The organism is Acinetobacter sp. Marseille-Q1618 (genome assembly GCF_902809855.1).
Lineage (GTDB): Bacteria > Pseudomonadota > Gammaproteobacteria > Pseudomonadales > Moraxellaceae > Acinetobacter.
Window position 1 is genome coordinate 173,015 of the sequence record NZ_CADDWJ010000001.1, and the last position, 230,686, is coordinate 403,700.

201 protein-coding genes, 6 tRNA genes, 1 CRISPR repeat array and 1 riboswitch (2 of these 209 cut by a window edge) are annotated in these 230,686 nt (G+C 37.4%); of the genes, 115 read left to right on the forward strand and 92 right to left on the reverse strand.

The annotated features are described in order from the left end of the window. The 4 genes from ruvA to HUS24_RS00855 form a co-directional block, all read right to left on the reverse strand. Positions 1-538, reverse strand: partial view of a Holliday junction branch migration protein RuvA gene (gene ruvA, locus HUS24_RS00840; RefSeq protein WP_173910184.1) — the 5' portion only. Its footprint begins 65 nt before the window's first position; only the first 538 of its 603 coding nucleotides appear in the window; the start codon lies at positions 536-538; the stop codon falls past the left edge of the window. A 122-nt stretch (positions 539-660) separates the two neighbouring features. Next, the gene (locus HUS24_RS00845) at positions 661-1,020 is read right to left on the reverse strand and encodes a hypothetical protein (protein ID WP_173910185.1); all 360 of its coding nucleotides are present in this window, start codon (positions 1,018-1,020) and stop codon (positions 661-663) included. Positions 1,021-1,117: 97 nt separating this feature from the next. Next, complete coding sequence (locus HUS24_RS00850) at positions 1,118-2,458, reverse strand: deoxyguanosinetriphosphate triphosphohydrolase (protein ID WP_173910186.1); 1,341 nt, start codon at positions 2,456-2,458, stop codon at positions 1,118-1,120. 195 nt (positions 2,459-2,653) lie between these two features. Continuing rightward, positions 2,654-2,863 carry a hypothetical protein gene (locus HUS24_RS00855; RefSeq protein WP_173910187.1) on the reverse strand — a complete coding sequence of 70 codons (210 nt, stop codon included), beginning with the start codon at positions 2,861-2,863 and terminating at the stop codon, positions 2,654-2,656. Positions 2,864-3,345: 482 nt separating this feature from the next. Here HUS24_RS00855 and HUS24_RS00860 point away from each other — a divergent pair, with 482 nt between their 5' ends. From HUS24_RS00860 to HUS24_RS00870, 3 genes are all read left to right on the forward strand, one after another. Beyond that, a complete protein-coding gene (locus HUS24_RS00860) occupies positions 3,346-4,377 on the forward strand; it encodes a M20/M25/M40 family metallo-hydrolase (RefSeq protein WP_173910188.1) in 1,032 nt (343 codons plus the stop codon). A gap of 409 nt (positions 4,378-4,786) precedes the next feature. Next, positions 4,787-8,623, forward strand: a complete 3,837-nt coding sequence (gene purL, locus HUS24_RS00865; protein WP_173910189.1) for a phosphoribosylformylglycinamidine synthase — start codon at positions 4,787-4,789, stop codon at positions 8,621-8,623. A 391-nt stretch (positions 8,624-9,014) separates the two neighbouring features. Next, positions 9,015-9,485 carry a hypothetical protein gene (locus tag HUS24_RS00870; protein WP_173910190.1) on the forward strand — a complete coding sequence of 157 codons (471 nt, stop codon included), beginning with the start codon at positions 9,015-9,017 and terminating at the stop codon, positions 9,483-9,485. A 104-nt stretch (positions 9,486-9,589) separates the two neighbouring features. Here the strand turns inward: HUS24_RS00870 and HUS24_RS00875 are convergent, their stop codons facing one another. From HUS24_RS00875 to HUS24_RS00905, 7 genes are all read right to left on the reverse strand, one after another. Next, the gene (locus HUS24_RS00875) at positions 9,590-10,378 is read right to left on the reverse strand and encodes a hypothetical protein (RefSeq protein WP_173910191.1); all 789 of its coding nucleotides are present in this window, start codon (positions 10,376-10,378) and stop codon (positions 9,590-9,592) included. A gap of 28 nt (positions 10,379-10,406) precedes the next feature. Next, positions 10,407-11,132, reverse strand: coding sequence for a hypothetical protein (locus HUS24_RS00880; RefSeq protein ID WP_173910192.1), 726 nt, complete (start codon positions 11,130-11,132; stop codon positions 10,407-10,409). A gap of 283 nt (positions 11,133-11,415) precedes the next feature. After that, entirely contained in the window at positions 11,416-12,705 is a 1,290-nt protein-coding gene (gene gltP / locus HUS24_RS00885; RefSeq protein ID WP_173910193.1) for a glutamate/aspartate:proton symporter GltP, read from the reverse strand. 280 nt (positions 12,706-12,985) lie between these two features. Further along, positions 12,986-14,104, reverse strand: a complete 1,119-nt coding sequence (locus HUS24_RS00890; protein WP_173910194.1) for an ABC transporter permease — start codon at positions 14,102-14,104, stop codon at positions 12,986-12,988. Continuing rightward, on the reverse strand, positions 14,097-15,242 hold the full coding sequence (locus tag HUS24_RS00895; protein WP_173910195.1) for an ABC transporter permease: 1,146 nt from the start codon (positions 15,240-15,242) through the stop codon (positions 14,097-14,099). The genes HUS24_RS00890 and HUS24_RS00895 overlap by 8 nt, the downstream gene beginning before the upstream one ends. Position 15,243: 1 nt before the next feature. Further along, positions 15,244-16,416, reverse strand: coding sequence for an HlyD family secretion protein (locus tag HUS24_RS00900; protein WP_217424332.1), 1,173 nt, complete (start codon positions 16,414-16,416; stop codon positions 15,244-15,246). 13 nt (positions 16,417-16,429) lie between these two features. Then, entirely contained in the window at positions 16,430-17,857 is a 1,428-nt protein-coding gene (locus HUS24_RS00905) for a TolC family protein (protein WP_368033715.1), read from the reverse strand. A gap of 427 nt (positions 17,858-18,284) precedes the next feature. Between HUS24_RS00905 and serC the strand changes: the two genes are divergently transcribed. Next, positions 18,285-19,364, forward strand: coding sequence for a 3-phosphoserine/phosphohydroxythreonine transaminase (gene serC / locus HUS24_RS00910; protein WP_173910198.1), 1,080 nt, complete (start codon positions 18,285-18,287; stop codon positions 19,362-19,364). Positions 19,365-19,421: 57 nt separating this feature from the next. On the opposite strand, the gene HUS24_RS00915 is transcribed toward serC, so the two are convergent. The 4 genes from HUS24_RS00915 to HUS24_RS00930 form a co-directional block, all read right to left on the reverse strand. After that, entirely contained in the window at positions 19,422-19,574 is a 153-nt protein-coding gene (locus HUS24_RS00915; RefSeq protein ID WP_173910199.1) for a hypothetical protein, read from the reverse strand. Between the two features lie 486 nt (positions 19,575-20,060). Beyond that, complete coding sequence (locus tag HUS24_RS00920) at positions 20,061-20,996, reverse strand: hypothetical protein (RefSeq protein WP_173910200.1); 936 nt, start codon at positions 20,994-20,996, stop codon at positions 20,061-20,063. Between the two features lie 195 nt (positions 20,997-21,191). Continuing rightward, a tRNA-Glu gene (locus HUS24_RS00925) sits at positions 21,192-21,267 on the reverse strand. 43 nt (positions 21,268-21,310) lie between these two features. Then, a tRNA-Glu gene (locus tag HUS24_RS00930) sits at positions 21,311-21,386 on the reverse strand. 292 nt (positions 21,387-21,678) lie between these two features. Continuing rightward, a riboswitch (guanidine-I (ykkC/yxkD leader) is annotated at positions 21,679-21,791 on the forward strand. A gap of 28 nt (positions 21,792-21,819) precedes the next feature. On the opposite strand from HUS24_RS00930, the gene HUS24_RS00935 reads away from it, so the two are divergent. The 4 genes from HUS24_RS00935 (at position 21,820) to HUS24_RS00950 (ending at position 27,368) form a co-directional block, all read left to right on the forward strand. Continuing rightward, positions 21,820-22,563 carry an urea amidolyase associated protein UAAP1 gene (locus HUS24_RS00935; RefSeq protein ID WP_173910201.1) on the forward strand — a complete coding sequence of 248 codons (744 nt, stop codon included), beginning with the start codon at positions 21,820-21,822 and terminating at the stop codon, positions 22,561-22,563. Between the two features lie 18 nt (positions 22,564-22,581). Then, a complete protein-coding gene (locus tag HUS24_RS00940) occupies positions 22,582-23,232 on the forward strand; it encodes an urea amidolyase associated protein UAAP2 (RefSeq protein WP_173910202.1) in 651 nt (216 codons plus the stop codon). 2 nt (positions 23,233-23,234) lie between these two features. Continuing rightward, positions 23,235-26,840, forward strand: a complete 3,606-nt coding sequence (gene uca, locus HUS24_RS00945) for an urea carboxylase (RefSeq protein ID WP_173910203.1) — start codon at positions 23,235-23,237, stop codon at positions 26,838-26,840. A 102-nt stretch (positions 26,841-26,942) separates the two neighbouring features. Further along, positions 26,943-27,368, forward strand: coding sequence for a hypothetical protein (locus HUS24_RS00950; RefSeq protein WP_173910204.1), 426 nt, complete (start codon positions 26,943-26,945; stop codon positions 27,366-27,368). A gap of 383 nt (positions 27,369-27,751) precedes the next feature. Here the strand turns inward: HUS24_RS00950 and lipA are convergent, their stop codons facing one another. Further along, a complete protein-coding gene (gene lipA, locus HUS24_RS00955) occupies positions 27,752-28,765 on the reverse strand; it encodes a lipoyl synthase (RefSeq protein WP_173910205.1) in 1,014 nt (337 codons plus the stop codon). Positions 28,766-28,964: 199 nt separating this feature from the next. Here lipA and sthA point away from each other — a divergent pair, with 199 nt between their 5' ends. Beyond that, complete coding sequence (gene sthA, locus HUS24_RS00960) at positions 28,965-30,380, forward strand: Si-specific NAD(P)(+) transhydrogenase (RefSeq protein ID WP_173910206.1); 1,416 nt, start codon at positions 28,965-28,967, stop codon at positions 30,378-30,380. A gap of 119 nt (positions 30,381-30,499) precedes the next feature. Continuing rightward, a complete protein-coding gene (locus tag HUS24_RS00965) occupies positions 30,500-31,603 on the forward strand; it encodes an AAA family ATPase (protein ID WP_173910207.1) in 1,104 nt (367 codons plus the stop codon). A 95-nt stretch (positions 31,604-31,698) separates the two neighbouring features. On the opposite strand, the gene argG is transcribed toward HUS24_RS00965, so the two are convergent. Continuing rightward, positions 31,699-33,042 (reverse strand): argininosuccinate synthase, encoded by a 1,344-nt coding sequence (gene argG / locus HUS24_RS00970; protein WP_173910208.1) that lies wholly within the window; start codon positions 33,040-33,042, stop codon positions 31,699-31,701. A 276-nt stretch (positions 33,043-33,318) separates the two neighbouring features. Between argG and HUS24_RS00975 the strand changes: the two genes are divergently transcribed. The 3 genes from HUS24_RS00975 to rnk all read left to right on the forward strand — a co-directional run bounded on the left by HUS24_RS00975 (position 33,319) and on the right by rnk (position 35,902). Then, positions 33,319-33,675, forward strand: coding sequence for a hypothetical protein (locus tag HUS24_RS00975; RefSeq protein WP_173910209.1), 357 nt, complete (start codon positions 33,319-33,321; stop codon positions 33,673-33,675). Positions 33,676-34,081: 406 nt separating this feature from the next. Next, positions 34,082-35,335: a serine hydroxymethyltransferase gene (gene glyA / locus HUS24_RS00980; RefSeq protein WP_173910210.1), complete on the forward strand. Its 1,254-nt coding sequence runs from the start codon at positions 34,082-34,084 to the stop codon at positions 35,333-35,335. Between the two features lie 162 nt (positions 35,336-35,497). Further along, complete coding sequence (rnk, locus tag HUS24_RS00985; RefSeq protein ID WP_065994611.1) at positions 35,498-35,902, forward strand: nucleoside diphosphate kinase regulator; 405 nt, start codon at positions 35,498-35,500, stop codon at positions 35,900-35,902. Positions 35,903-36,095: 193 nt separating this feature from the next. Here the strand turns inward: rnk and HUS24_RS00990 are convergent, their stop codons facing one another. The 3 genes from HUS24_RS00990 to HUS24_RS01000 form a co-directional block, all read right to left on the reverse strand. Next, positions 36,096-36,650, reverse strand: coding sequence for a DUF2239 family protein (locus HUS24_RS00990; RefSeq protein ID WP_173910211.1), 555 nt, complete (start codon positions 36,648-36,650; stop codon positions 36,096-36,098). 149 nt (positions 36,651-36,799) lie between these two features. Further along, positions 36,800-37,129, reverse strand: a complete 330-nt coding sequence (locus HUS24_RS00995) for a co-chaperone YbbN (protein ID WP_173910212.1) — start codon at positions 37,127-37,129, stop codon at positions 36,800-36,802. Between the two features lie 53 nt (positions 37,130-37,182). Continuing rightward, positions 37,183-37,623 (reverse strand): N-acetyltransferase, encoded by a 441-nt coding sequence (locus HUS24_RS01000; protein WP_173910213.1) that lies wholly within the window; start codon positions 37,621-37,623, stop codon positions 37,183-37,185. 123 nt (positions 37,624-37,746) lie between these two features. On the opposite strand from HUS24_RS01000, the gene HUS24_RS01005 reads away from it, so the two are divergent. Beyond that, positions 37,747-38,739, forward strand: a complete 993-nt coding sequence (locus HUS24_RS01005) for an NAD(P)H-quinone oxidoreductase (protein ID WP_173911360.1) — start codon at positions 37,747-37,749, stop codon at positions 38,737-38,739. Between the two features lie 158 nt (positions 38,740-38,897). Further along, on the forward strand, positions 38,898-39,401 hold the full coding sequence (locus HUS24_RS01010; protein ID WP_173910214.1) for a hypothetical protein: 504 nt from the start codon (positions 38,898-38,900) through the stop codon (positions 39,399-39,401). 91 nt (positions 39,402-39,492) lie between these two features. Here HUS24_RS01010 and HUS24_RS01015 read toward each other — a convergent pair whose 3' ends face one another. After that, positions 39,493-40,824, reverse strand: a complete 1,332-nt coding sequence (locus HUS24_RS01015; protein ID WP_173910215.1) for a hemolysin family protein — start codon at positions 40,822-40,824, stop codon at positions 39,493-39,495. Between the two features lie 125 nt (positions 40,825-40,949). Continuing rightward, positions 40,950-41,939, reverse strand: a complete 990-nt coding sequence (locus HUS24_RS01020) for a LysR family transcriptional regulator (protein WP_065994605.1) — start codon at positions 41,937-41,939, stop codon at positions 40,950-40,952. Between the two features lie 623 nt (positions 41,940-42,562). On the opposite strand from HUS24_RS01020, the gene HUS24_RS01025 reads away from it, so the two are divergent. Further along, positions 42,563-44,167 carry an isocitrate lyase gene (locus HUS24_RS01025; protein ID WP_173910216.1) on the forward strand — a complete coding sequence of 535 codons (1,605 nt, stop codon included), beginning with the start codon at positions 42,563-42,565 and terminating at the stop codon, positions 44,165-44,167. Positions 44,168-44,252: 85 nt separating this feature from the next. Here HUS24_RS01025 and HUS24_RS01030 read toward each other — a convergent pair whose 3' ends face one another. After that, the gene (locus tag HUS24_RS01030; RefSeq protein WP_173910217.1) at positions 44,253-44,747 is read right to left on the reverse strand and encodes a copper resistance protein NlpE; all 495 of its coding nucleotides are present in this window, start codon (positions 44,745-44,747) and stop codon (positions 44,253-44,255) included. Positions 44,748-45,130: 383 nt separating this feature from the next. On the opposite strand from HUS24_RS01030, the gene HUS24_RS01035 reads away from it, so the two are divergent. Continuing rightward, complete coding sequence (locus HUS24_RS01035; protein WP_254433783.1) at positions 45,131-45,718, forward strand: 1-acyl-sn-glycerol-3-phosphate acyltransferase; 588 nt, start codon at positions 45,131-45,133, stop codon at positions 45,716-45,718. An 80-nt stretch (positions 45,719-45,798) separates the two neighbouring features. Here HUS24_RS01035 and HUS24_RS01040 read toward each other — a convergent pair whose 3' ends face one another. From HUS24_RS01040 to HUS24_RS01050, 3 genes are all read right to left on the reverse strand, one after another. Next, a complete protein-coding gene (locus HUS24_RS01040; protein ID WP_173910218.1) occupies positions 45,799-46,158 on the reverse strand; it encodes a hypothetical protein in 360 nt (119 codons plus the stop codon). A gap of 131 nt (positions 46,159-46,289) precedes the next feature. After that, positions 46,290-47,021, reverse strand: coding sequence for a sulfite exporter TauE/SafE family protein (locus HUS24_RS01045; RefSeq protein ID WP_173910219.1), 732 nt, complete (start codon positions 47,019-47,021; stop codon positions 46,290-46,292). Between the two features lie 227 nt (positions 47,022-47,248). Further along, positions 47,249-49,219: a triacylglycerol lipase gene (locus tag HUS24_RS01050; RefSeq protein ID WP_173910220.1), complete on the reverse strand. Its 1,971-nt coding sequence runs from the start codon at positions 49,217-49,219 to the stop codon at positions 47,249-47,251. A 372-nt stretch (positions 49,220-49,591) separates the two neighbouring features. Between HUS24_RS01050 and HUS24_RS16975 the strand changes: the two genes are divergently transcribed. Genes HUS24_RS16975 through HUS24_RS01065 form a run of 4 tightly spaced genes read left to right on the forward strand, consistent with a single transcriptional unit; the run spans position 49,592 to position 52,960 of the window. Next, positions 49,592-49,672, forward strand: coding sequence for a hypothetical protein (locus HUS24_RS16975; protein WP_254433819.1), 81 nt, complete (start codon positions 49,592-49,594; stop codon positions 49,670-49,672). A 4-nt stretch (positions 49,673-49,676) separates the two neighbouring features. After that, complete coding sequence (locus HUS24_RS01055) at positions 49,677-50,117, forward strand: CopG family ribbon-helix-helix protein (RefSeq protein WP_173910221.1); 441 nt, start codon at positions 49,677-49,679, stop codon at positions 50,115-50,117. A 12-nt stretch (positions 50,118-50,129) separates the two neighbouring features. Then, positions 50,130-51,941, forward strand: a complete 1,812-nt coding sequence (gene atzF / locus HUS24_RS01060; protein ID WP_173910222.1) for an allophanate hydrolase — start codon at positions 50,130-50,132, stop codon at positions 51,939-51,941. Then, positions 51,938-52,960 carry an ABC transporter substrate-binding protein gene (locus tag HUS24_RS01065; RefSeq protein WP_173910223.1) on the forward strand — a complete coding sequence of 341 codons (1,023 nt, stop codon included), beginning with the start codon at positions 51,938-51,940 and terminating at the stop codon, positions 52,958-52,960. Before atzF ends, HUS24_RS01065 begins: the two co-directional genes overlap by 4 nt. A 148-nt stretch (positions 52,961-53,108) precedes the next feature. Here the strand turns inward: HUS24_RS01065 and HUS24_RS01070 are convergent, their stop codons facing one another. Then, complete coding sequence (locus tag HUS24_RS01070; RefSeq protein WP_254433784.1) at positions 53,109-55,274, reverse strand: TonB-dependent siderophore receptor; 2,166 nt, start codon at positions 55,272-55,274, stop codon at positions 53,109-53,111. 230 nt (positions 55,275-55,504) lie between these two features. Between HUS24_RS01070 and HUS24_RS01075 the strand changes: the two genes are divergently transcribed. Both HUS24_RS01075 and HUS24_RS01080 read left to right on the forward strand, forming a co-directional pair. Continuing rightward, a complete protein-coding gene (locus HUS24_RS01075) occupies positions 55,505-56,029 on the forward strand; it encodes a hypothetical protein (protein WP_173910224.1) in 525 nt (174 codons plus the stop codon). Next, positions 56,029-56,412: a lysozyme inhibitor LprI family protein gene (locus HUS24_RS01080; RefSeq protein ID WP_173910225.1), complete on the forward strand. Its 384-nt coding sequence runs from the start codon at positions 56,029-56,031 to the stop codon at positions 56,410-56,412. Before HUS24_RS01075 ends, HUS24_RS01080 begins: the two co-directional genes overlap by 1 nt. A gap of 108 nt (positions 56,413-56,520) precedes the next feature. Here the strand turns inward: HUS24_RS01080 and HUS24_RS01085 are convergent, their stop codons facing one another. Continuing rightward, positions 56,521-57,138 (reverse strand): hypothetical protein, encoded by a 618-nt coding sequence (locus HUS24_RS01085; protein ID WP_173910226.1) that lies wholly within the window; start codon positions 57,136-57,138, stop codon positions 56,521-56,523. A gap of 366 nt (positions 57,139-57,504) precedes the next feature. On the opposite strand from HUS24_RS01085, the gene HUS24_RS01090 reads away from it, so the two are divergent. Further along, on the forward strand, positions 57,505-58,617 hold the full coding sequence (locus tag HUS24_RS01090) for a GTP pyrophosphokinase family protein (protein ID WP_173910227.1): 1,113 nt from the start codon (positions 57,505-57,507) through the stop codon (positions 58,615-58,617). 29 nt (positions 58,618-58,646) lie between these two features. Here the strand turns inward: HUS24_RS01090 and gatB are convergent, their stop codons facing one another. Genes gatB through gatC form a run of 3 tightly spaced genes read right to left on the reverse strand, consistent with a single transcriptional unit; the run spans position 58,647 to position 61,973 of the window. Further along, positions 58,647-60,128: an Asp-tRNA(Asn)/Glu-tRNA(Gln) amidotransferase subunit GatB gene (gene gatB / locus HUS24_RS01095; RefSeq protein WP_173910228.1), complete on the reverse strand. Its 1,482-nt coding sequence runs from the start codon at positions 60,126-60,128 to the stop codon at positions 58,647-58,649. Next, the gene (gene gatA / locus HUS24_RS01100; protein ID WP_173910229.1) at positions 60,128-61,606 is read right to left on the reverse strand and encodes an Asp-tRNA(Asn)/Glu-tRNA(Gln) amidotransferase subunit GatA; all 1,479 of its coding nucleotides are present in this window, start codon (positions 61,604-61,606) and stop codon (positions 60,128-60,130) included. Before gatA ends, gatB begins: the two co-directional genes overlap by 1 nt. Before the next feature lie 52 nt (positions 61,607-61,658). Then, the gene (gatC, locus tag HUS24_RS01105; RefSeq protein ID WP_173910230.1) at positions 61,659-61,973 is read right to left on the reverse strand and encodes an Asp-tRNA(Asn)/Glu-tRNA(Gln) amidotransferase subunit GatC; all 315 of its coding nucleotides are present in this window, start codon (positions 61,971-61,973) and stop codon (positions 61,659-61,661) included. A 134-nt stretch (positions 61,974-62,107) separates the two neighbouring features. On the opposite strand from gatC, the gene HUS24_RS01110 reads away from it, so the two are divergent. The 6 genes from HUS24_RS01110 to HUS24_RS01135 all read left to right on the forward strand — a co-directional run bounded on the left by HUS24_RS01110 (position 62,108) and on the right by HUS24_RS01135 (position 66,872). Further along, positions 62,108-63,148, forward strand: a complete 1,041-nt coding sequence (locus HUS24_RS01110) for a rod shape-determining protein (protein WP_217424333.1) — start codon at positions 62,108-62,110, stop codon at positions 63,146-63,148. Between the two features lie 31 nt (positions 63,149-63,179). Next, positions 63,180-64,037 (forward strand): rod shape-determining protein MreC, encoded by an 858-nt coding sequence (gene mreC, locus HUS24_RS01115; protein WP_173910231.1) that lies wholly within the window; start codon positions 63,180-63,182, stop codon positions 64,035-64,037. Beyond that, positions 64,024-64,521: a rod shape-determining protein MreD gene (mreD, locus tag HUS24_RS01120; RefSeq protein ID WP_173910232.1), complete on the forward strand. Its 498-nt coding sequence runs from the start codon at positions 64,024-64,026 to the stop codon at positions 64,519-64,521. The genes mreC and mreD overlap by 14 nt, the downstream gene beginning before the upstream one ends. Further along, entirely contained in the window at positions 64,509-65,075 is a 567-nt protein-coding gene (locus tag HUS24_RS01125) for a Maf family nucleotide pyrophosphatase (protein ID WP_173910233.1), read from the forward strand. The genes mreD and HUS24_RS01125 overlap by 13 nt, the downstream gene beginning before the upstream one ends. A gap of 40 nt (positions 65,076-65,115) precedes the next feature. Beyond that, positions 65,116-66,570 carry a ribonuclease G gene (rng, locus tag HUS24_RS01130; protein WP_173910234.1) on the forward strand — a complete coding sequence of 485 codons (1,455 nt, stop codon included), beginning with the start codon at positions 65,116-65,118 and terminating at the stop codon, positions 66,568-66,570. Between the two features lie 128 nt (positions 66,571-66,698). After that, positions 66,699-66,872: a PA1571 family protein gene (locus HUS24_RS01135; RefSeq protein ID WP_173910235.1), complete on the forward strand. Its 174-nt coding sequence runs from the start codon at positions 66,699-66,701 to the stop codon at positions 66,870-66,872. Between the two features lie 60 nt (positions 66,873-66,932). Here HUS24_RS01135 and HUS24_RS01140 read toward each other — a convergent pair whose 3' ends face one another. Both HUS24_RS01140 and HUS24_RS01145 read right to left on the reverse strand, forming a co-directional pair. Beyond that, a complete protein-coding gene (locus HUS24_RS01140) occupies positions 66,933-68,324 on the reverse strand; it encodes a wax ester/triacylglycerol synthase family O-acyltransferase (RefSeq protein ID WP_173910236.1) in 1,392 nt (463 codons plus the stop codon). 173 nt (positions 68,325-68,497) lie between these two features. Beyond that, the gene (locus HUS24_RS01145) at positions 68,498-69,232 is read right to left on the reverse strand and encodes a phosphoadenylyl-sulfate reductase (RefSeq protein WP_173910237.1); all 735 of its coding nucleotides are present in this window, start codon (positions 69,230-69,232) and stop codon (positions 68,498-68,500) included. Between the two features lie 190 nt (positions 69,233-69,422). Between HUS24_RS01145 and thrH the strand changes: the two genes are divergently transcribed. Beyond that, positions 69,423-70,040 carry a bifunctional phosphoserine phosphatase/homoserine phosphotransferase ThrH gene (gene thrH, locus HUS24_RS01150; RefSeq protein ID WP_065994582.1) on the forward strand — a complete coding sequence of 206 codons (618 nt, stop codon included), beginning with the start codon at positions 69,423-69,425 and terminating at the stop codon, positions 70,038-70,040. A gap of 114 nt (positions 70,041-70,154) precedes the next feature. Here the strand turns inward: thrH and HUS24_RS01155 are convergent, their stop codons facing one another. Further along, positions 70,155-70,691, reverse strand: coding sequence for an arylesterase (locus HUS24_RS01155; protein WP_254433820.1), 537 nt, complete (start codon positions 70,689-70,691; stop codon positions 70,155-70,157). A gap of 124 nt (positions 70,692-70,815) precedes the next feature. Between HUS24_RS01155 and HUS24_RS01160 the strand changes: the two genes are divergently transcribed. The 9 genes from HUS24_RS01160 (at position 70,816) to HUS24_RS01200 (ending at position 78,808) form a co-directional block, all read left to right on the forward strand. Beyond that, on the forward strand, positions 70,816-71,547 hold the full coding sequence (locus tag HUS24_RS01160; protein ID WP_173910239.1) for an ABC transporter ATP-binding protein: 732 nt from the start codon (positions 70,816-70,818) through the stop codon (positions 71,545-71,547). Further along, complete coding sequence (locus tag HUS24_RS01165) at positions 71,544-74,051, forward strand: ABC transporter permease (protein ID WP_173910240.1); 2,508 nt, start codon at positions 71,544-71,546, stop codon at positions 74,049-74,051. The genes HUS24_RS01160 and HUS24_RS01165 overlap by 4 nt, the downstream gene beginning before the upstream one ends. Before the next feature lie 295 nt (positions 74,052-74,346). Next, positions 74,347-74,721, forward strand: coding sequence for a DUF4845 domain-containing protein (locus tag HUS24_RS01170; protein WP_173910241.1), 375 nt, complete (start codon positions 74,347-74,349; stop codon positions 74,719-74,721). Then, complete coding sequence (gene rnc, locus HUS24_RS01175; protein ID WP_173910242.1) at positions 74,693-75,385, forward strand: ribonuclease III; 693 nt, start codon at positions 74,693-74,695, stop codon at positions 75,383-75,385. The genes HUS24_RS01170 and rnc overlap by 29 nt, the downstream gene beginning before the upstream one ends. Positions 75,386-75,390: 5 nt before the next feature. Then, a complete protein-coding gene (gene era / locus HUS24_RS01180; protein ID WP_171531335.1) occupies positions 75,391-76,419 on the forward strand; it encodes a GTPase Era in 1,029 nt (342 codons plus the stop codon). 31 nt (positions 76,420-76,450) lie between these two features. After that, on the forward strand, positions 76,451-76,639 hold the full coding sequence (locus HUS24_RS01185) for an NF038104 family lipoprotein (protein WP_173910243.1): 189 nt from the start codon (positions 76,451-76,453) through the stop codon (positions 76,637-76,639). Positions 76,640-76,648: 9 nt separating this feature from the next. Then, positions 76,649-77,368 carry a DNA repair protein RecO gene (gene recO / locus HUS24_RS01190; protein ID WP_173910244.1) on the forward strand — a complete coding sequence of 240 codons (720 nt, stop codon included), beginning with the start codon at positions 76,649-76,651 and terminating at the stop codon, positions 77,366-77,368. Positions 77,369-77,398: 30 nt separating this feature from the next. Beyond that, positions 77,399-78,124, forward strand: a complete 726-nt coding sequence (pdxJ, locus tag HUS24_RS01195) for a pyridoxine 5'-phosphate synthase (RefSeq protein WP_173910245.1) — start codon at positions 77,399-77,401, stop codon at positions 78,122-78,124. A gap of 27 nt (positions 78,125-78,151) precedes the next feature. Next, entirely contained in the window at positions 78,152-78,808 is a 657-nt protein-coding gene (locus HUS24_RS01200) for a tRNA-(ms[2]io[6]A)-hydroxylase (protein WP_173910246.1), read from the forward strand. Between the two features lie 202 nt (positions 78,809-79,010). Continuing rightward, positions 79,011-81,200: direct repeats of the CRISPR family, unit length 28 nt; unit sequence GTTCACTGCCATGTAGGCAGCTTAGAAA. 75 nt (positions 81,201-81,275) lie between these two features. On the opposite strand, the gene HUS24_RS01205 is transcribed toward HUS24_RS01200, so the two are convergent. Together HUS24_RS01205 and HUS24_RS01210 are read right to left on the reverse strand one after the other, a co-directional pair. Continuing rightward, positions 81,276-82,346: a hypothetical protein gene (locus HUS24_RS01205; RefSeq protein WP_173910247.1), complete on the reverse strand. Its 1,071-nt coding sequence runs from the start codon at positions 82,344-82,346 to the stop codon at positions 81,276-81,278. A gap of 113 nt (positions 82,347-82,459) precedes the next feature. Continuing rightward, positions 82,460-82,535: transfer RNA gene (locus HUS24_RS01210), tRNA-Asn, on the reverse strand. Positions 82,536-82,780: 245 nt separating this feature from the next. Between HUS24_RS01210 and HUS24_RS01215 the strand changes: the two genes are divergently transcribed. Next, positions 82,781-83,239, forward strand: coding sequence for a hypothetical protein (locus HUS24_RS01215; RefSeq protein WP_173910248.1), 459 nt, complete (start codon positions 82,781-82,783; stop codon positions 83,237-83,239). A gap of 29 nt (positions 83,240-83,268) precedes the next feature. Here the strand turns inward: HUS24_RS01215 and HUS24_RS01220 are convergent, their stop codons facing one another. From HUS24_RS01220 to HUS24_RS01235, 4 genes are all read right to left on the reverse strand, one after another. After that, positions 83,269-84,681 (reverse strand): deoxyribodipyrimidine photo-lyase, encoded by a 1,413-nt coding sequence (locus tag HUS24_RS01220; protein ID WP_173910249.1) that lies wholly within the window; start codon positions 84,679-84,681, stop codon positions 83,269-83,271. A gap of 151 nt (positions 84,682-84,832) precedes the next feature. Next, positions 84,833-85,315: a peptidylprolyl isomerase gene (locus tag HUS24_RS01225; protein ID WP_065995560.1), complete on the reverse strand. Its 483-nt coding sequence runs from the start codon at positions 85,313-85,315 to the stop codon at positions 84,833-84,835. 143 nt (positions 85,316-85,458) lie between these two features. Further along, a complete protein-coding gene (locus HUS24_RS01230) occupies positions 85,459-86,745 on the reverse strand; it encodes an NAD(P)/FAD-dependent oxidoreductase (protein ID WP_173910250.1) in 1,287 nt (428 codons plus the stop codon). A 117-nt stretch (positions 86,746-86,862) separates the two neighbouring features. Next, positions 86,863-88,131 (reverse strand): D-alanyl-D-alanine carboxypeptidase PBP6B, encoded by a 1,269-nt coding sequence (locus HUS24_RS01235; protein ID WP_254433785.1) that lies wholly within the window; start codon positions 88,129-88,131, stop codon positions 86,863-86,865. A gap of 168 nt (positions 88,132-88,299) precedes the next feature. Between HUS24_RS01235 and HUS24_RS01240 the strand changes: the two genes are divergently transcribed. Beyond that, the gene (locus HUS24_RS01240; protein ID WP_173910252.1) at positions 88,300-90,003 is read left to right on the forward strand and encodes a M61 family metallopeptidase; all 1,704 of its coding nucleotides are present in this window, start codon (positions 88,300-88,302) and stop codon (positions 90,001-90,003) included. A 255-nt stretch (positions 90,004-90,258) separates the two neighbouring features. On the opposite strand, the gene HUS24_RS01245 is transcribed toward HUS24_RS01240, so the two are convergent. From HUS24_RS01245 to trpS, 4 genes are all read right to left on the reverse strand, one after another. After that, complete coding sequence (locus HUS24_RS01245; protein ID WP_173910253.1) at positions 90,259-91,281, reverse strand: ELM1/GtrOC1 family putative glycosyltransferase; 1,023 nt, start codon at positions 91,279-91,281, stop codon at positions 90,259-90,261. Positions 91,282-91,542: 261 nt separating this feature from the next. Next, positions 91,543-93,258, reverse strand: a complete 1,716-nt coding sequence (locus HUS24_RS01250; protein ID WP_173911364.1) for a flotillin family protein — start codon at positions 93,256-93,258, stop codon at positions 91,543-91,545. A 28-nt stretch (positions 93,259-93,286) separates the two neighbouring features. Beyond that, positions 93,287-93,931, reverse strand: coding sequence for a YqiJ family protein (locus HUS24_RS01255; protein WP_173910254.1), 645 nt, complete (start codon positions 93,929-93,931; stop codon positions 93,287-93,289). 647 nt (positions 93,932-94,578) lie between these two features. Then, entirely contained in the window at positions 94,579-95,592 is a 1,014-nt protein-coding gene (gene trpS / locus HUS24_RS01260) for a tryptophan--tRNA ligase (RefSeq protein ID WP_173910255.1), read from the reverse strand. Positions 95,593-95,804: 212 nt separating this feature from the next. Between trpS and HUS24_RS01265 the strand changes: the two genes are divergently transcribed. Further along, positions 95,805-96,731 (forward strand): DUF808 domain-containing protein, encoded by a 927-nt coding sequence (locus tag HUS24_RS01265; protein ID WP_173910256.1) that lies wholly within the window; start codon positions 95,805-95,807, stop codon positions 96,729-96,731. 54 nt (positions 96,732-96,785) lie between these two features. Beyond that, the gene (locus tag HUS24_RS01270; protein WP_173910257.1) at positions 96,786-97,676 is read left to right on the forward strand and encodes a neutral zinc metallopeptidase; all 891 of its coding nucleotides are present in this window, start codon (positions 96,786-96,788) and stop codon (positions 97,674-97,676) included. A 39-nt stretch (positions 97,677-97,715) separates the two neighbouring features. Here HUS24_RS01270 and HUS24_RS01275 read toward each other — a convergent pair whose 3' ends face one another. Continuing rightward, positions 97,716-98,261, reverse strand: coding sequence for a hypothetical protein (locus tag HUS24_RS01275; protein ID WP_173910258.1), 546 nt, complete (start codon positions 98,259-98,261; stop codon positions 97,716-97,718). Positions 98,262-98,502: 241 nt separating this feature from the next. Between HUS24_RS01275 and HUS24_RS01280 the strand changes: the two genes are divergently transcribed. Next, positions 98,503-100,002, forward strand: coding sequence for a sodium:proton antiporter (locus HUS24_RS01280; RefSeq protein WP_173910259.1), 1,500 nt, complete (start codon positions 98,503-98,505; stop codon positions 100,000-100,002). A gap of 76 nt (positions 100,003-100,078) precedes the next feature. On the opposite strand, the gene HUS24_RS01285 is transcribed toward HUS24_RS01280, so the two are convergent. The 3 genes from HUS24_RS01285 to HUS24_RS01295 form a co-directional block, all read right to left on the reverse strand. After that, positions 100,079-100,954, reverse strand: coding sequence for a histone deacetylase (locus HUS24_RS01285; protein WP_173910260.1), 876 nt, complete (start codon positions 100,952-100,954; stop codon positions 100,079-100,081). Positions 100,955-100,966: 12 nt separating this feature from the next. Beyond that, positions 100,967-101,941: a hypothetical protein gene (locus tag HUS24_RS01290; RefSeq protein WP_173910261.1), complete on the reverse strand. Its 975-nt coding sequence runs from the start codon at positions 101,939-101,941 to the stop codon at positions 100,967-100,969. Positions 101,942-102,176: 235 nt separating this feature from the next. Then, a complete protein-coding gene (locus HUS24_RS01295; RefSeq protein ID WP_173910262.1) occupies positions 102,177-103,142 on the reverse strand; it encodes an alpha/beta fold hydrolase in 966 nt (321 codons plus the stop codon). Positions 103,143-103,250: 108 nt separating this feature from the next. Between HUS24_RS01295 and HUS24_RS01300 the strand changes: the two genes are divergently transcribed. Continuing rightward, entirely contained in the window at positions 103,251-103,580 is a 330-nt protein-coding gene (locus HUS24_RS01300; protein ID WP_173910263.1) for an MGMT family protein, read from the forward strand. 64 nt (positions 103,581-103,644) lie between these two features. Here HUS24_RS01300 and HUS24_RS01305 read toward each other — a convergent pair whose 3' ends face one another. Then, complete coding sequence (locus HUS24_RS01305; RefSeq protein ID WP_173910264.1) at positions 103,645-104,088, reverse strand: universal stress protein; 444 nt, start codon at positions 104,086-104,088, stop codon at positions 103,645-103,647. A 303-nt stretch (positions 104,089-104,391) separates the two neighbouring features. Continuing rightward, a complete protein-coding gene (gene rsmI / locus HUS24_RS01310; RefSeq protein ID WP_173910265.1) occupies positions 104,392-105,231 on the reverse strand; it encodes a 16S rRNA (cytidine(1402)-2'-O)-methyltransferase in 840 nt (279 codons plus the stop codon). Positions 105,232-105,241: 10 nt separating this feature from the next. Here rsmI and HUS24_RS01315 point away from each other — a divergent pair, with 10 nt between their 5' ends. The 4 genes from HUS24_RS01315 (at position 105,242) to HUS24_RS01330 (ending at position 108,294) form a co-directional block, all read left to right on the forward strand. Next, positions 105,242-106,192 carry a penicillin-binding protein activator gene (locus HUS24_RS01315; RefSeq protein WP_173910266.1) on the forward strand — a complete coding sequence of 317 codons (951 nt, stop codon included), beginning with the start codon at positions 105,242-105,244 and terminating at the stop codon, positions 106,190-106,192. 26 nt (positions 106,193-106,218) lie between these two features. Continuing rightward, positions 106,219-106,653 carry a YraN family protein gene (locus HUS24_RS01320; RefSeq protein WP_173910267.1) on the forward strand — a complete coding sequence of 145 codons (435 nt, stop codon included), beginning with the start codon at positions 106,219-106,221 and terminating at the stop codon, positions 106,651-106,653. Between the two features lie 65 nt (positions 106,654-106,718). Continuing rightward, positions 106,719-107,420, forward strand: a complete 702-nt coding sequence (locus HUS24_RS01325; RefSeq protein WP_173910268.1) for a BON domain-containing protein — start codon at positions 106,719-106,721, stop codon at positions 107,418-107,420. Beyond that, positions 107,407-108,294, forward strand: a complete 888-nt coding sequence (locus HUS24_RS01330; RefSeq protein WP_173910269.1) for an alpha/beta hydrolase — start codon at positions 107,407-107,409, stop codon at positions 108,292-108,294. The genes HUS24_RS01325 and HUS24_RS01330 overlap by 14 nt, the downstream gene beginning before the upstream one ends. Before the next feature lie 42 nt (positions 108,295-108,336). Here HUS24_RS01330 and nudC read toward each other — a convergent pair whose 3' ends face one another. From nudC to dnaQ, 3 genes are all read right to left on the reverse strand, one after another. Next, positions 108,337-109,104, reverse strand: a complete 768-nt coding sequence (gene nudC, locus HUS24_RS01335) for an NAD(+) diphosphatase (protein WP_173910270.1) — start codon at positions 109,102-109,104, stop codon at positions 108,337-108,339. After that, positions 109,104-110,747, reverse strand: a complete 1,644-nt coding sequence (locus HUS24_RS01340) for a chemotaxis protein (protein WP_173910271.1) — start codon at positions 110,745-110,747, stop codon at positions 109,104-109,106. The genes nudC and HUS24_RS01340 overlap by 1 nt, the downstream gene beginning before the upstream one ends. A 228-nt stretch (positions 110,748-110,975) precedes the next feature. Beyond that, complete coding sequence (gene dnaQ / locus HUS24_RS01345; RefSeq protein WP_173910272.1) at positions 110,976-112,451, reverse strand: DNA polymerase III subunit epsilon; 1,476 nt, start codon at positions 112,449-112,451, stop codon at positions 110,976-110,978. Between the two features lie 218 nt (positions 112,452-112,669). Here dnaQ and HUS24_RS01350 point away from each other — a divergent pair, with 218 nt between their 5' ends. The 6 genes from HUS24_RS01350 (at position 112,670) to HUS24_RS01375 (ending at position 122,873) form a co-directional block, all read left to right on the forward strand. Then, the gene (locus HUS24_RS01350; protein ID WP_173910273.1) at positions 112,670-115,909 is read left to right on the forward strand and encodes a LysM peptidoglycan-binding domain-containing protein; all 3,240 of its coding nucleotides are present in this window, start codon (positions 112,670-112,672) and stop codon (positions 115,907-115,909) included. A 45-nt stretch (positions 115,910-115,954) separates the two neighbouring features. Beyond that, the gene (locus tag HUS24_RS01355) at positions 115,955-117,799 is read left to right on the forward strand and encodes an extracellular solute-binding protein (protein WP_173910274.1); all 1,845 of its coding nucleotides are present in this window, start codon (positions 115,955-115,957) and stop codon (positions 117,797-117,799) included. Between the two features lie 57 nt (positions 117,800-117,856). Then, positions 117,857-118,936: a microcin C ABC transporter permease YejB gene (locus HUS24_RS01360; protein WP_173910275.1), complete on the forward strand. Its 1,080-nt coding sequence runs from the start codon at positions 117,857-117,859 to the stop codon at positions 118,934-118,936. Further along, entirely contained in the window at positions 118,936-119,949 is a 1,014-nt protein-coding gene (locus tag HUS24_RS01365) for an ABC transporter permease (protein WP_173910276.1), read from the forward strand. Before HUS24_RS01360 ends, HUS24_RS01365 begins: the two co-directional genes overlap by 1 nt. Next, positions 119,924-121,522, forward strand: coding sequence for an ABC transporter ATP-binding protein (locus tag HUS24_RS01370; RefSeq protein ID WP_173911365.1), 1,599 nt, complete (start codon positions 119,924-119,926; stop codon positions 121,520-121,522). The genes HUS24_RS01365 and HUS24_RS01370 overlap by 26 nt, the downstream gene beginning before the upstream one ends. Positions 121,523-121,628: 106 nt before the next feature. Beyond that, positions 121,629-122,873 carry an NADH:flavin oxidoreductase/NADH oxidase family protein gene (locus HUS24_RS01375; protein WP_173910277.1) on the forward strand — a complete coding sequence of 415 codons (1,245 nt, stop codon included), beginning with the start codon at positions 121,629-121,631 and terminating at the stop codon, positions 122,871-122,873. Here HUS24_RS01375 and HUS24_RS01380 read toward each other — a convergent pair. Next, positions 122,870-123,568, reverse strand: coding sequence for a glutathione S-transferase (locus HUS24_RS01380; protein ID WP_173910278.1), 699 nt, complete (start codon positions 123,566-123,568; stop codon positions 122,870-122,872). The genes HUS24_RS01375 and HUS24_RS01380 overlap by 4 nt on opposite strands. An 85-nt stretch (positions 123,569-123,653) precedes the next feature. Here HUS24_RS01380 and HUS24_RS01385 point away from each other — a divergent pair, with 85 nt between their 5' ends. Further along, positions 123,654-124,256, forward strand: a complete 603-nt coding sequence (locus HUS24_RS01385; RefSeq protein ID WP_173910279.1) for a YiiX family permuted papain-like enzyme — start codon at positions 123,654-123,656, stop codon at positions 124,254-124,256. Between the two features lie 82 nt (positions 124,257-124,338). On the opposite strand, the gene HUS24_RS01390 is transcribed toward HUS24_RS01385, so the two are convergent. Beyond that, positions 124,339-124,414, reverse strand: a tRNA-Glu gene (locus HUS24_RS01390). A 172-nt stretch (positions 124,415-124,586) separates the two neighbouring features. Beyond that, complete coding sequence (locus tag HUS24_RS01395) at positions 124,587-126,017, reverse strand: amino acid permease (protein WP_173910280.1); 1,431 nt, start codon at positions 126,015-126,017, stop codon at positions 124,587-124,589. A gap of 264 nt (positions 126,018-126,281) precedes the next feature. On the opposite strand from HUS24_RS01395, the gene HUS24_RS01400 reads away from it, so the two are divergent. Together HUS24_RS01400 and HUS24_RS01405 are read left to right on the forward strand one after the other, a co-directional pair. Continuing rightward, complete coding sequence (locus HUS24_RS01400; RefSeq protein ID WP_065994891.1) at positions 126,282-126,755, forward strand: YaiI/YqxD family protein; 474 nt, start codon at positions 126,282-126,284, stop codon at positions 126,753-126,755. Positions 126,756-126,764: 9 nt separating this feature from the next. Continuing rightward, complete coding sequence (locus HUS24_RS01405) at positions 126,765-127,682, forward strand: DMT family transporter (RefSeq protein WP_173910281.1); 918 nt, start codon at positions 126,765-126,767, stop codon at positions 127,680-127,682. A 5-nt stretch (positions 127,683-127,687) separates the two neighbouring features. Here HUS24_RS01405 and HUS24_RS01410 read toward each other — a convergent pair whose 3' ends face one another. Further along, positions 127,688-128,263, reverse strand: coding sequence for a PilZ domain-containing protein (locus HUS24_RS01410; protein ID WP_173910282.1), 576 nt, complete (start codon positions 128,261-128,263; stop codon positions 127,688-127,690). Positions 128,264-128,286: 23 nt separating this feature from the next. Between HUS24_RS01410 and HUS24_RS01415 the strand changes: the two genes are divergently transcribed. The 3 genes from HUS24_RS01415 to HUS24_RS01425 all read left to right on the forward strand — a co-directional run bounded on the left by HUS24_RS01415 (position 128,287) and on the right by HUS24_RS01425 (position 132,745). Beyond that, entirely contained in the window at positions 128,287-129,522 is a 1,236-nt protein-coding gene (locus HUS24_RS01415) for a lipoprotein-releasing ABC transporter permease subunit (RefSeq protein WP_173910283.1), read from the forward strand. After that, positions 129,515-130,207, forward strand: a complete 693-nt coding sequence (lolD, locus tag HUS24_RS01420; protein ID WP_173910284.1) for a lipoprotein-releasing ABC transporter ATP-binding protein LolD — start codon at positions 129,515-129,517, stop codon at positions 130,205-130,207. The genes HUS24_RS01415 and lolD overlap by 8 nt, the downstream gene beginning before the upstream one ends. 108 nt (positions 130,208-130,315) lie before the next feature. Then, a complete protein-coding gene (locus HUS24_RS01425) occupies positions 130,316-132,745 on the forward strand; it encodes a DNA internalization-related competence protein ComEC/Rec2 (RefSeq protein ID WP_217424334.1) in 2,430 nt (809 codons plus the stop codon). On the opposite strand, the gene HUS24_RS01430 is transcribed toward HUS24_RS01425, so the two are convergent. Further along, positions 132,734-133,684: a lysophospholipid acyltransferase family protein gene (locus HUS24_RS01430; protein WP_173910285.1), complete on the reverse strand. Its 951-nt coding sequence runs from the start codon at positions 133,682-133,684 to the stop codon at positions 132,734-132,736. The two genes, HUS24_RS01425 and HUS24_RS01430, sit on opposite strands and share 12 nt — an antisense overlap. A gap of 135 nt (positions 133,685-133,819) precedes the next feature. On the opposite strand from HUS24_RS01430, the gene sppA reads away from it, so the two are divergent. Together sppA and HUS24_RS01440 are read left to right on the forward strand one after the other, a co-directional pair. Then, the gene (sppA, locus tag HUS24_RS01435) at positions 133,820-134,857 is read left to right on the forward strand and encodes a signal peptide peptidase SppA (protein WP_173910286.1); all 1,038 of its coding nucleotides are present in this window, start codon (positions 133,820-133,822) and stop codon (positions 134,855-134,857) included. 115 nt (positions 134,858-134,972) lie between these two features. After that, on the forward strand, positions 134,973-135,794 hold the full coding sequence (locus HUS24_RS01440; protein ID WP_173910287.1) for an alpha/beta hydrolase: 822 nt from the start codon (positions 134,973-134,975) through the stop codon (positions 135,792-135,794). 102 nt (positions 135,795-135,896) lie between these two features. On the opposite strand, the gene HUS24_RS01445 is transcribed toward HUS24_RS01440, so the two are convergent. From HUS24_RS01445 to purM, 3 genes are all read right to left on the reverse strand, one after another. Further along, positions 135,897-136,334 (reverse strand): META domain-containing protein, encoded by a 438-nt coding sequence (locus HUS24_RS01445; RefSeq protein ID WP_173910288.1) that lies wholly within the window; start codon positions 136,332-136,334, stop codon positions 135,897-135,899. Between the two features lie 237 nt (positions 136,335-136,571). Beyond that, the gene (purN, locus tag HUS24_RS01450; RefSeq protein ID WP_173910289.1) at positions 136,572-137,210 is read right to left on the reverse strand and encodes a phosphoribosylglycinamide formyltransferase; all 639 of its coding nucleotides are present in this window, start codon (positions 137,208-137,210) and stop codon (positions 136,572-136,574) included. Positions 137,211-137,216: 6 nt separating this feature from the next. Beyond that, positions 137,217-138,287 (reverse strand): phosphoribosylformylglycinamidine cyclo-ligase, encoded by a 1,071-nt coding sequence (gene purM / locus HUS24_RS01455; RefSeq protein WP_173910290.1) that lies wholly within the window; start codon positions 138,285-138,287, stop codon positions 137,217-137,219. A 135-nt stretch (positions 138,288-138,422) separates the two neighbouring features. Between purM and cxpE the strand changes: the two genes are divergently transcribed. The 7 genes from cxpE (at position 138,423) to HUS24_RS01490 (ending at position 147,743) form a co-directional block, all read left to right on the forward strand. Further along, positions 138,423-139,622: a chloramphenicol efflux transporter CxpE gene (gene cxpE, locus HUS24_RS01460; protein WP_173910291.1), complete on the forward strand. Its 1,200-nt coding sequence runs from the start codon at positions 138,423-138,425 to the stop codon at positions 139,620-139,622. Between the two features lie 16 nt (positions 139,623-139,638). Next, positions 139,639-140,349 (forward strand): DnaA regulatory inactivator Hda, encoded by a 711-nt coding sequence (gene hda, locus HUS24_RS01465; protein ID WP_173910292.1) that lies wholly within the window; start codon positions 139,639-139,641, stop codon positions 140,347-140,349. A 106-nt stretch (positions 140,350-140,455) separates the two neighbouring features. Then, positions 140,456-142,276 (forward strand): rhombotarget A, encoded by a 1,821-nt coding sequence (gene rbtA / locus HUS24_RS01470; protein WP_173910293.1) that lies wholly within the window; start codon positions 140,456-140,458, stop codon positions 142,274-142,276. A gap of 14 nt (positions 142,277-142,290) precedes the next feature. Then, positions 142,291-144,714 carry a CSLREA domain-containing protein gene (locus tag HUS24_RS01475; RefSeq protein WP_173910294.1) on the forward strand — a complete coding sequence of 808 codons (2,424 nt, stop codon included), beginning with the start codon at positions 142,291-142,293 and terminating at the stop codon, positions 144,712-144,714. 180 nt (positions 144,715-144,894) lie between these two features. Continuing rightward, positions 144,895-145,677 carry a tellurium resistance protein gene (locus HUS24_RS01480; protein ID WP_173910295.1) on the forward strand — a complete coding sequence of 261 codons (783 nt, stop codon included), beginning with the start codon at positions 144,895-144,897 and terminating at the stop codon, positions 145,675-145,677. 9 nt (positions 145,678-145,686) lie between these two features. Beyond that, the gene (locus tag HUS24_RS01485; RefSeq protein ID WP_173910296.1) at positions 145,687-146,802 is read left to right on the forward strand and encodes a toxic anion resistance protein; all 1,116 of its coding nucleotides are present in this window, start codon (positions 145,687-145,689) and stop codon (positions 146,800-146,802) included. Positions 146,803-146,819: 17 nt separating this feature from the next. Then, the gene (locus HUS24_RS01490; protein WP_173910297.1) at positions 146,820-147,743 is read left to right on the forward strand and encodes a hypothetical protein; all 924 of its coding nucleotides are present in this window, start codon (positions 146,820-146,822) and stop codon (positions 147,741-147,743) included. Positions 147,744-148,534: 791 nt separating this feature from the next. Here HUS24_RS01490 and purD read toward each other — a convergent pair. From purD to HUS24_RS16980, 7 genes are all read right to left on the reverse strand, one after another. Then, positions 148,535-149,818, reverse strand: coding sequence for a phosphoribosylamine--glycine ligase (gene purD, locus HUS24_RS01495; protein ID WP_173910298.1), 1,284 nt, complete (start codon positions 149,816-149,818; stop codon positions 148,535-148,537). 161 nt (positions 149,819-149,979) lie between these two features. Continuing rightward, the gene (purH, locus tag HUS24_RS01500) at positions 149,980-151,554 is read right to left on the reverse strand and encodes a bifunctional phosphoribosylaminoimidazolecarboxamide formyltransferase/IMP cyclohydrolase (protein WP_173910299.1); all 1,575 of its coding nucleotides are present in this window, start codon (positions 151,552-151,554) and stop codon (positions 149,980-149,982) included. Between the two features lie 95 nt (positions 151,555-151,649). Next, positions 151,650-151,919 carry a DNA-binding transcriptional regulator Fis gene (gene fis, locus HUS24_RS01505; protein WP_001086304.1) on the reverse strand — a complete coding sequence of 90 codons (270 nt, stop codon included), beginning with the start codon at positions 151,917-151,919 and terminating at the stop codon, positions 151,650-151,652. Between the two features lie 373 nt (positions 151,920-152,292). After that, positions 152,293-153,168, reverse strand: a complete 876-nt coding sequence (locus tag HUS24_RS01510; protein WP_173910300.1) for a DUF3426 domain-containing protein — start codon at positions 153,166-153,168, stop codon at positions 152,293-152,295. A gap of 20 nt (positions 153,169-153,188) precedes the next feature. Next, the gene (gene prmA, locus HUS24_RS01515; protein WP_173910301.1) at positions 153,189-154,091 is read right to left on the reverse strand and encodes a 50S ribosomal protein L11 methyltransferase; all 903 of its coding nucleotides are present in this window, start codon (positions 154,089-154,091) and stop codon (positions 153,189-153,191) included. Positions 154,092-154,227: 136 nt separating this feature from the next. Continuing rightward, on the reverse strand, positions 154,228-155,118 hold the full coding sequence (locus HUS24_RS01520; RefSeq protein ID WP_173910302.1) for a bile acid:sodium symporter family protein: 891 nt from the start codon (positions 155,116-155,118) through the stop codon (positions 154,228-154,230). Positions 155,119-155,363: 245 nt separating this feature from the next. Then, positions 155,364-155,786 carry a hypothetical protein gene (locus HUS24_RS16980; protein ID WP_254433786.1) on the reverse strand — a complete coding sequence of 141 codons (423 nt, stop codon included), beginning with the start codon at positions 155,784-155,786 and terminating at the stop codon, positions 155,364-155,366. Positions 155,787-156,025: 239 nt separating this feature from the next. Here HUS24_RS16980 and mnmG point away from each other — a divergent pair, with 239 nt between their 5' ends. After that, entirely contained in the window at positions 156,026-157,906 is a 1,881-nt protein-coding gene (gene mnmG, locus HUS24_RS01530) for a tRNA uridine-5-carboxymethylaminomethyl(34) synthesis enzyme MnmG (protein WP_173910303.1), read from the forward strand. A 55-nt stretch (positions 157,907-157,961) separates the two neighbouring features. Here the strand turns inward: mnmG and HUS24_RS01535 are convergent, their stop codons facing one another. Continuing rightward, positions 157,962-158,936, reverse strand: coding sequence for a hypothetical protein (locus HUS24_RS01535; protein WP_173910304.1), 975 nt, complete (start codon positions 158,934-158,936; stop codon positions 157,962-157,964). Positions 158,937-159,092: 156 nt separating this feature from the next. Here HUS24_RS01535 and HUS24_RS01540 point away from each other — a divergent pair, with 156 nt between their 5' ends. After that, positions 159,093-160,028 carry an ADP-ribosylglycohydrolase family protein gene (locus HUS24_RS01540; RefSeq protein WP_173910305.1) on the forward strand — a complete coding sequence of 312 codons (936 nt, stop codon included), beginning with the start codon at positions 159,093-159,095 and terminating at the stop codon, positions 160,026-160,028. A gap of 460 nt (positions 160,029-160,488) precedes the next feature. Here HUS24_RS01540 and HUS24_RS16935 read toward each other — a convergent pair whose 3' ends face one another. Next, a complete protein-coding gene (locus tag HUS24_RS16935) occupies positions 160,489-161,484 on the reverse strand; it encodes a YafY family protein (protein ID WP_217424335.1) in 996 nt (331 codons plus the stop codon). Positions 161,485-161,719: 235 nt separating this feature from the next. Here HUS24_RS16935 and HUS24_RS01550 point away from each other — a divergent pair, with 235 nt between their 5' ends. The 5 genes from HUS24_RS01550 (at position 161,720) to HUS24_RS01570 (ending at position 166,110) form a co-directional block, all read left to right on the forward strand. Beyond that, a complete protein-coding gene (locus tag HUS24_RS01550; RefSeq protein WP_173910306.1) occupies positions 161,720-163,279 on the forward strand; it encodes a circularly permuted type 2 ATP-grasp protein in 1,560 nt (519 codons plus the stop codon). Positions 163,280-163,302: 23 nt separating this feature from the next. Beyond that, a complete protein-coding gene (locus HUS24_RS01555; RefSeq protein WP_173910307.1) occupies positions 163,303-163,911 on the forward strand; it encodes an alpha-E domain-containing protein in 609 nt (202 codons plus the stop codon). Next, positions 163,908-164,687: a transglutaminase family protein gene (locus tag HUS24_RS01560; protein ID WP_173910308.1), complete on the forward strand. Its 780-nt coding sequence runs from the start codon at positions 163,908-163,910 to the stop codon at positions 164,685-164,687. Before HUS24_RS01555 ends, HUS24_RS01560 begins: the two co-directional genes overlap by 4 nt. Before the next feature lie 66 nt (positions 164,688-164,753). After that, positions 164,754-165,488, forward strand: coding sequence for a proteasome-type protease (locus tag HUS24_RS01565; RefSeq protein WP_173910309.1), 735 nt, complete (start codon positions 164,754-164,756; stop codon positions 165,486-165,488). A 202-nt stretch (positions 165,489-165,690) separates the two neighbouring features. Continuing rightward, entirely contained in the window at positions 165,691-166,110 is a 420-nt protein-coding gene (locus HUS24_RS01570) for a BLUF domain-containing protein (RefSeq protein WP_254433787.1), read from the forward strand. A gap of 58 nt (positions 166,111-166,168) precedes the next feature. Here the strand turns inward: HUS24_RS01570 and alr are convergent, their stop codons facing one another. The 5 genes from alr to pyrC form a co-directional block, all read right to left on the reverse strand. Beyond that, positions 166,169-167,242 (reverse strand): alanine racemase, encoded by a 1,074-nt coding sequence (alr, locus tag HUS24_RS01575; protein ID WP_173910310.1) that lies wholly within the window; start codon positions 167,240-167,242, stop codon positions 166,169-166,171. Positions 167,243-167,514: 272 nt separating this feature from the next. Then, a complete protein-coding gene (locus HUS24_RS01580) occupies positions 167,515-168,945 on the reverse strand; it encodes an amino acid permease (RefSeq protein ID WP_173910311.1) in 1,431 nt (476 codons plus the stop codon). A gap of 254 nt (positions 168,946-169,199) precedes the next feature. Then, a tRNA-Glu gene (locus HUS24_RS01585) sits at positions 169,200-169,275 on the reverse strand. A 20-nt stretch (positions 169,276-169,295) separates the two neighbouring features. Then, the gene (rnt, locus tag HUS24_RS01590; RefSeq protein WP_173910312.1) at positions 169,296-169,955 is read right to left on the reverse strand and encodes a ribonuclease T; all 660 of its coding nucleotides are present in this window, start codon (positions 169,953-169,955) and stop codon (positions 169,296-169,298) included. Further along, positions 169,940-170,974, reverse strand: a complete 1,035-nt coding sequence (pyrC, locus tag HUS24_RS01595; protein ID WP_173910313.1) for a dihydroorotase — start codon at positions 170,972-170,974, stop codon at positions 169,940-169,942. The genes rnt and pyrC overlap by 16 nt, the downstream gene beginning before the upstream one ends. A gap of 548 nt (positions 170,975-171,522) precedes the next feature. Here pyrC and HUS24_RS01600 point away from each other — a divergent pair. Next, positions 171,523-172,548, forward strand: a complete 1,026-nt coding sequence (locus HUS24_RS01600; RefSeq protein WP_173910314.1) for a L,D-transpeptidase — start codon at positions 171,523-171,525, stop codon at positions 172,546-172,548. A gap of 129 nt (positions 172,549-172,677) precedes the next feature. On the opposite strand, the gene HUS24_RS01605 is transcribed toward HUS24_RS01600, so the two are convergent. From HUS24_RS01605 to HUS24_RS01620, 4 genes are all read right to left on the reverse strand, one after another. Next, a tRNA-Asn gene (locus tag HUS24_RS01605) sits at positions 172,678-172,753 on the reverse strand. Positions 172,754-172,985: 232 nt separating this feature from the next. Continuing rightward, positions 172,986-174,410, reverse strand: a complete 1,425-nt coding sequence (locus tag HUS24_RS01610) for a sensor domain-containing diguanylate cyclase (RefSeq protein ID WP_173910315.1) — start codon at positions 174,408-174,410, stop codon at positions 172,986-172,988. Positions 174,411-174,640: 230 nt separating this feature from the next. After that, the gene (locus HUS24_RS01615) at positions 174,641-176,053 is read right to left on the reverse strand and encodes a GGDEF domain-containing protein (protein ID WP_173910316.1); all 1,413 of its coding nucleotides are present in this window, start codon (positions 176,051-176,053) and stop codon (positions 174,641-174,643) included. Between the two features lie 62 nt (positions 176,054-176,115). Further along, on the reverse strand, positions 176,116-176,898 hold the full coding sequence (locus HUS24_RS01620) for a hypothetical protein (protein ID WP_173910317.1): 783 nt from the start codon (positions 176,896-176,898) through the stop codon (positions 176,116-176,118). Between the two features lie 152 nt (positions 176,899-177,050). Here HUS24_RS01620 and HUS24_RS01625 point away from each other — a divergent pair, with 152 nt between their 5' ends. From HUS24_RS01625 to HUS24_RS01665, 9 genes are all read left to right on the forward strand, one after another. After that, positions 177,051-178,001 (forward strand): tetratricopeptide repeat protein, encoded by a 951-nt coding sequence (locus HUS24_RS01625; protein WP_173910318.1) that lies wholly within the window; start codon positions 177,051-177,053, stop codon positions 177,999-178,001. Positions 178,002-178,131: 130 nt separating this feature from the next. Continuing rightward, complete coding sequence (uvrB, locus tag HUS24_RS01630; RefSeq protein ID WP_173910319.1) at positions 178,132-180,153, forward strand: excinuclease ABC subunit UvrB; 2,022 nt, start codon at positions 178,132-178,134, stop codon at positions 180,151-180,153. Between the two features lie 166 nt (positions 180,154-180,319). Further along, the gene (locus tag HUS24_RS01635) at positions 180,320-180,862 is read left to right on the forward strand and encodes a lipocalin family protein (protein WP_254433821.1); all 543 of its coding nucleotides are present in this window, start codon (positions 180,320-180,322) and stop codon (positions 180,860-180,862) included. 90 nt (positions 180,863-180,952) lie between these two features. Beyond that, positions 180,953-181,894 (forward strand): EamA family transporter RarD, encoded by a 942-nt coding sequence (gene rarD, locus HUS24_RS01640; RefSeq protein WP_173910321.1) that lies wholly within the window; start codon positions 180,953-180,955, stop codon positions 181,892-181,894. 210 nt (positions 181,895-182,104) lie between these two features. Beyond that, positions 182,105-183,562 carry a glyceraldehyde-3-phosphate dehydrogenase gene (locus HUS24_RS01645; protein WP_173910322.1) on the forward strand — a complete coding sequence of 486 codons (1,458 nt, stop codon included), beginning with the start codon at positions 182,105-182,107 and terminating at the stop codon, positions 183,560-183,562. Positions 183,563-183,758: 196 nt separating this feature from the next. Further along, on the forward strand, positions 183,759-184,217 hold the full coding sequence (locus tag HUS24_RS01650) for a hypothetical protein (protein WP_254433788.1): 459 nt from the start codon (positions 183,759-183,761) through the stop codon (positions 184,215-184,217). A gap of 231 nt (positions 184,218-184,448) precedes the next feature. After that, positions 184,449-185,186 carry an MFS transporter gene (locus HUS24_RS01655; RefSeq protein ID WP_173910323.1) on the forward strand — a complete coding sequence of 246 codons (738 nt, stop codon included), beginning with the start codon at positions 184,449-184,451 and terminating at the stop codon, positions 185,184-185,186. Between the two features lie 4 nt (positions 185,187-185,190). Beyond that, positions 185,191-185,871 carry a hypothetical protein gene (locus HUS24_RS01660; RefSeq protein WP_173910324.1) on the forward strand — a complete coding sequence of 227 codons (681 nt, stop codon included), beginning with the start codon at positions 185,191-185,193 and terminating at the stop codon, positions 185,869-185,871. A 225-nt stretch (positions 185,872-186,096) separates the two neighbouring features. Then, on the forward strand, positions 186,097-186,474 hold the full coding sequence (locus HUS24_RS01665) for a helix-turn-helix domain-containing protein (RefSeq protein ID WP_173910325.1): 378 nt from the start codon (positions 186,097-186,099) through the stop codon (positions 186,472-186,474). A 23-nt stretch (positions 186,475-186,497) separates the two neighbouring features. Here the strand turns inward: HUS24_RS01665 and prfH are convergent, their stop codons facing one another. Further along, complete coding sequence (prfH, locus tag HUS24_RS01670; RefSeq protein WP_173910326.1) at positions 186,498-187,088, reverse strand: peptide chain release factor H; 591 nt, start codon at positions 187,086-187,088, stop codon at positions 186,498-186,500. A gap of 442 nt (positions 187,089-187,530) precedes the next feature. Between prfH and HUS24_RS01675 the strand changes: the two genes are divergently transcribed. The 7 genes from HUS24_RS01675 (at position 187,531) to HUS24_RS01705 (ending at position 195,859) form a co-directional block, all read left to right on the forward strand. Continuing rightward, positions 187,531-189,177 (forward strand): AMP-binding protein, encoded by a 1,647-nt coding sequence (locus HUS24_RS01675; protein WP_173910327.1) that lies wholly within the window; start codon positions 187,531-187,533, stop codon positions 189,175-189,177. Between the two features lie 496 nt (positions 189,178-189,673). Beyond that, complete coding sequence (locus HUS24_RS01680; protein WP_173911370.1) at positions 189,674-190,420, forward strand: HesA/MoeB/ThiF family protein; 747 nt, start codon at positions 189,674-189,676, stop codon at positions 190,418-190,420. Between the two features lie 52 nt (positions 190,421-190,472). Then, positions 190,473-191,771 (forward strand): AarF/ABC1/UbiB kinase family protein, encoded by a 1,299-nt coding sequence (locus HUS24_RS01685; protein ID WP_173910328.1) that lies wholly within the window; start codon positions 190,473-190,475, stop codon positions 191,769-191,771. 151 nt (positions 191,772-191,922) lie between these two features. Continuing rightward, positions 191,923-192,303, forward strand: coding sequence for a dihydroneopterin aldolase (gene folB, locus HUS24_RS01690; RefSeq protein WP_173910329.1), 381 nt, complete (start codon positions 191,923-191,925; stop codon positions 192,301-192,303). Further along, entirely contained in the window at positions 192,260-192,697 is a 438-nt protein-coding gene (locus HUS24_RS01695; RefSeq protein WP_173910330.1) for a 2-amino-4-hydroxy-6-hydroxymethyldihydropteridine diphosphokinase, read from the forward strand. Before folB ends, HUS24_RS01695 begins: the two co-directional genes overlap by 44 nt. Before the next feature lie 748 nt (positions 192,698-193,445). Then, entirely contained in the window at positions 193,446-194,765 is a 1,320-nt protein-coding gene (locus HUS24_RS01700) for an NCS2 family permease (RefSeq protein WP_173910331.1), read from the forward strand. Between the two features lie 92 nt (positions 194,766-194,857). Then, complete coding sequence (locus HUS24_RS01705) at positions 194,858-195,859, forward strand: adenosine deaminase (protein ID WP_173910332.1); 1,002 nt, start codon at positions 194,858-194,860, stop codon at positions 195,857-195,859. 125 nt (positions 195,860-195,984) lie between these two features. Here the strand turns inward: HUS24_RS01705 and HUS24_RS01710 are convergent, their stop codons facing one another. Beyond that, on the reverse strand, positions 195,985-196,539 hold the full coding sequence (locus HUS24_RS01710; protein ID WP_173910333.1) for a cytochrome b: 555 nt from the start codon (positions 196,537-196,539) through the stop codon (positions 195,985-195,987). A gap of 234 nt (positions 196,540-196,773) precedes the next feature. Between HUS24_RS01710 and HUS24_RS01715 the strand changes: the two genes are divergently transcribed. Together HUS24_RS01715 and rnhB are read left to right on the forward strand one after the other, a co-directional pair. Beyond that, a complete protein-coding gene (locus HUS24_RS01715; RefSeq protein WP_173910334.1) occupies positions 196,774-197,157 on the forward strand; it encodes a hypothetical protein in 384 nt (127 codons plus the stop codon). A 59-nt stretch (positions 197,158-197,216) separates the two neighbouring features. Beyond that, the gene (gene rnhB, locus HUS24_RS01720; protein WP_173911371.1) at positions 197,217-197,789 is read left to right on the forward strand and encodes a ribonuclease HII; all 573 of its coding nucleotides are present in this window, start codon (positions 197,217-197,219) and stop codon (positions 197,787-197,789) included. An 84-nt stretch (positions 197,790-197,873) separates the two neighbouring features. On the opposite strand, the gene csrA is transcribed toward rnhB, so the two are convergent. The 3 genes from csrA to alaS form a co-directional block, all read right to left on the reverse strand. Beyond that, the gene (csrA, locus tag HUS24_RS01725; protein ID WP_107006573.1) at positions 197,874-198,134 is read right to left on the reverse strand and encodes a carbon storage regulator CsrA; all 261 of its coding nucleotides are present in this window, start codon (positions 198,132-198,134) and stop codon (positions 197,874-197,876) included. 231 nt (positions 198,135-198,365) lie between these two features. Next, complete coding sequence (locus HUS24_RS01730; protein WP_173910335.1) at positions 198,366-199,646, reverse strand: aspartate kinase; 1,281 nt, start codon at positions 199,644-199,646, stop codon at positions 198,366-198,368. A 405-nt stretch (positions 199,647-200,051) separates the two neighbouring features. Then, positions 200,052-202,745, reverse strand: coding sequence for an alanine--tRNA ligase (gene alaS, locus HUS24_RS01735; protein ID WP_173910336.1), 2,694 nt, complete (start codon positions 202,743-202,745; stop codon positions 200,052-200,054). A 415-nt stretch (positions 202,746-203,160) separates the two neighbouring features. On the opposite strand from alaS, the gene HUS24_RS01740 reads away from it, so the two are divergent. From HUS24_RS01740 to HUS24_RS01755, 4 genes are all read left to right on the forward strand, one after another. Beyond that, the gene (locus HUS24_RS01740) at positions 203,161-203,397 is read left to right on the forward strand and encodes a hypothetical protein (protein WP_173910337.1); all 237 of its coding nucleotides are present in this window, start codon (positions 203,161-203,163) and stop codon (positions 203,395-203,397) included. A gap of 52 nt (positions 203,398-203,449) precedes the next feature. Continuing rightward, on the forward strand, positions 203,450-203,827 hold the full coding sequence (locus HUS24_RS01745; protein WP_173910338.1) for a hypothetical protein: 378 nt from the start codon (positions 203,450-203,452) through the stop codon (positions 203,825-203,827). Positions 203,828-204,094: 267 nt separating this feature from the next. Beyond that, complete coding sequence (gene gap / locus HUS24_RS01750) at positions 204,095-205,120, forward strand: type I glyceraldehyde-3-phosphate dehydrogenase (RefSeq protein WP_173910339.1); 1,026 nt, start codon at positions 204,095-204,097, stop codon at positions 205,118-205,120. 55 nt (positions 205,121-205,175) lie between these two features. Then, positions 205,176-205,472 (forward strand): hypothetical protein, encoded by a 297-nt coding sequence (locus tag HUS24_RS01755; protein ID WP_173910340.1) that lies wholly within the window; start codon positions 205,176-205,178, stop codon positions 205,470-205,472. Between the two features lie 115 nt (positions 205,473-205,587). Here the strand turns inward: HUS24_RS01755 and HUS24_RS01760 are convergent, their stop codons facing one another. The 4 genes from HUS24_RS01760 to HUS24_RS01775 all read right to left on the reverse strand — a co-directional run bounded on the left by HUS24_RS01760 (position 205,588) and on the right by HUS24_RS01775 (position 210,564). After that, positions 205,588-206,109: a tetratricopeptide repeat protein gene (locus HUS24_RS01760; protein WP_173910341.1), complete on the reverse strand. Its 522-nt coding sequence runs from the start codon at positions 206,107-206,109 to the stop codon at positions 205,588-205,590. A 242-nt stretch (positions 206,110-206,351) separates the two neighbouring features. After that, positions 206,352-206,738: a carboxymuconolactone decarboxylase family protein gene (locus HUS24_RS01765; RefSeq protein WP_173910342.1), complete on the reverse strand. Its 387-nt coding sequence runs from the start codon at positions 206,736-206,738 to the stop codon at positions 206,352-206,354. A gap of 135 nt (positions 206,739-206,873) precedes the next feature. Beyond that, on the reverse strand, positions 206,874-209,384 hold the full coding sequence (locus HUS24_RS01770; protein WP_173910343.1) for an acyl-CoA dehydrogenase: 2,511 nt from the start codon (positions 209,382-209,384) through the stop codon (positions 206,874-206,876). 391 nt (positions 209,385-209,775) lie between these two features. Further along, positions 209,776-210,564 carry an rRNA large subunit pseudouridine synthase E gene (locus HUS24_RS01775; RefSeq protein ID WP_173910344.1) on the reverse strand — a complete coding sequence of 263 codons (789 nt, stop codon included), beginning with the start codon at positions 210,562-210,564 and terminating at the stop codon, positions 209,776-209,778. 196 nt (positions 210,565-210,760) lie between these two features. Here HUS24_RS01775 and icd point away from each other — a divergent pair, with 196 nt between their 5' ends. Continuing rightward, complete coding sequence (icd, locus tag HUS24_RS01780) at positions 210,761-212,017, forward strand: NADP-dependent isocitrate dehydrogenase (protein ID WP_173910345.1); 1,257 nt, start codon at positions 210,761-210,763, stop codon at positions 212,015-212,017. A 69-nt stretch (positions 212,018-212,086) separates the two neighbouring features. Here icd and HUS24_RS01785 read toward each other — a convergent pair whose 3' ends face one another. Next, positions 212,087-213,265, reverse strand: coding sequence for a YbfB/YjiJ family MFS transporter (locus HUS24_RS01785; RefSeq protein WP_173910346.1), 1,179 nt, complete (start codon positions 213,263-213,265; stop codon positions 212,087-212,089). Between the two features lie 253 nt (positions 213,266-213,518). Between HUS24_RS01785 and HUS24_RS01790 the strand changes: the two genes are divergently transcribed. Both HUS24_RS01790 and HUS24_RS01795 read left to right on the forward strand, forming a co-directional pair. Next, positions 213,519-214,349, forward strand: coding sequence for a PhzF family phenazine biosynthesis protein (locus HUS24_RS01790; RefSeq protein ID WP_173910347.1), 831 nt, complete (start codon positions 213,519-213,521; stop codon positions 214,347-214,349). 152 nt (positions 214,350-214,501) lie between these two features. After that, complete coding sequence (locus HUS24_RS01795; protein WP_173910348.1) at positions 214,502-217,270, forward strand: pitrilysin family protein; 2,769 nt, start codon at positions 214,502-214,504, stop codon at positions 217,268-217,270. Positions 217,271-217,572: 302 nt separating this feature from the next. Here the strand turns inward: HUS24_RS01795 and HUS24_RS01800 are convergent, their stop codons facing one another. Together HUS24_RS01800 and HUS24_RS01805 are read right to left on the reverse strand one after the other, a co-directional pair. Then, a complete protein-coding gene (locus HUS24_RS01800) occupies positions 217,573-218,262 on the reverse strand; it encodes a pirin family protein (RefSeq protein ID WP_173910349.1) in 690 nt (229 codons plus the stop codon). A 203-nt stretch (positions 218,263-218,465) separates the two neighbouring features. Next, entirely contained in the window at positions 218,466-219,740 is a 1,275-nt protein-coding gene (locus tag HUS24_RS01805; protein ID WP_173910350.1) for a L,D-transpeptidase, read from the reverse strand. A gap of 240 nt (positions 219,741-219,980) precedes the next feature. Here HUS24_RS01805 and hemE point away from each other — a divergent pair, with 240 nt between their 5' ends. The 4 genes from hemE (at position 219,981) to HUS24_RS01825 (ending at position 224,422) form a co-directional block, all read left to right on the forward strand. After that, positions 219,981-221,054 carry a uroporphyrinogen decarboxylase gene (hemE, locus tag HUS24_RS01810; RefSeq protein ID WP_173910351.1) on the forward strand — a complete coding sequence of 358 codons (1,074 nt, stop codon included), beginning with the start codon at positions 219,981-219,983 and terminating at the stop codon, positions 221,052-221,054. 12 nt (positions 221,055-221,066) lie between these two features. Continuing rightward, positions 221,067-221,873 (forward strand): DUF817 domain-containing protein, encoded by an 807-nt coding sequence (locus HUS24_RS01815; RefSeq protein WP_173910352.1) that lies wholly within the window; start codon positions 221,067-221,069, stop codon positions 221,871-221,873. A gap of 122 nt (positions 221,874-221,995) precedes the next feature. Then, positions 221,996-222,466: a DUF3015 family protein gene (locus HUS24_RS01820; protein ID WP_173910353.1), complete on the forward strand. Its 471-nt coding sequence runs from the start codon at positions 221,996-221,998 to the stop codon at positions 222,464-222,466. Positions 222,467-222,535: 69 nt separating this feature from the next. Beyond that, positions 222,536-224,422, forward strand: coding sequence for a DUF4105 domain-containing protein (locus HUS24_RS01825; RefSeq protein ID WP_173910354.1), 1,887 nt, complete (start codon positions 222,536-222,538; stop codon positions 224,420-224,422). A gap of 94 nt (positions 224,423-224,516) precedes the next feature. Here HUS24_RS01825 and HUS24_RS01830 read toward each other — a convergent pair whose 3' ends face one another. Beyond that, the gene (locus HUS24_RS01830) at positions 224,517-224,897 is read right to left on the reverse strand and encodes a hypothetical protein (protein ID WP_173910355.1); all 381 of its coding nucleotides are present in this window, start codon (positions 224,895-224,897) and stop codon (positions 224,517-224,519) included. A gap of 212 nt (positions 224,898-225,109) precedes the next feature. Between HUS24_RS01830 and HUS24_RS01835 the strand changes: the two genes are divergently transcribed. From HUS24_RS01835 to HUS24_RS01865, 7 genes are all read left to right on the forward strand, one after another. Further along, complete coding sequence (locus tag HUS24_RS01835; protein WP_173910356.1) at positions 225,110-225,688, forward strand: nitroreductase; 579 nt, start codon at positions 225,110-225,112, stop codon at positions 225,686-225,688. Between the two features lie 57 nt (positions 225,689-225,745). Then, positions 225,746-226,819, forward strand: a complete 1,074-nt coding sequence (locus HUS24_RS01840; RefSeq protein ID WP_173910357.1) for an NAD(P)H-dependent glycerol-3-phosphate dehydrogenase — start codon at positions 225,746-225,748, stop codon at positions 226,817-226,819. A 71-nt stretch (positions 226,820-226,890) separates the two neighbouring features. After that, positions 226,891-227,346 carry a phosphohistidine phosphatase SixA gene (gene sixA / locus HUS24_RS01845; RefSeq protein WP_173910358.1) on the forward strand — a complete coding sequence of 152 codons (456 nt, stop codon included), beginning with the start codon at positions 226,891-226,893 and terminating at the stop codon, positions 227,344-227,346. Positions 227,347-227,385: 39 nt separating this feature from the next. Beyond that, on the forward strand, positions 227,386-228,528 hold the full coding sequence (gspL, locus tag HUS24_RS01850) for a type II secretion system protein GspL (protein WP_173910359.1): 1,143 nt from the start codon (positions 227,386-227,388) through the stop codon (positions 228,526-228,528). Then, positions 228,528-229,007 carry a type II secretion system protein GspM gene (gspM, locus tag HUS24_RS01855; RefSeq protein ID WP_173910360.1) on the forward strand — a complete coding sequence of 160 codons (480 nt, stop codon included), beginning with the start codon at positions 228,528-228,530 and terminating at the stop codon, positions 229,005-229,007. Before gspL ends, gspM begins: the two co-directional genes overlap by 1 nt. A gap of 90 nt (positions 229,008-229,097) precedes the next feature. Continuing rightward, entirely contained in the window at positions 229,098-230,102 is a 1,005-nt protein-coding gene (locus HUS24_RS01860; RefSeq protein WP_173910361.1) for a quinone-dependent dihydroorotate dehydrogenase, read from the forward strand. Position 230,103: 1 nt separating this feature from the next. After that, positions 230,104-230,686 carry the 5' portion of a CvpA family protein gene (locus HUS24_RS01865; RefSeq protein ID WP_173910362.1) on the forward strand. It continues 8 nt past the right edge of the window, so the window shows 583 of its 591 coding nt (coding positions 1-583); its start codon is at positions 230,104-230,106; its stop codon lies off the right edge, out of view.

Here is a 230,686-nt window from a genome sequence, read left to right on the forward strand (position 1 = left end):
CAGCATTCACCAGCTTCTGTGCTTCTAAAGGTTTATAACCTAAAGATTGTAAAGCTGCTTCAGCCTCTGCAACGGCTGAATTACCTGTAAATTGGATTTGTTCAACGGTTGAATTACTTGCAACAGTGCTTGAAGACATGGTTTTAAAACGATCACGTAACTCGATCATTAAGCGTTCAGCAGTCTTTTTGCCTACTCCTGGAACTTTAACTAAAGTATTTATATCTTCATTTTCAACAGTATGAATCAACATTTCAACACTGAGGGTAGACAGAATACCTAAGGCCATTTTAGGGCCAACGCCATTTACTTTGAGGAGTGTGCGGAAAATAGTTTTTTCTTGCTGATTTAAAAAACCATATAAGAGTTGTGCATCTTCACGAACTGCTAAATGCGTCCATAACGTTACTTTTTGAGCTTTTTGCAGTTGGCAAAAAGTTGAAAGTGGGGTGTCGATTTCATAGCCCACGCCATTTACATTTAAAAGTACAGTTGGTGCTTCTAAAGCTAAGACTTCACCAATTAGACATCCGATCATTGCATATGTTCACTTATTTTGTTCATGGTTGAATAGTAGTTGCCATTTGCTCTAAACGCAAAAGTGCTTTGAGGATTTCTTGTAGATTTGATCTAAGCAACAGGTGATTTTTGATGATTTACCTAACTATGATCAATGGTTCTGATCGTTAATATTTGCTCGGGATGGTGCTGTAAATAATAAATTTGATCAAGTTGAATAAGTTTAAAGTCTAACCAATGCCCATCTTTTACAGCGTGTTTAATATTTGAAATCAAAAAAGGCAAAAGATCAGAGCATTTAACCTGATAATAATTGATTAGCGAATCTAATTGTTCAGTCATTAGCTCGAGTTTATTGTTGCGTTCTAATCTAAAAATGTAATCTACAAGTTGATGAGCACTGCTATGGATGAATAAATAATGAATAAGATGTTTGGAAGGATTGGCTTCTATAGATAAATATTTTTGATAATCAATTGTATAAATACTAGTACTAATCATTGAATATTCCTATTATTTGGATTGACTCATTTATTACAGAATTTAAGCAATTACAGATTGTTTGATCCCAGTCATCAACATTAAAAAATGATGAATGTTAAAAGAAACCAACCTTATTGCCTTGTAACTCTTGCGCCAAGTTATACGCTTGATGATCTGAAAACTTACTGACAATATCTAAAACTTGCATAATATTGTCATAATGATCATCACTAAAACGTGCGCCAAAACGCTCTAAAATCGACATTAAACGCCCATCTTTAAAACTCAAAGCTTTATTGGGGGTAGTCAGCGGAATAAAAGCATCTAAAATATGTTGTAAACTTTGATGCGCAATAATTTCCAAGCCTGATTTTTGCGGATGCTCAAAGATTTTTTCACGTGCTAAGTTTTTTGCACGATCAATTCCAATCTCAATATCAGCTGAACAGTATTGTAAAAGAGAGCCTTTGAGTTGACCTGAAATAATCTGAAAATGATGTTTAGCAAATGCTGTAGTAACCTCATCGACCAAACGCTTCATGACACGACCACGTAAAGCTGCAATTTTTTGTTGCCATGTTGTGAAAGGCATATTCAACTCTTCAGGAACGCCATAATCGCCAATTAAATTGAGGAAAATAGGTTCAACCTCTTCATAGCTCAGCATATTTAAAATAATGCCATCTTCAAGGTCAATCAGCGCATAACACATGTCATCGGCTGCTTCTAAAAGATAAGTCAAAGGATGACGACACCAATGGTACTCACCGAGTTGAATCAGTCCAAGCTGTTCTGCGATTTGTTGTAAAATATCTTTTTCTGCTTGATAACAACCAAACTTTGCACGTTGACTTGCTGGAGTATTCCCTTGAGATTCAATGGTTTTTGATAACCATGGATACTTGAGATAAGCACCTAAGGTGGCATAAGTTAAACGCATACCGCCATCGTTGGGATGATAATCAATTTTGGTGAGTAATCTTAAGCCTTGCGCATTGCCTTCAAACTGACGAACATCAGCTTGTTGTTCTGGGCTTAAATCTTTTAAAAAATCGGTATGTGATGCATCATCAAACCATTCTCGAATCGCATATTCACCAGCATGTCCGAAAGGTGGGTTGCCGATATCATGGGCTAAACAAGCCGCTTGAATAATCGCTCCGACATCAGCAGGGGTAATCCAAATCGGCAATTCACTTTGAATTTTTTCTGCCGCAAGCATCCCGAGTGAACGTCCAATACATGACACCTCTAAAGAGTGGGTCAAGCGTGTGTGAATACCATCGTGTTGTGTGAGTGGATGAACTTGGGTTTTACGATTCAGTTGTCTAAAACTTTGCGAAAATATGATACGGTCATAATCTTTATGAAATGGGCTACGTGCCTGTTCGGTACTTTGTTTTTTACGACCAATACGAACTGTGGAGAGCAGTTCTAACCAACGCATTTGAGTCATTTAGCATTATTCTGTGATTGCTTGTTTGCATCATGCCAAATTTATAACTAAATCACTAGAGCAGGGCGACATAAGTTGACGAATTATATAAGAAAGTAAAACAGATAAAAAATAAACCAATTTAAAATGAGTAAAATATAATCATGTCCTTTTAATTATATTCTGCTCATTCAAATTTAAAAAATAATTATACATTTATGATTCTGATTGTGGCATATGTTCAGATTCTATTTGTGATTCTTTCATACATTTTAAAGTGCAGTAAGTATTATTGGCATAAGTTGCTAAAGGACCATCATAATTAGGGTCAATTTCATTTTCTTGCATAAGCTCTGTACAGGTGCTGCAACGCTCGATAATGTTCGCTGATACATCTTCAAATGTTGATGGAATGGTTTTAGACATAGGGATAGCTCTTTTAGACAGGGTAAAACACATATGTATTTTAAGGGTTTGATTATATGCTGAAACGATATAAAAATGTCATAGAAATTATTGTATTAAAAAATAAATGGTCATCTATTTATCGAAAATCTTAATGTTGTTTTGAATACTTCATATTTTGAAATGTGAGTTTTGAATGCCTAAAATTTTAAGGAGAAGCAGTAAGAGTAAGAAGAGTTAATTTTTAAGATCCTAAAGTTTGAAGGGTATTCACATTAATATTAACAAAACACCTCAGACCTGTTTATCAGATTCATCACTAACATTCCCAAAAAAATCAGCATTTTGAGACTGTTTAATCAGTCCTTCTTCGCTTGTATCTAGATATTGATAAATGAACGATATAAAAATCTGTTATTTGTTGCTTTGGCTAGGTAACAAAACTAAGTCGCTTTTTATTTATTTGTTTTTAAAATAAATATTGTGAATATGAGGTCTATTTTATGAAAGCTGTAAAACAAATTTCCGCATTGACATTATCTTGCCTTTTTATTTTAAGCGGTTGTAGTACATTGAATACAGCATCTACACAGTCAACTGTAGAGCAAAAATCCGTTGTGAGATCAACTTTGGATGCTAATCTGATGATGCAGCATTTAAAAGAGTTTCAGCGTATTGCGACAGAAAATGGTGGCAATCGAGCAGTAGGAACTGATGGCGGTCAAGCTTCTGCGCAATATATTTTAGATCAAGTTAAAAAAGCCAATCACTCGGTGCAAATGCTTCCTTTTGAAAATCGTGAAAAAACCATTGGGCAAAATATTATTGTTGAAATTGCAGGTGAATCTAAGGAAAGTGCAATTATTGTAGGTACGCATTATGATTCTGTAAAAATGGGACCCGGTATTAATGACAACGCTTCTGGTGTAGCTTTGGTTCTAGAGTTAATGAATACTTATGCAACACAAAAAATAAAACCTAAACACACTTTATATTTGGCATTTTGGGACTCAGAAGAAGTGGGTATTGCGGGTTCGCAAGCATTTGTAAAACAGTTATCTGATGAAAAGCTTAAAGCGATTCAGGCATATATTAATGTTGATATGGTCGGCACAAAAAATCCTGAAATCTTGATTGCAGATGCAGATAAGTCTTCTGTGGTTGAGATGGAAAAGATGCTGAAAGAACGGGGCATGCAAGAAGCTGACTATAAACCGCTACTAGATAGTTTAAAAACCGTGCCAAGTCACAGTGGGGATTTGGCATTGGAAAATACTTTAAAAGCTTTTTTTCAAGCTAAAAATCTTAAAATTAAAGAAGATGTTTCTACACTGACAGCAAGTGATACAGCACCGTTTTTAGGTAAAGTTCCTGTGGCTTCCATTATTTTGTTTAATGAGCAGTTAAAGGGCAATGAGCTTGAATTTGCGCCATGCTATCACAAGGCATGTGATACGCTTGAACAGATTGATCCAAATTCTTTGAGTTTGGCAGGTGAAGCAGTTTTACACTTATTGAAAACATTAGATAAGTAGTAGTTAAAATTTAGTATTTTGAATACCATTTTAAATTTTAATGTTATGAAATTCCTGACATAACTGACTTTGTATTTCCCAGAGTCAGTTATGTTCTCTCTTATTGTAGCTAAAATTCGTCCAAATCTTGGGAAGTTAAATAGCTCAAGTTTTTTAAACTACTGTAGATCGTTGTTTTATTGCTTTGGAAATAAGCTGAGCAAAAGTTAAAATATTCTCTAAAAATTATTTGTTACTAATCATGTTTGAACTTGAAAGTCAAAGTAAATAGAGCATTTAAAACAAAGAAATCTTAAATTTTTCAGCCAGACATGACTAGCTGAAAATGCGCTTTCACAGTAGAATATGCGCTCTCTTCAAGTCACATTGCGGTAGGTTGTTAAAATCTGCCCGTGGAGCCAAAAACAGCATGTTTATCATTGCCGGTGCACCCGCACACTCTTCTTTTAAGCAAACACAACTATTAACACGTTTATCGTCTATCAGTTCTGTTCAATCAATAGAAAGCCAATGGGTCTATCTGTTTGACCAAGCGCTCAGCGAGCAACAACAGCAATCTGCTTTACAGCTTTTAAATGATGGCGCATCGTTTGAAGTACGTCAGGCTGCAAATGACGAAGTGCAAGTTTTAGTGACACCACGTGTCGGTACAATTTCACCGTGGTCATCAAAAGCGACCGATATTTTTGCCAATTGTAATACGCCTGTACACCGCCTAGAACGCGGTGTTTTGTTTACTTTAAAGGGTATTTCTGAAGTTTCAGATGCGGTAAAGCAAGTTTTACATGACCGCATGACCGAAAGCGTGTTCAACCAAATCGAAGACGCAGCAGCATTATTTTTAGAGACAGAACCAAAACCTTTAAATTCAATTGATATTTTAGGTCAAGGTAAAGAAGCTTTGGTAAAAGCCAATTCTGAGTTTGGTTTTGCTTTGTCTGATCAAGAAATTGATTATTTAACAGATGCTTTTACTAAAATGGGACGCAATCCGCATGACATCGAGTTAATGATGTTTGCGCAAGCCAACTCTGAGCATTGCCGTCATAAAATCTTTGGTTCTGAATGGACAATTGATGGTGAAGTGCAACCATTGTCATTGTTCCAAATGATTAAAAATACTTATAAAGAATCACCGACAGACGTATTGTCAGCATATAAAGACAATGCGTCGGTGATTGTTGGCTTTGATACACAACGTTTTTATCCGAAAAAAGACGAAGAAACGGGTCATCACGTTTATAAATATAAGAGCCAAGCTGCGCATATCTTGATGAAAGTGGAAACGCATAACCATCCAACAGCGATTGCGCCATTTGCAGGTGCGGCAACTGGTTCGGGCGGTGAGATTCGTGACGAAGGTGCAACAGGTCGTGGTGGTAAACCTAAAGCGGGTTTAACAGGTTTCACGGTTTCTAATTTAAATATTCCTGGTTTTGAACAGCCTTGGGAAGAAAATTACGGCAAACCATCTCGTATGGCATCACCACTTCAAATTATGATTGAAGGGCCATTGGGCGGGGCTGCATTTAACAACGAATTTGGTCGTCCTGCTTTAAACGGGTATTTCCGTACTTTTGAACAAAACGTCAATGGTGATGTAAAAGGTTTCCATAAACCGATCATGATTGCAGGTGGTTACGGTAACATTCGTCCAGATCACGTTGAAAAAGATGCAATCCAACCGGGCGATTTACTCATCGTATTGGGTGGTCCTGCCATGCTGATTGGTTTAGGTGGTGGTGCAGCATCTTCTGTAGATAGCGGTAAATTGGGTGAGAACCTAGACTTTGCTTCTGTGCAACGTGAAAATCCTGAAATGGAACGCCGTTGTCAAGAAGTCATTGACGCATGTTGGCGTATGGAAGACCACAACCCAATCGTATCTGTGCATGACGTAGGTGCAGGTGGTATTTCCAATGCGATGCCTGAGTTGGTCAATGATCATGAACTTGGCGCAGTGCTTGACCTTCGTAAGATTCCATCGCTTGAGCCGGGCATGTCTCCTATGGAGATCTGGTCAAACGAAGCGCAAGAGCGTTATGTGTTGGCAATCCGTCCATCTTCATTAGAATTATTTGAATCATTATGCGCACGTGAGCGTTGTCCGTTTGCAGTATTGGGTGAAGCAACAGAAGCACGTCATTTAACGGTTAATGATCCATTATTTGACAACAAAGCTGTCGATATGCCAATGCAAGTCATGCTAGGTGGTACACCACGCATGAGCCGTTCATATGAAACAATTGAACGTAAAGGTGATGATTTTACAGCAGCAAAAGTGACGGATTTAAAAGATGCGATTTACCGTGTTCTGAAAAATCCAACAGTTGCTTCTAAATCTTTCTTGATCACCATTGGTGACCGTTCAATCACAGGGATGGTAGCGCGTGATCAGTTTGTAGGTCGCTGGCAGGTTCCTGTTGCCGATGCGGCGGTAACTACTACAAGTTTAGTGGGTTATACAGGTGAAGCAATGGCAATGGGTGAGCGTCCACCTGTCGCATTGTTAAATCCTGCTGCTTCTGCACGTTTATCGGTTGCAGAGTCGATCACCAATATTATGTCTGCAAAAATCGAGCAAATCAGTAACATTAAATTGTCTGCAAACTGGATGGCAGCAGCAGGTCAGAAAGGTGAAGACCAAGCATTATTCGAGGGTGTAAAAGCCATCGGTATGGAAATGTGTCCTGCACTTGGTATTGCTATTCCAGTGGGTAAAGACTCACTCTCAATGCGTACTACTTGGAATGATGAAGGTCAAGACAAGTCAGTGACTTCTCCAATGTCAGGCGTGATCACAGCATTTGCACCAGTGACTGATGTACGTAAAACCTTAACTCCAGAATTGAAAAATGAAGATTCAGTTTTAGTTCGCATTGATTTGTCGAAAGGTCAGTTCCGTTTAGGTGGTTCGATCTTAGCGCAAGTATATAAAGCGATCGGTTCCGTAACACCTGACGTAGATAGCTTTGACGATTTCAAAGACTTCTTTGCATTGGTCCAAGATTGGAATAATCGTGGCTTAATCCAAGCCTATCACGATATTGGTGATGGTGGTTTACTCGCAACTGTTGTAGAAATGATGTTTGCTTCACGTTTAGGTGTAGCGCTTGAAGACCAATCTACTGAAAGCTTATTCGCTGAAGAAATTGGCGCAGTTTTACAAATTTCTAAAGCAGATTGGGCAGCATTGGCAGATGAAGTTGCAGCATCAAGCTTAAAAGATGCCATTGCAGTTGTGGGTACAGTAAATGATTCAGACAAATTGTCTGTAAATGGTTTAAGTTTAGATCGTGCTGAATTACAGCAAGCATGGACTGAAGTATCACATCAAATCCAGCGTTTACGTGACAATGTTGAAACAGCAGATCAAGAATTTGCCTTAATTACCGATAAATCTCATGTGGGTTTAATCGCCAAAGCAACTTTTGATTTGAATGAACCAATTGAAGCACCATACATCAATGAACGCCGTCCAAACATGGTGATTTTACGTGAACAAGGCGTAAATGGTCATGTAGAAATGGCTGCAGCATTTGATAAAGTGGGCTTCAATACTGTTGACGTTCACATGAGTGACTTACTTGCAGGACGCATTGACCTTGATGATTTTGAAGGTCTGGTAGCATGTGGTGGCTTCTCTTATGGTGATGTCTTAGGTGCAGGTGGTGGCTGGGCAAAATCAGTGTTGTTCAATCCAAAACTTCGTGACCAATTTGAGAAATTCTTTAACCGTGATGAAACATTCTCACTTGGTATCTGTAATGGTTGTCAAATGTTGTCACAGCTTGCACCATTGATTCCGGGAGCAGAAAACTGGCCACGTTTCCATCGCAATACCTCTGAAATGTTTGAAGCGCGTGCAGTAAACGTTCGTGTGGAAAAATCAAATTCAGTATTGCTCGAAGGGATGGAGGGTTCGATTCTTCCGATTGCGGTAGCACATGGTGAAGGGCGTGTGGTTGCACGTGCAGAAAACTTGACTGCTTTAAATGCTGGTGATCAAGTGATCCTGCGTTATGTTGACAGTCAAGGTAATCCAACGCAACATTATCCAATGAACCCGAATGGTTCTCCTGAAGCAATTTCAGGTGTAACTTCAAAAGATGGTCGTGCAACGATTATGATGCCGCATCCTGAACGTAACTTCCGTGCTATTCAGCATTCTTGGAAGCCTGAAGAATGGACTGAAGATGGTGCATGGCTGCGCATGTTCCGTAATGCCCGTAAATTTATTGGTTGATTGATGATTTTCAATGCCAAATAGAAGAAGCCCCGAAAGGGGCTTTTTAGTTTATGATCATAAAAATATTAAAAATTTGAATACATGAAAAAAAGATTGTTGAATGTAATACCAATCAATAAAAGTTTTATAATATATTTTTGGAGTCATTTTCTCTGCTTCCAATTATAAGCTGAGACGCGAAAACGTCATCCGCAATTGTCTGAGGCAGCACTACCAATGATTGGTCATGTTTTTGCAATACATCAATCAATTTGCGGTATTTGTCGAGTTTTGCGGATGACAATGGTTTTGCCTACTTTTGTCGAAACAAAAGTAGGTCGAGCCGAAGGCTAGTCCCTAAATACAAACTTTAGATGTAAGACTCCGCCAAAAACAAACCACTTATATTATGTTATTTTCCAAGAATGGTATAACAGGTATCATTTTAGATAAATTTACCAATCGGTATCATGAATATGGTAATTTTTGGGCTATAGGTGTGCTTTATACACATGCAAGGCATTTAAATCGTTCAGGTTTCATATTTAACTTATTAGATGAAAATTATATTGAGAACGATGTCTTTTTGGGGAAAGTACATTTGAAATTTATTCAATATTTAGAACATTATTTGAAAATTCATAATAAATCCAAGCAAGATTTAACTGCTGCCATAATCAAAATTCAGTTTGATAAAAATCATCTCCTAAGATCCACAACTTTATACGGTGATTACTTTACCGTTCAGGTAGAACTTATAGATTGTAAAGATATAAAATTTTTCCAAGAATCTGATGGTTATTGTTTTCCTCATACTCAATGGATTCAGCAAAGAAAGTTGATTGATGCATTGTCATTAGAAGAAAAGCAATTTTATTGAGATATGCTCTAAATATTTATTTAATGGTAAAGATTATTACATTAAAAAACGGATATGATTTGATCATGATCGCATTATAAAAAAACTATTTGAGCTTTTAAAAATTAATTGATATGCACATTCTTGGCTTTATAAGCACCTTGGAAACTGGTCAAAGGCGTTTGAAAATATTGCTGAATTTTGCTTTGTAAATCGCCAGAGTTTTCATAGCCATAAAAGTAGGGAATATCACTAGCTAAGCAAAATGAACATGTCGTTCCTTCGTGAAAATTCGAATACATTTTGGTTGAGTTTGTAAGTCTAGGAGAAACTTCAGCAGCATGATATCCCGAAATATAAACCAGTTTTAAGTTTTGAGTGTTGCCTTTGATTACCCATTTCACAGGGTTATAAGACGTTAAAATAAGAGAAACTTTTCGGTTACTATTAATATTTACAGTCACAGTATTTTCAACATTCTTTTTTTCAGCTCGATAAGCATAATGCCGACAGTCACTAGCAGCTTTACTTGAATGTGGATTATTCACTTGGCTTTCACACTCTACATAGCGTTGTTGTTGCTCAGTTTGGGTATATTCACGTGCACTAGATACATGTACACCGATATAATGTAATTCTGAGTCTGCAATAATTTCTTTAAAATTGACCAGAGGTTTGTTGTTAATCGCTTGATTTTGATTCATTAGCACCGTATCAGACCTTGTACCCGTGATAAAAGTATTGTCAGTATCATGGGGAGGTTTAGGAGTGGGCGTATGTACATTCACTGGTCTAGGCGCTGAGGTTTCGGGTGAAATGCTAATTTCATTTACAGTGGTTTTTTGTTCAGTTTTAATCATGACAAAAACTAATACGATCCAACAGAGATGAACAAAAATCCAATTTTTAAACATAAAATATTCTCAGTTGTGTATTTCGCTTTTAAGATTCTTGAGGCACAGAAAGTGCTTGCCCAACTTTAAAAAATACAGGTGGTTTTAATTTTTGTTGTAAAAATTCACCATGCATGACCAATTTATCAAAATCATTCTGAAATATATATTGGGTGATTTCTAACAGTTCATGATGAATCAGGTCTAGTTGTTGTTCCATTAAGTCATTTGGACTATGTTCATTATTCATTTTCCGATCTAAAAAAAGCACAGGTAATTCTTGGTAATTTTTAATGGTAGGTGCGAGATAATTATTAATAATGGTTTGAATTTTTAAAATTTCATTTTGCGTGTTTATATCTTGTGTGCGTTTGAACTTTTGTATAAGTACCACAATTAAGGCGTGAATGTCTTGAAATTTTGCATTCGCTGTAGCGGGTAATAAGTCACGTACTTGGAACTGTAGCTTTAAAAATTCATTCAACAGCTTTTGTTCGGGTGAAATGCTTTCTTTTACGCTAGGTCTTGCTAAACGTGTCGCTTGAGGTGTGATATGTTTGGGTGGTGTGATTGGGTTGTAAATCGGCTGTGTATGTAATTGCAGCAAGACAAAATAGATTAAGCGACCAAGGATATAGCCTAAAACAGAACAACCAAACCAACCGAGCGGAATCACTTGGATTAAAGCCAATACGCAAAAAATGATTGCACCATAGCAACCAAACAAATGATCAGCAGTTTTCCAGTAGGGGAGATGCGAGTTTTTTTGTGTCATTGTGATTTAATGCTTGTTTATTTTAGTTTAGAGTTTAAACAATATCGTATTATTTTGCACTTCGCTTTTGAGTCTACCGATTTAAAAACATTTTAGTCAATAAAATCTAAGACAATGAAAAAATGAGTTTTATTGGATATGCTACGGCTAAGTAAGCATAGTCGTTCATGTGTGAAAAATCATCTTTAATTGCTAATTTTAAGTGTAGGATTGATCGTCTATTTCGCTATGTATAAAGAATAAAAAACCACCCGTAGGTGGTTTCTCGTTTTAAATCTTAAAATTAATGGGTTGCATCAAAGTTATAAGATTTTTGTTTTTCAGTATCGAATTTGCCTTCCCATTTACTGATGACCAATACAGCTAAAGCATTTCCGATTACATTTAATACAGTACGTGCCATATCTAAAATACGGTCAATACCTGCAATAAATGCCAAGCCTTCAAGTGGAATGCCTACGCTACCAAGTGTTGCCAACAACACCACGAAAGAAACCCCAGGTACGCCTGCGATTCCCTTAGAGGTAATCATTAAGGTTAAAACTAAAATGATTTGTTGGGTAATGCTTAATTCAATCCCATAAAGCTGGGCAATAAAAATCGCAGCAATACTTTGGTACAGTGTAGAACCATCTAAGTTAAACGAATAACCGATAGGCACCACAAAACTGGTGATGGATTTGGGTGCGCCATAAGCTTCCATTTTTTCCATCATACGCGGTAAAACAGTTTCTGAACTGGCAGTTGAATAAGCCAGAATCAATTCATCTTTGAGTATTTTGATAATTGTCCAAATACTAAAACCACAGAATTTAGCGACCAAACCAAGTACGATAAAAATAAAGAATAAAATCGCGCCATACACAAGTACTGCAAGTTTGATGAGGGGTAAAAGTGAACTAAAACCAAAGTTTGCTACAGTTGCAGCGATCAAGCCGAATACACCAAAAGGTGCAAACATCATGATCATGTGTGTAACTTTAAACATGGTTTCAGAAATTGCTTTTAATACATCAATCAATGGCTGCTTGGTTTCTTTGGCTAAAGAACCTAAGCCGATCCCGAAGATCACCGCAAAGAAAATAATCGGCAACATGTGCCCATCGTTCATTGCAGTAAAAATATTGGATGGGATCAGAGAAAGGACGGTATTGACGAGACCATGTGCTTGATGGCTCACTTCTTGAGTAGTTTGTTGATACTGAGAAATGTCCGAAGTGGTGAGTTTAGACATATCAATGCCCGCACCAGGTTGGAAGATATTGGCAGCAACAAGACCCACAATGATCGCAACAGTGGTAATTACTTCAAAATAAACAATGGTTTTAAAACCAAGCTTACCGACACTTTTGCTATCTCCTGCATTGGCAATTCCTAAAATCAGCATGGAAAGCACAAGTGGAATCACAATCATTTTGATTAGATTGATGAAAATCTTACCGAGTGGTTGCAAAAAGTTGGCAACAATATCATCTCTTATTTCAGGAGAGTTGTGCAGAAAAGCACCAACGACAATGCCGAGGAAGAGCGCAAGCACAATTTGCCAAGCAAGGCTAATTTTCGTTTTCTTCATACTGAGCCCTTAAAATTCAGATTTTGGCGAAAAGGAAAACTCTATGAAAAACACGCAAAAAATCCCCCGACAAGAATTGTGGGAGTTGCCAATTGGGAGATTTTAAAAATGTTTTAGAGTGTTTCGAAAATGCTTTATTTTGCGCTTATTTAAAAATTGCAGCTAATTTTTTTCTGTAAAGGCTTAACTATTTGAATAAAAATAATGCTGTTTTATTTAATAATTCAATCTTATTTTTAAGATTAATTAATTTTATAAATTATAGTTGGTGGATCTATTCTTATTTTTTATACATATACGTCAGCCGATAAAATGCTAAAACCAATAAAATCAAAGCTAAAGTCGCAAGATAAATCAGTTTAGGAAGTACAATATCCAAACTTACCCCCATTTGGTTCAATTGGATAAATAAGTTAATGCCTTGTGTAGAAGGTAAAACATGTGAAAAATATTGCATCCACGTTGGCATTGCCGATACTGGCCAAGCAGCGCCAGACAATAAAAATAAAGGGATAGAAGTAAATACAATCACATGCCCAGCACGTTCAGATAAATCTAAAAAGCTTGCTAAAAACATCGCTAAAGCAATCACACAACTGATATAAATCGGTACAGCGATCAACATTCCTGTGAAATTTCCACCGTGTGGATAGTCATAAAACCAATAAGTAAAACCGAATAAATAAAAACAGCCTAAGCAACCAATGGTCAACGCAGCACAATAAATTCCGAAAAACTCCGTGACAGAAGCTCGCCAAAATTTTTCTCTATAACCTGCGATCAACATACATAAGCCAAGCAAAATCGTTTGGTGAATAATAAGAGGCGCAATGGCAGGAAAAATATAACTACCATAGCCTGAAAGGGTATTAAATAAAGGAATTTGATGAATTGAAAGCGCTGCTTTAAAATCGGAAATATGTCCAAATTTTTCAGCATGTTCCGCAAGGGTATGTTCAATGGAACTGGCTAAGCCTAAACCAATTTGTTTGGTTTTTAAAAAATAAGCAGCACTGAGATATAAGCCAATGCCGCCCGTTTCTCCTCGGGCAACGCTGTTAGATAAATTATTGGGTAAATACAAAATGCCATCTGCTTTTTGTCGTTGTAGCAGTTGTTTGGCTTCTTCAAAATTGCCTGTGATGTCCTGAACCTTCACATTTGGGCTTTTATAAACTTGGGTAATAATGGCATTGGTTAAATAGCTTTGTTCTTCATCAACAATAACAATCGGTAATGCTTCCGCTTGTTGTGCTTTGTAGGCAGTGGGATAGAAAAAACTGTAAAAGAATACTGATAAAACCATTGTTGTTAAAATGGATGAATTTGTTGCAATATTCTTGAATGTTTGTAAATAATCACGGAAAAGTTGTTTAAAAAAGCTACTGAGTTTAGACATGAGCAGCTCCTTGTGATGATTGTCTTGTTATTTTTTTCAATAAAATCGTAGAAATTGCAGCATAAAAAATGCAATAGAACACAAGAATCGCCAATGGAATCAGTGAAATGCTGATCGGGCTGCCGACGACCCATTGTTCAGTTTGTAACTTGGCATAAGGCGTATAGGGAATAATATTTGCCCAAAATTGCGTGAAAATTGGTGCATTATTTAAAGGCAATGTCACGCCAGCAAAGCTAAGAGATGAGCCACCATAGACAGCAATAAAACCAAAAGTTTTGGATAAGTTTTGCGTAGCAAGCACAACTGTTGTGCTGATCAACGCATAAGCCAAATAGAAAAAGAATTGTCCCACTAAAATCAACCACAGTTGACCCGCTACAAACCACCCTCGAATTTCAATCAGCCAAAACATCCATAGCCATGTCCAAAGACTAAAAATCAAAACATAGACTAAATTCTTTGCCAAAATTGCTTGAAGAAAACCTTGATGATGCAACCACTTTGCAGTGCTTTTATATTTAAGTTCTTGTCCAACTGCAAAAGCCACACAACAACAAAGTAAAAGATGCAAAATCGCAGGAATCATGAAAGGTTCTAAGTAAAACTCATAACTTAGATTTGGATTGTATAAAGGTGAAATTTTTAGGCTTGCAGTCGGAATATTTAAGTAGGGCAGTTTATTTTGCAGATAAGTATTTTTACTAAAATCTGTGATTCCTTCAATTGTGGAAAGCAGCATTGCTGAAGAAATACTATTACCAATACTAAAATAAGACTGATTAAATGCAATACTAATCCCTGCATCTTGTGCTTTGACCAAACGCTGTTCTGCACCTTCAGGAATATGCACATAGCCCCAGACTTTGGTTTGGTTAATTAATTTTTCAACTTCATCAACATTGTCAGAAATTTCATAGATCTGTAAAGTGTTGTTATGACTTAAATATTTTTCAATATTCAAACTCAGTTGGCTTTGATCTTGGTCAATGATCGCAATGGGTAAATGTTCTGCTTTGCCTGCATAAAACATACTGCCAAATAAAATCAGCAAAAAGAATGGCGCAAGCGTGACCAAAGCTAAGTCCCATTTATGACGAATTAAATAGCGCAACTCACGCAGCATACAGCTCAACATTTTATTTAAGCTCTTGGAGTTTAAAAATGACACTCATGCCCACTTTTAGATGATCAATTTTTTCAGCAGGTACGAGCTTGAGTTTAAAACTACGCACATCATATCCGCCTGTTTGACGAGTATTTTTAATGGTGGCAAATTCTCCTTCGGCATCAATGCTGTCGATTTTAAAATCGGCAGTTTGGTTTAATGCAGGAATGAAGCCTTGTAAAGTTTTAGCTTGGTAGACTTGCGCATATTGGTCTTCACGGACATTTAAACTGATCCATTGTGCATCGGTTTCTAGCAAACTCACCACAGGCACACCCATTGCCACCAACTCAGACGTTTTGCCGTAAATTTTAGAAACAGTGCCGTTACTCGGTGCGCTTAAAATGGTTTCGGCTTCGAGTGCATTGGCTTCTTTGACTGCGGCTTGGGCAATGTCGACTTGTGCATCGGCACTGGATTTTTGTTGAGTAGTACTGCCACGTTTGGCGCGAGCATATTGTTGATAAGCCGCTTCGGTCATTTGATGTGAGGATTGCGCTGCAGCGTGCATTTCATCTCTACGTTGACGGGAAATCACGCCTTCACGGAACAAGTTTGCACCACGTTGATAGGTTGTTTGTGCAAGAGCTTCTTGTGCTTTTAGGGCTTGCCAATTGGCATATAAACTGTCGATATTTTCCTGTTGTGAACCCCGTTCAGCCGTTGATTGTAAAGCAAGCGCCGACTGTAAGGTTGCCATAGCTTGCTGTTTTTTTGCCTCAACTTCTGGGCTGCTTAGTTTCACTAGAACTTGACCCTGAGTGACCTGTTGACCTTCTTTAACCAAGATTTCTTCAATACGACTCGGTACTTTGGTGCTAATGTGCAAAGTTTCAGTTTCAACACGCCCTTGTACATCAATGGTTTTGGGCTGATAGGCTTTCCATAAACCAAATACAATCAAGCCTATAAGTGCGATTAAAATAATCAAACCCAACACGATCAACAAAGTCTTTTTAGGCGCTGGATTCGATTGTGGAGGTTCGGTTGATTTAGAATCAGGTGTAGGCGCAGGGCGAGTTTGATCGGCTTGATTTGGTACATTTTCTTGAGGATTTAAATCAAGACTTTCCTTAGTCGGGTTTTCTGACGCTGAGTCTGCATTTGTGACTTTATCAAGTTTTGGGTCATGTTCTTGTGTCATTACTTTCCCCATTTTAACGAATATAATCAGTATTTGACTGATCTACATAACTTTTAAATTGATCAATCGAGCCATGACTTTGTAAAAGAGTCGCCAATGACATGACATATTTATAAGCATTCATTGCCATTTCAGTTTTTAGGGCACTGAGTTGATTTTGTGCATCAATCACTTGGGTTGCTGTGCCCATATCTTCTTTAAACGATAGGTTTTGAATGCGTAAATTTTCCACTGCTGCAGCTTCATTCTGGCGTAACAGTTGCTGATTCATTTGTGCAGTTTGCAGTGCGTTATAGGAAGTATAGATGATATTTTCAATTTCTTGCTTGGTGCGTGCTGTACCGAGTTCAGCCGCATAACGTTGAAGTTCAGCGGCTTGCACATTTTTATTTTTATCAATGCCTGAAAATAAATTATAACGAGCAGCAACGCCGACGATCCAATTTTGATCTTTGTCTAGGCTATATTCACCAAAAGCAAAAAGTGTAGGCTTTTTCGCTGCTTGTTGGGCTTTGATATTTTCATCTGCTAAGCGTGTATCCATCTGCATTTTTTGCACAAGATTTGAACTTTGTGGATAGGACGCTAACAATTGATCTATGCTATTTTGTTGGCGACGGTTAATAAAAAGCGGTGTAGTAAGTTGATCAATAGACTGTTTGTTGAGTAGATTTTTTAATTGAAATTGGCTTGAAGATAAATTCGAACTAGCATTTTGATAGGTACGAGTTGCATTATTTTTGGCAACTTCAAACTGCATGCGTTGACCTTTACTAATAAAACCTTGACGTTCAAGTTTTAGTGCATTGTCATAATGTTGTTGCATGGCATGTAAATTAAAAGCACTGGCGCCTTCTAGCTGTTTCTGTAATTGCACATTGAAATACGCTTGAATAATTTCAAAACGTTGTGTGTCTTGTTGTTGTTTGCTGTTGAGTTGACTGCGCTCGGCTTTGAGATTGGCAATATTTTTGGTTGTGGTCGTCAATCCACCTGTATAAATGGGCATCATGACGGATACGGTTGGGCGAATAGTTTCATCTTCAAGTACAACATTGGCGGTATCTGGAATTAAGCCAATACCACTATGAATTCCTTGATTTAAACCTTGTTTTAAAGGATCAGTTACAGCATTTGGCAGATTTTGCTGCGTCTGCCATTGGTCTACTTTTTCATTGACGCCATAAGATAAAGTATTTTCTAGATTATTTTTCACACCATCTAAAGGAATATCCGTTTCTGCATGAAATTTATAAGCACGCACATTTAAATCTACACGTGGTAGTCCAATATTTTTCACCGCTTCTGCTTGTAACTTTGAAGCCTGATCCAGTGCAGCATTGGCTTGAGAAGTGTATGAATTTTCTAGTAAATACTGTTCGGCTTGCGCATAACTGAGATTTTCAGCAAAACTAGGGTGACTTAAAGCCATATTGAGCATGAATAAGCAACCTAATTGCATGGAGACGCATAATGTTTTTTTAGGATAATACTTTGTTAATTTCATCTGCAAAATCATCAGTATTTGTTTAAATTTGAAACCATTCTAACCTTGAATGACTAGAATAAATAATCTAAAAGTCACATTTATCCTGTGTGGTTTTTGTAGTGATCCCGCATTATTTATATTTAAAGATCCTATTAAAGATAAAGTAATGAACTTGTATGAGGTTAATTTTTCCTATGATTTAAAATAAAACCTGAAAAGATTCAGTTTTTATAAAAATAGGTTCAAACTTTGTTATTGAAATATCAATTCTAAATTCTGAAACATATTGAAAGATTGACTAACAAAGCTACTGCAAGAAAAGTTGATTTGTGGTTAAATGCGCCTATTTCATTCGTTTCACTTTCATAAGGGAAAAATCATGCGCGCGTACAATTTCTGTGCTGGTCCTGCTGCATTACCTACTGCCGTTTTAGAAAAAGCTCAACAAGAGATGTTAGATTGGCAGGGTAAAGGCTTATCCATCATGGAAATGAGCCATCGTAGTAAGGATTATGTGGCTGTCGCTGAAAAAGCAGAAGCAGACTTGCGTAAACTTATGAACATTCCTGAGAACTACAAGGTATTGTTCTTACAAGGCGGCGCATCATTACAATTTTCTGCGATTCCTTTAAACCTTTTAGGTAAAAATCCAAAAGCAGATTATATCCATACAGGCATTTGGTCTGAAAAAGCAACCAAAGAAGCACAGCGTTATGGTGATATTAATATCATCGAAGCAGGTATTACAATTGATGGAAAATTAGCGATTGCTGATCAAAGTCAATGGAACTTATCTGCTGATGCTGCCTATGTGCATTATGCTGATAATGAAACAATTGGCGGTATTCAATTTGCCAATATTCCTGAAACCGATAAGCCTTTGGTTTCTGATTTTTCATCAAGCATTTTATCTGCGCCATTAGACGTGTCTAAATTTGGTTTAATTTATGCAGGTGCGCAAAAAAATATCGGCCCTGCGGGTTTAACGTTAGTGATCGTACGAGATGATTTACTTGATCAAGCAAAACCTGAAATTCCAAGTTTATTAAAATATGCTTCACAAGCAAAAAATGACTCAATGGTAAATACACCTGCAACCTATGCATGGTATTTATCAGGTTTAGTATTTGAATGGTTACTTGAGCAAGGTGGGGTAGATGCAATGCATAAAATCAACCTTGAAAAAGCAAAATTATTATACGGCTATATTGATTCAAGTGATTTTTATGCAAATCCAATTGCAACTCAGAATCGTTCAATCATGAACGTACCATTTACCTTAGCAAATGCTGATTTGGATAAATTATTCTTGCAAGAAGCAGAAGAAAATCATTTACTTAACCTTGCAGGTCACCGCTCAGTAGGCGGTATGCGTGCAAGTATTTATAATGCTGTGCCTTTAGAAGGTGTACAAGCATTGGTTAACTTTATGGATGATTTTGCCAAACGTAATGCTTAAGTCCAAGTATTGAGAATAAAAAATCCCTCGTACTGAGGGATTTTTTATATTTAAAATTTAAACAGTCGGAAATATGCCTAAAAGATGAAAAATCATGGCGGCTAAAAATATCCCTAAGATAAAAAAGCAACATGCGCCTTTATCCCAAGGTAAGCGGAATCCACTGCTTTGTTGAATAAGATGGGTCGGTTGTTCCGGTGTAATTTTCATCACTGAGCCTGGATTTTAAATTATTGTTAAATCTATCGGTTCGAGCTATTTGTAACATAAAAAAATGTGCAAATAAAGTGCTGTTTAATATGAATGTCAAAATCAAGCTGAATTTATGACAATATCCTAGAAATAAATGATCTTATCAAAACCTAGACGTGTGGATAAGTTTTAATTTCTATTTAAAATCGAAAAACCAAAATGCGGTGAGAAAAACAGAGTTTTATACTGATTTTTATATCTATATGAAAATTTGACTAATTATTTCCAATAATCAACCAAAAATAAATACGTATTTATCTTAGGATCTATTTTTAAAATTAATTTTTTGAATTCAGAAAATGAATTTAAATCAACTGTGATATTTTACATAAATTAAACAAGAATTATGGACTCGCTATTTTAGAACTGTGTCGCAAAAATTGAATTATTTAAATAAAAAGCCCAATTTAAAATATTGAGCTTTTTAAACGAAATATATTTTGTTTATTTCGTTTTGGCTTCTGAATAAATATTTGCCTGAATCCAGATATTGCCACGAATATATTGTCCGATTTCAAAGTGTTTAAACGCTGGATTTTTTGTGGCGATACGAACCAAAATCGCAGGTTGATTTTCTTCTAAAATTAAAGTGACATCATAAAGGGTATAGTCTTCTTGCATAAATTGCATTTGAGTTTTGCCCACAACTTTACCCTGAAACCATGCTTCATCTTCTTGACCTAAAGTTTCGCCATACAGATATGCCACCATTTTGGAAAAGTCGACAGTGACAGGTTCTTTATCTGCTTCAGATTTTGGTTCCCAAGCGTCAATTAATGCTTGTAGATTGTCTGGGGCAATTCCATTATTTTCAGACAAGATTTCATTGAGTGCACGATGATGTTTAATTGAAGCTGGGTCATCAACTACGATTTGCTCATGATCGGATACTTTTTCTAACTCGTATGCCCATGCATTTAGTTGTACTTGATAGGATTGACCTTTTTTGTATTGCGCATGATTAACACTGTATAAACTATCAAAAGCATAAACGGTACTTTGACCAAGTTGCAGGCGCAACACCGCTTGTGTATTGGTTTTACAAGTAATGATACGATCTATTTCAGCTTGAATGGAATACGGACTTTCAAAACTAGGAAAAGCAGTTTTCATTGCTTTAGGTTTATTATTTTCAACAGCAATGACCTGAACAATTTGGATTTTTGCACCATTTGGTCCTTGGATCAGCCATGCGCTTTCATCCATGTCAGATTCTGTTTGGCATAGACCCATTGGCATCACTGGCGTATCTAAAGCCAGACCTAACCATTTTGGAACTTCAGCCGTTGGGTTGTCGGTGAGTAGACTCCAATGTTCAACATGACTACCGAAATTATGATCATCAATGGTAATTATTTCAGGTCTGTTTTGATTATTCATATCATTTATGCAAAAAACTGGTCTTGTGATATTAAATCGAGGGTGATCACTATTTTTCAAGTCCTGAAATGTAAATTCATCAGTCAAAGCAGTGATTTATTTAAGAATAGAAGAAAAAGTATGCAATTTTAGGCAAGATGATGTTTGGAAAATAAAAATTGAAAAGTATTTTAAAATTTATAATCAAAGAATATATGGCGACCCTACGGGGATTCGAACCCCGGTTACCGCCGTGAAAGGGCGATGTCCTAGGCCTCTAGACGATAGGGTCAATAAGATGAGGCGAGCTTCTGAAATCCAATTTTAAAATAAATTGGCGACCCTACGGGGATTCGAACCCCGGTTACCGCCGTGAAAGGGCGATGTCCTAGGCCTCTAGACGATAGGGTCGTTTCAGAGGTGGGCGTATATTAGGGTGAATATTTCAAAGTGTCAAATATTTTTCTGCAATAAAACTGGAAAAATAAATCAAACGTGTAAAAATAAAACAATCTCTGTATTTTTTCAGTCATTTTTATTATTTAAACCATTTTCAGTAAATATTTACCTAATAAAAGTCATTTATGGTGCATTAAGAAAAACTCTTGTTAAAAAAATGCTCAATAATCGCTCAAAATTAGTATTACTTATCATTGAAACAGTATTACTGCTTTGGCACATCATTTGCATACCTCTATATATCATCAAAGTGATCTAGGGTTCCGATACATTGTGTATGTATGTCCGAGACCGAGAGTTCACGGCTTAGTTTTGAACAAAAGCAAAGCTACACGGAGGGATAAAAACCCGGGAGGTTGAATAACCTGAAAAAGAGGTGGAGCAAATGAGTAATATTCATCAATATCATAATGATCAAGCACTTTGGACTGAAATTTTACCCGGTGGGCATCATTGCTCAGGGCGAATTCAACGGGGCACAGTATTACAGCTTAAGGCACTGGCGGCTCATGCCAATGTATCTTTGTTCTGTGTGAATTATGAGGACAAACTCGAACGCTACAACATGTCTGACAGTTTAAAAGCACAACACACCGTATTTTTAAGTACTGGAAATATTTTAGCTTCTGATTTGGGGCGTGCCATGATCTCGATTGTTAAAGATGATCATGGTTGGAATGATGCGATCTGTGCACCAAGCAGTGCAGTACAAATAAAACAACAATTCGGCATACAAACATTTCAAGATGTACGCAATGACATGTACCGCAACGCCAAAGATAGTTTGATTTTGGAAATGACTAAGTTTGGTTTAGGTGCAACCGATTTAAGTGCAACGGTCAATTTATTTTCTAAAGTAACGCCTGATGATGCAGGACATTTATCTTATATTGAATCTAATAATACCAATCAAATCATTGAACTGCGCTTTGAGATGGATTGCTTGGTGTTTTTATCTGCTGCACCGCATGGCTTAGATACCTCGATTGAATATGCGCCTGCTGATATTGAGCTGAAACTCTTTAAAGCACTTCCTTTAGATGAGACTGATGTCTGTCGTGACGCTTGTCCACAAAACCAACGTGCATTCCAAAATAATGCGCGTTACTACGCACTCGACGCTGTTTAATCTAAAGGAGAATACATCATGTCAGCATTCGTTCAATTTGAAAAAGAAGTATTAAATGAAGTATGTCCTGCAGGTGAAGCATGGATGTGTGAAGTGAAGAAAGGTCAATACTTCCGTATTGTCGATGTAGAAGGTAATCAAGCAGTCGATACGCTATTTATCTCTGCTGAAAATCCTGAGGAACGTTATAGCGCAACGGATACCTTAGCCATTAACCAGCAAATTTATCTCGAAAAAGGTACAACTTTATATACCAATTTTGGCAATGCAATTGCAACCATCAACGATGATAACTGTGGTCGCCACGATACTTTAGGTGGTGCGTGTTCGTGTGAAAGTAATACCGTGCGTTATGCACATGAAAAATTTCCAATGCACAGTTGTCGTAACAATTTCATGATTGCGTTATCTCAACATGCAATTGCCAAAAAGCATGGTTTAAATGTACGTCATATTGGTCCAAACATTAATTTCTTTATGAATGTGCCTGTGACAAGTGAAGGGCATTTGAAGTTTGATGATGGTATCTCTGCACCGGGGAAATATGTCGAAATCAAAGCGGAGATGGATTTAATCGTGTTGATCTCTAACTGCCCACAACTCAACAATCCATGTAATGCCTATAACCCAACCAAAATTCAATTGATCGTACGTGAAGGCGAGGTGTAACTATGTTTAATAAAGTACTCATCGCCAATCGTGGTGCGATCGCTTGTCGTGTGATCCGTACACTTAAAAAATTAGGTATTCAATCCGTTGCTGTGTATTCAGAAGCGGATCGTGACTCTTTACACGTGACTTTAGCGGATCAAGCGGTATTTATTGGCGATTCACCTGCAAGCCAAAGCTATTTAAATGTCGATAAAATATTAGAGGTTGCCAAACAAACAGGCGCACAAGCGATTCATCCGGGTTATGGTTTTTTATCTGAAAATGCAGCATTTTGTGACTTATGTGAAGCACAAAGCATTGTATTTTTAGGGCCAAACTCAAGCCAAATGAAATCGTTTGGTTTAAAACATACGGCACGTGAACTTGCGATTCAAGCTAATGTCCCTTTACTACCGGGCAGTCAGTTGCTTGCAGATGAAGTCGAGGCTTTAACTGAAGCGGCACGTATTGGTTATCCTGTGATGCTGAAAAGTACCGCAGGCGGTGGCGGTATCGGTATGCGTTTGGTATGGAATGAAGAAGAACTTAAAGATGCCTATGCAACGGTTTCTTACTTTGCCCAAGCCAACTTTAAAGATGCAGGTCTGTACCTCGAGAAATTTGTCCAAAATGCGCGTCATATCGAAGTGCAAATTTTTGGTGATGGCAACGGTTTAGTTTTGGCTTTAGGTGAACGTGATTGTTCAGTCCAACGCCGTAACCAAAAAGTGATTGAGGAAACGCCTGCACCACACTTAAATGATGAGCAACGTGCGTCTCTGCAAAATGTTGCGATTCAACTCATGCAATCGGTGAATTATCGCTCGGCAGGGACTGTTGAATTTGTAATGGATACCGACACGCAAAAATTCTATTTCTTAGAAGTCAATACCCGTTTGCAAGTTGAACACGGTGTGACGGAGCAAGTATTTGGTGTCGATTTAGTAGAATGGATGGTGACTTTGGGCAGTGGTGATTGGACACCACCAACATCGGCACTAGAGTCTAAAGGTCACTCGATTCAAGTGCGTTTATATGCCGAAGACCCAATTAAAAACTTCCAACCAAGTGCAGGGCTTTTAACGCATGTCGAGTTTGATGAGAATGCTCGTAATGAAACGTGGGTAGAAACAGGCTCAAACGTATCATCGTTCTATGACCCGATGATTGCCAAAATCATTGTGACTGCACAAGATCGTGAATCTGCGATTCAAGCGATGACAGATACATTGGCAAAAACCCAAGTGGCAGGGATCGAAACCAATCTTGAATATCTACAAAATATTGTGAATGGCGAGGTATTTAAAGCAGGCACACAAACCACACGTTTCTTAAATACCTTTGAGTGGAAAACGCAAAAAATTGAAGTGCTTCAAGCAGGGATTCAAACCGCTGTGCAAGATGTCACAGGGCGGTTGGGCTATTGGGATGTGGGTGTACCGCCATCAGGTGCGATTGATCCACTCTCTTTAAACGTGGCAAACCAACTGCTTGGCAACCCATTTAATACCGCAGGCTTAGAGTGTACGCTACAAGGGCCAACTTTAAAATTCCACTGTGATAGCCAAATTGTGATGACGGGTGGTGACATGGTCGCAACGCTTGATGGCGTAGTTGTACCGATGTGGCAAACTGTGAATGTGAAAAAAGGGCAAATCCTAAAATCAGGCAAAATTGCCACAGGTTGCCGTAGCTATATCGGCATTAAAGGTGGTTTAAATGTCCCTGAATATTTAGGCTCGCAAGCGACCTTTACTTTAGGTCAGTTTGGTGGTCATGCAGGGCGTAATTTATTGATTGGTGATATGTTGCCAATCACAGCCTTTACATCAACTGAAACGACCGCATTAGCACAAGATCAAATCCCAAGTTTCTCAAATACATGGGAAATTGCGGTGATGTATGGCCCACATGGTGCACCTGATTTCTTTACTAAAAAAGATATTAATACCTTCTTTACACAAGCGTTTGAAATTCACTTTAACTCAAGCCGTACAGGTGTGCGTTTAATTGGTGAAAAACCTGAATGGGCGCGTACAGACGGCGGTGAAGCAGGTTTACATCCCTCCAATATCCATGACAATGCCTATGCGATAGGTGCAATCGACTTTACAGGCGATATGCCAATTATCTTAGGGCCAGATGGGCCAAGTTTAGGTGGATTTGTTTGCCCTGCGGTGATTGTGAGTTCAGAGCTTTGGAAAGTCGGTCAGCTTAAGGCGGGCGATAAAGTGAAATTTATCCCTGTATCTTATCAGCAAGCGCAACAACTAAACCAAGCCTATAGCACAGCCTTAAAAGCAGATGTGACGGATACTGTGGATTTTTCACCAAGCTTTAGCGCAGAACAAGACACCTTAAACGATGCCGTACTTGCAAACTTAAAAGGCAAAAATGGCTTACCTGATGTGGTGTATCGCCCTGCGGGTAACAACTATATGTTGGTTGAATATGGTGAGTTAGTGCTTGATCTGAACTTACGTTTCCGTATTCATGCGCTGATGCAGTGGGTTAAAGATCAGAATTTTGATGGCATTATTGATTTAACCCCAGGCATTCGATCGCTACAAATCCATTTTGATTCGTTGGTATTAGATCAGAAAAGACTACTAGGCTTGTTACAACAAGCCGAAAGCCAATTGCCAAATATCACCGAGATGGAAGTGCCATCACGTACTGTCTATTTACCGCTTGCTTGGGAAGATTCGCAAACTCAATTGGCAACAGAACGTTATATGCAAACCGTGCGAAGTGATGCACCGTGGTGTCCTGACAACGTGGAATTTATCCGCCGTATTAATGGCTTAGGCTCGAAACAAGCAGTCAAAGACATTGTGTATAGCACAAATTATTTGGTGATGGGCTTGGGCGATGTGTACTTAGGTGCGCCTGTGGCAACGCCACTTGACCCACGTCATCGTTTAGTGACCACGAAATACAACCCTGCACGTACTTGGACGCCTGAAAATGCGGTCGGTATTGGTGGTGCATATATGTGTGTATACGGTATGGAAGGCCCGGGTGGCTATCAGTTTGTCGGTCGTACCACACAAATGTGGAGTCGTTACCGTAAGAATCCTGACTTTGAACAAGGTATGCCGTGGTTACTGCGCTTCTTTGACCAGATTAAGTTTTATGAAGTATCAGAAGAAGAACTTATGCAAATGCGTGAGGACTTTAAAGCAGGTCGCTTAAAACTCCGTGTCGAAGAAGGTGTGCTGAACCTGAAAGAATACAATAACTTCTTGATTGAAAATGAAGAATCCATTGCTCAGTTTAAAGCTGTACAACAAGCCAACTTTGATGAAGAACGTAACCGTTGGCACGAGGCAGGGCTTGCAGAATACGTATCTGAAAGTTTAGATGCCGTAACTGATGATAGTGAGATTCAAATTCCTCAAGGTGGTTGTGCTGTTGAGTCACATATGCCGGGGTCAATTTGGAAGATTGAATGTGTGTCGGGTGATATCGTGGAAGAGGGTGCAACGCTTGCTGTGATTGAGGCGATGAAAATTGAGATTCCCATTATTGCACCTGAACGGATGAAGGTTGAAGTTATTACCATTGAAAAAGGGCAAACGGTGAAAACAGGGCAGGTGTTGTTTACATTGTCGCCTGTGGCTTGATGAAATAGAATAAATAATACCGTCACTAATGACGGTATTATTATTTTATATAGTTTAATCAATAATTTATTATTGGTATTCATAATATTTTAAGGAAATAAAATGGATAATAAAGAATTACTGGATCTAGTTTCTAAAATAAGATTAGGTTTAGAGAGTTTTCGAGATCAACTTGATTCTAGGGGAATTTATCAAAACTTCTATAAGTTTCCAGAAGGATGTTGTGGTGACACAACTATGATTGTAAACCATATATTAGTGAATAAAGGCTTTTCAAATGTACAACAGGTAACAGCGCAAAAAGATACAACACATGAATCTCATGCTTGGACATTGCTAAATGATATTTGTATAGACCTGACTGCAGATCAATTTGACGGTTTTGAGGGAAATTCAATACTTTTCACTACTGAAGATAATTATCCATTAAATAAAATATATCCAAGACAAAGTACAAGCTTATGGCCATTAGACAGAGAGTATCTTTTTAATATTCTTAATTATTTAGAAAATCATAATCATATTTGATCTGGGGCTCTCTTGAGCATCCTTATGCTCTTGTCTTCAAATTGCCATTTAAACCATCAATCCCTCAAATGTTCGACCCAATTCTGTTAAATTATACATCACTAATTTTTTACCTGTTTTAGGGGTAAAACTTTTAATTATCATCGCTATACTATTGATTTCTAATTATTTTGGCTCCTTAGAAATCATACGTAGGGTAATATCTTGCAATAAGCGTTAAATATCATTAAAAATGGCGTGACTGTTTAATCATAGTTACTAACTTTGTAATTAATTATTTTACCTTTATAAATTAAAAGCTTGATCGAATATATTTAAATATCAAGAAAACAAAAAAGCCAATCATTTTAGACTGGCTTTTTATTTTTAAAGCAAAAGTTCAATTAAGCTTCAATTGTTTGCACTGCGATTTTCTTTGCAGGATCAGTTTTACGACGCACTTGTGGCACAGGCTCACCGTAGTATTGACGATCTGCAAAGTAGCTTGAACGCACCATTGGCGCAGCCCAAATATTTTTAAAACCTAGTTTTTGTCCATGCGCAGTATAACGATCAAACTCTTCAGGCGTTACAAAACGGTCAATTGGCGCATGTTCTTTGGATGGCTGCAAATATTGACCAATTGTCACATAGTCCACGCCATGTGCATGTAAGTCATCAAGCAATGCAATCACTTCGTCTTCAGTTTCACCGATGCCGACCATCAAACCACATTTAGTTGGGATCTCAGGGCAGTATTCTTTAAACATTTTTAATAAATTAAGAGAATGCTGATAATCTGAACCTGGACGCATCGCTTTATACAAACGTGGCACCGTTTCGATATTATGATTAAAGACATCAGGTGGACATTCAGTCATGATGCGTAAAGCAATATCCATACGACCACGGAAATCAGGCACTAAGATTTCAAGTAAAGTATTAGGACTTAGCGCACGTGCTTCTTTAATGCAATCAACAAAATGTTGCGCCCCGCCATCTAGCAGATCATCACGGTCTACAGACGTAATGACAGCATACTTTAAACCCAAGTTTGCGATAGTTTCAGCCATATGACGTGGTTCATCAGGATCTAAAGCATTTGGACGACCATGCGCCACGTCACAGAATGGACAACGACGCGTACAAATATCACCCATGATCATAAAGGTTGCAGTACCACCACCAAAACATTCAGGTAAGTTTGGACAAGCGGCTTCTTCACAAACGGTATGTAATTTTTGTGCACGTAAAGTTGTTTTAATACGTTGAACTTCATCAGGTGCAGCCATTTTCACCCGAATCCAATCAGGCTTTCGAGGTGTTTCAACCGTTGGTACAACTTTTACAGGAATACGAGCAACTTTTTCTGCACCACGTAATTTCACACCCTGTTCAGGTTTACGGTTTTCTGACATATTCAACTTTTCCACTGTTTTTGACGGTAGGTATTTGGTTATATTATAGCGGAATTGAAAAATGAAAGGGTAAAAACACTATTCATTTACTAAATGTGGCTATCACGCAATATATACTTGGTAAATACAGCAAAGTGATAAACTTTCAGTCATAATATAGCGCAAGAATAGTGTACCAAATCAGTATGAGGAGCTTTGGATGCCACGTAAAAAAGAACTGGTGAGTGGGAATTTTTCAAAATACGATGCAGTCGTACTCGGTTCTGGCCCAGCAGGTGAAGGCGCGGCAATGAAGCTGTCAAAATCAGGCAAGCGTGTTGCTATTGTTGATGTACGTGAACAGCTTGGTGGGAACTGTACCCATGTAGGTACTATTCCAAGTAAAGCCTTGCGTCAAACTGTTTCTAGTATTATTCGTTACCAACGTGACCCAATGTTTAAAAAAGTGGGCGATTGGAAGCAATTCACCATGAAACAAGTCTTGCGCAATGCACACAAAGTTATTCAACAACAAGTAGACACGCATTCACGTTTTTATGACCGTAATAATATCGATGTATTTCATGGTCGTGCCTACATTCAAGATAAAAACACAGTGCTTATTTTTAATGAAGATGGCGTAAAAGAAAGCTTGATTTGTCAACAAATTGTTGTTGCGACAGGCAGCCGACCATATCGTCCACAAGGTTTGGATTTTAACCATCCGCGTGTATTTGATTCGGACAAAATTTTAGATTTAGACTTTTCTATTCATAAAATTATCATCTATGGTGCAGGTGTTATTGGTTGTGAATATGCATCTATTTTCATTGGTTTAGACCATAAAGTTGACTTGATCAATACGCAGCATCAGTTATTGAGTTATTTAGATGATGAAATCGCAGATGCGCTATCTTATCATTTACGTGAACAAGGTGTACTCATTCGCCACAACGAACAAATTGATCATTTAGAAACTTTTGATGATCACGTCGTTTTATATTTGCAAAGTGGCAAAAAAATTAAAGCCGATGCGATTTTGTGGTGTAACGGACGTTCAGGAAATACCGATGGCTTAGGTCTGGAAAATGTGGGAATTAATCCAAACAGCCGTGGTCAAATTACTGTAAATGAACAATACCAAACTGAAGTCGACAATATTTACGCTGCTGGCGATGTAATTGGTTGGCCTTCACTGGCTTCAGCTGCTTATGACCAAGGTCGCTGTGCGGGTGCAAATATGGCGGGTGAGGAAAATGTAAAACCTGTAACCGATATTCCAACAGGGATTTACACCATTCCAGAAATTTCATTTTTCGGTAAAACCGAAAGCCAGCTTACGGCTGAAAAAATTCCGTATGAAGTCGGTCAAGCATCATTCCGTCATTTGGCTCGTGCGCAAATCACAGGTGATACCGTAGGTGAATTAAAAATCTTATTCCATCGTGACACCTTAGAGTTACTCGGTGTGCATTGCTTTGGAAATAATGCTGCGGAAATTATTCACATTGGTCAAGCTGTGATGCAAAGTGGAAATAACAGCATTAAGTATTTTGTAGAAACGACATTTAACTATCCAACGATGGCGGAAGCGTATCGTGTTGCGACTTTAAATGGCATGAATCGTTTGTTCTAAGGCGATTTTAATCGTTTTGTTTCTATTCCATTTAACCCGTAAGTCTAGGCTTGCGGGTTTTTTATACATTCAGTACAACAATAATAGTTTTACAAATCCCATAAAATTTGGAAAATGCTATGACCATTCGATCAGTCACGATTAAAGGCTTTCGTTCCATACGCCATATGACTTTGCCGTTAAAACCACTCAATATCATTAGTGGTGCAAATGGCTGTGGAAAATCAAATCTTTATAAAGCTGTTCGTTTGTTACATGAAGCGGCTAATGGTCGTTTATCACAAGCGATTGCTGAAGAAGGTGGGATTCAAAAAGTCATGTGGGCAGGTCGACATCGTGCAGGAGATCGAGCCAAAGATCCAAAACGAATGATTTTGTCGGTAGACATGCAAAATTATGATTATCAAATGGAAATAGGTTTTCCAGAACCTTTGATTAGTTTATTTGCACTCGACCCATTAGTGAAAAAAGAAAATATTTGGCTGAGTGGTTATCAGCGTCGTCGAATGAGTGAGTTGATGGAACGCGTCAATCAAGCTGCATTTTTAAAGAATGTTGAGGGGGAGCGTATGAGTTACCCGATGACTTTAACGCAGGAAGATTCTATTTTTGGTCAATTGTCCGATCCACATCTATATCCTGAAGTTTCTCAGGTACGAGAAACTCTAAAAAATTGGCGTTTCTATCACGAATTTTCGGTAAGCTCAAACTCACCGATGCGCGTTCCACAAGTCGGAATTCGTTCCCCAGTTTTGGCACATGATGGGGCAAATTTGGCAGCTGCTTTTGAAACATTACGGGAGCGTGGGCAGACTGAATCTTTGTATGCTGTGTTAGAAAAAGCTTTTCCGAACACTCAGTTTTATGTAGAGGAATTGGGTGGACGTTTTCAAATGATGATGAAAAGACAAGGGATTTTAAGAGCATTAGAAAGTGCTGAGTTTTCTGATGGGACATTACGCTTTTTATGTTTGGCCGTGGCTTTACTTAGTCCACGACCACCGAGTTTTATGGCATTAAATGAACCTGAAAATAGTTTACATCCTGATTTATTGCCTGCATTGGCGATGCTCATTGCTGAAGCTAGCCAATATACCCAGCTTTGGGTGACCAGTCATTCTTCTGATTTAGCGAAAATGATTAGGTATTATAAAGAAGTACAACATATTCAACTAGATCAAAAAGATGGAGAAACGGTAGTAGTGGCAATATCTGAAACATAAAAAATTAATATAAATAATAAGTTAAACCCCATAAGCTGTATTTAACTTATGGGGTTTGGTTTAATTTAAATACTGTTTTTATTCAACAGATTAAATTATTTGTTTTTGTCTTTAAGTTGAGGAACCGCAGAACCTGTACCGACTGCAAGTAAACCTGCGCCTGTATAAATACCTAGTTTTGCACGTGTATCCGTGATGTCAAGGTTACGCATGGTTAACTGACCAATACGATCCATTGGCGTAAACATTGAATCACCTTTTTCCATAGTTAAGCGTTCTGCTTCGTATGTAAGGTTTTCAGATTCAGTGTTCATGATGGTGTAGTCATTACCACGACGAAGTTCTAAAGTAACAGTACCTGAAATCGCTTTCGCTACCCAACGCTGTGCAGTTTCACGAAGCATTAATGCTTGAGAATCGAACCAACGGCCTTGATAAAGTAGACGACCTAAACGTAAGCCGTTGATGCGATATTGTTCAATAGTATCTTCGTTATGAATACCTGTTACCAGACGTTCGTAAGCGATGTGAAGCAGTGCCATACCCGGAGCTTCATAGATACCACGAGATTTTGCTTCGATGATACGGTTTTCGATTTGATCCGACATACCTAAACCATGACGACCACCGATACGGTTTGCTTCAAGAATCAACTCAACAGGATCTTCGATACGTTTGCCATTTAACGCAACAGGGAAGCCTTCTTCAAAAGTGATTGATACTTCTTCAGCGTCAATTTTTACATCTTCTTTCCAGAAAGCGACGCCCATGATTGGCTCAACGATTTTGATACCCGCATTGAGATATTCGAGATCCTTCGCTTCGTGGGTTGCACCCAACATATTTGAGTCAGTTGAATAGGCTTTTTCTTTTGACATTTTATAGTCAAAACCATTGTCGATCAGAAATTGTGACATTTCCGCACGACCACCAAGCTCATCAATAAATTGTTGGTCTAACCAAGGTTTGTAGATTTTAAGTGCAGGATTGGTCAATAAACCATAACGGTAGAAACGTTCAATATCGTTCCCTTTATAGGTTGAGCCATCGCCCCAGATGTTGACATCATCCTCTTTCATTGCGGTAACAAGCATAGTACCTGTGACTGCACGACCTAATGGCGTCGTGTTGAAATAAGGAACGCCACCTGTAGAAATATGGAACGCACCACATTGGATTGCAGCAATACCTTCTAATGCAAGCTGTAAACGACAGTCAACTAAACGTGCTTTTACCGCACCGTAAGCTTCTGCTTTACGTGGAATTGCATCATAGTCATCTTCATCAGGTTGACCTAAGTTTGCTGTATAAGCATAAGGTTCTGCGCCTTTTTGTTTCATCCACAATAAAGCTGCTGAAGTGTCTAGACCACCAGAAAAGGCGATACCGACTTTTTTGCCTACTGGTACATTCTGCAAAATCGTTGCATTATCAGTCATTGCTATTCCTAACTTTTACGAATATTGACACTCAAGGTGTGCCGAAAAAAAATTATATGGGCGATATGATAGCACTTTTTAATTGATGTTTTACCAAGATTCAACAACTCTAGTTAAAATTATTCAGTACTCGTTTATTTAAAATAAGTAAAAAATATTTATTAATTTAATCAGCTTGCTGTAAGTTATATCCCATATTAATTTTAATAGTTTATCATTGTAGAGCATGTACAAATTTAGCACTTTTTATAGATAAAAATAAAATCAAGGAACAGTATGAAACTCAATAAAACACTTTATTACATACACAACACTTTATTTGCGCTGTATTCGATTTTCATTGTTCTGCTAATTTTGATGATATTTACGTTAGGTGGAAAACAAACAGATTGGCTGGCTATTGTTGTCATTTTTTTGATTGTATGTGGATTGGCATATTTTCATTATAAAGCGGCAATCGAAGTTGAAATGGGTACAGAAACAGGTAAGTTAATGTCTACATTTATAGGTTGTTTATTTTTGATTGGTTTTCCAATAGGTACATGTATTGGATTGCTAATTCTACTCAATTTAAGAAAATCAAAATGGCAATATGGTCAACAATTAGAAACTGATTTAACGACTAATGAATAAAGTATAAAATATGAAAGTTATAATGAAAGTTTGACTATTTGGCTGAGTAAATTGCTTTCTTAATGTTTTATGACATGAATCAATATTTTTTCTTAACTTATTGAAAATAAAATGAACTAACATTAGAAGCATTACATTATCTGCTTATAATTTATATCAACATATAATTTACAAGATCACTTAAAAGTTAATGAGGCATACTTTTGCTGATTTTCCCATTTTAAAAATACTTGGCTTTGAATCCAAACTGTTAATTTGACCTCAAATAAAACAGTTTTGTTGCAAACTTGAGATAATTTTATGACAAACTCAGTAAAGTTCACTCTCAATCTTTAAAAAGTTCATGCTACAATATGCGCCAATCTTAGCACGGCTTAAAAGCCCTACATTTCATAGGACCTCGCTAATGTTTGCCAATATCTCTATTGCTGAATTTGACCCTGAATTAGCGCAAGCAATCTCGAATGAAGATGCTCGCCAAGAAGCGCATATCGAATTAATCGCTTCTGAAAACTATTGCTCACCAGCAGTAATGGAAGCACAAGGCTCAAAACTTACAAATAAATATGCAGAAGGCTACCCAGGCAAACGCTATTATGGTGGTTGTGAATATGTAGACGTGATCGAACAATTGGCAATTGATCGTGCGAAAGAACTTTTTGGTGCTGACTATGCAAACGTTCAACCGCATGCAGGCTCTCAAGCAAACTCAGCAGTTTATCTTGCGCTTTTGAATCCTGGCGATACAGTACTGGGTATGAGCCTTGCACATGGTGGTCACTTGACGCATGGTGCAAAAGTAAGCTTCTCTGGTAAAACATATAATGCTGTTCAGTATGGTTTAAACCCTGAAACTGGCGAAATTGACTATGAAGAAGTTGAACGTTTAGCTGTAGAACACAAACCACGTATGATCGTGGCAGGTTTCTCTGCATATAGCCAAATCGTAGATTGGCAACGTTTCCGTGACATCGCGGACAAAGTAGGTGCTTATTTATTCGTTGATATGGCACACGTGGCAGGTTTAGTGGCTGCAGGTGTTTACCCAAGCCCAGTACAAATTGCTGACGTCACTACGACGACTACACATAAAACTTTACGTGGTCCACGTTCGGGTTTAATCCTTGCAAAAGCAAACGAAGAAATCGAGAAAAAACTTCAGTCTGCTGTATTCCCTGGAAACCAAGGTGGTCCGCTTGTTCATGCTGTAGCAGCGAAAGCAATTTGCTTTAAAGAAGCAATGTTGCCTGAATATAAAGAATACCAAAAGCAAGTGGTTGTGAATGCTAAAGCAATGGCTGAAGTATTAATCGCTCGCGGTTATGATGTGGTTTCTGGTGGTACTGAAAACCATTTATTCTTATTGTCTTTGATTAAACAAGACATTACTGGTAAAGATGCAGATGCTTGGTTAGGTGCTGCTCACATTACAGTAAATAAAAACTCTGTACCAAATGATCCACGTTCTCCATTTGTAACTTCTGGTATTCGTATCGGTACACCTGCTGTAACAACGCGTGGTTTTGGTGAAGCAGAAGTGCGTGAGCTTGCTGGTTGGATCGCTGACATTTTAGATGCAAAAGGTGAAGAAGCGGTGATCAATGCAGTGAAAGCGAAAGTTGAAGCGGTATGTGCTAAATTCCCAGTTTATGCAAAATAAGCATTAACTTGAGAGAGCCTCCTCAAGGAGGCTTTTTTTATAACTTTGAAAAAGTTAGTAGATTATTCAATTATGATATTTTCTGTTATAAGTGGATATGAGAAATTTATTTTTTATTGCTGTTGCTCTTTCATCACATTTAAATTTAAGGAAGTGAAGTAGATGGCTCAACCAAAAATTATTATTACTGAACAAGATTTACATCGTTTAGAAACGATGCTTGAACATCAATCTAAATTAACCCCAACAATGGAACATTTAGAAGATGAGTTAGCTCGTGCAGATGTGGTTGCTCCACAAGACATTCCTGCAAATATTGTGACAATGAATGCTAAGGTGTTGATTACGATTGCGCCTGCAACAGAGGCAACAGAAATTACCTTGGTATATCCACATGATTTTAAAGGGGATAAAGGTCAAGTAAATATCCTTGCGCCTATCGGGGCAGCGATTATCGGATTGGCAGAAGGACAAGAAATTGAGTGGCCACAACCTGATGGTCATACGATGAAAGTTAAAATTGAAAAAGTCCTTTATCAACCTGAGCGTGAAGGCAACTTCCTATAAGTATTTAAAGCCATCGTTGAGATGGCTTTATATTTTTTAGTCATTCAATAAAGTAATCTAAATCTACGTTTTTTAAATGATATATCAAAATCCAAAAATATTTAGGTATGACAATGAGTAATTAAGTCCCTATTTTTGATTTGAAAGTAACTTAAATATTTAAGTTACTAAAATCAAATTAAATTTTTAAAAATTAAAATGCAGTTTGTGCTTTTAATTCTAAATATACTTTTAAATCTTTTGGATAATTGTGAATCAGCGCAAGAAAATGAGCCTTATTGCCTTGATATAGAGCACGTGTTGCTTCTTCATAGTTGGGCATATTGCCTAACATTGCCAACATAAAATGATCTATTGCTTGCTTGGCTAACATAATATTACTTTCAGAAGAAGGGTCATTTAACTCTTTATCAATCAATTTTCGAATTACTGCAGAGGCACTTGAACTTTGCTGGTCTAACCAATTCCAGTGTTTTTGTTGCAACGTAATTTCACGAGAAATTACTCCTAATTTTGGACGTCCCACTTTTTTGACGTATTCGACTTCAGTATAACGTTGTTTTAAATCATCTTCTGAACCCGAAAGATCTAAATCGATTTGCTGACCTGTTTGATCATTAAAAACTAGTACATTCATTTCAGATTGCTTTTGCAGTGCTAAAGCCACATTAAACAGAGAATCAGTGATGATTCGAGTATCTCCACGAAAGGCAGTATAACGATTTGCAATGCTCATTTTAGTATTCATATTAAATATTTCTATCAGGGTAAAATTAATTTAAGGTGAATATTATCAGGGTAAAATTAAAATGACAAATAAAACTTGAACAGTTATCATTAAAAAATAAAAATTAATATTTTAAGTGCTGAAAAATTAAAGCAATAAGAAAGTGATTTTTATAGGTAAGCCTTGAGAATAGTTGAATATTCAGCCAAGGATTTTACTCCTGCAATTCGTTTTATAATTTCCCCATTCCTAAAAATCAAAGTAGAGGGTAAACCGTAGACGTTATAACGTAATGTCAAAATAGGCGATTGATCGATATTCACTTTACCAAATTTAACTTCAGGATTGGACTCAGAAAATTGAGCTGCGAATTGTTCAAAAATAGGAAAATTTTGTAGACAAGGTGCACACCAATCAGCATAAAAACGGATCACTGCGACTCCTTCAAACCATTCAAATTCTTGAAAGTTATTTTCTGAATATTCGGTGATGAGCGACATGTTAAAACTTTCCTGCATTTTCATTGATTGTTTTGCATTTATATATTCGGCAGCTAGTGAGCAGACCAATACATATCAAATTGTGGATGATCTGTATGTATATCCATAGACTCTCGCACAATTTGAAAAGCATTTTTGCGATAAAACTGTACGGCATTCGTATTTTCCGTATAAACCTGTAAGTTCAGCTCAGTAAATTGCTGTTGCGCAAATTGCAAAAGTTGAGAACCGAAACCATATCTCTGAAATTCAGGTGCAACAAACAGTGCCGCCAAAAATTGTTCTGCTTTTAACACAGATATAAAGCCAGCCACGATACCATTTTGCTCAATGATATGGTTTTCCGCCATCGGGAGATAAATATCACGCATATTGCACAATTGTGCTTGCCAAAAATGTGCAGGAATAAAATGATGGGCTTGCATGGACGCATCTAGCCAAATTTGAAGCATTTGCGTTATATCATCGGCATTTGCGACTCTAATCAAAGGCATAGCATGAAACATCAATAGATTGAATGATGAATGGATTATACATAAGTCCACTGTTATTCAAACTGAAGCAGCTTTATGTTCAAATAGAGAAAGTTAAAGTAAAAAATGAAATAGGAATAGATGATGTCACAAGCAACAATGCAACAGATTATTATTACTGAACCGGGTGGTGTAGAAAAACTGGCGTATGAAACAGTTACAGTGCCAACCGCACAAGCAGATGAAGTTTTGGTGAAAGTGCATGCCTTTGGAATTAACCGTCCAGACATTTTACAGCGTCAAGGCTTATATCCGATGCCGAAAGGGGTAACGCCTGTACCAGGTTTGGAAGTTGCGGGTGAAGTGGTTGCGGTTGGCAGTGATGTCAGTAAGTTCCAAGTGGGTGATAAAGTCTGTGGTCTGACTAATGGTGGTGGTTATGCTGAATATTGCGTTGTGCCTGAAAGTCAGACGATTACGATTCCACAAGGTGTGAGCTTTGTGCAAGCGGCAGCCATTCCAGAAACATTCTTTACTGTATGGGCAAACGTGTTTCAAATGGGCAATGCCAAAGCTGGTGAAACAGTACTGGTACATGGTGGTGCAAGTGGGATTGGTACGACTGCGCTGATGTTATGTAAGTCTTTGGGATTAAAAAGCTTCGCAACGGTAGGTTCAGATGAAAAAGTACAAGCGATTGCTGATTTGACCGATGCGATTAATTACAAAACCCAAGATTTTGAGCAAGTGATTAATGAAAAAACAGAAAATGGTGGTGTTGATGTGATTTTAGATATGGTTGGTGCGCCATATTTAGAGAAAAACCTGAATCTATTACGCCGTGATGGTCGTTTGGTTTATATTGCATTTTTAGGCGGTGCTAAGGCCAAAGATGTGAAGTTGGGTCAAATTATGATGAAGCGTTTGACCATTACAGGTTCAACCATGCGTGCACGTAATACTGCTGAAAAGGCAGCAATTGCGCAAGGTTTGATGGAAAATGTTGCTCCGCTTTGGGCAAAAGGCGAATGTTTGCCAATGATTTATCGTACTTTTAAATTTGATCAAATCCAAGAAGCACATGCAATCATGGATACAGGTGAACATATCGGTAAAGTTGTAGTCGAAGTGCTTTAAAATTAAATCTGTTTCGTGTGGGGAAAATTTTCCTGCACGAATAGATGTGTGGAATAAGATGTAGCATGACATTCATATAATTCTCAAATTTTAACTCTGATTTAATTTTAAAATTATGCGAAAATAACCCCTCAAATTTTTTGTATTTTAGGACTCCCATGACAGATTCTTCTGCATCGTTAAGCGATATTGAAATTTTAGATATTTTACAGTCAATGAAATCTGACGAATTAAATGTCGAAGCAAAAAAAATCATTCGTGAAGGCGGAAAAGCAGGGCGTCAAGAATCACATAAACAAGCTCTGGTGGCATTGCATGACAGTTTTGAAGAAAAATTTGTAGAAGCTGCTACTATGGCTTTGCATTTAAATGAAGCACAAGCCAAAAAAATTCGTTATAAAAAAGATCGTATTCGTATTTTGAAAGCCAAAGGGATTGATTATCTAGCCATCGATGGGGCTGAAACAGCGCAGGTTTTATCACAAGTTGCACAAGCTATTTTGCGTGAAGATGCAACTGTAACCCATGATTTACATAATATTTTCCCATTTTGGAAAGAAGGTTGGCCGATGGTGCAGTTTGATAGTGCTTTCAAAATTTTAGATGAAGATATTATGATTCATTATCAAGCAGTTTTAGATACTTTGATTCAAAGACATTGATTTCTAAATTGATATTTTAAAAATAATATTAAAGTCACTTTATTATGATGGTTTAAGAAGCTCTAAATTTAGAGCTTCTTTTATTTTGATGTTACTGACTGACTTCACTTTGCTCAGTTTCTGATTCACTTCTTTCAAGCAAACGTGTGACCAGCAATTGGTCGATTTTAAAATGGTCTACGTCTACTACTTCGAATTTATAGGCATCAAAAATGACAGTATCGGCAGGACGAGGAATTTTGCGTAATTTATACATCATAAAACCTGCTAAGGTTTCATAATTTTCTTCCTCAGGCATCTCATCGAGTGCCAGCGCATGTTTTAAATCCTCAATTGGCGTACTTCCATCAATCAACCAAGAATTATTATCACGTTTAATGATTTGCTGTTCTTCCTCAATCGGGGTGACCCAATCACCCATCACCGTAATCATAATGTCTGAAAGCGTAATCACACCTACTACAAGAGCATACTCATTGATGACCACTGCAAATTTTTCTTTGGTCGAGCGGAAACGGTCAAGCAACTCAGACAGTGTTAAGGTGTCAGGAATGGTTAGGACATTACGGATGGTATTTTCGTTGAGTTGTAACAAAGACTGATTGTTTAAAATACGCACTAAAATATCTTTAGAGTCGACATAACCAATCACATCATCAATATTATTATTACACACTAAAAACTTTGAATAGGGATATTCTGCAAGCTTTTGACGAATACTTTCTTCTGACTCTTTTAGTGTGAAAAATACTACATTTTCTCGTGTAGTCATACTTGAAGGGACATTACGTTCTTCTAGCTCAAACACATTTTCAATAAAATGATGTTCTTGCTTTTGTAAAACCCCTGCTTGCGCACCTGCATCCATCACCGCAGAAATATCATCAAAAGTGATATTGTCGTCACGCGTCGTGTTGACTTTAAATAGTCGAAATAACAAATTGGCGATCATGTTAATAAACCAAGCCAAAGGTTTACACACGATGATAAAAATTTGAATCGGGTTAATGACTGCGACTGCGATTTTCTCAGGTGCGATCATTGCCAAACGTTTCGGCATTAAGTCAGCAAATAAAATGAATAATGACGTGACTAAAGTAAAAGACAGTGAAAAGCTGATGGTATCTGCCCACGGCCCTGTATAAAAACCTGAAACTAAACTTAGGAAATAAGGACGAAAAGCACCTTCACCCAATATACCGCCTAAAATTGCAACTGCATTTAGACCAATTTGAGAAGCTGCAAAAAAATCTGCTGAATTTTCTTGTAAATCAAGAACCTTTTGTGCCCGGTCATCTCCAGTTTCTGCGAGTATTTTTAATTTAACTTTGCGTGCGCCAGCAAGGGCGATTTCAGTTAAAGATAAAAATCCAGCACCTATAATAAGGAGTGCCATAATGACGATATTTTGAAAAAGGCTCACGAATCCACCTGTGGATCTTGATTATTATGAATATTTTTAACACAAAAGCACTCAAGAGAATATTAAATTGGGCTCTTGAGTGCTTAGTATAATCTGAAAATGTTAAATCTTATAAAACTAGATCATTAATAATGTGAAAATTGTGAATTATTCATGAGAAATTCACGATTTTCCTCATCAATCATTTGACGTGCAACATACAAAATTAACTGACGTAACCAACGATGCGCAGGATGATGATGCAGTAAAGGACACCATGCCATTTTTAACTCAAACTCTGGAATATAAAAAGGCGGGTCTTTAATCAGCAAGTTTTGACTTTTGGCTTGTAAGCGAGCAATACGTGTTGGTAGTGTCGCCACAAGATCAACATTTGAAGCCAATAATGCTGGCATTTGATAATGTCGAGTAAATACTGAAATTTTACGTTTTTGCCCAATACGTTCTAATGCTTGGTCGATCCAGCCGAGCCCTGCTTGTTTTTCAGGATTTACACCGAAGCCAACGCCCATACCTGTTTTTGATACCCAAATATGTTGTGCATCTAAGTAACTTTTCAGGTTTAGGTTGTTGGCAGCAGGGTGCTTGCCATTCAGCAAACACGAAAAACTGTCACGCCATACCAAAACTTGGTGGAAGCTTTGAGGAATTTCATTAAAACGGTTAATAGCTAAGTCGACTTTACCTTGTTCCATATCACGATAGGACACATCACTTGGTGTTAAAAAGTCTAAAACCACATTGGGCGCTTCAGAACGCAATGCTTTGACCAGACGAGGAACTAAAGTCGCTTCGGCATAGTCAGAAGTCATGATACGGAAAACACGATTTGAAGTATAAGGACGGAACTCAGTACGTGGTTCCAAAATCATGGATAAATCAGACAATGCATCACGGATACGTGGTTGTAACTCTAAAGCACGTTCTGTTGGAGTCATCCCTTCGGATGAACGAATCAAGAGGGGATCATTAAATAAATTACGCAAGCGGCGCAAAATATTACTCATTGCAGGTTGAGTCACGCCCAATTGTTCTGCTGCACGGGTAACATTCTTTTCACGTAATAACACATCAAGGTAAATTAAGAGATTGAGATCAACCCGCTCAAGATTCATATAAAAAATACCGAAAATAAATTTTTAAAATCACGAGAGATTATGCCACAAGCAAATGACTTTGTGTTAAATCAGGATAAAAAAACTCAATTTTACAAAGTCTAATCTTAGAATAACTCACTTTGTAAAAATATAAAAAAACTTGATGTTGCTGAATTGAGTCAAAATATGCCAAAAGCATGTTCAATACTGGCGTTTAAGCTGTAAAACTTAGTGAAATTTGCATAGAAAATGAGCTGAGGATTAATCTATAAATGTCAAAATTGGCAAAAAATTACAGCTAAAAATAAAAATAAAAACAGTTTGGTGCATATTCAAGACTTAAGTCTAATATGCGCATGATTGCTTTAACGTGTGAATTTTACACAAAATGGTTAGCAATAATTTTTATTTAATTTTATATAAAACAATGAATTAATATTTTGTAATATAATTATAATACGACTTTGATCTACATATTTTTTAAATAAATACTGAGAATTAACGCAGAATATTGGATTAATTGGAAGAGTCCCTCTAAGCTAAGTCCATAACAACGAAGCGTACTAAATCTGAACAAATAGATAGCGACTAGATTTAGCGATTCGATGGATGAAATCCTAATATTAAGACAGGAAAAAATCATGACTACATACCAAACAGCGATTGATGCAATCCGCGAATTAAAAGCAAAATTCGGCAACACTTGGGCAGACATCAGTCCTGAAGATGCTGCACGTATGCAAATGCAAAACCGTTTCAAAACTGGTTTAGACATTGCGAAATACACAGCTGCGATTATGCGTCGTGATATGGCTGAGTATGATGCTGACTCTAGCAAATACACTCAATCATTAGGTTGCTGGCACGGTTTCATCGCACAACAAAAAATGATTGCGAACAAAAAATACTTCGGTACTACAAACAAACGTTATATCTACCTTTCAGGTTGGATGGTAGCTGCGCTTCGTTCAGAATTCGGTCCACTTCCTGACCAGTCTATGCATGAAAAAACTTCAGTTCCTGCATTGATCGAAGAAATCTACACTTTCTTACGTCAAGCTGACGCGAAAGAATTAAACGATTTATTCCGTGCGTTGAAAAAAGCACAAGATGCTGGTGATACTGCAAAAGCTGCTGAAATCACTGCACAAATCGACAACTTTGAAACTCACGTTGTGCCAATTATTGCGGACATCGATGCTGGTTTCGGTAACGAAGAAGCAACTTACTTACTTGCTAAGAAAATGATCGAAGCGGGTGCTTGTGCACTACAAATCGAAAACCAAGTTTCTGATGCGAAACAATGTGGTCACCAAGCTGGTAAAGTAACTGTTCCACACGAAGACTTCATCGCTAAAATCCATGCATTACGTTATGCATTCTTAGAAATGGGTCTTGACGACGGTATCATCGTTGCACGTACTGACTCTGAAGGCGCTGACTTGACTCAAAAAATCCCAGTGGTTAAAGAGCCAGGCGACATCGCTTCTCAATACATCAGCTACTTAGATACAACTGAAATTGACATCGCTGATGCTCAAGAAGACGAAATCTTGATCAAACGTGATGGTAAATTACACCGTCCTAAACGTTTAGCTTCTGGTTTATATCAGTTCCGTGCTGACACGCAAATTGACCGTGTAGTACTTGACTGTGTAACAAGCTTACAAAACGGTGCTGACCTTCTTTGGATCGAAACTGCAACACCAAACGTTGAAGAAATCGCTCACATGGTTAACCGTGTTAAAGAAGTTGTTCCAAATGCGAAACTTGTTTATAACAACTCTCCATCGTTCAACTGGACTTTAAACTTCCGTCAACAAGCTTACGACCGTTGGGTTGCTGAAGGTAAAGACGTTTCTGCTTACGACCGTGCTAAATTAATGAGCGCTGAGTACGACAACACTGAATTAGCTGCTGACGCTGATGAGAAAGTACGTACATTCCAAGCAGATGCTTCTCGTGAAGCTGGTGTGTTCCATCACTTGATCACACTTCCGACTTACCACACTGCTGCGCTTTCTACACATGAGCTTGCACAAGGTTACTTCGGTTCTGAAGGTATGTTGGCTTATGTTGCTGGCGTACAACGTAAAGAAATCCGTGGTGGTATCGCTTGTGTTAAACACCAAGCAATGGCTGGTTCAGACATCGGTGATGATCATAAAGAAATCTTCTCTGGTGACAACGCACTTAAAGCGCATGACGATGCTAAAAACACAATGAACCAATTCTCTGCTCACTAAGCATTGATTTGATTCAAAAAGAAACCCAGCGAATGCTGGGTTTTTTATTGAGGGAAGATATAAATAAAATCTAAAAAGCTTTGAATTAATTGCTTTCTTTATTCAGTTTATAATGTTCAGCAAGTGCACCGTCAATTTTTGCACCTGTATCACGATCACGTGCTTCGATAAAATTTTCGCCTACAAAGAATTTACGATTTTCAGCAGCTTGATCTAGGGTAATGATGCTACCAGTATTATCAAAAGTGAAAGTACCTTTGACTTTGTTTTCCGTACCGTTACCTTTACCGCCTTTATACTCTTCTTCTAACTCATAAGTTTTGTCAGCATTCAGTTTTAATTCCGTTTCGATCCCTTCACAATCAGCACATGGGAATAAACCTTTATATTTACCCGCCCAGTCTAAACTGGTTTCAGCATTGTGTGCTGCATCTGGTGTAGTTGCTGCTGCACTAGCTTGAGTTTGTGATTGTTGGATTTGAGGCGTGTTTTCAACTTTTTCAGCAGAGTTTTCAGTCGGTTTAGAACAAGCTGTTAAAGCAAAACCAGAAAGCGCAAGAATTAAAAGAGTTTTTTTCATGTTTTCACCAAGTGTTAAAATTTGAATCAATATTAGCCTAATCAAGTTCTACGCTTTACTGTAGTTGAAAATAGTGAACTCCTGTAAACAAATGCAGTATTTTGTATTGATCGGTTTTTATATACTTAGATTTATGAGCAATCAATCACATTTAAATGAATTATTACAAATAATATCAATGTGTAATTTTTCTACTAAATTCTCTATATATGCAAAATTGTAAGGTAAATACTGATAATATTGTTTATATTTTTTTAAAATAATCATTTACTTAACTAATTTTTTACAGCTGTAGTTTAATTGTTTGAAAATTAAACGTGAGCTAGGTTTTTTATCTCTTCGCTATTGCTACAATTCGGCAAAAATTTAATAGTGGTGTATTCGTGTTTGAGAAATTAGCAGAGCAAAGTCTTGCGGCAATGGGGTGGCAGATTGATAATCATTGGGATTTAGATATTGACCAATGTGTCATGATTGCTGCGCCCCATACCAGTAATTGGGATGCTTTATATGCACGTTTAGCACTTAAAGCTTTGGGGGTAAATGTACGAATTACCATTAAAGACAGTTATATGAAATTACCTTTTGGTCCTTTTGTACGAGCAATGGGCGGAATTGGTATTGATCGTCGTCCTAAAAAAGAGGGTGAAGCTCGTCCAAGTATGGTCGAGCTCATGACTGATCTTTTTAAAACCCATCCAAAATTGGTGATGTTGGTGACGCCTGAAGGGACGCGTGCAAAACAAGAAAAATGGAAAACAGGTTTTTATCATGTTGCTGTGAATGCAGGCGTACCGATTGCATTGGCTTATATGGATTATGAAAAGAAAAAAACAGGTGTAGGTAAAATTATTTATCCTTCAGGTGATTATGAAAAGGATATGGCTGAAATTATGGGTTTTTATGCACAAATTAATCCAAAATTTCCTGAACTCTTTAGTGTTGACACACGTTATTATTCTGAAAAATAACTTACTACCACTACAAACTAAAAAGACAGATTTTAATCCTGTCTTTTTTATCTGCAAGGTAGAAAATGACTTTATCAAATTTATGAATTTTCTGAACCTTGATTCAGTTGAGCATCGCTCGTTTCACTTTGAATACCGCCCAAAGCTTCACAAGCTGACTTATAAACATCGTATTGTTGCTGTACCACACTGTCTAACGGAATTTTAAAAAGTACATCACCTGATTTATACTGATCAATATAACTGCTTGCTTTTTCACGACTAACGGCTAAGGCTCGCTCATGATAAGAGGTAATTGGGCTATGTGCTAATTCTGTGCTTTCTATATTCTTACATTCAAATTGACTGAGTAATTTTTCTGCTGATTTAATTTCACTGGATGTACCAATCGCACAACCTGTTAATAAGATAATTAAACTAAAGAAAAATGAGTTTTTCATCACAAAAGTAGCATAAAAATGAGGATCAAAATTATATGCCGAATAAGTGCAATTAAATAGAGAAATTTCAAGAAAAAATGAGAAAAATAGCAATTCGCCACATCAATATTTATTTGTTTGTTAAAGAATATTTAAAATAATGTAGAAACGCTTAAAAATACGCCAGAAGCAAATAATAAACTCAGCACGATTCGTTTAAATTGTATTTCAGAGATTTTATAAAATAATTGTGCACCTAAAATTGCGGGAATACTGACACTCATGATAAGCACAAGGAGATAAGGTAAGTGATCGGTATTGATTGTTCCCTGCACAATATAAACCAGCATGGTAAAAAGTTGAATGGCAAAATTAAAATGGCGTAGCACATAGCGTTGTTGTTGTTTCGGCAGTTGTTTTAACATTACCCATGCGGAAGGCAAGGCACCACAAAAACCGCCTAAGCCACCTAAAATACCACCCCAAAAACCGATACTACTGTCTGCAATTTTCCCCAATTTTCGAATACGAGGAAACTCAGGTGCAAAATAAATCGTGGGACACCACAACATTAAAAAGAAACCTAAAATCATTTTAAATAGATTTTGGTCAATGTAATGCAACAGCGCTGTACCTAAAGGCACACCAATTAAACCTGCAATAATATAAGGCTTTACTAAGGAAAAGGGGAGGCTGTGTTTTTGTTCTTTGCTTAAGGAGATGAAGTGACTCCAAAGTGAAGCAAATACCACCAATGGGGCAGCAACTTGTGCAGGCAATACCCAAATCCAAAAAGACATGGCGATCAGTGCAAAGGCAAAACCCGTTAAGCCTTGAACAAAGCCAGCAATAATCGCACCTACGCAGAAAACCAACCAGATCAAGAACGAGATCCAAGAATTGAAAGTTTAAATAAAAAAGTGAGGGGCTTATGTTTATACATATGGATTGATGGATTGCAAAAACTTAACTATTTTAGGGGATTGTGGATTTTAATTGAAATGAGTAAAACAGCATTGTATTTGAATAGGCGTGCAATCCAAATACAGGCTGTGAAGATGAGTACATTACACTGCTTTATACATCTAAATTTTACACATCTAAAGATACTTTAAGGTGTTGTTTGGCAATGGCTTTGTAAAATTCTACGCAACTCTAAAATTACTTCAGGTTTTTCATGAATAGAATGCCCACCATTTAGTACTTTTTCCGAAATTGCTCCTTCTAAATGTGAGCTGCTATAAGGCACGATCCCATCGGACATTAGATTTGGATCATGACTTTTGGTTTTATTGCCAATAATTGAGTGATAAGGAACCAATGGAATAGGCATGATATTGGTGGTTAAGCGCATAAATCGTGCATCACGACTTAAATCCGCAGGCCCTGTATGCACCAAACCTGTGGTTGAGTTTTGTTGATGAGGTAGATGAATATTCACTTGATTAAAAAAGCTTTGAGGTAACACCACTAACTTTTTAGCAATATTGGTAAACCAACGATCCGCAAACTCAGTACCATGATGAGGTGCAGCAATAAAAATCGCACGACTAATCGGTTGTAAAGGTTTAAAAATAAAACGATTACGAATCACAGGGTTGCGCTGTAACTGGATGTGCTGTTCATAATTCATATAGGGAATGGCTTGCTCAGAAATATCGGCATCACTGATCAATAAACGACTAATCACACCCCCCATACTATGCCCAATCAAAACAGCATCTTTGGCTGAAGGGCTATTGGGTTCAAGTTGTGCAAAAGCTTGACGAAGAAGGGCATCAATCTGATATCGGCTTTCAAAGATTGGCATATTGGTGGAGTAAAACACTTGCCAAACCTGATAATTTTCACGCAGTTTGGTGTCGCCCATGATGTTATTGGTCAGAGAAATCCATGTTTCTGGACTACTCGCCAAACCATGAATCATCACGATAATTTTTTTATTGGGTTGATAGGGTTCTAACTGGAATAAATGCGGCATACGCAATTTTTCTTCACGGTTGAACAATGTCCAATAACCTGCTGAACCCAATTGATTTTCAGCTAACCATAAACCAAAGGGCACAGAATAATTGGCAGTCAAAGTATAATCATGCTGATGTACATGTGCTGTTTTGTATAAGTTGGGATCATAAAACTCAACTTTAAAAGCAGTTTTGCCTGACAAAATATCAGTGACTGAACTGTTGGCTTGTATGGGCTGTGCAACTGTACTTACAGCTAAATAACGTGCTTCATGAATATTGGGATTGGGTTGATTTTTATATGTATATTCAGGGTCTAAAATAAAATCGTTATTGGAATAATGATTTTCACCTATTTGGGGTGCTTTGATAATGACAAACTCAGCGCCTAAACCTTCTTGGCGGTTAATACTATAAAATCCTGAAAAATTTAGGGTATAACTCGATTGCAGTTTGGTTACTTGCGCATTTTGCAAAGCGGGATAATGGGTTAAGTCAAACGCATATAAAGAGGAACCTAGCATGAGTTGCTCAGGAATTTTAGCATAAGCAAAACGATCATAGGCTTTGCTCATCAGTTGCGATAATGCCACATTATAAAAAGTACGTACTTGTCCCTGACGTAAATCAAACAGTCTGGTTTCAGGGGCTTGTGAAGATAAAAATAAATAGACATAACTATATCGTAAACTTTTATCAAAATAACTGAGTTGTAGATCTCGACAATTTTGAGAGGGCGTTGTGGTTTTAGCAAAACTTGAAGCTAAAACACTTGTGCATTGATTTTGTTTTTGTAAGTCAATGGCTTTATTTAAATATAGCTCACTTGCAGCAGAATAAAACTGGTCTTTATCTAAAATATCATTTTTTGCGAGTTGTTCGATACAGCGATCAATTTCCGTTAGACATTGATGAGTTTCGGTATTTTGTAAAAGTAAAAAACTGCGAGTTGCTTCACTGAGTTTATTTTTGGTTAAAATATGATCTGTTTTTTGGTTTAAGGCAGATTGTAAATGATTTTGTTTGATTTTGACGAGCTGACAACCACTCAAGATACTCATGCAGAAAGTTCCGAGTAAACTCAATTGGATGAGTTTTACAAGACGAAAATTAATCATTGGTGGTCACTCACGATAGTATGATTTGCTCCCTATTACGGAAAAGCATAGCGTTTGCTGAATAGGATTGCTATATCAAAGCACATGTATTTTTTAGCTTTAAGATAATTGATTAGAGATTGATTAAAGATAGCTTAAGTACCTATTGCATAGAGCAAATCATTTTTAATAGTGAACTTTTTAATGCACTGCAATTTAGCACATGACCTATAAAAATAAATATCGCCCAAAAACTAGGCGTTTTTATGTCTATTTCGATCTTTTTTGTTCTGAAAAATTGGCACGCTTTCTGCATTTATCTAAGTATTACCAAAACTAAATTTTGTAATACCACAGGAGATGCACATGAATACTTCAACAGCAAAAAACCACATGCATCCACTTAAAAAATTCATCATTGAATTATTGAGTGTTCGTGCAGGATTACACATTAAACAAAGTCAACAAGGATAACTTTGTGCCGAAAACTAAGTTAGCACGGATCAGTGTGACAGTGCCTGAAGTGACACTGTTTGCACTGGATCAAAAAATCGTAGATCAACACTATGAAAGCCGTTCGCAAGCCATTGTTGACATGATCAATAAACATTTGATCGCTGAACAAGATACTCGTAATGCAGTGATGGTGGGTACTTTGACTTTATTGTACGACCATAAGCAAAGCACGCTGCGTAATCAATTGTTTGATTTACAACAACGTTTTTTAACACAAGTGATTAGCTCATTACACATCCAACTCGATGAGCAAAAAATTTTACAAGTCATGTTGATGCAAGGTGTGAGTACTGAACTTCGACAGATTTCAGAACAATTTATCGCACTCAAAGGGGTGATTAAAGGGCATTTGGAGTTGATGGATGCGGTGATGCCACCGATTTTACAAAATGAAGAAACATGAGGAATATTCAGTATGCAAAAGCGATGGACGATTTCGGACTGGAAAAATGCATATAGCACACAACAATTTCAACTTGATGATTTATATGCATATGTTGCTGATATTGAAAATCATGACCATGCATGGATTGAGCTGGCAAGTCCTGAGCTTTTACAGGCGCAAGTAGCACATTTAGCTACTAAAAATAGTGCTGAATTGCCTTTGTATGGGATTCCATTTGCCGTCAAAGATAACATTGATGTTGCAGGTTTTCATACTACTGCGGCATGTAAAGCGGCAAGTTATCTGGCTGAGCACGATGCAGTTGTGGTGGAAAAACTCAAAGCTGCGGGTGCGATTGTGATTGGCAAGACCAATCTCGATCAGTTTGCGACAGGTTTGGTCGGTGTGCGCTCGCCATTTGGTGCAGTTAAAAATAGTTTTAATCCAGAATATATCAGTGGAGGCTCAAGTTCAGGTTCTTCGGTGGTGGTGGCGAATGGATTGGTTCCTTTTGCGCTAGGTACAGATACTGCAGGTTCGGGGCGAGTACCCGCAGGGCAGAACAATATCGTTGGTTTAAAGTCGACCAAAGGTTGGTTTTCTACTACAGGACTGATTCCTGCTTGTCGTACACTTGATGTAATTTCGATTTTTACATTGACTGCGGATGATGCATGGCAAGTTGCCCAGATCATGCAAGGTTATGATGAAAATGATGCTTATTCACGGCAGCATCCTGCCAATGTAGCAAGCCAATTTTCTAAAGGCAAAATTGCCATTCCTGCGCAACTTGAGTTTTATGCTGATACTGAAACAGAAAAAGCCTTTGAAATCGCCATAGAACGTGTAGAAGTTTTAGGTTATCAAATTGAAAAAATTGACTTTTCTATTTTTAATCAATTGGCTCAAGCACTATACAATGACGCATGGGTAGCAGAGCGTAATGTGGCGGTTGAAAAATTAATTGATCGTGAACAAGCCCATCCTGTGATCGCACAAATTATTGCCCAAGCCGATAAATTCACAGCCACAGATGCCTTACAAGCTGAATATACACGAGCAGAATTGGCACGAAAAATTAATCTGGCTTTAGCACCTTATGATGCTTTGATGGTGCCCACTGCGCCTACGATTTATAAAATTGCCGAGCTTGAAGCTGACCCAATCGTAAAAAATAGCCACATGGGGGCTTATACCAATTTTGTTAATTTTGCTGACTTATCTGCCATCGCTCTGCCAAATGTGATACGTGCTGATGGTCTACCTAGTGGGGTGACATTTATCGCCCAAGCATGGATGGATCAAGCTTTGGCAAATTTTGCACAAGTTTGGCAAAACCACGTAAAGCTTAACTTAGGTACATCTACTCAGTCTTATCAAAAAACATCAAAGATCAATTCGCAACATTCAGTAAAACTTGCAGTGGTTGGCGCACATCTCACTGGAATGCCGTTGAACTTCCAATTGACGACTCGTGGTGGAACATTATTAGCAAAGACTACTTCAGCAGCGCATTATCAATTATTTGCCTTAAAAAATACCACTCCACCCAAGCCGGGTTTGCAATGTGTAGAGACGGGTGGCAGCGCCATCGAACTCGAAGTCTGGGATATTCCATTGGCAAATTTTGGGGCAATCGTGGCAGAGGTGCCTGCACCTTTAGGTATTGGCAATGTACAGCTTGCCGATGGTAGTTGGGTAAAAGGTTTTATTTGCGAAAGCTATGCTTTAGCAGATGCGAGCAATATCAGCCACTTTGGTGGTTGGCGTGCTTATATCCAGTCCTTACAAGCCACCAATACCAAATTTAAATGTCATTCAATCGGGGAAATTGCATCATGATTAAACATACATTCATGGCTGTTTCAGTCATGTCAACACTGTTACTTAGCGCATGTGACAACACCGCAAAAGTACCAGAAAAACAAAACAGTGCCAGCGCAACGACCAATACCCAACCTATTACCATTGGCTATAGTGATTGGCCGGGTTGGGTGGCTTGGCAAGTAGCGATTGAAAAAGGTTGGCTCAAAGAAGCAGGTTTAAATGTTGAATTTAAATGGTTTGATTATTCAGCCTCGATCAATGCTTTTTCAGCCAATCAACTTGATGCTGTTTCTGTATCGAATGGTGATAACTTGGTGATTGCTTCGGGGGGAACGCAAGGCATCATGATTATGGCAACGGATTATTCCGCAGGTAATGATGTGATTATTGCCAAAGAAGGCATCAATAGTATTCAGGATTTAAAAGGTAAATCAGTTGCGGTGGAAAAAGGCTTGGTTGATCATTTGTTGCTTTCTAGTGCTTTGGAAGATGCCAAATTCAAACAAGGGGATGTAAAATTGGTTAACTCAATGACCAATGAGCTACCGCAAGTCTTTGCAAGTCCTGAGATTTCTGCAATCGCTGTGTGGCAACCTGTTGCTAATCAAGCTTTAAAAGCAGTTGCAGGCTCGAAAATTATTTACAGCTCTAAAGATAAACCTGGGCTGATCTATGACACCTTAACTGTAAATATGAGTCACTTATCTACACACCAAGAAGAATGGAAAAAAATCATTCAAGTGTGGGATAAAACGGTGAAATATATTAATGATCCTGCTACGCGTGATGATGCAATGAAGATTATGGCAAATAAAGTCGGGGTCGATCCGCAGCAATATGCACAGTTTATTGATGGGACGCATTTACTTGATTTGGCTGCCAATAAAAAGGTATTTAGCAAAGGTACAGGTTTCGATTCGATTTATGGTTCGACCTACCATGTTAATAAATTCAATGTTCAAAATGGAGTATATAAAACTGAAATCAATGCTGATGGTTTGATTTTTCCAAGTTTGGTCGATGAGTTAAAGTGAAAATAGAAAAAGTCCTTATGAAGTTTTCTTTTATATGAGCTGAAAATAGATTTATCTTTAAATAGGCTCTAGATAAACATCACTATTTTACTAGTCTAAAGCCTATTTTAAAAATGACGCCCCAAGATTTTTAAGGGGCATCCTGCTTTTAAAATTTATAATTTACAGAAGCAGTCATATTCCGACTTGTTCCCCAAGTATTTGATACATTGGCTTTGTATTCTTTATCTAATAGATTATTAACATTTAATCCGACACTGAGCGCTGGACTGACTTGATAGCGTCCCATCAGATTAACCAAAGTATAACTGTCTTGACGGTTTAGCTCTGCGGCAAGCCCTGTACTGGTTGCAGAATAGATTTTACTTTGCCAATTTATACCACCGCCTAAAGTTAGCTTATTCCATTGATAAGTTGTGAATAACTTAAAAGAATCCTTTGGTAAATCTGTATTTAAAGGGTCGCCCTCATGACTATCAGCTTTCGTATGTGTATAACCTGTTTGCATGTGCCAGTGTGGTAAAATTTCACCTGTGATGGCAAGCTCATAACCTGTTACCTCAGCACCATCTACAGCACGATAAGCTTGTGCATCGTCAGGAGTACGCAAGTCTCCGTCTTTTACAGCAAAATTATCTTGCTGCATTTGGAAATATGCAGCACTGGCATTCAGACGACCATGAAAGAAATCAGATTTTAAACCCACTTCAAAGCTATTGCCTTCTTCAGGGTCTAAATAATTGCCTGCAACATCTTTATTGCTAGATGGATTAAAAATTGTGGTGTAACTGGTATAGGCAGAAAGATGATCTGTGATATCAAAAATTAAACCTGCATAAGGGGTAAATACGCCATTTTCTTTTTGCTGATTGTTAGAGACCTTTCTCTCCCATTGACTCATGCGACCACCAACGATTAATTTTAACGGGTCTAACAGTTGTAATTTGGCAGCAGCAAAAGCCCCCATTTGATATTCATCGACTAGATTACGCCCACTTTCTTGGATATCGGGTTTGGCAACTTGACCATTCCAGCCCTCAATCGGTGTAGCTGTAAAATATCGAGAAAATGCAGGGTCATCAGATTTGATACGATAACCATTTGCACCAAAACTCAAACTATGTTGTTGACCAAATGCTTCAAAGTCCCCTGAAAGATATAGATCTAGAGAATGTATTTCAGGGGTGTCGACAAAACGACCACTGGTAACAACCATTTCTCCAGGCTTTAGGGTAAATTTAGGGGCTTTATATGCTGAGTCATAGACGATACCGCCTGAACCTGCGACACCATACACACGATCATTTTTAGCTTTGGTATAAGCATAATTTGCAACACCTTTCCAAGCATCATTCAACTGATGTTCTAAGCCCAAAAAGACATTGAGCTTTTCGGTATCACTATACGTCCAATCAGCAGCAGGATTGTCTTTCCAACCAAATGTAGTCTGTGCTTGTGTCGGCGTGTCATGTGTAGCAAAAGGGAAACCATGTGCTGTTGCATCATCAATTTTTACTTGCTGTGCTGTAATCGCAGTGGTTAAGGTCGTTTGGTCAGTTAAATCAACATCTAAAGCACCATAAATCACCGCATTTTGACGAGCAAAACGTTCTTGCTGGTTACCTCCTTGACTATAAACAGCAATGGCACGCCCACGTACAGATTGATCTTGATTGAGCGCACCTGAAATATCGATTTGGCTACGATAATTATCCCAAGTACCTGCTTGTACATTAAAAGAACCTATGAGTTCTTCGGTTGGACGTTTTCGGACATAGTTAATGCTTGCACTGGGATTCCCTGAACCATTGCTAAGACCTGTAGAGCCACGAATGACTTCGATTCGATCATAGAGTGCAGAATCCTCCAAACCCAGCATGTCTGAACCGCCAAAAGAAGCAGTAGAAGAGGGGATTCCATCACGTTGCACATTGCTGATTTCAAAACCACGTGCATAGTAAGACGTATAACCTGCACCGACTTGCCCATATTGGCTTGATGAAACTCCGGGTGTTTGTGCTAAAACGTCATTGGTACTATTTAGGTTTTGATCTTGGATTTGTTTTTGGGTAAAAACGGAAATACTTTGTGGGGTTTCTTTTAGGGTTAAATTTAGTTTAGTCGATGAATTTGAGCTTTTTACGGTATAACTTGAAGTCGTTTCTTTATCTAAGTTCTTACTTTTTGCGGTGAGTTCAATGGTATCTAGGACTTGTGGTTGGTTTTGCTCTGCTGCATAACTGATATGTGCCAAGCTACTTAAAATAATCGTAAAAATTGACTGGGCTAATAACGTTTTTTTGTATTCCATCATGTTTTTTCCGAACGCATCAAAAGGAAATATGGCGGCATCATATATTAAATGATAATTATTATCATTATTATTTTTAATATTAAAATGAATGATCTAATATATTTTTATCGAAATATTGAATGCCTATGCTGTGAATGTAGTTTTATCTTTCGTATAAGTTACATAGTTCAAACAGGTCTATTTGGCTGATCTATGCTAAAAATAACCCATATATTTTTGGAGTTCGGCTGATGTCACGCCTTGTTTCTCGTGCTTTTGTACGAAAAATTTCTCGTCATTCTAAGTCTGCTTTGTTTGTTTGTGCGTTATTAGGCACGACGCAATTTGCTGTTGCAGGGCAGACGGTCGATCAACTGAGTGACTGTTTAGTGAAATCGACCACTGCAGCCGATAAAACCACCGTGTTGCAATGGACATTTACTGCTTTGGCACAGCATCCTGAGTTAAAAGCGTTTAGTGATGTGACACCTGCACAAAAAACCGCTTTGGATAAGAGTTTGGCACAGACTTTACAACGTATTTTAACGGAGCAATGTTCTGCGCAAGCGCAAGCCGTGATTAAGGCTGAGGGGTTGCAAGCTGTTGGTGAAAGTTTTCAGGAGCTAGGTAGTATTACAGGTGAGGAAATCTTAAAAACTCCTGAGATCAAACAGCAGTTAAATGGTGTTTTGAAATATATTGATTTAAATAAATTGGTGATGACGTTTTTAACGCCTGATATTTGGAATAAATTGGGTGTGGTGAGAGAACAATAATGAAAAAATTAATGGTTGCAAGCTCATTGCTTATATTAGGTTTGCAAGCAGCATATGCTGACTCAAAAATCAGTAATCAATATACAACATGTATGAATAAAGCGAGCAACACCGCCACGATGGTACAGTGCGTATCGAATGAAACTGCTCGTCAGGATGCGCGTTTAAACAAAGCATATAATGGTTTAATGTCAAAGCAGAGTAAAACTCGTAAGCAAGAGTTACAAACAGCTCAGCGTTTATGGATCAAGTATCGTGATGCAAATTGTAAGTTTTATTTAGACCCGAATGGTGGCTCGATTGCTCAAGTAAAAAGTGCCAATTGTGTGATGAATGAAACATTAAAAAGGGCGAATGAATTGGAAAACTTAGCTTCGCTTTGATAGAAAAAAGACCTGATTTTTAGGTCTTTTTTATAGAAAAATAAATTATGAAAGTGCTTGTGTATTTAGTTGCGAATAATACTGTTTGTAATGGGGCGAGCATACATCTTAAATTAGATCAGGGTAAAACTTTTCATATTCAGGATTCGGTTCAGGAGTAACTTTTAAATTGCCTTTATAGCCTGTAATAAAACTATAAATTTCCTTTCTCGGTTGCTCATGCCAAGATAAATTAAAAGCACAGAAGGTGTCTTTACGTTTAAAAAATTGCATATGGCTATAGGGTAAATGGTTATGAATCCAATAAGCGATTTGTTTCCAGTTGGCAGTGTCTTTTTCAATGAGTTCAATCAAAGAGGGAATAACGATACACGCTGTTGCGCCATAACCGTTGTCATTCGGATAGTCCCAAATATGGCAGGCATAGTTACTTTCGTTACTGCCACAGTTATGATTATTTTCATTCCCTAATTGATTTACGCTACGGGAGCGATAAGCGGAACGAATTTCAAGTCGTCCAAATTTGTCTTGGAGTGGTTCGAGCAGTTGTTCACAAAGTTGTTTGCCGTTTTTGATCGCAAGTTCAGGGTCTTCAGGGAAATTGGGAATACCGTAATAATTGGCAATTTCGCTATATAAAAAATCCCGCATAAAAAAGGTTTTAGATAAACGTACACGTCCGAGCTCTTCAAGTTTGTCAAAGGAGCTAATTTTTTTAATGGTCATGTTGAATTATAGCTAAAGTATTGCATTGTATTTTAATACGAAAACACATTCTTTAAAATATGAGCATTTTTTGTATGTTGATTGGGGCAGGGGCTTTATATTTTAAATATGGTGAGCAGTTTTTGGATATTCTGACGTAATATTTCAGAGTTTATCTTTATCGCTATAAAGAGAAAATTTGAAAGTTAAATATTTCCTAAGCCTTTAAGTTTGGTGATGGAGAGTACTTTTTTGATCGTTATATTGTTTTATAAGTCTATGATTAATTTAGATGAAAGCTGATTGGAAATTTATGCGAAAAGCAAGATAATATTTAAGCTAGAGGTTACAAACAATATTTAAAATTTCATTTATTGGGGGAAAACAATGGATCATAAAAATTTTGATCAATGGTATGCAGAGAAAGCCCATCTTTATGACTCATTAGCACAGTCGGTTGTGCAAATTCTCAAAAGTATTATGAAGTCTGAAAAGATATCTTTTGTGGATGTTCCGTATCGCATAAAAACAAAAGATAGTTGTGTTGGTAAGCTAAAAAAGAAAAGTAATTATACTTCTTTTGAAGATATGACTGATTTAGCAGGCTTAAGAATAATCACACTTGTAGAAAGTGATTTAGAAAAAGTATCAAAAATTATTTCTGATAACTTCAATGTCCATGAAGAGGACTCAGGTGATAAAGCTGATTTATTGGGAGCTGATAAATTTGGTTATCGGTCAATCCATTTTGTCTGTGATATAGGTAAAAAAAGAGAGAAGCTTCCTGAATTTACTCTTTATAAAGATCTATGTTTTGAAGTACAAATTAGAACTGCTTTATCACATGCTTGGGCTGAAATTGAACATGATAGAGGGTATAAGCTAGGTGGGGAATTGCCTGCACATCTGAAGCGTAGATTTAATTTACTATCTGGATTATTGGAAACCGCTGATTTAGAATTTAACCGTCTTACGACAGAAATAGAGGATTATAAGAATAAAGTGAAATCGTCTAATTTAGAAGATCTTCTAGATTTAGATATAAATAGGTTAAGTTTAATTAGCTATTTAAATTTAAAATTCAGTGAAGAAGGGTTGAATCCTAAAGACTTTAAAATTGATAATTTAGAGAATAAGAATGGTTTTCCATATATTATGTACAAACAATTTGGGTGTGAGAAGATTAGTGATTTAGAAAGTATTTGGTCGGAAAATGTATCTAAAATTATAGAGGACTGGTCTGAGTTTGAAAATTTAACAGCTCCTTATTCTAGAGTTTTTATGTTGCATAGCTTAGATAAATACTTGAATATTTTTAGTTGGATAGGTTGTATTAGTGATCAGAGTTATGAAATCCTATTGAAATATTATGATGATGAAGAAGTAAATGTATTTATGTCAAAGTACAAGTTAAAGATTGTTAGTGAATTAACGGATGAAGAGATAGCAGAAGTTGTTTCACGTATGAAAAAAGTTAAATTATTAGAAAACCCGCTCTAAAGCGGGTTTTTATTTAACGAAAGATCAGATTAACCAATCAATTTTTTCATCAATTCATTCACTTGTGCAGGGTTAGCTTTACCCTTAGATGCTTTCATCACTTGACCAACAAGACCATTGAAGGCTTTGTCTTTACCAGACTTATACTCCTCAACCATCTTCTCGTTAGCAGCAAGCACTTCCTTAATAATCGCTTCAATCGCACCTGTATCAGTTTCCTGTTTCAAGCCTTTTTCCGCAATAATTTCATCTGCAGTTTTGCCTTCATCCCACATAAAGCCAAACACTTGTTTTGCAATCTTACCGCTAATGGTGTTATCAACAATACGTGCGATCATACCGCCAAGCTTCTCAGCAGAAACAGGAGAGTCAGCGAGTTCCAGACTTGCTTTATTTAAAGCACCTGAGAATTCACCCATTACCCAGTTTGCAGACACTTTACCTTGTGCAGCGCCCCCAGCAGCTTTCACGACTTCTTCATAAAATTCTGACATTTCACGCGTAAGTGTTAATACGTGCGCATCGTAATCAGTCACGCCGAAGTCAGCCACAAAACGCGCACGACGTGCAGCAGGTAGCTCTGGCATTTGTGCTTTGATTGCTTCAATTTGTGCATCAGCAATGATCACAGGCAACAAGTCAGGATCAGGGAAATAACGGTAATCGTTCGCTTCCTCTTTCGAGCGCATTGAACGTGTTTCCATCTTCACAGGGTCGAACAAGCGTGTTTCTTGGTCAATGGTGCCATCCCATTCCAAGATTTCCATTTGACGTTCAATTTCAACATTGATCGCTTGTTCAATGAAACGGAATGAGTTGAGGTTTTTCAACTCGCAACGTGTACCGAACGGTTGACCCGGACGACGTAAAGATACGTTACAGTCGGCACGGAATGAACCTTCTGCCATATTACCGTCAGAAATGCCTAACCAACGCACAAGTGTATGAATCGCTTTGATATAGGCAACCGCTTCCTCAACAGAACGCATGTCAGGTTCAGATACGATTTCAAGTAAAGGCGTACCTGCACGGTTCAAGTCGATGCCAGACTGACCTTCGAATTGATCATGAATCGATTTACCTGCATCTTCCTCAAGATGCGCACGAGTCACGCCGATACGTTTCACTGTGCCATCTTCAAGTTGAATGTCGATATGACCTAAGCCTACGATTGGATTGTCCATTTGGCTGATTTGATAGCCTTTTGGAGAGTCTGGATAGAAATAGTTTTTACGTGCAAACACAGAGGCTTGGTCGATATATGCATCAATTCCCAAACCAAAGCGAATGGCAAGATCAACCACTTCTTTATTTAAAACAGGTAAAACCCCCGGCATCGCCAAATCGACAAGGCTTGCTTGAGTGTTTGGGTCTTGACCGAAAGTCGTTGAAGAACCTGAGAAAATTTTAGAATTTGTCGCAAGTTGCGTATGGATTTCGATCCCAATAACGACTTCCCAACCATCAATCAAGTTTGACTTAGGTTTTGCTGTTTTTTGAGCTTGAGCCATTATGCATTCTCCTCAGCAATTGCCGCACGTTTGGTATGCCAATCTGTTGCTTGTTGATATTGATGCACAACTGAAAGCAATTGAGATTCTGACCAGTAGTTACCGATCAACTGTAAGCCGACAGGTAATTTATTTGCATCAAAGCCCACAGGAGCATTGATTGCAGGTAAGCCTGCCAAGTTCACAGCGATAGTGTAAATGTCACCTAAGTACATTTCTACTGGGTCTAAAGATGCACCAATTTTATAAGCAGTCGTCGGCGCAGAAGGTGCAGCGATGACATCAACATTTTCAAAGGCTTTTAAGAAGTCTTGTTGGATCAAACGGCGAACTTTTTGTGCTTTGACATAGTAAGCATCGTAATAACCCGCAGAAAGGGCATAAGTCCCAATCAAGATACGACGTTGAACTTCCGCACCAAAACCTTCAGAACGTGACCGTTTGTACAAGTCTAAAATATCTTTTGGGTTTTCAGTACGATAACCATAACGTACACCATCATAACGCTGTAAGTTTGAAGATGCTTCCGCAGGTGCGATCAGGTAGTAAGTCGGAACATAGGCATCGGTCATGTTGAGGTCGATCTCAACTAAGATTGCGCCCATGTCTTCTAATTTTTTCAAAGATTCTTCAACACGTGCTTTCACGTCTGCATCCAAACCTTGCACATTGAAGTATTGTTTTGGAATACCAATGCGTAAGCCTTTCACCGCTGTCGCATTCAAATTCGCAACATAGTCATCGACTTCTTTATTTACAGAGGTTGAGTCTTTGGCATCATGACCTGCCATCACATTCATCAAGTATGCACAGTCTTCAGCCGAACGAGCGATTGGACCGCCTTGATCAAGTGATGAGGCATAAGCGATCATCCCGAAACGCGATACACGACCATAAGTCGGTTTTAAGCCTGTAAGGCCGCAGAATGACGCAGGCTGACGAATTGAACCACCTGTATCCGTACCTGTTGCAATCGGCGCAAGATCAGCCGCTACAGCCGCAGCAGAGCCACCTGATGAACCACCTGGTACACAGTCTAAGTTCCATGGGTTTTTGGTTGCCCCATAAAATGAACTTTCTGAGGTTGAGCCCATGGCAAACTCATCCATGTTCACTTTACCTAAAGTGACCAAGCCTGCTTCTTTGGCTTTAGCAACCACAGTTGCATCGTATGGTGAGATGAAATTGTCGAGCATTTTTGAACCAGCAGTGGTTTTAATACCTTGGGTACAAAAAATGTCTTTGTGTGCAAGGGGTACGCCAGTAAGTGCACCAGCCATACCAGATTTGAGTAAACCATCTGCAGCTTCAGCTTCAGCCAAAGCTTGCTCAGGTGTGACTGTCACATAAGACTTCACTTGTGCGTCAATTTTTGCGATACGGTCTAAATAATGTTGGGTCAATTCGCGAGATGAAAACTGTGCACTTTTTAAGCCTTCAGCCATTTCACGAATAGATAAACGATGTAAATCAGTCATAGGAACAATTCTTTACGATTAATTTTGGAAAATAGGTTTAACTGATTAAAAATTATTCAATCACTTTCGGTACAAGGTACAAACCGTCCTGAACAGCAGGCGCAATCGCCTGATATGCTTCACGATGATTGCTTTCTGTCACTACGTCTTCACGTAACGGTTGTGGATGATCAAATGGACTTTTAAGTGGCTCAACACCTTCGGTATCAATGCCTTTCAGGGTTTCCATCATCCCTAAGATTTTATTTAAACTTTGAGCATATTCAGTAGATTGCGTATCATCTAGCGACAATCGAGCAAGATTGGCAATTTGCGATACAGTTTGCGCATTTAAGTCTGCAGAATGCTGAGCATCTGAAGTTGACATGATGTCTCACCTAATCAGTTTTAAAAAAAGTTAAAATATCGTGCGTTATAATAAGCGATTGACTTGTCCAAAGCATCACATTTAGTTAAAGTTGCCATCTTGCGTCCATACTAAAGTTTAACTGAGAACGACCCGTGATTCTAAAACGACTAATTGGCTTGTTTTCGCCAGATCTTGCCATTGATTTAGGTACTGCTAATACACTGATTTATGCACCAGGACGGGGCATTATATTAAATGAACCGACAGTTGTGGCGATTCGTCACAGCGGTTCACAAAAAATTGTAGCAGCTGTAGGCTTAGATGCTAAGCAAATGCTTGGCCGTACCCCTGCAAACATTTCTGCTATTCGTCCGATGAAAGATGGTGTGATTGCAGATTTTGAAGTCACTGAAACCATGTTAAATCAATTTATTGGCAAAGTGCACGAAAAACGTTTATTTCCACCTGCGCCACGTGTAGTTGTATGTGTTCCATGCAAATCGACACTGGTAGAACGTCGTGCGATTCGTGAGGCTGTGTTTAACGCAGGCGCACGTGATGTACGTTTAATCGAAGAACCAATGGCTGCAGCGATTGGTGCAGGCATGCCTGTGGAACAAGCATGTGGTTCTATGGTCGTTGATGTGGGTGGTGGTACAACTGAAATAGCCATCATTTCTTTGCAAGGTTGTGTGTACGCAGATTCTTTACGTATTGGCGGCGATGTTTTTGATGAACAGATTATCAACTATGTTCGTAAAGCACATGGTTGTGTCATTGGTGAAACCACTGCCGAAATCATTAAAAAAGAAGTCGGTATGGCAATTCCAGACGCTACAACTTTAGAAATTGAAGTGCGTGGACGTAACTTGGCAGAGGGTGTGCCTCGTGCCATCACCGTAACTTCTGACGAAATTAGCCAAGCAATTTCTGACCCATTACAAAGTATTGTTTCTGCGGTCAAATCAGCACTTGAACAAACCCCACCTGAACTGTCTTCAGATATTGCAGAGCGTGGGATTGTGTTGACAGGTGGTGGTGCCTTATTACGTAACTTAGATAAATTACTCGCACAAGAAACAGGTTTACCTGTAGTGGTTGCGGAAGATCCTTTAACTTGCGTAACACGTGGTGGTGGAAAAGTCTTAGAATTCTTTGACAATCCAAACCATGATATGCTGTTTGTGGGCTAACCTTCTGTAGACTAAGTTTAAGGACGAGGCGGTGCAACCGAATCTCTTTTCAAGACAACCGCCATCTTTTCGTTCATTCGTTATTGCAGTGATCGCATGTTTGGTGGTGCTGTTTTTTAATTGGCGTATGCCACATGTGATTCAACCTGCAAGAGATGTCTTGTATGCGGCATATAATCCAATTTATGCACTTGCAAGTTATCCTGTATTATCGAAAGAATGGCTCAATCAACAAACCAAGTCTGAAGCACAATTGCGTCGTGAAAATACTGCGATGCAAGCAGAATTGCTTCAGGCACAAGTGCGTCTACAAAAACTCTCCGAGTTGTCTGCAGAAAATACCCGTTTACGGGGGCTATTAGATACACCGCTGATTATTGATGGTCGTATGGAAATTGCTGAAGTAATTGGTACAGATGCAGATCCTTTGCGACATATCATTATCATTAACCGTGGTGCATCAAGTCAACTTCGTGTTGGACAAACTGTGCTAGACGATAAAGGGATTATGGGACAGATCATCAATGTCTATCCACATAGTAGTCGTATCATGTTGTTGTCTGATAAAGAACATTCACTCTCAGTACGATTAGAACGCTCAGGTATGCGTGCGATTGTCACTGGTACGGGGGATTTAGGTCGTTTAAAAATGGAATATGTCCCGACCAGTGCCAACATCAAAGTAGGTGATAAAGTCTATAGTTCAGGTCTAGGGCAACATTTTCCAGCGGGTTATTTAGTGGGCACAGTATCTAAGGTGATGCGTCATAACTCAGGTGAGTTTGCCAGTATTGATGTTGCACCTGCTGCACAATTGGCTGGTGGTCATCATGTGGTGGTGTTGTTTTCAGATTCTTTAGCGATGGAGCAGCCACATGTTGATCGCTAAAAAATTACCCTCAGAACGTCAGCGTAAAGACCCATTTTTAGTTATTGTGATCTCTGTGGTCATTTGCTCAATTTTAGTGGTGTATCCATTGTCCTATGGCATCGCGAGTTGGCGACCACTGTTTATGTTGCTGATCACTTTATTTTGGGTGTTGTGTCAGCCAACATGGTGTGGTGTGTGGTTTGCATTTGCAATGGGGCTATTCACGGATTTATTGCTCGATGCACCTTTGGGAATGAACGCATTAAGTTATGTGATCTTGGCATTTCTGACACGTTATTTTATTCGAGAACGACGAGTTTTGACCTTTGCTAACTTATGGGTCATTATCTGTTTGGCATTGACTGCACATTTGTTATTTACCTTGATGGCGCAGACCATGTTTGGGATAAATTTTTCTTTAACACGACATTGGCAACCCTTGCTTACAAGTATTTTAAGCTGGCCAATTCTTTACTATATTTTGAAAAGATGGCGAAATTAATACTGGCGTCTAGTTCACCTAGACGTAAAGAATTGTTGCAACAATTGGGCTTAACATTTGATGTTTTAAGTCCAGATATTGACGAGTCAGTATTAGAACATGAAAACGTAGAACACTATGTTCGTCGTTTAGCCGAAACCAAGGCACAAGCTGTGCTTGCAAGTCAGCCAAATGTTGTAGTGCTTGCAGCAGATACCAGTGTGGTCTTGGATCAACAAATTATTGGTAAACCTGAATCTAAGCAACATGCTTTTGAAATTTGGTCATTATTGTCGGATCAAGTGCATGAGGTTTTAACAGGTGTTTGTGTTGCAACGACAACACATCGTGAAAGTATTGTAGTACGAACTCGGGTAGAGTTTCAAAAATTAAGCCTAGATGATATGGAGCGTTATTGGGCAACTGGAGAACCATTAGGTAAAGCAGGCGCTTATGCTATTCAAGGTATTGCAGCACAATATATCCCTCGGATTGAGGGAAGTTATAGCAATGTCGTTGGGCTACCTTTGCATGAAACAGTACAGTTATTAAAAGCAGTTAAGGTCTTAAATTAACCGCTTCAAAAAGAATTTTTATAATGTTTTGAGTTTTATTATGTCTGACGAGTTATTGATTAACGTCACACCTATGGAATGTCGGGTGGCGCTGATCCAAAACGGTACGGTCAATGAATTATTTGTTGAACGTACAGCGAAACGTGGTCTTGTGGGTAATATTTACAAAGGCAAAGTTGTGCGTGTTCTGCCAGGAATGCAAGCTGCTTTTGTTGATATTGGACTTTCTCGGACAGCATTTTTACATATCAATGATATGGTTTGGCCACGTAATCAACCTACACCAAATGTCTTTGAACTATTACAACCGGGTCAAATTTTGACTGTTCAAGTCATGAAAGACATGCTCGGTACCAAAGGCGCACGACTCAGTACAGACCTTTCTATTCCTTCACGTTATTTAGTATTAATGCCATATGGAAATCATATTGGTGTGTCGCAGCGCATTGAATCAGAAGAAGAACGCGATCGTTTACGCTCTATCATTGAACGCATTCAAAGTGAGCATAAACTTCCAGGTTCAGTGATAGTACGTACAGCGGCAGATGGGATCGATGAAGCTTCTATTGCACAAGATATGTGTTATTTGGTCAAACTCTGGGAATATATTCAACGTAAACAAAAAGCCATTGCTGTTCCGTCTTTGATATTTGAAGAATTGCCACTGCCGCAACGAGTCATTCGTGATTTAGCCAATGAAAATACAGCAAAAATCTATGTCGACTCGCGTGAAATACATGCCAAATTGCAAGAGTTCGTACAAGAATTTGTGCCAAATATGCAAAATCACTTGTTGCATTATCCAGGTGAACGCCCACTATTTGATTTATACAATGTCGAAGAAGACCTTCAAAAAGCCTTACAAACTCGTGTCGCTTTAAAATCAGGTGGCTATCTGATGATTGATCAGACGGAAGCCATGACTACGATTGATGTGAATACAGGCTCTTATGTTGGTGGGCGTACGCTCGAAGATACTGTTTTTAAAACCAATATGGAAGCAACCCAAGTCATTGCAAGGCAATTGCGCTTACGCAATCTAGGCGGCATTATCATTATTGATTTTATTGACATGCAAGAGGCAGAACATCGTGATGCTGTGATGCAGCATTTTGATAAAATGTTAGAACGAGATCACGCCAAAACCAAGATTACCCAAGTGTCTGAGCTTGGTTTGGTGGAAATGACCCGTAAGCGAACCCGTGAGTCACTAGAACATCTGCTATGTGAGTCTTGTCCAACCTGTCAGGGACGTGGTTATGTCAAAACTGCCGAGACAGTGTGTTACGAGATTTTTCGAGAAATCTTAAGATATGCACGTGCTTTTGAATCACAAAGTGGCTTTACTGTGGTTGCTCATCCATCCGTGATAGACCGATTGTTAACTGCAGAAGCGCCTGCTGTAGCGGATTTGGAGCATTTTATTCATCGAGTGATTAAGTTCCAGGTAGAAAATTTATATACGCAAGAGCAATACGATATCATTTTAAGTTGAAATTGTAACAGGATGTCGTTAAACACTTGTTACAACTGGCATTTTACTTTCAAGCAGATTAATTTCAAAATACTAAACACAATAAGTAGCCATAGATTCTATGTTGAATCTTAGCAAGTGAGGTTAAAATGACAGTGAGTGAAAAAATTATCACACGTAATCTACAACACACATTAGAAACCCAACCACAGAATACCTGTGTGATGTTGGATGAAAATGGTAAAGAGGTGAATATCACCAAAGATATGGTGGTTACGGTATGCCATCAATTACTCAAACAGTGTCGTAATATTAAAAACTAAGGGGCAATTTAATCGCCCCTTAGTTTTCTATGGTTAAAAATAATTTTTTAAGATTTAAATTTAGTTTGTTTCAGACTTGGCAATATCTTCCACATGTTGTTTTTGTTCAATCAATTTTTCAAAACGTTGAATCTCATCTTCCAAGTGAGTCAATAAATTTTGCATTTTAGGCAAAGTACGACGACAACCTGTTAAACCGACTTCAAGTTTGTCTAAATAGCTGGTCATGGTGATATTGAGTGCTTGCCCATCCAATACAATTGAGGCAGGGTATAAAGCATCAAGTTTTGCACCATTCCAGTACAAAGGCTCTCGTGGTCCTGGTACATTTGAAATAATTACATTGAATGCTTGACGTTTAGGCAGCATCCCTGAGGCAATATTTAAACCCGCTGGACCATACACAAAAGCACTATAGTTTAAAATTTGATTGGCATTCATGCGCTTAAAACGACTTTTTGAGTTTTGTACGCTACGTTTGATAATGTCTAGGCGTTCTAAAGGGTCTTCTTTATGTGTACCTAGATTTGCTAAAATCATGGTGATTCGATTGCTGACATCCGAGTCATCATCACGTAATGATGCTGGAACCATAGCAATCAGTGGTTTTTTAGGTAAAGCGTTTTGAGTGGTCAAATATTCACGTAATGCACCTGAACAAATGGCTAAAACTACATCATTAATCGTGACATTTAATGCTTTAGAAATCGCACGAAAACGATTTAATTCAAAGGACTGCGCAGCAAAACGGCGTGATGAACTGACACGTTGATTAAAAATACTGCTCGGTGCTTGAAACGTTGAAACATAATCAGGATTTTTGCCCATTTCTTTAAAAATGGTTTGGCAAAGTTCTTGAGTGACTTTTGGTGTGACTTCAATTTGCCCTTTGATGGTTGCTAAAATATTTTTAATTCTACTGGCTTTCGGTTCTTTTAAACGTTTGGCACGCTTACCTTCAATACACCAAGGTGGAATAATGGATTTTGCAGAGGGGTCTTTCGAAAATGATTTTTCCAGTAAGCGGATGCCAGCTACACCATCAATCATGGCATGATGGATTTTAAAATACATGGCAAAACGATTACCTTCGATCCCTTCGATAATATGACAAGTCCAAAGTGGTTTTGCTCGGTCAATTAAGGCGCTGTGTTCTTGTGAAATATAAACTAATAATTCACGAATTCGTCCAGGGTGAGGTAGGGCGATATGACGGAAATGATGGTCAATATCAAACTCTTCATCCTCATCCCAAAACAATCCATTTAAGCGATTATTGAAAGGCGGAACAGGAATAGTTTTTGAATTTCGGATATCTGCAACAAGGTCTTGAATAAAAGTGGATGGCGCATCATCAGGGATTTGAAATAAAAACAATCCTCCAACATGCATCGGTTGCTGGCGCTTTTCTAGATTTAGAAAAATAAAATCAAGAGGGTGTAATGGTCGCATGGTAATGATTTGCCTCACTGCAAAAACGACAACGACTCATATTATTTGAGCGCTGATTTTTTAGAATTATCCATCTGATTTTAGTATAAAGTGAAATAAAAATGAATAGCTAAAAATATGCTGAATGGCGGGTTTATAAAAAAGCCACTTTGAATTCAGTGGCTTTTTTTGAATCATTTTTTTAGGTTGCCTGCATGCAATCCACACTCTTTATGGGTTGCTTCTTCCCACCACCAACGTCCTTCACGTTCATGTTGATTTGGCAGTACAGGACGTGTACACGGCTCACAACCAATTGAAATAAAACCTTTTTCATGTAAAGGATTATATGGGACTTCCATCATGCGGATATAACTCCACACTTCAGCACTCGACCAATTGGCTAAGGGATTATATTTAATTAGTTGTTTACCTTCACCTGAAAAGCCTGCATCTGCTTGAATCACAGGAATTTCTGTACGTGTGCCAGGGCTTTGGTCTTTACGTTGTCCTGTAATCCAACCATCTAAAGTGGCTAATTTTTTACGCAAAGGTTGTACTTTACGAATACCGCAACATTCTTTGTGATCATCTTGATAAAAGCTAAACAAGCCTTTTTCGTTGACTAGTTGTTGAACAGCATCTGCTTCAGGAAAGCAAATTTCAATTTGAATGCCATAATGTTTACGCACGGTTTCAAGAAACTGATAAGTTTCAGCATGCAAACGCCCTGTATCTAAGCTAAATACACGAAAAGGTTTACCTAAATTTGCCGCCATATCAATCAGCACCACATCTTCAGCCCCTGAAAAAGAAATGGCGATTTGACCTTGTTGTGAAAGTGCGAGCGCTAAAATTTCCATAGGAGATTTGTCGGCATACTCAGCAGCAAGTGCATCGACAAGGTCAATGGTTGGAATCGTTGTCATATCTGCTCCTGGCAGGTAGCTTGAAGCTAGGTGTTATTTGCAATTTCATAATATTTTAAAGTAAATGAAATAAACTGCTTAGCAAATTAAATAGAATACTTATGAAGAAAAGAGATTTATAAAGTTTCGTTAAATTGCGCAATCTTTAATGCTATGATAGCGCAAATTTTTTCTGACATTGGGAGAACCCATGGAAATCGTCTGTCTTGACCTTGAGGGTGTATTGGTACCAGAAATTTGGATCAATTTTGCTAAAAAAACAGGAATCAAAGAATTAGAAGCCACTACACGTGATATTCCTGACTATGATGTGTTGATGACACAACGTTTGAATATTTTAAAACAACATGGTCTAGGCTTAAATGATATTCAAGCTGTTATTGCAGACATGGGACCTTTTGAAGGTGCAAAAGAGTTTGTGGAATGGGTACGTACGCATTTCCAATTGATTATTCTTTCTGACACTTTCTATGAGTTTGCACATCCATTAATGAAACAATTAGGATGGCCAACCATTTTCTGTCATAAATTAGAAACTGATGAAAATGGCATGATCACTGCATATAAATTACGTCAACCAGACCAAAAACGTAAAGCCGTGCAAGCTTTACATGGTTTGAATTTCCGTGTGATCGCAGCAGGTGATTCTTATAACGATACCACGATGTTAGGTGAAGCAGACCAAGGTTTCTTGTTTGACGCGCCTGAAAATGTGATTCGTGAGTTTCCACAGTTCCCACCGATTCATGGTTATGCAGCGTTGAAAGAAGCGATTCGTAATGCTTCTGTACGTGATATTCCAGCATAATTTTGAGTTGGTAAAATAAAATTAAAGGTGCATTTTAATTGAAATGCGCCTTTTGTTTATTTGGCTATGTCTATTTTAAATTTACGATATAAATCGTCTACTTAAGATGTTGGATTACAATGCACTTTTAATTAAAGGATAAGCATTATCCAACAAAATCTTTTGTGCTGTTGCATTTGGATGAACCAAATCTTTTTGCATTAAATTTTTCTGTCCTGCTACACCTTGCATAAAAAATGGATGCAATTTTACTTTATATTGCTGGCTCACGACTTTGTAATTATTTTCAAACGCCTTGCTATAGGCTGTGCCGTAGTTTGGCGGAATTTTCATGCCAAGTACGATGACATCGGCTTTGGCTTTTTGTGAAAGTTGAATCAATTGCGCGAGATTTTTTTGAATCATTTGTGGTGGTTGTCCACGTAAGCCATCATTACCGCCCAGCTCAATCACCACAATATGCGGTTTATGAGTTTGTAAGAGTTTTGGTAAACGTGCCAACGCCCCACTGGTGGTTTCACCACTGACACTGGCATTTACAACTTGGTGCTGCTTCGGAAATTGTTGATTTAAGCGTTGTTGGAGTAAATTTACCCAGCCTTGTTGTGGATTGATGCCATAACCCGCACTTAAGCTATCGCCCAAAATCATCACGGTTTTTGCAAAACTACTAACAGGTAGTAGGCAGAACGTGCTAAAAAATAAGCAAGCACTTATTTTTTGAAATTTTTTGAACTTAAATAAATTTTCAGTTTGCATATAGGGTTTCTTTACCATGTCTTCGGTTTTGCCAGAATCTACTTTTATCATGCCACAAGCGATTATTTCTGCACAGCAACTTACACAAAGTATTCAATTACCCCATCAAACCTTAACGATTTTTGAAAATTTAAATTTAGAGATTTTGGCAGGACAGCAAGTGGCGATTACTGGACGTTCAGGTTCAGGGAAATCAACATTATTGGGTATATTGGCAACTTTAGATCAAGCCAGTTCTGGCAAATTATCCATTTGTGGTGAAGCGATCCAAGATTTGGATGAGGAACAGCGTGCTTTAGTCCGATTAAAACATATCGGTTTTGTCTTTCAGTCTTTTCAATTGTTGCCACATTTATCTGCACTTGAAAATGTCATGCTGCCACTACGTTTACAACCGAATTTTGTCTATGCCGATGCTGAAAAGAAAGCTTTAAAATTATTGCAGCGTGTCGGTTTAGAGCGACAAAGTAGTCAAACACCTAAAGTTTTATCAGGTGGTGAGCAACAACGGGTAGCTATTGCACGTGCATTGATTTCTGAGCCCAAAATCATTTTTGCAGATGAACCGACAGGCAACTTAGATGGGCATACTGCACAAGAAATAGAACAATTATTATTTGAACTTAACCGTGAATTAGGTACAACATTAGTACTGGTCACCCATGATCCAAAACTTGCGGCGCAATGCCAACGACATTTCGAACTCAAAGATGGTCAATTGATTGAACATACTGAGGTATCGGTATGATGGCATTATTTAAGCCGTTGTTTCGACAGAGCTTTGGAACAACAGGGATTTATTTATTAATTGTTGCATTAAGTATTGCGATCAGTGCCACCACGGCTTTGAAATTTAGTAATGAACAAGTGCAAGATGCTGTGTCCTTACAAGCAGCAAAAATGCAAGCTGCAGATTTGGTTTTAAGTGATAATTCACCCATCGCAGCATCATGGATCAAACAAGCACAGCAACTGGGTTTAAAACAATCGCATGTCACGCTATTTGGTACCATGGCATCTACCGATGAACAATTTGTTATGGTGAATGTCAAAGCGATTGATCAGACCTTTCCTTTACGTGGTGAGTTACGTATCCAACCACAAGCACACTATCTACAGTCTGGGCAAGTGTGGCTGAGTCCACGTGCGATGGATTTACTAAAAGTGAATGTTGGTGACAATGTTCAGATTGCGGATGGAAAATTTAAAGTTACAGGCAAGATTGAACATGATTCCAATCAAGAGTTAGGATTCTCCGCATTTTCACCTACTGTGATTATTTCCCAAGCCGATGTTGCCAAAACCAATGCCATTCAAATCGGCAGTCGTATTGACTATCGTTTACTTTTGGCAGGAGAAAAGTCACAAACGCAGCATTATGAGCAATTATTTCAGTCTTTTCAAGACAAACAACAGCAGCGTTTAGAGGCTTTACAGCAGAACTCCGTATCACAGGAAAATTTAGCAGAGCAAGATATTGTAGCCGCATCAGATCTAAAACTTCGTAATGCCAACGATGGCAATGCACGTTTAATTAAACCGATTGAGAATTTAGATACTTTCTTACAATTGGCAAATATCATGACGATTTTACTGTGTGGTTTGGCGATTGCGCTCACCAGTCAGCGTTATGTACAGCAAAATCAAGATTATATTGCTTTGATGCGTTGTATGGGAGCGAGTAAGAAGCAGATTTTCCAAACTTTTCTGGTGTTATTGTTGGTTGTGATTGCGATTGCGATGCTTATAGGTAGCGTCTTGGGCATGATTTTGGGTTATGGGCTTTTACAATTGATGTTGCAATTGATTCCATCACTAGAATTGCAGTTTTCAGTGCTGAGTATGCTGTTTGGCCCATTACCCATTGCAATTTTTACCAGTGCAATCGTGCTATTTGGTTTTATTTTACCGAGTTTATGGCAATTGTTACGGACACCGCCGATTCGTTTGATTCGTCAGCAAGAACAATCAAAAAGTTCTTTACTGTGGATGTTTGTGACAGGTTTGATCAGTTTGATTATTTTCAGTTTGGTTTTGACTGAAAATTTAGTGTTGACCAGTTTAGTGATTGGCTCAATTATTCTACTCAGTGCCGTACTATTTAGCGTTATATTTATAATTTTAAAATTGATTAAAGCGTTAAAAAATCGGTGGTCGAGTTATGTACGTGTGCCTGCCCAAACAGCGATTCAAATCACGGCTTTGGCATTGGGATTGAGCTTAATTACCGTACTTACCGTGTTAAGAAGTGATATTTTAGACCGTTGGCAGCAACAATTGCCAGAAGGGACACCGAACCAATTTATTTATGGTTTACCACCACAAGATGTTGAGGCTTTTAAACAGCAACTTGCAGGACAAAAATGGTCGTCTACGCCTTTGTATCCAAATGTACGTGGACGATTAGTCGCAAAAAATGGACAAGCATTTTCCAAAGATTTGGTGGAAAAGAATAACTCTTTAAGACGTGAGTTAAACCTCACCCAAGCTGATCATTATCCAAAAGATAATGTGATAATCGAAGGTCAAAGTCAATTAAAAACAGGTGGCGTGTCGATTGAAGCCAAACTTGCTCAAGAGTTGGCGATTAAAATTGGCGACCGTTTAACTTTTAGTTTGCCTGAAGGGCAGTTTGAAGCGCAAGTGACCAATTTACGTACTGTTGAATGGCAAAGTTTTAGCCCTAACTTTTTCTTTATTTTTGCACCAAATACTTTGGATGAAAATGCTGGAAGTTTTTTAGGAAGTTTCTATGTGCCACCTGAGCAGAAAAGCCAATTGGTCAAAATCATTCAACAATTTAGCAATACGGTATTTATTGATGTTTCAGTAATTTTGGATGAGATCAAACGTTTAGTGAATGTGTTGGTACAAATTATTACTGTACTTGCTGTACTCGTGACGATTTCTGGAATTTTGGTGCTAGTTGCTTGTATTAATTTACTTTTAGATGAGCGTAAGCGAGAAGTGGCATTGTTACGTTCTTTTGGTAGTACCAAAGCGCAACTTAAAAATATGTTGACGATGGAAATTGGTTTTATTGGATTGATCGCAGGAATTGTATCGTGCTTTTTTGCTGAGATTATCAGTGCGATTGCCAGTTATCGTATGGATATGCTGATTCAACCGCATTGGCAAATTTGGCTGATTCTGCCGACTTTAATGACTGTTGTATGTGCTTTGATCGGACGTTATCGTTTGAGTTATTTAAGTGATATTCCGCCTTTACAGAGTTTAAGAGAAATGAATTAATTTCAATTTAAAGTAAAATATAGGCATTTAAAAAACTTGCATTGAGAATACTACAATGTTTTCGATTATTTTTAGCAAAATACAATGCCGAAATCTAGCATCTCCTTTGTCTTTGCAAGATAATGTCACTTTAAAATAGCGCAAACAGAATAGATGGTATTCATAATATTCTATTGTGTTGCTATTGGTTTTAAATTTGGGGAATTTTCAGATGTGACAAGACTAGATTCAACAATCTGGTCTTATTTTAATATCTGTAAAATGTTATAATTAACTCACCTAGTGGATAATAAAAATGCGTAAATCTCAACAAGGTGCATCGTATATTTCGATTTTATTAGGAATTGTGGTTTTTGCTTTTATCGTCAAAGCGACATTAGCACTGTGGCCATCGTATTGGGATGATCGTGTGATCAATAATCAAATTGAGCAGCTTATGCAAGAAAGCTCAACGGATATCACACCATCTAAATTTGAAAGTCAAATGAGTCAACGTTTAGACATGAACAATATTCGAGATGTTAAATTTAAGGATATTGCGACTGTTTCAACGGATAATGGCTTAACAGTGACTAAAAAATATGAAGTAAGAACGCCGTTTTTTATGAATATTGATTTAGTCCAAACATTCGAGAAGAGTTTTGATCAAAGGTCAGTTCAAAGTAAGTGATCCTCGCTTACAGCGTCGTATCGGCTATGAATTTAAACAACCAGAGTTACTCCAGCTTGCGCTGACCCACCGTTCGGTCAGCCATAAGTACAACTATGAGCGCTTAGAATTTCTTGGTGATTCATTGTTGGGTATGATTATTGCAAATTATTTATATCATGCTTATCCGCAGGAAAATGAAGGACGTTTAACCCGTATGCGTGCGACGTTGGTGCGTCAAGAAGCCTTAGGTAAAATTGCCAATGATTTAAAATTAAGCACCAGTTTAATTTTAAGTACAGGCGAATTGAAATCAGGCGGTCATCATCGTGAGTCAATATTGGCAGATACGGTAGAAGCGATTATCGGTGCGATTTATACGGATTGTCAGGACTTGCCTGCATTACGCAATATTGTTCTAAAATGGTATGAACCGTATTTGGAACATATTGAGCCTACAGATCAGCTCAAAGATCCAAAATCACGTCTCCAAGAATATCTACAAGCTCGTAAAAAGCCATTACCCAGTTATGAGGTTGTAGATATTCAGGGTGATGCACCAAATCAGCATTTTAAAGTAGAATGCTTAGTGGAAGGCCTGCCTAAAATGATGGGTGAGGGTTCAAGCCGCCGATTTGCAGAACAGGCAGTGGCGGCAGATTTTTTAAAGTTATTGGAGCAGTAAACTGCATGAATACACATTCCGATCACGTTGATGCTGATCACGAGCCAGATGACAACGGCAATGATTTAATTAACCAATTTTTTAGCGCACAAGGAACTGAAATTCCTGCTGACTATAAAAGTGGCTTTGTGGCGATTGTTGGGCGTCCAAACGTAGGTAAATCGACTTTAATGAACCATTTACTTGGTCAAAAACTGTCAATTACTTCACGTAAGCCGCAAACGACTCGTCATAAAATTATTGGTATTGATAGTCGTGAAACGTCGCAAGCTGTTTTTGTCGATACGCCAGGGATGCACAAAAAAGAAGTGCGTGCCATCAATAAAATGATGAATAAAGCTGCAAACTCTGCATTGCGTGACGTTAATCTGGTGCTTTTTGTTGTAGATGCACAAAAATGGACACAGAATGACGAGTTAGTTTTAGAAAAGCTAAAAAATGCAGAAATGCCTGTGGTTCTTATTATTAATAAAATTGATACTTTAGAGAACAAACGTCAGATTTTACCGTTGATCGAAGAACGTGCCAAACTGATGAATTTTGCTGAAATCGTTCCTGTTTCAGCATTACGTGGCGCAAACTTAGATCATTTGCGTGATGCAATTGAAAAATATTTACCATTTCAGCCGCCACTTTATTCTTTAGATCAAGTAACCGATCGTTCTGAACGTTTCCTTGCGAGTGAAATTATTCGTGAGAAAATCATGCGTCAGTTAGGTGAGGAATTACCTTATGATTTAACGGTACAAATTGAATCATTTAAAACTGAAGAAGCTACAGTTAACCCAAAAACAGGTCGTCCAAAAGCGGCATGTACTTACATTGATGCGACAATTTTTGTAGATCGTTCAGGTCAAAAAGCCATCGTCATCGGTGAAAAAGGTGCTAAGCTGAAAAAAATCGGGATGGATGCACGTGTCGATATGGAAAAAATGTTCGAACAAAAAATCATGCTCACACTTTGGGTGAAAGTCAAAGGCGGTTGGTCTGATGATGAACGTGCATTGAAAAGTTTAGGTTATAGCGATATTTAAGCGCTGATCTTAGGAAAAGGATAGAATCGTAATGATGAAAGTCTTAGCAATTGTGACCTGTATTCTCTTTTTACAAGGCTGTGTACATAAACTCGTTACGGTTCCTGTCAAAGTCGCTTATAAAACCACAAAAGGTGTCGTCAAAGGTACTGCTGCTGTGGTAGGTGCAGTCATTCCTGATGGTGATGACGACGATGATAAAAAAGATAAGGATGATTAATTCGGCAAGATGCGAAATGAAGTCTTGCATGGTTATTTGATCCATCATCGAAAATATCGAGAACGCAGTCATATTGTGCATTTATTTACACAAGAATATGGGCGTGTCGATGGAATTTTAAGACAAAATCCGCCACCACAATACCAACCGATTACTTTACAAGCCACTGGTAAAAGTGAGCTGAAGAATTTTTCAAAATTAGAAATACTCAATCAACCTGTATTTTTTTATGGGGATGCTTTTTTTTCAGGTTTTTATTTAAATGAAATTCTTTTAAGGTTGTGCCCCTTAGAAGAAGCGATGCCACAAACTTTTCAGCAATACCATTTTACTTTAGAGCATTTACAAAACTTAGCACAGCATGCCAATCCTAACGTATTTTTAAAACAAATTTTACGTCAGTTTGAATATGCGCTATTAGAAGAATTAGGTTATCCGTTGGACTACGAGGCAGATGCACAACAACAACCGATCATCACAACACAACGTTATCAATTTCAATTGTCTGATGGTTTTATACCTGTTTCACATACCTCATCTGCAACCTTAACAGGTGAGCAGATTTTAAGTATGGCAACTTATGAAAAGGGTATGGATTTTAATCCAGAACAGTTACAATTATTGTCGAAACTTTATCGCCAAATGATTACGTCATTGCTTGGTGATCGCCCTTTAAAAAGTCGACAACTGTGGATTCAAAACTCCCAGTCTAAAACTTTGAACCGATAGTTTTTATTTTTAAGTATTTAGGAAAATAGTATGGCTGCATTGCTTGGTGTAAACATTGACCATGTTGCAACGCTTCGACAAGCACGTGGAACACAATACCCTGATCCTGTTCAGGCAGCGTTGGTGTGTGAGCAAGCGGGTGCAGAGGGGATCACGCTTCATTTACGTGAAGATCGTCGCCATATCCAAGATGATGACGTATATCGTATGCGTACAGCGATTAAGACACGCATGAACTTAGAAATGGCAGTTACAGCGGAAATGGTCGCGATTGCCCTCAAAGTAAAGCCACAGCATGTATGTTTTGTGCCTGAAAAACGCCAAGAAGTAACCACTGAAGGTGGGTTGGATGTAGTGGGGCATTTTGAAGAGGTTAAAGCAGCAACGCAGGCATTGGTTGCGATTGGTTGTGACGTGTCATTGTTTATTGATGCGGATTTTGCGCAGATCGATGCTGCAGTGGCATGTGGTGCACAAACGGTTGAATTACATACGGGTGCTTATGCCGATGCACATTCAGAAGATACGCATCATCAAGAATTAGAACGCATTATTAAAGGTGCAGAATATGCGGCTTCTAAAGGTTTGGTAGTGAATGCAGGGCATGGCTTAAACCTTAAAAATGTCGCTGAAATTGCGGCAATTCCACAAATCCACGAGTTGAATATTGGACATTCCATCATTGCTGAAAGTGTATTTGTGGGTTTGCAACAAGCGGTGAAGGACATGAAAGCGGCAATCCAAGCTGCACGTTAATTTTATAGAATGTATTGAAAAGTAATCATGTCAAATATTAATTATGATGAACTGATGCAACCCATCATTGGTTTTTTAGGCTGTGAAACACCCAAAGCATGGTTGGATGAAGCATTAAATAATCTCGATATTTTAATGCAAGATCATGCCAATTGTGAGAAAAAGGCGGCTGGAACAGCGATGAATTTGATGTTCCGCTATAGCTTTTTTACTGATTTACAAGTCAAACTTGCTCAGCTTGTTCGTGAAGAAATGTTGCATTATGAACAAGTTTTAGAGTTCATGACCAAACGTGGTCAAGAATGGAAAGGTTTAAGTGCGGGACGTTATGCAGGTGGTTTGCGTAAGGAAATCCGCACCTATGAACCTGAAGCATTGATCGATGTTTTGGTGATTGGGGCTTTTGTAGAGGCGCGTTCTTGTGAGCGTTTTTATGCTTTAGCGCCTTTGGTGGATGAAGAACTTGGGCGTTATTATCGTTATTTGCTCAAGTCAGAATCTCGCCATTATGAAGATTATTTGGCTTTGGCTTTGGATGTTGCGAAGACAGCTAAACTCAAAGACCCTGAAGAAGATATTCAGCAGCGGATTGAACATATTCGTGAGGTTGAAAAGAACTTGATTTTGGCAACGGATGATACGTTCCGTTTTCATAGTGGTGTGCCTGAAAAAGCTTTGGCTTAAAGTTAGTCGATTTTTAAAGAAAGGAAGTGTTTATACTTCCTTTTTTTATTTTGACAAATGCATACTTTTACCCCAATATTTTAGACACTCTTTAACAGTTTATATAAATCAATGACTTATAAATTGAATAAAAAATTTGGGTAATTTGAATCTTTTTAAATTAACTCTATGTTTTTATTTTATTTATGGTTAAAATTTTACTGTTCACTGCCATGTAGGCAGCTTAGAAAGCACAAGTTGTTATTAGTTTTCCGAATAAAATGTTCACTGCCATGTAGGCAGCTTAGAAAATACAGCCCCCAGTAAGATAAGAATTGGTATCCGTTCACTGCCATGTAGGCAGCTTAGAAAAATTGAACTAACAGTAGTCACACCATCAGTAAGTTCACTGCCATGTAGGCAGCTTAGAAACAGTAGAAAGGGTGATTGCTCACCCTAATATGGTTCACTGCCATGTAGGCAGCTTAGAAAATTCATTTAAAGTTAGTGCTCCACCGATAATCGTTCACTGCCATGTAGGCAGCTTAGAAAGGTCGAACAAAAATATGAGGGAGAATTTTTAAAGTTCACTGCCATGTAGGCAGCTTAGAAACTCTTGAGGACATTCTTGAGCAGATTTATCAAGTTCACTGCCATGTAGGCAGCTTAGAAACTGTAGTCCAATCAATCATCCGAGCTAATGTTGTTCACTGCCATGTAGGCAGCTTAGAAACAAGACCTGCACCAACGAGCAATTTTTTAAATGTTCACTGCCATGTAGGCAGCTTAGAAACTCCCCAGGTTTACCGATATGTGCATATAACAGTTCACTGCCATGTAGGCAGCTTAGAAAATTCGGATTTTTATGTAGGTTCTGTAGGTGTGGTTCACTGCCATGTAGGCAGCTTAGAAATTGCGACATTCAACATTAAGATCTAAAGCGGTGTTCACTGCCATGTAGGCAGCTTAGAAATTACTAAAGCTGCTAATCCCAAGCGCTCAAACGTTCACTGCCATGTAGGCAGCTTAGAAACATTTGAATACTTTGCCTGTCACTACTAATGAGTTCACTGCCATGTAGGCAGCTTAGAAATCCAGTTTGTTGTAAACGATTCCTGTGCGCCCGTTCACTGCCATGTAGGCAGCTTAGAAATTGCTGTGTATAAGCAACATATCGCCCATTTTGTTCACTGCCATGTAGGCAGCTTAGAAAGTTTGAAACAAGCTTCTATTCAGTAGATGCTGGTTCACTGCCATGTAGGCAGCTTAGAAAAGTATCGCAATTTAAATACAAAATAGCTTAGGGTTCACTGCCATGTAGGCAGCTTAGAAACCCCAGTTTTATTTGGAGAATCATTTGTATATGTTCACTGCCATGTAGGCAGCTTAGAAAGTTTGAATAGATTGCGTTCTAAATGAGATCGAGTTCACTGCCATGTAGGCAGCTTAGAAACGTTGGTCCTGCTGATTGATCTAACAGCTTTAGTTCACTGCCATGTAGGCAGCTTAGAAAAATAGAGCTTACAGTTGCAACTGTACCTGTAAGTTCACTGCCATGTAGGCAGCTTAGAAAAGTCTCATTTGGTTTTGTTTCACCTTTTGCAGGTTCACTGCCATGTAGGCAGCTTAGAAACGTATTTTCCTACAGAGCAACCCACCCCCGTAGTTCACTGCCATGTAGGCAGCTTAGAAATTTTTCGTAGATGCGACAAAATTTTGATGAGGGTTCACTGCCATGTAGGCAGCTTAGAAATAGAAAAGTTTTATTGTGGGGTCTTGCTCCTTGTTCACTGCCATGTAGGCAGCTTAGAAATGTGTTTTCAGGCTGTATGATGAAAAATGGCAGTTCACTGCCATGTAGGCAGCTTAGAAATCAAACATTCGAATTAACCCTGTGGATGCACAGTTCACTGCCATGTAGGCAGCTTAGAAATGTGCAAATTCCTTCTGCTACAACTTGCACCAGTTCACTGCCATGTAGGCAGCTTAGAAAGTTCGCTTCTAAACAAATGTGATTATTCACTAGCTCACTGCCATGTAGGCAGCTTAGAAAAGTGCCGATCCCACCAGTCGTTAATCTAATTTGTTCACTGCCATGTAGGCAGCTTAGAAAAATTTAAATTACCATTAGGTGTATCAAAAGCTGTTCACTGCCATGTAGGCAGCTTAGAAAAGTAAGCGTACATATCATAGAAATATGAAATTGTTCACTGCCATGTAGGCAGCTTAGAAAACAACAGCACGATAATTCGTATGTACAAGACTGTTCACTGCCATGTAGGCAGCTTAGAAATTTACAGATTTTATCTTATTTTAATTTTTAAAGTTCACTGCCATGTAGGCAGCTTAGAAATGCATCATATTAAATCTAAATTTCCTGAGTCTGTTTACTGCCGTATATGAAGCTTAGTGCAATGGGCCAATAATATGAGAAAGCCTATTTCTATATGAATAGGCTTTTTACATACCTTCCGATTGAAATGAATTTTTAATCGTCAGGTCTTTTAAAGAAGAGCAGCAAACCAATGAGTGTTAATAGACCTGTTTTCATGAAGAAATCTTTATTGAAAGAACCAAATTGTTCATAAGCTCCTTGTGCAATAGTTAAATAACCCATGAGATAGATAAGAATATATAAATTAAAACCATACATATACGCGATAGCTGCAAATGCAATACACAAACATCCAATGACCATGTAATTTATGTCCCATATCATTGTGTTAATGATCATGAGAAATAGTAGCCCTCCACCAATACTTAAAGCTGATCGACTTGCGAAACCACTATTTGTATGGAATCCATAGAAGAGTGCAAAGGGTAATAGCAGCAATAAATACTTAAACCAAGTCATATATTGTTGGGTGAGCAAGAAACTAATTTTATTGGGAGTAATTGGATTCTCACTGAGCGTAATCCGAACCCAACTGGGTTGATAGTGTAAAGGAATTTCTGCATTGACTAAAAATTTTAAACTTTCTTGGGGGGGAATCATGTATTGCCCTTGATAGCTGTGAGCGTAATACAGCCAAGACTTATTTTGTTCAATTGTGTGATAATCAGTATTACTTTTTGTGTTTGCAATTAAGTAATTGTCTTCTTGCTTTTGATCAATACGAAAACATGGGTTTAATATTCGCTCATTTAGACAAATCGGTAAGACGTAATATTCTGTGTCTAGACGAGTGCTTTGCTGACCTGCAAAATCAAAATAAAGATAAAACTGTGATGTTGGATATTTAATAGAGATGGAAGGAGAAAGCCAAGCATTTTCTCCTAACGATTGTTCAATTGGTATAGGTAGTTCATGAACTTGTATGGCATCAGTTTTAAAATGATTAAAAGGTACAAGCCATTGTTGTTGAATTGGGATTTCAGCATTAGTCACACTGTCATATAACTTAGGAGGAGTTTTGACTTTGGTTTCAAGATCGCTTTTAAACTGACAACTGTTGCTTAATATTGTAAAAAATAAAACAAGAAAAGCGATACCTCCCCAAAAAAATAGTTCTTTTTTCAAAGCTTTTTTATTTGATTCTAAATCGGTTTTGATCCACATTTTTTTAGTTTTAAAGTAATGAATATCGGCTGAATTTTAGCAAAAATGAACAGAATATAAATTATATTTTACAAAAAAAAGCCCACTGCATAATGAGTGGGCTTTTCAGAATTTGGCTCTCCAACCTGGGCTCGAACCAGGGACCTGCGGATTAACAGTCCGTCGCTCTACCGACTGAGCTATTGGAGAATCTGAGTGCGATTATAAGGATATATCTGTGCTGGTCAAGCCTTTCATGTCATGTTTTCTTCATTTTTGAGTTGTATGCTTTTTATTTGAACAAAAACATCTTAATTCAAAAAAATATATGAAATGGTTGCAATCTCACAAATGACTTGCTAGATTAAATTTAGAAAGTGAGTTTAAGCAATTGCTTAAACCGTGTGGATTTAACCAACTTGCCAGCACTAAAATGGCTAAATAGGAGACAGCGAATGAATACGCTTAACATTTCCGATATTTTTTCAAATTTATCTTTTTATCAAGAAAATTATCTTTCGATTCTTCAGAACCCTGAACAGTATTACACCAAAATTGAGCAAGCTTACTTTGAAGTATGGCCGTTTGCTGAGAAAAAATTATATCTTGGTGATTTGCTACAACTTTGGTTTAGTGAAAAATGGTTAATCAATGCGCAATGTAAACCATTAACCGATACTACTTCAAAAAATAATCAAGCAACGATTCAACGTGAACATGATTTATATTTATTTCAATTGGTAGGCAGTACATTTTCAGGTGCAAACCATGCCAAAGTTTGGTCTGTTTCTGAACAGAAAGTGATTCATGTTGCTTTAGATCGAGTATTTAAATATTACTGTTTCTTTGAGTCGATTGATCGTCCAAACAAACCGCTTCAACTTTCTTTAAATCATTTCAAACATGCAGTTTAAGTATTTTGATGAAAAGGCTTTTAAGTTGATTATTGCTTAAAAGCCTCAATGGCTCTCACACGACTCATTTTTAAATCAATGATGGGGTGAGGGTAATCCAGTTGTAAATCAGGGTTTTTAGCATAAGGTTCATGGATGGTTTTTGCATCCAGATGAGCAATTTCAGGTAACCATTTTCTTAAATAATCGCCATTTTCATCAAATTTTTTGGATTGGCTGATTGGATTAAAAATACGAAAATAAGGCACAGCATCCGTTCCTGTAGAGGCACACCACTGCCAACCACCATTGTTTGCCGCCAAATCACCATCAATCAAATGCTGCATAAACCATTGTTCGCCCAAGCGCCAATCAATCAATAAATTTTTACACAGAAACATTGCAACGATCATACGCACACGATTATGCATCCAACCTGTTTGTAACATTTGACGCATACCCGCATCAACAATCGGAATCCCTGTTTTTCCATGTTGCCATGCTTTAAGGTCTTGAGGAGCATCTCGCCACTGGATTTTTTGCGTATTGATTTTAAACGGTAAATTTTTAGAAACTTGTGGAAAATCAAATAAGATTTGTTGATAAAACTCTCGCCAAAGTAGCTCATCTAACCATGTTTGTTGTCCACTATTGTCAATATGAAAATGCCCTTGCTGTGCGCGAAATAGGGCATTTAAACAGTGACGAATGGATAAAATTCCCAAATTTAAATAAGGTGAAAGCTGACTGGTTGCGTCAAGATGTGGAAAGTCTCGAGCTGTTTGATAATTGGTTACTTGATGTTCTATAAAATCATCCAATAATCTATGTGCATGACTTTCACCAACGAGCCATTGTTGGCTTAATGGAGTTTGGTTAAAACCCAGTTGTTGTAAGCTTGGAATTTTATATTCAATTTCAATGTCTAATAATGCCTGCGGCTCAGGTGTTGGATAAGACTTTGGAATCGAAATACTGAGCTGTTCATAGCAATATTTTTTAAACGCACCAAACACTTGATAGGGTTGATTAGATTTATTGCGAATCGAACCTATAGGGAAAATGCTGCGATCATGATATAAAATCAAATCATGCGCATGTTGATTGAGTAGTTTCTGGATCTGGTGATCACGATTGAGTTCATTTACACCACATTCGATATTGGCATGCACATTTTCAATGTTGAGTGCCTTGCAGTGGTTTAGCATATGATTCGGAAGGTCTTTCCATTCAGGCACAATATCAATAATTAATGGAATATTGAGTAAATTAAGTTGTTGTTTAAGCTCAGTAAGTTGTCTTAAATAGAAATCAATTTTGATGGGTGCATCGTGATGTTTGCGCCATTGCTCAGGTGAAAGTACAACCAATGCGATCGTATTTCCTGACTGTGTTGTATGCCAAAGTGCGGTATGGTCTTGAATGCGTAAATCTTGGCGAAACCAAATCAGTTGTCGTGTCATGATCTTAAAAAAGTGTACTTATGTATAAAATGAAATGAATTTCTAGGGTTGGAGAAGTATGATTTTAGTGTAAAAATCAAGAATAATAAAATCCAGATTATAAAAAAGGCAAAGTATAAAACTTTGCCTTTTCAGTCAGATCGAAACGATCTTAGTGGTGATGACCACCTACACCGTGAACATGACCATGTTCTAATTCTTCAGCAGAAGCATCACGAATTTCAACGATTTCTACTTCAAAAGTAAGATCTTGACCCGCAAGAGGGAAGTTTGCATCTACAACAACATTGTCGCCTTCAACTGCTTTAACAGTTACGATTTGCACGCCATCTTCAGTTTGTGCTTGGAATTGCATACCTGCTTCGATGTTCTCAACACCTTGGAACATTTGTTTTGGTACTTCTTGAACTAAGTCAGGATTGTATTCGCCATAACCTTCAGCAGCAGGAACGTTAACTGTAAATTTATCACCTACAGTTTTGCCTTCTAACGCTTTTTCTAAACCAGGAATGATGTTGCCTGCGCCATGCAAATATGCGAGTGGCTCACCTTGTGATTTATCGAGAGTTTCCCCCTCAGCGTTAGTCAACGTGTAGTGGAAAGAAACCACTTGGTTATTTGCAATAGCAGTCATGTTATTGATCCATACGATAATAGATAGTTATAAGTGTACATCATAAAGTGAAATGCAATTTTTGTAGACTAAATTTACGAAAAAAAAGCATTTTTGCCACTTTTTTGATGGTTTTTTCATTAATAAGGGCGAATTGTTAAATTTCAATGCAATTTTATCCGCGGTGCAATTTTCCGTGTAACAAAATCTTTTGCTGTGAGCAGTCCTGCATGGGCATAACCATAAATCGTGGCTTGATGTAACCGATAGAGTGACACGTACATTGATTTTGCCACAAAACCTTGTACATTCACTTGTCCAAGTAATTCGCCGACTGCTTTATTTTTGCTGAGTGAGACCAAAGAGCCTTTATCTGAGAATTGGAACATGGGTTGTTTGTTGCCATTCACACGTGCTTTGAGCGCATCAACCATAAAGGTTGCTTGTTGGCTTGCAACTTGAGCACGTGGGCCGAGTGCTGCTTCTCGTGCATCCAAGATACAGTTGGCACAGTCGCCCATAGCAAAAATATTCGGGTCAGTTTTGGTTTGTAAGGTAGCATAGACCTCTAAACGCCCCATACGATCTTTTTTAAAATCTGGCAAATTTGCAATCACTGGAGGGGTTTTAATACCCGCAGCCCAAACTTTAAGTTCCGCTTGAATACTGGTGCCATCATTAAAATAGACTTTTTCAGCGTCAACTTTTTTCACACGTTTTGAGGTTAACACATCGATTTTCATGCGCTGTAACTGTTTATCCGCATGTTCTGCAATTTTCTCAGACAATGCTGGTAAAATACGATCTGCACCTTCGATTAAAGAAATTTTGACTTGGTTTGGATTGATTTTATTTAAACCGTAATTATAAAAATTTTGTTTGGCTTCAACCAGTTCAGCCGAAAGCTCAACACCTGTCGCACCTGCACCAATCACAGCAATATTCAAGCTACGTTCAGTATTTTTATTTTGTGCATCCAAATATAGATGTAATAAATCTTGCTGAAAAATCTTGGCTTGTTTAAGACTATCTAAGTAATGACAGTACTCTTTGACACCTGGCGTGTTGAAATCATTAGATACTGAGCCCACAGCAAGCACTAAGGTATCGTATTCAACAATTTGTTGTTCACTCGCAGCTTCGTATTTAGTCGTTTGAGGTTTAACTAAGGTAATTTTTTTGTTTTCTCGGTCTAGATGTTCAAAACGACCTTGAATAAATTGGTAATGATGTTTTGCTGCATGTGCATAATAATTGGTTTCTTCATCATTGGGGTTCATCGTTCCCGCAGCGATTTCATGTAAAAGCGGTTTCCAAATGTGGGTGAGCTTTTGGTCAATCAATGTGATTTGGGCTTTTTTTGCTTTGCCTAGCGTGTCGCCAAGTTGTGTGACCAGTTCCAAGCCGCCCACACCACCGCCGACAATCACAATATGATGAAGTTTTGACATAAATTACCTGATAGTTGTTATAGGGATGTGATTAATATGACACCGCTGAAACACTTTTCAAGATTTCTTGTCTTACGATTTACAATAAAGTTGAGTAAATACGTTGGTTTTTATATTTTAAAACCCAAAAATCGTTTTAAGCCACTCAATCAAACGTTCAAACCACGAAGCTTGTTCAATATGAACCTCATCTTCAATGTCAAAAGATTGTAGTAAAAGACCATTTTGATAGACATTTACTTTGGCTAAATGCATCATTTTTGCCAAAGGTGCAGTGAGTGAAGCCTCATTGAGTTCAACATTTAAATGTGTTTCTGTTTTTTGTAAGGGTTCAATTGCAAATAATAAACCTGTTGCATCAGGCTGCATGATCTTAGAATTTAGATTATCAAATGTCATAAGATCAATAGGTTGGGCATTATTATATAAACTGGTCGTCACAATTTGCGGTTTTTTGGCTTCAACTTTAAACATTTTCAAGGTAGATTTCACCACTGGAAGCTCAGCAATCAGTTGTTTGTCTTTGATCACAACCTCATCACGGGTGTAGGCATACGCTAAATTTAATAATTTATGTGCAACTTCCGCACGTTTTGCCGCACTTTTTGTTCCCATGACCACCACAACCAAACGACGATCGGGCATCTCCCGATTAAAGGTTGGGCGATGTGCTGACAAAGCCAAATTGTATCCTGCAGCTTTGGTAAAACCTGTTTTTAAACCATCGACACTAGGATCAGTTTTTAAAACCAAATTGGTTGCATGATGAAAATGTTGTTTATAACTGAAACTCGGCATCACTGAATAATGCATATAATCAGGCGTGTGTTGGGTCACTGCTTGTCCTAACAATGCCATATCATGTGCAGAAGAAAAATGCTCAGGCATGGTAATCCCTGGCGCATTGCTAAAATGAGTATTTTTCATACCCAGCGCTTGAGCTTCTTGATTCATTCGGGCAATAAAAGCAGGCACAGTGCCAGAAATACGTTCTGCTAAGGTTACTGCCGCATCATTGGCAGACATGACAATCAAACCTGCAATGAGTTGATCCACTGAGATTTGTTCGCCTTCTTTGAGGTACATTTGCGACTCATCCCATTGCACCATTTTCACTACCGGTGTTGCGGTAAGAATTTCCTGTTTTTTTAAACGTCCTGCTTGTATTTCTTTTAAGGCAATATATGCCACCATCATTTTGGTCATGGATGCAGGCGCACGTTGCACATGACTATTGTACTCAGCAATGGTTTGTCCAGTTTGTGTGTCTAAAATCGTCCAAGCTTCTGCTTCTACTGACATCGGGTTGATATTTAAAAGAGCTGCATTGACTAACGTGGAACAAAGAGAGCAGATAAAGACAAGCAAGTAAGTGACAATTTTCAAGGAGGACAGCCTTAGCAATTCAGGAGGTGAAAAACATATCGCATGCTATGCTTTTTTCACTGTTCTGGCTAGTCAGTTTTCTATTCAAAAAGCACGAATAAAGCACAGCTTTGTAAAAAATGTTAATCTAATAAATAATTACCTTAAATATTTTTTTGAATACGGCTTATGTTGCATTATCAAATTGAATTTGACGATTATCGTCAGCATCTCGTGCATGTTACTTTACGTTTTTTAGCAAACCCAACCCAAGTTTTATCGTTACCAACATGGATTCCGGGTAGTTATTTAATTCGTGAATTTGCTAAACATGTAGAAGCTGTAAAAGCCTATGATGAAGCAGGGCGTGAACTAAAAATTAGCAAGTTTGATAAGAATAAATGGCGTTTATTTAACACTGATCATGAACTGATTACTGTTGAATATGATGTTTATGCTTATGATTTATCTGTGCGTGGTGCATATGTCGATCAAACACGTTTATATGCAAATCCTGCATGTATTTGTTTGGGCTTGGAAGGTCAAGAACATAGCCCAATTGAAGTTGAATTGTTTTTACCTTCAGAGTTAAAACATTTTCAATTAGCAACAGGCTTAAAATCAAAAAGCTTGGTGAAGGGGCGATACACCCTAACTGCACAAAATTATGCAGAATTGATCGATAGTCCATTTGAATTGGCGGAACAAACACGTTTTAGTTTTGAGGCGCAGGGTATTGCGCATGAGTTTGTTGTTTCGGGTCAACATGCCATGAATGTTGAGCGTATGCAGCAAGACATTGAAAAAATCTGTGCAACTGAAATTGCTATGTTTGGTTCAGCGCCATTTGCAAACTATACGTTTATGACTATGGCGACAGGTAATAGCTATGGTGGCTTAGAACATCCAAATAGTACCAGTTTAATTATTCCACGCGATGATTTACCAAAAGCTGATGAAGCGAGTGAACCTTCAGCAGATTATCAGCGTTTTCTTGGTTTGTGTAGTCATGAATATTTTCATTCTTGGTTGGTTAAATTTATTCGTCCTGAAAACCTAGCGACTTATGATTTGGATAAAGAAAGTCTGACATCTTTACTTTGGATTTTTGAAGGCTTTACGTCGTATTATGATGACTTAATGTTGTATCGTAGTGGTGTGATTTCTCAACAATCCTATTTAAAATTACTAAAAGCACAGATTGATCGTTATTTACAAAATCCAGGACGTTTCATTCAAACCGTTGCAGAGTCGAGTTTTGATGCATGGATTAAGTTTTATCGCCAAGATGAAAACTCCAATAATGCAGGCACAAGCTACTATAACAAAGGCTGCTTAGTCGCATTATGCTTAGATTTAGGTTTGCGTATGAAAGGCTCAAGTCTTGATGCTTTGATGCGTAAACTGTATGAAAATACGCAAAATGGTATTCAAGTCAATGAAAGTACTATTTTCACGCTATGTGAAGAACTCACAGGTGTGAAATGGGTCGAGCAAATTAACCACTTGATTAATACCACTGAAGAATTACCATTGGATCAATTGTTCCCTGAATTTGGTATTGATTTTGAAGTGAAAAATGAAAAATCATTACCATTTGGTTTAAAAGTCTCCGACAAACCAGAAGGTGTGCTGATCCAACAAGCACGACGTGATGGAACAGGAGCAAAAGCAGGGTTGTCTGCCAATGATATGATCATTGCGATAAATGGTTTAAAAGCATCTGAAAAGTTATTGGAAAAATATTCAAAACAAGCAGCAAGTTTTACGGTTTTTGCTTTCCGTCATGATGAACTTTTGCAGTTTGAACTACAAGGTGGTGACGTTGAACTCAGTACTGTTGAGCTTAAAGTTGTAGATCAAAGTAAAGTTGATAAGTGGTTAGGTGTTTGATTTATAATGTTTAAAAGAAAAAGCACTCGCTTGAAGTTAATACTAGTCAGTTAAGCCAATTTATTGAATAGATTACTAGAAATCTCCCCTAACCCCTCTTTGAGAAAGAGGGGAACTTCAAGTAACTAAAGTAATTTTTAGTAATTTTGCGTAGCAGTGCTACTCATCCCTCCTTTGAAAAAGGTGAGGAACATGTTCCGCAAGGGGGATTAAAAAAATTCTTAACTGATCAGCATTACTCGCCTGAGTGCTTTTTTAGGCATAGACTTTGTTCTTTTTCCGAGAGTTGGTTGTTTTATGGAAATGTCCTTGAAAATAAAGTCTGTCTAACTGTTGTACTAAAGGTATGAGCATGTCTGTTCTTTTGATAGGACTATAGTGTTCGATAATCTGCCCTAAATGTGTAATGGATTTTCTTTGAATATATTGATAATTCAAGTATTTTTCGATTAATTCATCTGTTTTAGCTTCATTTAAACAAATTGCTGTAACAACAGCTCCTGTATGAATGGCTTCAGATAACATGGTAATGCTATCCTCTGTGACAAAAATATATTTACATTGTGCTAGTTTTTCAGACATTGTAACTTTTTGATGTTGGTCTATATATTCTATTTGCTGTATATGTAATAAATCTAAACTTTTAGTGTCTAAATTGGGTGTTCTACGTGAGCAAATTACACTACCTTTCAACTGATGTGTACTGATAAAATGAGTAAACTGCTGAATCATATCAGCAAAATTTTGCTTTGAAAAAGGGTATTCTGTAGTTGATCCGCCTAAAAGTAGAACTGCATTATGCTGTTTTGGGAGATTATATTGTGTTGTAAAATTTGCAGAAACGGGAGGGGTTGGTAAAATAATTTGTTTACAATTCACATTTTGCGGTAAAGCTGTAATACTTAAATCAATCAGTTTTTCATTAAATTTTCTTAGATTTCCTACATATAAAAGTGGCAGATGAAATTTTTGAGACAAATACGCCGCATAGATCAAATTTGGCATACCTGAACAAATAATCATTTCAGCCTGTTGGATGTTAGCAGGTTCGGCTTTAAAAAATAGTTGCCCAAAGATCTTATAAAATATTGGAAAATTAGAGAGCTTTTTAAATAAACTGACCCATTTTTTACTCATTGACATGGGAAGCTGAAAAGCGTGAAAGCCTAATGCATATTTTTCTTGAACAATTTCAGCTACAGCAAGTGATGGATTTAAATGACCTTTTCGACCATCATGGATCACTATAACGGTTTTATTTGAAATAATCGCATTCACAATTGAACCTAATTCTGTATTGGGTTGATATTAGGCTAACTGTGTTTTATTAAATTATACTGAAGCTTAGATTAAAAGTTTTTTACACGCAAAAATGAAGGACATAATTTTAAAAAACACATTTATTTCAATATTTATTTGATAAGTAATTTTTTGAAAAATTAGAAGTATTTAAGCTTAAATAATATTATGAGCTTAAAAATGGCTGTTAAAATTAACAGCCATTTACATGAAAAAGTCTAACTTTTTAGATTTTAAAAATTATTTTGCTTCAGTTTTTGCTTTTAAAGTTTGGGTTAAGCCATTGATGTCGCCACCTTGAATCCCTAATTCATTCATTAAGCTATCAATCAAAGGTGCTTGGGTACGATAACGTAAGGCACTATTTACCACTTGATCAGATAAAGCGACTTGACCTTGATCAGCACCAGCCTCAGTAGATGGAGCAGAACCACCAACACCGCCTAAACCATTTACTTGCAAAATTTTAATATCATCAATATTTTCCATAGGTTTAACGCTTTCACGAATAATTTCTGGTAAATATTTTAATAATGCTAAGCGAATTTGCATTTCTACTTGTTCAGTAGACAAGATATTATTGGCTTCGTTGACAGCACGCGTACCTTCTGCATCAACGTGGTATTGTTTCTCTTGTGCTTGTGCGAGCAAGATTTTTGCATCGGCTTCACCTTTGGCTTTCAAACGTACTTTTTCAGCTTCTGCTTCAGCTCCGATACGAACAGCCTCAGCTTCATCTACAGCCGCTTTTTTCGATGCTTCAGCAGCAACTGTGATTGCAATTGCATCAGTTTCCGCAATCTGTTTTGCTGCAACCAGTTCAACGGCTTTAACACGTTCAGCACGTTGTGTTTCACGAACGGTTAACACTTCTTCTTCTGCTTTTACTGCTTGTGCACGTGCTTGGTCAGCCAAAGCTTTTGCTTCAGATTCAGCACGAGATTTTTCAGCAATCGCAATTGCACGGTCTTGCTCAGCCAGTTCAATGGTTTTCTTTTGCTCAACTTGCGCTTTTTGAATCAATTGTGCTTTAACAATATTTTCATTTTCTACATCACGTGCAGAAGCAATACGTTTTAATTCAACTTCACGTTCTGCAGCAATACGAGCTTCTTCTGCCTCACGTTTTTTCGATGCTTCTTGCGATGCAATTTCTGCCAATTGTTCAGCTTTACGGATAGAAATTTCACGTTCTTGTTGCATTTTTGCATATTCTTCTTCACGTAGAATTTGCAATTGTGCTTGTTGAGTTTCAAGGTTTTTAGCTTTGATGGCTAAGTCTGCATCTTGCTCAATGTCATTACGCTTTTTACGACGATCTTCAATCGTTTCAGTGAGTTTAGTTAAACCTTCCGCATCAAACGCATTTTGTGGATTGAAAAATTTAAAGCTAGTTTGGTCCAAGCCAGTCAGTGATACAGTTTCGAGTTCTAAACCATTTTTAAATAAATCTTCAGAAACGACTTGTTGAACTTTTTGTACAAAATCAACACGCTTTTCATGTAATTCTTCCATTGCCATTTCCGCAGCAACCGCACGTAATGAGTCAACAAATTTACCTTCAACCAAATCTTTTAATTCTGGCGGTGACATGGTTTTTTTACCCAATGTCTGCGCGGCAGTTGCAATCGATTCGGCAGTTGGTTTTACACGCACATAAAACTCAGCCATGACATCGACACGCATACGATCACGGGTAATTAATGCTTGATCAGCCGCACGTTTTACTTCTAAACGAAGCGTATTCATGTTGACAGGAATCACTTCATGTAGCACAGGTAGCACAATTGCACCACCATTTAAAATGACTTTTTCACCACCAAAACCAGTTCGGACAAACGATACTTCTTTACTTGATCGTTTATAAAGACGGGCGATGATGACGCCAATGATAATAAGCGCTGCTAAAATAATGCCAGCAATAATCATAATTTGGTATAAAGAAGAATTCATGATGTAATTATCTCTGCTTGTTATTTAAAAATTAAAGTTGAATCGCCTGAAAGCCATTCACTGTTTTTTGGGTTAAAATAACCTCTTGTCCTTGTGAAAAAGTAATATTAAGCTCAGGTTCGACCAAGATATAATGGGTTTGACCAAACTGGTCGAGCACTTTGGCTTGTGCTGGGTAGTTTTGTCTGGCTTCACCTAAAATGATGAGTGCAGTTCGACCAATCAATTCGTCACTACGAATGGCAGTGGTTTCATCTTTCGGTAAAATTTTTGCAATGGTTGCTGCAACAATACGCACCAAAGGCATACATAAAAATAAACTGGCAGGCGCTGCAATCCAAATCGCTAAGTATTGTTGTGTAAATGAGAAATACATTGCTTGCATTGCAAAACCAAACAAAGCATATACAGTTAAAAAGATAATCAACCAAATCAGAACAGGAATACGCCCGAGATAGAGCCAATCTAAAAATTGTACAAATAAGCTTTGATCAGTATCTAGATCAATCCCCAGACTTTTGCTGTCGCCAAGATCATCAGGAATAAATTGATCTAAAAAGCCTTGAGATGAAGCACCCAATACTAAAAGTAAGCATTCAAAAATACCCAAAAGCAGCATTAAACATAAGCTAACACTAAAAAATAAGTTTGAAGCATGTGTAAATAATTCCCACATTTTGTACACTCTTCTTCAGTTCACAATTTATTTTTTGTGAGGTGTTTTTAAATATTTGGCAAATACCAAATGATGAGTTAATTCTATTAATAATCACAGTTTATATGGATATTTCAATATTGACAAGAAATTTTTAATAATAATAATTGTAAATCAATAAGTTATTGATTTGTGGTGATAGGTGGCATTTCAACGGAAAAATTTGTAATTGATCAAAAACTAGATTATAAAATAAAAAGAATTAGACAAATGAATAATAGCCATTACAAGGAATGTATGGGTCTTATGTTAAAAGGAGCTTTAACATCAATTTTTCTTTTCTTATTTAAAAGTTCATTGGGACTAGAAGGAAAAGAGCGCCATTTTTATGATTTCACACTCAAAAAAATACGCAATGATTGGGGTGATCATTGCGTAGAACAACGAATTTGTACAAACAAATCCGGTTAAGGAGAAATGTTATGAACTTTGGGGATTGCTCATAACGTGAAATAAATATTAATACTGCTCATTAAACCGATCATTAGTTTTCACGTTAATTCATGTAAACAAACGTTAAGATTAAGTGGTTTATGTTTCTTTATAGAGCCTAATATAAAAAAGCCTTTCAGTTGAAAGGCTTTTTTATTGAATGAGTTATTTATAACTTAAAAGTGGAAAACGCCTAAGCCATTTTTAACTTCGTCTAGTGTTTCTTGGGTAATGATACGGCATTTATCTGTACCCGCTTTTAAAATATCCATGATGTAATCTGGATCTTTGGCAAGTTCCATACGACGTTCACGAATCGGTGTGATTAATTCTTTTAACACACCTTCAAGACGCTTTTTCACAGTACCGTCACCTAAACCACCACGACGATAATGTGCTTTTAGCTCTTCAACTTCTTCTTTATTAGGATCAAAAGCATCTAAATAAGTAAATACAATATTACCTTCAACTTGACCTGGATCTTCAATACGCAAATGGTTCGGGTCAGTGTACATGGCATTAACTGCTTTCTTAATATCTTTATCCGTTGCATCTAACACAATGGTATTGCCTAAAGATTTAGACATTTTCGCTTTACCATCAAAACCTGGTAAGCGGCTCATATTAGATAATAGCGCTTTACACTCTGGTAAAACTTCTCGACCAATCTGGCGGTTTAAACGGCGTACGATTTCGTTGGTTTGTTCGATCATTGGAATTTGATCTTCACCTACAGGAACAACTGTTGCCTTAAATGCTGTAATATCCGCAGCTTGCGCAACAGGGTAGCATAAGAAGCCCGCAGGAATATCACGCTCAAAACCACGCATTTGAATTTCAGATTTAATGGTTGGATTGCGTTCTAAACGTGAAACAGTCACGAAGTTTAAATACAACATGGTCAGTTCATTTAATGCAGGTAAGCATGATTGAACACAAATTGTCGTTTTAGTCGGGTCAATACCCACAGCTAAATAATCAGTGGCAACTTCAATGATATTACGACGAACTTTTTCAAAGTTATCGGCATTATCTGTTAAAGCTTGTGCATCTGCTAAAAGTAAATGTTGGTGATGGGAGTCTTGTAAACCTACACGTGAGCGAAGTGAGCCCACAAAATGACCTAGGTGAAGTTGTCCTGTTGGACGGTCGCCCGTTAAAATGACAGGGCGATTATCTTGATTACTCATTATTTATTCCACAGCCGTAAGCGTCGATATCAATTGTTACTCAGAATGTGGATATTGTACGGCATAATTTTTTTTTATGTCAGCGAAAAAATGTGCTTACTTGCAAAATATAAAAATTTCAAAAATGATAAATAAAAAATACAACTCCTTATATAAAGCTTTTTTAAAGTTAATTAAACTACTTAAATAAACATAGGTTGGGATAATAAAAAATGGCAAGTAGCTTGTTATTACTATTAGATGATATTGCCACAGTATTAGATGATGTTGCGGTCATGAGTAAAATGGCAGCCAAAAAAACGGCTGGGGTATTGGGTGATGATTTAGCATTAAACGCACAACAAGTGACAGGGGTTCGATCTGAGCGAGAAATTCCTGTGGTTTGGGGGGTGGCTAAGGGTTCATTTGTAAATAAATTGATTCTTGTTCCTTTGGCATTATTGATCAGTGTGGTTGCACCGTGGTTGATTACACCGTTATTAATGATCGGAGGATTATTTTTATGCTATGAGGGCGTGGAAAAAGTCCTGCATAGTTTGCATCATAAAAAATCCAAAACAGAAGAAGTTGCTCGTGAAGAGATGAGCCATATTGAAACGGATTTGGTGACTTTTGAGAAAGAAAAAGTTAAAGGAGCCATCCGTACCGATTTTATTTTATCTGCTGAAATTGTGGTGATTTCATTAGGTACGGTTGCGACTGCGGCATTTGGGACTAAGGTCATGGTGCTTTCAGTAATTGCTATCGCAATGACTGTAGGTGTATATGGCTTTGTGGCGATGATTGTTAAAATTGATGATTTAGGTTTATATCTCACTGAACAAGCATCAAGTTTTAAGAAAACAATGGGTCGTGGTTTATTAGCATTTGCACCTATGTTAATGAAAACATTATCCATTGTGGGTACGGTTGCCATGTTTTTAGTTGGTGGCGGTATTATTTCTCATGGGATTTCAGCTTTACATCATTTTACAGAGGAAACAGTAGAGCAGGTTGAGCATATTCCGACCATTGGTTCGATTATTGGTGCTTTAACGCCGACTTTAATTAACTTGGTAATTGGTGTGGTTGCTGGTGCGATTGTATTGGGTTTAGTGCATATTTTTCAAAAAATACGTGGACAAGCATCATCTACCTAATTGAGAAAATTTCATTAAAATAGACACAACTTTATAAAGAATAAGGATAAGACTATGCGTTGGAAAGGACGTCGGGTAAGTAGTAATGTGGAAGACCGTCGCGGCGGTGGTGGAGCAAAAGCAGGTGGCATCAGTATTTTGGGGTTGATCGTGGCTTTTGTGGCGTGGAAGTTTTTTGGTGTGGATCCCCAACAAGCCTATCAAGCGACCAAACAAGTCACATCTGGTGGTCAATCACAAGCTATTGCTCCCGAAAGTTTAACCCCTGAGCAAAAAGAAGTTTCTGATTTCGTTGGAACAGTTCTTGCAGACACAGAAGATGTTTGGACACCAATTTTTCAGGCACAAGGTGCTCAGTATGTACCACCTAAATTGGTTATGTTTAGTGGTGCGATTAATTCAGGCTGTGGTACTGCACAATCGGCAATGGGACCATTTTATTGTCCAGCAGACCAAAAAGTTTATATTGATACCTCTTTTTTTAGAGATATGCGTCAGCAAATGGGTATTTCGGGTGAGCAAAATCAGTCTGAGCTTTCTGCGAAAGATGAAGCAGGGGATTTTGCACAAGCGTATGTCATTGCCCATGAGGTAGGACATCATGTACAAAATCTTTTAGGGATTTCAGGGCAGGTTCAACAAGCGCGTCAACGTGCCAGTGAAGCGCAAGGCAATGAATTATCTGTACGTTTAGAACTTCAAGCGGATTGTTTGGCAGGCGTTTGGGCAAATAAAACCCATCAAAAGACTCAATTTCTTGAACAAGGTGATGTAGAAGAAGCAATGGATGCTGCTGAAAAAATCGGTGACGATTATTTGCAGAAAAAAGCACGTGGCTATGCAGTTCCTGATAGTTTCACGCATGGTACTAGTCAGCAACGTATGCAATGGTTTCAAACAGGCTTAAAATCAGGTGATATTAATCAGTGCGAAACTTTTAAATAAGATTTCTTAAAAGAAAATAAAAGGAGAGTACGCTCTCCTTTATTTATTTAAAAATGTTGGAAAATTACGCAAAATTCGAGTGGATACATAAATCGCAAATAAGCTAAAAAACCACAATAAAATCAATTGATATTTTAACTTTTCAATATCTGCTATATAAAACTCAAAAATTTGTTTCTGATTAAAATGAAAGCTTTTATTCTCTAGGCTTTGCGTGTTTTGATAACTAATATTTTGTACATAATGATGGTTGCGATAATGAATTAAATCGAGTGTTTTAATTTGACGGAAATAATGTTGATTATCTAAGTCAGTGCACAAGCTAGTCATATAATGTTCACACGAAATTGTGAAAATATAGCCTTGATTTGGGATGGTAATGAATATTTTTTGATCTGGTTTTTGATTATTACTGACCAAACGAAACTCTTTATCTAGCGTGCTTTCTAAATGGGTGGTTTTAGGCTGTACTTGTGTTGCTGTAAACACTTCATAAGTTTTTACCAATGTCGTCCAAATCAATACGACACTGATCAGAAAAATCAACGTAGCCAAAAAATATCGGAATACGACTTTAAAACGCATAAATTTACAACAAAATAGAAATGTTAATGATACCGACTTCAACGCATTATTTATATCTTTTTAAACACTTATATAAATAAGCTTGAGATTTATGTTAAAAAAATTATTTTTTTCGGGCGATTTAACGCATTTTTTTGTAAAATTATATCGATTTTAAAATCATCTTTATTTCTTAATTCATTTAAAAAATGATTGGGTAGTGGTTGTTCACATATATTAAAAAACCGTATAAAGGATACGCATGGGTAATTATTTTTTTCTACAGGTCTTTACAGTTGTTTTTGCTTTATCCATTGCAACCACCATTTTTAATAAGCGAATTTTAGGTTTTCCACAAGCGATCGGTGTGCCTTTAGTTTCGGCGATATTTGTCTTTATTTTGCAATGGGGCGCAAGCCTGCTCAATGGCAATCAATTTATTTCTATTAATATTCATAATATTGAAGAAGCAGTTAGAAATATTGATTTTTATGACTTTTTAGTTAATGGTGTGATTTGTTTTATTTTAACCTCATCCGCTTTAAAGTTTAAAGTTTCTGACTTAAAAGTGTACTGGAAACCCATTAGTATTTTAGCAACTATCGCTTTATTACTGTGTGCCGTGTTTTTTGCAGGTATTGTTTTTGGATTCCAATACATTATCGGAAACCCTGTACCTATTTTAGTGTTATTGCTATTAGGTTCGGCATTGGGTGCAACTGACCCGATTGGGATTAAGGGGGTATTGAGTTCAGTACGTGCGCCTCATCACTTGATGGTTAAGCTGGAAGGTGAGTCATTATTTAATGATGCCATGTGTATTGCCGTTTTTATGACTTTACTTAATGTACTTGAGGGTGAGCATTTTAGTTTCGTTGCTACATTAGAAACCTTACTTTATGAAATTATTGTTGCTGTAATTATTGGTTGGGGATTCGGTTTGGCTATTTTACGTTTACTACGTGGTAAACATGAAATGGAATCTCTAATTTTAACCACAGCACTATTGGCATGCGGTTCATATTTAATTGCCTTATTTGCGCATGCTTCTGCACCCATTGCTTGTGTAATCGGTGGTTTAATTGTAGGGAATAAATGGAAAGAGATTTTACAAGACCGTGAAATTCGAGAAGTAAATCATTTTTGGCATACGGTGGAAGGAATTATTAATTCATTCTTATTCACGTTGATTGGGCTAGAATTATTTATTTTAGATTTAAGTACTAGTCTTATTTTAGGCGGGATATTTGCCTTTTTTGCATTACATTTATCGCGCTTTGCTGCAAACTATTTAGCATTTGCATTTTTCCCATCATTTCGACACAAAAGTTATAATGGAAGCTTGGCGATATTATCTTGGGGTGGGGTGCGTGGGGGGATCTCATTAGCCTTGATTTTAGCTGTCGCCAATATTCCTGAATTACGTGAATATAGTAGTATTTTAATTGGTTATACTTTTATTAGTGTATTACTTTCAGGAATTGTCTGCGGTTTAGGTTTACCTGCGGTGATGAACGCATTTTACTACAATCCAAAAGAAGACAAAGAAGGCTTCAAAGGTTGGTATCAGCGCATGTGTCATAAAATGAATCGTAAAGGTGTAAAATACATCGTAGGTGAAGATGCGGAAGGGCATGAAACCATTACCATTTATAATCCTGAAGTTTTAGTCGATAAAAAATCGGAGGATGGTGTGGCATCTGTCCATCGTCCAGATAAAGCTCAAGAAGTAAAACGTTTGGAAAATCCAACCAATTTCTAAACCGCAATATTTTAAAAACTATGATAAGAAAAACCGAATGTTTTAACATTCGGTTTTTTTGTAACGCTACTTGTCGTTAAGTTTTTGCAGGGAAATAGATTTCATTTGCTGCTTTAAAGGTATTTACATGTAAAGGTACCAAATCTTCTAATTTTTGGTAGCCACCTGCTAATACAAACATAATAGGCAAATTATATTTTTTAGCCAGTTTAAATACCATTAAATCACGCTGATACAGCATTTCAGTGCTAAACCATTTTGAGCCACAACGGTCATTTTGATGACAATCCATCCCTGCTTGATAAATGATGATATCCGCTTGCCATTCTAAAGCTTGCTCAAAGCCTTCGATCACTGCTTCAGCGTATTGTTCAAATGAACCTTTTTTATTGTGAATATGACGCGTAAGGCTTCTTTCATAGGTCGCACAGCCAAATGCCAACGCATAAATACTGAAATTAAATAGGTTTTCAAATCTCAGCGTGTATTCTGCTGTGCCATTTCCACCATGTTGGTCACAATCAAGCACAAAAACTTTTTTGTTTGGGTATTGCTGTGCAATTAAAGCTAAGCCATTAAAGGTACAATAAGCATTGCCATGTTCATAAACAGCATGGTGAAAACCTTGTGCAATATTCGCTGCAATACCTTCTCGCAGCGCAATTTCTGTGGCTAAAAGCTGTCCTGCCTGTACGGCAAAAATAGCTTCACGAAAGGCTAAACTCCATTGTTTAAAGCCCTGCATCACAGCAAGCGGTTTTTTCCCTTTGACGAATGCCTGTACATACTCGGGATCATGAATGCCATATAAAATTTTGGGGTCAATACTTTCAGGATCAACCAATTCAACCATTTCATTGGCTTCAAGCACCTGCGCAACCGCAGTCAGTTTTTCCATGCTATTCGTATGCGTTTTTGCAAAATATTGGGGTGAATAGCAAGCTTTTAACATAATGACTCTCGATTAAATCTGATCTTGAGCAACGGCGATTAATTGCTTCAGCTCAGTGGTTTCTGGGCTAAATAAACCATTATCAATTTGTTGTTTAAAATGTGAGCTAAATGCTCGCGCTCTATTTTTAGGTGAAATTGCCAAAGTGGTTAAACGTAAAAACCAAAAACCTGTGACATCATGCACCGAAATCACATGCCCCTTAAAGTTTTTGTTTGGACGTTTGGCAATATTTTCTTCGTCATAATATACCGAAAACAGGCTGCCTAGGGGAATACGAATGCCATTAATAATCAAAGGAATGAGATTAATACATGAATGATCATCGCCCATTTTGATTTTTTCCATTAGAATAGGCGTATCATTTTGATCTACAAAAATATTGATATTGCCTTGACGTAGCATTCGTCCATGTGCAATTTTTAAAAAGAAGTTTTCAGCCATTGGACATGACCCAACTTTTGGTTTTTCGCTGAGATTTTTAAGCTCTAAACTTTGTACTTCAGTAGGATCTTTTCTTAAGATAATGTCTTCTAAAAATTGACATAGAACTTGGCTTTCTTCTTTTTCAACCATGGTGTGAATATTACGCAGCTTGGCTTGAAATGCCACTTCTGCAGCCAAAACATTGACAAAATTATCTTCACTGTTGGGATGTTCAGCTAAGAACTTTTGAACATCAGGATTTTGGTCTAAGTTTCGCCAAGTTTTTAGTTCTAAGCCATGTGCAACGGCATTTGCCAAAATCATTTTTAATGGTTTGGTATCATATTGGTCAAATATTTTAAAATCTTTAAAATCAATCTCATCTTGTTCTGAGTTAATAAACTCAGCAACCACACGAGTCGCTTGAGTATAACCACAACCTCTACGTTCTGTTTGATGGCTAAAATGTTCATTTAACATTTCAGTTAAGTTTTTCGCCAAAGGATGTAATTGTTCATTAAAATATCTTAAAACCTCATGTTCTAAAACGACATCGCTCATGTATATTCCCCAATCAAGATTTTTATCTTTTTTTAAATTATTTAGCGATTCAACGATAATAAATTTCTAATATTTTAACAATAGTTTCATAAATTGGGTGCTTTATTTTTGTGTATATAGATCAATAATAAGATGATTCATTTTTATAATGGAAAGTTTTTAAAATAAAAATAAGCATGGAAATATTTAGATTAAAAAAAGCAGTAGAGAAGTTCTACTGCTTGCATAAATACAATTATTTTATAGTATTCAGAAAGTTTAAATATGGTTGTACCAGTAACTGTTCTTGTTCCATGAGTGGCATATGTCCTACACCTTTTAAAATCAGTGGTTCTTTGGCATTTTTAAGCAAAGACTTTAATTCTGCTGCCGCTTCAACATTAATCACTTTGTCTTGGTCACCCCAAGCAATCAATACTGGTTGATCAATTGAACGCGCAGCCAAAGCAAAAGTTTCAGGTGTATACATTTTTGACATAATAATCAGTTGTTCCACCAACTTTGTATTATTGGCTGCTTGAGAGATCATCATTTTTTCTTGAGCTTCTTTGAGTTCATTTGGAATAAATGGCGGTAAAGCAGTTGCGATACTAAGGACTTTGTCTAAGTCACCTTTTTTAGACACGATCATACTACGCAGCGTGGTTGGGTCTTTTAAATAAGGTGTATTGGCAGATTTAAAAACACCAGCACTGTCAATTAAAAATAAAGATTTGGTATCTATAGGATATTGTGCAGCATATAGTAAAGCGATTGATCCACCCATACTATGACCTGCCACATGCAGACCATTTTCAAACTTGCCTGCCTCAGCAAAACGGCGTAATTTTTCAGTCATGTTTGGAATTGTATAATCAAAGTCAGCAGGAACTTTGCTATCACCTTGACCCGGTAAATCTGGAATAATCACATGATAATGTGGTGTTAAATAGCGTGCTAAACGGTTCCAGTTGTCTCGACTACCCGCAAGCCCATGCACTAAAAGTAGGGTCGGTTTGCCAACTTGTCCGCCTTCACTATACGTCCAGTCTATATCGCCCACTTTTAAGCGTTTAGATTGTAAACCTGCCCAAGTACGCTCTTGTTGCAAAACACTTTGAATGTCAATTGCTGCAAAAGTTTGACTAGGAAGGCTCGCAGTTGTGACAATACCTATGCTTAATGCAGTAGAAAGTATGAGTTTACTAAAGATTCCTTTCATTTGTAGTACTCTATGTTTTTGTTGTTTAATATATTTTAAGCTTAGGACAGTATTTAAAAAAATACATTTGCCTAAATACATAATTAGCACATATTTGAGCCAATGGTCATGCAAAACACTCCAACCTCGACAGTTGAACTTGCTCAAATGATTTTGTCGGTGATCGTACAAATTCCTTATGGTAAAGTGGCGAGTTATGGGCAAGTTGCTAAATTAGCAGGACTGCCGAAGCATGCCCGTTTGGTTGGACGAGTATTAGGACAATTAGAATCGGGGCATGATGTGCCTTGGTATCGTGTAATTAATTCTCAAGGAAAAATTCGAGTCAATCAGTTGGATGAGCAAGGAATGAATATTCAACAAGCATTATTGTTGGCTGAAAATGTTGTGGTTATTGATGGAAAAGTGAATATGAAAATCTTTGGTTGGCAACCTTAATTGCAATATTTTAGTGTATAAAAACATCCCTATATTTGCTATAAGGATGTTTAGATTCTGAATATTAAGGATGTTTAACAATCAGTACAGGAACATTGACTGTAGTCAGTAAACTTTGCGCCACACTACCGATCAACAACTTTTTAAAACCACTGCGTCCGTGTGAACTGATAATCACTAAATCTGTGCTGAGATCTTCAGTTGCTTGAGCAATGGTTTTGGCGATATTTTCACCTTCTAATAATTTAACTTGAACCTCAACGCCTTGTTCTTGAAATTTGGCTTTTGCTGTTTCCAAATTATCTAAAATATAATTTCGAGCACGTTCAATCATTTGGTTGCTTTGCCCATGCATCATATATTCTGAAGCAATATAAGGGTCTAAAGTCATGACCTGTACTACTGTGATTGTCGCATTAAATTTATTCGCCACCTCAACAGCTTCAGGAATGACAGCAAGTGAAGTATCTGAACCATCGATAGGAACTAAGATATTTTGGAAAGTCATAGCGTTCTCCTTTTCCTTTATAGTTATTACAAAAAATATATGAATTTAACCGCCTACAAAATCATCATATCTTAATTTTTTTGGTTTGAAAATGGCAAAATTAGATCTGTATTTAAATATTTAAGCTTTGTTTTATGTTTTTATAAAATACTGTATTTAAATAGAATTTGTACTAAATTGGTCGGATTTAAAATTGTAATATTGGACTGTGTTTAAAAGTAAACTGTTAGATCACAATATTACAATTTTATGGCAATTGGTTTTATAAAATCATGTGAATTGGAAAGTAATTCAACAAAAGACTTAATCTTTTTGTGTGAGTTCCAAAGCACGTTGATAAGCAATTTTTTTCTTAATACCGGTTAAGTCTGCTGCCAATTGTGAGGCTGCTTTTACTGAGAGGTCTTCTAGCAAACGTAACAAAAGCTTATCTAATTTTTCTTGATTTACATCATGTTCTTCGGTTGCGCCACCAATCACCAAAACAATTTCACCTTTTTGTTGATGATGATCATTTTCAATGAAAGTGCGTAATTCTGCCAAAGTCATTTTTTTAATTGTTTCAAAGGTTTTGGTAATTTCTCGTGCAAAACCAACAGGGCGTTCAGCACCAAATACGTCAACCATATCTTTAACACATTCTAAAATACGATGTGGTGCTTCATAAATAATCATGGTTTGGGTTTCATGTTTGAGTTTTTCAAGTTGTAGCAGGCGTTGTGATTGTTTAGAGGGTAAAAAACCTTCAAAACTAAAACGATCACTAGGTAGACCCACCGCACTCAGCGCTGCAATAGCAGCACATGCGCCAGGTACAGGAATCACACGAATATTATGCTCTTGCGCAGCACGAACCAGTTTAAAGCCTGGGTCACTGATTAAAGGTGTTCCAGCATCACTGACCAAAGCGATATCTTCACCATTTTTTAAGCGTTCAATGAGTATATTAATTTTGTTACTTTCATTATGATCATGACACGCTGTTAAGGGCGTTGCGATATTATAATGCTTTAAAAGTTGTGCAGATTGGCGGGTGTCTTCTGCGGCAACAACAGAAACGGACTTTAATACCTCAATTGCACGAAAGGTCATGTCATCCAAGTGCCCAATTGGGGTTGCTACAACAAATAACTGAGCACTCATAGGGTTCTCCATGATTAACAATAAAAAAGTGAATTATAGACAGACCGTACTCGGTCTTAGTTTGATGAGCATGATTTTTACAACACATGCGGAAGTTTTGGTTATTTTACCTGAAACAGGGCCTTTGGCGCGAGCCAGTAGCAGTATAAAACTGGGAATATCGACCGCATATCAGGCAACAGGTGCAAAAACAGTTTTAAAATTTGTGAATACTGATCAAAAATCTATGAATGCAGTATTAAAACAACATGTAAATAAGCAAACACAAATGATTATTGGACCTTTGGCACGACAGGATGTTGAAGAGGTCATTAAACTTGCGCCGAAAGTACCAGTTTTGGCTTTAAATGAAGTCGCCATCAAACATCCCAATGTATTGCAGTTTAGTTTGTCAAAAAATGATGATGCAGCTGCATTGATCGATGCCATGCAAACGGATCAAATTAACAAATTGTATATTTTACAGCAGGCTGAAACTGCGCAAGAAAGTAAAGCATTCTTTAATGCCTTGTCAGCACAGTTTCAAGGGCAAATAGAATTGGTCAAAAACATACCAACTAAAATGGTGAAAACAGAAGGCTTATTGTTATTAGGTAATTATGCATGGATTCGTCAATTAAAAAAATTACCTGTAAAAAACTTGTATATGCAAGCTCTTGCTGTTGAAGATAGCCAACCATTACCAAAAGGAATCAAGTTTTGCGATGTGCCTTCACTTTATGTGGCTGACTGGAAAGATGTTTTAATCGCTTATCAACAAAATCCGACCCCGATGGCTTACCAGCGTTTATATGCTTTTGGTGGGGATGCATGGCAAATTACGCAACTGTATTTATCAAAAACGAAAACGGCCAATATTGACTTCAACGGACGTACTGGAAAAATCCATATCGAAAATAACCAGATTGACCGACAACCCATGTGCTTTGTGAGTACTGGTAAAGGTTTAGCAGTTGCTTAATCTTTTAGTCGTTAGGATATATGCACATGAAATCTAAGGTTAAATCGGTACGGCAACAATTGGGCGAATGGGCTGAACAAACAGCATTACGCTGGCTTGAACAACAAGGATATATTTTTATCTCTAAAAATTATCATACGCGTTTTGGTGAGATTGATCTGATCGTAAAACAGGGCAATGCGCTGATTTTTGTAGAAGTTAAAGCACGTGCTAAAACCGACTATGGCAATGCTGTGGAAGTGATCACCCTTGCCAAACAGCGTAAAATTCTTAAGACTGCCTTAACGTTTTTACAAGAACATGCAGATTTTCAGGATTTTTATTATCGTTTTGATGCAATTTGTTTTGATTTTCATGAAGAAATTGCAAAAAATGTACAGCATGACTTTTCAAAAATCCCGTATGATCTACAGTGGATTGAAAATGCATTTACTTTAGATGCAGACTTGATTAATCTGTGAGTGAAATTTAAGCGTAGTGGCTTATAAAATATAGAAATAATGATTTCAATGAGGAGTCTTGCTGAGTGTTAAACCGAATTGTCATTACAATGTTGTGTGTAGCAAGTTTATCTGGGTGTGCGAGTTTCATTTCTGGTGGTACAGGCAGTACACCTGTAGGTACAGAAAGTGGAGTGAGATCACTGGGTCAGGTATTTATTGATTCTTCCATTGAGCGTACTGCAAAAATTAATTTATATAAATTAGATGCAAGATTTAAACAATCTCGTGTAAATATTAATAGTTTTCACAGCAATGTATTGTTAACTGGGCAAGTGCCAGATGTACATTTAAAGCAATTGGCTGAAGATAATGTTCGTGCCATGAGTGATGTCAAAACAGTGCATAATTATATTACTGTGGGCAATCAAATCAGTTATGGCACCATTATGCAAGATGCATCAGTGACTGCTAATACTCGTGGTTTAATCATGAAGGCGCCTGTGGTGTCAGACAATAAAGTCATGGTGCATACTGAAGATGGCGTGTTGTATGTCATGGGGCGTTTAAATAATGCTGAAAGTGATGATTTAAATGATGTGCTGCAAAAAGTAGGTAATATTACTAAGATCGTTACTTTATTGGATAATATCGAACAAAATAGCCGTCAAGTTCAAAGCTCATCATTTGCAGCCACACCAACAGTGTCAAATGTTCAGCCTGATGTACAAACGCCAGTGGCAATTGATCCCGATGCTGTAGAGCCAAGTAATAATGTTCAGCCGTAACTTTCAAGATAAACAGCAACTCCTGTTAAAAAAAATCCAAGCGATAAAAGCATTTTATGCAGACTTTCGTTTGTATGATTTGGCGAGTATTACCATTAATGGATTGACGCCCAAAAAAGGTTACCAATACCGTACTAATATTGCTTATGGTTTAAAAGCAAGACAGCGCTTAGACTTATATATTTCCACAAAAAAACAAAATAAGCCTTTAATTGTGTTTGTGCATGGCGGTGCTTGGAGTCATGGCGACAAAGGTGCTTATAAGTTTGTCGGTGAAGCATTTAGTCGTTATGGGTATGATGTTGCAATCGTGAATTATCATCTTGCGCCTCAATTTAAATTTCCCACATATGTTGATGATTTGGCGATAGCCCTAAGTTTTTTAGAACAACAGCAAACAAAACTTGGGATTTCTACACAGAAGATCGCTTTGATGGGGCATTCGGCAGGTGCATTTAATATTGCTTCTTTGTTGTATCATCCACAGCGTTTTCAGTCACCACTCAGAGGGCAAATTAAAGCGATTATTGGGATTGCAGGGCCTTATCACTTTGATTATAAAGGTGATCCATTGGCTGCTCATGCGTTTGACCAAGATATTCCTTATCAGCAAGTGATGCCTTATTATTTTATTGAAAAAAATGAAGTACAACATTATTTGTTTTTGGCGGAAAATGATCAGATTGTGAAAGCCAGTAATAGCTTTGATTTGAAAAATCAACTAGAAGCCTTAGGCAATCATTGTCAAATTCGCGTGATTCCAAAAACAGGGCATGTTTCGATTATGGGAAGCATTTCAAGTTTATTTAGTCGTTTTTATCAGACACGTTCTGAGATTGTAAAAGCTTTGGATCAGGCTTTTAAAGACGGCTAAATGTATAAGAGAAATAATTGTATCGTAAAATGCCCGAATGAATTATTCAGGCATTTTTTTATTATGTATTACATGCTCAATCATGGCATGGGCGATACTACCTGAAATTGGGATCTCAGGTAATGCATCAAACTTAAAGAATTTTGCATCACTGATTTCCTCTTCTTGTAAGACGATCTCACCAGATTCATATTCAGCTTTAAAAGCCAACATCAAATTACTAGGAAAAGGCCAAGGTTGACTAGCAAGATATTGAATATTCTTAACGTGTATTCCGACTTCTTCCAAGGTTTCACGTGCAACAGCTTCTTCCAAAGTTTCACCGACCTCAACAAAACCTGCGATTAAGCCGTACATATTGCTGGTATTTTTGGCATTTTTCGCCAGTAAAATTTCATCCTGTCCACGTGTAATTACGGTAATAATACACGGTTGTACACGTGGGTATTGATGATAACGACAAGCAGGGCAAACCATTGCATATTCACTGGGATGAACTTCAGTTTCATGTCCACAATGGCTGCAAAACTTATGGTTACGTCGCCATTCTAAAAGTTGCAAAGCACGGCTGGCTTGTTCAAACTGAACTTTGGTCCATTGTGCAATCAGTTGGCGAATAGGAACAAGTTGATAACCTTCAGGAATTTCCTCTTCAATAAATAAATCTCGGGCAATGATCTGATCACCCGAGCGAAAGACTAAATCACTTGCAAGTTGCTCAACTTGAGGAAGTTGAAAATTTTCATCAACCAAAAGTTGATGATGATGAAAAATATAGGCAAGTGATAAGTCAGTAGTTTGTTCAGACATTAGGCAGTCGCTTGTAAGTTTTGGCTACTCGTTAATGCTATATCAAACATCGACTGTAATACAGGCTGTTTATTTTGCAAATTGTCAATCATCATATCTGCACTTGCTAAAACCTCTAACAATGCTTGTACTTGTGCTGGCGTTAAAGTCTGTTGTTGCGCTAAGGCATCTGTAACAAAACGAGCACTTGCAAGTAAAGTTTGCTGACTTTCTTTTGAACCTAAGAACAACATAGCACCACTGATTTCAGTCAGTTGTGTTGGAATATTGGCAATATTTTCATTATTTGCTTCAGCAATGTACTGTACTAATGTTTGACTGGTTGTATCGATTTGGATCTTGGTTTCGCTGAGCAATACAGTATGTGCTTCGTCTAAGCGATCGAGTGAAATATGCAGATTATTGACACGTAGTTGTAAACGGTTTGAGGTGTAATTACGTTCTAAAATACCAATTGAGTTCATCGCAGATAAAATACTATTCATCAATTGTTGTGCATAATTTTCATCATTTAATGAACTATGATCGGATAATAATACCGCTTGTTGAGTGAGCTCAGTTGCAGCCTCACTTAAATTTAATACTTTGAAAATATTGGCTAAGTTAAGCAGTTTATGTTTTAACTCTGCGGTTTTTTCATCAGACATATTTTGATAATTATACTCAATGTCGTTACGAATTTCGCTCATTTCATCAGTGATGAGTTTGCTCGCAGTATGAATTGTTTCAAAATCTGGACCATATAAATGACGACTAAAAATCTGTAATTGATTGTCCGTTAAAATATCATCACCAGCATTAATCTTTTCACGTAGATTTTGCGCAATATCATTGTCTTGGCTAATGCATAAACTCAGAATATTGGCAACGGCAAGGGTATCAACTTTAAACTGTTGTGGGGCTTGTAGGAATGCGCCAATATGCGTTTCGATTTGAATCAAGGTGCGTAAGCGTGCATCGCTTAAAATAATCTCTGGTAGGTTCTGTAAAGCATTAGCGGTTAATTTCCAATATTGACTACTTGGTGTATTTTCTGACAAGTGAGATAAATACGCACCCACCAATTGTAAACCTTGAAAATCAAGTGGCGCTTCTTGTTGTTTGAGCAGGTTATTTAAACAAAGTTTATAGAGTTTATGCACATAAATAGATTTTTCTAGTTCAGGGGCAGCAGTTAAGTCTAACTGTGGCTCAACACAGTCTAAAAGCGGAACGATACTTTCGCCTTCTTGAGTGAGAGGTTTGCCCAGTGCTAATTCTAAACGGTTTAAGGTATCGAGCAAAAATTGATGAACCTTAACTTCACGTAAACAGGTAAATTCCACAAAACGCTTCAACATGGTTGTGCCTTCACTTAAAGCGAGCACATCTGAAGTTTTGATATTACGTGGATCTTGCATGATTTTACGCATCAACTCAGCAGCGTACTCCGTGAGTTGTGCGAGTTGTGGCATATTAATTAAACGAATGACATGTGCGCATTGTTCAAACTGATTCAATGCGTCATCGATACCAAAAGGCAAGGTTTGATCTTCCAGCAAACTGCTGACAGCAGACTCAACTTGCTGAATCGAGTTGTCTACTTCATTTTTTATTATTAATAAAGCCGTTGGATCGAAATAAATTGATGTTTGATAAGACATCAAAGCCCCCTGATAAAAATTACATGTTTTAGTTTTTTAGCCTTTATCTTAAAGACTAATTTTTAGATTTTAATATCGCCTAAATGCACAGGATTTACAATAGATTTGTATGCTATCGCATGCGTTTCTATATGATACAAAGTGAAATGTGTGCGATTTATGCAAAACTGAAAATAAAATCATCATCTTTCAATGCTCAGCGAGAGAGCATTGCTTTAAACAATTTAACTATTTTGCAAAGATACAAGCTTCACCATTTTTCTTTTGAAACTCATCCATCCACGTTTGATGCGCTGTAAGCTCGTCATCAGAAGCAAAAATCACAGGTGCTTCAAGGTCAATTTTTTGACGACTTTGTGAGTGATTAGAAAACTCAGTTGAATTTGACAAGGCATCCATATCAAAAGAAACTTGTCCACCTGTCATCGCTAAATAAACATCGGATAAAATTTCCGCATCCAGTAAAGCACCATGGAAAGTACGATCACGTTGCGGAATTTCATAACGACGCACTAACGCATCTAATGAATTTTTCTGTCCTGGATGTTTGCTTTTCGCCATCGCCAAGGTATCAGTGACAGTACATACCTCAGACAACGCCACAAAGCCACTTCGTTTAAACTCCATATCCAAGAAGTTCATATCGAAGCTAGCATTATGCGCAATGATTTCACTGCCTTTTAAATAATCAAATAAGACTTGAGCGATTTCATCATATTTGGGTTTGTCTTTTAAAAAGTCATCAGTAATTCCGTGAATGGCTTCAGATTCGCCTACAGGTTTTTCAGGATTAATATAAATGTGGATAGAACTGCCGGTAAGTTTGCGATTGATCATCTCGATTGCACCGACTTCAATGATGCGATCGCTGTCCTGAAAATAAAAACCAGTGGTTTCTGTATCTAAAATGAGCTGTCTTGGACCTTGAAGATCGAGTTTTTTTGGAGTGATTACAATATGCGGATGTGATGTTGAAGTCGAAACAGTATTTTCAGTAGTGCTATTTTCATTTATTTCATTCAACACTTCAGTTTCATATGTTGCATCATTATGAATAACTTGGCTAGCAGTTTGACTGGTTGCATCAATTTCACTACCCAAAGTGTTTTCGAGTTGCATATCATTTTCAAACTCATCAGAGCTATCATTTTCCACTACATCCAAACCAAAGGGATCATCTAAAAGCCAATCAGCTTCAACTTTTTTTTTATCTTCGTTCATGATCTCACTCGCCTGCGTTACTGTTTTGGGAATCGTGGTAATTTGTGGTTCTTGGATGCCTTTTGCGGTATTTGCTGCACCTAAGTTGGCAAGTTGATCTGCCATTTCATTGCCTGCATGACCTGCATGACCTTTGATCCAATTCCATTCGATATCACGACCTTTGCAGGTCGCATCAAGTTGTTTCCAAAGATCAGGATTTTTCACATCTTTCCAGTTTTTCTTTTTCCAGCCTTCAATCCATTCGGTAATGCCACGTTTGACATAGTTAGAGTCTGTCCAAAGTACGAGTTTTGCATCTTTAGGGCAAAATGCAATGCCTTGAATCGCAGCCGAAAGCTCCATACGATTATTGGTTGTTTCAAGCTCACCGCCACAGAGTTTATGCTCTTCTGTTGCTGTGATGATATATGCTCCCCAACCACCGAGTCCGGGGTTGCCTTTGCATGCACCATCTACATAAAGTGTGATTGTTTGAGACATAATGATAACCAATGAATTTGAATTTAGTGTTGAACATAACGAGCGAAGAATTTATTGTATACGCAAATCGTGCTTTCCCACGGCAAGAACTGCGATTTTTTTAATTTTTTGTAACATTTGTAAGCAATTTGCTTGCAATAAGTGCCTTGTATGAGTGAGATGCTCTACTAAAATGGCATGGATAAAATAATTTACTATATTGATGTTCGGAACCCTGTATGTCTAAACCAACCACAATTGTGTGGCAGCCCACAACTTCTGTTTTATTCAAATTATCATTCATGACATCAGCACTTGCTGCCATTGGATTAATGACAGGGTGTTCCTCTTCACAAACTGTGACCAAACCGCAAACCACCAAACAATCAGGTATGTTGGATGCAAGCAGTTTAGATTCTTTAGAAGATTTATTATCTGCAACTGATATGCGTGCAGTAGAAGGCGACCGTTTACTGATTTTAAAACATGGTGATGTGTGGAAGCGCATGTCTGTTGGTTTTAAAATGAATGAAGACCGCTGGGATCCACGTATTGACGCACAGCGTAGTTGGTTTGCAGCACGTCAACCTTATATCGACCGTTTGAGTGCGCGTGCCTCTCGTTATTTGTATCATACGGTTAAAGAAGCTGAGCGTCGTGGTTTACCAACTGAGTTAGCACTTTTACCGATTATTGAAAGTTCTTATGACCCCGCTGCAACCAGTAGTGCAGCTGCAGCAGGGATGTGGCAGTTTATTCCAAGTACAGGGAAAATTTACGGTTTAAGACAAACAGGTTTGTATGATGGTCGTCGTGATGTAGTGGAGTCGACTCGTGCAGCGTATGAGTTTTTAGGCAGCTTATATAATCAGTTTGGTTCTTGGGAGTTGGCACTTGCGGCGTATAATGCAGGTCCGGGACGTATTCAACAAGCAATTAACCGTAATCAGGCAGCAGGTCTACCTACCGATTATTGGTCATTACGTTTACCACAAGAAACCATGAACTATGTGCCACGTTTCTTGGCTGTAGCCCAAATTATTAAAAATCCTTCAAAATATGGCGTAACACTACCACCTATTGCGAATCGTCCGCACTTTAGAGAAGTGTCTGTACCTGCAGGTATTCAACTCAATCAAATTGCAGCAACGACAGGTCTCAGTCGTGCAGAACTATATGCACTGAACCCGGGACATCGTGGTGAAATCATTGATGTGTCTAGCCCGATGAAAATTTTAATTCCTGCAGATTTAAATCCGAATATTGATGCCAAATTAAAAGCGTTACAGCCAAATAGTGGTTATTTAGCCAGTACGGCACCAGCTTATGTACCCGCACCGACCTATGTCCCAGCCAATACAGGTACACCGATTACCCCAAATAGAACCAATCCACCGGTTCTTACAGCAAACACGACAGCCCCTAAACCCGTTACGCCTGTTAGTCCAACAACGACTACAACACCGAGCACTATAAAAACAACACCACAAGGCTCATCTGCTTTAGCAACGTTTGCCTCAAATGCGGCTATTCCGAGCGCACCGCGTATTCCTGTTGCGGTGACGCAAGCCAGCAATGTAAAACCAGTGACTGTAGAGCCACCGTTGTCTGCACGTGAGCGTGAGCAAATCATGGCAGCAGTCAAAGCCGAAGATGAGAAATTAACTGTAAAACAGGTGATAGAACCTCAAGCTACACAAGCTGAAAAAGATGAAGTTGTTAAAGAAATTAAAGCCATTGCACCACAAGGCACAGAAATCGTTGATCCTTATGATGGCAAAATTAAGTTAACTGCAATTCAAACCAGTCAATCTGTGGCAGAACAACAAGGTCGAGAAAACACAGTTGGCTTTGCTTATCCAAAAGGATTGGCTGAGCCGAGTGCTGTTACTGCGGAAGAAGTCAAACTGAACCAAGATAAAAAGTTTGAAAAGACTGAAAGTGAAGTTGTGGTGGTACCGCCTAAAGGCAAACGCAGTACTTATACGGTTTTACCGGGAGATACTTTAGCGATTATTGCCATGAAAAATGGGGTGAATTGGCGTGACATTGCAAAATGGAACCAAGTTGACCCGAATGGTACTTTATTCGTAGGTGCTACCTTATATTTATATGATGCCAAACCGCAACAAGTAGAAACCTCAACAAAGAAAGTAGACAGTACACCAGCAATTTATACGGTTCAACCAAATGACAGTCTCACGGGTGTAGCCAATCAATTTAATTTATCCGTGTCGCAGTTGGCAAGTTATAACAATCTCACCACCAACAGTAATTTATTTGTGGGACAAAAACTGCATTTAAAAGACAATGCTGAGCATAAAACTGTAGGGCGTACAGACAGTAAATCTGAAGCAAAAATCAAAACCAAGCCTTATGTGGTAAAACGTGGTGAATATTTAAAAGCTATCGCTGATCGTTATGCGCTTTCTGTACAAGAGTTGGTGGATTTGACACCAGGTCTAGAAGTGGGCAATCTTTTCGTGGGGCAAAAAATCAATGTACCCGTTCAAGAAGTTGAGCAAAACATTGAAAAAATTGAGTCTAAAGTTGTAGACCAGACTAAGTTTAAAAATGTTAAAGCTGAAACAAGTTATAAGACTGAAAATTATCGAGTGAAAAGTGGCGATACTTTATCAAGTATTGCAGTTCAATCAAAAATGAGTTTGTCAGAATTGGCGGAGTTAAATAATTTATCTGCGTCTAAGGGCTTATTGGTTGGGCAAACTTTAAAAATTCCTGCAGGAACGACTGTGCCAGATACTTATACTGTGCAATCAGGCGATAGTCTAACCAGTGTTGCCAGTAAATATAATTTATCCGTCAGTCAAGTTGCTGATCTCAATGGTATGAGCAGCAATGCAGGCTTATTTGTTGGACAAAAATTAAAGTTGTCAGGTGAACCTGTATCCACCAAATCATCTGAAGCAGAAGAAGTGGTAAGCACGAATCGTGCTACAGATAAGAATATTCATGTGGTCAAGGCAGGTGATACTGTTGCTTCGGTTGCTAAGAAATACCATTTACAAGAGGCTTTTTTAACTGAGTTAAATGGTTTATCTCGTAATGCTAAATTAAGAGCAGGGCAACGTTTAAAAATTGATGGAGATTTACCCAGTAAAAGCGCAGTATCTAAAGAAACAGAGAATGTAACGACCAAATCAACACGTTCGACACAAGACACTGAAGCCTATACAGTAAAATCAGGTGAATCCTTAAATGTGATTGCGAGTCGTACGGGTATTTCGGTAAAAGAATTGGCTGACTTAAATAACTTAAATGTTCGTGCAGGCTTACAGCGGGGTCAAAGCATTCGTATTCCCAAAACTGTTACAGAATACAAAGTCAAAAGCGGCGATTCTCTGATTCGTTTAGCCAGTAAATATGGCATTGCCAGCAATGAGCTTGCTGAAATGAACGATATGAAACCTTCTACACAGTTGCGTATTGGGGAAGTCATCAAAGTTCCAAACCTATAGTTTTTGGCTGAAAAATTAAGTAATAAGTAAAAGGATAGACTCAATATGCAATTGAGCTTTGCGTATGCAAAAAAAATTGGGGTGATGTGTGTGTTATCTGCAATGGTAAGTCAAGTCTGGGCGGCTGTTCAGACCACGCCTTATATTGCGATTCATACCACAGCAAAATACGCAAATGCTCAAATCATGCCTTATGCTAATCCAAATGCGCCAAAAGGCGGTTGGATCAGTCAAGCGAGTAATGGCACTTTTGACAATTTGAATGGATTTAATGGCAAAGGCAGTAGCGCTGACGGTACTAATTTTTTATTTGATAGCTTAATGAGTTCATCACTCGATGAACCGAGTGTCATGTATCCTTTATTGGCGGAAAAAGTCACTTTTGATCCTGAAAAGACCAACTTTGTGATTTTTCATTTAAATCCAAAAGCACGTTTTAGCAATGGTACGCCTGTGACTGCTGAGGATGTTAAATTTACCTTCGATACCATTCAAACCAAAGCCAATCCGGGCTTTCAAATGTATTTATCCGACTTGGACAAAACCGAAGTCTTATCAAAATACCAAGTGAAAGTGACATTTAAGTCTGAAAACAATTCAGAAATGCCATTAATTTTGTCTACGATTTCTATTTATTCCAAAGCAGATTGGAAAAATCGAGATTTTGCCAAAATTACCATGCAGCCGATTTTGGGTTCAGGCCCTTATTTGATTGATCGTATTGATGCAGGGCGCAGTATTTCCTATAAGCGTAATCCCAATTATTGGGGTAAAGACTTAGCGGTGAATAAAGGTCGCTATAATTTTGATGTGATTAAGTTTGTTTATTATCGTAGCTTGGACATTGCATTTGAAGGGTTTAAATCGGGACAATATACTTTCCATGAAGAGAAAATTTCTCGAAAATGGAGTACCGAATATAACTTTCCTGCTTTAAAAGCGGGAATGGTCACGAAATATATTTCTAAAACTCAAAATCCAGCCCCAACTCAAAGCTTTGTATTTAATACCCGTAAAGCACCATTTAATGATATCTATTTTCGTCAAGCCTTAAGTTATGCTTATGATTTTGAATGGTTAAATAAAGCTTTATTTTATGGGCAATACATTCGTTTAACCAGTTATTTTCAAAATAGTGAATTAGAAGCCAAAGGCAAACCGAGTCAGCAGGAGTTAAAACTCCTACAACCTTATTTATCTCGTTTGCATCCTTTACAACGTCAAGGTGTTTTGGCAGATTGGAAATATCCTCAATCGGATGGTAGTGGTTTTAACCGTAATAATTTATTGACAGCGCGATCATTATTGCTCAAAGCAGGTTATCGCTACAAAGATACAGTGTTGGTAGACAAACAAGGGCAACCGATTCGGATTGAATTTATAATCCACCAAGAAGGCTTACAGCGCAGTTTAATGCCATTTGTACGCAATCTTAAAAAACTAGGGATTCAAGTTTCAGTTCGCCAAGTCGATGTACCCCAATACATCGAACGGATGCGCCGTTCAGATTTCCAGATGACCACGAATGTTATGCCGCAATCATTAACACCGGGCAATGAACAGGCGCAAATGTGGAGCAGTAAAGCGGCAGATGAAGTTGGCAATTATAACTATGCAGGTATTAAAAACCCTGTGATTGACGATGCAGTGCAGCAAGTGATTCGAGCACCAAATCGTGAGCAGTTGATTCTGCGCACCAAAGTTTTAGATCGTTTATTGCGCTCAGGGTATTATCATATTTTGACCTATGGCAATGATAAAAACTGGTATGCCTACTGGAATATGTACAAACAACCAAATGTAAAACCAAAACTATCGCTCGGTTTGGATTATTGGTGGTCTGACCCACAACAAGCGCAAAAAGTCAGTCAATATTTGCGTAAACAATAATTTAGACTGTATTTGATTGAAAATTAAAGTCATGCGCTTACAAGGAATATCAAATAAATGGGCACATACATCCTCAAACGACTTCTACTGATCATTCCAACATTGTTTTTTATTTTACTGATTAACTTTGTGGTGGTTCAACTTGCACCGGGCGGTCCTGTAGAACAAGCCATTCAACAAGCAGAAAGCTTTCAGGGTATGGGCAATGCTGCTATGGGGGCAGAAGTAGCTTCGAGTTCAAATCAAGCCAGTCAATATCAAGGCGCACGTGGTTTGAGTGATGAGATGGTAGAAAAAATCAAAGTGCAATATGGCTTTGATAAATCCGCACCTGAACGTTTTTGGATGATGCTCAAAGGGTATTTGCACTTTGATTTTGGTACGAGTTTTTTTAAAGATAAGCCAGTGACGCAGTTGTTATGGGAAAAAATGCCTGTAACAGTGTCTTTGGGTTTATGGAGTACCTTGTTGATTTATTTAGTGTCTATTCCACTTGGCATCAAAAAAGCCAAACAGCATGGCATGATTTTTGATAAATCGACTTCGTTATTGTTGGCAGTTGGCTATGCAGTGCCATCATTTGTATTTGCAGTTTTGCTGATTGTGTTCTTTGCAGGGGGATCATATTTTCAATGGTTCCCGTTGCAAGGTTTAGTTTCTGATGATTTTCATAGTTTAAGTTTATTTGGAAAAATTAAAGATTATTTTTGGCATATGACTTTGCCTTTGATCGCTGTTGTATTGGGTGGTTTTGCTGGTTTGACCTATCTCACCAAATACTCATTTATGGAAGAGTTAAATAAACAATATGTGATTGCTGCACGTGCCAAAGGTTTAAATGAAAATCGTGTGCTGTATGGACATGTATTTCGTAATGCGATGTTGATTGTGATCGCAGGATTGCCTGAAGCTTTGGTGGGTATTTTCTTTGTGGGTAATTTATTTATTGAAATCATTTTCAATTTAGATGGGTTGGGTTTGCTTGGTTTCGAAGCGATTACTCAGCGAGATTATCCTGTGATTTTTGGAACGCTATTCTTATTTACATTATTAGGTTTGGTTTTGCGTTTGATTAGTGATGTCTTATATCAAATCATTGATCCTCGGATTAATTTTGAATCAAGAGGTGCAAAATAATGTCACCGATCATGCAAGCAAGACTGAAAAGATTTAAGAAAAATCGCTTAGGTTTTAGTTGTTTTATTCTGTTTATTATCATTTTTATTTTGTCTTTAGGGGTAGAGTTTATTGCTAACGATAAACCGCTTTTAGTGAAATATGATGAAGAATATTACACACCTGTTTTAAAAAAATACCCTGAAACGACTTTTGGTGGGGTATTTGAAACGGAAGCAGACTATCGTGATCCTGCGGTGCAACAGATGATTGATGCTAAAGGGTGGGCGATTTGGCCGATCTTGCGTTATTCCTACCAAACGCCAAACTTGGCTTTGGCAGTACCTTTGCCTGCACCACCTAGCAAGGAAAACTGGCTCGGTACAGATGACCAAGGGCGTGATGTAGTCGCACGCATTTTATATGGTTTACGTGTGTCGTTATTGTTTGGTTTGGCATTAACGTTATTTGCCTCAGTGATTGGGATTATGGTGGGTGCGATTCAGGGTTATTATGGCGGTTGGATTGATTTAATTGGGCAGCGTGTACTAGAAGTCTGGGGCGGTTTACCTACACTGTTTATGATCATGATTTTGGTCAGTTTATTTACTCCAAGTGTATATTGGTTGTTTTTGATCATGTTGGTATTTGGTTGGCCTGCTTTGGTCGGTTTGGTACGTGCCGAATTTTTACGTGCTCGAAACTTAGACTATGTGCGTGCGGCACGTTCGTTGGGTGTTAGAGACAGTACGATTATGTTTCGTCATATTTTACCCAATGCGATGAGTTCGAGTTTGTCACAATTACCGTTTATGTTAACTGCCAATATCACGGCACTGACAGCATTGGATTTTCTCGGTTATGGTTTACCACCCGATGCAGCTTCTTTAGGTGAATTATTACTACAAGGTAAAAATAATTTAACTGCACCATGGTTAGCATTGTCAGGTTTCTTTACTTTGGCTTTGGTACTTTCTTTATTGATTTATATTGGGGAGGCGACTCGTGATGCATTCGATCCAAGACGTCAATAAAGACGCAAAATTAGTATTGTCGGTGCGACATTTACACATTCAAAATCAGCAACAAGATCTGGTGCAAAATCTAAATTTTGATCTGCATGCAGGTGAAACTGTTGCAATTGTTGGCGAGAGTGGTTCAGGTAAGTCGATCAGTAGTTTGGCAATGTTGGGGTTATTGCCTGATCATCTCAAAATTACAGGTGAAGCCAATTTTGAAGGTCAAAATTTATTGAGCATGAATGAGGCTGGATTACGTCAAGTGCGTGGTCAGAAAATCGCAATGATTTTCCAAGAGCCGATGACCGCACTAAATCCGTTGCATCGAGTAGAAAAAATTATTGGTGAGCCATTACTTTTAAATGGTATGTCTAAGCAGAAAGTGCGTAAACGAGTGATTGATTTACTGACTGATGTGGGGATTCCTGAGCCAGAAGAAAAACTCAGTCGTTATCCGCATGAGTTGTCAGGCGGTCAACGACAACGGGTGATGATTGCTGCAGCTTTGGCCTTAGAGCCAGACATTATCATTGCCGATGAACCGACCACAGCACTTGACGTAACTCTGCAAGCACAAGTATTAAATTTATTGCAATTGTTGATCTTAAATCATGATATGGCGATGATTTTAATCAGTCATGATTTGAATTTGGTCAAGCGTTATGCCAATCAAGTGATTGTCATGAATAAAGGACGGGTCGAAGAAAAGGGCGCCGTACGTGATATTTTTAATGCGCCCAAAGCAGCCTATACCAAACATTTGCTTGATCATGATTTTGGTGAAGCCAACCCTGCGCCACCTGATGATCCTTCGCATTTAGTTTTGTCCTTGCATCATGTAGGTGTCAAATTTCCAATCAAGCAAGGTTTGCTGAATCGCGTAAAGGATTATTTTGTTGCAGTTGAGCCTTTAGATTTAAGGCTACATGAATCGGAGTCGATTGGTATTGTCGGTGAAAGTGGTTCGGGAAAAACCTCATTGGCATTGGCGGTTGCCCGACTTATTGAAAGTGATGGCTTAATCGTCTTATTAAATCAAGACTTAAATAAGCTTAAAGAATCTAAATTACGTCCTTTGCGGGCTGATTTTCAAATGGTGTTTCAAGACCCATTTAGTAGTTTAAATCCACGTATGACAGTAGAACAAATCATTGGTGAGGGTTTGGCATTAAAGAAACTCAAAGCACATGAAATTTCTGTACGTATTGATGAAGCATTACAAAAGGTAGAATTGCCGATAGATTTTAAACAGCGTTATCCACATGAACTTTCAGGTGGGCAACGACAACGCATCGCACTAGCACGCGCTTTGGTTTTACGTCCAAAGTTGATCATTTTTGATGAACCCACATCGGCTTTAGACCGTACTACACAACGTGCGATTGTAAAATTATTAAGACAATTGCAGGCTGAGTTTCATATTAGTTACTTATTTATTAGTCATGATTTACAAGTAGTGAAGGCACTGTGTCACAAAGTTTTGGTGTTACGTCATGCCGAAGTGATTGAATTTCAAGACACAACTGCTTTGTTCGAACATCCCAAAACGGACTATACTAAGCAACTGATTTCAGCCAGTCAGTATTAAAAAACTCATTCATTTAAATTTGACATGCGATATTGTCAGATTTAACTTGACCATTTTAAAAAATAATTTAGAGTAATTATTCTAAAAAATAATTTCGAGAAGCAGCATGAGCCATTTAGCAGAAGCAAAAACGATCCGAAATATTACATTTAAAAATCGTATTATCAAAGGTGCGATGAGTGAGGCTTTGGCAAATCACGCAGGTCAGCCAAACTACCTTCATTTGGGTTTATACGAAGCTTGGGCAAAAGGTGGTTTAGGCTGCGCGATCACTGGAAACGTGATGGTGGATTTTCGTGCCAAAAACGAACCTGGTGTAGTGGTTGTGGAAACCGAGCGTGATTTAGCGAAACTCACAGAATGGGCAAATGTCGGTAAAAAGTATGGCATGGTACAATTGATTCAGTTGTCACATCCTGGTCGCCAGTGTCCACGAGGTTTAAACAAAGAAACTGTGGCACCATCTGCGGTTGCATTTAGTCCATTATTGGCATCTACTTTTGGAACACCGCGTGCGTTGGAAGAGTCTGAAATTTTACATTTGATTCAACGCTTTGCAGAATCTGCACGGATTTGTGAAAAAGCAGGCTTTGAAGGTGTGCAATTACACGGTGCGCATGGTTATTTGATCAGTCAGTTTTTATCGCCATTGACCAATAAACGTCAAGATCAATGGGGTGGTTCGATTGAAAATCGTATGCGTTTCCTTTTAGAAATCTATAAAGCTGTACGTGCAAAGACATCTGAAAATTTTATTATTTCTGTGAAATTAAATTCTGCTGATTTTCAGCGTGGCGGGATTACTGAGGAAGAGGTTGTTCAAGTTTTTAAAGCAATAGATGCTGCTGGCATTGATCTGATTGAAATTTCAGGTGGAACTTATGAGGCACCAGCAATGGCAGGTGCAAAAGCTGAGCAACGTAAAGCCAGTACCATTGCCCGTGAAGCTTATTTCCTCGATTTTGCTGAAAAAATCCGTAAAGAAGTGAAATGTGATTTGATGGTGACAGGGGGCTTTCGTACTGCACAAGGCATGAATGCTGCATTAGACAGTGGTGCATGTGAGTTTATCGGGATTGCACGTCCATTAGCAGTAGAAACCGATGTGAGTGATCGTTTAATTGCAGGTCATGATGTACGCTACGCAGTTGAACAAATCAAGACAGGTATTCCATTCGTCGATAAAATGGCAATCATGGAAATCCTTTGGTATGCAGCACAATTTAAAGCGATTGGCGAAGGTAAAAAACCAAATCCGAAACTGTCACCACTTAAGGTATTTTTAAACTATGCGAAAAATAACGTGAAAGCGGTTATTCAGGGACGTGTCAATTCACGTAAATCTGCTTAATTGACTTTTGCCCAATAGTTTTTAAACGCTGAAGTAGACCATTGTCCTTTTAAGCACGCAGTTTGAAAGGCAGGTCTACTTTCTATTTGGGTTAAATAGGTATTAATATATTCAAAACCCTGAAAATTATTACTTAATTGCTGACATGCTGATAAAGGAAACCACATTAAAATATCTGCACAACTGAAGTGTGAGCCTGCCATCCACCTTTGTTGTTGTAAATGCTGATCAATATGTTGCATTTGTTGTTGTAATGTCGCATTTAAATAGTTTTGATCAAAAACATATTTAAAAAGTTTAGAAATAAAACGTACAGGTAAAGGTGTTTTTTGAACAATCTGGGCAAAAATTTGTTTGAGTGCTAAATTGGGCATAAAGGAGGCATCAGCAAAGTTTTTCCAATAATAAAAAGCTTCAATTTCTTTTACATCTGAATAGTCATTCACATTAAGTTTGTTTTGAAAGTGGCACAGCAAATCCACAATCGCAGTGCTTTCAGCGAGTATAGAAAAGTTGTCTTGTTTATTTTGACGAAATGCTATAGTTGGAAACTTCTTAAAAGGATGTGGATGGTTGGGTTGTTCTTGTATGTGCTCAGTAAAAGTGATTAATTCATAATCCAGATGAAGCTCTTCACATAACCATACAATGCGTTGTGAGCGAGAGTTTTGTAGATGATATAAATGTATTTGCATTGGATTGCTACTTTTAAAGAGTTCTAGTGTTGGAATAGACGATTTTCGGTTATTTTTAAAACAATAAAATGAGTAAATTTAAACCATGATACAAGTGATTTATAAGCTATTTTATCTAACTTTATTACTCAGTTGCAGTCGACTATATGCAACACAATTTCAAACGGGTGATCTAATTTTCCAAACATCAAAATCGGCACAAAGTCAGGTTATCCAACTCGCAACACATTCACCTTATAGTCATATGGGGATGTTGGTCAATAAAAATGGTAAATTATGGGTGTTAGAAGCAATACAGCCTGTGAAATATACCGCATTTCAAGCGTGGGTAAATCGAGGTGTCCAACAAAAATATGTGGTAAAAAGACTTTATAAAAATTTGAATTTACAACAACAAGTCGCTTTACAGAAACATGCTGAACAATATCTTGCTAAACCCTATGATATTTATTTTGAATGGAATGATCAGGCGATTTATTGTTCTGAAATTGTTTGGAAAGCCTATAAAAATGCTTTAGGAATCGAGTTAGCACCTTTACAACAATTAAAAGATTTTGATCTGAGTCATACTAAAGTGAAAGCATTAATGCAACAACGTTATAGCAAAAGTGTTCCTTTACAAGAACAGGTGATTAGTCCGAAAGCATTGTTCGACTCAAAACTATTGAAGACCATTAAAGTGCAGTAATGAATATATTGAAAATATAGCAATAAAAAACCTGAGTCATCATGCTCAGGTTTTTTATAAGAATGCTTAACATTCTAAAATATGGCGACCCTACGGGGATTCGAACCCCGGTTACCGCCGTGAAAGGGCGATGTCCTAGGCCTCTAGACGATAGGGTCGTTGTGAGGAGTCGCTATAATAGGGAGATTACTTTAAATTGTCAAAGGATGTTATTGAAAAAATGATTTAAGTGTTTATTTAATCAACATTAAAATACAGAGCATTTTATTATTTTATTTTTAAAGGCAAGGTGAATATTTTGTAAAATACTCACCTTAAAACTAATTCTTGCTACGATTTTTTATTATGGTACAGCCAATAATAACTGGCATAACAAGCTGCCATAAATAGTAAACAGCCAATAAAACCTGACAACATTTCAGGATCGGCTGCCATACTTAAACCCGTGATGGTACAAGTGATAAAACCTAAAATAGGCACAAGTGGATACAACGGGGTTCTAAATTTCAACTCAGCCAAGGTATGACCTTGTTTCAGCCAATTTCGGCGGAAATTAAACTGACTCCAACAAATGCTCATCCATACGATCACCATAGTAAAAGCAGCAACACCGAGTAAATTTTTAAAAATAAAATCTGCACCAAACTGTTCTGAGAGTAAACCTGGTAAACCACCAATCATGGTCACTAAAATCGCAATTACAGGCGTGCCAGACTTAGTCAGTTTAGAAAATACTTTAGGTAGTTGTTTTTGCACGGATAGTGCCCACATCATACGTGAAGCAGCATATAAGCCAGAATTTGCTGTTGACAGTAAAGCTGTAATAATGACGAAGCGCATAATGTCTTCAGCATATGGAATCCCGATATGGTTAAATACCGTTACAAAAGGACTACTACTTAAACCATCACTATGTCCCGTATTTAAACCCGCATTTTGATAGGGCAATAATGAACTGATGACAATAATTGTACCTACAAAGAAAATCATTAAACGCCATACTGCGGCATGAATCGCTTTAGGTACATTTTTCTCAGGGTTTTCAGTTTCGCCAGCGGCAATCCCGATCATTTCTGTACCGTTAAATGCAAAATTGACAATTAACATCGTGGCAAAAATCGGAAAGAGCCCATTCGGAAACCAGCCATGTTCGGTTAAATTACTGAATAATGGCGCAGAGCTATAACCATCAAAAGAAATAAAACCAAAAATTGCAGCTAAGCCCACTAAAATGAAAATTGCCACCGTTGCTACTTTGATAAAGGACAACCAAAACTCAGATTCAGCAAAAAAACGGGTAGAGTAGAGATTGGAAAATAATACGCCACAGATAAAAATCAGCGTCCAAATCCAAATTGAAATATGCGGAAACCATTCTTGCATCAATAAAGCGGCTGCGGTGAATTCAGTCCCGAGCGTTGCCGACCAACCGAGCCAATACATCCAAGACACCATATAGCCTGTGCCCGGACCAATATTATTTGCGGCAAACGCACCAAATGAACCAGTTACAGGTTGATTTACTGCAAGCTCTCCTAAACAGAGCATCACCATATAGGCGATTAAACCGCCAATAATATAGGAAATAACTGCACCCAAAGGTCCAGCTTGAGCAATCACTGAGCCAGAACTTAAAAATAAACCCGTTCCAATCGCACCACCCAATGACAACATAATCAAGTGACGGCGAGACATGGCTCTTTTTAATGAAATAGGTTTACCCTCAACATCAAGCTGCTGAGAAGGAGTAGGAGAATGCATAATGAATATAAGGCAAGATTTTTAAAAATGCATTTTAGGATAAAACGTGAAAATTCACAAAACACTCATCATAAAATAGGCTGAAATATTATGGAAAAAATATAACTTAAGAGCTTTTATGTGAAAATAAACATTTTAAATTGCATAATATGAGAATAGCATTGCAATTTTTACTGAGATAAATTTTTAAAAAGCCTATCACGATCATATTTAATAGACAAAGTTTTGCTACAATCGACGCAATTCTATCAAGAGAGATACTTTGTGCTGCCATTTAAACTTTGGGTCGATGCCGATGCCTTACCAAAAATATTGCGTGAAGTGATTATTCGTGCTTCGGATCGTTATCAACTTGAAGTCACTTTTGTTGCCAATCAACCTGTTGGAATTACCCCCTCAGTACGAATTAATTCGATTCAAGCGCTAAGTGGTGCAGATCAAGCTGACCAAGAAATTGTTGAGCGTATGCAAGAGCATGATATTGTCATCACTCAAGATATTCCACTTGCAGCACAAGTCATTGAAAAGGGTGGTGTTGCGATTCATCCACGTGGTGAAGTTTATACTTCTGCCAATGTCAAAGCTCGCTTACATTTACGTGATTTTATGGATACCTTACGGGGTGCTGGTGTACAAACAGGTGGACCGCCACCGATTTCTGAGCGTGATAAACGAGAGTTTTCCAGTAGTTTAGACCAGACTATTTTAAAGCAAAAACGTAAAACAGCAGCGCAGTAGGACATTTCGATGCCATCGAAAAATAACATCATGATGACCTATATTTTACTGGTCTTCATTTGGGCGAGTACGCCGCTAGCCATCGTTTGGAGTGTGCAAGACATTCACTTAATGTGGGCGTTGGTGATCCGCTTTTTAATTGCTTTGCCTATTGCTGCATTATTATTGCTTATTCTTAAGATTAAATTTCCTGTCAATAAAATTGCTTTACACAGTTATTTGGCGGGTTCTTTTAGTTTAATTGGTTCGCAAATTTTTACTTATGCAGCAACCAGTTATCTGAGTTCAGGGATTATTGCCTTGATGTTTGGCTTAGCACCGATCATGGCAGGGCTGATTGGGCGTTTTGGTTTTCAGCAAAAATTGCAAACACTGCAATGGATTGGGATGTGTGTTGCAGTATGTGGGTTGGCAATTATTTGTACCAGTGGTGGCGCGACCCAACATGTGCATCCTATCGGTATCGCATTGATGATGATGAGTGTATTTACGTATTCGCTTTCTATCTTTTGGGTGAAAAAAGTCAATGCAACTGTGGAACCAATGGCGCAAGCGACGGGTTCAATTTTAGTGTCAACCCTGATGGCATTGTGTATCGTACCATTCATTTGGCAATATGCACCTGATCATATACCTGAAACCAAATCCTTACTGGCGTTACTTTATACGGTGATCATGGCATCGTTGATTGCGATGTTCTGTTATTTCAAGTTGGTACAAAATATCAAAGCCACAACGCTATCTTTAACCACAGTGATGACACCGATGCTCGCTATGTTATTTGGTGCACTTTTAAATTATGAAAGTTTATCCTTGATGGTTTTTGTTGGTGCAAGTGTCTTATTATTTGGTTTATTTTTGTATTTCTTTAAAGACTTAAGAGCAAGTCGTGAACTTGCTCATAAAATCAATAAAATGAGTGAATAATACACTTACTCAACAGCTTGGGTTGACTCGATACATTCTGCCAATTTAACTTTATCTTGTGGGTGTAAAGTCACAAAATACGCCCCAATACGGTACTGTTCAGGATCTTCACAGGTTAATTCTGAATAAGCAATTTGTGCGGTTGCTGCAATATGAAAGAAGTTTTCAGCATGACTGAGCGTCACATGAATATAAGTGCCTTCTTTGATATTTTGCGTACTGAAAAAACTAAAACCACTCTCAGAAAAATTCACATTTTGCGGCGTTGGTAACATGGTTTGTACAATTGAATCGTACAGAGAACCTGTTATGAGGTTTAATTTTTGATTGAATAAGGATAAGATTCGAGCAATTTGTTGATCTTTTTCATTTAATTGGTCTAATTCGTATTGAAGTGCATGATCAAATTGATCTAATTCTGCAAGTAGTAGAAAATAGCGCGGCAATACAAAATTTGGATCGTATGGATCGTTAAGGGCAACGTCATCAGAAATAATCTGATAGTTGATTCTTAATGCAGCATCGATTCGAGACATGACTCGACGCTCATTCGCTTCGGCATGATGCTGTAACGTTTCCATAAAACACCTCGGACTTTGATGGTATGTTTAAACCAATCTCGCTTTATATAGGGTTGAGATACACTCGCGCTCGGCGCAGTAATCACTTTATTTCTTTTATCGCCTTGGTGTCTATGATCGGTCTAACCTTAGGCGTTGCGGTTCTTATTACAGTTTTATCTGTGATGAACGGCTTTGACCGTGAGTTGAAAAACCGTGTTTTAGGCATGGTGCCTCAAGCCACTGTTTCATCCTCACAGATTTTAACAGACTGGCCCACACTTGCAAAGAAAATTGAGAAACATGAACATGTTACTGGTGTAGCACCATTTACCCAATTACAGGGAATGTTGACTGCACAAGGGCGTGTTGCAGGGATCATGGTCAGTGGTATCGAACCTAAATATGAAAAAAATGTATCTATTATTCAAAACCATATGGTTGAAGGCAGTGTAGATCAACTGAAAAAAGGTGAATTTGGTATCGTATTAGGCAAGCAGATGACCGATGCTTTAGGTCTGAGTTTGAATGATAATGTGACCCTAGTTTTACCTGAAGCAACACCATCACCAGCAGGGGTTGTCCCACGTTTTAAGCGCTTTAAAATTGTGGGGATCTTTAGTATTGGTGCAGAAGTTGATTCTAGCTTGGGTTATATCGCCTTAAATGATGCATCAACTTTGTTGCGTTTACCTGATGGTGCGCAGGGTGTGCGTATGAAGTTGGACAATATTTTCCTTGCGCCACAAGTAGCAAATGAAATTGTGCAAGAATTACCACACGGTTTTTATGCGTCTGATTGGACTTATACGCATGGTAATTTGTTCAGTGCCATTCAAATGGAAAAAGCCATGGTTAGTCTATTGTTATTCCTTATTGTTTTGGTGGCAGCATTTAATATTGTGTCTTCATTGGTCATGGTTGTTACAGATAAAAAAGCAGACATTGCTATTTTACGAACCTTGGGGGCTTCACCCACCACAATTACACGCATTTTCATGGTACAAGGTACGGTAATTGGTGTTGTTGGAACATTTGCTGGTGCAGTATTAGGTGTGATTTCTGCCTTAGGTATTAGTAACTTGATTGATTGGCTAAATAATTTATTTGGCTGGCATTTATTTGATGCATATTTTATTAATTACTTACCTTCTTATTTACGTTGGCAAGATGTGGTCTTAGTGGTCGGTGTTTCACTTGCTTTAAGTTTTGTTGCAACAATTTATCCTGCACGTCGTGCGGCGAAAATCCAACCTGCGGAGGCGCTTCGTTATGAATAGTAATGTGGTGCTTGAAGCCAAAGATGTTTATAAATCTTTTACGGATGGTAAATCGACAGTTGATGTGATTAAAGGTCTATCTTTACAAGTACATCAAGGTGAGTTTGTTTCAATCGTTGGTTCAAGTGGTTCGGGAAAAAGTACGCTGCTGCATATTTTGGGTGGGCTAGACCGTCCATCGCAAGGCATTGTCAATTTAAATGGGCAGCGTTTTGACAGTTTAGGTGAAGCTGAACGTGGTTTTCTGCGTAATCAAAATCTTGGTTTTGTCTACCAGTTCCACCATTTATTACCCGAATTTACAGCCTTAGAAAATGTTGCAATGCCTTTGATGTTGCGTAAAGATGCAGAGTTCAAAAAAGTTAAAGAACGTGCAGAATATCTGTTGAACCGTGTAGGATTGAGCCATCGACTGACGCATAAACCAGGTGAGTTATCTGGGGGAGAGCGTCAGCGTGTGGCTTTGGCTCGTGCTTTGGTCACTCAGCCTAAACTTATGCTTGCTGATGAACCAACAGGTAACTTAGACCGTAAAACAGCAGTGACAATTTTTGAATTGTTACGTGATTTACGTCATGAGTTGAACATGGCAATGTTGATCGTGACCCATGATGAACAATTAGCAAAGTCAGCGGACAAAGTGCTTCATATGCAAGATGGTGTGTGGGTCACAGAACAAACTTAGGTTTTTATAAAATAATTTAAAAATAATGGCATAATTCCGATCAATTGCCTTGTTAAAGCTCATGAAAATGGGCTTTAATTATTTAAAAATATTAAGAAAATAATAACGATGTGGTATCTCTATGGGTTAAGTTTAGGCTGGATTTTGGGCATCAGTTGTATGGGGAATCCTCTACCTGAAAGCTTACAGATGTCTTTGTATCTCAGTCTTATTTTTATTGTTTTTATCAGCCTTGCCACTACTCTAAAATGGAAATTGACCAAGCATGTCATCATAAAAACCATCTTCAATTTAAGTCTTTGTTTAAGTATTTTTATGGGTGGCTGGCATTATGCCGATCATGCTTTAGAGCAACGCTTAAAATTACGTCTACAACATGTTGAACAGGTGAATGCGTTGGTATATGTCAACACGATTAGCCAAATTTCCACAGATGTAGACCAACAACTTCGAATTAAACAAAATGTTTGGTTGCTTAATTCTGTCACACAACCGATTAAAATCAGTGTCAATTTAAAACAAGGACAGCTACCTTTAGCACTTGGAAAATATTATCAAATATCAGGCAAATTAAAGCCTGCGCATAGTTATGCTGTGGCTGGTGCATTTGATAAAGAGCGTTGGTTTCTACAAGAAAATATTATGGGCAGTTTAAATGCTCAGTTTGTACAGCCGATAGATGCTACAGTAGTTTCGAGATTAGGCTATACCCGTTTTGTGCAGAAAAATAACGCCTTTGGCGCTGTCATTCGATTAAGCATTGAAGAAAAGCGTTTGTCTTTTCGGGAAATGATTCAAAATAGCAGTTTGCAACAAAAGGGATTGTTGTTGGCATTACTCACTGGAGATGAAAGCCTACTTTCTGATGATACTCAAAACTTATTTCAACGCTTAGGTATTTCTCATTTGTTGGCGATTTCAGGTCCGCATGTCCTGATTTTTGCCATGTTATTTTGTTTTATTTTCCAAAGAATTATTGAAAAGTTTCGTCCAGAATTTTATTTAAAATGTCCTCGACCTTATTTATTGATTATACCTTTTTGGGTATGTGTGGCACTGTATACAGCATTTGTTGGTTTTGAAATTCCTGCTTTACGGACGTTATTAACGGTATCTTTGTGTAGCATGTTAATTTGGTTTAGACAGTCACTTTCTGCTTTAAAAATGTTGCTAATCAGTGCCAGTATTTTGTTATGGATTGATCCTTTTAGCATTTTATCTGCTGCATTTTGGCTGTCTTATGGTGCTTGCTTTATTTTGATTCGAGTTTATCAAACCTTACAACAGCAGCCGCATGATTATCAAACAAATACTCAAAAAATTGTTTTTTATTTGAAAGTTTTGATCGAATCCCAATGGAAAGTATTTATTGCATTGTTTCCACTGGTTATTTTTATTTTTCAAAAAGTTGCTTGGGTTGCACCTTTGAGCAATTTATTTGCAATTCCTTTGATTGGCGCAGTGGTTGTACCTTTGGAAGTGATCGGTGCATGTTTGAGTCTATTTTATGTGCCTTTAGGCAAAGTTTTTTTCTATGTGGCGGATTGGGTTTTATCATTTTTATTACACATTTTGGTTATTTTAGATCAATTATTTGCTCAACATTTACAGTGGTTTGCTTTTACTCCATTGATGATCGTATGTTTGGCAACTGCAATTTTTATTCTATTTTTACCACGAGGAGTCATTTCTAAGGCTTGGGTCGCTGTATGTTCTATTCCTCTAATTTTTCCGCAGCAAAAACAATCTGATTTTAGTTTAACCATTTTAGATGTTGCACAAGGGCAAGCAATTTTTCTAAATTTACCGACACAAAAAATGATGATTGATACAGGTGGTTCATTCGATGAAACAAAATTTAGTCTTGGAAGACAATTGATTGTACCTTATTTAAAAAGACAAGGGATTCAGCAGCTTGACCAAGTTATTTTGTCACACTTAGATCAAGACCATAGCGGTGCATTTCCAGCCATTGCAGAACAAGTGAAAGTCAAACAAGTTTTCTCGAATGAAAATGATGGACGTTTTAAACAGGAAAATTTTCACTACTGTTATGCAGGGCAAGTTTGGCAATATGATCAAGTAAAAATAGAAATTTTATCACCACCTGAAAATAGCCTAAGTAACGTTGCATCACAACAAAATGAGCTGTCGTGTGTCGTATATATTCAAGTGAAAAATGCCAAAAATCAGCAAAACTTTTTGATCATGGGCGATGCAGGTTGGGAAGCGGAGTTTGATTTATTACAACATTATCCCAACTTAGACGTTGATGTTTTGGTTTTAGGGCATCATGGCAGTCAACATAGTTCAGCTTATGCTTTTTTAGAGACATTAAAACCGAAATTGGCAGTGATTTCCGTAGGATTTGATAATCGTTATGGTCATCCTCACCCAATTGTTTTGGCACGATTAAAAGCTTTGAATATTCCTGTTGTAAATACCATCGAACAGGGTAGTATTCAGTTTCAATTGGATGCTCAACACATGATGCAAATGTCGAATTATCGAGATTCAAAAAAATGGTTAATTCGTTAATGTCTGATTTTCAGCTTTAACACGATTAATATTTATAATCGCTTGCTCATTGGATAGAGTATAAACATTTCTGAGTTGTGGATTAGCTTTGAAGCGTTTATAACTCCAGTGATAATGTTGAGGAAAACGTTCAATTAAATGCTCTAATGCTTGGTGAATAACACGTGTACCATCATTGGCAGAACCTTGGTAAATCTGTTCATCCATTGGTTCAATAAACATATCAAAATCATCAGATTCATTACGAATCGCGTATAAAAGCAATGACTTGGCTTTAGTTTTTTGAATAAGTTTGGCGCTGAGATTACTTGAAGCTAAAGGGATTCCAAAATAATCAATCATTTCACCGCCTACATGAGGTGTATGATCAGGTAAAATAACTGTAGTACCACCTTGCTTTAAGGCTTTAAAAATTTGTCGAACGCCCGACTCATCCGTAGGGACTAAATGGGCTTGTTCACGACTACGTGCCTCGCGGACAAAATCATCTGCATCAGGATTTTTAATGGGTTTATACATGATGGTCATTTGAGTATGTTGAGCGAACCAAGCGTTCATGATTTCCCATGTTCCAAAATGAGGAACAATCAAGACCAGACCTTTACCTTCTGCAAGCGCCTCATGAACCAAATGTTCACCATGAATTTGACGAATTCTGGAAATATTTTTTTGAGTGGAGCTGCCCCAAATACTAAAAAACTCCATATAGGATTGTAATTCATTACGAATCGCAGCACGCGTAATCCGCTCTCGTTCTTGCTTACTCAGTTGTGGCAGGCAAATTTCGATATTTAAACGAATCGTTTTAGATGTTTTAGAAACATGCAATAAGTTGACAATGCCAGCTAAAATACGGGCATAAAATCTAGAAAAAAGAATCGGTTGTCGACCAAAAAAATGAAGTAGACGTGTGGTAGAAGATTTTTGCTTTTCAGTCATCGTTTATCAATTTGTAAAACTGCGCCAAAGTGCGAGTGAATTGTAAATTATTATAAGTGAATTATGTCGATTTAGACAGTTTAACTGTATTAGTTGTATATAATGATGCCTTAAAAATTAATTTGGATGGTATGTATGTCCGATTGGCCACCTAAACCACAGAATGAAAATACACAATTAGATGCTTCTGCATCACAAGCACCAACGGGGCAAGAATGGAAACTTTTGGAAAAAGTTGTTCTGGCTTCTGTACAAGAGCAGCGCCGTAGTCGCCGTTGGGGAATATTTTTTAAAATTTTAACCTTTTTATATATTTTTATTCTTTTAGGTTTGATTTTATTTGGTAAAAGCTGCTCAAGCAGTGGCGAAGATTCAACTAGTTCTATTTCTGAGTCACATCTTGGCGTAGTCAACATTATTGGTACGATTGAATCTGGCAATCAAGGTGTGAATAGTACGGATACCATTAAGTCCTTGAAGAAAGCATTTGAAGCCAAATCTGCAAAAGCAGTAGTGCTAAATATCAACTCTCCAGGGGGGTCACCAGTGCAGTCGGATGATATTTGGCAAGAGATTCGCTATCAAAAGCAACAGCATCCAGATAAAAAAGTTTATGCTTTGATTGGTGATATGGGAGCATCTGGGGCCTATTATATTGCTTCTGCAGCAGATGAAATCTGGGTGAATCCATCGAGTTTAGTTGGCTCTATTGGTGTGATCATGCCAAATTATGGTGTGAGTGGTTTGGCTCAAAAACTCGGTATAGAAGATCGTACAATGACTTCAGGTGCAAACAAAGACATCCTGAGCATGACCAAACCAGTAAATCCTGAGCAAAAAGCGCATATTCAAGCTTTATTAGATAATGTTCATGGACATTTTATTACGGCGGTTAAGCAAGGTCGTGGTGAAAAACTTAAATCTACTGATCCTGCTATTTTCTCAGGTTTATTCTGGACGGGTGAACAAGCCATTAAACTCGGAATTGCCGATAAAACAGGCAATATGGAAAGTTTGAAACGCCAATTAAGTCTGAAGAAAGCTGTTAACTACACGGTTGAACGTAGCCCATTTGACTCTATTTTAGGGCGTATGGGTTCAGAAATGGGAAATGGTTTAGCTGAAGCAGTGACTCAAAAGATGAATATGCAGCAAGATGCTAAAATGCAATAAAGCTTGTTCCATTTAAATTAAAGTAAAATGAGATGCGAAGTATGAATATTTCAGAAAAGTATCTCATATGCTGTTTAATATATTGTTCGCTATACAATGCTAAAAATAGGATGTCATGCGTAATTCAAATCATACAAAACCTCTGATCCATTTTGCACATGCCAACGGTGTGCCATCACAAGTTTATTCAAAGCTTTTTAAGTTATTAAAAGATGATTATGATGTGATTTATGTGCCCTTGATTGGCCCTGATCGTCGTTACCCGATTGCTCAAGGATGGAATGAATTAACTGATCAAGTCATTGATAGTATTGTGCAACAGGCGCAAGGTCGTAAAGTGATTGGTTTAGGGCATTCTTTAGGTGCGGTTTTAACGCTGATGGCATCCTATAAGCGTCCAGAGTTATTTGAAAAAATAATTTTACTTGATCCGCCATTAATTGCAGGCAAAGCATCTTTTGCATTGTTTCTGACTAAAGTATTTAATCCCAAAATGCTTGATCAAATTACCCCCGCAGGTTTAAGTATTAAACGTCGTGATCATTGGGAGTCTCGTGAGCAAGCCGCTTCATTATTAAGACCCAAAGGGTTTTATCAACATTTTGATGAAGAATGTTTTAATGATTACATTCAGTATGCTTTAACTGAAGACCGCATATGTGGTGGTGTTGAACTGACTATTTCTAAATATGACGAAGTCGAAATTTTTCGAACCAATTCAATTTCATGGTGGTTACCTAAAGCTAAACCATCTGTTAGCGCGCAATTGGTGGTTGGTTCAGAAAGCCCATTTTTAACCCGAAAATTTCCACAGATCATTCAGAAAAAGCTCGGTATTCCATTTACTGTTACGCAAGGCGGCCATATGTTTCCTTTGGAACATCCTGTTGAAGTGGTACAGTTAATAAAAGATGTAATCCAATTGCCTCAAGATTAGACAGCATCTAATTAATTTTGATGGTAAATAAAATAAGCACTCGATTGAGTGCTTATTTTTAACATTTCATAAGACAAGCTTATAAAGTAATTCATTTACAATTTATTTAACATTTTCAAATTTCAAAATAACTTTGTCATTCGCATCTAGGAATTTCAATTCTTTTTTCGATGCATCATAGTGAGTAACTTGTGTTAGTGCTTGGGCATATTTTTGTGGAATATCCGTTGCATTTAGACAGGCTTTTTGAGTTGAAGCAAGGTTAGAAAATTGGATTTGCGTTCCTTTTACCGCATAGCCACCCATAAAACGGTTACAACCATCTGAACCACTGACACGGCTATTATCGAATTGAATAGATGGTACATCTGACTGAGTTGGATCAGCAGTCATTTTGGTACCATAAATTTCACTTACTACCCAATTTTTATTTTGTAGTTCATTTAAATTACGTTCAGTTGATGGATTGGACATGGTGGCACAACCCACCATAGTTAAGGTTAAAGCTGTACACGTTGGAATGAGTATTGATTTTAGCATGTGTTTTCTCCATTTATTCATGATGATCATTGTTAAGTCTTTGTTCAGGATATATTTTAATTTTTAGATTGTGGCTAAGATTAACTGAACAAATACACAAACTGCCACAGGAAAAACATTTTGACGTATATTATTTTCTTTATTTTTTAGTGCTTTTGCAGTATTAGATAAAGTATTTAAATTTTCCAAACAGTAAAAAACGCATCCGAAGATGCGTTCATTTAAAGACTACATAAATTAAATATTAAAGTTTGCAAACTGAATAGGGCGTGTTAAGGCTTGACCTTTATACAAGACTTGTCCTGTGGCTATATGTTGAAGTGTACCATTACAAATCCATTCCACTGCTTGTGGGTAAATTAAATGTTCAAGTACATGAACGCGTTCAGCCAGTGAGTCTACAGTGTCGTGTAGATCAACTTTTAAAACACCTTGGGTCAGCGCTTGACCTGCATCCAGTTCAGCAGTGACATAATGCACAGTGCAGCCATGTAAAGTATCGCCTGTGTTCAGTACACGTTGATGAGTATGCATGCCTTTGTAGTTTGGCAGCAAAGAAGGGTGAATGTTTAACATTTTCCCTTCCCATGCTTGTACAAACTCAGCACTTAAAATACGCATAAAACCAGCCAAAACTACCAAATCGACATCCCAAGCCAGCAATTGTTGATGCATGGCAGCATCAAAGGCTTCACGATTCGGATACTGTTTGTGTTCAATGACTGCAGTATCGATGTTTGCATGTTGAGCACGTTGCAGTGCAAAAGCATCAGGCTTATTGGAAATCACACCAACAATTTTCCCTGAAAGATGAGCATCAATCAGGGCTTGTAAGTTACTGCCATTGCCTGAAACCAGTACAGCAATTTTGATCATAATGACTTACGCAAAAACCACACGGATTTTTTCATCAGCGCCTTCAACAGATTCAGCATTGTCTTGGATTAAACCAATTTTCCATGCTTTTTCACCTTGTGCTGTTAAAACGTCAATGGTTTTTTCAGCATCCGCAGCATCTACAGCAATGACCATGCCGACACCACAGTTAAATGCACGATACATTTCAAATTGTTCAACACCACCTTCTTTTTGAAGAAGTTTGAACAATTCTGGCCATTCCCAAGAAGCTTCGTTAATGACAGCTTGTGCACCATTTGGCAGTACGCGTGGTAAGTTGCCAGGTAAGCCACCGCCTGTGATGTGCGCCATAGCGTGAACATCAACTTGCTTAATCAGTTCTAGAATTGATTTTACATAAATGCGTGTTGGTTCCATCGCAACGTCAGCAAGTGGGCGACCATCAACGATTTGGGTCAAATCGACATTTTTTACATCGAAAATTTTACGAAGCAATGAGTAACCATTTGAATGTGCGCCTGAAGAAGCCACACCAATCAACACATCACCAGCTTTAACTTTAGAGCCATCAATAATTTTGCTTTGCTCAACCACACCTACGCAGAAACCTGCTAAGTCGTAATCTTCACCTTCATACATGCCTGGCATTTCAGCAGTTTCACCACCAACCAATGCACAGCCTGCAAGCTCACAACCTTTACCAATTCCTGTCACAACATTTGCAGCAACATCGACATTCAAATGACCTGTTGCATAGTAGTCAAGGAAGAATAATGGTTCAGCACCACATACAAGAAGATCGTTTACACACATTGCCACCAAGTCTTGACCAATTGTGTCATGACGGTTTAAGTTCAATGCTAAACGTAATTTTGTACCAACACCGTCTGTGCCAGATACGAGAACAGGTTCTTCATAACCTTTAGGAATTTTACAAAGTGCGCCGAAGCCGCCTAATCCGCCCATTACTTCTGGACGAGTGGTACGTTTAGCGACAGATTTGATACGATCGACAAGTGCGTCGCCCGCTTCAATATCGACACCAGCGTCTTTATAGCTTAAACCAGTGTTTGGGGTAGAAGTTGAGTTGCTCATATTTGAAGTCTCCGCATTCGCGCCGAGATTATACCCGAATATACGAAACTCTTATGTTATTTCTGCACTAAAATGCTATCTTTATTCAAATATTTTACTTTCTATAATGATTAAACCTGAAAAAGGCGTGATTGTATGCACGATCGGACATTAAAACGAATTTTCATTCTCGCAGGAATTGCACTGATTCTATGGGTTTTATATTTACTTAAACCTGTAGTGATCCCATTTGTTGGTGCTTTTTTATTGGCGTATTTGTTTAGTCCTATAGTTGAAAAGCTTGATAAATTTTTACCCCGTTGGTTGGCGATTTCGATTGTGTTCGTCGGTATTGGGATTGTCTTGACTTGGGCAATTTGGTTTGTTGTTCCTTTGGTTTGGAAACAATTAATTTATGCACGAGACAGTATTCCAGCAGGTATTCATTGGATAAATTACACCTTTTTACCTTGGGTTTCACAAACCTTTAATGTAGAACGCATGGAGTTGGATACCGATCAGATCTCTAAAGTGGTCATGGATTATGTACAAACCAACTATAGTGCAGACAGTATTCAAGCAATGGCATTGAAAATTGCGCAGTCTGGATTGAGCTTTATCTCTATTGGTGGAACCATTGTTTTAATTCCAATTATCGCTTTTTACTTCTTATTAGACTGGAATCGAATGCTTGCGAGTATGAAAGGCTTGATTCCTCGTCAGTATGAACAAGGTACGATGAGAATCGTAAATGAATGTCACAGTGTTCTAGGTGCATTTGTGAAAGGACAATTCCTTGTCATGTTTTTACTTGGTGTGGTTTATGCAGTAGGTTTGCAGTTGGTTGGTTTGGAAGTAGGATTGATCATTGGGATGGTTGCTGGGCTGTGTAGTATTATTCCTTACTTAGGTTTTGGTGTGGGAATTATCGCTGCCATTATTGCGGCGCTGTTCCAATTTGGCTTAGATTGGACACATCTGATTTTGGTTTTAGTGGTTTTTGGTGTAGGGCAAATTATTGAAGGTTATGTGTTACAACCTTTCCTATTGGGTGATAAAATTGGTCTATCTCCTGTAGCAGTGGTATTTGCTGTTTTGGCGGGTGCGCAGTTGGCGGGCTTTTTAGGAATGTTAATTGCTTTGCCTGTGGCAGCAGTTATTTCAGTATTGTTAAAACATGCGCGAGAATGGTATGAACGAAGCTCTCTCTATCGGAGTCCAACTTCAACGGTTGTCGTTGAAAATAATGGTGAAAGTCATACGGTTTCTTTAGAAAGTGAGCATGTCGATCTTGATCTTGAGATTAAAAACACGCAAGATAATGCTGAAACAAAACCAAATAATGATCCACTTTAAGGAACAATGAAGACATATGCGTCAATTACAGTTGGATATAGAACCACAACTGGATGCCAAAATCAGTGATTTTTCTGGCCCAGGTTGGGGACCTGTAATTGATGCCGTCAGGCAACTACATGCTGGACTCATGAACCGCTTTTATATTTATGGTGGTGCTGGGACAGGCAAAAGCCATTTATTGTCTGCGATCTGTGATTCTTATTTAGAGGTTGGCAAATCTGCAATTAAAGTTTCACTTTTAGAATTATTGGATGCGCCGATTGAAGCGATTAGTGCTTTGGAAAGTTATGACTTGGTTGCATTAGATGATATTGAAGCGATTAGTGGTGTGCCACACTGGCAAAAAGCAGTTTTTCATTTAATTAATAACAATAATGAAGGTGGAGGACAATTGGTCTTTTCATCTCGTTTTGCACCGATAGAATTAAAATTAGAATTACCAGATTTACAATCACGTTTAACCCAAGCAGTCAGTGTAAAGTTGCCGAGTGGTCACTCTTATGCAGATCGGCAATCCTTATTGCATTCTGTACTTGAACGTCGGGGTGTACATTTTGACCCACAAATAACGGAATATCTGCTATTACATGGTTCGCATCAAACCAGTACACTCTTACAATCTGTCGATCGCTTAGAAAAATTATTGAAGGGTGAGAAAACGAAACTTTCTCACGCAACGCTAAGACAAATCTACGCATTGATTGATGAGTACCGTCCACAATAAAATTCTTGAGAATTTTATCAAGCTGTGACAAAGTACGCACAAGGAATGTTAGCAACGCTTTATGCTGGCTCATAAGAAATAATTAAAAGAAATCAAGGAGACTATAATGCTCAAACGGGGCATAGGCTTAGGATTATTATGTATTACTGGTCATGCATTTAGTGCAAATATTGTGGTGACGACAACAGAAGACGTTGTTAAAGCAGATGACCAATGTTCCCTTCGTGAAGCAATTGAATATGTCAATAAAGGCATGCCAGAAGCGGGTTTAAATGGCTGTGGTGGTAAGGAATCCACCGCTATAATCGAGTTAAAAGGTAAAGAGGAATATCTTTTAAAGCGTGAAATCCCGATTGCTCAAACTGTAGCAATTAAATCAATCTATGACACCAATGTCACCGATACTGAAAATAAAGCAGGTTTATTGAATGCTGTAATCAAAGCGTCTGGTAATCACCGTCTTTTTAATATTAAAAAAGTCATTATACCGACAGGTGACCCTAAAAAAGATGAAGCCAATAAAGACACGAAAATTATTGTTAATTTATCTGAATTAACTTTACAAGGTTGTGGTGCAAACCTTTGTGAAAAAACTGGTGGCTTAATATATAACAATGAACAACTCACAATTACTCATTCTCGATTGTTAAATGGTACTGCTGAACAAGGTGGTGCTATTTATAATGCTGGAATACCTGATATTAAAAATTATAATTGGAGTTCAGTAAATATTGTTAGCTCCTTTATTAAAGGCAATAAAGCGACACAAGGTGGTGTAATCTATAGTGAGGCGCCACAATTTGCTGTATCTAAATCGGTAATTCGAGACAATGAAACTACAAATACGAATGCCTCACTTTTCGAAGCTCAAGCACCATTTAGTGAGGAAGTTAGTAAAGGTTTGGTATTTGAAAAGGAATTTCGAGGCATATTTAACAGTACTATTTTTAATAATAAAGGTTACGTGATTAAAGTCTTAGATGATATGCAAGTTAATAATATCACGATGATTTTAAATAGTATGGGGTTGATTGTGAATGCCCCAAATAAAAAAGCCTATGTGGCCAACAGTATTCTTGCAAAGAATGGTTCACAAGACTGTAAAATTGTTGCAGGTGGTGAAGCTAACCGCATTACGAATAATTTATATTCAGTCGGCTGTGCAGGTACAGGTGCACAGGCTTTAGGAGAGACTCAACTGATTGCAGGTGCTTCTACAGAAGGAAAATGTGACCTAAGTTCTAAAGGAATTTTATGCCCATATAATCCTGCTGAAGAGTCTGTTATCAGCTACTTCAAACCTCGTTTACTTGAAAGTTATAGAACTATTGCAGATTCTCCTATTGTAAATAAAGGTCTAGCAAATAGTGAGTTACTTGGTTGTTTAGTTGAAGATCAACGTAATAAACAAAGATTGGCAGATAGAAGTCTATGTGATCGTGGTGCGATTGAATTAACAGTCGATACCAGTAATACATCTACAGTAGGTGAAGATATTATCTATGGTCAAACTGCCAAATTTAGTATTGCAAACCAGTTACAAGATGGTGAGTTAGTTACTCCAGCGCAATGTACAGCCTTATTCGGTAAACCTACTGATGGTACAGCTTGGAAACCAGGCTGTTTGAAAATTGTTCAGACCAATACTCCCTCTAAAGGGACTCTAAATATTACTCAAGATGGTGATATTACCTATGTGCCAAATGGTAATTGGCATGGTTCGGATGAGTTCCAAATTAAAGTTGTAACGTCAACAACTTATTTTAATGACAATACAGAACCCTATATTGCGATTACTTCTCGAGTTGTACAGGATCCACCGAATACCTTTGAAGATAAACAAGTGAAAACTTCAGGTGGTGCTGCGGGTATCATTGCATTATTGACTTTATTTGGATTGATCGGATTACGCCGAACTAAAAAATAACAGAAGGATGAGTGATGAAAAATTATAAAAAAGGAATATTGGCACTTATGGTTTTATCTGCAATGTCGTTAATGGCAGCAGAAGATAAAACAATTTATGTGACAACATTTGCAGATGAAAATGGTGAAAATCCAGACAAGTGTTCTTTGCGTGAAGCAATAACTGCAGCAGCAACGCATAAGGCATTTGGTGGATGTAATGCTGGGAAAGAACATGCTACTTCAACCAATATTATTCAATTGGAAGCTGGTGAATACAAATTAAATTCAGAATTACAACCGAGTTCTTCGATTTCAATTTTGGGTAAAGACCCTTTTGATTATGAAAAAGTTAATGTGTTGACCAATGATTATCCTGCGATCACTGCTTCAAAAACCACAATTAATGCCCAAGGTTTATCACGAATTATAAATACCAATAATTCTAGTAGACCGAGTATTAGCTTATCAAATGTAAAGCTAGTGAATGGCTCAAGTAAAAATGAGCGTAATAATTCAGGGGGAGCACTATATCTAGGTGGAGATACCACTTTAAATAACGTCACGATTGAGAATGCAAATGCTCAAATAGGGGGGGCAATTTATTTAAGTGATGGTGGTAACTTAACCATTAACAGTGGTGTATTCCAAGCCAATAAAGCTGTCAAAGGCAGTGTTTTGGCAATGACCTGTAATGATAATTTAGGTTATTCAAAAAGAACGATTGATATTTCACGTGCAAGTTTTTTAAATAATGGTTCTGCAGACAGTGAAAGTGCTTTTGCATTATGTGGACAACCCTCTACACAGTTTACAGCCAATACCATTGCTCAAAATATTGCCAATCCTAATGCCGGTAGCATTATTCAATTCAGTTCAACAGCCCCAAGTGGCAAAGTTCAATTAAGTGATCTTTCTAATTTGACACTGGCAAGCAATACAATTGTAAAAAACTCAGCGTGGGCAACATTTTTATATAATGGTCCTGCGACTAAGACATTGAGATATAATGTTTTAGCCTACAATGGTACAGGCAAGTCTTGTCGTTATGCAGACAATGATCTAGCAACGCTTAAGATTTTAAATTTATCCTTAGATCATAATGCCTTAGCTTTAGATGCTGCGAGTACAAACGCTGAGTGTGAGCTGCCTGAATTGCTTAAAAAAGACATTACTCCAACGACAGTGGACTTAAGTAAAACTTCGTTTGAAACAGTACTGAGTGACTTACAAGTACCTTCACAATATACGAATTTCCAGCCAGTTTATTTCCCACGAGATCAAAAAACCGCCACAGATTTGGTTGATACAGGAATGTATGGTTGTAGTAGTCCTGATCAACGCGGTGTGGCGCGAGTTGATTCGGACAAAAATGCTGAAACCTCAGATAAATCAAATTCATGTGATATAGGCTCAACAGAGGTAATACGTTTAACCGCATTTAAAGCAGAGTTAAGCAATGACTCAGTAGTAGAGTTACTGGAGAATTATCAAGAAAATTTAGATCTGTTTAAAGAACTAATAGCGGATAAAACCACGAAACCTGAGCTTTTACCTTATTATCAAAAACAGAAAAACTATTTTGAAAATTTATTAACGGTAAAAACTAAACAGAAATATCGGACAATTTTCTTTGATCCATTTTTGACAAACTTACCACATGAAAATCTTCTATCGAATGGTGGACGAGAAATTAAACATTTAACTGCAGAGAACTATACAGTTACAGTAGTTGCAAAAGGCATAGGTAATATCAGTGGTAATACAGAAACCATTATTCCTGATAAAAATTTACATTGTGAATGGGATGCGGGTTTAGGTCTGATCAAAATGTGGCGAGTGGATGATAATATTACTCCAACAGGGGATAAAGAATTCTGTCAATACACTTTGCAGCTTAAAACTGATTCAAGTAAAACCTCTTCTGCCTATATTTTAGGTACTTTTAATAATATTGCACCACTTGCCAAAAATGCTGAATTTACAGTAAAAGAAGGTTCAGATAAAAAAATAACAGTTGATTTGCTCAACTATGTAAATGATGATGGTGATGGTTTGGTGAGCGCTTTAACGGCTGAGCAAAAGGAAAAATTACCTTATTATACAGATGCAAATGGGCAAGATTTGGCAATTCGTATAACCACTAAGGTTGACCCATTAATTTTTAGTGCAGAGCGCAGTGGCCCATGTCCTGGTGAAGATCGAATTTATACTTGTTATGGTGGTAAAATTACAGTCCAGCTAAAAAATACTTTAGATCCTTTTAGTTATAAATTTGGATATTCTGTCTATGATGCTGATGGTAAAATCTCTAATGAAGCAACTGTAAAATTAAACAACACAGCAACATCAGACAGTGGTGTGCGTAATAGCGGTGGTGGTGCGATTGGTGGGTTTGGTATTTTGGGTTTATTCGCTTTACTTGGCTATCGTCGTTATAAAAACCAAAGTGCAAAATAATTAAACCGCATTCAAAAAGCCAGTGTCCGCACTGGTTTTTTATTATTGATTATTTTAAAAAATAAGCGTTTACATATTTCTATATTTAAACGCTAAAAATTGTATTATAAGTTTCAATAAAGCTTGTATTTAACAAGTGTGCCACCCATACATAGATGTATATTTTTATATGATTTTGCCATGACCCAATTGATTACACTGACCCCTTTACAACATATTCAGATTGATTCTGAGGATTTGTTATCGATTAAACGTAATGATTTGGTTCCATTATTGGATAATCAAAGTCGATTAAATTTGTATGCGGATCAGCTTATTCAAGCACAATCTGTTTTGTTAAATGGTGTTGATACACAATTAACTCAAAAGTTAAGTCAGGTTATCGCACAAATTATTGAACAATTGTCCAATTCACAAAAAAAATTAAAACAACGTAAATTTAATGCTTTGCAAAAGTGGCTAGGCTTAGATTTAGAGTTTAGCGCAGGGCAAGTTAAATATTTTAAAGATTTGGATGTGTTAATTCAGGAAGCCAATTATTTAAATCAAAAAATTGCAATCGAGATTCAAAAATCTCAAGCACGTTACCAACAAGCTTTAGGCTTTCGTGAGCAAATGGCGAAATACATTCGTGCCGCACAGGAGTTTTTAGGAGAGTATCCTGCATTTGTTAAAAATAGACATCCATTAGATAATTTTGAAGAACGATTATCTAAAAAAATTCATACCTTAGAAACTTTACAAGCCAGTAATGATATTGCACTGACACAAATGCAATTGACTCAACAATTGTCATTGAGTTTGATGGATCGCTTTAAAGAAGCGCAGCAAGTTTTGATTCCAGCATGGCAATATCATTTGAAACAAAATGCTGAACAACAGTCCATGACATCTGTACAAGAACTCGACAAAAGTCGTGAAAAATTAATTACATCATTGAAAAAATCATTAGAGCAGAAATAGGGTAGGGTTATGACCGAGTTAGATAAAAATGCCATTGTTGAATCTTCTACAGATTTACAACAACGTTATGAGCAATTAAGTTTGAAAGAAATTGGATTAAATTCTGAAGATTATAACGAAGTGCTGAATGCACAAAAAGAGTTACTGAATATTGACCATCATGCAGTTGCTGAATACGGCAAAAATATTGCGACTAAAACCTCATCCTATACAGATGAATTATTAGATTTGGTTAAAAATAAAGACCTTGATGCAACAGGGCAAAAACTCAATCAAGTTGTGCAAGTTGCACAGCAATTAAATACCACGAGTATTTTAAATCAATCTAAAAATTCAGGCTTTTTTGGCAGTATTTTGAGTAAGTTTAAAGGAGCAAAACAAAGTTTTGATCAACATTTTAATTCGACCAAAGAGCAGATCGACAATTTAGTTAAAGAAATTGAAACTTCGCAAAATGGCTTAAAAGCACGTGTCAGCACATTAGATAAAATGTTTGACTCGGTACAAGATGAATATAAGCAACTCGGCGTTTATATTGCGGCAGGAAAGTTAAAGCAGCAAGAATTACAGCAAGAAATTTCAACGCTTACGACACAAGAGCAAGATCAACAAACCCATCAGCGTATCTATGATTTGAATCATTTGGCGAATAATTTAGAAAAACGGGTGAGTGATTTACAAGTATTGCAACAGTCTGCTATGCAAACATTGCCGATGATTCGTATTATTCAATCTAATAATATGATGTTGGTCGATAAGTTTTATGCGATTAAAAACATCACTTTACCTGCTTGGAAAAATCAAATTAGTCTAGCGATTTCTCTACATGAGCAGCGTAATAGTGTGCAATTGGCAAATACCATTGATGATGCAACCAATGATTTATTAAAGCGCAATGCAGATTTGTTGCATCAGAACTCAGTCGATACCGCAAAAGCCAATCAACGTTCCGTGATTGATATTGAAACCCTTGAACATGTGCAAAATACCCTCATTAAAACTGTTAATGATGTGATTCAAATCCAGAAAGAAGGCGTACAAAAACGTGAGGAAGCGTCTGAGCGAATTCGTGCTTTGCAAAGTAATTTGAAACAATTGGTTTTGGAAAATACACATTCATCTTAATTTTTTAGGAGAATATATTGTCACTTAAAAATGACTATCCTGTGCAGTCAGCAGATTTGAAAACTGGTTTAATGCGTTTAAAGCAACGTCAGAGTAAGTTGACTGCATTTACAGTATTGAGTTGTGTGGTTTTTATCACAACAGCTTTAAGTTTGTTTATTCAGCAGGATGTGGTTTTTCATTTTTTAGGTTTAACACAAAATATTTCTCAACTGCATATTCCTTTAAGTGTTGATCAAAATTTACAGGCTTATGTTGATCAGCCAAATTATCTTATGAATTTATTTTCATGGTTTGGATGGCTATTGCTAAAAGTCGTAGTGTCATTCATTGGCGCGTTTTTTATTGTAAGTTTTTTAAAGAAATTTCGTTTTTTCTTAGTGCGCTTTCAATCTTTTGTACTTAAGTTTGTGGCTTGGCTCATTGCATTTGCAGTTTTATGGGCAGGTTTAACTTATGTGCAATATGATTGGAAAGACAATGAACAATCTGTCTATGAAAAACTGGTGCATTATGATCGTAATATTCAACAAAGTCATATTTTCCAGTATTTGCGCCAATCTGAAACAGCACAACCTGTACAAGCCTATTTGCTAGGACAAGCTGCATTATTGCATAAACCGCAAGATCAAGAGGTGGCAACAGCGTATGTTGCACAATTGGTTCAAGCTGAACGTACCGATCCACATTTTTTTGAATATGGTTTTAAGTCAGAACAATTATGGGCAATGCAACATGCGGTTTATGGAAAATCCGTTACAGCAAGTACTGAAAAATTACAGCCGCGTATTGAAAATGCACAGTATTGGTCCGCAATGATTCAAAAGGTTTTATTGGGTATTTCTATATTATTTTTGGTGTTAAGTCTTATTTTATATGCTTTAACACAAAGATTTAAGCAACGAGTCATTCGTATTCAACGTCAAATTTATTTGGAATAATATTTTATAAATTTGGTTTTATGGTGAATTTTAGTACACTTTTAATTGTATAATCTCAAGAAAACTGAGTTTATAAAATGAAAAAATAACATGTTTATTTTAAAATATGAGTTTCAGAATGATTATTTAATTTTTTGTGATTTCAATTTTTGCATAAACAGCGTTCCAATAACTGGGAGCCAAGGGAAAGTCAGTATTACAATATTCCATGTGTAAATATGAAGCGGAATAGATTTTTCTGAATTAAACATTCCCCACCAAATCAACTCTAATAAGATAATCATAAACAATACACTGAGGATAATGCTTGGCATAAAATGGGTGGTTTTCTTCTGGATTTTCTGAAATATGTGATGTATACACATGAATGTGGCAATGAAAAAAATGTGTCCTAGAAGAAAACTAAAAATTACTAAAAATGGTGAAATCAGTATAATTATGGCTTCTCCGAGTACAGCTGAACCATTAGCATTATTCTGTCCTAAATCTATAATAAATATGAACCATACAAATGGTAGTAAGCAAATTGCGATCTAACGCTTTATAAATAGGTGAATTGCAGTATTTTTATATTTTTGATCATATCTCGACATTATTAAAATAATTGAAATTGCAAAAAAGAAAGTAATATAAAGAAAAGTAGACATAGACAATGATTCAAAGAATATTGCAATGATAATCCTGTATTAGTGTCAATTTAGCGTGAAGTGAATGTGAAATGATTGTGATTCTTGGATAGAGTGAGCAATAAAAAACCCGCCTAAGCGGGTTTAATTTTTATACGGAAATGATTAAGCATTTTCACGTGCAATCGCACGGTAACCAATATCTTTACGGTATTGAACACCATCAAAAGTCACTTTTTCACAAAGTTCAAGCGCTTTTGCTTGTGCTTCACCAATGGTATGACCTAAAGCAGTCACGCAAAGTACACGACCACCCGCAGTTACGATGTCACCATTCTCAAGTGCTTTCGTACCTGCGTGAAATACTTTGGCATCAGTCATTTTGGTGTCTAAACCTGAAATCACATCACCATTGCTAGAGGTTTCAGGGTAGCCTTTAGATGCAAGTACAATACCTACAGTTTTACGCTCATCCCATTCAGCTTCAGCAGGTAAATTGCCTTCAATGCCAGCTTCAACCAAATCAACCAATGATGATTTTAAGCGCATCATGATTGGTTGAGTTTCAGGGTCGCCAAAACGACAGTTGAATTCGATCACTTTGGGTTGACCTTGTTCATCAATCATTAAGCCTGCATACAAGAAACCTGTATAAACATGTCCATCTTTTTTCATGCCTTCAACCGTTGGACGCATGACTTCATCCATGGTTTTTTTGAAAACGTCTGAAGTCACAACTGGAGCAGGAGAGTACGCACCCATACCGCCAGTGTTTGGACCTTGGTCACCTTCAAAGATACGTTTATGATCTTGCGAAGTCGCCATTGGTAAAATATTGTCGCCATCAATCATACAAATGAAAGATGCTTCTTCACCTGCAAGGAATTCTTCGATCACAACACGAGAGCCAGCATCACCAAATTTGTTGCCTGCAAGCATGTCGTCAATCGCATCAAATGCTTCTTGATTAGTCATTGCAACAATGACGCCTTTACCTGCAGCAAGACCATCTGCCTTGATCACAATAGGCGCACCATTTTTCTCTACAAATGCTTTCGCTGTATCTACTTCTGTAAACACATCATAGAAAGCAGTCGGGATGTTATGGCGTTTTAAGAAATGCTTGGCAAATGCTTTGGAACCTTCAAGTTGTGCGGCATATTGTGTTGGTCCCCAAATTTTAAGACCCGCTGCACGACCTGCATCCACGACACCATTTACCAAAGGTGCTTCTGGACCAACAATGACTAAATCAATTGCATTATTTTTTGCGAAATCGATGATTGCAGGATTATCAAGAATATCTAAGGCAACATTTTCACATTTATGTTCAGTTGCAGTTCCAGCATTACCTGGTGCAACAAAAACTTTTGTTACTTTTTCATCTTGTGCAATTTTCCATGCAAGCGCATGTTCACGACCACCACTACCCAAAACTAAAATGTTCATCTACAAATCCCTTAAAGAAAAGAATCCCACCTTGCGAAGCCATGCTTCTCACCCTATAAAAAAGAGGGGTTTCACCAATAAAAACATACTTTTATTTGTGAAAAGTCCCCCTTTTTACAAAGGGGGATTTAGGGGGATTAATAAATACGATTTCTAATTCATTAGTGACGGAAATGGCGCATTCCTGTGAAGACCATTGCAATACCAGCTTCATCAGCAGCAGCAATGGTTTCTTCATCACGCATAGAACCACCCGGTTGAATGATGCATTTAATACCAGCTTTCGCTGCGTTATCAATACCATCACGGAATGGGAAGAATGCATCCGATGCCATAACAGCACCCTCAACCACTAGACCAGCATGTTCAGCTTTGATCGCAGCAATACGTGCAGAGTTTACGCGGCTCATTTGACCTGCACCAACGCCAATGGTTTGACGATTTTTCGCATACACAATGGCATTTGACTTCACATATTTTGCAACTTTCCAAGCAAAGATGAGATCATCAATTTCTTGTTCGGTTGGTGCACGTTTCGTCACAACTTTTAGATCATCTTTAGTGATCATACCTAAGTCTTGATCTTGAACCAGTAAACCACCGTTGACACGTTTGTAATCAAGTTGTGCTTTGCGCTCATCAATTTTTGGTAATTCGCCACAGACAAGTACACGAACATTTTTCTTCGCACCAGTCACTTCAAGTACGCCATCCGCGATACTTGGTGCAATGATCACTTCAACGAATTGACGATCAACAATGGCTTGTGCAGTTGCAACGTCTAATTCACGGTTGAACGCAATGATGCCACCGAAAGCTGATTCAGGATCCGTTGCATAAGCAAGGTCGTAAGCCGCTTGGATACCATCTAACGATACAGCAACACCACATGGGTTTGCGTGTTTTACGATCACACAAGCAGGTTTGGCGAATGATTTAACACATTCAAGCGCTGCATCGGTATCTGCGATATTGTTATAAGACAGTTCTTTACCTTGAAGTTGTTTCGCAGTTGAAACAGATGCTTCTGTCGCAGTTGATTCTACATAGAAAGCTGCAGACTGATGTGGGTTTTCACCGTAACGTAAATCTTGTGCTTTGTTGAGTTGTGTATTGAACGTACGTGGAAACTGATCAGCTTCACCTTGTTCTTTACCCACACGAGCGCCTAAGTAAGACGCAATCATACCGTCGTATTGTGCTGTATGTTCAAATGCTTTCACCGCTAAATCAAAACGCGTTGCATGGGATAAAGTAGCATTTGCTTTTAATTCATCAATGACCGTTGCATAGTCAGAAGCATTGACCACGATGCCAACAGATGCATGGTTTTTCGCCGCCGCACGCACCATGGTTGGCCCACCGATGTCGATATTTTCGATTGCATCAGCAAGTGAACAGTTTGGTTTAGCGACAGTTGCAGCAAACGGATAAAGATTTACCACAACTAAATCGATCGCATCGATGTTATGTTCTGCCATCACAGCTTCATCTAGACCACGGCGAGCTAGAATCCCTCCATGAATTTTCGGATGTAGTGTTTTCACACGACCATCCATCATTTCTGGAAAACCAGTATGCTCTGAAACTTCAACGACAGTAACATTGTTGTCTTTTAGCAACTTGTATGTACCACCTGTAGATAAAATTTCCACCCCAAGAGCAGCAAGGTTTTGGGCAAATTCAACGATTCCAGTTTTATCTGAAACAGAGATTAAAGCGCGTTTAATAGTCATGATCTTCGTCAACAGTTCTTAAGTCTAGAGATTTAAACAAATAGGCAAAACGTAGGTAAAAAAAATGCCCACGTAAGCCGTGAGCATTTTATCATTTATTCACTCATTAAACCGTGAGCTTTTAACTTTTTACGCAAAGTCCCACGGTTAAGGCCTAGAATTTCAGCAGCACGTGTTTGATTACCGCGAGTATATTCTAAAACAACAGATAAAAGAGGTTTCTCCATTTCTGCTAGCACCATGTCGTACACTTGAGATGGTTGCTCACCTTGCAATTGTGCAAAATAGTGACGAACTGCGCGATCTACGTGAATACGAAGAGCGACATCAGATTGTGCAGTAAAAATAGGAGATTTGCTATTCATGCGAGTTAATCCGAAAATCAGATACTACTTGGATAAAGTAATATAAATGTGGTCTAAAAAATATTGAGCTCCGTTTTAGATCCTAAAACGGTTGGCTCTAAAACTAGGAACAATTAGCTTGCCACAACTTACACAATTGAGCGAAAAATAAGCGTAACAATACATTAATAATTGTTACAGATCGCTTTAAAACAAAAATAATCCCTGATGCGCAAAATGATGGATTAAGCACATGGACAAGACTGTATTTGTTGTGAAAAATTGCGAGGAGTTTGTGGTACAAAGCTTTCGTGGCGCGTATGATACCATTGTCTAAGAAAAAGTGAGCAAGAAAACTACATTTTTTTTAATTTTTTTATAGTTTTTTTCAATCTTAAGGGTGAATAATTTCTAATTCCCAACTGTCAATACTATTTTTCTGAATCGGAAGTTCAAATTTAAATGCATAAGGACTATTTTGGGGAATACGTTTAATTCCAGATAAGCTATTCACTAAATAGTCTTGTGCAGACACAATAAAGGTTTTAATTTTTGTATTGTCTTTATATACAGTCACTTTGATCAGTGGTAATTCTAAACTTTTGGAAAACTGATTGAGTAATTGTCCAGAAAATTCTGTTTCTTGGGGATTGAGTGCTTTAACTTGGAGATTTTTAATTTGAATCTGTTTATAACGTTGATCGATGGTTTCACAGCGTAGTACAGAACAGGTTTGTGTAAAAATACTATTCAAAATAGGATAGCGGTCTAAGAGATTAGGGTTAAACCATAATATTTGAAAACTGAGAATAGAAACCAACGCAATATTAATCAATGTCCACATCACATAATACAAGCGTGTTTTTTGGATGTGTTGATGGGGTTGTTGGTGATGATGGGTGGCTAAATGTAAAGAAGGAAACACATTAACTGCGCTATCTTCAACAAATTTCAATGTATTTAAATAAGTGCGTAGATCAATATTAGAGTTTTGAATTTTACGATTAAAAAACTCAGTAATCGTTTCATGTCCAATATTAAACTGGGATAAATCACTTGTTGCTACTTGATTAAAAGAAACTGGAGCATCTGTAGTTGTTGCAGATGTATTTTGATCTGGGTCTGTAGAGGTCTGTACTAAGTTCAATAAAGCATTAAATTCAGTTGAACATTTGGGACAACAAACCATACCTTCAGCAATTGTAAGTTGCATGACAGAAACTTTATATAAAGTTAAGCAATCTGGGCAGCGGGTTTGTTTATCACTCATAAGCTCATCATTTCTTCTATTTAAGCTTGATGACGTTTTCCAGAAATACGACACCAATTTTCATCACGTTTTTCGACCTCTACTATATCAAAAAACTGAGAATAAACATCAGAAACATCAGATACTTGCTCTTCAATTACACCTGCAAGTGCGAACTCTCCCTCAGGTTTAATTAAAGTTGAGAACTCTTCCGCAAGCATCATCAAAGGGCCTGCCAAAATGTTTGCTACAAATACATCTGCTTTTTGACCTGCAAGTTCTTGGTTAAACGCTTCAGGTAAGCCAACATAGAGTCGATCTAGGACACCATTTAGCTCTGCATTTTGTTGTGTCGCTAAAACAGCTTGTGGGTCGATATCGGTTGCATATGCTTTTTTAGCCCCTAACAGTAGTGCTGCAACTGCTAAAATGCCTGAACCACAACCATAGTCGATCACGATTTTATCTTTAACATCGGTTTGACCTAACCATTGTAAGCATAAGAATGTCGAAGCATGATTGCCTGTACCGAAAGCAAGACCTGGATCAAGTTTGATATTCACTGCATCTGCTTCAGGCGCTTCCATCCACTCAGGTACAATCCAATATTTCTCAGCGATTTGAATGGGCTCATAAGCATCCATCCAAGTGCGTTCCCATTCTTGGTCTTCTAAAAACTCACTACGCATCGGTTCGGTTGGAAGCTGAGTACGAATAAATGTTTCTAAAGCAGCAACATCAATTTCCTCATCATCTTCTTGCGCATAAATGCCAGTAACAATGACTTTGTTCCAAAGTGGTGTTTCACCTGGAAGTGGTTCTAACAAATCTTGGTTTTCAGCATCATCTAAAGTCACACTGACTGCGCCCAATGAACTAAGTAATGTTTCAGTAAAGTCAACTTGTGACTTCTCAACAGTAATATGAATTTGTAACCACTTCACGATGTAGAACCTAATTTATTTTCATCAAAGCAATATTGTAGCCCAATCGAATCTGATTCACAGCGAAAAATAAGAGAATACTGAGATTCTCTTATTTTCTGGAAAATACATTTCCTTGCTACTGTGCGATATTGAACTATTTATTTTCAACCAAAGAGGGGGTAGGTAGTTGAATAGGATTAAATTTATTTAATAACATGCCAAACACTGCAGCGAAAACATACATAAATATAGAATACACTGCTGCTGGCATGGCAATAGTTGTATTAGCAAGTACAGTAAGTGCTAAAGTCATCGCTAATGTACTGTTATGAATGCCAATTTCAAAAGCACAAGCACGTGCTTGTGCACTGTTAATACCCAATAAACGTGGCACAAAGTAACCAATCATCAAACTGGCTATGCAGAATAAAACAGTGGCTAAACCGACTTGTGTTAAATATTCTAAAATTTGATGTCGTTCCTTGATAATTGCGCCGATGATAATCAGCACTAAAAACAGCACCGCAAAAATCCGCAGAGGCTTATTCAGTTTTTCTGTGAAATGTGGAGCAAAATGTCGAATCAACATTCCAATACAAACAGGGACAATGATAATGGCAAATACTTGTAAAATTTTGCTGAATTGGAGGGTAATTTGCTGACCGTCATTCATAAAATGTTGAATTGCAAAATTAACAATGATTGGTAAAGTAAAGGCTGCAATGACAGAGTTTATTGCAGTTAGGGTAATATTGAGTGCAATATCACCTTTAAATAAATAGCTAAATAAATTGGCGGTACTTCCACCGGGTGATGCAGCCAGCAACATCAAACCGACTGCCAATAAGGGCGGTAAAGCCAAAATTTTACATAAAATAAAAGCGATGCCGACCAATAACACCAATTGACAAAATAAAGCAATCAGCACTGCTTTGGGATGTTTACCGACACGTGCAAAATCTTTTAAGGTTAACTCTAAACCTAGACCAATCATAATGATGGCAAGGGCTAGTGGTAACATAATCGTGATTATTCCTGAATCCATAACGCTTCCTTTTTGTTGTTTTATATCTTCCTTGTTTTAGCCTAAACGATTTCTAGAAAAGTGGAATAAAAAAATGCAATAAAAACGTAAGTATAAGTGAAATAAAATTTTTTATTTTATCAGCCTAGTTATATTGATATCACCGCATCAAAATTATAAGCCCATAAAAAAGCGATCAACCTAAGTTGATCGCTTTTTTAGCATCATTTATAAAATATAGATTTTATAAATTTTAGCTTTAGCTTTTATTGTGCTTGAGCAGGTGCTTCTACAGCCGCTTCAGGATTGGCTTGTTGAGTTTGCTCAGCTGTTGCAGGTGCAGCTTCAGGCGCTGCTTGTTGAGTTTGTTCAGTTGCTGCTGGAGCTGGTTCTGCTGCTGGTACATTTTCTACAGCAGTTGGTTCAGCTTGTACTGCAGCTGATGCACCTGCTGGAGGCGCTGGGAAAGTAAATTGTAATTTACCATTTTCATTTGGCTCACAAGTACCATTGAAGGTTACGCCTTTGTTGGCATAAACCACCCAATCCCCTTGTTTTTTGTTTTTACAAACTTGAATTTGTTTGTTGATTTCAGCTTTACTTGAGTTTTCATCTGCTGCATGAGCGAATGAGAAAGCAAAAGAACTAAATAATGTTGCAGCCAATATTTTTGACATCGTATTTTTCATGACAAGATTCCTTTTACTTGTTAGTAATGAATTGATGGTTGAAAAAATGCGTTCGAAAATTATACTACTGAAAATCTTGGAAAAATTAAACCGAGTTATATGTGAGTACTGATACAAAATGTCAAGATATGTAATATTGGCATAAAAACAGCTAAACAAATTTTGTAAAACATCATCAAACATATAATAAAAACTTGCTATAATATGCGGTCATTATTTTTATCTCTCAATTTACCACTATGCATTATCCTAAAGTTTACGATGTCATTGTTATCGGTGGCGGTCACGCAGGTACCGAAGCAGCGCTTGCTGCGGCACGTATGGGGCGACAGACTTTACTCCTTACTCATAACATTGAGACTTTAGGGCAGATGAGCTGTAACCCAGCGATTGGTGGCATTGGCAAATCACATCTTGTACGTGAGATTGATGCGCTAGGCGGTGCAATGGCATTGGCTGCCGATAAAGGCGGTATCCAGTTTCGTATTTTAAATTCACGTAAAGGCGCAGCAGTACGTGCCACACGTGCCCAAGCAGACCGTATCCGTTATAAAGCTGCAATTCGTCAGACTTTAGAAAATCAAGCCAATTTAGATATTTTCCAACAAGCGGCCGATGATTTATTGGTTGAAGGTGACACTGTAAAAGGTGTTGTGACCCAAATGGGTATTCGCTTTGATGCCAAAACAGTTGTGCTAACCACAGGAACATTCTTAGGTGGTGTGATTCATGTCGGCTTAAATAACGCATCTGGTGGTCGTGCGGGTGATCCTCCTTCAATTTCATTGGCAGCACGTTTACGTGAGTTAAATCTTCCAGTTGGTCGTTTAAAAACAGGTACACCACCACGTATCGATGCGCGTTCAGTTGATTTCTCTGTGATGATGCCACAACCGGGCGATTTCCCATCACCAACCATGTCGTTTATGGGTGATGTGACCATGCATCCTGAACAAGTAAATTGCTATATTACGCATACCAATGAACGTACGCATGAGATTATTCGTGGTGGTTTAGACCGTTCACCGATGTATACAGGGGTGATCGAAGGTGTTGGGCCTCGCTATTGCCCATCCATTGAAGATAAAATCAATAAATTTGCCGATAAAAATTCGCATCAAGTGTTCTTAGAGCCTGAAGGTTTAGATACACACGAGTTGTACCCAAATGGTATTTCAACGTCTTTACCTTTTGATGTGCAGTTTGAATTGGTTCGTTCGATTCGTGGTATGGAAAATGCACACATTCTTCGTCCGGGTTATGCGATTGAATATGATTATTTTAATCCTCAAGCATTAAAATTCTCATTAGAAACCAAAGCCATCAATAACTTGTACTTTGCTGGTCAGATTAACGGTACAACAGGTTATGAAGAAGCAGGTGCGCAAGGTTTATTGGCAGGTTTGAATGCTGCTCGCCGTGCGTGGGATCAAGAGCAATGGACACCAAAACGTGATGAAGCATATATTGGTGTGTTGGTTGACGACTTGATTACATTAGGTACTAAAGAACCGTATCGCATGTTCACCTCTCGTGCGGAATATCGTTTGATGCTTCGTGAAGATAATGCTGATCAGCGTTTAACGCCTATTGGTCGTGAAATGGGCTTAGTCGATGATGCGCGTTGGGCAAATTACTGCGAAAAAATGGAAGCAGTAGAGAAAGAAACAGGACGTTTACAGCATCTCTGGGCTGCACCCAACAATCCTTTAGGTAAAAAATTCGTCGAAATGACAGGCGATGATCTGTCAAAAGAAACCAATGCGATTGATTTGTTAAAACGTCCAAATATTAACTTTGCGCAAATTGCTGAACTGACAAACTCAGAAGTAACTGCATTTGTCGGTGAGCAAATTGAAATTGCAGTGAAATATGCTGGTTATATCAACCGCCAGCAAGAAGATGTTGCACAAATGAAACGTTTGGAAGAAACTCGTATTCCTGCTGATTTTGATTATGATGTAGTTTCGGGTTTATCTCGTGAAATTACGTTGAAATTAAAAGATGTGCGTCCTGAAACATTGGCTCAGGCAGGTCGTATTCCTGGTGTGACACCAGCGGCAGTTCAGTTGGTGATGATTACGATTCGTAAGAATAATGCAGCGAAAAAATCTGCTTAGGATTTTAATTTGAAATAAGAAACCCGCTGAGTGCGGGTTTCTTATTATGTTGAGTTTAAGGTCCAACAGTGCCATTCATAAATATAATTCGGTTATCAGAGGGGGTATTCATAAGGCTAGTCGTGTTGAGTTTGGTTTTATTGAAAGTTACGATATAATTTTTAGGGTCAAAATTTGGAGGATTATTGGCGTCCAAAGAAGCATCAAAAGCCCAATTTATAGTTTTTAAGAAACCACCTGCTCCGTAATATATTGCATTTCTCACTTGATTATTTAAAACATATACTTCAATTGGTGTAGACCCCTCAAAATCTGTGGATAAATATACTTCGTTATGATTGGTAAATTTCATGCTTTGATAATTTAGATTTTCGCTGCGATAAGGATTTGTAAAATTCAAATTATAATCAGTTTGCAATTGGTGTTGAAGAGATGTTGGAATTTTTACAGTGGTAGGAGCTTCAGCTAACTCTCCAATAACATAGCCTTTTAATTGGATATTTTCATTGCCGTGATATAAGTATGTATTATTGAATTCTATTTTACTTTTACCTGTCTTTTCATCAAGTTGAAAATTAATACCCTTACAAGGTTGAGTTTCATTACAGTCATAATATGAATCACCTTGAGCTGTTTTCCTAGTTAATTGAATCCATTTTTGTTGTGTTTTAGCATCATCCATATTAACCAATAACTCATAGTCAGTAGTTTTATCCTGAAATGAGTAAATAAAACGTAAAGATTTATTAAAGTTATTTTCATGGCGATCAAAGCGTTGTTGGTAAAGATAAGGTGCTTTTTGTTGGTGATCTTCTATTTTGATCGCATTTTTATTTAATAAATTAAAAGTAGTTTGTTGATTTGACTGTGAAAGACTTAAAAAAATCTCTGCTTGGTTGACAGCTTGAGGTTGAATAGCATTATCTGAGCTACTGCCTCCACCACAACCAAGCAGCAATATTGAGCTGCTTAGAAGAAGGATAGGCGTTCTAAATTTGCATTCATTTGTGGTATTTGTACGTTGATTCATTTTTTATTTTCGCTAGTGTGTTAAGCATTTTAATTTTCAATTAAAGCATGGTTTTTCTCAAATCAACAATGCATTTCACAGACTTGACAGTATACATTGAATTATTATTGACTTTATGACACTATAATTGGTGTATATTTTAGGCATAAATGTAAAATGACAAAACAAGACCAACTCAAAGGTGCAATTTACGGATTACTTATTGGTGATGCTGTTGGTGTTCCGTATGAATTTAACTTGCCTGAACAATTACCTCCTTATGATCAAATCGATATGATCACACCAAAAAATTTTCAAAAAACTTATCCAAAAATTCCATTTGGAACATGGTCTGATGACGGTGCACAAGCTTTATGTTTGTTAGACTCATTACTTTATAGAAATCAACTGAATCCAGAAGACTTTATGAATCGCTTATGTAATTGGTATCAACATGGTTATATGGCGGTGGATTTTGAAGTTTTTGATGTGGGTGTACAAACTGCTGATGCTATTCGACAATATTTGACAGGTGTGCCTTTAAATAAAGTTGCTAAAAATGATGAGCTTGCCAATGGGAATGGCTCACTCATGCGTGTTCTGCCTTTAGCAATTTGGCATCAAGGTTCTGATGAACAACTGATTCAAGATGCCTATGCACAATCCCATATCACGCATGCACATTTGCGTTCAAAAGTTTGCTGTGCGCTGTATTGTTTATGGACAAGAGCGATTTTAAAAGGTTCGAATATTAATGATGGTTGGGAGCAAGCAGTTTTAACTTTGCGTGAATATTATCAAAATCAACCGCAGGATTTAGAACAACTTGAATTTTATATTCGTCCTGATGAAATGGGAACAAACACAGGCAGTGGCTATGTAGTCGATTGTTTAAAATCAGCACGGTTTGCTTTGCAACAACCGACTTATCAAGAGGTAATAAAAACTGCAATTGCTTTAGGTCGTGATACGGATACAACGGCTTGTGTTGCAGGTGGCATAGCGGGTTTATATTTTGGTTTCGATGCTATTCCTACGGTTTGGATTGAGCAACTTAGAGGTAAGGAAATGGTTGAATCATTGTTGGAAAATTACTTTAGTTCCTTGTCCTGATCTTCTCTACAAATTCTTTTTAATAAGTAAATTAGTACAACATTTAATTTAGACAAGTAGAAATTAGTTATGTTCCGAGTTTAGGTATTTGTAGCGTACTTTGGGGAATATTTTTTATTTATATTTATCAAAAGTTCCCCATATAAATACTCACTTTTTTGCTTTAATGCTAAAAATAGCAAAATAAGTGTTTAATAAAAAATCAGCATAGATTTGCAGAATCACTTATTTCACAATCGATAAAGTTTGCATTAAATTTATTTTATGTTCTTCACACGAGGTTAAAGCTTATGACGATGAAAAGTATCCGTTTCAATACAGGTGATTTAGCCTGCTAAATTTACAGGTTATTTTCATTCTCCAATAATTTTATGATGAAGCAAGTTGTGAGTTTACTTCATCAGTTTTAATATAATAAAAAACTTGAGAATATTTTAAAGAGCCTGCGGGGGCTCTTTTTTTATTCTATTTCATGTACTGCATTAAAAACTTCAATAGGCTCAATACGAATTAATTTTTTACCAAAACTTCTAAGCCACCACACCAACTGTGAAGTGAAGGGTACGATTGCGCTGACTTCATACAGTTCATCATTCAGTTTTTTAACTTTTTGTGCTTTGCTGAGCTGACTTTCAGTAAAATATTGCGCATCATCCTCATGCATTACCAATTTTAATTCGACATTTTCAGTCGGTTTGTTGAAGTCTACCCGGAAACCAAGTGCGCCAGAGTCGATATAAGCATCAATATCAAAATCAACAGGATGCAACGCACGGCTATCTAAGACAGTGGCAGATTTAAACCGATGTAAAGCAAAGGTTTGTACTTCAGATTTATCATGGCGGGTACAGATAAGATAAATAATTGCACCTTTTTGTACCAAACCAAGCGGATTTAAAATATAGGTTTTTTCTTCACCAGCATGCCCACGTGCACGATAAACACATTCGATTTGCTTGTCCTGTAATAAACCTTCATAAATGGCTTGCTGCGCTTGGCGTTCAACGATCGGAGGAATTACGGGCTGATTCGCAGGCACAATACGCACACGATTGATCCATTGGCGAACATTATTTTGTGTGGACAAACTGCGGCGCGCTAAATCAAACCAAGGATTCATTTCTTCGATTAAACTGGGTGGCAATAAGTGATTAAGATGTTCTTCTACCATCATAAAAGTAACCGCTTGTGAACTGGTCATATGCGGTAAGCTTTGAATTGGGGCATCGGAACGCCAACGCCAACCTTGAGGCACTGTTTTATTACTTTCAATTGGAAAGCGCTGTGCAATTTGGTTTAAATCACGCTGAATGGTGCGTAAACTGATTTCAATTCCTTCACGTTCTAGAGCTTCTTGTAATTCACGGGTGCCCATCCATTTTCCAGTAGACAGACGAGATAAAATTTGCCACTGACGGTAGAGGCTATTTGACGTTTCTTTTTCTTGAGAAGACATAATTCAGTTACAACATCAGCGAATAAAAGAAATAAACCTGAATAACAATAGGAAATATCAGACAGTTAAGCAAGACTTATTCTAGAAAAACTCTGTCTATATTTTGAAACAAGTTTGCGCAAAACTATACTTGAGTGTTTATGTGATTGCTGAATTAATAATCAAAACAATGAAATATTTTGGCATTGTTGTTGCTTATATCAAGTGACAATTCATCACAAAAATAGAGGTTTGTATGTTTAAAGAAGATTATCTTACAAATTCAAGTCTCGATCATTTTACAATGCCGATCACGAGAATAGAACACTTAGAAACTCAAGGCGGTTTAAATGTATCCACTGTGCCAACTCCTTCAGGTCATGCACTTTTAAAGCAAATTCAAACCCAGTTTTTTAATGAGCTTTGTGATGATGTGCAACTTCCTATAGAAATCACCCAAAAAATAGAAATATGGTTAGCACAGCATAGTTTACAGGAATTACAACAACTCAATGATGTATCCAAAGCCCATTTTGCTTATCACGGGATTACATTTACAGTGTATAGCGAATCTGAAAATTTGGAGCGTAGCATTCCTTTTGACATGATTCCTCGGGTCATTGCAAAAAAACAATGGGCAAAAATCGCAGCGGGTTGTACACAACGGGTTCAAGCTTTAAATCTATTTTTACATGATATTTATCATGATGCCGAGATTTTAAATGCAGGCATTATCCCGAAAGCACAGGTATTTGGTCATGAGGCTTTTCAGCCGCATATGTTGAATTTTCATGTAAAAGGGCAAGTATACAGCCAAATCAGTGGGGTCGATTTAGTACGAGATCGCACAGGTGAGTTCTATGTGCTTGAAGATAATTTAAGAACGCCTTCAGGGGTGTCTTATATGTTAGAAAGTCGTAAAATTAGCCAAAAAATCATGCCTGAATTATGTCAGGCGAGTTTACAAGGTATTGAACATTATCCTATTTTATTAAAACAAGTTTTAGCAGAAAGTGCCTATGTTGACTCACCTTTTATCGTGGTTTTAACACCTGGACGATTTAACAGTGCCTATTATGAGCATGCTTTTCTTGCAAGGGAAATGGGTGTTCCTTTAGTAACATCACGTGACCTTTATGTTGAGAACGACAGACTTTATGTGAAAACTGTCCGAGGTCGGCAACAAGTTGATGTAGTTTATAGACGTATTGATGATGACTTTCTCGATCCACTTTGTTTTAGACCCGATAGTATTTTGGGTGTTGCAGGACTGATGTCGGCATATTTAAAACAACAAGTGGTGATTGCCAATGCACCGGGAACAGGTGTTGCAGATGATAAATCTATTTATCCTTATGTGGATAAAATGATTGAATTTTATCTAGGTGAACAGGCACTTTTACACAATGTGCCGACCTATTCTTGTCGTGATCCCGAACATTTAGCTTATGTTTTAGCGCATATGGATCGTTTGGTGATCAAAGAAGCCCAAGGTTCGGGCGGGTATGGGATGTTAATTGGTTCTCAAGCCAGTGATGCTGATCTTGCTTGTTTTAGGCAAAAATTAATCACAACGCCCCATGCATATATTGCTCAGCCTATTTTAGATTTATCAATTTCCCCGACACTGACTGAAGATGGCATCGAAGCACGTCATGTCGATTTGCGACCATTTATTTTAAGTTCGCCTGAGCGGACAGAAATTGTACCTGGTGGTTTAACACGTGTTGCAATGCAAAAGGACTCATTGGTAGTGAATTCCTCTCAAGGTGGCGGAATTAAGGACACATGGGTGCTTGATCAATTGCATAACTGATGCAAACATTAGGAGAATAAAAAATGATTTTGTTAAGCAGCGATGCACAACATATTTTTTGGTTAGGGCGTTATTTAACCCGTATCCAATATTCGTGCAGCTTATTTCCCTTTAGTGATGATGAGGCAGCCAGGCAATACGCACATGCGTTTTGTTTACCTGCATTTGATGCTTTTTCTTTAAATGAATTAATTTTAGATCAGGAACAACCTGCTTCATTTCACCAACAATTTCAAAATGCTAAAAATAATATTCATGATTTACGCGGTGTGTTGTCCGCACATTGTTTTGCTGAATTAAATCAATTATTACACCAAGCGGAACAACATGCTGCTTATATTTGTGATGTTGCGGTTGAATGCAATGATGTGCTTGAGGCAGAAGCCAATGAAACGTTATTCATGTTTTTCTGCTTAGGTCAAAAGATCGAACAACTAGATCGACACATTCGTCTACAACAAAACCGTGGTGAAATATTGGCTGAACTTGATCAATTAATTGAACAACTTTATGACATCGGTTGGACAAGTTTAGAAAATGCTTGGCAACAACTGAAACAAACCCCTGATTGTAATAGTTTTTATCATTTTAGTGACCATATGCAAAACTTATTTGAAATGGATGCCGCATGAAACTGATGATCAATCACCAAACCTATTATCAATATACTGCGCCTGCAAAAAACAGTATTCAGTATATTAAAATGATGCCACAAAGCAATCATCATCAACAGGTACAGTATTGGAACATTAGTGTTCCTGGAGAAAATACCAGTCAAAAAGATCAGTTTGATAATATCTGGATGACAGCTACCCAGCGCTTTGAATATTCAGGCTTGATGATCATGGCACAGGGTGTGGTTGAAATTGATCAAAAGAATGTATTTGGAATCGACTCCAATATTGATCCAATCCATTTTTTACAACCTACGACATTTACAGCGTATACACCTGAGATGCTGCAATTTGCACAGAAATATGTACCTTATGTAAGCGTGCAAAATTTAAAATCCTTGGCTACAGCGATTTTAAATGAAATGCCATATTTACCAGCAAGTACGACCGTGATGCATACAGCGATTCAATCTTTTGAGGCAAAGCAAGGGGTTTGCCAAGATCATAGTCATGTATTTATTGCGATGTTAAAAGCTTTGGCTGTTCCTGCTCGTTATGTATCGGGGTATTTATTTGCCAATGATCAAGCTCACCTCGCCAGTCATGCATGGGCAGAAGCTTTTATTGATGGGCAATGGCATTGTTTTGATGTGAGTAATCAATTGTTTCAGCCAAGCGCGCATATTTATATTGCAGTAGGGCGGGATTATTGGGATGTTGCGCCTGTGCGCGGTGTGCGTTCACAAGGAGGAATAGAGTCTATGCATTCAATTGTGCAAGTTTTAGCATGCTAATCGACTATAATTGAGCGAATATTGAGTTCAATAGATGCTCATCTGCTAGAAAAATAAGGAAGATCTATGACCTATTGTTGCGCACTTCGTTTAAAAGATGGCTTGGTCTTTATCAGTGATACACGGACTAACGCTGGGGTAGATCATATTTCTGTGTTTCGTAAACTTTACACTTTTGGGCGTGAAGGTGAGCGAATGATTTGTATTCAGACCTCTGGCAATCTCGCCACAACTCAAGCTGTGATTGGACATTTAAGAAATCATTTGGCACTCAATCAAGAGCCAAATTTATATAGTGCCAATACCATGTTTGAAGTTGCCAGTTTGGTTGGGCAAATTTTGCGTAAAGTTATTGCAGATGTGACGGATGACACCCATGAGCAAAGTAATTATTTTTGTTCATTATTAATCGGTGGGCAAATTTTGGGTGAAGAAATGCAACTCTATAATATTTACCCACAAGGCAATTTTATTTGTGCAACCAGCGATACGCCTTATTTTCAGATAGGAGAAAGTAAATATGGTAAGCCGATTTTAGATCGTGCATTAAGTTATGATATTCCTTTGGATGAAGCTTTGCGTTGTGCTCTAATTTCATTTGATTCGACTTTACGTTCAAATGTGTCAGTTGGAATGCCATTAGATACTCTTATTTATCAAAAAGACTCTTTTATTATTCCAAAAGGGAAAAGAATTACCGAAGAAGAACCGTATTTTCAAGATATTAGCAAACAATGGTCAGAAACTTTGAAAAAAGGCTTACAAGACCTTCCAATTCCCAATGAGGATTTTTTTAAATAAAAGTTGAAATAAAAGATTGCTTAAATTTATAAATTTAAATATTGTCTTAAGGTTTATTTAAATATTTTTTAAATATATTAAATAAACAAAAGTGCATTTAAGTTAAAAGAAAATTTGATTTTAGGACGAGATTAACTTCTTAAATGTTTAAATTTAAAATATTCACTCAAGATAACGAGCTGAACACAATAAGCAGAAAATCATGTTTCAATTATGTTATGTAAGTACCTCAGCTTCATCAGAAAACGACATTTTAATGGATTTAAGAGATATTTTAGGAGAGGCGAGAGATTTTAATGTGCAACATGACATTACGGGTGTGCTTTATTTCGCCGATAAATATTTTTTTCAATGTTTAGAAGGTGATGAAGACGCTATAAGACTTTTATATGAAAAGTTAAAAACCGACAAGCGTCATTCTGAGTTGCGCAACTTTCAACCTAAAACGATTCAGACGGCTCATTTTTCAAAATGGGCAATGAAATATGTAAATCGCAGTGGTGATGTGCATGATTATTTTAAATCACTTGGCTTAGATGGTTTCCAGCCTTATGAATTAAAAGATGAAGAGATTGATAATTTTTTAGTTAAATTATATGAGCTCAATGCAGATCAAGTTTAAATGATGTGTCAATAAGCATCCAAGTCTAGGCTTGGATGCTTTTAAGTACCCAAGATTATTATAATTTTTTTCGCACTGGACGTGCGCTCATACGACAAAGTAATTCATAGCCGATGGTGCCATTGGCGTCAGCAACATCATCAACCAAACGGTTTTTACCCCAAAGTTCAACTTCTGTGCCTAATGCTGCATCTAATCCTGTGACATCAATAGCAATCATATCCATCGCCACTCGACCAATCACACGAGTTGGCTGTCCATTGATCGCAACATAGTTTTGTTTTGGAAATGCACGTGGATAACCATCTCCATAACCAATAGACACAATAGCAATATCCATTGCTGTATCTGCTACAAAGGTTGAGCCATAACCGACCGATTCACCTTGTTCAATATGGTTTAAAGCAATAATTTCTGCGCTAAACGTCATGACAGGTTTGATGTCTAACTCATTCACAGATTTGTCTGCAAAAGGTGAAGCGCCATAGAGCATGATACCCGGACGCACAAAGTCAAAATTGAGTTCTGGCCATTTAAAAATTGCAGCAGAGTTACAGCATGACGCCATAATCGGTGCACAGGCTGCTTTTACCTGTAGAAATTGATTTTTTTGTTGTTCATTTAAAGGATGATTTTCTGCATCAGCGTTGGCAAAGTGCATGGCTAATACACAGGTAAAACCTTCTGCTTTTAGTGCGTGAATTACTTCAATAATCTCAGGCACTTTAAAACCTAAACGGTTCATACCACTGTTTAGTTTTACCCAAACTTTTAAATTTTTCGCAATATATGCTTGACGATGTGCACGTAACCAATCGAGTTGAAGTTGGTGATGTACAACTACTTCGATGTTATTTTCAATGACTGTGGTCATTTCATCGGCACTAAAAATGCCCTCAATCAATGTAATGGGTTGTTGAAAACCCAATTCACGAATCTCTAAAGCTTCTTCCAGACAGGCAACACCAAATGCATCGGTTTCATTTAAGGCGGCTAAGCAGTCTTTTACGCCATGCCCATATGCATTGGCTTTTACCATGCTGACAATTTTAGCAGTTGGGGCAAGTTGTTTGACACGGTTTAAATTATATTGCAGCGCTTCGCTATCAATATAAACAGTTGCTTGACGCACCCTGATCACTCCTTCAGGAAGAATAAAAAACATAAACGTGCAGTCAAAGCTGCACGTTAATTTGAAACTTTTAAATACTGGCTTAAGTATTCTCAATCGCTGCTATTGTAAGCCGATCAATCCAAAATAAACATCAACATTTATGTTTTTCATCGCTTCAACGATTTATATCGGGAAAATATGCTGGCTATAACAGTGTTAATGATTTTTTAACGAATATAAAAAAGAGCAGATGAAAATCTGCTCTCTATGATTTAGCTATTTAATTCAACTTAATCTGATGATGGTAATTTGTCTTTATATAAATAAGCATAACTTGCATAACAACACGCAATAAAAATCAGACAGCAAACAAAACCCACAATCATATCAGGATCAAAAACCATACTGATACAGGTAATAAAACAGAAAATAAAACCAAGTATAGGAACAATAGGGAATAGGGGTGCTGAAAAAGCAAGTTCTTCTTTACGATGCCCTGCCTTATACCATTCTCTACGGAAATTAAACTGACTCCAGCAAATACTCATCCACACTACAACCATAGTGAAAGCAGCCACACCTAAAAGATTCTTGAAAATAGTTTCGGGTGCAAATTGCTCTGACAATAACCCTGGCAATGCACCTAGCATGGTCACCATCACTGCAATATACGGAATGCCACGTTTATTTAATTTGGAAAATACAGTCGGCAATTGTTTTTTTGCGGAAAGTGACCACATCATCCGTGAGGCAGCGAACAAGCCTGAATTTGCCGCAGATAATAATGCTGTAATGATCACAAAACGAATAATATCTTCAGCATAAGGAATACCGATATGATTAAAAACCGTCACAAAAGGACTACTACTTACACCTTCAGCATCTAACCCTGCCATTTCATGCGGTAACAGCGCACTTATGACAATAATAGTTCCTACAAAGAAAATAAGTAAACGCCAAATCGCTGTATTAATTGCTTTAGGTACATTCTTCGCAGGATCTTTGGTTTCACCTGCAGCAACACCGATTAATTCTGTGCCAGAAAATGCAAAATTCACAATCAACATGGTAGTGAAAATCGGCACTAAACCATTAGGAAACCAACCATTTGCAGTTAAATTACTAAATAATGGCGCAGTGCTATAACCTTCATAATTGATGATGCCAAAAATCGCCAATAAACCTAATAAAATAAAAGCAACAACAGTGACAACTTTAACCAAAGATAGCCAAAACTCAGACTCAGCAAACCAGCGTGTAGAACTCATATTGAGCCCAAAGACCACCGCGGCAAAAATAATCGTCCATAACCACATCGAGATATGCGGAAACCATTCTTGCATCAACAATGCAGCGGCAGTAAATTCTGTTCCCAGCGTTGCAGACCATGTCAGCCAATATAACCAAGTCACGGTATAACCTGTTGCTGGACCAATATATTTGTGTGCATAGGTTCCAAAAGAACCAGATTCAGGCATATGTACCGCAAGCTCACCCAAGCACAGCATGACCATATAGGCGACAATACCACCTAAAATATAGGAAATAATGGCACCAATCGGCCCAGTTTGTGAAATGACTTCACCTGAACCTAAAAATAAGCCAGTACCAATTGCACCACCGAGTGAAATCATCACAAGATGTCGTGTACTCATTGCACGTTTTAATGGCGCAGAATTCCCTTGGGATTGGGCATCATGCTGAGTAGGAGATGACTGCATAAAACTAATTCAGCTAAATAAGAAGCGCAACATTGTAGGTGTTATTGATGCAGAGTTCAAAGAAGAATTGATAAACTAAATACAATTGTCATATTTAAATTGTATGATTAAACGTTAATGACTTTTTAGTTCAGGAAATAAGGCTTGGATGAAAGAATATATTGAATGATGTAAGCTAAAATAAATGAATAAAATCGTAAAAATGAATATAAAAATCAGAATGGACAATTGAATTTATAATAATAGAATATATATGGCGACCCTACGGGGATTCGAACCCCGGTTACCGCCGTGAAAGGGCGATGTCCTAGGCCTCTAGACGATAGGGTCGTATAGAAGATGGCGCTATCTTATTGATCCGCCATCAAAGTGTCAAGTAGATGAGGGGAGAGTTTGTTCAAAATATAGCAAAACAGTTCTGCTGTCTTTTGCGTATCGTATAAAGCCGAGTGAGCTTCTTTACCATCAAACTCAATACCAGCTTGAATACATGACTTTGCTAATACTGTTTGTCCAAACATAACCGCACTCAAAGTGACCGTATCAAATACAGAAAAACTATGAAATGGGTTTTGATTTTTAGTTCCAGTACGAGCAATAGCTGCTTTAAGAAAACCTAAATCAAAATGTGCATTATGTCCAACCAAAACCGCATGCGTACAGTGTTGCTGACGACGAACTTCATTTACGGCTTTAAAAATACGCTTTAATGCTGACTTTTCATCTTCTGCCATCGCAATACGCATAGGGTTTGATGGGTCAATACCGATAAACTCTAATGAGCGACGATCTAAATTAGCACCTTCAAATGGATTGATATGCGCATGATATGCATCACCGGGTACAAATTTTCCTTCAGCATCATAAATAATTGGAATACAGGCAATTTCAAGTAAAGCATCTGTATCCGCATTAAAGCCCGCAGTTTCAACATCAACAACTACAGGTAAAAAACCACGAAATCGTTGAGCAATTGTAGGCTGTATTTCAGTTGTCACACTTTTCTCCATTGAATGGTCTTACCCGCATACAACGGAATAATTTTTTCGCCATCCAAGTAGTCAAAACTTTCAGGAATTACTTGTTCTTCTTTAATCAGCGTAATGGTTTCAGTATTACGTGGCAGACCATAGAAGTCAGCACCAAAGTGACTTGCAAAACCTTCTAAACGCTCAATTTTACCAATTTGGTCAAATGCTTGCGCATACAGTTCAATCGCCGTTGGTGCACTATAGCAACCCGCACAACCACATGCATTTTCTTTGGCATTTTTAGAGTGAGGCGCACTATCCGTTCCTAAGAAAAACTTAGGGTTACCACTGGTGGCAACTTCTAACAATGTTTGTTGATGTACTTGACGCTTTAAAATCGGTAAACAATAAAAATGAGGTTTAATACCACCAACCAGCATATCATTACGATTAAATAATAAATGTTGTGGCGTAATAGTTGCAGCGACATTACGATCTTGTTCAAGTACAAAATGCGCAGCTTCACTGGTGGTGATATGTTCTAAAACTAATTTTAACTTTGGAAATTGTCTTAAAAGTGGTGCTAAAACTTCATCTAAGAAACGTTTTTCACGATCAAAAATATCGACATGATTGTGTGTTACTTCACCATGCAATAACAACGGCACTTGATGCTCTTCAAGTTGCTCGATGACTGCATAAACTTTACGGATGTCACTTACACCATTGTCTGAGTTCGTAGTTGCACCCGCAGGATACAACTTAATCGCATTGACGTAGGCTGAATCTTTTATTTTTTTAACTTCTGCTGGCTCAGTGTGATCAGTAAAATACAACACCATACGAGGATCAAAAGATACACCTTCTGGTACATGTGCCATGATACGTTCACGATATGCCAATGCTTCCTCAACTGTTTTTACAGGAGGAACAAGATTCGGCATACAAATCGCTCGAGCGAATTGTTGAGCTAAATCAGGAACAGTTCGTTTTAATGCAAGTCCATCACGAAGATGAGCGTGCCAATCATCGGGCTGAAGCAGAGTAATCGTGTTCAAGGCAATTCTTACTGAAAAATAAAGTAGATGATAATCTATTCCTACTAAAATGGTAACCGCTATTTTAAACTTAGCTGCCAGCAAAATTATTCTATTCGCTAAAATGCTACTTTTTAATCAAAATTTAACGCTTAAAATAAATTTAAATGGCGATATAGCAAGCTTATAAAATCAGCATGTGCATAAACTTCGCATGAGAAATAAATATATTTTGATTCTAAATCATTTAATTTAAATATTTATTAAACATCGCTTGAATTTTTAATTATCTTCTAAAAAAAGAAATAATAGATTCACTTTCTATTAAATAAAGTGTTAAATTTGTCACGATTTTAGAGGAGGATTCAGTTTGTCTGAATATTGTACTATATTTAATTTTTAGTATAATTAACAAGCTGAAATTAAATAAATATTTAAATTATATTTGCTTTTTTAATAAAGCATATGATCTTGATTGGGTATTTTAAAAAATCAATTGTATACGCTATATGTAGCGAGCTCACAGTTTATTTTTTAATATTTAGAATGAGATGAATAGAGAGTTAAAAATGCGCAAAATTGTGCCATTCATCATGTTATTTACATGCTTCACTATTTTTAATCCATCCGCTTATGCGACAGTGAATAAAACTGCCAGTGATGAGAAAAAAACCACACAAGCTAAAGCACCAGTGAGCTGGAGCAAAGAGGCAATGAATAATGCTGTCTGGTCAGCGCAATTAGCACGTGGACAATATCCTGCTTATGCGCGAGCACAAGTAATGCTTAATAATTTACATGCTTCTCCAGGACCCATTGATGCAAAAAGTGGAAAAAATTTTTTAAAAGCCATTTCTGCATATCAGCAAATGAATGGTTTGGAGATCACTGGTGTTTTAAATCAGGCAACTTGGAACAGTTTAGTTGCTCAACAAAAACAAGCTGCTTTTACTGAATACACGATTACTGCACAAGATTTAAAAGGACCTTTTGCAAAAAGTATTCCTCGGAACTATGCCTTACAAGCAAAAATGAAAGGTTTGTACTACACTCGAATTACGGAGATGTTAGGTGAAAAATTTCATATAGATGAAGAATTTCTACGACAAATCAACCCAAAAACCAATTTTAATAAAGTTGGTCAAATCATTATTGTGCCTAATGTACGCAATGATTTATCCGATGATATTACTTTAATTGTGGCGCATAAAGGTGCTCGTCAGCTTTATTTATTTAACCATTTGAATCAGTTGGTGGGTTCTTTTCCTGCAACGATTGGTGGAGCAAATACGCCTTCACCAAAAGGCACACATAAAGTCGTGAAAGTCGCTGCAAATCCATATTATGGTTATTCACCTAAAAACTTTGTACAAGGTAGTAATAAAAAACCTTTAACTTTACCGCCAGGCCCAAATGGTCCAGTCGGAAATATGTGGATTGCCTTGAGTAAACCTTCTTTTGGGATTCATGGAACCCCTAATCCTTCACTCATTTCTAAAACTGCATCACATGGTTGTATCCGTTTAACCAATTGGGATGCCAATGATTTAGGGCGAAAAGTAAAGGAAGGTGCTGTGGTTAAATTCTTAGAATGATAATTTAAATTAAATCGACAAATAGAGGTGATAGAAATACCTCTATTTTCTGATTTTGAAGATTAATGTGAAGTAATAAAAGTGTTTAAAAGAAAAAAACCCACTCATCAAGAGTGGGTTTTTAGAATTTGGCTCTCCAACCTGGGCTCGAACCAGGGACCTGCGGATTAACAGTCCGTCGCTCTACCGACTGAGCTATTGGAGAATCTGGAACGCATTTTATTGATGCAATGGTCTTTGGTCAAGGAAAAAATACAGTATTTATCTTAAGTTTTGTTTGTTTGATAAATATTTGAGCATTTTAATATGTTTTATAAAAACAGCATGATGATGCATAATTTAAAAAGAAGATATGCAAAAGCTTACAGATATTTAATTTAAACAATTAACAAACTTTTCTTGTCAATTTTTAATGAGAGGTTGACTGTATTTAAATTCTATAGATCATAAAAATCTTGCTTTTTTTGATACATCATTTGATCAGCTCGCTTTAACATTTGTTCAATACTTTCATTGGCTTGGGTAGTTGCTTGTCCTATAGCTAAATGAATCGGTTGTGAGGCATAGTACTGATTGTCAATATTCAATAACTCTTCAATCGTTAACTTTAAGTTATCTACCGCTTTCTCATCAGCACCTGTCATTAAAATCACAAACTCATCGCCACCTATTCGAGATGCTGAAAAGGTTGTATTAGAAATCGCACGATTTAAAATATTACCAATACGGCGCAGTAGTTCATCGCCAACATCATGTCCAAATTGATCATTGGTAAACTTTAAGCCATTCATATCAATAAAAATCGCAGAGGTGGGACGGACTAAACTACGTTCTAAACGATTAATTTCTTCCGTATAAAATGAGCGGTTGGTCAGTTTGGTCAGCACATCATGTTTACCAAGATACTCCAAATAACTTTCTGCTTTTTTGCGGGCTGTGATATCTGTGAGCGCAAGTTGAACTAACCCCCAATCCTGTTCATAACCTGGAAAAACAGTAAATTGAAGCAGCACATGACGAACTGAACCATCTAGCGCATAATTAATTGCTTCACGTTGATGGTGAATATTTCCATTCCATAAATCAATTAATTGTTCACGAAATGTTTGTTGCATTTCTTTCGGTAAAATTTTATGTAAGTTTTTAAATAAAGTTTCTTTATTGGATGCTTTAAATAAATCTAAAGTAGCTTGATTAACATCAAGTAAAATAATGTCATCTACGCATTGTTGAATAAAATCTGCATGTACATCTAAAAAAGTGACAAAATCTTCAATGCCCATTGCACGTAATTGGTCAAGGCGCAATTTTACGCGACTAAAATCTTCTACCCATAATGACGTAGGAGAATAAATAAAACGAGATTCTGCCAAACGACGATTTTTTTCTTCAAGACGACACGCATTTTGATAATCACTGATATCTTCAGTGGTTAATAATACTTGAGATAAATCATGTTGTGCTTCAGGTAATACAACTCCCCTCAGTTTAATATCTAATTTTTTACCTGAAAGGGTATAGTTGGTGGTTGTACTCGAAAATTCTGTTTCACCTTGCCATAAAGCAACCAATTCAGAAATATGTGATTGAAACATTTCTTGTTGAAAAATGAGATGTAGATTTTCACATAAATGTGTCTGATCTTGGGCTTCAAATATCTCTAAAGTTTTAGGATTTACTTTTAAAATCTTAATCTTATGTGCACACTCTGTGACACGATTTAAATCTTCTTCTAAAAATTTTTTTAAATCGGTGATGCCCTGACTTTTCCAAAGTTCAAATTGTTTTTTGACATCACTATAATCTTCTAACCACATTGGAATAGGAGAGAGCTCAAAAATTGATGATGCTAAAGTCTCCATTATATATTCCTAATAATTTAGTGGCTAAGATTGAATAATAAGGCGAAATATATCATTAATTATAATGTGATAGCAAAGAACTTTAATAGATAAAATGAAATTTAATTCACATATTTTAATAATATATAATTTATATTGAATAATTTAATTTTTATAGAAATTATCTTTATAGGATATTATTCACTTAATTTATTTAGTATAAAATAAGTAGCTATTCCTAGTTTTTCATTTTAAGAATGAAAGTTCTGATAATACTGATTTTTTTGTTCATACATTTCTAAGTCAGTTAAACGAATTAGATTCTCTAAATCAGGTTCTGAATCGGTACAACCTACACCAGCAGAAACTTGGATGATAGTCCGATTCGGCTTCTGATTTTCTTGGTGAATATAACTTTGTATTTGTTCTAATAATTGATATGCCAAGGTTGCCGTAGCGTGCGGCATTAGAATTACAAACTCATCGCCACCTATTCGGGACACAGAATAAGCAGTATTGGCAGTTGCTTTACGTAAAATATGGGCAAAACGTTTTAATAATAAATCACCATAGTGATGACCTTTTATATCATTAATATTTTTTAGACCATTAATATCCAAATAAATACAAGATATTGGCAAAACAGCTTCATTTTGTAGTCTTTTAACTTCTGCATTAAAAAAATTACGGTTAAATAATTGGGTTAATTCATCATGATGACTGATATATTTTAAGTAATTTTCAAACTGTTTACGTGCGGTAAAATCCGTATAAGCAATCTGTACAGTATCCCATGTTTGATGAGCATTGGGAAAGATCATCAGTTGTTCACGTACATGCAGAGGATGTGCATCTAAGGTTATATACTCACAATCTCTTTCCAAATGTTGATGCCCTTGCCATAAATATAACAATTCATCTTTAAAATATTGGTTATTATTTTCATTAAATAATGATGTAACATTCTGATAAAAATTTTGTTTATCTCGTGCTTTAAATAAATTTAATAAAGCTTGATTGACATCAATAGAACGAATGCTTTGAAAACAACGTGAAAGAAAACTTGGATTTTGTTGCAGATAAAGTGCTAAATCCTGAATACCTTGATTTTGTAACTCAGTAAATAAAATTTTAATCGCACTATAATCTTTCACCCAAAGTGCAGTCGGTGAGTGAATAAATAAAGACTCTGCAAAACGCCGTGCATTTTGATAATCGGAAATATTTTCAGTGGTGAGCAGTAAACGTTCCCAACTGTCCTCATAGCCCGGCATAAAGCTTGCTCTAAGTTGAGTATCAATCTGCTTACCTTTACAGGTATAGTTGATAGATGGGCAGATGTATTGCGGAGCATTGTTCCATAAAGCCATAAAAAAATGTACTTTTTCAAGGCTAATTTTTTCTGCATGCATACGTGAAAAACTGGCTAATATTTCCTCTAAATCAGCAGCCTCATATAGATCAAGGGTACTTTGATTGACCTGAATAGTTTTTATGACCAGCAAACAAGCTTGCAAACGCTCAGGATCTTCTAATAAATACTGTTCTAAATCTTGAACACCTTCATTTATCCATTGTTGGAATATTTTTTTAACCGCACTAAAGTCCTGAATCCACATTGGCATAGGAGACAAATTAAAAATAGATAAATCGAACTCTCCCATCAGCAAATCCCTTTATGTTTATGTGGTTGCGCATGATCCATATCAGAACGCATTCAATGAAACTATTTTTTTGCTCGATTGGCAGCCCTAGGTGGCATAATTTCCCTTTGTCCTTGCCAAGCTTCTATAAAATCATGCTCATTCATAGTATACAACTCTAAGATCGCTAAAATCACTCCGCCTAAAGTTTTAGTCGCATCAGTTTGAATATCGAGCTGTAATACGTCTTTATTTTTTAATGTATTTAAAATATCAGTTATTTCATAACTACGATCTCGCCCATTACTGTCGGTTGGATACATAGGCGTATTAATTACAATTTTCGCTAAACTTTTTTCAGCTTCATTTAAATCCAAAGCTTGTATGCTTTGAGAAAGATCTTCACTAAAAATGACCGCTTCTTGAATGAAAGACTGTAGTAAATGCTGTGTAAGTTTCGGTAAGGTTTTTTCGACAAAAGGACGGAAAGAAGCAGGGAAAATCACATTATGTGAAATACCTTTAAACATCGGTGCAATTTCTTCAACTTTATAGCCTGCAACGCCACAGCCAACAGCAGTGACAAAGTATTTAGTTTTAGGATGGTTTTTTGTATAAATTTTAAAATCATCGACATAATGTTGGATCTGTGACAACGGCATTTGTTGTAAATGCTCGTTCATGGTTGGAATCGCAAAACTTTGACCTGACCAGCCACGCCCAACACCTTTCATCGCGCCAAAGTGCAAAAGCGCAATTTTTGCTGCACCGCCTTGATGCGTACCTGCCATATTACTCCCAAAAACGAAAACCGTATCTTCTGGTAAGTTTTTAACAATACTTTCATCATGATATTGGTAAGTCATTTTGCTACGATTCCATAATATGGCTTTGCTTCATGTTGCAATTGAATTTGGCAATGGTCAAGTCAAATTGTGCAGGATTATTGCATCCATATTTATGGACATTATTCAAGATATTCATTTAAGATAAAGCGATATAAATTGAGAACTTAAAAATGACAATACAGTATCCAATCAAATACCAAAATAGTCCAGAAAAATTATGCGCTGTTGGGGATGTTATTATTTTTTATTCACATTCACGACCTTATGCTATACCTGCACAAATTGTTGAATTCAAAAATAAGTTTGAAATAGGAGAAACGCTTGTTTCAAATAACATTGAACAGTTGCTGGAAGTTGGTACTTTAAAGTCAGATCGAAATATGTTGATATTGAGAATTGAAAATGATGAGAATATTTTAATTCATTTTAATCAGATTATTGAAAAAAATGAACGTTTTGACTATATTAGTCATGAGCATCTAGAAACAGGATTGAATTTTAAACAGCTATGTGAAAACTACTTAAAATCTCGTGTAGATTTTGATGCAGAAGCTTGTTACCAATTGGGCTTATGGAATTTTATTGGCTTGATTCATGATCAGGATTTAACTCAAGCGAAACAGCTATGGGAAAATGCGACTGATAAGGGACATTTAATTGCACCATGCTATTTAGCTGAAATGTTTTATTCAGAGGCACAAGATATTGAAGGAAAAAAATTCTATATTGATTTGTTAGAAATGAGTGCAACGCGTGGCTATGCAATTGCTCAATATTCATTAGGTTATTTTTATTCAGAAGCATCGCAACAGGATTTTACGAAAGCGATTTATTGGTATGAGAAAGCAGCTGCGCAAAATTATGCTCAGGCTCAATGTAATTTAGCAGATAAATATGAACATGGATTGGGTGTTGTAAAAGACTATGCGAAAGCCATTCAATTATATCAACAAGCTGCTGAGCAAAACATTGCTGAAGCAATGTATTCACTTGCGAATATGATTCTAAATGAAAAAGGTCTAATCAAAAATATTGATCTTGCGAAAGCATACCTCATGAAAGCGATCGAATTGAAGTATGAACCTGCGCAATATTTGCTGACTCAGATCGATGAAGCGTGAAATATAAGGTGTATAAGAGCTTAGCCTAAAAAATAAAATCTTTAGACAAAAGAGTCTAGCTAGCATATTGCATAAACAGACTTTGCCTCCATAATAAATATATTCTTATATTTAATGCCGAAGTATTTATATGCAAGATGGTCAACCTTTTGAGCTGGTCACCCATTATCAACCTGCGGGGGATCAACCACAAGCGATTGAAAAGTTAGTGAATGGGGTCAATAAAGGCTATCACGATCAACTTTTGTTAGGCGTTACAGGTTCAGGTAAAACCTATACTATGGCGAATGTGATTGCGCAAACACAACGTCCGACCATTATCATGGCACATAATAAAACTTTAGCTGCCCAGCTTTATGGCGAATTTAAAGCATTTTTTCCCAACAATGCAGTGGAATATTTCGTCAGTTATTATGATTATTATCAGCCTGAAGCCTATGTGCCATCTTCAGATACATTTATCGAAAAAGATTCTTCGATCAATGATCATATTGACCAAATGCGACTTTCGGCAACACGTGCATTATTAGAACGTCGTGATGCGATTATTGTTGCTTCAGTCTCTGCGATTTATGGTCTGGGTGATCCCAATGCATATATGAGTATGTTATTGCATGTGGTACAAGGTGATCGAGTTGCCCGTGATGACATTATTCGTCGTTTGGTAGAAATGCAATATACTCGCAATGAACTGGAATTTTTACGTGGTACATATCGTATTCGTGGCGAAATTTTGGATATTTTCCCTGCCGAATCAGATCAATATGCGATCCGCATTGAACTCTTTGATGATGAAGTAGATTCGATCCGTTGGTTTGATCCTTTAACAGGGAAAATGATCCGCAAAGTGCCACGTGTGACCATTTATCCTAAAAGTCACTATGTAACCCCTAAAGATAATTTACAGCGTGCGATTGGTACGATTCGTGAAGAGCTGGCAGAGCGTTTAGTCTTTTTCAAAGAACATGACAAATTGTTGGAAGCACAGCGCATAGAGCAGCGTACTCGTTATGATTTAGAAATGATGCAGCAGTTGGGTTATACCAACGGTATTGAAAACTATTCACGCCATTTGTCTGGGCGACCTGCGGGCGAAGCGCCACCGACGTTATTTGATTATATTCCTGATGATGCTTTGTTAATTATTGATGAATCGCATGTGACTGTGCCGCAAATTGGCGCAATGTATAAAGGTGACCGTTCTCGTAAAGAAAACTTAGTTAATTATGGTTTTCGTTTGCCAAGTGCATTGGATAATCGTCCAATGAAATTTGAAGAATGGGAAAGAATCGTACCTACTACGATTTATGTTAGTGCAACACCTGCAAAATATGAGCTAGAAAAATCGGAACAAGTTGCAGAACAAGTGGTGCGCCCAACAGGTTTGGTTGACCCTGAAATTGAAATCCGCCCAGTTTTAACCCAAGTTGATGATGTATTGTCAGAAATTAATATTCGTAAGGAATTGAATGAAAGGGTATTGGTGACGACTTTAACTAAACGCATGGCCGAAGACTTAACTTCATATTTAAAAGAATATGGTATTAAAGTTGCCTATTTACATTCTGATATTGATACTGTTGAGCGAGTGAAAATTATTCATGAGTTGCGTACAGGCGTACATGATGTTTTAGTCGGAATTAACCTGTTACGTGAAGGTTTAGACATGCCAGAAGTGTCTTTGGTGGCTATTTTGGATGCAGACAAAGAGGGCTTTTTACGTTCAGAACGCTCACTTATTCAGACCATTGGTCGTGCAGCACGAAATGTCAAAGGGAGAGCAATTTTATATGCGGATCGAATTACTGACTCGATGCAAAAAGCCATAGATGAAACTGAACGTCGTCGCAATAAACAAATTCAGTTTAATCAAGAGCATGGTATTGTTCCTCGAAGTGCTGTTCGTCAAGCCATTAAAGAAATTGATACAGGTGAAGTGTTGGATGATGATCAAATTGATGAAAAAATCATCGATCAAGCACGTGTCATGAGTGCGGATGAGCAACACTTATTGTCAAATCCAAAATTACTGGCGAAACATATTTCTAAACTTGAAAAAGAAATGTTAAAAGCATCGAAAGAGTTACAGTTTGAGCAAGCAGCTCGGATTCGTGATGAAATTCTGCGTTTTAAAGCGTTAATGTTACAATAGTTGCACCAAACCAAGCTTAGATCGTAAATTATATGGAGTTAAAAGATACATAAATCTACAATTTAAGCTTAAATTTATGATTATTTTAATAATTATAAGTTCGAATAGTGAGGGTAATGTGAGTCTAATCAAAAAAATACCCACAATGAGGAATAAAAATAGCCAAATGCTTGGTCGGGGCATTTTGTTTTTGGGATTAGCAGTGAGTACTCAACTCTATGCGCAGGATCGTTCGCTCGCCACTGTGCCACATGTAGAACTGGATAAATATCTTGGGCTTTGGTATGAGATTGCGCGTAAACCATTATATTTTCAAAGAGAATGTCAAAAAGACGTAACTGCACGTTATACCATTAATGAATATGGCAATGTTGCTGTGGACAATCGTTGTATTGATGGGCTGGGGAATGAATTACGCTCTTTGGGAGAAGGGTTTATTAGTAATGAGCCATATAATTCAAAAATAAAAGTGAGTTTTTTACCAGAAGCTGTGCGTTGGATGCCGTTTGGACGAGGTGATTATTGGATTTTAAAAGTCGATCCACAATATCAAATGGCTTTAGTAGGTGAACCAAAACGTAAGTATTTATGGGTGTTGTCACGTAGTCCACATCCTGATGAACAAAAAGTCAAAGAATATCTACGCTATGCTCAAACCTTAGGTTTTAGTACAAAAGATATGATTCGTTCTGAACAGACTGAGCCTTAGTTGTTTTGAAAATTATTTATACTTGAATTTTCAAATATATTTGCATAATTATGCTTATAATACCTCGATAAAATGATCTAGAGGTGACAGATGTTTAAAGGTGTAGCATTATCCGTTTTGGCATCGATCACTTTTGGGGTTTTATATTTTTATACACAATTTCTACAGGTTTTTGATAGCCAACAAACTTTTGGTTGGCGCATTATTTCGACCCTACCATTCTTAACATTATTTATGTTCTATAGTGGTGATTGGGTGCATGTCAAAGCTATTTTTCAGCGTATTTTAGAAAAGCCTGGATTATTTCTAATCCTCATTATTACCTCCGCCTTAACATGTTTTCAGCTCTGGATATTTTTATGGGGGCCGATGAATGGGCGTGGCTTACAAGTATCTTTAGGTTACTTTTTATTGCCTCTATTTTTAGTGTTGATGGGCAGCATCTTCTTTAAAGAGAAATTATCTAAATTACAAATGTTGGCTGTCTTGTGTGCTGCATCAGGTGTAGCACATGAGATTTGGCGCTTAGGCAGTATCGCATGGGAAACGATGGCTGTTGCAATCGGTTATTCATTGTATTTTTTAATTCGAAAGCATATTCAAACGGATAACTTAGGTGGTTTTTGGTGGGATATTTTGATTTGTATACCAGTGGCGATCTATTTTGTGCAAATGGGCAATGCGCCTTTTGCCTTGTTTACCGAGAATAGCTATTTGTGGTTGGTGGTTGCAGGACTGGGTTTGCTGAGTGCCATAGGTTTAGGCAGTTATATTTTAGCAAGTCGCTATTTACCCATGATACTTTTTGGTTTGCTGAGTTATTTAGAGCCTGTGCTTTTGGCATTGGCATCTTTAGCATTGGGAGAAAATATTAACCAAGATGAATGGCTGACTTATATTCCGATTTGGTGTGCAGTGGGAATTTTAGTGGTTGAAGGTATTTTACATTTGTACGCACAAAAACGTAATGCACAAAACTTAATCAGAAATGTTGAAAATGTCCAACAACGTATCGAAAAAAATCAACCTTAAATGTGTGCTCAAAACAGATTTAAATATGTGATTTGATGATTAAGAGTAGAAATCATCAAAATAATTATGACTATTTTGTAATTTTATAATGAATATACAATAAAAAGTACTTTGCTAGGTCAGCTTTCGATTCATTCTTAGAAAGAATTCCATTACAATATTGGGGTTTTTAAACTAAGTCTAGATATACATAAAATAGAGGACGTATCTGTGAGCAAAGACACTATCATCGCCCTACACGCAGAGCATCAAGGTCGTTGGAAAAACCGTGAAGAAATCGCGGAACGTATGATTGCTTTAATCGGACAATTATACCGTGAAAAAAATATTGTCACTTCTGTTTACGGTCGTTCTTTAGTGAACCGTTCGGTGATTCAAATCTTAAAAACACATCGCCGTACACGTGTATTAGATGTTGAACTTTCAGTTGTTCATACTTTCCCTATTTTAGAAGCTTTGGCGAAAATAGAAAATATCGGTTCTGCTGAAGTAGACTTAGGTAAACTTGCAGTTGAATTTAAAGAAAAAGGTGGCGACGTTGATGCATTTGTTGCAAATGCAGTGCAATCTTTAGCTGGTAATGCTGCATCTGTAGAGCATAAAGATGTTGTACTTTACGGTTTTGGTCGTATTGGTCGTATCCTTGCGCGTTTAATCATTAGCCAATCTGGTTTGGGTCGTGGTTTAAACTTAAAAGCAATCGTGGTTCGTAAATCATCTGATGGTGACTTAGAAAAGCGTGCGTCTTTATTACGTCGTGACTCGATTCATGGTCCATTTGCAGGCACGATTTCTGTAGATGAAGAAAATGAAGCGATCATTGCAAATGGTAACTTTATCAAAGTGATCTATGCATCTAGCCCAGCTGAAGTGGATTACACTGCGTACGGTATCGAAAATGCATTAGTGATCGATAACACGGGTAAATGGCGTGACAATGACGGTCTTGCGCAACACTTACAATGCCCAGGCGCTGCACGTGTAATCTTGACTGCACCTGGTAAAGGTGACATGAAGAACGTTGTATTTGGTGTGAACCAAGCTGACATTTTAGATGAAGATAAAATCATCTCTGCTGCAAGCTGCACAACCAACGCAATTACACCAACTTTAAAAGTATTGCATGACAAATATACAGTGATCAATGGTCACGTTGAAACAGTTCACTCATTCACCAATGACCAGAACTTAATCGACAACTACCATAAAGCAGACCGCCGTGGTCGTGCTGCAACATTGAATATGGTGATCACTGAAACTGGTGCTGCAAAAGCAGTTGCAAAAGCACTGCCAGCACTTCAAGGTAAATTAACAGGTAACTCTGTACGTGTACCTACACCAAACGTATCTTTAGCTATTTTGAACCTTACATTAGGTCAAGATGTTGATCGTGAAGAAGTGAACGAATACATTCGTCAAATCTCAATCAACTCTAACCTTCAAGGTCAAATCGGTTATACCAACTCGACTGAAGTGGTATCTTCTGACTTTATCGGTTCACGTACTGCGGGTGTATTTGATGCGCAAGCAACAATCACTTCAGGCAACCGTTTAACTGCTTATGTTTGGTACGATAACGAAGTGGGTTATAGCTGCCAAGTATTGCGTATCGCTGAACAAATGGGTGGCGTAAGCTATCCAAAAGTTCCTGCTGAAACAACTGCTTAATTTACAGTCATTTCGGTAAAAAAGAGCTTCAATCGAAGCTCTTTTTTGTTTTACAGCAAATTTGAGATATTTTATTAAATTCTTAGAGTAATCGATTCAAGTAAAATTCGAATAATTCCTGATTTATAGATAGCTATATTTAATTAATAAATTGATTTTTAATAAAATTTTTAGAAACTTGTATTGGGCAGAAAATATGATCAAAATAAACATTTTATGTGCATTTTTATTATTTGCTTCATTTTCAGTGAAAGCTAATACATTAGAATTACGTCCGTTATTAAAAGATCGATTTGAGGAAAATTGCGCAATTCGTCCGCAATATGACTTTCATAATCAAAATACTGATCTAATCGCTCCCTTGAAACTCTATACGACTAAATCTAAATATATTGATAAGCAAGCCTATGTTTCTAGCATTTATGATTTAAAGAATGTCACTTATTCAGAAATACCTGTTCGGAAAATCAAATTTATTTTTGGTCATTTGGCGCAACAATATAATCAATATCTTTATTTAGACTTAAGTACAGTAAAGGCTAAAAAGCAATTTTCAAAACTCAAATTCAAGCAAAATCAGAAAAATACTGGCTTGAGTGTAGCGTTTAGTAAGAATATTGCGATTGTGCAGTGCTATTGGTTAGAGCAGTTTTGACGAGGTTCGATGTTGAATTTTTAGTAGTTTAATTTTTAAAAAAGTTCTTCATAATTATATTCTCTCTATTGATTAAAATAGATAAAAATCTATTGTTGATATAAAAATGAATCAATGTGGCTCAAAGTTTGAAAAAAATAGACAGTTGTCGAACATAAATATACGTTAATAGTGTCACATTAAGGTTAGAATAGGTGCATTAAAACAAGTAGATAATTCAAGGATAGTGCATTGCAAGTTAAGAAATTAGTGATTGGTTTAAGCTTTATCATTTTTGCAGCAATTTGTGGTGTGCTGATTGCGATATGGGTATTTAAACATTTTAATATTTATATACCTCTTGAAAATCAATCTGTAAGTATTGATTTAAAAGAACCTTTACAAGCTAAAGTAAAAATTCATGAAGCTTTAGATGTAGATGTTACAGGACGAGTCAATGCTGAAATTCCAATTCATGAAAATTTGAATTTACCCATAACCCAAGCACTTACTCCACATGTATATTTTGATAATCTTGTTCCAATTCAGACTGTCATCCCAGTACAAGAAGTGTTGAAAATCGATCAAAATATGCCGATTGATACCAAAGTACAAGTCAGAGTGATGGGCAAAGATATTACTTTACCATTGAAAGGTATTATTCCGATTAAAATGGAAGTGCCGATAAATTTACAAGTTCCACTCAATCAACGTGTACATTTAAAATTTGATGCGCCTGTTAGAGCCGTACTTAAAGAAAATTTAAAGATTCCTTTAAATGCAACCTTAAAAACCAATATTCCAATTCAAGGGCATTTAAATGTACCGATTAAATCTAGTTTGGATGCGACAGTAGATGTGCAAAATACACTACCTGTAAAAATTCAAAAGGGTGATTTAAAAATACCATTGAATAGCATTAAATTGTCTAAAAACGAAAATGAAATCCAAGATCAAGCGAGTTCTACGCCTCAGAAAGTGAAGGAGTAAAACGATGGCTGTCTTTCATTCTGTTAGAAATTTAATGATTAGCTTTATTTTGGTTGTTTTATTGGTTGCAGTTTTGTTTTGGCTTTATTTGAATGTTCAAGCATCCATGCAAGTTTCAGCACAAAATGCCGAGATACAATTGTCAGATTCTCTACCAACTCAAATCCATGTAGGTAACTATTTGGAAACACAAGCAGTTGGAAATTTAGACACAGAGTTAAATATCGAACGTAAATTAAATCTGCCTTTAAAAGGTCGTTATCCTGCTGATTTGGCTTTTGTTGTGGAGACCCCCATTTCTGTAGATATTGACTATCAAACCAGCATTAAAATTAATACCATCATGCCATTGGATGCAGATACAGACTTAATTTATAAGAATAAACTTCTGCCAAAATTTCCGATTAAAGTTGATATTCCTGTGCAACTGGATGTGCCGTTTCACTTAAAACGTACCTATCAATTGCCGATTAAAATTATGTTTAGTGGTCCTGTTCAATTTGAGTTTGATGATATTTTGAATGTCTATGTAAAGCATAAATTTAAGCCGACACTGAATATTAATGATCCAATCACCATGAAAAAAATTGCTAAGTTTAATGCCACCATGTACAACCGTGAGCGTCAATCATTAGCAGATTTAGGTTTACAGATTGATTTACCTGTAAAAAATATTCATCCTTAATTATATAACCATCATGTAAATAATCATGAATTAAAAACGCTTAACTTTGATCTTGAATGCTTATGCTTTTAGGCTCAATGAAATGTGCTCATTAATTGTTTTGATGATCGATGACAGCTTTGGGTTGTATGTTTTTTACACTTGATGCTATGATCTTAAAATCAATACTAACAAATTGTAAGTACATAGCTAGAAGTTAGCTATTTACCTAAAAGAGAGATTTTGATGAGTACATATGCAACCAGCAAATTAATTGGTCAGGTGCTGTCGAGTGAATGTCCTTCACGCCAAATACTAGAACATATCACCAGTAAGTGGGCGGTATTGATTCTGAAAAGTTTAAGCGAAGGGGTATTGCGTTTTAGTGAATTGCGACAAAAGATTGAAGGTGTAAGTGAAAAAATGTTAGCGCAAACACTAAAAACCTTAGAACAGGACGGTTTTATTTTAAGAACAGTCTATCCAGAAGTTCCGCCAAAGGTTGAATATCAGTTAACATTTTTAGGTGCGCAAGCGGCTGAAAAGTTGAATTATTTAATCACTTGGATTGAGCGTAATTTGCCTGAAATTTTAGAGAATAAACAAAATATTGTAAAAGTTTAAAGATACTGAACTGATATAAATGCTTATTTTTTGAAAGATCGAACAGCATTTCCTCTTTCAACGAGCGCATGTTGTAAGTGTTGTGTTTGTTTCTGATTTTCTTTTACATTTTCAGCTTGTTGTTGAAGTTTAAGGGCTATTAATTCTTTCGCTAAGCGCTTGTTGGCATGTTGACTACGCTCAGACATGACTTTAACGCTAATGCCTGATGCTATATGCGTGGCATGAATCGCAGAATCTGTTGTATTCACATGTTGTCCACCTGCACCCGATGCACGACATGCTTGAAAAATAATTGTATCATCATTGGGGAGTTGCGATGTTTGCTCAAGTTGCGTCACACCAACAAACCAATTTTTGCGTTTATGGTTTGGACGAATTTTACTTTGAAATGTCCATTGAATTGTGCCTAGCCAAGTATTTAGCCAAACTTGTGCATCTTCAGGAACATTACATAAAATAGAAGAATAGCCGTATTGCGTTGTATTCGCTTCAATAATTTCTAAATTGATTTGCTGGGTTTTGGCTTCTTTTTGCATTTCTTGAAGTGTGTATTTTACCGCGAGTTCACATTCAGCAGGCCCAAGTGCGGCACTAATTTGTAGTAGAGGCAAATATATTTCCTTTCTATATTAGGATTAGGTATTTTTACTTTCTAATTTTAAATTTCAGCGTATTGAAATTATATGAAATTTTGTCTTTGCAAAGTATATCGTTAAACTTGGCTCAGTTCAAATATGCTTCAATTTAATGATTTATAGTAAGTTAGTTTAGTATTGTTTAAGAATTAAAAATTGATCTTTAAAAATTTTATTATGCACTTTTGGATCGTCTTAAAAAACATATCCAACTTGTGCATTATTCATTTATGCAGCAGATGTGATTTTTGTTGTCCAAAAACTGCATGTGGATTGCGGTGTTTGGAAATTGTCCAAGAATTTTATTCATGATTATCTATAGACATCTTAAGAAATGTTCAATGAATGAACTTTCAAAACAATAATCTAAAAATTCTAGGCAAAATATTTTTGCGCAAAGGATAGAGGAATACAGGTCATGAAGACATTAGAACAAGCACATCAAGAGTTTGATTTTGAAAAATTAATTGTTGAACAATTGGTAGGAAATGCACATGCTATCAATGCCTATGAAGAATGCTGTGGTCGTTATGTCGGCTTAAATCGCGTGGCTTTGATTTGGCAAGGAAAAAATGCAGAATCTGAACAATGGACATTTGAGCAACTGGCTGAAGCTTCAGGGAAATTAGCCAATTACTTTAGCAGTATCGGCATTCAAACAGGCGATTGCATCGCAGGATTATTGCCACGTACACCTGAATTGCTGATTACGATTTTAGCAACTTGGCGTATCGGTGCGATCTATCAGCCATTATTTACGGCTTTTGAATCCAAAGCGATTGAACATCGTCTTGAAACTGCGAACACTCAATTGGTCGTAACCAATCAAGAGCAACGAGTCAAACTCAATAATATCGAAGTTAATGGTATTTTAACGGTTTATCAGGACGCAGATGGAAAAAAACTAGACCCTGATTTTTGGCAAGAACTGGAAAAGCAATCTGAGCAATGTGCGCCAGTCGCACTGACTTTTGCTGATGATTTTTTAATGATGTTTACTTCAGGGACGACAGGCTTAGCAAAATCAGTGCCTGTACCTTTAAAAGCTGTGGTGGCATTTAAAGAATATATGCGTCATGTGGTGGGCTTGACTGAGCAAGATTCATTTTGGAATTTGGCAGACCCTGGTTGGGCGTATGGTTTGTATTATGGTATTGCAGGCCCCTTAGCTTTAGGGCATAGCATTATTATGGATGAGCGTGCGTTCAGCGTAGATCACGCTCTTGAGATTATTAAAAAATACAAAGTGAGTAATCTGACAGGATCACCAACAGCATTTCGTATGTTCTTTGGCTTTAAAGAAAAATTTGATGATTCGATTAAAACACATTTACGAGTCGTCAGTAGTGCAGGAGAGCCATTAACACCAGAAGTCATTCATTGGTTTAAACATGACTTAAATGTCAATATTTTTGATCAATATGGACAAACTGAACTAGGAATGGTGATTGGCAACCATCATGCACTTGCTCATCCGATCAAAGTAGGTTCAGCAGGTTTTGCCAATCCAGGACATCGCTTTGCAGTATTAAATCAAAACCATGAAGAAGTTGAGCGTGGGGGTATTGGTACACTGGCAATAGACTTTTCACAATCTCCTTTAACATGGTTTAAAGGTTATGGTGGTCATAATCGTAAGTCATTTGTAGGAAATTACTATTTAACTGGAGATACCGTTAAACTCAACGAATTCGGTGGGGTAGATTTTGTTGGTCGTGCTGACGATGTCATTACAACCTCAGGCTATCGAGTTGGGCCTTTTGATGTAGAAAGTACACTTTTAGAATGTGCTGAGGTTTTAGAGTCTGCGGTGATTGGAAAGCCTGACCCTGAACGCACTGAGATTGTAAAAGCATTTGTGGTACTTAAACCACAAGCTGCGGCATCAGAAGACTTGGCAACACGCTTACAAGAATATGTCCGTTCTCGTTTATCTAAACATTCATACCCAAGAGAAATTGAGTTTGTTGAGTATTTACCAAAAACCTCAAGTGGAAAAATCCAACGTAATTTATTAAAACAGCAGGAAATTGCAAAATTACAAGGTATCCAACAAGCAGGTTAAATGGTTACAGTCTGTCTCTTTGCACCCGAAAGGGTGCTTTTTTTTAGAGAATCATCGTAACTTAATCAGTCTTTGACCGAATTTAAAACTTAATGTGGAAATTGCAAACCACATTTTACACATTCAGCAATGTGTAGATGTTGTATTTCGTATTCAACAAAATGATGTTTACAGAATAATTGTTTAAATGCTTTAAACACTTGCCACTTACTCCTAACTAAAAGATAAAAAGATCCTGCGCCTATTTAAAAGTTAAATAAGCTGACTGTAGTTGGGTTGAATGGTTGTATTATAAAATAAATTAAAAATATATTCAAATTTCAATGATTTAAATTTACTATTTCTGTTTTTAAGCTATTTTTTAAGCATCTGTGAAGTTAAATCTCCTTAGAAGCGAAGATCAATTATAATATTTGTGAATATATACAGATTATTGGGATAGGAAACGCCTGTGACAACAGCAGCTGCACTAGATTTAGAGTTGAATGAGGCTGAAATGCAGCTTTATTCACGTCAAATTCTGCTTGATGGTTGGGATATTGAAGCGCAAGAAAAATTAAAATTAGCCAATATTTTGATCGTTGGTTGTGGTGGGATTGGTTGCACAACTGCCGAATTGCTTGCACGTGCTGGTGTGGGGAAGATTACGCTTATAGATGCAGATACAGTGGAAGTCAGTAATTTACAAAGACAAATCGCTTATACAGCACAGGATATTGGTTTTTATAAAGCTGAAATCTTAGCGAAAAGGTTAGGTCTGATTAACCCATTTATACAAGTTGAAAGTTTGACAGAAAAATTAGATGAGCAAAATGTCCAATACTTGATCACACAACAAGATTTGGTGTTAGATGGTTGTGATAATTTCTCAACACGGTATTTGGTCAATCAATACTGTACACAAAATAATGTTGCCTTAATCAGTGCATCAGCCATCGGTTTTCAAGGGCAACTGTTTATGGTGGCAGAACATTCAGCATGTTATGAGTGTCTATTTCCTAAAGAAAATCATGAAAATGAAAGTTTACGTTGTGCGGATTCAGGGGTGCTGGCAACCACACCCAATGTGATGGCGAGTTTGCAAGCGCATCATGCTTTATTGTATTTAGGCTTAAATCAGACGCCTTTAAAACAAAAATTACTTATTTGGGATGGCTTAACAATGAAACAACGAATTTTAGTCTTTGGAAAAGATCAAGATTGTGCAAACTGTCAGGCAAGTCATACTGCAAGGACTATATAATTTGCTAAACTTGGCTTAATTTATTGCCATTATTTACTTTGTATTTGACATCATGAAAAATAATATATTTTTAGACGGGCTGCGCTCCGTTGCCCGTGTGGGTGAAACGGCAGTCATCGCAGCCAAAGCAGGCATCAAGTATGCCACTGAAAAACCAAGCAATGCCAAATTGATGCGAGAAACTTTTGAGTCTTTAGGTTCAACCTATATAAAACTCGGTCAATTTGTTGCCAGCACACCTTCGTTATTTCCACGTGAATATGTTGAGGAATTTCAAGGCTGTTTAGATCAGACACCGTATTTGCCGTTTAGTTATGTACAAGGTGTTTTAGAGCAAGAATTTGCAGGACGGGACTTGTCAGAAATTTTTGCCTCTATCGAAGAAACGCCATTGGCGTCCGCATCAATTGCACAAGTGCATGCAGCAAAACTTGTCACTGGTGAAGATGTGGTGATCAAAGTACAAAAACCAGGCGTAGAAACCATTTTATATACTGATTTAAATGTCCTGCATTGGGCAACAAAGTTGCTTGAAAAAGCAGTACCGAAAGTTAAATTTGCATCATTGGCTGATATTGTTGATGAAATCAAAACCCGTATGGTGCGTGAAGTTGATTTTATTGAAGAAGCTAAAAACCTAGATGATTTTGTCAATTATTTGAATGTTTCACAGAACCAAGCAGCAACAGCACCTAAAGTTTATCATCAGTATTCAACTCGCCGTGTACTCACCATGCAGCGTTTGTATGGCGTGCCATTAACTGACTTTGAAGTGGTTAAAAAAGTAGCCAAAGATCCTTCACAGGTTTTAATTACGGCCATGAATACATGGTTTGGTAGTTTAATGATGTGTGAAAGTTTCCATGCCGATCTGCATGCAGGCAATCTGATGTTGCTTGAAGATGGACGAGTAGGATTTATTGACTTTGGCATTGTGGGACAGCTAAATCCGCAAGTGTGGACAGCATGTATTGCATTTATGGATGCCTTACAACATACCAACTATCAATTGATGGCTGAAAACATGCTGAAAATGGGTATGACGGATAAGAAAATTGATACCAAAGTGTTGGCAGATGATTTAGAGCGTCTGTTTAGTGGTGTATTACTCGCTGATCCTCAGCAAATCATGACGTCTAATCCATCTGATTTAAATGACATTATGCTAGATATGGTCGCAGTCGGTGAGCGTCATGGTATCCGTTTCCCACGTGATTTTGCCTTGCTGTTTAAGCAAATGTTGTATTTTGATCGTTTTATGCGTGTATTAGCGCCATATACCGATATTTATGCTGACCAACGTTTGCAAATGGTGCAAAATCTTGATCCTGCAACCTTATTAAAGCAGTGATTTGTTTATCATTTTTATAAAGTGAAATACCTTCTCTTCTTATGAACTAGCCTTCCTTACTTAAAAAAGGGGAGCTTTTGTAGAGCATATAAGAATGTTGCAGAATTCCCCTTTTAAAAGGGGAGTTTAAAGTGATTTAAAGGAAATATTCATGGACGCAATTATCATTGAAGGTTTAAAAGTCGATACTGTGGTTGGATGCTTTAATTGGGAGCGCCAAATTATTCAACCTCTTATGTTAGATTTGACCATACACACTGCTTTGGAACAGGCTTCAAATTCTGATGAGCTTGAAGATACGCTGAATTATGCAGAAATTTGTGAAATTTCAGCCAAAGTTATTCAAGATGCTGCCCCAAAATTAATCGAACATGCAGCTAAATTGGTTGTGAATGCACTTTTTACTACCTTTCCTGCAATTGAATCTATTATGATTAGCATCCGTAAGCCTGCAATCATCCCGCAAGCAAATTCTGTAGGAATTCGTCTTGAACGACACCGCAACGATTTTCGCCCTCGCACTGGCGAGTAATCACCAACCAAAACAACATCTTAAAAATGCTTTTGCACAAATTTCAGATTTGGGTGAGGTGACATTTTCTAAAATTTATTTGATTCCTTGTCGAGATCATATCGGCGAGGATTATTGGAATGCGGCATGTTTGTTACGAAGTGATCTCACGCTTGATGCTATAACAACCTTGTTAAAAAAAATGGAATTAGATTCAGGTCGTGTACGTCCATCACATCATATTTCTTTAGATATTGATTTGATTGCTTGGGGACAAGATTTAAACGATATGCATTTTAATCCTAAAAAACTGCCTTTGGCTTTGGATGTGAAAATCCCCCTGTATGATATTTGGCAACATGAGATGTTGTTACATCCCCAGCATGCTTTTCCTCAGGTGAGTTGTCAAAATTAAATAATTCTGAGCATAGGCGAAATTTTTTATTCTTAAAAATAACTTAATAGTTTAGTATTTTATTTAAAATATCTTTTTGTATTTAAAATAATTTTTACAAGTCCCAGTTTTTGATCTATGATTTGATAGCTCTATTTAAATTCAAACTTTTAACGATAAATCAAAAGCCAAGTTAGGGAATATTCTGGAAACATATAAAAATATTCTTTAATAAAATTTAACAAAATGCAAACCTGATCACACTTTTGGTGTTAAGATAAATGAAATTCTCGATAAATAAGAAACTCATGGTCAAGGTCATCGTATTATTGTGTATTACATCAATTATTGCAGTTGGGTATTGGGTGTATGTGGATACAAATAATCGTAAAGAGCAGGAGATGCTAAGGCTGATACAAGAAGCTAATAGCAGTATATTGTCTGTGGAAAATAACCCACATAATAACTTGGTAGGAAAAAAGTAATGTGTAAATTATTTAGGATGATTCCGCTATTTTTAAAAAATAAATAAACAATATGGTATAATTTGCCAATCGTATTTGGATAAAGAACAGGTTGCCATTGAAGCAAACCTGAGAATGTATAGAAAGCTGCATTTTTGCAGCTTTTTTAGTTCAAAATTCTTTATCATTTCTGTCATTTTGGTCTATAAATTGAATGTATTTTTCAAATTTTTTTGATAAGACTCACTTGATTTATGTACAAAAACGTTATCAACACATAGCTCAATTTTCATAGGGGCTCAACAATGACGACTCCAAATCCTTCTGCGGGTTTGCTTGAACGCTTATTCAAACTCAGTGAGAACAAAACTACGTTCAGAACTGAAATTCTTGCTGGTGTGACTACATTTTTAACCATGTGTTACATCATCATTGTGAACCCTTTAATTCTCTCTGAAACAGGGATGGATCATGGGGCGGTATTTGTTGCAACTTGTTTAGCTGCGGCGATTGGTTGTTTGGTGATGGGCATTATTGCAAATTATCCAATTGCGCTAGCACCGGGTATGGGGCTGAATGCCTATTTCACGTACTCGGTTTGTATTGGCATGGGTGTACCTTGGCAAACAGCATTAGCTGCTGTGTTTATGTCGGGTTTGATCTTTATTGCGATCAGTATGTTCAAAATCCGTGAAGCGATTGTGAATGCGATTCCGATGTCATTAAAGTTTGCCATCGGTGGCGGGATTGGTTTATTCCTTGCTTTGGTTGCTTTAAAAAATGCAGGTATTATTGTTGATAATCCAGCGACTTTGGTGGGTTTAGGTGATTTAAAACAACCAACTGTATTGCTGGCTTTATTTGGCTTTTTTCTTGTCGTGATCATGCATCATTTTAAAGTACGTGGTGCGATCATCATCAGTATTTTAGTGATTACTGCGTTATCGACTGTTTTGGGTTATAACGAATTTAAAGGTGTTGTGGGTTCGATTCCATCGATTGCACCGACATTTATGCAAATGGATTTTGAAGGTCTGTTTACTGCCAGTTTGATTGGTGTCATTTTCGTATTTTTCTTGGTAGATTTATTTGACTCTACGGGTACTTTGGTTGGGGTGTCGCATCGTGCAGGTTTACTTAAAGATGGTAAGTTACCACGTTTGAAAAAAGCATTATTTGCAGACTCAACAGCGATTGTGGCAGGTGCGGCACTTGGTACGTCATCTACTACACCTTATATTGAGTCTTCGGCAGGTGTGGCGGCAGGTGGACGTACAGGTTTAACTGCGGTTGTGGTGGGCTTGTTATTTATTGCATGTCTATTTTTAGCACCACTGGCACAGTCTGTACCTGGTTTTGCGACAGCACCAGCATTGTTGTTTGTAGGTGTGTTGATGATTCAAGGTATTACCAATATCGAGTGGGATGACATCACAGAAGCTGTTCCTGCATTTTTAACCATCGTATTTATGCCATTTACCTACTCAATTGCTGATGGTATTGCGATGGGTTTTATCAGTTATGCCTTGGTCAAATTGTTCACAGGTAAAGCTGCAACTGTACCGTATATGGTCTGGATTATTGCGGTGCTTTGGGTGATCAAATTCATCGCATTTGGTGGCTAATTTTTCGCATTTGAAAAAGGGTGTAAACTCAAGTTTGCACCCTTTTTTATTTTAAATTGACAAAAGATTAAATTGAAATTTGAGGATAGAACATGAATAGAAATGAACTCATACGTGCTTTGCCAAAGGCAGAGTTGCATGTGCATATAGAAGGGACGTTTGAGCCAGAGCTCATGTTTGCTATTGCTCAGCGCAATCAAATTGCAATTCCTTATCAGTCCGTTGAGGAAGTCAAACACGCCTATAATTTTCATAACTTGCAGTCTTTTTTAGATATCTATTATGCAGGGGCAAATGTTCTGATTCACGAGCAAGATTTTTATGATTTGGCATGGGCATATTTTGAAAAATGTGCAGAAGACAATGTGGTACATACCGAAATGTTCTTCGATCCACAAACTCACACAGATCGAGGTGTAGCATTTGCAACAGTAATCAATGGCTTACAACGGGCTTGTGATGATGCACGTGAACAATTAAACATCAGTTCACATTTAATTATGTGTTTTCTCAGACATTTAAGTGAAGAGGCAGCATTTGCAACTTTACAACAAGCCATGCCATATAAAGATCAAATCATTGCAGTGGGTTTAGATTCTAGTGAGGTTGGGCATCCACCAGAAAAGTTTGAGCGTGTTTTTGCCAAAGCACGTGAAGCTGGTTTTCTGATCGTGGCACATGCAGGTGAAGAAGGGCCAGCAGAATATGTTTGGCAAGCTTTAGATTTACTCAAAGTTAATCGTATTGATCATGGGGTACGTTCGGAAGAAGATCCGAAATTACTTGAGCGTTTAATTGCTGAAAAAATGCCATTAACGGTTTGCCCATTGAGTAATTTAAAGCTCTGTGTCGTAGACAATATGGCGGAGCACAATATTCAGCGTTTGTTGCAGCAAGGCGTGCATGTTACTGTCAACTCAGACGATCCATCTTATTTTGGTGGGTATATGAATGACAATTTCTTTGCAATCGCTGATGCTTTAGACCTAACCCATCATGAGCTGAAACAATTGGCTAAAAACTCATTTGAAGCTTCTTTTATCTCTGATGCAGAAAAGCAAAAATGGTTTGAGCATATTGATGCATTAAACTAATTTTTTAAAATGGGGTAGTGATCTGTAATTACTACTTTATTTTAAATCTTTAGCTAGAAAAAGAAGGCTGAGTTAAGCCTTCTTCATGGATTTACATAAATCTAGGTAAGTGTTTAAAATTTCAATTAGTCGTGCTGACGCGTCATGCTACGTAGCACATTATCTTTATCAATAAAGTGATGTTTCAATGCTGCAGCAATATGACCAATGAGCAATAAACCTGCTGCCCAAGAAATATAAATATGTAAAGGTTTTACAATGGCAGTTAAGTCAGGATTATCTTGTACCAATTTAGGGATTTCAAATAAATACAATACTGGAACAGGATGCCCAGCACTCCAGCTAAATAGACAACCTGTAATCGGTAAGGCAAGCAGCATAAAATACAAAGCCAAATGACCAAGATGGGCTAATGTTTTCATCAGGGGAGACATCGTGCTGGGTAATTCTGGTGCTGGATGTGTGTAGCGCCAAAAAATTCGAATCACCACTAGAAATATCAGCACAGAGGCAATATTTTTATGTAATGTAATGACATCTCCTTTAAAGCTACCATCTGTTTCATAGCTTAAGAAGTTACCACTATAAAAACCAATGATATACGCAACGATAAAAATAATCGCCATTAGCCAATGTAGCCATTGCGCAGTCCTTGTATAGTATTTTGATTGTTGTGACATTGCGTATTCTCTAAATTCATTTGTGCGTATCTTATTTATTTTTTCAACTAAGATCAGCATTAAAAATTCAACGAATTGTTTTGTATTTGCAACGCTGAGTGAAACTTAGCCAAAAAAAACTTTAAAAAATCAGAATAGTAAGAAATTACATTTTTATAGAGAATTTAAGGTTTAAACTAAATGTGACTTTCGGCACAATATGCCGACCTGATTTTCATAACAAGGAAAAATATTGTGAAAAAACTCATTGCAGTACTTGCGCCAATCGCTTTGTTTTTAACGGCTTGTGCTTCAACAACAGGCACAACTGGGGGAAATTCAACCGCAACCACGACCCAACAATTAGGTACAGCGGCATTAAAAATTGCCATTAATGCAAAATGTACCACTGAGCTGAATAATTTACCTGCTTGGCAAACAGCGACTAAGCTTATGACGGCTGAACAAAAAACCAATATCCAAGGTGAGATTTGTGGATGTGTCAGCGATAAAGCACCACAAAGCGTTACAGCTGTTGATTTAGCAACTGCAGCAATTGATCCGCAAGTACGTGCAACAATCGTATCTAATGCAGTGACTAAAACGATCAATGCTTGTGTAGCAGAAGCTGTAAAATAATTTGTGCTATACTTTCAAGAGGCTGACCTGTTCAGCCTCTTTTTTTATGGGTGAAAATGATGTTAATTGCTGGTGTAGATGAGGCAGGGCGTGGGCCTTTGGTGGGTGCTGTTGTGGCTGCTGCGGTTATTTTAGATCCGAATAATCCTATTGAGGGTCTAAATGATTCTAAAAAATTAACTGAAAAGAAACGTGAAAAGTTGTTTAAAGAAATTCAAGAAAAAGCATTAGCGTGGGCTATTGCTGAAGCCTCACATGATGAAATTGATGAAATCAATATCTTACAAGCTTCCTTGCTTGCCATGCGTCGTGCAGTAGAAGCTTTAAAAATTACACCTGAACATGTGCTTGTAGACGGAAATAAAATACCACAAGGTTTGCAAATGCATTGTGATGCAGTGGTTGGCGGTGATGCATTACATGCAGAAATTTCAGCAGCAAGTATTTTAGCCAAAGTTACACGAGATCGTGAAATGGTTGAGCTTGATCAAATATATCCACAATACGGTTTTGCCAAACACAAAGGTTATCCAACCAAAGCACATTTCGCAGCCATTGAACAGCATGGCGTGATTGATCAACATCGAAGAAGTTATTCTCCAGTGAAAAAAGCACTTGGATTAGTTGAATAGTATTGTCGTTGTAGTGATTTTTTAAAGCTAAAAAATTTAAAGCGGCCTCTAGAGCCGCTTTATACCTTCCAAGACAACAACAACTTAACGATTAAAGTTGTTGTTATTTTGCGAGTAATTATCATCTTCAAAAGAAGGTTGATAATCTTGATCAATGTGTTGTAGATGTTCGTGCATCGCGCGTTCGTGTTGAATGCGCTGATAAATTTCTTCACGATGGACAGAAACTTCTTTTGGTGCATTTACACCAATACGAACTTGATTACCCTTGACACCAAGTACAGTTACACTGACTTGATCCCCAATCATTAATGTTTCTCCGACACGACGGGTCAGAATCAGCATGTTTATCTCCTTGCAAAAACGCTAAACCTGCAATGAATTTCTTTAGAAAGCAACCTTGAAAACAGAGAGCATTTTAACAGAATAATGTGATTAAGTTTTCACTTTAAATCACTCTGACGAAATTTTTTTACAACCTTAACACTTAATATAACAGAGCCACTATAAAAAACTATAGTGGCTCAGCTATTTTGTAGGGCAGAATTACCAATAATAAGTAATTTTGCTCAAAAATTAAGCGCGCGTGCTAGATTCACCATGCTCACGGTCTAAACCGAAAGCTGTGTGCAAGCTACGAACTGCAAGTTCTAAGTAATTTTCTTCAATAATTACTGAAATTTTGATTTCAGAGGTTGAGATCATCAAAATATTGATGCCTTCGTCAGCAAGTGCAGTAAACATTTTACTTGCAACGCCTGCATGTGAACGCATACCTACACCAACGATTGACACTTTTACGATGTCATCACGTGTAGCAACTTCACGTGCATTAATTGCTTTTGCGGTATCTTCTAAAATCGCTTTAGCTTTTTTAAGCTCGCCACGGTTGACTGTAAATGTGAAATCAGTTGTACCATCTTCTTCAACGTTTTGGATAATCATATCCACTTCAACATTTGCAGCACCAATCGGTGACAAAATTTTAGAGGCAATACCTGGTTCATCAGGTACACCTAAAATAGTTAATTTTGCTTCGTCACGATTAAATGCGATACCTGAAATAATAGGATTTTCCATGTTGTCTTCCGCTTCAGTGGTGATTAGTGTCCCGACATTCTTTTTGAATTCTTCGTCGAATGCGCCATCATCGTCATTATCAAAACTTGATAATACGCGTAAAGGCACTTGGTATTTTCCTGCAAATTCAACCGAACGAATTTGCAAAACTTTAGAACCAAGAGATGCCATTTCTAGCATTTCTTCAAATGAAATGCGATCAACTTTTTTCGCTTTTGGTGCGACACGAGGGTCAGTCGTATATACGCCATCAACATCCGTATAAATTTGACACTCGTCTGCTTTTAATGCTGCTGCTAAAGCAACACCTGTTGTGTCTGAACCGCCACGACCTAAGGTTGTGGTATTACCTTGTTCATCTACACCTTGGAAACCAGCAACAACAATCACATTACCTGCATCTAATAGCGTAGTCATGAGATCAGTATCAATCGACTCGATACGGGCTTTGGTAAATGCACTGTCAGTTTTAATGCCAACTTGGCGACCTGTTAGCGATTTTGCATCAACACCAATTGAGTTAAGTGCCATTGCTAACATAGAAATCGTAACCTGTTCACCAGTAGACACCATTTGGTCTAACTCACGTGGATCAGGGGTTTCGGTAATGGCTTTCGCTAAAGCGAGTAAGCGGTTGGTTTCACCACTCATTGCAGATACAACCACAACCACTTTGTGACCGTGATCATGCCAACGCTTTACACGATGAGCAACATTTAAAATGCGCTCAGGAGTACCCATTGAAGTACCGCCATATTTTTGTACGATTAATGCCATAACTATCCTTACCAAGTAAATAAGTCGAACGACTTAACACTTACATCTATTTGAAGTTTGCGCGAGCAACAAACTGCAAAATACCACGTAGTATGTACACTTCACTTTAAATAAAGTTGAAAAGTCTATACTGATACTGAGTGTCAAAAGGTTGGTGATATTACACTTCACCTTTTAAACGCCATCATTAACCCTGTTAATGGCTGTGAATTCTATGCCGAATCCTAGTTTTACAGGTTGTTTTTATGTTGATTTGATTATAAACAATGTAGATTACAATCTTTAGATCGACATAGATAAAAGCTTAATATCATATTTAAAAAAATTATCTATTAATCTTTTCACAAGGCTTTGTATAAATAAAACAGATACAAAACCTTGTTTAAATATGAACAGTTAAACGTATTATTTTTCTGCAATCCAAGTCGTTAAACTTGTCATTACAGGCGTTAATTGATCACTATATGGTGCGCCACCTTGAGCCATATCTGGTTTGCCGCCACCTTTACCACCGAGTTCTTGGCCTAAGTGTTTGATGATATCGCCAGCTTTTACTGTTGCTGTAAACTCTTTTGCAACAGATGCAATTAAACTAACTTTGTCAGCATCTACACCTGCAATCACGATAATCGCATTATCAAGTTTAGACTTCACACCATCATGTAAATTACGCAGTGCTTTGGCATCGGTATTTTGCACAGTGGTAATTAAAGTTTTACGACCAGCGATATCCTGAACTTGGCTTAATAACTCATCTGCTTGGAAGTTTGCAAGTTTTTGATTAAGTTGTTCAATCTGTTTTTGCAAGCTAGATGCATTTGCTGCTAAATGCTCAACTTTTTCAACTGTTTGGTCTTTTTGTGCTTTCAATAAGTCATTGATATGTACAATATCAGCATCAACTTTTTGAACAATTTCAAGCGCTTTCGTACCTGTTACTGCTTCGATACGACGGACACCTGCTGCAACACCACCTTCAGAAGTGATTTTGAACAAACCGATGTCACCAGTACGTTTCACATGGATACCACCACACAGCTCAATTGAGAAGTTTTTCTCATCTTTGCTCGTACCCATAGAAAGTACACGTACTTCGTCACCATACTTTTCACCAAAAAGCATCATTGCACCTTTTGCTTTTGCTGCTTCGATGTCTAAAAGTTCAGTAGAAACCGCAGTGTTGGCAATCACTTCATGGTTGACGATGCGTTCAATTTCTTGCAACTGCGCAAAAGTTACAGGCTGATCATTCGCAAAGTCAAAGCGTAACAACTCACTTGCAACCAATGAACCTTTTTGCTGTACATGCTCACCCAACACTTGACGTAAAGCAGCATGTAAAAGATGCGTTGCAGAGTGGTTACGTGACGTTGCTTCACGAATATCTGCTTTCACAATTGCTTCTACAGACTGAGCAGCCTTAAGGTTCCCCATAGTCACGATACCTTGGTGAACAAATGCGCCACCTGATTTTTTAGTATCTTGAACTTCAAAAATACCTGTATCGTTTTTGAAGATCCCTGTATCACCCACTTGACCACCACTTTCTGCATAGAAAGGGGTCTGGTTCAAGACGATGAGCGCTTCATCACCTTCAACCACTTCATCAACTTGTTCGCCATCTTTGTAGATTGCAACGATTTGACCTTGACCAGCAGTTGCGTCATAGCCGTCAAATTGAGTTTCGCCTTCAACTTTCACAATTGAGTTATAGTCAACTGCAAACTTGCCCGCATCACGTGCACGTTGACGTTGCGCAGCCATTTCAACTTCAAAGCCAGCTTCATCAATGCTTAAATCACGTTCACGAGCAATATCAGCAGTTAAATCTGTTGGGAAACCATACGTGTCATACAGTTTAAACACAGTTTCACCAGCAATAACATTACCTTTAAGTTGTGCCAATTCACCTTCAAGCAATTTCAAACCTTGCTCTAAAGTTTTAGCAAATTGTTCTTCTTCTTTAATTAACGCAGCTTCGATACGCGCTTTATTTGCTTCAAGTTCAGGATATGCTTGACCCATGACATCAATTAAAGGTTGCAACATTTTATAGAAGAATGTACCTGTTGCACCTAATTTATTACCATGACGAACTGCTCGACGAATAATACGACGTAGTACATAACCACGACCTTCGTTTGAAGGGTTTACACCATCAGCAATCAAGAAGCAGCATGAACGTGCATGGTCAGCAACCACTTTAAGTGAAGCAGGGTATTCAACAGGTTTGTTTTCTGCTTGTGCTTTTGTTTCAAGTTCAGTGGTATCTAAACCAATGATATCAGCCGCCGCTTTAAGTAAATGTTGGAACAGGTCGATTTCGTAGTTTGAGTTGACATGTTGTAAAACCGCAGAAATACGCTCTAAACCCATACCTGTATCTACAGAAGGCGCTGGAAGAGGGTGGAGTACGCCATCCGCAGTACGGTTAAACTGCATGAAGACGTTGTTCCAAATTTCGATAAAACGGTCGCCATCTTCTTCAGGCGTACCCGGTAAACCACCCCAAATGTGCTCGCCATGGTCAAAGAAAATTTCAGAACAAGGACCACAAGGACCTGTATCGCCCATTGCCCAGAAGTTGTCTGATGCGTATTTTTCGCCTTTGTTATCCCCGATACGGATGATACGACTTGCATCTAGACCAATTTCTTTGTTCCAAATATCAAATGCTTCGTCATCTGTATGGTAAACAGTGACATAAAGCTTATCTTTGGGTAATGCTAGCCATTTGTCGCCAGTTAAAAATTCCCAAGCAAACTTTAAGGCATCAGGTTTGAAATAATCACCGAAAGAGAAGTTCCCTAACATTTCAAAGAAAGTATGGTGACGTGCTGTATAACCGACATTGTCTAAGTCGTTGTGTTTACCACCTGCACGGACACATTTTTGTGAAGTCGTTGCACGGACATAGTCACGCTTTTCTAAACCTAAGAAACAGTCTTTGAATTGATTCATGCCTGCATTGGTAAATAACAATGTAGGGTCGTTGGCAGGAACCAGAGAACTTGACGCGACACGTGTATGCCCTTGCGATTCAAAGTAGCTTAGAAAAGCTTCGCGAATTTCAGCGGATGTCATAAAACGAGTACTCACAATCAAGTCTCTCCATAAATTTCATATTTGGCAAATAGTATAGCAAGCGAGTTTTACTCAGAATAAAGCTGGCTTGATAAACTGGCTTAAAATTTTTAAAACGCCAAATTATAACGGAAAAAGCTTGATCCACCAATGATTTTCAGGGGAATAAACAAGATTTATCAGGATTTATGTTTGAATTAATTTAAATCATCAATTGGATCTTATTTCTTTTAAAAATGTAGCGTCAAAAACAAGGAGTTTAGTAACAAAAAAGCTTTTTCACTTTATTTTAAATTGTTTGAAAAGCATTCGATTTTATAAAAAATAAACATAGCTTTCTATTTCTTAAACTAAAACTACAAAAACATTGTATAAAAATATTTTATAATGTTATAACATTTCAATATCAGCTCAATTTGAGTACATAAGTATGCCCACAGTCGATGTAGACAAATTAGATCGCACCTTACAGGAATTAGTTGCATCGCATAAAAAGCCTGAAAAAATTTTATTAGGCTTTAAGGCATATAGTGAATTGATGAATCATCCTAAGTTTGCTGATGAAATTGTATGTTCTGCGATTAATCCGAATAAAAGAACCTACAAAAAGATCAAAATTAAAGTCACTCAAGATGATTATCAGTTTGAAGTCAAATGCTCAAATTAGATGATATAAACGTTGTTTTATCCTCACTTCATTTTTAAAAAGAAGGTTTATTATGAAATACTTACTTGGTTTAGCGATCGTCACTGTAGCGCTTGTTGGTTGTGAAACGACTTCAAATCATAGTTCAGCAACCCCTCAACAAAGCGCTCAAGCTAACCAACAAAACGCAGTTAAAGTGATCAATTTTGCAGGTCAACAAGGTTTAAAAATTCAGCTAAAAACAGCTGATGATTTTGAAACGGCTGAAATGAAAGATAACTCAGGTAAAGTTTATAAACTTAAAAGAGCTGTTTCAGGCAGCGGAATTCGATTAGTTGATCCAAATGGTGTGGCTATTCATTTTAAAACCAATATGGATAATTTAAATGAAGGTTCTGTTGAATTAGTACCTGGAAATTTCCAAGAAATTAAAGAATTTAAAATTAACTAAGTTTGATTATTGAGTAATTCATTATACTTAAATAAATCAAACCAAGTTAAATGCTTAACACTGAATCTGGACAATATGTTTGGCTTCAGTGCCTTAAATATAATCCCTCACCTTATAGACTAAGCACATTCATTTATTTTTCATAAAGTATAAGCAGCTACGTTGAATATAATATTTCTACTTAATTTTGCTAGATATCCTCCATAAAAGCCAAGAAATCCGATAACATAAGCATGAAACCCCTTGTTTCAATTTTAAGGATTAATGATGCAACGTGTGGCAATTAATGGATTTGGTCGAATCGGGCGTAATGTTTTAAGAGCTTGGTTTGAAAATCCAAAACCTTTTCATTTTGAAATTGTTGCGATTAATGATGTTGCAGATGTTGAAACCTTAGTGCATCTTTTTAAATACGACTCGACACATGGGCGTTTTGATGGTGCGGTGAATGTTGAACAAGAAAATGGTCATGTTTATCTGTGTATAGATGCACGCCAAACCAAACTTAGAGTGCAGATTTTACAACAAGCTCAGCCTGAAAATTTACCGTGGCACGCTTTAAATGTAGATGTGGTTTTAGAGTGTACGGGTTTATTTCGTTCACGAGAAGCAGCAACCCGACATATTCAGGCAGGGGCGAAACGGGTAATCATTGGTGCTGCACCTTTTGATACCGTAGATGCGGCAATCGTGTATGGTGTAAATCATCATGATGTAAAAAAGACCGATCAAATTATTTCCAGTGTGTCCTGTACCACGCAAGCACTTGTTCCTTTGGTTAAAATTTTAGATGATGAATTTGGGATAGATACCGCTTTGATGACTGAAATCCATGCCGTCACAGCAGATCAGTCTGTATTAGATAGGGCACATCGTGATTTACGTCGTGCACGTGCTTCGGGACAAAATATTATTCCGACAACGTCTTCGGCTTTGGGTGCTTTAAAACAAGTCATGCCGAAAATGGAAAATCGTATTGATGGTTATTCGATCCGTGTACCCACGATTAATGTCGCTGCGATTGATCTGAGTTTTACAACACCTGCTGATGTGACTGTGGAACGGATCAATCAAAAATTAACCGCTGCTGCAAAATATGATTATGCAGAAATTATGGCTGTGACAGATGAACTTTTAGTTTCAAGTGATTTTAATCATTCACCTTATTCGTTGGTGGTCGACTTGACCCAGACGATGGTGGTGGGGCATCAAGCCAAAGTATTTGCTTGGTATGATAATGAATGGGGTTATGCAAATCGCTTACTTGATTTGTGTGAATCTTTTTGTTTTTAAATAAAGCACTGATCATCATTTTGAAAATAAATACAATAAAACTTAAGGGGGCGTTATGAGTATTATTTTAATCAGCTTAGGATTAGCATACTTGGCAATTGTGATTTTGTTGTGGCAACTCATCACTTTGAAAAAGCAAGCCATTCAAACTGAAAAATTATTGGCTGACCAAGAAAAACGCTTGATCCATCATGAAGATCATTTGGCCAAGACTTTAAAACTCATGCATGATTTGGCTAATAATGTGCATGGTCAAAATGAGTTATTAGAACAAACTACAGTACGAGTTAAAAAACTTGAAGTGCAAAATGGCGAGTTGGTCAGCTTAATTTCAAAAATAGTTAAACCATAAATAAACCTAATGTATTCTTACTCGTGTATTTACAACAAAATTGTAGAATATCATTAGGTTAATCTAAGATGATTTGTGGATGATGGTGTGAAAAGTGATGCTGATACGAACAATTTTAGTCTTGTTCTTGATTTTCTTGCGATTTTTCATGCCAAAAATCGGCTTTTTCTTCATCAATATCCACACCCAAACCATGCTCATAAATACATGCTAAATCACGCATCGCTTGAGCATCACCCCATTCAGCCGCTTGTTTGACGAGTTTAATGGATTTTTCAACATCTTTTTCGATCACATCGCCACGGCGAAAATAACCTGCCAACTCTAAAGTAGCAGCAGGATGTTTTAAAATATTGGCTTTGCTTAACCAATAATATGCCAACTCAAAATGTGACTTGGCTTCATCAGGTTCTTCTTCACGTAATTCTTTAGCATATACGGTATAGCCTTCACCCAGCCAATACATTGCTTCTACATGACCATTCTCAGCCGCTTTTAATGCCCATTCTTCAGCAAGTTCAATGTCATCCTCATGTTCGCTTTGCATATAAAGCTCAGCAAGTTCAAATTGTGCTTCCGCATTTCCTGCAAGCGCACGATTTGCAAGGGTAGTTGGGATTGAAACACGTTTAGACATAATGATTCCAAGAGCTGAACTAAAAAGAAACCTATCCGAAGATCGGTTGCTCATTGTAACGTAAAATAAAAGTGAAAAAGTGTTATATTAAAAATCATCACACTATTACAAATTATATTTAATCATATTTTAGTTGTGGTATAGCTTAGACATAATCCCATAAAAACACTGAAAAACTTAGCACAAATTATTTAAATATTTTAAAAATAAGGCTGAAACTTTATCAGCCTTATTAAGGTGATTTATTCTGTTTTTTGATATTCATTAATGACTTCGAGTGCAGCACGAAATGCTTCTTGAGTTGCTGGTGCGCCACAATACGGCAAGCTATGAAGTAAAACTTCTTGAATTTCTTCAACAGTTGCACCATTGTTTAAAGCGCCACGAACATGACCTTTTAACTCAGTTGGACTTTTTTGTGCAGTTAAAAGTGCAATGGTAATTAGAGAGCGATATTTGCGAGGTAATACGCCTTCACGTTGCCAAGTTGAGCCCCAAGCATGTTCATTGATCCAGTCTTGTAAGGGTTGGGTAAATGGAACAGTATTGTCTTGTGCGCGTTTTACAAAACTTTCGCCCATGACTTCAGTACGAACTTTTAAACCATTTTCATAGTCTTGTTGTGACATGATTTTATCCTAAAATTTTAAAAATATACTTATTAGCCTAAAGCTTTTTAGTGAGAATGCCATAGTCGAAACGTCTAAGCCTGCAATAAAAAAGTGACTCCGTAGAATCACTTTTCAGGACGATTAAAAATTTTATTAAGTTAATGCAATATTTTCATCCACTTGATTTTCTTGTGCAGTGATCGCTGGCGCAATATGCGGATTTTCCAAAGCTAAAACTTCTTGTAAGGACTCATCGAAAATGTCAGTGAGCATACTGTCATAACGCATCGCATTATAAGTTGTTAATTTTTCAGCTTGTTCGGCATTGATAAATCCTGTTTCAAGTGCATTTTGAATGTGTTCCTCAAAACTTAAACCTGTAAATTGTCCTTTGGATTCTGCTTTTTTGAACTTATCCCAAAGCTCTTCGATGCCCAATAACATTTGGAAAGTGATTTCCATGCGTCCAAATGCCGTATTTGGATCAAGTGAATAATGCACATGCTGTTTAAGCACATTTCGGAAAGGATTTTCCTCAAGCATTTGTGTTGCTACAGCTTGTTTGAGTTGGTCGCTTACAGCTTGAATTGGGCGACCAAAAGGGAAGCACATCCATTTCACTAATTTTGCTGGGAAAGCTTTTGGAAAATTATCAAATAAGCCAAAGAATGCTTCTTGTGCTGCAAAAAAGGCTTTATTTAATGCCAGTTTTGCATGCAATTGTTCTTGTTCAGAACGGCTACTTTGCTCATAAAATTTTAAAATTGCAGTGCTGATAAACATTTGTGCATGAATATCTGCCAAACGACCTGACAGCATTTCTTTTCGTTTAATATCACCTGCCAACAAGCCTAGACACATGTCTGCTGTGAGGGCAAAATTGGCACTGAAACGATTTAAAATTTTATAATAAGGTCGGGTAAACTCATCAGCAGAATCAGGTGCTGCACTTGATGCGCCAATATAACCATAGGTAAATGAACGTGCGGCACGATTAAAGGTATAACCTAAATGTTGATACAACATTTCATTAAAAGTTTTTAAGGCTGCATTTTTATCTTCTGCTTGCAACAGTTGTAATTCTTCAAATAGATAAGGATGACAACGCATTGAACCTTGACCAAAAATCATCAAGGAGCGACTGAGAATATTTGCACCTTCCACCGTGATCGAAATAGGAATCGCCTGATACATATTGGCAAGGAAATTACGAGGTCCTTGTTGGATGGCGCGACCACCGACCACATCCATGCCATGATTCACAATTTTACGCATACTTTCAGTGGCATAATATTTTGCCATTGCTGTCATGACAGCGGGTTTACCACCTTGATTTAAACCGCAGGTGACCAAATAACGAAATGCCTCAAGCATATACGTGTCACTCGCCATGTCACTCATGACTTCTTGTACGCCTTCGAATTTACCCACAGAGAGTTTAAATTGTTGGCGGACTTTGGCAAAAGCGCCAACAGACAAATAACTCATTTCACCTGCTGCTGTAGACAGGGCAGGCAGTGAAATGCCACGTCCTACACCTAAACATTCCATCAGCATACGCCAGCCTTTACCAGCATTTTTAGGCCCACCAATGATCCAGTCGATAGGAATAAACACATCTTTTCCTTCCACGGTACCATTCATAAATGGTGAACCACCAGGATGGTGACGTGGGCCAACATGTACACCTTCATGCGATGCAGGAATTAAGGCACACGTAATGCCATATTCTGTTTTATTTTCATCACCCAATAATCTTTCAGGATCATAAAGTTTAAATGCCAAACCAATCACAGTGGCAACAGGCGCTAAGGTAATCCAACGTTTAGAGAAGTTCATTCTCAAGCCAAGCACTTGCTGACCTTCAAACTCCCCATAACAAACGATACCTGTATCTGGAATCGCCCCCGCATCTGAACCTGCTTCAGGACTGGTTAAGCCAAAACATGGAATTTCAGTACCTGCGGCTAAACCTGGAAGGTAACGGTCTTTTTGTTCATCTGTTCCATAATTTAATAATAATTCACCCGGCCCAAGTGAGTTTGGAACCATACAGGTCACTGCAGCAGTTAAAGATTTTGAAGCAATCTTGCTCATGATGCGACTTTGTGCAAAAGGCGTAAATTCACGTCCACCGTAAGATTTTGGAATGATCAAACCAAAGAAACCGTTGTCTTGGATAAAATGCCACGCTTCAGCAGATAAATCTTGCTGTTGATGAATTTCCCATTCATCTAACATTTCACACAATTGTTCTACTTCATTGTCTAAAAAAGATTGTTCTTCTGTGGACAAGGTTGGATAGGGGTAATCATTCAATTTTTTCCAATCAGGCGCCCCCATAAATAACTCTTTTTCCCACCAACTGGTACCTGCATCTAGTGCTTCACGTTCAGTAGTACTCATGCTCGGCATGGCATTTGCCAAGATTTTATAGGCTGGTTTGGAGATCAAAGCCATGCGTAGTGGTGAAATCAGCACAATCAAACTGATCAAGATCAATGGCACACCAAGTATCAGCGACCACGGGTTTAAAAATGCAGTTGCGATACCCATGAAAATGACAGTCACTGCGCCTAGCGTACGAGGGAAGGCAAAAAAGAAAACTGTCCATAAACTTATAATTTGTAAAAGAATTGCGATAACAAGGCTGAGCCATAGCATGAATGTCTTACTCCTCTTGCATGTAATTGGTTTTAATCGGTGGCTTAAGACAACAACAGAAATAGAGTGAAATCACTAAAAGCTCTATTTCATGAATATGTATAAAAAACAATGTACTGTTTATTGTTTTAGTTTTAATCAATTTGCGTAGGGTGTTTCAATCAAGATTGTTAGGTGTTTTGTGAGAAAAAGTTAACCAAGTGATAAAGTTGAAATTCAAAAGGCTAAGCCTATGAACTTATTTATAAATCTTAAAAGATAAAATAATGCGTTTTTTGATCTATCTATCTGAAATGACAAACATTAAAATTACAAACAGAAAGACGTTAAAAAATAGTTATTTGTCTAAGAAAAAAGCCCACATTTGTGAGCTTCATCTAACAGCTAAAACTTAACGTCCATTACGTCCACGACCACGTGGGGTTTTGGTATTTGGGCGAGTTGTTCCATTGGTTCTGCGTTTTGGTTTTTCATGCTCTTCCATTTGCCAAATACGCTTGGTACCTGATTTTTTAACAGAACCATCTTTATTTTTACGTACCATTGGCTTACCGCCTGTGCCACCTGGTTTTTTTACATAAGAACGAGAACGATAGGGTTCTTCCGCAGGAACATTTTGGAAGTCTGGATATAGCAATGGTTCGATTTCTTTGGTTTCACCAGACTTTAAATCCATTTGTACCAAATTAATTGCACCGATTTTAGTGCGAATTAAACGTAAAGTTGGAAAACCAACGGCTGAAGTCATACGACGCACTTGGCGATTACGACCTTCACAAATTGAAATTTCAATCCAAGATGTAGGAATATTGGCACGGAAACGGACAGGCGGATCACGTTCCCACAACCACGCAGGTTGCTCAACTTTTTCAGCTTTTGCAGCTAAAGTCATACCATCTTTAAGTTCAATACCTTTACGAAGTTGCTCTAAAGCTTCTTCAGTGACATCACCATCAACCTGAACCAAATAAGTTTTAAACTTTTTATTGGCAGGGTTGGTGATATATTGGTTTAGACCGCCGTGATCAGTCAGAAAGACCAAACCTTCAGAGTCCATGTCCAAACGACCAGCCAAACGTAAAGTTGGATCATCTACGAAGTCCGACATCGTCATATGTGCTTCGTCTTTACGGAATTGGGAGAGAACACCGTAGGGTTTGTTCAAGATGACGATTTTCATAAAAATGCTTCTTTGATTCAGATAAATTCTAAAAACAATGTGTTTTATTTAATAGAGAAATGTTGTTATTCCTCATATAAATCTCAAAAAACACTGGAATTCAATTAATCTATTATGCGTGAAGAAAGATAGAAAGTATCGTTTCTCGGCAATTATTTTTAAAAATCGCCAATTATAAAAAGGGAGAACCTAAATCATGGGTTATCAAAAAATCGTAGTACCTGTAGATGGAAGTAAAATTACGGTTAACGCAGATTTATCCTTAAATGTTCCAAATCATCCGATTATTCCTTTTATTGAAGGTGATGGTATCGGTGTGGATATCACCCCGACCATGCAAGCAGTGGTCAATGCCGCAGTACAAAAAGCTTATGGTGGCAAGCGTTGTATAGAATGGATGGAAGTCTATTGCGGTGAAAAAGCCAATAAAATCTATGGCACCTATATGCCAGAAGAAACATTTGAAGCATTACGTGAATATGTTGTTTCTATCAAAGGCCCTCTAACCACGCCTGTTGGTGGTGGAATCCGTTCACTGAATGTTGCCCTGCGCCAAGAATTAGATTTATATGTTTGTGTGCGTCCTGTACGTTGGTTTGAAGGCGTTCCTTCTCCTGTAAAACATCCTGAACTCACAGATATGGTGATTTTCCGTGAAAACTCAGAAGATATTTATGCAGGTATCGAGTGGAAAGCTGATTCTCCTGAAGCGAAAAAAGTCATTAAATTTTTAAAAGAAGAAATGGGTGTTACCAAAATTCGTTTTGAAGACAATTGTGGTATCGGGATCAAACCTGTTTCAAAAGAAGGAACTGAGCGTTTAGTGCGTAAAGCCATCCAATTCGCCATTGATAATGATAAGCCAAGTGTAACCCTAGTACACAAAGGTAATATCATGAAATATACCGAAGGTGCTTTTAAAGAATGGGGCTATGAACTTGCGCTTGATCGTTTTGGCGGTGAGTTACTCGACGGTGGTCCTTGGGTCAAAATTAAAAATCCAAAAACTGGTAAAGATATTATTATTAAAGATGTGATTGCCGACGCTTTCTTACAGCAAATTTTAATGCGTCCTGCGGATTATTCAGTGATTGCCACTTTAAATCTAAATGGTGACTATGTTTCCGATGCCTTAGCTGCGGAAGTTGGCGGTATCGGGATTGCACCTGGCGCGAATATTGGTGGCGCAATTGCGGTGTATGAAGCAACGCATGGCACAGCGCCTAAATATGCAGGTCAAGACAAAGTCAATCCTGGCTCGATTATTCTATCTGCGGAAATGATGCTGCGAGATATGGGATGGATCGAAGCGGCTGATTTGATTATTAAAGGCATTTCAGGTGCGATTGCAGCGAAAACCGTGACTTATGATTTTGAGCGTTTAATGGAAAATGCCAAATTGTTACGTTGTTCTGAGTTTGGTCAAGCGATCATAGAACATATGGGTGACTGACCATATTTCAATTAAATAAAACCCATAGCTCGCTATGGGTTTTATTATAACTTTAAGAGCTAAATGCTATTAATGGTTCTGAGTAGACATTCGCATACTATAAACAAAAAACTGCACTGTTCCCAACAATAAAACCACTGAAGCTAAAATAAACTGTTGATGATAAGACACCCCAAAATGTTGTAAAGCGCTGAAACACAAACCACCGACCAATTGTGTTAATGCAAAACATAAGGTAGCGATACTCCATAATTTTTTATACGCAATGCCATATAAATGCATGATGGTATAAGAGGTTAAAAACACAACTGCAGGATTGAGCAGACCTGTAAAAAATGAGGATCCATACGTAAAAATAGGATGAATATTTAAAACAGCGATGATAATAGCTATCACATAAGCACTGTATAAGATTTTTAATGCCGTAAAATGCCCAAATTTTCTTGCACATAGATATGCGGTCACTGCACCCAATGCACTACCTGTACCATATAAAATCCAATTAAAATTGATATGATATAGGTCTAAATGCAAGGTGTTTTTTAAGTAATCAATCCAGAATAAAGAATGCGGTACATAAGCAAATGCACTACAAGAATAGACAATCAACAAACAAAAATACATAGCGTCTATGTTGTTTGCTTGTTGAGTTGGAGCTTGGATATTACTTAAATGGCTTTTGAAAATATTGAGTAAATACAAAAGAATCAAACTAATTAAAAATGCGAATGCAAATAAAATCAGCCATGCCGTTTGGGTCGCAATTCGGTCTAAAAATGGCATAAATAACGTTGCCAATAAGACACCAATTCCAATACCACTAAAGCCAATAAAATTGATGTTTAAGCGATCTTGTGCAGCACAGCATTGTACAACCACACTTGGTGCAAGAATCATGAGCAAGCCACCACTAATTCCTGAGATGGTGCGCCAAAAAACATACCAAAGGTTTGGAAAGTCGGAAAATGCACAACTTAATAAACTAACTGTTCCTGCAAAAGCCGCATAGAGTAAATACTTTGCCATGCTTTGGTTTTGCGGTAATTTCATTGCTACAAAAGCCCCGATTAAATAACCGAGTAAATTGGCACTCCCTAAGATACTGGCAAAATTTGCTGACCATTCATAACTCTCACGAGTCGATGGTAAAAGTGCGGTATAAGAAAAGCGTAATAAGCCGATTCCAAGACATGTGCTTAAGCACAAGAAAAGGCTCAATTTAATTTTACTAATGTGAGTGTCATCCATGCTGTTTTTTTATCTTTTGGTTAAGATTTAAACTTACACTAAATATCTTGTGCGCACTTGGCAAGTCATAATCATTATTTATTTAATAAATATTTTGGGTCGAAACAACTTGGTTTTTACATGAAAAGGGGATTAAAAATAACAAGAAAATTATAGCCAATGAACATTTAAACTGTATCTATTTAAAAAATAAAATTATATCTGTCATCATTTTCAACATTGCTTAAAATAATAAAAGAAATGGAGATATGCTATGAAAATGTACCAAGTAGATGCTTTTACGCAAAGCTTATTTAAAGGAAATCCAGCGGCTGTACTGGTTTTAGATGAATGGCTCGATGAGTCCTTGATGCAGAATATTGCTCAGGAAAATAATCTAGCAGAAACAGCTTTTGTTAAAATAATCGATGACACTCATTATGAAATTCGATGGTTTACCCCTGTCCTAGAAGTCGATTTTTGTGGACATGCGACTTTAGCGTCTGCATTTGTACTTTTTAAAGATTTTACTGCTGCAAAAACTATTCATTTTCATGTTAAAAATTTAGGAATTTTTATCATTGAACAAGCCGAAGACGGCAAAATCAAAATGAATTTTCCGATTCGTGCAGCACAACCTTTAATTGACTATCCTGAATTACTGAATCACGTGATTGATCAACCTTTTAAAGCGGTTTATCAAAATGCACAGGCATTTATTTTAGTCTTGGAATCAGCGCAAGCTGTAATTGATGCTGTGCCAGATTTAGTTGCTATACAAAAGTTAGCAGCAAGCTATCAGGTCAGTACTGCCATTACCGCACATGAAGATCAACTTGATGTCACTATTACTGCAACTTCTGATCAATATGACTATGTTGCGCGTTACTTTGCACCGCATAAAGGCATTGATGAAGACCCCGTAACAGGTTCTATGCATACAGGTTTAGCACCTTTATGGGCGGATAAATTAGGGAAAAATCAACTAATTGCGTATCAAGCCTCAAAGCGTGGTGGTCAATTATATTGCAACATTTTAGATGAAAATCGTATCGAAATTTCAGGTTATGCCAAGCTATATATGCAGGCAGAACTCGACATTTAACTAATCTTTAGCGCAAATGTATCAAGAATAAAACAGAAGCCGTTTAAAAAAACGGCTATTTTTTCAAAAAATTACTGTTTATTTGTTTCAGCCTTTCTTAAGATAAGCAACGTATAAGTTTTTAAAATTTCTTAAAAAGTTGTGGAATCTCTATGTTAATGCGGCTGAAAAAACTCACTTTATCACTTTGTTTATTGGGAATCAGTGCGACAGGTTTTGCACAAACGGTTTTAGTTAAAGCTGAACATGATATTGAAGAATATAAACTTGATAATGGCTTTCGAGTGTTACTTGCGCCCAATGATAAAGAAAGTAAAGTATTTGTAAATACAGTATATTTCACAGGCTCTTTGAATGATCCACAAGGCAAAGGTGGTTTGGCACATTTGCTTGAACACTTGGCGTTTAAAGGCACAGAAAATGTTAAAGGCGAAGAATTTCAACGCCGTCTAGATCGCTATACTTTGATGACCAATGCCAGTACGGATTATTATTCTACAAAATATACCAATATTGTCCGTCCTGAAACTGCAGCACTCAATGAAATTATTTACTTAGAAGCTGAGCGTATGGACAAACTTGTCCTACAAGAAAAATATGTGCCTTCGGAAATTAACATTGTCATGCGTGAGCGTGAAGTACGCATGGATCAGCCTTTCGCTGTACTTATGGATCAAATGTGGAAGGCAGCTTATGGCAATCAGTCATTAGGACGTTTACCGATTGGTGATTTATCCGAATTACAATCGATTAAAATGAATGAGTTAAATAAATTTTATAAAGATTGGTATGCACCCAACAACGCTGTCATGGTGATTTCAGGAAAGTTTGATAAAGCTGAAGTATTAAAACAAATTGATAAAAACTTTAGCCCGATTCCTGCACGTCAGTTACCACAGCAAGCGCAAGTTCCACTTTTAGATTCTGCAAAAGTTAAAAATCGCCAATTTCTCGTGAAAAAGGGCAGTGATTTAGCAAAGTTTAATATTTATATGAATGGTAAAAATGAAGCCATTCAGCCAGTATTAGCACTTGCACCTTATTTATATACTTTACAACCGAGTGGTCATCTATATTCCAACATGGTGGAAACTGGAATTGCAACGAATGTGCAATCGAGCACATGGTTAGATGAAGATTTTAACTTGGTGTTTATGGGGGCAATTTACTCACCAAAACATGATGAGAAACGTATTGCTCAGTCTTTGGTATCTGAAGTCGAGAAAAATCCTAGTTTTAATGAGGTTGAATTAAAACGTGTTAAAAATCTCATGAAAAATGCACAAGATAATCTATTGACCAGCGCAACGTCTGTGGGTGCAATGCTGAGTGATTATGTAGTGTCTTCACAGGGTGATTGGACGCAATATTTTAAAGATCAAAAAGCCATTCAAGCGCTCACTGTCGAACAAACCAATAAAACTTTGCAAGAGTTTTTAACTGCACGGCATCGTTTTAGTGGGGATATTAAACCTACACCTGAAGAGCAAAAGAAAGCTTTAGAGCAAAAGCAAAGTAGTGAAACTGCGAAGACTTTGGATCAGCAAGCAGTTGTAGAAGAACCTTTAAAGTCAGCAGATGAGTATAAAAATGAAGTTGCTGAATATGTGAAAAGTTCAGAAAATTTATTAAAGCAAACTGAACAAAAAATTCAGCGTGGCAAGTTAAAAAATGGCATGCAATACGCGTTATTTCCAACCTCAACGCGTGATGATAAAACTTATGCTACGATAAATATTGGCTTTGGTACAGCAGAGTCCTTGTTCAATAAAGATGAAGTTATTGAATTTACTTCTTATTTATTATTAAGAGCTTCAGATAAATATAGCTTGCAAGATATTGCAGATAAATCTATTGAATCTGGTGGTTTGGCAACGGCTTCTTCTGCGGATAATGGGATTGAAATTCAAATTTCAGCAAAAAGTGAAAAGTTTGATGATTTTTTTGCTTATATTGTCGATGTAATGAAAAATCCAAAATTTGAACAATCCCAGTTTGATTTGATCAAATTACAAAGCTTAGCGACTTTAGATCGACCTTATACCGAGCCTGAAACAGTTGCTGCACTCACGATTTCTCGTTTATTGGAAACTTATAAACCGGGTGATTTGCGTTATCACTATGAGCCTGAGCTTGCTAAGAAACAAATCAAGGCGATGACTAATCAGCAAGTTAAAGACTTATATCAAAAATTCTTTACAACAGAACATGCGCAAATTGCAATTACAGGAAAATATGATGCCAAACATATTCAAAATGTCTTAAACCAACAGCTTGGCAACTGGAAAAGTAAAGAAAAATATGTGCGTTTAAGTGCTGATTTTGATCAATACAAAGCACAAAAGGTACATGCACTTTCTGAACAACGTGAGTTTGGTAATTATCAAAGTATTTTAACTATTCCTGTTGGTGCTTATCATCAAGACGCACCTGCTTTAATTGTACTGGATAATATTTTAGGTGATTCTCAACTTTCTTCACGTTTAGGTAAAGAATTACGTGAAAAAAATGCTTTAGTTTATGGTTTTGGAAGTCAATTACAGTTAGATGATTTGGTCGATTCAGGCGCGATTAAAGTCGAAGCAAATTATACAGCAGGTAAATCTGCACAAGTGTCACAGGTGATTCATCAAGTATTTACTGAGCTTTTAAATACAGGTGTGACAGAGCAAGAAGTGGAAGCAGCCAAAGCACGCATTATGAAAAAACGTGTCACTTCACTTGAAGATGATCGTATTATTCATCGGATGCTTGTACCACAAATGCAAAATCAAAAAACACTTATGGATCGTGCGCAACGAGATCAAGAGTTTGCCAAGTTAAGCAAAGCTGATATTGATGCTGTAATTAAAAAATATATCAAGTTGGATCAATTGGTTGAAGTGATGGCAGACCAGTATGGTCAGGTACAAAAGCCTTGAGGCAGTAATTTAGCTATTTATTGTATTTTGCTGAAACCGAGTTAAGAAATTTTCTCGGTTTTCTTTTGCTTAAATATTTGATTAGACTTATTTGTAATGAAATAATCTAAAGACTTGTCTAATTTAGATTGTGTTTGGCTATATCGTAAGACAGTTTGAATATAAGCAGATTGAAGTAATATCCAAATCATATAAAACTATATGAATTAAATGATAATAATAGTTTTAGTGTGATCTTAATTTTTCTTGATACCCATAAAAAGACCTCTGCAAAAGCAAAGGTCTTTTCTGATGACTTAAGTTTAGTTGTTTAGGTCAAACCAAATAAATTGGCTATTTTCATTGGCACGGATGTTTGCATCTTCATCAAATAAATAAGCATCGCCTGCTTTAAGTACTTGATCTGCAACCTCAACTTCACCTTCAATCACATGAACATAGTTAAATTTTTGCGTTGCTTTAACCTCAAGTGTATGTCCTTTTTCCAAATAAGCAGCTTTCACTTCAGCATTTTGACGAATATGCATCGGCGCATTTTCATTTGGACCAACAATTAATTGCCACTCATTAGGTGACTTTTTAGGATCACGTTCGATTTGTTGATAATTGGGGTGAGCATCACGTTCATTTGGAATAATCCAAATTTGTAACATATGTACAGGAACATCGCCATTGTTCATTTCACTATGTTTAACGCCTGTACCCGCACTCATAAGTTGCCATTCACCAGCGCTAATATGGCGTTCATTGCCCATACTGTCTTTATGCGAAATAGTACCTTCTAAAACACACGTTAAAATTTCCATATTGTCATGCGCATGTGTGTCAAAGCCTTGGTGTGCAGCAATGTTGTCATCATTGATTACACGCAAAGCACCTACGCCCATATATTTAGGGTTATACCAACTACCAAACGAAAAACTATGTTTGCTGTCTAACCAGCCAATATTGACATGACCACGATCTTCACTGCGGTGTAAAAAAGTATTCATTGAGATGCTCCAAATTTTTATTTTTAACTTGAAAGCATCATAAGCTTTGTTCATGACAGATGAAATATAAATAAAGCAACGTATTGTTGTATTTTTGGAATGATCTCGTGTTGAAAATCTCTTGATAAACATTCAGCTCAAAACTGTGCACAATAAAAAACCAGTGCGAACACTGGTTTAGTACTGATTCAAAATAATATTGATTATTCTAAGAATTTAACAGTCACACCAGACTTAACTTTTTTACCTAAGTCGTTGGCATCCCAGTTCGTTAAACGAATACAACCATGTGAAGCAGTTTTAGAAATTGCAGAAGGGTTTGGTGTACCGTGAATACCAAATGATTTTTTACTCAAACCAATCCAAATATTACCTACAGGACCATTTGGACCTGGTGGTAAAGACAAAGGTTTGCGGTTGTTGCCTTGTACAAAGTTACTTGGAGAATAGCTATACCAAGGATTTGGTGCTACGCCAGTAACTTTATATGTCCCTGTTGGAGAAGGGGTATCTGAGCTACCGATTGTGGCAGGGAATGAGCCTACCATTTGATTTTGTGAGTTAAACAGATACAACTGTTTTGCACCTTTGTGCGCTACAATTAAGTGAATATTTTCAGGTAATTCATTGCGAATATTGGTCACAATGATTTTTTCACCTGCTTTTTTAAAGGTTGCTTTTGGATTAAGTTTCTTCAAGAAATCTTCATCCATATGGAATTTTTCACCTAACATTTCTGTGGTACGCGTGTAATACAAGCCTTTCATTTTGGCTTGTAAGGCATAATCACGAGGGATAGAGTCGGCATATGGGCCTTTTAAATCTGCATCCGTGATGGTGTATTCAACAAAAGCAGGTTTACCGCCTTGTTTTGCAACCAAAGCATCCCAAGTTTCTTTGGTAAGCTCGCCTGTAGGTTTTAAGCCATTCATTTGTTGAAATGATGAAATAGCTTTCAAGGTATTCATTCCACTGGTACCGTCAATTGCACCAGGCGATGCATGCGAGTTATTCAACATGACATGGGCACGTGCATAAACAGGGAATTGACCTTTACCGATATTTTCATACCATTCGGCATTATTTAAACCATCTAAAGTCCATGATGCTTTTGCTGCATTTGCATTACTTGAAGAAGGTGTTGTCTTTGTTTCTGTCGTTGCTGGAGCTTCTGTTGTACTTGGTGCAGAAGCAATATCAGCAGTTTTGTCTTCTGTTTTTTCTAAATTTTGCAGCGTGTCAGCAGCTTGATTTAAATCATTAAGTTCTTGTTGTGAAATTTGAGCTTCACTTGCAGCTGCCGAGTTGACTGTAGATGCAGCAGAAGACTCAACAGCTAAAGGATCAATCGGATCTTCAACAGTTGCTGAGGTAACTTTTTGAGGGCTAAGTGGTTGCTCAGCAGTTGTAGGCGCAGCAAATGCTGTTCCAGTGAAAATACAACTTAAACTCAAAGCAAGAATTGAGCGAACGAACATGTAATTCAACCTTAAGAATTATTCATACTGATTTATAAAACGAAACAAGTATTACAGAAAATAAATGGAGATGCAGTATTTGTTTTGTGTAAATCATATTTTTTATGCAATAAAATGACCACTATAAAAAAATGAAAAATCAAGTATTTTAAAAAATTAAAAACTTGATAAGAAATGCTTATATTTGAAAGATTTTTGCTATGATGAGTCAGATTATTTAATTTAAAAATAGGAAAGTAAATGACGACCCTCAAAAATGATCGTTTTCTACGGGCCTTGCTACGTGAACCTGTTGATACTACCCCTGTCTGGATGATGCGCCAAGCAGGTCGTTATCTACCAGAGTATCGTGAAACACGTGGTAAAGCAGGTGATTTTCTTTCTTTATGTAAAAATACTGAATTTGCTTGTGAAGTGACTTTACAGCCTTTGCGTCGTTATGATTTAGACGCTGCAATTTTATTTTCTGATATTTTAACGATTCCTGATGCGTTGGGTTTAGGTCTGTATTTTGAAACAGGTGAAGGGCCTAAATTTCATAAAACTATTCGTACTGAACAAGATGTAGCAAATCTTCCCAAGTTTAATGCCAAATCTGACTTAGATTATGTCATGAATGCAGTGTCAACTATTCGTTCTGCTTTAGGTGGACAAGTTCCCTTGATCGGCTTTTCGGGTAGCCCATGGACGTTAGCTACTTATATGGTTGAAGGTGGTTCAAGTAAAGATTTTCGTTTTACTAAGCATATGATGTATGCCCAACCTGAAGTTTTACATGCATTATTAGAGCGTTTAGCTGATGCGGTCACTGAGTATTTAAATGCACAAATTGATGCTGGTGCACAAGCGATTCAAATTTTTGACAGTTGGGGCGGGGCGCTTGCACATCGTGAATATATTGAGTTTTCACTCAATTATATGCAGAAAATCGTGTCAGGCTTACAGCGTGAAAAAGACGGACGTAAGATTCCAGTAATTTTATTTACCAAAGGGGGCGGGCAATGGTTAGAACCTATGCTTGCAACGGGCGCAGATGCTTTAGGTTTGGATTGGACAACACCACTCAATGTTGCTCGCCAAACAGTCAATGGACGAGTTGCATTACAAGGGAATTTAGATCCAGCAACTTTGTATGGTTCAGCAGCAAGTATTGAAAAAGCCACTAAAGCCATGTTAGATGATGCTTATGCCAACGGTGAAAAAACAGGTTATGTTGCTAACTTAGGTCATGGTATTACCCAATGGGTTGATCCAGCGCAACCAAAAATCTTTATCGATACTGTGCATGAATATAGTGCAAAATATTTGGGCTAAGTTATTCGACACATGCGGTATTTAAAATCAAGTATAGAATTTACCTTTAAGGCAGCATCGGCTGCCTTATTTGGTATTTTATTGCTAATCGCTTTTGCTTTGACAGCAAAAATGGGCAGCCATGAATATTATGGTTTGTTTCGCTATGATTATTTATTGATTTATGCACTACTGATTCAAGTATGTTTGCTTTATCTCAAGCTTGAGTCTTGGGCAGAAGCCAAAGTGATTGCACTGTTTCATCTCATGGCAATGGTTATGGAGATTTTCCTCACCCATCCTCAAATCGCTTCTTGGCAGTATCCACAGCCTGCTGTTTTTAAAATTATGACGGTACCTTTATTTGCTGGATTTATGTATTCGGCAGTAGGAAGTTTTTTTGCGCGTTCACTTAGACTGTACCAAGTTTCGTTTACAAATTTACCTCATTTTGCCAATATGCTGTGTTTAGCAGTATTGTCTTATATCAATTTTATGAGCAAATTTTTTGTGCCAGATATTCGCAATATTTTATTTGCTTGGAGTGTTGTTATTTTCTGGAAAACAAAAATTCGCTTTCGATTACAACAACATCAATTCCAATTACCGATGTTACCGATTCTTATTTTATTGGCATTTATTATTTGGATTGCAGAAAATATCAGTACGTTTTATAAAATTTGGTTATATCCGAGTCAGGTCGATGCATGGCATATGGTCGGCTGGGGCAAATTAGGTTCTTGGTATTTATTGTTATTGCTCAGTTTGGTTTTGGTTTTAAAGATTTTGGGAAATAGAACAGTGACAGGGGATTGGACATTAAAACAGTTAGAGAAATAATTAATTAAAATGTCATATTTTGATTTGAGATTTATTAGAACTGTGGTAAATCTTAGTACGGTGTAATAAAAATTACACAAATCCCAAAGAAAAGGGAAAACATTAAAATATTGGAGAAAACTATGTTAAAAAAAATCGCTTTAGCAGCCGTATTGGCAACAGGATCAATTTCAGCATTTGCTGACAGCGATGTTGGTTGTGGTATTGGTTCTCAAGTTTGGGAAGGTCAATCAGGTAAAATCCCTAAAATTTTAGCAGCAACAACCAATGGTTTATTTGCTAACCAGTTATTTGGTATTACTTTTGGTACTTTGGGATGTAGTGGTACAGGTGCTGTGACTGCACAAGCTGTAACATTTACCAATGAAAATGCAGAATCACTGGCACGTGATATGTCTGTAGGTGAAGGTGAAAGTCTGAATGTTTTAGCAGAATTATTAAATATTAAATCTGAAGACAAAGCACGTTTCTTCGCTGTTTCAAAACAGAATTTCTCTAAAATTTATTCAGCTGAAAATGCTTCATCTACACAAGTTTTAGCATCATTACAATCAGTGATGGCGCAAGATGAAGTGCTTAAAGCTTACGTCTAAGTGATTTAAAAAGCCCTGTCAAATGATGGGGTTTTTATTTTTAATATCTTTTAATTAGAAAAATGTTGCATGAAAATATTTGCGGTTTTGTTAACCCTTAGTTTAACTTCAGTTGCTTATGCAACTTCGATTGAAAATCCTTTGCTTGAAAAATATCAAACACTTGCACAAGAAAAACAATTAAGCAAAGAAATAGCTTGGCAACGTTTATTATATGCAAATGAAAAAGGGCAAAGTGAGGTACGTTACGCAGGTTTTTTCTTAGCTCAAAATGGGCAACATGATTTAAATCAAGAGCTAAAAGCCAACATAGCAGCATTATTTCAAACGACAACTCCCAATCAGTCGGTTCAATGTCGCTTTCCTGCTCGTAGCCAGTGGTTAATACAACAACTAAATATTGCTAAAAATGAATTAGCACCAGCAGAATGTCCTGAATTAAATGAGTGGATTGGACAGATCAAACCTTATAAAGCTACCTTGATTTATGCTACTGATTTTATGGGAAATCCAAGTTCTATGTTTGGGCATACCTTATTGCGCCTAGATCCAAAAGATCAAAAACAACTAAATCTCGTTTCTTATGCGCTGAATTATGCGGCGACAGTCGTAGGCAATGAAGGTTGGTCATATGCATGGAAAGGTTTAACAGGGCAATATGATGGCGAATATTCTTTGATGCCCTACTACCGTAAAGTGAAAGAATACGGTGATTTTGAAAGTCGTGATTTATGGGAGTATGAACTGGCTTTGACACCCGATGAAACACAATTTTTAGTACAGCATATTTGGGAAATGAAAAATGTAAAATTTCCCTATTATTTTATCAGTGATAATTGTGCCTATCGTTTGTTGGGTTTAATCGATATCGTTCGACCTCAACTAAACTTACAAGACCACTATAAGGTCAGTGCAATACCTGTAGAAACCTTAAAAACAGTAAAAGATCAACAACTCATACGGGATGTACAGTATCGTCCTGCTTTAGAAACACAGCTTTTGGCACAAGCACGACAACACGGTACACACTTGGCAAAGACTGCACATCAACTGACTTTAGTCGATGTTGCTGAGATGCCAAAACTGCTTGAGCAATATAGTCGTCAAGATCAAGCCAAAATCTTGGAAATGGCGTACGATGATCTATATTTAGTTCTTATTTCAAAGAAAATTGATGCGAAAATAGCACAACCTAAGTTGCGTCAAATTCTAAGTTTACGTAGTCAAATGGATCAACCAAAGCAGCGTCAAGATGTTACTCGACCTAAATATGATCCCTCCCAAGGGCATCATGCAAAAAATTTCTCTATCAATCTAGGCGAAGTACAAGGGGAAAAGTTTGCTGAGTTAGGATTACGTCAGGCATATCATGACTTACTTGATCCTCAAGGTGGTTATCGTACAGGGACTCAGCTTAATTTTTGGGATGCTGCACTTCAATATCGAGATGATGAGTTAAAGTTAGCGCATTTTGATTTTCTATCTGTCAACTCTTATAACCCCATTACACCTTTTAAAATGCCTTTAACTTGGGGTTTTAATTTTGGTTGGCAACAAGAAGCCATTCATCATGGAAAGTTCGATGAAGATGAACAACATGGTGTAATCAATCTTAAAACACAATTTGGTTATAGCAGTGCTGATATAGATCGTAAACATTTATGTTATGCACAAGTACAAAATCATGTACAAGCAGGGAAATCTTTGGATAAAGGTTGGCGTATCGGGATTGGTCCAACGCTAGGTTGTCAAAATATTTGGACTGATCGCATAAATAGTCTCGTACAAGTTGAGTTACCGTACTGGGAAGATAGCCATCAATGGAATTTGCGGGTAAATACAGGACTAAACTTTGCCATTGATTCACAGAATTCTGTACGTTTGAATTGGCAATATCAGCAACAAGATACTTTAGATTGGAATAAAACTAGTTTGGGTTTTGTGCATTATTTTTAGCGTAAAAGTGTATTAAACTGACACGACATACATTATAAAATCCCATAAGCTCTATAAAGCTTATGGGATTAATTTATCTCAGTATTTTACTCAATTAAGCTCTCGGCTGACAAGTAAAGGTCAACGTGGTTTGATAGTCTGTATCTTTTTCAATTCCGCCTTTACCAATCACAGAGCCTAATACACCTGCCGCAGCCGTAATCATTTTTCCTGTTTCTTCATCAAAGACACCTTTTAAAGCACCATTAAATTCAACTTTTTCATCGACTAAAATGGGTGCAGCTTTTTTACCGCAAGCATTGTTGGCAGCGCTAATGGCATTATTTTTAGAAATTACTTGGCTTTTACCTAAGCCTGTAACTTCATATTGGTTATTAGGTTTTTGAATAGCCTGAGTTTGTGTTGGATTTGAGCTACATGCAGTAAATAAAAAAGCACTAGACAACATAGATGCGATTACAAGAGTTTTTTTCATAAGTTCGCCCTAAATAAAATATTAAATTGAAATATCATGTTATTGCAGCATAGGAATGCAGATAAAAATGTCCAAATATGTATTAAAAATGCTGCCTTATATAGTAATCCTGTGAAATAAGAGAATTTGTACTGGGTAAATACAGCAAATAACACGCTTTTTTAAAAGTTTATGCTAATCTTGTGGGAAAAGTTTTTTATAGAACACGGTCAATGATAGATTCAAATCTTCAAATTGTGCATCAGAATATTCATCAACGTCAGTCAGTTGGGCATTTGGTTGAACCTGCGCCGAGCAGGGAACAATTAGAGCAAGCATTTCAAGCTGCATTAACAGCACCTGATCATCATCGTTTAAAGCCAACACGATTTATTATGGTAGCGGGTGAACAGCGTATGGCATTTGGTGAGTTACTCGCACAAGCTGCACAAGATTTAGGTGAAATTGATCCAGCACAAGTAGAGCGTGTCAAACAGCATCCATTTCGTGCGCCATTACTAATTCTGGCAGTGACGAAATTCGTTGAGCATCCTAAGGTACCGAAATTTGAACAAGTTTTAAGTACTGGTGCAGCGATTCAAAACCTATTGCTTTCTTTACAAGCGCAAGGTTTTGCGAGCATGTGGCGTAGTGGTGCTGTGGTTGAGTCGATTTTATTAAAAGAAAAATTAGGTTTAAATTCACAAGATTTAATTTCTGGCATTATTTATGTCGGCACTGCAGCCAAAGCAATTGCACCACGTGTGGAGCAAAGCACACAACAGTACGTCACTATTTGGCAAGCACTTTAAAATTAAAATATCAGCCATGATATTGGTATGAATGAGTAATAGATTAGGATAACAAAAATGTCAGAGTTAAAATTTTCAGATTTGGTTGAACCTGTCGTATTGAATCAAAAAACAGCATTACGTGTCACAGTATTAGGTGGAGGAAGTTTTGGAACTGCCATGGCAAATACTGCGACACGAAATGGGTGCGATACCATGATTTGGATTCGTGATGCAGCAGTTGCGAAGGAAATGAATGAAACACATATCAATAAGCGTTATTTACCTGATTATCCTTTAGAGCAAGGATTAAGAGCTGAATCAAATCTTGAGAAAGCAGTCCGAGATCGTGACATTATTTTAGTGGCGATTCCAAGCCATTCATTCCGAGATGTTTTAAAGCAAATTAAACCTTTTATTAGCTCACAAGCGGTGGTGTCTTTGACTAAAGGGATTGAAGCCAAGACCTTTAGTTTTATGAGCGATATTATCCGTGATGAATTGCCTGAAGTTCCGTATGGTGTGTTGTCAGGGCCGAACTTAGCCAAAGAAATTATGGCAGGACAACCCGCTGGTACAGTGATTGCCAGTGATTCAGAGCTGGTACGTTATGCGGTACAACAAGCTTTGCATAGTGCTTTATTTCGTGTGTTTGGTAGTGATGATGTACATGGCGTTGAGCTGGGTGGAGCGTTGAAAAATATTTATGCTGTGGCAATGGGAATGGCTGCTGCTTATAAGGTGGGTGAAAATACCAAAAGTATGATTTTGACGCGTGCTTTGGCAGAGATGAGTCGTTTTGCAGTAAAACTTGGTGCAAATCCCTTAACTTTCTTAGGTTTATCGGGAGTGGGTGATCTATTTGCAACTTGTAATAGTCCACTCAGTCGTAATTATCAAGTAGGATTTGCTTTAGGCTCAGGTCAAAACTTAGAACAAGCCACCAAAGCTTTAGGGCAAACAGCAGAAGGGATCAATACCATTGTTCAGGTCAATACCCGTGCAAAAGAATTAGATGTTTATATGCCAATCACTACAGCATTACATGAAGTAATCTTTGAAGGAGCACCGCCTTTGAATATTGCAGTGTCTTTAATGAAAAGTGGACACCGTAGTGATGTTGAGTTCGTTTTACCGCATCATGCTGTCTAAAAAATGCCAAACTGAGATAGTGTTGTCATATAGAATCGGTATAATTCATCACAAAGCAATAAGGAAATTTTATGCAACTGACTTTAGTTCGCCATGGGGAAGCAGCAGCTCCAGTCAATGGAAATGATCATAGACGTCCATTAACTGCACGTGGTCACGCACAAGCTGAGCAAACAGCCGACTTTTTAAAAGACATGGTGCAACCTGATATCTTTGTGGTGAGTCCGTTATTACGTGCACAAGAAACATTGGCGCATATTCAGAAATATTTTAGCGATGTGAATGTGTTAATTTGTGATAAGATCAAACCCGATGATGATGCAAAACAAGCAATTGACTGGCTTGCACAATTACCTTTTGAAAATATCGTGGTGGTGTGTCATATGAATGTCGTTGCGCATATTGCGGAACAATTAACCAATGAAAATTTTCATCCTTATGCATTGGCAGAAGCTCGTATTTATGAGCAAAGCGTGATTGCACAAGGATTATCTACACAACAAAAAGCCTTTATTCCAACAGTATAAAAGTCTTTTAAAAACAAATTACACGGCAGAACACAATCGATGTTGTATTTATGGATGCCAGAAGCCGATGGGGTTTGGCAATGGTCACGTGGTGAAGAATGGAAAAGTGCGACAACTCTTGAGCAATTGATTCAAGAGTTGAAAGCAAATCAAGCAGAAGAAGCGGTTGTTTATTTTCCGAGTCGTGAAGTACAAATTCTTCAACAAGCGTTAAGCAAAGAACAGTATAAAAAACTTGGTCAGGACGGCTTAAAATACTTACTTGAAGAATACGTGATTGTTCCGATTGATCAGATGAAAGTTTTTTCGCACTTTCAAGCGCCTGATCAAGTGACAGTGTTAGGAATTAATCAACATGCTGTGACGACCATGCAGCATTCATTGTCATTATTGCCGATAAAAATCGTTTCATTATTACCAGATTTTCTGGTTTTACCTGTACCTACTGAAAATCAGACAGTACTTGCAAACTTAAATGGACGTTTGTTGGTACGTGAAAATGAGTGGATGGGAAATTCTGTTGATGATTTGGGCTTATATTTAGAGTTTGCACCTAAAGAACAACAGTATAAATATGCGCAGCTCAGTGCTGAACAATTAGAAAATGTCTTTGCAATCGCAACTTCTGATCAATTAGAACAGTTTAATTATCAGTTTGTTGCCCCGAAAAAACCAAAAAATCATCCATTTAATGTTTTGCCTAAAGCCAAACAGGAAAGTGGAGGTGTTTCAGGTTATTGGAAAGCCTGTGCAATGCTATGCGTTGCTTTGATTTTAGTACAATTGAGCTATGATGCTTTGCGTTGGGTGAAGTTAAGAAAAGTTGCTGACCAAACTGCGGTGATTGCGATTGATCAATACAAGTCATGGTTTGGTGAAAATAGCCGCGTGACTGAGCAAAATATCAAAAGTCAGTTTGAGAGTAATTTACGCTTAAGCCAAAGTGCGAATACCCAAGCCTTACAATTGTTAAGCCGAGTTGGGCCGATTTTGATGCAACATCAAATTGTGGCAAATAAAGTCAATTACGATACTGCAATTTTAAATATGGATTTGGTGGCAAATAGCTCAGATAAACTCCAAGCACTCGTACAACAACTGAATCAACAAGGTTTTAAAGCAGAACTGGGAACTATACAAACACAAGGCGCTTCAGTCGTAGGATTGGTGAAAATACAATAATGAAAGCACTTGAGAATATTCAAAATAAGTTTGATGCGTGGGCAGATCAGATCTCCGATCAGCTTGATAAAATGTCAGCACGTGAACGTGTGATGGTGATCTTTACCACCATTTTTGTGACTGTAGCGATCATTGGTTCAGCACTGTGGTATATGCACCGAGCAGCAGAAAATCAGCAAAAGCGTTTAAATGAACTCAAAGACCTTGTGGTTTGGATGCAAAGTAATGTGGTCACCATGAAGCCTGCGGATGATTTATCCCTGACTGTCCCTGACAAAATTCAGCGTGTGGCGCAGCAACAAGGTTTATCTGTTGCCAGCCAACAAGTTGGTGAGCAGTACCAAATCGTAGGGCAGCATGAAAACTATGCCATCTTGGCAAATTTTTTAACTCAGATTGCGCAAATGGGTGTTAGTATTGAAAAAATGGAATTAATAAAAGCAGATGGGCAGATTAAATTAACAGCGACAGTACACTAAGCAGTGAAAATAAAGCAGCGAGAAGCATAGCCTTTTTGCTGTACTGTGCCTATAATACAGCAACTTAAAAAGCAGTAGACTTTTCTAGCTATGATGTATTCACTTGCTCGCCCAATGTTGTTTTCTTTAGCACCGGAGCGTGCACATGAGCTGACATTATCGCTGTTAAAATCAGCGCATAAAGTGGGCGCAATGCGTCAAAAAATTGCACCTAAACCTATCACTTGTATGGGAATTGAATTTCCAAACCCAGTGGGTTTAGCCGCAGGTTTAGATAAAAATGGTGCATATATTGATGCCTTAGCTGCATTAGGCTTTGGTTTTATTGAGATTGGTACCATTACTCCAAAACCACAAGAAGGTAATCCAAAACCTCGTTTATTTCGCATTCCTGAAGCAAAAGCCATTATTAACCGTATGGGGTTCAATAATGCTGGCGTTGATCAACTGGTTGAAAATGTAAAAGCTGCCAAATTTAAAGGTATTTTGGGTATTAATATTGGTAAAAATGCCACTACGCCTGTAGAAGATGCGGTTTCTGATTATTTGATTTGTTTAGAAAAAGTTTATAACTACGCTTCTTATATTACAGTGAACATTTCTTCACCAAATACAAAAAACTTGCGTTCATTACAAAGCGGTCATGCTTTAACAGAACTGTTAGAAACATTGAAAAATCGTCAACTGGAACTTGCTGAAGAGCATCAGCATTATGTCCCTTTGGTGTTAAAAGTTGCGCCAGACTTGGAAGCAAGTGACATCCAATTTATCGCTTCTCAACTTTTAGAGTTTAAAATTGATGGTTTAATTGTCACCAATACCACTTTGTCTCGTGACGGTGTTGAAGGCTTACCATTTGGTGATGAAGTAGGTGGTTTGTCGGGTGCGCCTGTATTTGAAAAAAGTACTGCATGTTTAGCCGCTTTTTCAAAATTGCTTAAAGGTCAAATTCCTTTGATTGGTGTTGGTGGCATTTTATCTGGTGAACATGCGGTTGCAAAACAACAAGCAGGTGCAAGTTTAGTACAAATTTATAGTGGTATGATTTATACAGGTCCAGTTTTAATTAAAGATTGCGTTGATGCCATGACCTAAAATGAACACCATTGATATTATTGTACTTGTACTTTTGCTCATTGGAGGGCTAAACGGTTTGCGAAAAGGATTCGTCAATGCCTTTGCGAACTTAGTCGGTTGGATTTTTGCATTGATTGTTGCAGCAAAATATTCAGCAGTTTTCGCACCTGCCATGCAAGTACTCAGTCAAGATCCTGTAGTGCAAAAAATTGCTGCATTTGCATTTATTGTTTTAATTATTGTGGTTTTGACATGGATTGTGTCTGCATTACTCAATAAAATTCTAAAGACTTTTAAGCTTGGGCCACTCAACCGTTTAGCAGGAGGCACCTTGGGCACCTTGAAAGGTTTGTTCATCGTCCTCATAACTATGCAAGGATTAGGTCCATGGGTGGAAAGTTCGCCTGTTTGGAAACAATCAAAAGTCATTCAAACACTTTTACCTTATGCGCCTTTAGCAACAGCTCTGTCTAAGGATGCTGCCAATGAAGCGCTCAATCATATTCATGCTGAAGATCATCTCGATGATACTTCAAAAAATGAGTCTTCGAGTCGGTCTTCCTCGCCAGAAGATCGCTCGGCACACTCAACCAAGAACCCGT

Bases quoted from the DNA above. Each gene is read 5' to 3' on its own strand.
- HUS24_RS00845 (WP_173910185.1), bottom strand. From the start codon at position 1,020: ATGATTAGTACTAGTATTTATACAATTGATTATCAAAAATATTTATCT.
- HUS24_RS00850 (WP_173910186.1), bottom strand. From the start codon at position 2,458: ATGACTCAAATGCGTTGGTTAGAACTGCTCTCCACAGTTCGTATTGGT.
- HUS24_RS00855 (WP_173910187.1), bottom strand. From the start codon at position 2,863: ATGTCTAAAACCATTCCATCAACATTTGAAGATGTATCAGCGAACATT.
- HUS24_RS00860 (WP_173910188.1), top strand. From the start codon at position 3,346: ATGAAAGCTGTAAAACAAATTTCCGCATTGACATTATCTTGCCTTTTT.
- purL (WP_173910189.1), top strand. From the start codon at position 4,787: ATGTTTATCATTGCCGGTGCACCCGCACACTCTTCTTTTAAGCAAACA.
- HUS24_RS00870 (WP_173910190.1), top strand. From the start codon at position 9,015: ATGTTATTTTCCAAGAATGGTATAACAGGTATCATTTTAGATAAATTT.
- HUS24_RS00875 (WP_173910191.1), bottom strand. From the start codon at position 10,378: ATGTTTAAAAATTGGATTTTTGTTCATCTCTGTTGGATCGTATTAGTT.
- HUS24_RS00880 (WP_173910192.1), bottom strand. From the start codon at position 11,132: ATGACACAAAAAAACTCGCATCTCCCCTACTGGAAAACTGCTGATCAT.
- gltP (WP_173910193.1), bottom strand. From the start codon at position 12,705: ATGAAGAAAACGAAAATTAGCCTTGCTTGGCAAATTGTGCTTGCGCTC.
- HUS24_RS00890 (WP_173910194.1), bottom strand. From the start codon at position 14,104: ATGTCTAAACTCAGTAGCTTTTTTAAACAACTTTTCCGTGATTATTTA.
- HUS24_RS00895 (WP_173910195.1), bottom strand. From the start codon at position 15,242: ATGTTGAGCTGTATGCTGCGTGAGTTGCGCTATTTAATTCGTCATAAA.
- HUS24_RS00900 (WP_217424332.1), bottom strand. From the start codon at position 16,416: ATGACACAAGAACATGACCCAAAACTTGATAAAGTCACAAATGCAGAC.
- HUS24_RS00905 (WP_368033715.1), bottom strand. From the start codon at position 17,857: ATGCTCAATATGGCTTTAAGTCACCCTAGTTTTGCTGAAAATCTCAGT.
- serC (WP_173910198.1), top strand. From the start codon at position 18,285: ATGCGCGCGTACAATTTCTGTGCTGGTCCTGCTGCATTACCTACTGCC.
- HUS24_RS00915 (WP_173910199.1), bottom strand. From the start codon at position 19,574: ATGAAAATTACACCGGAACAACCGACCCATCTTATTCAACAAAGCAGT.
- HUS24_RS00920 (WP_173910200.1), bottom strand. From the start codon at position 20,996: ATGAATAATCAAAACAGACCTGAAATAATTACCATTGATGATCATAAT.
- HUS24_RS00935 (WP_173910201.1), top strand. From the start codon at position 21,820: ATGAGTAATATTCATCAATATCATAATGATCAAGCACTTTGGACTGAA.
- HUS24_RS00940 (WP_173910202.1), top strand. From the start codon at position 22,582: ATGTCAGCATTCGTTCAATTTGAAAAAGAAGTATTAAATGAAGTATGT.
- uca (WP_173910203.1), top strand. From the start codon at position 23,235: ATGTTTAATAAAGTACTCATCGCCAATCGTGGTGCGATCGCTTGTCGT.
- HUS24_RS00950 (WP_173910204.1), top strand. From the start codon at position 26,943: ATGGATAATAAAGAATTACTGGATCTAGTTTCTAAAATAAGATTAGGT.
- lipA (WP_173910205.1), bottom strand. From the start codon at position 28,765: ATGTCAGAAAACCGTAAACCTGAACAGGGTGTGAAATTACGTGGTGCA.
- sthA (WP_173910206.1), top strand. From the start codon at position 28,965: ATGCCACGTAAAAAAGAACTGGTGAGTGGGAATTTTTCAAAATACGAT.
- HUS24_RS00965 (WP_173910207.1), top strand. From the start codon at position 30,500: ATGACCATTCGATCAGTCACGATTAAAGGCTTTCGTTCCATACGCCAT.
- argG (WP_173910208.1), bottom strand. From the start codon at position 33,042: ATGACTGATAATGCAACGATTTTGCAGAATGTACCAGTAGGCAAAAAA.
- HUS24_RS00975 (WP_173910209.1), top strand. From the start codon at position 33,319: ATGAAACTCAATAAAACACTTTATTACATACACAACACTTTATTTGCG.
- glyA (WP_173910210.1), top strand. From the start codon at position 34,082: ATGTTTGCCAATATCTCTATTGCTGAATTTGACCCTGAATTAGCGCAA.
- rnk (WP_065994611.1), top strand. From the start codon at position 35,498: ATGGCTCAACCAAAAATTATTATTACTGAACAAGATTTACATCGTTTA.
- HUS24_RS00990 (WP_173910211.1), bottom strand. From the start codon at position 36,650: ATGAATACTAAAATGAGCATTGCAAATCGTTATACTGCCTTTCGTGGA.
- HUS24_RS00995 (WP_173910212.1), bottom strand. From the start codon at position 37,129: ATGTCGCTCATCACCGAATATTCAGAAAATAACTTTCAAGAATTTGAA.
- HUS24_RS01000 (WP_173910213.1), bottom strand. From the start codon at position 37,623: ATGCCTTTGATTAGAGTCGCAAATGCCGATGATATAACGCAAATGCTT.
- HUS24_RS01005 (WP_173911360.1), top strand. From the start codon at position 37,747: ATGTCACAAGCAACAATGCAACAGATTATTATTACTGAACCGGGTGGT.
- HUS24_RS01010 (WP_173910214.1), top strand. From the start codon at position 38,898: ATGACAGATTCTTCTGCATCGTTAAGCGATATTGAAATTTTAGATATT.
- HUS24_RS01020 (WP_065994605.1), bottom strand. From the start codon at position 41,939: ATGAATCTTGAGCGGGTTGATCTCAATCTCTTAATTTACCTTGATGTG.
- HUS24_RS01025 (WP_173910216.1), top strand. From the start codon at position 42,563: ATGACTACATACCAAACAGCGATTGATGCAATCCGCGAATTAAAAGCA.
- HUS24_RS01030 (WP_173910217.1), bottom strand. From the start codon at position 44,747: ATGAAAAAAACTCTTTTAATTCTTGCGCTTTCTGGTTTTGCTTTAACA.
- HUS24_RS01040 (WP_173910218.1), bottom strand. From the start codon at position 46,158: ATGAAAAACTCATTTTTCTTTAGTTTAATTATCTTATTAACAGGTTGT.
- HUS24_RS01050 (WP_173910220.1), bottom strand. From the start codon at position 49,219: ATGATTAATTTTCGTCTTGTAAAACTCATCCAATTGAGTTTACTCGGA.
- HUS24_RS16975 (WP_254433819.1), top strand. From the start codon at position 49,592: ATGCATCCACTTAAAAAATTCATCATTGAATTATTGAGTGTTCGTGCA.
- atzF (WP_173910222.1), top strand. From the start codon at position 50,130: ATGCAAAAGCGATGGACGATTTCGGACTGGAAAAATGCATATAGCACA.
- HUS24_RS01065 (WP_173910223.1), top strand. From the start codon at position 51,938: ATGATTAAACATACATTCATGGCTGTTTCAGTCATGTCAACACTGTTA.
- HUS24_RS01070 (WP_254433784.1), bottom strand. From the start codon at position 55,274: ATGATGGAATACAAAAAAACGTTATTAGCCCAGTCAATTTTTACGATT.
- HUS24_RS01075 (WP_173910224.1), top strand. From the start codon at position 55,505: ATGTCACGCCTTGTTTCTCGTGCTTTTGTACGAAAAATTTCTCGTCAT.
- HUS24_RS01080 (WP_173910225.1), top strand. From the start codon at position 56,029: ATGAAAAAATTAATGGTTGCAAGCTCATTGCTTATATTAGGTTTGCAA.
- HUS24_RS01085 (WP_173910226.1), bottom strand. From the start codon at position 57,138: ATGACCATTAAAAAAATTAGCTCCTTTGACAAACTTGAAGAGCTCGGA.
- HUS24_RS01090 (WP_173910227.1), top strand. From the start codon at position 57,505: ATGGATCATAAAAATTTTGATCAATGGTATGCAGAGAAAGCCCATCTT.
- gatB (WP_173910228.1), bottom strand. From the start codon at position 60,128: ATGGCTCAAGCTCAAAAAACAGCAAAACCTAAGTCAAACTTGATTGAT.
- gatA (WP_173910229.1), bottom strand. From the start codon at position 61,606: ATGACTGATTTACATCGTTTATCTATTCGTGAAATGGCTGAAGGCTTA.
- gatC (WP_173910230.1), bottom strand. From the start codon at position 61,973: ATGTCAACTTCAGATGCTCAGCATTCTGCAGACTTAAATGCGCAAACT.
- mreD (WP_173910232.1), top strand. From the start codon at position 64,024: ATGTTGATCGCTAAAAAATTACCCTCAGAACGTCAGCGTAAAGACCCA.
- HUS24_RS01125 (WP_173910233.1), top strand. From the start codon at position 64,509: ATGGCGAAATTAATACTGGCGTCTAGTTCACCTAGACGTAAAGAATTG.
- rng (WP_173910234.1), top strand. From the start codon at position 65,116: ATGTCTGACGAGTTATTGATTAACGTCACACCTATGGAATGTCGGGTG.
- HUS24_RS01135 (WP_173910235.1), top strand. From the start codon at position 66,699: ATGACAGTGAGTGAAAAAATTATCACACGTAATCTACAACACACATTA.
- HUS24_RS01140 (WP_173910236.1), bottom strand. From the start codon at position 68,324: ATGCGACCATTACACCCTCTTGATTTTATTTTTCTAAATCTAGAAAAG.
- HUS24_RS01145 (WP_173910237.1), bottom strand. From the start codon at position 69,232: ATGACAACGATTCCAACCATTGACCTTGTCGATGCACTTGCTGCTGAG.
- thrH (WP_065994582.1), top strand. From the start codon at position 69,423: ATGGAAATCGTCTGTCTTGACCTTGAGGGTGTATTGGTACCAGAAATT.
- HUS24_RS01155 (WP_254433820.1), bottom strand. From the start codon at position 70,691: ATGATTTTGGGCGATAGCTTAAGTGCGGGTTATGGCATCAATCCACAA.
- HUS24_RS01160 (WP_173910239.1), top strand. From the start codon at position 70,816: ATGTCTTCGGTTTTGCCAGAATCTACTTTTATCATGCCACAAGCGATT.
- HUS24_RS01165 (WP_173910240.1), top strand. From the start codon at position 71,544: ATGATGGCATTATTTAAGCCGTTGTTTCGACAGAGCTTTGGAACAACA.
- HUS24_RS01170 (WP_173910241.1), top strand. From the start codon at position 74,347: ATGCGTAAATCTCAACAAGGTGCATCGTATATTTCGATTTTATTAGGA.
- era (WP_171531335.1), top strand. From the start codon at position 75,391: ATGAATACACATTCCGATCACGTTGATGCTGATCACGAGCCAGATGAC.
- HUS24_RS01185 (WP_173910243.1), top strand. From the start codon at position 76,451: ATGATGAAAGTCTTAGCAATTGTGACCTGTATTCTCTTTTTACAAGGC.
- recO (WP_173910244.1), top strand. From the start codon at position 76,649: ATGCGAAATGAAGTCTTGCATGGTTATTTGATCCATCATCGAAAATAT.
- pdxJ (WP_173910245.1), top strand. From the start codon at position 77,399: ATGGCTGCATTGCTTGGTGTAAACATTGACCATGTTGCAACGCTTCGA.
- HUS24_RS01200 (WP_173910246.1), top strand. From the start codon at position 78,152: ATGTCAAATATTAATTATGATGAACTGATGCAACCCATCATTGGTTTT.
- HUS24_RS01205 (WP_173910247.1), bottom strand. From the start codon at position 82,346: ATGTGGATCAAAACCGATTTAGAATCAAATAAAAAAGCTTTGAAAAAA.
- HUS24_RS01215 (WP_173910248.1), top strand. From the start codon at position 82,781: ATGAATACGCTTAACATTTCCGATATTTTTTCAAATTTATCTTTTTAT.
- HUS24_RS01220 (WP_173910249.1), bottom strand. From the start codon at position 84,681: ATGACACGACAACTGATTTGGTTTCGCCAAGATTTACGCATTCAAGAC.
- HUS24_RS01225 (WP_065995560.1), bottom strand. From the start codon at position 85,315: ATGACTGCTATTGCAAATAACCAAGTGGTTTCTTTCCACTACACGTTG.
- HUS24_RS01230 (WP_173910250.1), bottom strand. From the start codon at position 86,745: ATGTCAAAACTTCATCATATTGTGATTGTCGGCGGTGGTGTGGGCGGC.
- HUS24_RS01240 (WP_173910252.1), top strand. From the start codon at position 88,300: ATGTTGCATTATCAAATTGAATTTGACGATTATCGTCAGCATCTCGTG.
- HUS24_RS01255 (WP_173910254.1), bottom strand. From the start codon at position 93,931: ATGTGGGAATTATTTACACATGCTTCAAACTTATTTTTTAGTGTTAGC.
- trpS (WP_173910255.1), bottom strand. From the start codon at position 95,592: ATGAGTAATCAAGATAATCGCCCTGTCATTTTAACGGGCGACCGTCCA.
- HUS24_RS01265 (WP_173910256.1), top strand. From the start codon at position 95,805: ATGGCAAGTAGCTTGTTATTACTATTAGATGATATTGCCACAGTATTA.
- HUS24_RS01270 (WP_173910257.1), top strand. From the start codon at position 96,786: ATGCGTTGGAAAGGACGTCGGGTAAGTAGTAATGTGGAAGACCGTCGC.
- HUS24_RS01275 (WP_173910258.1), bottom strand. From the start codon at position 98,261: ATGCGTTTTAAAGTCGTATTCCGATATTTTTTGGCTACGTTGATTTTT.
- HUS24_RS01280 (WP_173910259.1), top strand. From the start codon at position 98,503: ATGGGTAATTATTTTTTTCTACAGGTCTTTACAGTTGTTTTTGCTTTA.
- HUS24_RS01285 (WP_173910260.1), bottom strand. From the start codon at position 100,954: ATGTTAAAAGCTTGCTATTCACCCCAATATTTTGCAAAAACGCATACG.
- HUS24_RS01290 (WP_173910261.1), bottom strand. From the start codon at position 101,941: ATGAGCGATGTCGTTTTAGAACATGAGGTTTTAAGATATTTTAATGAA.
- HUS24_RS01295 (WP_173910262.1), bottom strand. From the start codon at position 103,142: ATGAAAGGAATCTTTAGTAAACTCATACTTTCTACTGCATTAAGCATA.
- HUS24_RS01300 (WP_173910263.1), top strand. From the start codon at position 103,251: ATGCAAAACACTCCAACCTCGACAGTTGAACTTGCTCAAATGATTTTG.
- HUS24_RS01305 (WP_173910264.1), bottom strand. From the start codon at position 104,088: ATGACTTTCCAAAATATCTTAGTTCCTATCGATGGTTCAGATACTTCA.
- rsmI (WP_173910265.1), bottom strand. From the start codon at position 105,231: ATGAGTGCTCAGTTATTTGTTGTAGCAACCCCAATTGGGCACTTGGAT.
- HUS24_RS01315 (WP_173910266.1), top strand. From the start codon at position 105,242: ATGATTAACAATAAAAAAGTGAATTATAGACAGACCGTACTCGGTCTT.
- HUS24_RS01320 (WP_173910267.1), top strand. From the start codon at position 106,219: ATGAAATCTAAGGTTAAATCGGTACGGCAACAATTGGGCGAATGGGCT.
- HUS24_RS01330 (WP_173910269.1), top strand. From the start codon at position 107,407: ATGTTCAGCCGTAACTTTCAAGATAAACAGCAACTCCTGTTAAAAAAA.
- nudC (WP_173910270.1), bottom strand. From the start codon at position 109,104: ATGTCTGAACAAACTACTGACTTATCACTTGCCTATATTTTTCATCAT.
- HUS24_RS01340 (WP_173910271.1), bottom strand. From the start codon at position 110,747: ATGTCTTATCAAACATCAATTTATTTCGATCCAACGGCTTTATTAATA.
- dnaQ (WP_173910272.1), bottom strand. From the start codon at position 112,451: ATGTCTCAAACAATCACACTTTATGTAGATGGTGCATGCAAAGGCAAC.
- HUS24_RS01350 (WP_173910273.1), top strand. From the start codon at position 112,670: ATGTCTAAACCAACCACAATTGTGTGGCAGCCCACAACTTCTGTTTTA.
- HUS24_RS01355 (WP_173910274.1), top strand. From the start codon at position 115,955: ATGCAATTGAGCTTTGCGTATGCAAAAAAAATTGGGGTGATGTGTGTG.
- HUS24_RS01360 (WP_173910275.1), top strand. From the start codon at position 117,857: ATGGGCACATACATCCTCAAACGACTTCTACTGATCATTCCAACATTG.
- HUS24_RS01365 (WP_173910276.1), top strand. From the start codon at position 118,936: ATGTCACCGATCATGCAAGCAAGACTGAAAAGATTTAAGAAAAATCGC.
- HUS24_RS01370 (WP_173911365.1), top strand. From the start codon at position 119,924: ATGCATTCGATCCAAGACGTCAATAAAGACGCAAAATTAGTATTGTCG.
- HUS24_RS01375 (WP_173910277.1), top strand. From the start codon at position 121,629: ATGAGCCATTTAGCAGAAGCAAAAACGATCCGAAATATTACATTTAAA.
- HUS24_RS01380 (WP_173910278.1), bottom strand. From the start codon at position 123,568: ATGCAAATACATTTATATCATCTACAAAACTCTCGCTCACAACGCATT.
- HUS24_RS01385 (WP_173910279.1), top strand. From the start codon at position 123,654: ATGATACAAGTGATTTATAAGCTATTTTATCTAACTTTATTACTCAGT.
- HUS24_RS01395 (WP_173910280.1), bottom strand. From the start codon at position 126,017: ATGCATTCTCCTACTCCTTCTCAGCAGCTTGATGTTGAGGGTAAACCT.
- HUS24_RS01405 (WP_173910281.1), top strand. From the start codon at position 126,765: ATGCCATCGAAAAATAACATCATGATGACCTATATTTTACTGGTCTTC.
- HUS24_RS01410 (WP_173910282.1), bottom strand. From the start codon at position 128,263: ATGGAAACGTTACAGCATCATGCCGAAGCGAATGAGCGTCGAGTCATG.
- HUS24_RS01415 (WP_173910283.1), top strand. From the start codon at position 128,287: ATGTTTAAACCAATCTCGCTTTATATAGGGTTGAGATACACTCGCGCT.
- lolD (WP_173910284.1), top strand. From the start codon at position 129,515: ATGAATAGTAATGTGGTGCTTGAAGCCAAAGATGTTTATAAATCTTTT.
- HUS24_RS01425 (WP_217424334.1), top strand. From the start codon at position 130,316: ATGTGGTATCTCTATGGGTTAAGTTTAGGCTGGATTTTGGGCATCAGT.
- HUS24_RS01430 (WP_173910285.1), bottom strand. From the start codon at position 133,684: ATGACTGAAAAGCAAAAATCTTCTACCACACGTCTACTTCATTTTTTT.
- sppA (WP_173910286.1), top strand. From the start codon at position 133,820: ATGTCCGATTGGCCACCTAAACCACAGAATGAAAATACACAATTAGAT.
- HUS24_RS01440 (WP_173910287.1), top strand. From the start codon at position 134,973: ATGCGTAATTCAAATCATACAAAACCTCTGATCCATTTTGCACATGCC.
- HUS24_RS01445 (WP_173910288.1), bottom strand. From the start codon at position 136,334: ATGCTAAAATCAATACTCATTCCAACGTGTACAGCTTTAACCTTAACT.
- purN (WP_173910289.1), bottom strand. From the start codon at position 137,210: ATGATCAAAATTGCTGTACTGGTTTCAGGCAATGGCAGTAACTTACAA.
- purM (WP_173910290.1), bottom strand. From the start codon at position 138,287: ATGAGCAACTCAACTTCTACCCCAAACACTGGTTTAAGCTATAAAGAC.
- cxpE (WP_173910291.1), top strand. From the start codon at position 138,423: ATGCACGATCGGACATTAAAACGAATTTTCATTCTCGCAGGAATTGCA.
- hda (WP_173910292.1), top strand. From the start codon at position 139,639: ATGCGTCAATTACAGTTGGATATAGAACCACAACTGGATGCCAAAATC.
- rbtA (WP_173910293.1), top strand. From the start codon at position 140,456: ATGCTCAAACGGGGCATAGGCTTAGGATTATTATGTATTACTGGTCAT.
- HUS24_RS01475 (WP_173910294.1), top strand. From the start codon at position 142,291: ATGAAAAATTATAAAAAAGGAATATTGGCACTTATGGTTTTATCTGCA.
- HUS24_RS01480 (WP_173910295.1), top strand. From the start codon at position 144,895: ATGACCCAATTGATTACACTGACCCCTTTACAACATATTCAGATTGAT.
- HUS24_RS01485 (WP_173910296.1), top strand. From the start codon at position 145,687: ATGACCGAGTTAGATAAAAATGCCATTGTTGAATCTTCTACAGATTTA.
- purD (WP_173910298.1), bottom strand. From the start codon at position 149,818: ATGAACATTTTAGTTTTGGGTAGTGGTGGTCGTGAACATGCGCTTGCA.
- purH (WP_173910299.1), bottom strand. From the start codon at position 151,554: ATGACTATTAAACGCGCTTTAATCTCTGTTTCAGATAAAACTGGAATC.
- fis (WP_001086304.1), bottom strand. From the start codon at position 151,919: ATGAATAGCAAATCTCCTATTTTTACTGCACAATCTGATGTCGCTCTT.
- HUS24_RS01510 (WP_173910300.1), bottom strand. From the start codon at position 153,168: ATGAGTGATAAACAAACCCGCTGCCCAGATTGCTTAACTTTATATAAA.
- HUS24_RS01520 (WP_173910302.1), bottom strand. From the start codon at position 155,118: ATGGATTCAGGAATAATCACGATTATGTTACCACTAGCCCTTGCCATC.
- HUS24_RS16980 (WP_254433786.1), bottom strand. From the start codon at position 155,786: ATGAAAAATACGATGTCAAAAATATTGGCTGCAACATTATTTAGTTCT.
- mnmG (WP_173910303.1), top strand. From the start codon at position 156,026: ATGCATTATCCTAAAGTTTACGATGTCATTGTTATCGGTGGCGGTCAC.
- HUS24_RS01535 (WP_173910304.1), bottom strand. From the start codon at position 158,936: ATGAATCAACGTACAAATACCACAAATGAATGCAAATTTAGAACGCCT.
- HUS24_RS01540 (WP_173910305.1), top strand. From the start codon at position 159,093: ATGACAAAACAAGACCAACTCAAAGGTGCAATTTACGGATTACTTATT.
- HUS24_RS16935 (WP_217424335.1), bottom strand. From the start codon at position 161,484: ATGTCTTCTCAAGAAAAAGAAACGTCAAATAGCCTCTACCGTCAGTGG.
- HUS24_RS01550 (WP_173910306.1), top strand. From the start codon at position 161,720: ATGTTTAAAGAAGATTATCTTACAAATTCAAGTCTCGATCATTTTACA.
- HUS24_RS01555 (WP_173910307.1), top strand. From the start codon at position 163,303: ATGATTTTGTTAAGCAGCGATGCACAACATATTTTTTGGTTAGGGCGT.
- HUS24_RS01560 (WP_173910308.1), top strand. From the start codon at position 163,908: ATGAAACTGATGATCAATCACCAAACCTATTATCAATATACTGCGCCT.
- HUS24_RS01565 (WP_173910309.1), top strand. From the start codon at position 164,754: ATGACCTATTGTTGCGCACTTCGTTTAAAAGATGGCTTGGTCTTTATC.
- HUS24_RS01570 (WP_254433787.1), top strand. From the start codon at position 165,691: ATGTTTCAATTATGTTATGTAAGTACCTCAGCTTCATCAGAAAACGAC.
- HUS24_RS01580 (WP_173910311.1), bottom strand. From the start codon at position 168,945: ATGCAGTCATCTCCTACTCAGCATGATGCCCAATCCCAAGGGAATTCT.
- rnt (WP_173910312.1), bottom strand. From the start codon at position 169,955: ATGGAGAAAAGTGTGACAACTGAAATACAGCCTACAATTGCTCAACGA.
- HUS24_RS01600 (WP_173910314.1), top strand. From the start codon at position 171,523: ATGCGCAAAATTGTGCCATTCATCATGTTATTTACATGCTTCACTATT.
- HUS24_RS01610 (WP_173910315.1), bottom strand. From the start codon at position 174,410: ATGGAGACTTTAGCATCATCAATTTTTGAGCTCTCTCCTATTCCAATG.
- HUS24_RS01615 (WP_173910316.1), bottom strand. From the start codon at position 176,053: ATGGGAGAGTTCGATTTATCTATTTTTAATTTGTCTCCTATGCCAATG.
- HUS24_RS01620 (WP_173910317.1), bottom strand. From the start codon at position 176,898: ATGACTTACCAATATCATGATGAAAGTATTGTTAAAAACTTACCAGAA.
- HUS24_RS01625 (WP_173910318.1), top strand. From the start codon at position 177,051: ATGACAATACAGTATCCAATCAAATACCAAAATAGTCCAGAAAAATTA.
- uvrB (WP_173910319.1), top strand. From the start codon at position 178,132: ATGCAAGATGGTCAACCTTTTGAGCTGGTCACCCATTATCAACCTGCG.
- HUS24_RS01635 (WP_254433821.1), top strand. From the start codon at position 180,320: ATGCTTGGTCGGGGCATTTTGTTTTTGGGATTAGCAGTGAGTACTCAA.
- rarD (WP_173910321.1), top strand. From the start codon at position 180,953: ATGTTTAAAGGTGTAGCATTATCCGTTTTGGCATCGATCACTTTTGGG.
- HUS24_RS01650 (WP_254433788.1), top strand. From the start codon at position 183,759: ATGATCAAAATAAACATTTTATGTGCATTTTTATTATTTGCTTCATTT.
- HUS24_RS01660 (WP_173910324.1), top strand. From the start codon at position 185,191: ATGGCTGTCTTTCATTCTGTTAGAAATTTAATGATTAGCTTTATTTTG.
- HUS24_RS01665 (WP_173910325.1), top strand. From the start codon at position 186,097: ATGAGTACATATGCAACCAGCAAATTAATTGGTCAGGTGCTGTCGAGT.
- HUS24_RS01675 (WP_173910327.1), top strand. From the start codon at position 187,531: ATGAAGACATTAGAACAAGCACATCAAGAGTTTGATTTTGAAAAATTA.
- HUS24_RS01680 (WP_173911370.1), top strand. From the start codon at position 189,674: ATGCAGCTTTATTCACGTCAAATTCTGCTTGATGGTTGGGATATTGAA.
- HUS24_RS01685 (WP_173910328.1), top strand. From the start codon at position 190,473: ATGAAAAATAATATATTTTTAGACGGGCTGCGCTCCGTTGCCCGTGTG.
- folB (WP_173910329.1), top strand. From the start codon at position 191,923: ATGGACGCAATTATCATTGAAGGTTTAAAAGTCGATACTGTGGTTGGA.
- HUS24_RS01700 (WP_173910331.1), top strand. From the start codon at position 193,446: ATGACGACTCCAAATCCTTCTGCGGGTTTGCTTGAACGCTTATTCAAA.
- HUS24_RS01705 (WP_173910332.1), top strand. From the start codon at position 194,858: ATGAATAGAAATGAACTCATACGTGCTTTGCCAAAGGCAGAGTTGCAT.
- HUS24_RS01710 (WP_173910333.1), bottom strand. From the start codon at position 196,539: ATGTCACAACAATCAAAATACTATACAAGGACTGCGCAATGGCTACAT.
- rnhB (WP_173911371.1), top strand. From the start codon at position 197,217: ATGTTAATTGCTGGTGTAGATGAGGCAGGGCGTGGGCCTTTGGTGGGT.
- csrA (WP_107006573.1), bottom strand. From the start codon at position 198,134: ATGCTGATTCTGACCCGTCGTGTCGGAGAAACATTAATGATTGGGGAT.
- HUS24_RS01730 (WP_173910335.1), bottom strand. From the start codon at position 199,646: ATGGCATTAATCGTACAAAAATATGGCGGTACTTCAATGGGTACTCCT.
- HUS24_RS01740 (WP_173910337.1), top strand. From the start codon at position 203,161: ATGCCCACAGTCGATGTAGACAAATTAGATCGCACCTTACAGGAATTA.
- HUS24_RS01745 (WP_173910338.1), top strand. From the start codon at position 203,450: ATGAAATACTTACTTGGTTTAGCGATCGTCACTGTAGCGCTTGTTGGT.
- gap (WP_173910339.1), top strand. From the start codon at position 204,095: ATGCAACGTGTGGCAATTAATGGATTTGGTCGAATCGGGCGTAATGTT.
- HUS24_RS01755 (WP_173910340.1), top strand. From the start codon at position 205,176: ATGAGTATTATTTTAATCAGCTTAGGATTAGCATACTTGGCAATTGTG.
- HUS24_RS01760 (WP_173910341.1), bottom strand. From the start codon at position 206,109: ATGTCTAAACGTGTTTCAATCCCAACTACCCTTGCAAATCGTGCGCTT.
- HUS24_RS01765 (WP_173910342.1), bottom strand. From the start codon at position 206,738: ATGTCACAACAAGACTATGAAAATGGTTTAAAAGTTCGTACTGAAGTC.
- HUS24_RS01770 (WP_173910343.1), bottom strand. From the start codon at position 209,384: ATGCTATGGCTCAGCCTTGTTATCGCAATTCTTTTACAAATTATAAGT.
- HUS24_RS01775 (WP_173910344.1), bottom strand. From the start codon at position 210,564: ATGAAAATCGTCATCTTGAACAAACCCTACGGTGTTCTCTCCCAATTC.
- icd (WP_173910345.1), top strand. From the start codon at position 210,761: ATGGGTTATCAAAAAATCGTAGTACCTGTAGATGGAAGTAAAATTACG.
- HUS24_RS01785 (WP_173910346.1), bottom strand. From the start codon at position 213,265: ATGGATGACACTCACATTAGTAAAATTAAATTGAGCCTTTTCTTGTGC.
- HUS24_RS01790 (WP_173910347.1), top strand. From the start codon at position 213,519: ATGAAAATGTACCAAGTAGATGCTTTTACGCAAAGCTTATTTAAAGGA.
- HUS24_RS01795 (WP_173910348.1), top strand. From the start codon at position 214,502: ATGTTAATGCGGCTGAAAAAACTCACTTTATCACTTTGTTTATTGGGA.
- HUS24_RS01800 (WP_173910349.1), bottom strand. From the start codon at position 218,262: ATGAATACTTTTTTACACCGCAGTGAAGATCGTGGTCATGTCAATATT.
- HUS24_RS01805 (WP_173910350.1), bottom strand. From the start codon at position 219,740: ATGTTCGTTCGCTCAATTCTTGCTTTGAGTTTAAGTTGTATTTTCACT.
- hemE (WP_173910351.1), top strand. From the start codon at position 219,981: ATGACGACCCTCAAAAATGATCGTTTTCTACGGGCCTTGCTACGTGAA.
- HUS24_RS01815 (WP_173910352.1), top strand. From the start codon at position 221,067: ATGCGGTATTTAAAATCAAGTATAGAATTTACCTTTAAGGCAGCATCG.
- HUS24_RS01820 (WP_173910353.1), top strand. From the start codon at position 221,996: ATGTTAAAAAAAATCGCTTTAGCAGCCGTATTGGCAACAGGATCAATT.
- HUS24_RS01825 (WP_173910354.1), top strand. From the start codon at position 222,536: ATGAAAATATTTGCGGTTTTGTTAACCCTTAGTTTAACTTCAGTTGCT.
- HUS24_RS01830 (WP_173910355.1), bottom strand. From the start codon at position 224,897: ATGAAAAAAACTCTTGTAATCGCATCTATGTTGTCTAGTGCTTTTTTA.
- HUS24_RS01835 (WP_173910356.1), top strand. From the start codon at position 225,110: ATGATAGATTCAAATCTTCAAATTGTGCATCAGAATATTCATCAACGT.
- HUS24_RS01840 (WP_173910357.1), top strand. From the start codon at position 225,746: ATGTCAGAGTTAAAATTTTCAGATTTGGTTGAACCTGTCGTATTGAAT.
- sixA (WP_173910358.1), top strand. From the start codon at position 226,891: ATGCAACTGACTTTAGTTCGCCATGGGGAAGCAGCAGCTCCAGTCAAT.
- gspL (WP_173910359.1), top strand. From the start codon at position 227,386: ATGTTGTATTTATGGATGCCAGAAGCCGATGGGGTTTGGCAATGGTCA.
- gspM (WP_173910360.1), top strand. From the start codon at position 228,528: ATGAAAGCACTTGAGAATATTCAAAATAAGTTTGATGCGTGGGCAGAT.
- HUS24_RS01860 (WP_173910361.1), top strand. From the start codon at position 229,098: ATGATGTATTCACTTGCTCGCCCAATGTTGTTTTCTTTAGCACCGGAG.